Below are 219,010 nucleotides of genomic sequence, written 5' to 3' on the forward strand. Positions count from 1 at the left end.
CGTATGTATTGGCTGTACTCCCGCGGACTGTTGAGCCTATCGCAACAGCGCTCGCCGCACCCGTCGGGACAACGGTCAAGCCCGTCGACGTCGAATTCTACTCCTATCAATGGCCCCACAGCTCGAAACCCCCGTCGAGATCGGCGGGCTCTCCCTCCGCAATCGGCTCTATCGCGCGCCGCTCCTGGAGTGTGCCGGAAACGGCCCTGACGCCGTCGATACCCTGATCGCCGACCTCGAACCCGCCGCCGCATCGGGCGCTGGCCTCGTCTGTCAGGGTGCGACGGTCGTCCGTGGGCCTGGCGGCTGTGCCGCGCCGAACATGACCTACGTCGACGACCCGGCGTTCGTCGAGGAACTCTCGCGGCTCACCGACGCCATCCACGACCATGGCGCGGCGATCGCGATCCAGCTCGAACACGGCGGGCTCCGGAGTCTGGAGACGTGGCACCACGGCTACCGCAGTGAGCATCCCGATCTGCAGCAGCTCGCGGTCTCCCAACCGCCGCGAGCCCTCCGCGTCCTCGACCGATTGGGGCTGCTCTCGTACGACCCACATGTCCTGTCGACTGACGAGGTCTACGAACTCGCAGCGGATTTCGGCCGCTCGGCGAAATGGGCCACCGAGGCGGGCTACGACATCATCCACATCGCGGGCGCAAACATGGGGATCGTCCACCAGTTCTGCTCGCCGTTTTATAATCGGCGGGACGACGAGTTCGCCGACGGGGTGCGGTTCCTGGAACTCGTTGCCAGCGAGATCCGCCAGCGGTGCGGTGACGTACCGCTGATGACCAAGGTTCCGGCTGAATCGGCCACCCCGCCCGGAGTCGGTCCACACCTCTCGGAGGCCGACGCGATGAAGATCTGCGAGCGACTCGAAAAGGCCGGATTCGACGCCCTCGTCCCGGTCACCGGCTCGGTCATCTGGGATATGAGCATTATCAAAGGCGAGTTTCCCGGCCGCGCATGGAGCGACGAGGGATTTTCTGCGGGGTACAGCGAGGCCTTCGGCGGGCCGCTCCGGCGGCGGCTCGCCGCGGCGGCGACGTGGCTCGACTCGCGGCTTTATAACTACGAGCCCGCGTGGAACAGCGGGCTGTGTCGGCGCGTCCGGGAGCGTGTTGACGTGCCGGTGCTCGCGGAGGGTGGGATTCGAACCCGCGGCGAAATCGACGCCCTGCTTGGGACCGACTGTGATCTCGTCGGGTTGGGTCGACCCTTCTATGCGGAGCCGCGGCTTCCGGCGCGGCTCCTGGAGGCTCCCCCTGAGACGGCGGTCGTCTGCGAGAACTGTAACAACTGTACCGTCCCGCAAGCGGCGGGCGAGCCGGGCGTCTGCCGGACGCCAGCGGTGTTGGCCGAGGCGGGACGGCTCCGCAAAGCCGGAGCCTACGACCGCCTGCAGTCGGGCGAATCGGCCACGCAGGTCGACGATTCCTAACTCGCGTCTGACGCGGCGAGCGTATTTTATACCCCGACCCGATGCAGTTGGTATGAACCGGGCAACAACGTTCGTCACCGGAGCCCTCAGTGGGCTGGCTGCGGTGGCTGGCTGGCGCTACTACCGCTCACGGGCGACCGAGTCGGTCGACTACGAGACGCGTCGCACCGACGACGGCATCGAAATCAGGGAGTACCCGACGGTCGTGGTCGCCGAAACTGTCGCCGCAAACAGGGGCTCAGCCCGGCGTCGGCTCCAACACTATCTCGACGGGGCCAACAGCGTCGAGGCGAGAATTCCAGCGACGACGCCGCTCCGAACGCAAGTCGAATCGGTCGAAGTGCCGACCACCGACGGCAGCGAGTCCTCGACCCACCCGGTCCGGGTCGGCACCTATCTGCCGCCGGGCTACAGCCCCCAGACCGCTCCCGAGCCGACCGACCGCTCGGTGCTCCTTACTGTTGAAACACCCCGGACCATCGCTGTTCGGTCGGTCCCGATCTATTCGTCTGGCGATCGCGTCGACCGGGCCAAAACGCGGCTCCTGGAGGCGATCGAGAGCACCGATCTGGTTGCGGTTGGCTCGCCGTTCGTGTTCAACTACGACAACTCCCTGCTGGGATCGCTGACCGGCCGGGCCGAAGTCGGGATCGAGATCGCCTGACGACGCAGTGCCTGTTTTATAACCCGACCGACGCTGCCGCGGCACGAGACAGAAGATATACACGTCTCATCGCCGGAGTAGTAGCTATTCATGAGCAATCGACGGCCAAGCCGACGACGGTGGCTGCAACTCGGCGGGACTGCGATCGCGGCGAGCCTCTCGGGCTGTCTCTCCCAGCTTTCCGGAGACGACTCCGGAGACGACCCCGGAAACGAGACCGACCCCGAGTCGGATGCTGACGGCGAATCAGCCGCTGACGATCCGGAAACACGGGTGTATCGGGAGGCCATCGACTCGGTCGTGCTCGTCCGGAACGATGAGGGCAGCGGCACGGGGTTCATGATCGACGAGGGACACGTCGTCACGAACGCTCACGTCGTCGGTGAGGCCTCCGAAGCCGAGATCCGCTTTTCGGAGGGCCAGTGGACGACCGGCGAGGTCGTCGGCACCGACCCCCACAGCGATCTCGCGGCCATCGCCGTCGAGACCGTCCCGGAGTCGGCGACCCCGCTGTCGTTTATCGACGGCGAAACCGCGGTCGGCACGGACGTGGTCGCTATCGGCAACCCCTTCAATTTCGACGGCAGCGTCACCGCAGGCATCGTCAGCGGCGTCGACCGGTCGATCCCCTCGCCGACCGGGTTTACGATCCCGGATGCGATCCAGACCGACGCCGCGGTCAACCCCGGCAACAGTGGCGGCCCGCTGATGTCTCTAGAGGGCCGGGTGGTCGCGGTCATCAACTCCGGCGGCGGCGACAACCTCGGGTTCGGCGTCTCGGCCCCGCTGGCCCGGCGCGTGATTCCGGAACTCATCGAGACCGGGAGCTACGAACACAGCTATATGGGCGTCTCCTTCGCCGACGTGACCCCCGACATCGCCGAAGCAAACGGGTTGGACGAGCCGCGCGGCCTGCTCGTCGATTCGGTCGTCGAGGACGGCCCCGCCGAGGGCGTCCTCCAACCCAGCGAGGAAACACAGGTCGTCGACGACACGGAGGTGCCGGTCGGCGGGGACGTCATGCTCTCGCTCGGTGGCGACGAACTGCTGACCACTGAGGATCTGGGGAACTACCTCGCCCTCCAGACGCGCCCCGGTGACACCATCTCGGTGGCGGTCCTGCGCGATGGGAGCGAACAGACAGTCGAGATAACCCTCGGCACCCGACCTGACGAACTCGAATAGCTGACAGCGACGCTATTTAAATAATCGGCCGCTACCGGAAAAACCACCCACTGCCGCCCACGGTCTGTTTATACCTAGTCTGTGGATTCCGTTGGGACTGCGACCGTTACAGGTAATCGTGTTCGACCAGCCGGTCGACTGCCTCACGGAGCCGTTCCTCGCTCGCTGCATAGGAGATGCGGGCGTAGCCGGGCGCGCCGAAGGCACTGCCCGGAACCGTCGCCACGTGGGCCTCTTCGATCGCGCCCTCACACCAGGCTTGATCGTCGTCGTCCACGGGGATCATCATATAAAAGGCTCCGTCGCCGATCGGTACGTCGACGTCGTGTTCGGCGAAGAGATCCGCCAGCATATCCCGGCGCTCGCGGAAGGCCTCGCGCATCTCTTCGACGGAGTCGTCGGTGCGCTCCGAGAGGGCTTCGAGTCCGGCGCGCTGGACGAAGTTCACGGCGCAAGAAACCGAATGCGAGTGGAGTTTGCTCGCCTCGTCGATCAGATCCTGTGGGGCGTGGATGTAGCCGAGCCGCCAGCCGGTCATCGAAAACGCCTTCGAGAAGCCGTTCAGGGTGATCGTTCGGTCTTCCATCCCCTCCAGGGAGCCCAGCGAGGTGGGCTCGACGCCGTAGGTGATCCGCTCGTAGATCTCGTCGGAGATGACCGCGAAGTCGTGTTCGACCGCGAGGTCCCGAACGCCTTCGAGGGCTTCATCGGAGTAGACGGCTCCAGTGGGGTTCGACGGCGAGTTGACAACCAGCAGTTCGGTCTCGTCCGACACAGCGTCGGCCAGATCGTCGAGGCCCGGCTCCAGCTGGAAGCCGTACGGTGAGAGATCAACGCGATTGAGCGAGCCGCCCGAGAGTTTGACCATCGCCTCATAGGAGACCCACGCGGGGTCCAGGAGCACGACCTCGTCGCCGTCGTCGATCAGCGTGTTGATCGCCTCGTACAGACCCTGTTTGCCGCCCGGCGTGACGATGATCTCGTCGGCTGAGGCGTCGACGCCCTGGTCGGTGAGCTTGTCAGCGAGAGCCTCTCGAAGCTCCAGGATCCCGTTCGAGGAGGTGTAGCCGGTGTGTCCGGCGTCCATCGCGTCCTTTCCGGCCTCGATGATGTTGTCGGGCGTCGGGAAGTCGGGCTCGCCGACCGAGAGGTCGACAACGTCGATCCCTTCGGCCTCCAGCTCACTCGATAGGTTGCTGATCGCCAGCGTCGCGCTCGGTTCGACCCGGCCGACCCGGTCCGCAAACTCCATGTTCATTGTCCTACCCCTACCATATCCACCGCGGCGTTTACCGCTTCCGCTCCTTTGTCGACCCGCTCGCGGGCCTCCGCGCCGCTCATCCCCGGCCCGCTGACGCCGAAGGTGACTGGCGTATCTCGGTCGAGGCTCACGTCTGTCAGGGCCTGGGCGGCGGCGTCGGCGATCACCCGGTCGTGGTCAGTGTCGCCGCTGACGATCGCGCCGATGACGGCGACAGCGTCGACGTCCTCGCGGCGAGCCAACCGGTCGGCCGCCAGCGGCGAGTCGTATGCGCCCGGTACTTCGAGTGTTTCGGCGATCTCTATGCCTCGATCGGCGGCGGCCTCCTCGGCGGCGGCCTGCATCTCGGCGGTAACTGAACTATTGAATTGGGCCACTACCAGTCCAACTGCGGTCATAGCCGGACGTTGGCGGGTTCGGCAAAAGAACTACCGTTCGCGGGCTGTCGACCCCTGAGCACAAACACAACTATATGTCTCTTCCACCCAGTAGGCAACTATCCTAGGACCCTCTCAATGACCGCCGTCTTCTGGATTCTCGTCATGTTTGCGACCGTCAGCTCGCTGTTTATGGCGTGGTCGCTGGGGGCCAACAGCAACTCGCCGCCGTTCGCTCCTGCGATCGGCGCGAACGCGGTGTCGACGATGCGGGCGGCGTTCCTGATCGGGATTCTCGCCGCCGCTGGCGCGCTGACACAGGGGGGTGCCATCTCCGAGACGATCGGCGCCAATCTGATCGGTGGGGTCACGATCACACCGCTGGCGGCAGCCTCGGGGCTGTTGGTGGCGGCGGGGTTCATGTCGTTCGGCGTCTACAGCGGCTACCCCGTCCCCGCAGCCTTCGCAACGACGGGGGCGATCGTCGGCGTCGGTCTCTCGCTCGGCGGTGATCCGGCGTTCGACACCTACCGGAGGATCGTGACGTTCTGGCTGCTGGTCCCACCGACCTCCGGCGGCCTCGCCTACGTCACCGCGAAACTGCTCCGCCGCGAGGACGTCCCCGAAACGGTCTCCATCCCGTTTCTCGCGGCTGTGGTCGCTGGCATCCTCGCTAACGTTCGGCTCGGCATCATCCCGCACCCCGACCGGGCCCAGGGATCGGTCGCCGAAGCCCTCGCGCGGCTTGTCGGCGACCCCTCGATCCTCGGCGTCGACGTTGCCGTCGTCGGCGTCACGCTCGTGTTTGCAGCCCTCGGATTCCGGGCCATCCGCCGCCGGACGCAACGATCGGTCGAAGCGGGGGTCCGGACCCTGCTTGTCGCCCTCGGCAGTGTCGTCGCCTTCTCCAGCGGCGGCAGCCAGGTCGGCCTCGCTACCGGCCCGCTCGAAAACCTCTATGGAGCCGAACTCGGCCTCCCGAGTATCGTCCTGCTCGCTATCGGTGCGACCGGTATCCTCGCGGGGGCGTGGATGGGTGCGCCGCGACTCTTGCAGGCGACCTCCCGGGAGTACGCCCAACTCGGCCTCCGGCGGTCGATCGCGGCGCTCGTGCCGGGGTTTATTATCGCCCAGTTGGCAATCACTCTCGGCATTCCGATCTCGTTCAATAATATCATCATATCAGGGGTAATTGGCGGTGGGCTCGCGGCCGGGTCGGCTGGCGTTTCGCGCCGAAAGATCGGTGTCACACTCGCCTTCTGGCTGATCACACTGGTCGGCTCGATTGGACTCGGCTATGGCCTCTACTGGGCGCTGTCGACGTTGCTCGGCGTTCAGTAGTCGGCATCTACTTTTATGAGTCGGTATGACTGGCGCTCTTACCGGACGAGAGTGACCGTGACCGGGGCCTCTCCAAGGACGGCCGTGGCGACCGTGCCGAGCAGGCGTCTGGTGAGTTCGCCACGGTCGCTGCCGTGGCCGCCCATGACGATGTGATCGACGTCGTGGGCCTCGGCGTACTCGACGATCGCCGCGGCGGGATCACCGGTTTCGACAGCAGTGTCGACCGAGCGATCGGCGACCGAAGCCTCGGTTTTCGCCCGCTCGATCAGTCGCTCGGCGCGCTCGTGGGCTGCGGCCGTTCGGGACTCGTCGGGCTCCAAAACCCCACCTTCGCTCATCCCGGCATCAATCGGTGTAACGATATTTAAGACCGTTATCCGACAGTCGAACACGGCAAGTGCGTGTGCCAACGCCTCGTCGGCCAGTGGCGAGCCATCCAACGGGACGAGGACGTGTTCGGGGTGCATACGGGTCCTTACGGGGCGACGTACAAATACTCCGCTCCGTCGTCGGAACGTGAACGTTTTCCCCGACAGACTGCCCACGTTCACCTGTGACAACCGGACCGACAGCCGACAGTCGATACAGCTGGTTCGTGGCGTTCGTCGGGGCGATTGCGATGATCTTCACGTTCGGTACGCCACTCTCCTACGGGATTTTTCGCACCCCGTTCAGCGAGACCTTCGGCGTCTCGCCGGTCGCACTGTCGACTGTCTTTTCGGTACTGTTGTTTATGTTCTACATCGGCTCCGGGTTGGTCGGCGTCTTTGCGGTCAGGCTTCCCGCTCGGGGTGTCCTGATTGCTGCCGCGGCCGCGACCGGGCTCACCGTGCCCGCATTGTACGTCGTCGACTCCTACTTCGGTCTGCTGGTCGTCTTTGCAGTCGTCGGTCTCGCCCTCGGCACGGCGTTCGTCCTGACCGCATCGATCGTCCCGCGGTGGTTTGACGTCCACCGTGGTGCCGCGACGGGGTTGATTTTCGTCGGCAACGGTCTCGGCCTGTTCGTCCTGCCGCCGCTGTGGCAGCAAGCCTTCGCAGTCTTCGGGGTCCGGCAGGGGTTTTTGGCGATCATGTCGGTGTCGGCGGTCGCCTTTCTGCTGGCGGGGCTCGTCTGTCGGCGGCCACCGTGGGTCGAGGAGTCGGTGACCTCGGCCCGCGAGATCATCCGTTGGGTCGGCAAGCTGGCTCGGACCCGAACGTTTCAGTTGTTGTTCGTCGGCATCGGACTGGCTTTCGCGTGGTACCAACTGCTGGCTGCGTATGCGGTCGGCCTGTTTTCGGCCCGTGGGCTGACGCAGGCTGCGGCATCGACGGCCTTCGGCTTCATCGGCGGCGTCAGTATTCTCTCCAGGATCACCAGCGGCTATCTCGGCGATCGGTTCGGCCCCCGCCGGGCGTTTCTCGGCTCGCTCGGCTGTGCGGCGGCGGGGATCGCTCTGCTCGTGCTCCCACAGATTCCGGTGCTGGCCGTCGGCGTCGCTCTGATCGGCCTCGGGTTGGGCGGCTCGGCGACGCTGTATATTCCGGTCCTCATGGGTGTGTATCCGCCCGAAAAGGATTCGGCCGTGATCGGCGTGTTTAACGTGGCTGTCGGGATCGGCGCAATGCTCATGCCACCGCTCGGGACAGCGAGTATTGCCTACACTGACGGCTACACGGTCGCAATCCTGTTGTCTCTCGGTCTCACACTGGCCGCGTTCTGGTTGGTGGTCGCCGGGACGGCCGACTCGACGGCCTAACCGTGGCTCGGCCGAGGTGGGAATCCTTATACCCCGTCGACGGAATCCCTCGGGTATGTCAGTCACACTTCCCGGTCCGACGCTTGGCGTCGTCGGCGGGGGCCAACTCGGGCGGATGCTCGGGGAGGCTGCCGCCCCGCTCGGCGTCGATCTCGTCGTCCTCGATCCGACCCCCGAGTGCCCCGCCTCGCCGGTCGCCCGCGAGCAGATCGTTGGCAATTTTGACGACCCCGACGCCATCAGAGAGCTCGCCGACGTCTCCGACGCGCTCACCTACGAGATCGAACTCGCCGACCCCGATGTGCTCGCCGAGGTGGCCGACGAGTACGACGTTCCGGTCAATCCCGACCCCGGCACGCTCCGGACGATCCAGGACAAACTCGTCCAGAAGGAGGCCCTGGCCGACGCTGGCATCCCGGTCCCTGATTTCATCGGGATCGGCGGCGAAAAGGACCTCAAACTGGTCGTCGAGGAACTCGACGGCGTGATGCTCAAAGCCCGCGAGGGCGGCTACGATGGTCGGGGCAACACGCCCGTCCAGGACCCCGAAGACGCAGCCGATGCACTCGACGAGTTGGGCGTCGACACGATGGCCGAATCCTTCGTTCCCTTCGAACGCGAACTCTCGGTCATTGGCGTCAAGGGAGCCGACGAGGTGGCGACCTACCCCGTCACCGAGACGATCCACGAGGAGGAGATCCTCCGCGCCAGCGTCTCACCGGCTCGGACCGACGACGAAACGTTGGACCGTGCCCACAGGGTCGCCACCGACGTCCTGGAGTTCCTGGATGGATGGGGTGTCTACGGGATCGAACTGTTCGAGACCGAGGCCGGGGAGATTCTGGTCAACGAGATCGCCCCGCGGCCCCACAACTCCGGCCACTGGACCATCGAGGGCGCGCGTACCTCACAGTTCGAGAATCACATCCGGGCCGTGCTGGGCTGGCCACTCGGACCGACCGAGCTACGGGAGCCGACCGTCTCGGTCAATATTCTGGGCGATGTTGACGAGCCGGAGGAAGCGACCCTTTATAATGTCGACTCGATCCTGGAGGAACCGAACGCCCACCTCCACTGGTACGGCAAGAAGCAGGCCCGGCCGCTCCGCAAGATGGGCCACGTGACTGCGACCGACCCGGATGAGGACGCCGACCGCGACGTGCTGCTCGACCACACCGAATCGCTCCGCGACGGGCTCACGTTCGTCGACAGCGAAACGTAGTAAAAACTGCCTCCCAACACATCTTATAAACAATGACTACCGCACCCGAAGTCCAGGACCTCATCGACCGACTCGAAGCCGAAGCCGACCAAGAACGCGACCCAGCCACCACGCCCGACGTGGGGATCATCATGGGATCGGACTCCGACCTCGACGTGATGGCCGGGGCCTACGAGGCCCTCGAAACACTCGGCTTCGCCGAACAGACCGATTTCGAGAGCCCACCCGAGAGCCGCTTTACCTTCGAGAGCTACGTCGTCTCGGCCCACCGAACGCCCGAACTGATGTACGTCTACGGCGAGACCGCCGCCGACCGTGGGATCGACGTGATCATCGCGGGCGCGGGCGGCAAATCCGCCGACCTGCCGAACATGACCGCCTCGATCGCCTACCCGATTCCCGTCATCGGGGTGCCGGTCCAGGAGAAGTCCGTCGACTCGGTGATCGGCATGCCGACCGGCGCACCGATTACAGCGGTCGACGCTGGCAAGTCGTTCAACGCGGGGCTGTCGGCGGCCCAAATCATCTCGCGTGAACACGCCACGATCGAAGAGGCACTCGTCGAGTTCCATGATTCCCAACTGAGTGAGGTCGGCGAGGTCTCGCAAGCACTCCACGATCTGGGAATCGACGGGTTCCGAGAGCGCGAGTCGTAGACAACGTCGCTTCTGAGGTTAGAAACCCGTATCGTCGACCAGTAGTTCGCTTTCGATGTATGATTCGAGTTCCTCCCGGAGCAGCGCCCCCGGCGCGTCGGTTCGGGTGGTCTCCTGGAGGTTGATGCCTTCGAGGGTGGCGCTGAGGAACTCCGCCGTCCGGTGAGGATCGACCGGTTCGAACACGCCCGCATCGATCCCCTCCTGGATGATGTCGGCGAGATAGTCGACCAGATCGGCGGACATCTCGGTGAACTCCTCGCGGAACGCCGGGTTCTGGATCGCCTGCGACCGCAGTTCGAGGTAGGTGCCGATCCGCTCGTTGGCGTCCGGTCTCCCCTCCGGAGCGGGATATTCGCCGAGCGAGATGGTAATATAGGCTTTCAGATCGCCGACCGGATCACCGGCCGACTCGATCCGGTAGCCCCGCTCGAAGTAGTCCCGCATGTACTGGACGAACGACAGCAGAATGTCGTCCTTGCCGTCGAAATGGTGGTAGAACGTCGACTTGGTGAGCGCCGACTCATCGGCGATCCGCTGGATCGAGATGCCGGGGTAGCCGTGTTTCTGCAGGGCCGCGAACGTCGCCATCATGATCGCCTCGTGGGTGTCGGCTGGCTCGCCGTCGAGCGGTGCCTCCTCGCTCATGGGCCGGGGTTGTCGACCGGCGGAAATATAGCTTGTTACTGGGCGACACAAGGAGTGTGGTGGCAGCCGCCCGGTGGCGGCTCCAAGCCGGAGTCGTTTTATCGGCGATGGCTGGCTGCGATCAGACCGTCCCGGGAATCCAGACGCCGGTGGGGATGAGGCCAGCGACGTACAGCAGGCCGATCCCGAACGACCAGACGACGATCGCCATCGCTGGCGGGTCGATGTGGGTCCGGCCGTGAGCGTAGAAGATCCGCTGGGTTACTTCGCCGAGGAGCGCGGCGATGAGACCCAGTCCACCGGCGATGAGAAGGCCTGCGGTCACCGAGAGTCCGGCGAGGGCTGCATCACCGGAGGCGGTCACCGCGAGGAAGACCGTCGACCCCGCCAGCGTGATGTGGTGGGTCACCGGGAAGTTCTCGACGCCGAGATTCAAAAACAGCAGTGAGGCGGCGCTGAGCCCGAAGCCGAGGAACGGGCTGCCGGTTCGGAACGCGAGGTAGCCCGAGGCCAGCCCCGCGATAACGCCGATGGCGCTGACTTCGGCCCACTTGTACTGCTGGGGGAGCCACGGCTCGGTCGCGAGCCACTCGGCCTCCGGCTCGCCGCCGTTTTCGACGCTGCCTGCGCTGCCCGCAGCATTGCCGACCGTCTCACCGCGCTCGAACGGTCCCATGTCCAGGAGGCCGCTGCCCTGCGGCTTGCCGACCAGCGCGTAGCCGAAGACCGCCCGGTGGACGAACGCGCTGATCACGATGCTCACCGGGATCGGGTCGACCGTGATAAGCAGGTTCCGCGAGAGCTGTTCGATGGCGATACCGAGCAGGCCGAAGAGGCCACCGACCGCCAGCACGTCGGGTTTGTTGCCGAGTGCGAAGCCGATGTCCTTGGCGTTGTGGTAGTCGAAGCCCGACTCCATATACCCTTTTTTGGCCGCGTAGGCGGCCGCCGCGGCCCCGCCAGCGAAGGAGATGTGCGGGCCGAAGACGTGGCCGAAGCCGATCCCCACGAGGTCGACCGACCCCTCGGGGGCGACGCCGACGATGTTCGCCGCCGCACCGGCGACCACGAGCAGGCCGGTAAGCACGAACGCCGGGAGCGCGCCGATAGCCGCGCCGAAGGCACCGCCCGCGAACGCGCCGATCCAGATCGAGGGCTCGCCGAGGACGCTCGCCACGTCGCCGAACGAGCCACCGAACGCTTGGAAGACGAGTTCGGGTGCGATCTCAGCGGGCATCGATGGTCACCATCGTTGTTCGGTTGGTCGACTGGTTGCTGTCTGTCGGTGCTGTCCTGGATTCGCTGCGACCGTCGTGGACCACACCACACTGCGAGTTCCCCCCCGCCAATGTAGTGGCTCCGTTGCTGTGATTCCGTGTCATGTATTCACCAGCTGCGTCTCGAACGAACGTTCGTTTTATTATTAATGTGTTGGTTTTTCCTGAATGAAGGTCGGTTCGGAGCGGCAGCGTCGAAACTGGCGTGTCGACGACGGGATGGGCTCGGCAGGCCGTGAAAAATTAGCGTCGTAGTTGCGTTCGTGTGTGCGGCGTGCAGCTGTTAGTTATATTGCTGGATCGGGGTCGGAGCTCTCGGCCAACCAGTAGCCAGTCGACACCCCGAACAGAGCGAGACCCAAACCGAGCATCCCGGCCCCGAACTGGATCTCTGGACCGTACCCTTGAGAGAGCATCAGTGCGCCGAGCGTCGCTCCGCCACCGAACACACCCGATGGGAGGCCCCGCGTCTTCCGGCTCGACACCACTTCGGGATACCGGATCACGATTTCGGTGGTGACCGCATAGAGTCCGAAGATGCCGGTCAGAATTTCCGTTGACGGATCGGTGAGGCTCGTGATCCCGGTCACGACTCCGGCCACGAGGAGGGCGGTCCCATACCGTGCTGCGCGGTTCATGTTTATATTTCTGAACGACGCACAACCATTAATATATACTGACACACCCCGGTGCGGTGGGTGATTGCTACGGTATCTGGATCGATTCGGTGCTGTTCGTCCGCGTGCCGTCGACCTCCGTTCCGGTTATCGTCGGCCGAGACTGTCGGATCGCCGCCCAGTCTGTGACATCGATCACCGTGCCGTTGGCCACGTCGACCGTGACCGAGTACTTCAGCCTCGTCTCCCGGTTGTCGGTCGGATCACTGATCCCGACATCGGCTCGATCCTCGACGTAGGAGGGCTCACGGTCGACGACGACCGACCCTTCCCGGCTGTTCGATTCATTGGTTTCGAATCGGTACACAGAGACGTTGCCGGATGTGTTTACTGACGTGATGTTGTCGCTACGGTAGACTTCCGTCGTCTCGAGTTTGTAGATCGGGTCGACCGAGAACTCGACACGGTCCATCTCGTCGATCCGCTCGCTGACTGTCCGATTGTTGCGGGCGACCTCGATGGCGTGCTCGCGGTCGGCGTCGGTCAACGGCTGGCGTCGTTCGGCATTGACACGGTATCGACCGGATTCGGTCTCCTCGACCTCGACGGTGGTAACGTTCGACAGGTCATCCGTCACCGTCACCGTCCGGTTGCGGTCGGAGAACGTGACGTTCTGCTCGGAAACGACGAATTCTGCGGCATCGTCGCCGGTTGCATCGGGCGTCGGAATCCCGTAGCTGATACCGATTCCGGCCGCTGTCAGGCCAACAATAGTAAGCACAACCAGCATGCCGAGCCGGGACCGGAGCTCTCCCCGCATCGTGGTCCGATAATTGATTGAAAGAGCTAATGAACGCTGTGGTGAAACGCGTTCCAAACTGGTTGAGAACGCGTTTCACGACTGTTTCACGCGAAAAAAACGGTAACTGTTAAGCCGTGGTGTTAGATATCCGGCCGTATGGATCGCCGCGGGTTTCGTGGTCGACAGCTCCTCCCAGCAGTTGGATTCGTGGGTGCGGTTGTCGTCCTCGCCGTCCAGTTGATTACCCCTTCGCCCGTGATGGTTTCGCTCGGCGAGAACGGTGCGGAAGCGACGCAGGTCGGACAGTATTTCACCTACTCGGACGTCTCGGTGATCGTCGTCAGTGCCATCCTCTGTGGGGCGAGCGGCGCGTGGTTACTCGTCGGCGGATCAGCGCCGACCACGGCTACCGCACACCACAATTCCACCGGTGACCACGACGCGACCGACACCACGCCGACGGGCGGGACGACCGCCGACTCCGAGGCAGCCTCACAGGAACGCTGGGAGCAGGTGATCGACCGGCTCCGTAACAACGAGAAGACGATCTACTCGCTGCTTGTCGACGCCGACGGCGAACTCCCACAGCGGGAACTCGTCGAAGCAACCGACCTCTCGAAGGCGACGGTCAGTCGCACGCTTGATACACTCGAACAAAAGGAGTTGGTCGAGCGCAAACGCCGCGGCATGGGAAACGTCGTTCACCTTCAATAACCCTGCTCAGCCGGTTTCGAACCGGTTTCTAACACGTTCCGAACAGTTACCAATAAACACACTTCTGGGCTTTCACGCAAGTCACAAGCGGGCAGCACAGTCCGTCGATGGCCCTCCCACGTCCGGTAAGAGGGTTGTCGACGGCCACGGCTGCCTCCGAGAGACAGTATGCGATACACAACAGCAACACTCGCGGTACTGCTGCTGCTGGCCGTCGTGGCCGGTGGTGTCAGTGCGGCACCGATGACGAATCCGTCGACCGTAGCGTCGGCGGACACAGCACAGCCAGCAGAGTACACCATCGAGACGGTCGACCCCGACGACGAGCTGACCGACCGGGACGTCGAGACGGCCCGCGAACTCGCGTGGGCCAACGACTCCGTGCGAGCGGCCGTCGACGCCGACACACCCGTCAACTTCGAGGTCTGGGCACCGAACGGCGATGACGACCACGTCTCGGTCTGGGTCGACCAGAACGGGACGACAGTTGCGATCGCTGACATCGATCTCGACGCCGAATCCGTCCTCGCGGTCGACGAGCCGGAGGTTCTGTCGGTCAGTGAGACGGAGAGCTTCGAAGTCGAAACCACGCTCGATTCGTCGGCTGGGGACTCGACGACGGTCTTCGGAGTGGAAATTGAAGGCGAGACGACAGCCGACGGAAGCGTCGACAACCGAACCGTCGATGACGACTACTCGACGATCGAGCTCGATGCGGACGACTACGACGTGGTCGACGGTGAGGGCGACGAGTAACTGATCGACCCGCTCCGACGCGCATTCCCCTTTTTATCGTTTGTTGTCGTCGGTGTATCCCGCAATCTGGTGGCGTCCGATACCAGCGGTGGAACGGACGACACCCGATTCCGAATAGTTCCTACTCGTCCGGGGGAGCCCTCACACAATCAGTTCCAGGTGACGATCAGCAGGCCCAGCGCGATGACGACCGCAACGCCGGTGCCGACACCGCCGCCGATGCCTCCTATGAGTGCTAGCTGTCTATCGGCCTCAGTCATTGTTTATTGATTTTTGCGAGGGTGTTTAAAATGGAAATCGACGTTCATATAGGGGGTTTATCAGGATATGGTGACAAATTTTCTGTATGAACCGTCGTACCCTCCTTGCCGGAGGTGGCTGCATCGGCCTAGCCTCGCTGTCGGGCTGTCTCGGAACCGTCGACTCCCTGTTGGAGGGCAACCCCGATGTCGACCGCCGCGATCCGAGTTCAGCTCCCCGTCCCCCGAGTTGGATGCAGTCCGACGGATTAGACCGGAACGCGACAGCCGAAACGGCTGTGCAGTTCGGCAGTACCGCAAACACTCATTGGGTGTACCTCACTGCGGCGTCGACTCGCTCGCTTGAAACCCACGTGACGGTGCGACGAAAGGGAGCCGATCGCTTTTATACGGAAACAGTGTCGCTTTCGCATGCGAGTTACGTTGTTCTTGGATTCGGACAGCCGAGTACGTACGTCGTCGACCTTTCGGTGGCGGGCGAAACAGCAACCGTCGAGGTGCCGGAGGATTTCGTCGACTGTAACGACTCCTCGCAGCTGGTCGTCGTCCGGTCGGATGGAACGGTCGAAAAGTCATCTCAGACGACACAAGTGGAATGTGGACCATTGTAGCCGAACATCCCTGTATGACTGAGTCTACTGCGTAGGACTGCCGGTCAAAAATCAACGCTTATGAGGGGCGGGTTCAAACCTCCGCACGTTACGGAGAACCCGGAATGTCATGGATAGCAATCGGGGCATTGGCGCTCGTCGGCATCGCCATCCCACTCGCGATGATGGCGGTATCGGCGCTCCTGCGTCCAAGTGTCCCCGAACAAGGCAAGAAGACAACCTACGAGAGCGGTGAGATCCCGACGGGCTCGGGGCGCGTCCAGCTCAACATCCAGTACTACATGGTCGCGCTGCTGTTCGTCGTCTTCGATATCGAGACGGTGATGATCTTCCCGTGGGCGGTCATGTACCGCAGCGCGCTCGAAGCGGGCATCCCGCTATCGCAGGCGCTGCTCCCAATGTTGCTGTTCGTTGGGATCCTCGTCATCGGTCTCGTATGGGCGTGGCGCATTGGGGCCGTCGAGTGGACAACGAGTCTGCGGGCTTCGGCGCAAAAGACAGAGAGACAGAACACATGAGCAGCGACAACCAACAACCATTCGTCACCGACAGCTCGAACGTTGCGACAGATACCCGCGAGGCACGGCTCGCGGGCCAGGACGACCGATTCAACTCCCGACTCCGGGAGGCGTTCGGCTCCTCGCCGTTCATCCTCACCAAGTTCGATAAGTTCATGAACTGGGTGCGCGGGTCGTCGATGTTCATGCTCCAGTTCGGGATCGCCTGCTGCAGCATCGAAATGATGCACACCTACGCGGTCAAACACGACCTGGACCGCTTCGGTGCTGGCGTCCCACGAGCATCGCCGCGACAGGCCGACGTGATCATCATCCCCGGGACGATCGTCTCGAAGTTCGCCCCGCGGATGAAACGCGTCTACGACCAGATGCCCGAACCCAAGTTCGTCATCGGGATGGGGTCGTGTACCATCTCTGGTGGGCCGTTCCAGGAGGGCTACAACGTCGTCAAGGGCGCCGAGGAGGTCATCCCGGTTGACATCCACGTGCCGGGCTGTCCGCCACGCCCCGAGGCGCTGATCTACGGCGTCGCCAAGCTCCAGGAGCGGATCTCCAACGGCGAGTCCGCGCCGGTCGTCGTCAAACCCTACGAGCTCGAACAGTTCGGCGACCTCGAACGCGACGAGATCGTCGATCAGCTCTCCAAGGAGATCGACACCGAGGACCTCGTCATGCGGTACAACTGGGCTGATTCACCATGAGCGTCGAACTCCCCGACACCACTGGCGTCGCCGAACAATCCCCCGAAGAGATCGCCGACCTGCTCGGCGACCTCGTGATCGGCCGCGAGGAACACCTCAACGCTCCCGGCTTCGTTATCAAACCCGACACGGTCGTCGAGACGCTCAAACGGCTCCGCGATGATGCGGGCTTCGACCACCTCTCGTGTGTCACGGCCCAGGAGTACGAAGATCGCTTCGAGTCGATCTACCACCTCACGAAGTTCGACGACCGGACCCAGGAGGTCTCGATCGTCGTGCCCGCGGACAAGGAAAACCCCGTGAGCCAGTCGGCAAACGAGGTCTTCCGGACCGCCGATTGGCACGAGCGTGAGGCCTACGATCTGGTCGGTATCAACTACGACGAGCATCCCGACCACCGCCGGATTCTCCTGCCGGAGACCTGGCAGGGCCATCCGCTCGGCAAGGACTACGATCAGGACCAGCCACAGGTCGTTCCGTTGCGGGAACACCAGAACCCACTGCTCGAAGACCAGCAGGCCGACAACCAAAGCGAGACGATGTACCTCAACATCGGCCCGCACCACCCAGCGACCCACGGCGTGCTCCACATCAAGGCCGTCCTCGACGGCGAACAGGTGGTCGATCTCGAACCCGACATCGGCTACCTCCATCGCTGTGAGGAGCAGATGTGTCAGTCGAGTACCTACCGCTACCAGATCATGCCGTATCCGGACCGCTGGGACTACATTTCGGCGGGACTGCTCAACGAGTGGGCCTACGCGCGTGTGGCCGAGGATATGGCCGACATCGAGGTCCCGGAGTACGCCCAGATCATCCGGACGATGGGCGCTGAACTCTGCCGGATGGCGGCGCACTTCCTCGCACTGGGGACGTTCGCCCTGGACATCTACGGCGACTTCACCGCGCTGTTCATGTACTCGATCCGCGACCGCGAAAAGGTCCAGAACATCTTAGAGGACCTGACCGGCCAGCGGCTCATGTTCAACTACTTCCGGCTCGGCGGGGTCGTCTGGGACCTGCCGGAACCCCGGGAGGACTTCTTCGAGAACGTTCGGGACTTCCTGGACGAACTCCCGACCGCCCTCGAAGAGTACCACGACATGATGACCTCCAACGAGATCCTCCAGATGCGGACGGTCGGTACTGGGGTCCTGCCGCCGGAGGTCGCCAAGAGCTACGGCGCGACCGGACCCGTCGCCCGCGGTTCGGGCGTCGACTACGACTTGCGGCGCGACGACCCATACGGCTACTACGAGAACCTCGATTGGGACGTCGTCACCGAAGACGGCTGCGACAACTACAGCCGACTGCTCGTGCGCATGCGCGAGGTCGAACAATCGGCCAAGATCGTCGAGCAGTGTATCGACCTCCTCGAAGATTGGCCCGAAGACGAGCGCAACATCCAGGCCAACGTCCCGCGGACGATCAAACCCGACGACGACACCGAGATCTACCGCGCGGTCGAAGGCGCGAAGGGCGAACTCGGGATCTACATGCGTGCGGACGGCACCGAAAAGCCAGCCCGCTTCAAGATCCGGAGTCCGTGTTTCTCGAACCTCCAGACGCTGCCCGAGATGTCCAACGGCGAGTACGTCCCTGACGCGATCGCCTCGCTGGGCAGCCTCGATATCGTCCTCGGCGAGGTGGATCGCTGATGGTGGGGCCACTCCAGAGCGAAGTGGTGCTGTTCCCCGAACGGATCGCCAACCTGCTCGGACTGAGCGGCACGCTTGGCGAGATCGTCGGCGCGCTGATCGGCGCGTTCATCGTCGGCAACATCATGCTGGCGATGACCGGCGTCGCCGGACCGTGGGCCAAACGGAAGATCACGGCGGCGTTCACTGACCGAATCGCCGTCGACCGGATCGGCCCGTTCGGCCTGTTGACGATCGTGACCGACTCGGTGCGACTACTCTCGAAGGAGTTGATCATCCCCGAGGGTGCGGACCGCCCGTCCTACGATATCGCGCCACTCATTCTCCCGGCCTCCGCACTGCTCGGCTTTTCGGTGATTCCGATGGGCAGCGGCATCCAGCTCGCTGACCCCGAGGCCGGGCTCGCGTTGGTGTTCGCCTTCGCCTCCATCGCCTCGATCTCGCTGGTGATGGGCGGCTACGCCTCGAACAACAAGTACTCGCTGATGGGCGGGCTCCGTGCGGTCGCCCAGAACATCGCCTACGAGATCCCGCTGATCGTCACCGCGATGTCGGTGGTCGTCTTCGCGGGCTCGCTGCAGATGAGTACGATCGTTGCCGAACAGACGTCGACGCTCGTCTCGCTCGGCGGCATCTCGATTCCGGCGTGGTACGCGTTCGTCAACCCCTTCGCGTTCGTGCTGTTCCTCGTGGCGAACATGGCCGAGATCGGTCGGAACCCCTTCGACATTCCGGAAGCCCCGACCGAGATCGTTGCTGGCTACCAGACGGAGTACTCCTCGGTGTACTTCGTGCTGTTCTACCTCGGGGAGTTCCTCCACGTCTTCCTCGGCGGCGCGATCATGGCGACGATCTTCCTTGGCGGACCGGCGGGGCCGATCCTCCCTGGCTTCGTCTGGTTCGTCATCAAGATCTGGGCGTTCTTCCTGTTCACCCAGTGGTGCCGCTCGGCGCTGCCCCGCGTTCGCATCGACCAGTTGATCGAAATCGGTTGGAAAGGAATGTTGGTGCTCTCGTTCGCTAACTTGGTGCTCACGGCCATCATCGTGGGAGTGATAGCATGATCGGACTACTCAAAGGCATGGCAACGACGATGAAACACGCACTCGACGGCAAGACGTTCACCGTCAAGTACCCGGAAACAGCCCCCGAAGTGAGCCCGCGGTTCCGCGGCGTCCACAAGTTCAGCCAGGAGCGCTGTATCTGGTGTCGACAGTGCGAAAACGTCTGTCCGAACGACACGATTCAGATCGTGATGGACGACCAGCGCAACGGCGAGCAGTACAACTTGCATATCGGCCAGTGTATCTACTGCCGACTCTGCGAGGAGGTCTGCCCGGTCGACGCCATCCTGCTGACCCAGAACTTCGAGTTCACCGCGGACACCAAAGACGAGTTCGTCTACAACAAAGAACAGCTCAAGAACGTTCCGTGGTACAAGGGGATCGACCCCCTCAACTCGCGGAACCCCGATCGCGGTGCATGGATCGGCGAGGGCGATGGCGAAGTCGATTATCAGTAACTGGGCGGATCGTTCTCGAAATCTTCAAAGGGATACCTTAAGGATACACACACAATGGTTTATGAGACCATCGCGTTCGCGCTGTTCGCCCTGATCACGTTGGGCTTCAGCATGGGTGTCGTCCTCGTCGACGACGTGTTTCACGCGTCGTTGCTGTTGGGCGGGGCCCTTCTGAGCGTCGCGGTGCACTACGTAATGCTGCAAGCCGAATTCATTGCAGCGATGCAGATCCTCGTCTACGTGGGCGGGGTTCTCATCCTGATTACGTTCGCCGTGATGCTGACGCGACGAGAGACGGAGACGGAGGTGAGTAGCGTATGACTGACGATGGACCGGACAGTTCATCGCGCAAACCCGGGCTTGCGGCCATCGCACTGTTTGGCGTGTTAGCCGCAGTCGTGCTCGGTTCGGCCAGTGGCTTTAGCGACCCCGCCACGGGCTTCCCCGCGGGCGAATCGATTATCCACAACATCGGCTACGCGCTGTTCGATATCGACCTCGGCGAGATCCCATCGGAGGGCTTTCTCGCCGCCTTTTTGATTATCGCGATCGCGCTGGATGTCGCACTCGATAGTGCGGTCTACCTCGCCAAGCAGGAAGACGAGGGGACGATCGTCTCGGCGCTGACCGATGGCGGCCAGGATATCGTCGACGGCGATGTCGCAGCCACCGACGAGACCGACGAAACCAACCGCGGAGGTGACCGCTGATGGTGCCACCGGAGTACTATCTACTGTTGTCGTCGGGGCTGTTCTGTATCGGTCTCTTCGGCATCCTGACGCGGCGCAATGCGCTGTACTTCCTGATGTCGGTCGAGTTGATGCTGAACGCCGCGAACATCAATCTGGTCGCTTTCTCCTTCTACTGGGGCAACCTGACCGGCCAGACGTTCGCGCTGTTCGCCATCGCCTTAGCGGCCGCCGAGGTCGCGGTCGGTATCGGCATCATCCTCGCGCTGTACCGCAACTTCGGAGATGTCGATGTCATGCAGGCAGCAACAATGAGGTGGTAAAGATATGGTAACCGCATTCGACTACGTTCCGGCAATCGTCCTGTTGCCGTTCGTCTCGTTCGTCGTCGCACTGTTCCTCGGGAAGTACCTCCCGAAGAAGGGTGCCTACGGTGGCATCGCCGCCACCGCAGGCTCGTTGCTGCTGTCGATCTGGGTGCTGTTGGCCGTCCGCAGCGGCAGTGCCCACCAGGAGACCTACTGGACGTGGGCCGAGGGCGTCGGTGCCCAACCCTTTACCTTGGAGTTCGGCGCACTGATCGACCCGTTGTCGGCGCTCATGCTCGTCATCGTGACGCTGATCGCCACCCTCGTCCACGTCTTCAGTCTCGGCTATATGAACGACGAGGGCGAACGCGACCTGCCGCGCTACTACGCTGGCCTCGGGCTGTTTACGGCCAGTATGCTCGGCTTCGTCATCGCAGACAACCTGCTGATGGCGTTCATGTTCTTCGAGCTGGTGGGACTCTGTTCGTTCCTGCTGATCGGCTTCCACTTCCGCCAGGAAGGGCCGCCGTCGGCAGCCAAGAAGGCGTTCCTGGTCACCCGGTTCGGTGACTACTTCTTCCTCGTCGGCGTCGTCGCCGTCTTCGCCACCTTCGGCACAGCCGCCTTCTCCGGCGCGGAGTCGTTCCCGGCGCTCGCCGAGAGTGCGATCAACGGAACCACCGAAGGGATCAACACCTTCGGCTTCGAGCCGACGACGTGGTTCACCATCGTCGGTCTGCTCGTTTTGGGCGGCGTGATCGGCAAATCCGCTCAGTTCCCGCTCCACACATGGCTACCTGACGCGATGGAAGGTCCGACCCCCGTTTCGGCGCTGATCCACGCAGCGACGATGGTTGCAGCCGGTGTCTACCTCGTCGCCCGGATGTACGGCTTCTACGTGCTGACGCCGACGACGATGGGGATCATCGCGCTAGTCGGTGGCTTTACGGCACTATTCGCGGCGACGATGGGGATCGTCAAAGAGGAGCTCAAACAGGTGCTCGCCTACTCGACGATCTCACAATACGGCTACATGATGCTCGCCCTCGGTTCGGGCGGCTACGTGGCCGCCGTCTTCCACCTGACCACCCACGCCTTCTTCAAGGCGCTACTCTTCCTCGGTGCTGGCTCGGTCATCATCGCCATGCACCACAACGAGAATATGTGGGATATGGGTGGCCTGAAAAACAAGATGCCCGTGACCTACTGGACGTTCCTCGCGGGGTCGCTCGCGCTGGCGGGGATCTTCCCGTTCGCCGGGTTCTGGTCGAAAGACGAGATCCTGTATGAGGCACTGATTCACGCTGGCAGCGAACCGCTGCTGTTCGCTGGCTACGCGATGGGGCTGCTCGCAGTCCCTGTCACTGCGTTCTACACCTTCCGGATGGTATTCCTCACCTTCCACGGCAATGCCCGCTCTGAGATCGCGCGCAACCCCGAACCCGTTCGCTGGAACGTCAAAGGGCCGCTGTCGGTCCTCGGCGTGCTCGCGGCGGTCACCGGCGTCATCAACATGGTGCCGGTCCAGAAGGTCCTCGGCCTGGAGGGAATCGACTACCTCCATCGCTGGCTCGACAACGAGTGGGGTGGCATCGAGGGGCTATCGTCACACCACTACGCCGAAATCGGTCCCTACAGTTCGACCTACCCCTTCGGTACTGAGGTTGCAACCGTCCTCGCGGGCGCAGCCATCTCGCTGGCGCTTGCACTCGTTGGCCTCGGCCTCGCGTGGAAACTCTACAACGTCGCCGAGCCGGTCGAACACACCGCCAAACTCGGTGGTGCCAAGGAGCTGCTGTACAACAACTACTACCAAGACGAGTTTCAGGTCTGGCTCGCCAACCGCACCCGAGGCGTCTCGGGGAACGCCGACACCTTCGATCAGGGCGTCGTCGACGGCGTCGTCAACGGCGTCTCCTCGGTCAGCCTCGTCAGCGGTGACCGGATCAAACGCATCCAGACCGGGGTCGTCGGCAACTACGCGCTGTTGCTCACGCTGAGCCTAACGGCGCTGCTTGTTGCCTTCGCGATCTTAGGAGGGTGGTTCTGATGATTATCGAAGCACTACTTGCATTCACGTTCGCCGCCGCACTGCTCGTCTTTGCCGTCCCGAACAAGTACGCACACAAACTCGCCTTCGGGCTGAGTCTGGTTCCCATCGCCGGGAGCCTTTATATGTGGTCGGCCTTCGAGACCGGCGGCAACGCGCTGACTGGCGGCCAGATCGCCTTTGAGACGGTCGCCCCGTGGCTCGAAATCGCTGGCTACCAACTGCAGTGGTACGTCGGCGTCGACGGAATCAGCCTGCCGCTGGTCGTCCTAACGACGTTCCTCACTGCGCTTGCGATCATGAGCGCGTGGACTCCTATCCAGGATCGCCAGAGCCAGTTCTACGGCCTGATGCTCCTGATGGAGGCCAACCTGATCGGCGTCTTCACCGCACTGGACTTCTTCGTCTGGTTCATCTTCTGGGAGGCCGTCCTGGTGCCGATGTACTTCCTCATCGGCGTCTGGGGTGGCCCGCGCCGGAAGTACGCCGCGATCAAGTTCTTCGTCTACACCAATATCGCCTCGCTGGTGATGTTCATCGCCTTCATGGCGCTGGTGTTCTCGCTGCCGGTCGAGACGTTCGGTCTGCCCGAGATCACCCAGTCGCTCGCGGCGGGTGAGCTCACTTCGTTCTACGGCCTGCCAGCCGACACGCTCGCGCTGGTCGTCTTCGCGGCGATGTTCGTCGGCTTTGCGGTCAAGGTGCCGGTCGTCCCGGTCCACACGTGGCTGCCGGACGCCCACGTTGAGGCCCCCACGCCCGCCTCGGTCATGCTGGCTGGCGTACTCCTGAAGATGGGGACCTACGCCCTGCTCCGATTCAACTTCACGATGTTGCCCGAACAGGCCAGTGTGTTCGCGATCCCGATCGGGATCATCGCGGTCGTCTCGGTGATCTACGGCGCGATGCTCGCACTCGCCCAGACGGACCTCAAGCGGATCGTCGCCTACTCCTCGGTCTCGTCGATGGGCTACGTCATCCTCGGACTGATCGCCTTTACCGAGTTCGGAATGGGTGGGGCGACGTTCCAGATGGTCGCCCACGGCCTCATTTCGGGGCTGATGTTCATGGCGGTCGGCGTTATTTACAACGCGACCCACACCCGGATCGTCGACGATATGTCCGGACTCGCAGATCGGATGCCGGTCGCCGTCTGGATTCTCGTCGCCGGAGCCTTCGCCTACATGGGGCTGCCCCTGATGGCTGGCTTCGCCGGTGAGTTCTTCATCTTCGTCGGCTCCTTCGGCTCGACGGCGCTGCCGTATGCGCCGGTGTTCACCGCATTGGCGATGTTCGGTATCGTCATCGTCGCGGGCTACCTGCTGCTGGCGATGCAGAAGACGCTGTTCGGTCCGTTCCGGCTGGAGACCGACTACGAACTCACGCGTGCACCGCTCCACGACATCGCGCCGCTGGTAGCGCTGCTCGGAGCGATCATCCTGCTTGGGGTCGCCCCATCGCTGTTCTTCGACATGATACTCGATGCAACCGTTCCGATCCTTGAACTGGGAGGTGGGCTCTGATGAGCCTCCTTCAGATCGAACCGACGAACTGGATCTACGCCATGTGGTCGCTCCAGCCGGTCGTCATCCTGGCTGTGACCGCCCTGCTGGTGTTGGGGATCGACAGTCTCTCGCCGGATTCCCGCTCCAACCGGCTGCTGGCCGGGACGGCGACCGCTGGCACGCTCGTCGCACTCGGTGTGACGGTGTGGTATCTCGCGGCCGGAACCGGTGCTGCGGGCTCTGGCGGCCCGATCAGCCTCTTCAGCGACGCAATCGTCGTCGACGGGATGGGGCTGTTCTTCATCGCCATCTTCACCAGCGTCGCCGCTCTGGTCGTCGTCGCCAGCGTCGACTACCTCGAAGACGACGACAACCCGGCAGCGTTCTACTCGCTGCTGTTGTTCGCGACGACTGCGATGTCGCTGATGGCCGTCTCGAACTCCCTGGCAACGGTCTTCATCAGTCTGGAGATGGCCTCGCTGCCTTCGTACGCGTTGGTCGCCTACCTCAAGACCAACCGCGGCAGCGTCGAAGCCGGTCTCAAGTACTTCCTGATCGGGGCAGTGTCGGCGGCGGTCTTCGCCTTCGGTATCAGCCTCGTCTACGCCGCAACCGGCTCGCTGCTGCTGCCGGAGGTCGCCGCCGCGATCGGTGATGTAACCGATCTCGCAGGCATCCTCGGCGTGGGGATCCTGATGGTCGCCGGTGGGTTCCTGTTCAAGACGGCCTCGGTGCCGTTCCACTTCTGGGCACCCGAGGCCTACGAGGGCGCACCCGCTCCCGTGAGCGCGTTCCTCTCGTCGGCCTCGAAGGCCGCCGGGTTCGCCGTCGCCTTCCGCGTGTTCGCGGTCGCGTTCACGCCCGCCCTCGACGTGGCGATCAACTGGGGACTGCTGTTCGGTATTCTCGCGGTGGTCACGATGATCCTCGGCAACTTCGCCGCCGCGACCCAGACCAACGTCAAACGGATGTTGGCCTACTCCTCGATCGGTCACGCGGGCTACGCGCTGATCGGCCTCGCAGCGATTACCGCCGGTGCGAGCGCGGCCAACGCGACGGTGATGGGTGCGGCGATGGCCCACCTGTTCGTCTACGGCTTCATGAACACGGGCGCGTTCCTGTTCATCGCGATGGTCGAGTACTGGGGCGTCGGCCGGACCTTCGAGGATTATGCCGGACTCGGCCGGAAGGCTCCGATGGCCTCGATCGCGATGGCCGTCTTCATGTTCAGCCTCGCCGGACTGCCGGTGTTCGGCGGCTTCTTCTCGAAGTACTTCCTGTTCCTTGGGGCGATCAACGCCGGCTTCTGGTGGCTCGCAGCGGTCGGTGCGGTCACCAGCGCACTGTCGCTGTACTACTACAGCCGCGTCGTCAAGGCGCTGTGGTTCGAGGAGCCCAACGGGAATCTCGATGCCCTCGACAGCAAGCCAACCGGCCTCTACGCCGCGGTCATCGCCGCTGGCGTGATCACGATCCTGCTGCTGCCCGGCTTCGGTCCGGTCATCGAGACCGCGGAGGCCGCCGCCGCTGCCATCTTCGCCTAAGCGGTAAGCGACACTGGCAGCTATTTTTAAGTAGTCGTCCGCTATCGAGCCGGTAGGGACCTCTTATTTGTGACATGACCCACGGTTCACGGGGCGACGACGGCACCGTTTTCCCGGTCGACCACCTCACGTAGGCTATGATACGTCGGCTCGTTCTCGGGGACGGTGCGCTGGGACGCACCGTCACGGATCGCACGACCGACCAGCCCGGCGAGCTGTACGTCGTCACCGGTGACAGCGGTTGGGTGACGACGCTCCGCGAGAAGAAGATCGCGGCGATCGAAGGCGATCCAGCCGATCCCACTCACTACCCCTCGGCGGTCGATGTCGTCGTGGTTGCGGCCGACGACTCGATGCAGACCGAGCGAATCGCGGCTGTCGCCCGCGAGGAGTTCCCCGAAGCGACGATTATTGCAGCAGTCGGACTGGACGCCTCGACGCCGACGCGTGACCGACTCGCCGCGTTGGCCGACGAGCTCGTCGACCCTCGCGAGGAGATCACCGACAGGGTACTCGATGCGACCGCGAGCGGTCACGGCGGCCGGATGGGTCGGTTGCTGTCGGCCATCCGATCGCTTTCGAAACCGCTGGCGGTGGTCGCCCACGACAACCCCGATCCGGACGCGATCGCCAGCGCGGTCGGGCTCGTCGCGATCGCCGAGTCGGTCGGCGTTCCAGCCGATGCCTACTACTTCGGTGAGATCTCCCACCAGGAGAACAGAGCCCTCGTCAATCTGCTCGACCTCTCGCTGTACCCTGCCGACCCCGACAGTTTCGAGCCGTCGAACTACGGAACGGTCGCCTTGGTCGACCACTCCCAACCCGGCGTCAACGACAGTCTCCTGCCCGAGACGCCGGTCGGGATCGTCGTCGACCACCACCCGCCCCGAATGCCGATCGACGAAACCAACAGATACGTCGATATCCGCCCGGATGTCGGCTCAACGAGCACGATCATCACCGAATACTTCCGGCGGCTCGGACTCGTCCCCGAGCAGGCGCTGTCGACGGCACTGCTGTACGGTATCCAGACCGATACCAAACGGTTCACAAGAGAGGTCTCGGAGGCCGACTTCGAGGCCGCCGCCGTGCTCTCGGCGACGGCCAACGAGGACGATCTCGACCGGATCGAATCGCCGAGCGTAACCGCGTCGGTCGTCGAAACGCTGGCCACGGCGATCCAGCGACGTGACGTCCGTGACTCCTCGCTGGCGACTTGCGTTGGACAGATCTCCGACCGGGACGCGCTCGCACAGGCGGCCGACGATCTGTTGAATATGGAGGGTGTTACGACCGTCCTCGTCTACGGCTACACCGACGACATGATCTACGTCTCGGGGCGAACCCGTGGGGCGTCGATCGATCTCGGCGAGATCCTCCGTGAAGCGCTCGACCGGATCGGCAGTGCGGGTGGTCACGCGAACATGGCGGGCGCACAGCTCCCGCTCGGCATCATCAGTGAGGTCGACGAAGACGAGTCACTCATTGATGTCGTCCACGAGCTGGTCGCCGGGCGGTTTTTTGCTGCCCTGGATGTCGCAAGCGAGCCCGCGGCCTATATGATCAACCCACCCCTTGGTGGACGCGAAGAGTAGTCGGCGAGCACGTACTCAATCGGTCACTGGCACTAGGTTTTTCCACGCGTTCGGCTTACCTCGCGGTATGGATAGCAAGCCACGGGTCGAGGAGTATATGACCCACGAGGTCTCGACCGTCTCGCCGGACGATACGGTCGCGGAAGTGACTCGCCGGATCGTCGAAAGCGACGGCCACAACGGGTTTCCGGTCTGCCGGGAGCTGACTGTCGAGGGGTTCGTCACCGCGCGTGATCTGCTTGCTGCCGACGGCCAAACACCCATCTCGGCGGTGATGACGCCGGATATCCTGGTTGCCGACCCCGAGATGTCAGTCACCGACGCCGCCCGCGTCATTCTCCGGTCGGGCATTCAAAAACTCCCGGTCGTCGACGACGAGGGGCGACTGATCGGCATTCTCTCGAACACGGATGTCGTCCGGAGCCAGATCGAGCGCGTCACACCTGAAAAAGTCGGCAAACTCCGGCGAAGCCTCGAACAGATCCACGAGGGGGTTGAGCTGAGCGAGGAGCGCCGACAGGTATCGCTGTCCGATCTCACACCGACCCAAGAGCGCGTGTATGCCGACGAGCTCGCGGGGCGACGCTACGAACTCGAACGCGGCCTCGCCGAGCCGCTGGTGGTCATCGACAACACCGGCTCGGCCGATGACGCCGATCTGTATCTAGCCGACGGCCACCACCGCGTGCTGGCCGCCGATAGCCTAGATATCCCTGAGATGGACGCCTACGTCATCGTTCTCAGCGAGTCGGTCGAGCTCGGAATCGCCGAGACGGCCGCCAAACACGACTTGACGAGAATCGAGGATATCGAGATCGTCGACTACGCCCGCCACCCGCTGGTCGAGACGACCGAGCGACTCCAGTGACCGAATCACTAAGTCGGTGGCAGACTCCCTGCGAGTATGTACACGACTCTCATCCGTTCTTGGGGTGACACGCAGTGAGTGGGGACACCGACGAGCGCCAGCCGGTGATCGGCGTCGATGTCGGCGGTACCTTTACCGATGTTGTCCTCCTTGCCGATGGCGAGCTGACGACGACCAAGGTTCCGACGACAACGGACCAAAGCAGGGGCGTTATCCAGGGCCTCACGCGGGCCTGTTCGGTCGCCGATATCGACCCACGCGAGATCGAGGGGTTCAGCCACGCGATGACCGTCTCGGTCAACGCTCTCCTGGAGGAAACCGGAGCGACGACCGCGCTCGTCACGACCGAGGGGTTTCGGGACGTCCTCGAAATCGGCCGCCAGGACCGCCCCGCGCTCTACGATCTGGACGCCGAGAAACCGACTCCGCTGGTTCCCAGACGGCGACGGTTCGAACTCGACGAGCGGGCGACGACCGAGGGGATCGAACGACCGGTCGAAGAAAGCGAGGTCGACGCACTCGCCGCCGAGCTCGCAGAGGGCGAGATCGAAAGCGTGGCAGTCTGTCTGCTTCATGCCTATGGGCATCCGGAAAACGAGAAACGGGTCGCCGATCGGCTCCGCGACCGCCTCGACCTACCGGTCTCTGCCTCCCACGAAGTGCTCGCGGAGTTCCGGGAGTACGAACGCACGTCGACGACAGTCGTCGACGCCTACGTCCGACCGCCTATCCAGCGGTATCTCGCTCGGCTCGACGAGCGGGTCGCCGATATCGGCGTGCCGACCCCGCGTATCATGCAGTCCAACGGCGGAATCGCCGACTCGGCGGCTGTCCGCGAGCGCGCGGTCACGACGGTACTATCGGGACCGGCGGCAGGTGTCATTAGCGCGAACGCGGTCGAGACCGCCCGCGAGGGGCTGATCACCTTCGATATGGGCGGGACATCGAGCGACGTGAGCCTGGTCAGAGAGGGCGGCGCGGAGATCACGACCGACGCCGAAATCGGCGGCCGACCGATCGGAACCCCAATGGTCGACGTCCACACGGTCGGGGCGGGCGGCGGCTCGATCGGCTGGGTCGACGCCGGTGGCGCGCTCCGGGTCGGTCCCGAATCAGCGGGAGCTACGCCCGGCCCGGCAGCCTACGGGCGTGGCGGCACCGAGCCGACAGTCACCGATGCGGATCTCGTGTTGGGATACATCGGCGACGACGCCGAACTCGGGGGCGATCTCTCGCTCGATGTCGACGCCGCCCGGCGGGCGCTCGAATCGCTGGCCGAGGAGGCCGGGGTAGACGACGCACTGGCGGCCGCCCGCGGCGTCTATCGCGTTGCCAACGCGAACATGACGCGTGCGATACGCGCGGTCACGGTCGAACAGGGACACGATCCCCGACGATTCGGCCTCTGTGCCTTCGGTGGCGCTGGCCCGATGCACGCCGCGGCGATCGCCGAGACGCTCGGCGTCGAGTCGGTCGTCGTTCCCTACGCAAGCGGCGTCCGGTCGGCGTTCGGGCTCCTGTCGGCCGACGAGAAACACGACGCCGCCCGGACGGTTCGAACACCGCTATCGGCACTCGGAGCTGAGGCCATCGACGAGACGCTCTCGACGCTTCGGAGCGAGGTGCTGTCACGGATCGCCACCACGGAGACGGAACCAACCGTCGAGTATGCCGCGGATCTCCGCTACAGCGGGCAGAGTTTCGAACTCACGGTGCCGGTTTCACGGCCGGTCGACACCGAGACCGTTCGTGTCGCGTTCCACGATGTCCACGAGTCGATCTCGGGCTACCGGATGGACGAGCCGGTCGAATGCGTGACGCTGCGGGCGACTGCGGTAGCCGAACGCGAGCCGCCTACCGTCGACTACGAGCCCGAGGGCCCAGCACGGACCGGCAGCCGGGAGGCGTTTTTCGACGGCGAGTTCGTCGCAACACCGATTTACAACCGCGATGGGCTGGGCGTCGATCAACCGATCGACGGTCCGGCGGTCCTGGAGGCCGACGAGTCGACGACAGTCGTTCCACCGGACTGGACGGCGACCGTCAGCGCCGACGGAACGCTCAGACTCACACGGGAGGACACACGATGACCGACGCCACCGACACCGCCAGTTCCGAGCCGGAGATCGACCCAGTCTCCCTGGAGATCATGCGCAATCAGCTGGAGGGAGTCGCCGAGGAGATGGGCCAGGTGCTAGTAGCCGGTGCCTACTCCCCCAATATCAAGGAGCGGCGCGACTGCTCGACGGCGCTGTTCGACACCGCAGGGCGGCTCGTTGCCCAAGCCGAACACATCCCCGTTCATTTGGGAGCAATGCCCGAGGCCGTCGACGCCGTCCGCAAACAGGACCCACAGCCGGGTGATGTCTGGCTCCTCAACGATCCCTTCGCTGGCGGTACTCACCTTCCGGATCTCACGATGGTGTCGCCGATCGTCGCCAACGGCGAAGGGATAGGGTATGCCGTCTCGCGGGCCCATCACGCCGATGTCGGTGGGATGGTACCCGGAAGTATGCCCGCCGGAGCCAGAGAGATCTTCCAGGAGGGCCTCCGAATCCCGCCGGTTCGGATCGTCGCCGACGGCGAGCGCAACGAGGAGCTACTCTCGCTGCTGTTGGCGAACGTCCGCAACCCCGACGAGCGGCGGGCGGATCTCCGCGCCCAGATCGCCGCCAACGAACGAGCCGAAACACGACTCGCGGAGCTCCAGGCCGACCACGGCCGCGACCGGCTCCGGGCTGCCTTCGATGCCGTCATCGACTACTCCAGCGAGCGGATGGCAGCAGCGATCGCGGAACTCCCGAATGGCACGTTCGCCGCCGAGGATTTCCTCGAAGGCGACGGGATCACCGACGACGATATCCCGATTAGGGTGCGACTAACGATATCTGAGGGGTCGATTACGGTCGATTTTACCGACAGTGCCCCGCAGGTCCTGGGTAATGTCAACGCCCCGCGGGCAGTGACGAAGAGCGCGGTCTACTTCGTCGTCCGCGCGGTGACCGATCCGGATATTCCGCCGAACCACGGCTGTTACCAGCCCGTCTCAGTCGAGATACCGCCCGGAAGCCTGCTCGATCCGGAGCCGCCCGCGGCCGTGGTCGGCGGCAACGTCGAGACCAGCCAGCGGGTGACCGACACGGTGCTGTCGGCGTTTGCGTCGGCAATCCCCGACGAACTCCCGGCACAGGGACAGGGGACGATGAACAACCTCACGATCGGGAGCCGCAACGGCGAGGGCTTTAGCTACTACGAGACGATCGGCGGCGGCTTCGGCGGGCGTCCGACCAAAGACGGGATGGACGCCGTTCAGGTCGGGATGACGAACACGCTGAACACGCCGATCGAGGCCCTCGAAGCCGAGTATCCGCTTCGGGTCACTCGGTACGCGCTCCGCCCGGACAGCGGCGGCTGCGGCCGGTATCGCGGCGGCCACGGGATCGAACGCCAACTGGAGACCGAGGTACCAGCGACCGTCTCACTCCTGACCGAGCGCCGACGCCATCCCCCACGTGGCGTTGCTGGCGGCGAGCATGGAGCCACCGGGGAGAACCTCGTCGACGGCGAGCCGGTCGGGGCGAAAACGACGATCGAGGTCGAGGCTGGCACGACAGTGACGGTTCGGACGCCCGGCGGCGGGGGCCACGGGCCGCCGGAATCCCGGGAGGCAACGGCTGCCGGTACGGACGAGGAACGTGAGGACGATCCATCACACGACGAGTAGCTGGCGGCTACTCGGCTGTCTCGTCGGCGGTTGCCTCACGCTGCCAGTCGTCGACCAACGCCTCGGCGGCCTCGCGGGTCTCGACGACCTCGTAGGCGTAGCCGCGGTCTTCGTCGGCCTGATACAACCGGTCGAGCCGGACCGCAAACCGGCCGTCGGTGCGTCGGCGAAGCCGGATCGTGGCGTTCCCGTCGGCTCGGCTCCACTCTTCGATCCCGTCTTCGACTGTCGTCTGGTCCCATTCCATACTGTCACAACAGCCAGCGGCTACACGTAGGTTGCGGAATCAGAACCGGCGTTAGTCCGAGTGGGCGGCGGCGATCTGCTCGTCACCACCTTCCGACCGGATGATCGTCCCGCAGGACGGACAGACCGGATAGCCGAAGTCGTCGTAGTCGGCCGCACTTGGAATGACGGTACAGGAGGGACAGGCGTTCGCGGAGAGCCAATTGAAGCCCATACCCGGTGTTGTTCGATCATCCTACGTAAGTAATCGTCTCCTACTCACCCTCTCGGCAGGTCTAGGGACTGTTTACTGGTCGACAGCTATACCAATACAGCCGCCCACCTCCCGCTTATGTCACCATCTGCGGATCGACTGGCCGCCTGCCGACGCCGACTGGCAGAGCATCCCGCCGACGGGATCGTGCTTTGTCCGAGCCGGAACCTCGAATACCTCACCGGATTCGCCGACGAACCCAGCGAGCGGGCCCTGTTCCTGTTTCTCACGGTCGACCACGACCCCGTGTTTTTTGTGCCCGAACTGGCTGCCGAGCAGATCGCCGACCGAACGCCGGTCGACGACGTTCGAACATGGAGCGACGCCGAAGGACCGGCCGACCGGCTGGCTGAACTGTGTTCGGAGCTTGAACTCGACGGCGACCGGCTGCTTGTCGACGAGACGATGTGGGCACGCTTCACACAGCTGTTGGAGTCAACGCTCCCGAAGACGACATTCGGGCTTGCCGACGAGCTGCTGGCCGACCTGAGGATGCGGAAGGACGACGCCGAACTCGCTGCACTCCGAGCGGCGGCCGATGCTGCCGATACCGCGATGACAGCGGTTCGGGATCTCGGCTCGGAGGCGGTCGGGATGACCGAGGCCGAACTCGCCGCGCGAATCGACGCCGAACTCACCACGGCTGGCGGCGCGGAGCCCTCCTTCGAGCCGATCGCCGGCTCCGGACCCAACGGAGCGATGCCCCACCACACCCACAGTAACCGTGTCATTGAGGCGGGTGAGCCGGTCGTCCTCGATTTCGGCACCCGCGTCGACGGATACCCCTCCGATCAGACCCGAACGGTCGTCTTCGACGGCGAGCCGGACGATGAGTTTCGGACCGTCCACGAACTGGTCCGCCGGGCCCAGACCGCGGCCATCGAGACGATCGAACCGGGTGTGACCGCGGGCGAGGTCGATGCGGCGGCCCGTGACGTGATCGAGACGGCAGGCTACGGCGAGCAGTTCATCCACCGAACGGGCCACGGCGTCGGCCTCGATATCCACGAGGAGCCGACGATCGTCGACGGTAGTGAGCGGCTCCTGGAGCCCGACATGGTGTTTTCAGTCGAGCCCGGCATCTACATTCAAGGGGCTTTCGGCGTCCGAATCGAGGACCTGGTCGCGGTCACCACTGACGGTTGTGAACGACTGAATACGACTCCGCGTGAGTGGCGGGTTTAAAAGTAGTAGCTGACTACTCGTCGCCTTCGGCGTCCTCGTCGGCCAGCAGGTCGTGTTCGTCGAGGACGGCCTCGACCTCGTCGACCGAGTACTGGTGGTAGGTCTCGTCGTCGACGGTCACCGTCGCCAGTCCGAGACCATCAGGTTCGAGCAGCTCGTCGGTGGCATCCGACAGCGCGCTCAATGCGAGTTCGAGCCCCTCGTCGAGGCTGAGCTCTTCGTCGTATCGCTCTTCGAGGTACTCCCGGATGTCGGCGCGGTTCTCGCCGATAGCCAGCGCCTTCCACTCGTAGGGCGTCCCCGAGGGGTCGGTCTCGAACAGTCGTGGCTCACCGTTCTCGATGCCGCCGACCATGAGGGCGACGCCGAACGGTCGGGCCCCGCCGATCTGGGTGTACTGCTGGATGTAGTCGGTGACCGTCTTGGTGAGCGTTTCGACGCCCATTGGCTCGCCGTAGCGGAGGCGTTCGACCTGGGCCTGGCGGCGCGAGAAGTCGATCAGCTGGCGGGCGTCGGCGACGTGGCCCGCCGAAGCGATGCCGACGTGGTCGTCGGCCTTGTGGAGCTTCTCGACGCTCTCGGGCTCCATGAGCGGCGAGTGGCTGCGTTTGTCTGCGAGCAGTACTACTCCCTCGGCGGTCCGAACACCAATCGACGCCGAGCCGCGTTTGACTGCTTCGCGGGCGTATTCGACCTGATACAGTCGACCGTCCGGCGAGAAGATGGTGGTGCCGCGGTCATACGCCTGCTGTTGGGCTTGTCCCTGCATATATGTGTCACTCGAAATCGAGTTCCGTCGCACTCACGAACCCCGTCGGCATCGAAACCTCGACTGCGTCATCACGCGAAAACGCAGGCCGATCGGCGTCCGCGAACGCCACGTGTCTCTGGTCGAATCCTCCGGTCCGGCGTCCTAAATACCTTTCCTCACAGGCACGTACCGTCCCCGAAATCCCCAGTACGCTGAGGCCGACCGGCTCGCCGTCGACCGCGTCGACACAGGCCACTGCCGCCCGTGCGGGATCGGTTTCGCCCCGGCGTACCCGGATGATCGTCTCGCCGGTGCCGTCCTCGAAGGCGAAGCTGTAGACGGTCAGATCGGCGTCGGCGCTCCCCGGATCGCCCAGCAGGTTCCCCGCGGCGTACCACAGCTCCCGCTGGAACGCCCCGCGGTCGATCTCGGCGTCGGGCGTCGACTCGATCTCGACCGCGAGATACCGCCACCGCGGCCGGATGTGTTTTGGTAGGTGCTTCATAACGAGGTGTTTTCGGATTGATCACGGTCGACGAGCCAACGGTCATAATACTCGGGCTGCCTGTCGTCGTAGCTCGCCGCCGTCGCGGTGAACCGGGCGGCGTGTGCCTCACCCGTCTTCTTCATGTTTCCCCCGTTTGACCCCCGGCGCAATGAACGATTCGTCGGTTCGCTCGCGGTTTCGTGCGGCGAGCCGTCCCCACTCGGCGAGGCCGGTTTCGACCTGTTCCGCGGAAAACCCGATCTGCTCGCCGAGGGCGATCAGTTCCCGCGGCGCGCGAAGGCCGAAGTGACTGGTCGCGTTCGCGCTGACGACGTAGGGGGTGTCGTACTGCTCGACCAGCTCGCGGAGTTTGCGGAGTCCCCGCAGTGCTTGGACGCGCTGGCCGCCGCTGGATCGGAGCACCGGGCCGAAATCGAACTCTACCCGGACGCCATGGGTTTCGGCTGCCCGCGCGAGCACGTGATTGAAATCACCGTTTCCGGCCATCGGGCCCGTGAGAACGTCGATTCGGTCCTGCTCGACTGCATACCGGTTGACGGCGTTGGTCCCACCGCGGACCGAAAGCAGGGTACACTCCCCGCGGAAGTTGCCGATCGAGCCGGAAACACTGTCGGGGCTCTCGGCGTCGACCTCGATCCCGGCGACGATGTCGACGTCGTAGCGGTCGCCGATGGCCGCAGCGTCGTACTCGGCACCCCGCGTTCGGACGACGAGCCCGTCGTAGCCCTGGCTCGCAGCGGTTTTGGCGTAGCGGCTGACGGTGCTCGTCCCCTCGGGGTAGGCGGTGACTGCTTCGTAGTGTCCTGCCATCGGTCACTCGCTCCGTGGGTCGTCGGTGGCCTCCTGGACACCGACCGCCGTCCGGTTCTCGGCGACATCGTGAACCCGGACGATATCGGCCCCCCGACCGGCCGCCAGCGCGGTCGCGGCGACGGTGGCCTCCAGTCTGTCGTCGGTTGGGTCGACGTGGTCGAACATCGATTTGTGGGAGTGGCCGATCAGGATCGGACAGCCAAGTGCCCGGAACTCATCGAGGCGGCCGAGGAGTTCGAAGCTCTCGGCGGCGGTTTTGCCGAAGCCGAGGCCGGGGTCGACGATGATGCGCTCGCGGGGAATCCCGGCCTTTTCGGCCAACAGCACCCGCTCGTTGAGCGATCGAATCACGTCTTCGACCACGTCCTCGTAGTCCACATCCCGGTCGGGAACGACGGGGGTGTCGATCGAGTGCATGACGATCACCGGCACCTCGCGGTCGGCGGCCAAGAATCGCATCGCGGGGTCTTCGAGACCAGCCACGTCGTTGAGAATGTCCGCCCCGGCGTCGAGAGCGGCTTCAGCGACCGCCGCCTTTCGGGTGTCGACCGAAATCTGTACATCGAGGTCGGAGACGGCCTCGATCACCGGCACCACGCGGTCGATCTCCTCGTCGACGCCGACCGGATCGGCCCCCGGCCGGGTGCTTTCGCCGCCGATATCGATGATATCCGCCCCCTCCTCGACCAACGCTTTCGCGCCGTCGATGGCGGCCTCGCGGTCGAAGAAGTCCCCGCCGTCGTGGAAACTGTCGGGAGTGACATTGAGAATCCCCATGACGGCAGTTCTCTCGTCCCATGGATACTGGTGGGAGTCGGCTCCCCCGCCAGTATCGTTTATAAGCCCAACCTGCCTGCGGATCTCGTCGGCGATCCCCGAAAGGCCGAACGGCTGGCTGTCGAGGGTGGCGGTCAGTTGGCGGAACTGGGCGAGCGTTCCCATGAGGACGACATCGTGGAGTTCGCCCGCCGCGGTGACGCCGGAAGTGCCACAGCTCCCGCCGAGGGATCGGAGTTCCCGGTCGAGGATCGTCGCCTGTCGGCCTTCGACCTGCATCGAGACGACTCGGTGGACCGCCCGCTCGGACTCGGTGTCGGTCTCACAGTCGGTGACGTGAGCGTTCGACAGCACGTCGCGGGCCGTTTCGGTGTCGTCGACCTGCTTGGGAACGGCCCGCCGGGTCAGCGTTGTCCGAGCCTCGCCGACCGCGAACAGCGAGCCACAGACGAGCAGACAGTCCTCGGGGTCGGTGCGCTCGCGGGCTGTGTCGAAGGCCTCGTCGACCGACGAGCCCGCGGTCACGTCGTCCGCACCTGTCTTTTCGAACACGCGAGCCAACACGTCGGGGTCCTCGGCGCGGTGGTGGTCGGGCCGACAGGTGACCACGGAGTCGGGGACCGGCAGCGTCTCGGCCATCTCGACATAGCTCTTGTCGCCCATTGCGCCGAAGACGAGATGGAGGTCGTCGTACTCGAACGTCGAGAGCGTCTCGGCCAGCGTCGCGGTCGCCTCGGGATTGTGCGCACCGTCCAGGACGACAAGCGGCTCCTCGCCCATGACCTCGAAGCGCCCCGGCCAGTGGGCGTTGCGGAGCCCGCGGCCGATGGTCTCGGCATCGAAGTCGACTGCGTCGGTGTCGTCGAACGAGCCGACGACCTGTCCGGCCAGCGTCGTGGCGATCCCCGCGTTGAGCGCCTGGTGTTCGCCGAGTAGGGGGAGCCTCACATCGAGTGTGTCCGCGTCGAGCGGAGCCCACGGGCCACGGTCGACCGCGGGGAGATCGATCCGGGCGCTGGCTTCGGTGTGGTTGACCCGCCCCTCGTAGCTCACTGTGCAGTCGGCGGCCTCACCGTCTCCCGTCCCGACTGTCAGGAGGTCGCCTGCCTCGGCCCGGATGGCCTCGCGGGCCTCGCCGGTCGCGCCGGTGACCAGTGGCGTCTCACCCTCGGGGGTGACCTTGGCTTTCGTCGTGGCGATCTCCTGGATCGTGTCGCCGAGGACGTCGGTGTGTTCGAGGGTGACCGTCGTCACGCAGCTCGCCACTGGGTCGACCACACTCGTCGCGTCGTACTCGCCACCGAGGCCGACCTCCAGAACCGCAACGTCGACGTCCTCGCGGTCGAAATACCAGACCCCCATCATCGTCACCACCTCGAAGAACGTCAGCGGCTCGCCGTTGGCCGCGCGGTCGACCAGCCACGGTTTCGTGCGCTCGATGAACTCGGTGATCGCACTGGCGGTGATCGGCCGCCCGTCGACCTGGATACGTTCGTCCAGCGAGGAGAGATGCGGCGACGTGTAGAGGCCGACCGACAGACCGCTTTCTCTGAGGATCGATTCGACCATTTTTGCCGTACTGCCCTTGCCGTTCGAGCCAGCGATCTGGACGAACGGGAGGTCATCGCCGGGATCGCCGAGTGCCGCCCGGAGGGCCGCGGTCGACTCGGTGCCGGGGCGAACCGCAAAACGGCGGAGATCGAAGAGAAAGTCTGCCGCCTCGTGGTAGTCCATACACCGGTTTCCGACTGCCGCAGGTTATCTGCTTCGGTGCAGGGTGGCCGCCGGGGAGCCTGTGGCTCCGGTCTAGCCGAGAAACTAAGACCGGGCGACGAGAGGCACGTATATGCGGGCTCCAACGCGTCGCACCGGCTTTTATTTCCTCCTGGTGATCGTGACGACGCTGCTGTTCACGGTCGTTTATAATACCGGGATGGCCGTCTGGGAGGGTCGTCCACAGCCGCTGTATCGGTCGCTCGAAGTCGTGGTCCAGAGCTTTACGACGACGGGATACGGCGAGGACGCGGGGTGGTCGAGTCCCCAGATGAATTTCCTCGTGATTTTGATGCAGTTCGCCGGGATCGGGCTCATCCTGACCGCGGTCGACATCTTCGCCGTCCCGTGGCTCCGGGATACGCTCTCGCCGACGGTCCCCGAGGTCGCTCCCGAGATCACCGGCCACGTCGTCGTCTGTGCCCACACCTCGCGGACGGAGACTTTTATAAGTGAGCTCGACGCCCGCGATCAGCCCTACGTGCTCGTCGAACCCGACATCGAGACCGCCACCGAACTCCACGAGAGCGGCTACCGGGTTATCCACGGCGACCCGGAGTCGACAGACGTCCTGACTAACGCACAGATTGGCGAGGCGGTCGCGGTCGTCGCCGATGGGGGTGACGATACCAACGCGAGCATCGCGCTGTCGGCCCATGATGTCGCTCCCGAGGTTCGGGTCATTACGCTTGTTTCGGATGCGTCACTCCGCCGCTACCATCTGGCGGCTGGCGTCGACGCGGTGTTGTCGCCCCGCCAGCTGCTCGGCGAGAGCCTCGCCGCACAGATCCCCACGACGGTCACCACCGAGATCGAGTCCGGTATCCCCATCGGCGACGATCTCGAACTGATCGAGCTCACGATCGACGACGAAAGCGAGTTCGACAGCCAGCGGTTCGAGGAGGCGCGGCTCCGCGAGCGGTTCGGCATCACCGTGATCGGGGCGTGGTTCGGCGGCGAGTTCGTGACGCCGGTCGGTCGGGACGACACACTCGTCCCCGGAACCCGGCTGTTGGTCACCGGCGAGCCGACACAGGTCGAGGAGCTTCAGGCGGCGACTGCTGCCACGGTCCGTGAGTTCACCACGCCGCGAGTAGTGTTAGCTGGCTATGGCGACTCGGGGGCGGCCGCGGCAGCTCCCTTGCGAGAGGCGGGCACCGAGGTGACCGTCCTGGATATCGAACCGAGCGGAGCGGTCGACACTGTCGGCGACGCCCGGGAGCCCGAGGTGCTGGCGGCTGCGGGGATCGAGACCGCCGACGCGCTGGTGTTGACCGTTAGCGACGATACGACGGCGATCCTTGCGACGCTGATCGCCCGCGAGTTACACCCCGAACTCAAAATCCTCGTCCGGGCCAACGAGCGGGCCAGCGTCGACAAACTCTACCGGGCGGGCGCGGACTACGTCCAGTCGCTGGCGGCTATCAGCGGCCGAATGCTGGCCGACACCGTCTTCGAGGACGAGGAGGTGTTGGCCTACAGCAAACAGGTCAGTGTCGTTCGACTCCCCGCTGGCGGGTTGGCTGGCACCACGCTCGCGGCCGAACGGCTCCGCACCGAGACCGGGAGCACAGTGATCGCGATCGAGCGTGACGGCGAGACGATCACCGACTTCGACCCCCAGCGGTTCACGTTCACCGACGACGACGAGGTCATCATCGCCGGAACTGACGACGCTATCAGACGGTTCGAGGATCGGTACAGTCGGTAGCCGACCGAGAGCACTGAACGCTTTTGTAGCCGGACGGAGTCGTTCTCTGTATGGACCTGCCAGCAGGTGAGACATCGTCGACGCCGGTCGAATACGAACCAGTGAGCGTCAAAGACCTGCTCGTCGAGATGAAAGACACCGCCGAGCTGTTGATCGATCTCGCCTACTCGGCAGTCCTCCACCGCAACGAGGAGCTCGCCGCCGAAGTGCTCCGGCTCGAACACACGATGGACGTCCTGGAGATCCGGGCCCAGATGAGCCTGCTGATGGCCGCCCGGAGCCCCTCGGACGCCGAGGCACTGGCTCCCGTGTTGAGCATCGTCACCGCGACCGATCAGATCAGCGACGCGGCGGGCGATATCGCCAAGATCGTCCTCGAAGACATCGGCCTCCCCGAGGCGATGCGGGCGGCCCTTCCCGATGCCGTCGAGACGCTCGTCCGGGGGGTAATCGACGACCGGTCGGCGTACGCCGACCGGACGCTCGGCGAGATCGATCTCGAATCCGAAACCGGCGTGCGCGTGATCGCCCTCCGGCGGGGCGACGACTGGCTGCTCAACCCCGGCCCCACCACCGAGATTCACGGCGAAGACATCGCGTTTCTCCGCGGGCCCGAATCCGAGATAGGTGACGTCTACGAGACGCTCTCCGGGAGACCCTACGACCCACAGCTCCCGGATGCCGCCAGGATCGAGGATCTCGAACGCGCGGTCGATACCATCCTCCACATGAAGAACCTCTCGGAGCTCGCAGTCGATCTCGCCTACAGCAGCGTGCTGTTCGATGACGCCGAACTCGCCGAAGAGGTCAGCAACCTCGAAGTCGAAGTCGACGCGCTGGAATCCAGATTCGAGGCGTGGGTGCTGCAGGCCGCCGCCGACGCTGCCGACCCCGTGACGCTCCGCGGCCTCATCCATCTCGGCACCAGCACCGAAGTGATCAGCGACGCCGCCGTCGACATCAGCGAGGGCGTCCTCCGGGAGATCGAGGTCCACCCCGTGGTTCAGTTGGCCGTCCAGGAGAGCGACGAGATCATCACCCGACTCGCGGTCGCCGCCGGGAGCGATCTCGACGGCACCGCAGTCAGCGAGGGCGTGCCGGACGCCGACGTGACCATGTCGGTCATTGCGATCCGTCGACCCGGCGACGGCTGGATTCTGGTCGCCGATGCGGATGCCGAACTCCGGGGTGGTGACATCGTGATCGCCAAAGGCACCCGGACGGCCGCCGAGCAGTTCGACGGGTTAGCCGACGCCTAACGAACCATTTATTGGAAGAGCGGTCCCGTTGTAACTATGAACTACGAGCAGGTGCGGTCGGTCGACCCGGCGGTCGCAGACGCCCTCGAAGGCGAGGATTCCCGGCAGGAAGGGACGCTGGCGATGATCGCCAGCGAGAACCACGTCAGCAAAGCCGTGCTTGAGGCACAGGGAAGCGCGCTCACCAACAAGTATGCCGAGGGTTACCCCGGCAAGCGCTATTATGCGGGGTGTGAGTACGCCGACGACATCGAACAGCTCGCCATCGACCGCGCCAAGGAACTCTGGGGTGCCGAACACGTCAACGTCCAGCCCCACTCCGGCACCCAGGCCAACCAGTCGGTCTACTTTGCGACCCTCGAACCGGGCGACAAGATCCTCTCGCTGGACTTGACCCATGGCGGCCACCTGAGCCACGGCCACCCCGCCAACTTCGTCGGCCAGTTCTACGAGGTCGAACAGTACGAGGTCGATCCCGAGACGGGCTACATCGACTACGAGGGCCTCGCCGAGATGGCCGACGAGTTCGAGCCCGACATGATCGTCTCGGGCTACTCCGCCTACCCGCGTGAGGTCGAGTGGGAGACGATCCAGGACGTCGCCGACGACGTCGGAGCCTACCACCTCGCCGACATCGCCCACATCACCGGCCTCGTCGCCGCGGGTGCCCACCGCTCGCCGGTCGGCGTCGCCGACTTCGTCACTGGCTCGACCCACAAAACGATCCGTGCGGGTCGTGGTGGGATCGTGATGACGAGCGAGGAACACGCCGACGACATCGACAACGCCGTCTTCCCCGGTGGCCAGGGCGGCCCGCTCATGCACAACATCGCAGGCAAAGCCGTCGGCTTCGGCGAGGCCTTAGAGCCAGAGTTCGAGGAGTACGCCCAGCAGGTCGTCGACAACGCCGAGGTGCTTTCCGACACCTTCGCCGACCACGGCTTCGAGGTCGTCTCCGGCGGCACCGACACGCACCTCGTCCTCGTGGACCTCCGCGAATCGCACCCGGATCTGCCGGGCGGCGACGCCGAGGACGCGCTGGCCGAGGCTGGCATCGTGCTGAACGCGAACACGGTGCCGGGCGAGACGCGCTCGCCGTTCAACCCTAGTGGCATCCGCGCCGGAACCCCCGCGCTCACCACGCGCGGCTTCGACGAGGAGGCCATCGCCGAGGTCGGCGATCTGATCTACAAGGTCGTCGACAACCACGACGACGAGGCGGTCATTGCCGAGGTCAGCGAGCGCGTCGACGAACTCTGCGACGAGCATCCGCTGTACGAATAGCTCATAGAGCCCCAACCGTAGTTGTCGCTGTTTCGATTGTTTCCACCGGTCGTCCGTTTTCGATCCGATGAGAGTCCAGCGTCGGTCCGACTCAGACACCTTCGGCAGATACATAATCGCTGTGGCTCTCATGTCGAGACAACGAACTGATGGAACACAGGAACTTCCACATCGTTGGCTACGGACTGGCACTGTGTGGGTGTCTCACAATCGGTATCAGTGTTGTCCTCTCTGAGAGTCCTGTGGGCTCCGAGGTAGCCCCCTTCGGTGTCATCATTCTTGGAGGGGCACTGGCCCTCGTCCTCGGGCTCAGGAACGTCCTCGCAAAGACGAGGGCAGAATACGATCTGGAGCACTCGGTTGCCTACCGAGTCGCCAACTGGGGCGCTGCGATCATCGTCGTCAGTTCCGGGCTGCTGCTGTTTGCAGTCGGCACCGCCTCTCTCGTATTCGGGTGAGTCCTCACCCCGATTTGCGACCAGTCGGGGCCCGCTGATTCCTCACGGACTCAGCCACCCCCAGGTCCAATTGGCTTCCGAATCCTTTTGCCGATTGCCCGCCGTCTATCGCCTAATGACCGAGATTATCGACGGCAAGGCCGTCGCCAGCGACATCCGCGAGGAGATCACCGGCTGTGTCGAGAGCCTCGAAGCCGAGGGCGTGACTCCTGGACTCGCCACCGTCCTGATGAGCGACGACGCCGCCAGCGAGACCTACGTCTCGATGAAACAACGCGACTGCGAGGAGGTCGGAATTAATGGCATCCACGTCGAGATCGACCCAGAGGCCCCTGCCGAGGAACTGTTCGAGACGATCGACGATCTCAACAACGACCCCGAGGTCCACGGTATTCTCGTCCAGTTGCCGGTCCCCGATCACGTCGACAAACGCGAGGTCATCCGTGCGATCGACCCCGCCAAGGACGTCGACGGCTTCCATCCCGAGAACGTCGGCCGCCTCGTCGCTGGCGACGCCCGATTCAAACCCTGTACCCCCCACGGCGTCCAGAAGCTCCTGGAGTACTACGAGATCGAAACCGAGGGCGCGGACGCGGTGGTCGTCGGCCGGTCGGATATCGTCGGCAAACCGCTGGCGAACCTCCTCATTCAGAAGGCCCCGCAGGGCAACGCCACGACGACGGTCTGTCACTCCCGCACGGACGATCTCGCTGCGAAGACAGGCGACGCCGATATCGTCGTTGCCGCCGCGGGCGTCCCGGAGTTTATCGATGGGTCGATGCTCCAGGAGGGAGCGACGGTCATCGACGTGGGTGTCAACCGCGTGGATGCGGACACCGACAAAGGCTACGCGCTCGTGGGCGATGTCGACTACGAGAGTGCCGAGGAGGTCGCGGGTGCGATCACGCCGGTCCCCGGCGGTGTCGGTCCGATGACCCGTGCAATGCTCCTGTACAATACCGTCAAAGCCGCAGGCGAACAGGCTGGCGTCGACATCGAACTCCCCTAAGAACAGTCGGCCTCAGTGCCGAAACAGATAGAGTGCGTCCTCTTGGTTCAACAGACAGAAACGCGCGCCGTCGTTTTCGGGGAACGTCGTTCCGCGTTTTTTCGTGAGGAACAGCCGGTCGAATACGTCGCTACAGACCGGACACGGGACGTCCTTCCGGTTGTCGTAGAGCCCCGTTTTGCCCGTGTCTTTCAGCTGTTTCATCTCGTGTCTGTGGTCGTGAACGTCGAACGGCTCGGGCATACCGCACCGAACACAGCCGACCGATTTGGTGTTTTCGACGCCGGGGGTCGTCGCTGTCGGCTCAGCCCAGTCGCTTCAGTCGGTCACGGGCCGACGGCAGCGCGTCGTCGTCGCCGCGGAGGTGGTCGCCGATTTCGCGGGTCGCCGCGACCAGTTGATCGGCGGTGTCGGCCGGGATCTCCCCCTGGAGGGCCTCAGCACGTTTGAGTTGGTCTCGGAGTGTGCCGAGGGTTTTGGCGGCTTCGGGGTCGGGATGGTCTTCAAGCCACGTCCGCAGATCCCGGCGGTAGGCCGCGACCGCGTCGGCGACTGCCAACCCTCTGGCGGCCGAAAGCGAGTCGGGGAGGTCGGTCTCCGGCGGCCACTCGCCGGATTCCGCCCCGCCCAGCAGTTCGAGGACGTACAGCTCCTCGGCCTCGCTCGGTCCGTGGCTTCGGGCGGCGAGATCCGCGGCGTGGAGCAGCTCTCTGGCGGCGAGATACCGGTTGTCGAGCGGCTGCAGCTCGCCGCCGTTTATAAATCCGCGCTTGCGGGTGTAGGTTCGGAGTCGCTCTTTGAGGTCGTCGACGACGTGGTCGAGCGGCTCGGTCGCCAGCGTTCGCCGTACCGGCTCCAGATCGAGTTCGGCTGGCGAATCCGTGTGAGTTCGTCGGGCCTCGTCGACGCCGACGCTTCGCATCGCCCCGCAGTTCGGGCAGGTGATGCTCCCAGTCTCGTAGTAGGACCACTGTGTCTCACAGGACTGACACTCCCGTGTTCCCCGTATTTTCATAGGCTGGGTTGAGCCGGTAGCCCGAAAAACCGTTCGTCGTCAGCGGGTCAACACGACAGCCGATGTGACAATCTGGTATCAACTGTGATATCTTCATGAACATATTTATAAGCATGTGGCAACGAATACAGGATGACGCTTCGCTTTGGAGGGCCGAAGCGTCAGCGGGGACCACAACGGAACGGATGCGCACAATTTGTGTCGCTTACGTTCCCCTTTTCAAACGACGCCAAACAAAGAGCGACGGCGCTGTGATCGGTCGGCTACTCGATACTGAGCGACCCGCTTTTGCCTGCTGACGAGCCGTTTTCGTCCCACTCGATTTCGAGTTCGAGCGATTTCTCGGGGTTTCGACCACCCTTGTCCGTTTCGCGTTCGGCCTTGACCTCGAAGGTCGGTCGGTCCGGTACCTCGAGGGTCACGTTCTCGCTGCCAGCCGACAGCGTCACCGCCTCGCCAGCCGAGAGCTTGTCGGCGACCGCTCGCAGGTAGTCGGCGATCTCTTGGCGGGACTGTGTCGACTCCGATTTGAATAGTACTTCTTCGGGCATATCTTCCTAAAGGGTCGGCTAGATTATAAATGATTGTCACGGGACCAATCCCATCGATGGTTGCTGTGACAATGGTCTGTTGTCCGGATACACCCGCAGTCGACCGCAAATCCTGCCGGAAAACGTCCCGAGTGGCAACTACGTTCGGTGTCAGGTCGGTAAATTTATTTATTTTAGAGAATAACCTGAAATCGGATATTACCGATGTACGACTTAACCGGATTCCAACGTGATCTGCTCTACGTCATCGCGGGGCTGGAGGAGCCACACGGGCTGGCGATCAAAGAGGAGCTCGAAGACTACTACGAAAAGGAGATCCACCACGGGCGGCTGTATCCGAACCTCGACACGCTCGTCGACAAGGGGCTCGTCGAGAAGGGCCAACAGGACCGCCGCACCAACTTCTATACGATGACCCGACGCGGCCGCCGGGAGATCGACGCCCGCTCGGACTGGGAAGAACAGTACCTTCCGGCCTGACGGCCGAGGGAGACGGGGTTATTCTGCCGACTCGGCTGGCCCGGCCGGTGGCTGGTCGTCGGTCGTCTCGACTGCATCTGGCACACGAAGCGGCGTTCCGACTAGTGGTATCGTTGGGGGCTCGTCGGCCGCGAGGAGGTCCGGCAGGACGATTCTGGCGAACTGAAGCACCAACACCAACAGGACGGGCATGAGGAACAGCCCGTACCAGCCGAACAGCAGTGGCCCCAGCGTGTAGGCAAGCATTAGCGCGCCGACGTGGACGTTCTGCCCCGAGACGTAGGGCCGCAAGACGAGATCCGGAATCGAGTCGACGATCACCAGCGACACGACAAAAAAGACGGCGACGAACCAGAGGCTCTCGGTTGCAGCCGTCGTGAGACTCTGGACTGCCATGTAGATGCCGACCGGAATATACACCAGTTTCATGCCGACGACCGGAATGAGGCTCGCGACGCCTGCCAGCAGGCCGACCAGCGCCGCCGCCGGGATCGCCACGTCGCTTGGGGCGACAATATTTAACAGCGAGTAGGTGATCACCCCGATCGTACCGGTGAACACCGCGTTGAGGATGTTCCCGAAGAAAATATCCTTGAGGTCTCGATCGACGGCGACGAGATACCGCCGGAACAGCGTGCCTTTCTCGCCGAAGGCATCCAGGAGCCACGCGGCGATCCGGTGGTCGTCCCGCAGCAGGTAGAACGCGAGTGCGACCATCACGAACAGGTTGATGAGCGCGATCGCCAGCACGGTCAGCGTCTCGACCGCGGAGGTCAGCGAGTCGAGCACCGATCCCACCAGTTCGGTGCTCATGAACTGGGTGAGATCGGTCGACAGGAGCGTTGCCGGATCGGCGAGCCGGTCGAAGGTCGTCGGATCGAGGCCGAAATCCTCGGGGTCGAGCGCCGTCGACTGGGTGAGGTCGTTGAGCTGTCGGAAGACGATCAACAGTGCGTAGCCCACCAGCGCGAGGGCAGGGAGTGCGAGGGCGAAAATCGAGATGCCCGCGGCGACACTCGGCTCGCCGATCCGGCCCTCGATCCGGTTGTACACCGGCCGGGTCGCATAGTAGAGGAACAGCCCGAAGACGAGCGTCCCGATAAACGCCTGGACGACGTAGGCGACCGCACCGAGGAGGGCGATCCCGACGAGCACCCAGACGGGATGCTGGCGGAGCGTCGATTGAATCGACATAACTAGCGTCCAACGGGATAGGTGAAAAAGGATACTGACTCGATGTCGGCGCAGTGACCAGAGATGTTGACTCGCTGTCGGCGTAGTGGCCAACCGCTGTCGGCGGTGTGTTCAAACCGCTGGCGGTCCAACGGTCGAGAATGGTTGGGGTACTCCTCCAGACGGGGACGTTTTTCGGAGTCTCCTTCGACGAGCCGGTGGTCCAGCTGGCGATGGCCGCAGCCCTCGGGCTCTTTCTCGGCCTCGAACGCGAATGGTCCGACAAACCCGCCGGAATCCGCACCTTCTCGTTGACCAGCCTGCTCGGTGCGGTGTTCACAATTGTCGCCACCGAAACGCCGTACGGATCGCTCCTGCTTGCTGTCGGGGGGCTGTTCGTCATCTCACAGACGCTGTTGATCGGGGCACTTGGGCTCCTCCCGGATCGCTCGCCCGCCTCGCTGTCGCTGACGACTGCCGTCTCGCTTTTCGTCAGCTACGGCGTCGGCGTGTTGGTCGCCTCGGGGTTCGTCCTGGAAGGCGTCACAGTCGCCATCCTCTCGTCGACGCTGCTGGTGCTCAAACGCGAACTCCACGGGATCGCGGGCGGGCTCTCACGCGAAGAGCTCCAGTCGGCCATCGAGTTCGCCATCCTCGCGTTCGTCGTCTATCCGCTGCTTCCGGTGGGTGTCCTGGAGGTCGGACCAGTCCCCTTCGAGCCGCGGATCGCGTGGCTGATGGTCGTCACGGTCGCAGGGATCGGGATCGTCAACTACGCGCTGGTCCGGACCTACGGCGGACGAGGTATCGCAGTGACCGGCTTCTTCGGCGGGTTGGCCTCCTCGGCGGCGGTCGTCGGCGCGATGCTCGACCACGTCCAACAGGAGGCCGAAGCCGTTCAGTACGGCGTCGCAGCAGTGCTGTTGGCCAACGCCGCGATGGCCCTCCGGAACCTCGGTATCGCGGTCGCCTTCACCGTCTCGGCGGGCTCCGTCCTTTACGATGTGGTCGCCCCGCTCGGCGTCCTCGTGGTCGGGAGTTTCCTCGTCGCATGGCTGATCGCCGACTGGGACCAACAGGTCGACATGGAGTTCGCCAGCCCGTTTTCGCTCCGTAATGCGCTGGCCTTTGGCTCGGTGTTCCTCTTCATCCTCGCCGGGAGCACGGTCGCACAGGCGACGTTCGGCACCGCCGGGCTCTACGTCAGCGCGCTCGTCTCGGGGTTGGTTTCCTCTGCGGGCGTGACGACCTCGGCAGTGTTGCTGTTTCGGTCCGGAACGATCGATTCGCCCGAGACCGTGGTGGCGATCCTGCTTGCGACCGGCGCAAGCGTCCTCGTGAAGGTCGGCCTGTCGACGGCTGGCCCCAGACGGTTCGCCCGCGATGTCACGCTCTGGAGTAGCGTCCTCTTGGGACTGTCGGGGCTCGTCGCAGTCGCCGTGGTCGTCTGGCCGTAGCGGCCGTTCCGGTTGGGTGACTATCAGATCGAAAGGTACGTTTATCCCTCCGAGGCGGCTACTGTTGGTGTTGGGTTACTAAGCGAAGTTATAATACTATGATTGATATGTTGTCGCTCGGTCAGGGGACTCTGGTTACCCACTCCTACCTGTTCGAGATCTATCTGTTCGTCTTCGGAGCCGCCGCGGTCGCCTGTTTCGGAAGCATCGGTCGGGCTATGGAGATATCGAACGACGACACGCGCAGAGGAATCGTCGCGCTGCTCGTGACAAGCGGGCTGTGGGCGGCCTTTCACGTCGGCTATCTGGCCGCGCCGACCCCGAGTCTCCAGTACGGCTTTTATATTGCAGGGCTCGTCGTCGGGCTGAGTACCGTCGGGCCATGGCTGTATTTCTGTTCGGCCTACACCGGTAGAACGCTCCATCGGAACCCGACCTACCAGCGGGCCGCCGTCGGCACCTATCTCTCGATCGTCGCGGTGAAACTCACTAACCCGCTCCACGGGCTGTACTTCTCTGTGCGGTCCGTCGAGACACCGTTTCCCCACCTGCTGATCGAGCACGGGGCGCTCCACTGGGCGGTGATGGGGCTGGCCTATGCGCTCGCGGTCGTGGGGATCTTCATGCTGTTCGAACTGTTCGTCCAGGTCGACTACGATACCCGGCCGTTTGCGGTACTGGTCGGGCTGACTGCGTTACCGGTCGTCCTGGATATCGTTGGCTTCGTCAGTTCGACGTTTCTCGACGTGTCCTACTCGTCGATCGGGGTGGCGATCTTCGCCGTCGGCGTCCTGTTCATCTATATCGAACAGTTCGAGACGATCCAACTGGCTGGCCAGTACGACGATCCGGTGATCGTCGTCGATGACGAAGGCGAGATTCGGGACTACAACCAGGCCGCTTTGGCGCTGTTTCCCGAACTCGGTGACGCCATCGACGAGGAGCTTTCGAGTGTCGCCCCGAAGGTCGCAGTCGGCCTCACGACCGACGAGCCCCTGGAGTGTACACTGAGCGGCGAGACCCACTACTACAGCGTCTCGGCGAACCAGTTTTCGACCGGCAAGGCCAAACTCGGCCAGCTCATCCTGTTGAAGGACGTCACCGAACAGGAACGCTACCGCCTAGAGCTCGAAGACCAAAACGCTCGCCTCGAACAGTTCACCGGGATGGTCTCCCACGACCTGCGGAACCCGCTCAACATCGCTCAGGGAAACATCGACCTCGCCCGCGAGACCGGCGAGGACGAACCGCTCGACACCGTGAAAACCGCTCTCGACCGGATGGAAGAGCTCATCGAAGACCTGCTCTCGCTGGCCCGACAGGGAAAACCGATCGACGAAACTGACCGTGTCTCGCTGGCCGACGTCGTCCGCTCCTGCTGGGAGATGGTCGACGTTGCCGACGCCGAACTCGTCGTCGACGGCGACAGTGAACTCGATGCCGACCGCGACCGGCTCCAACAACTGTTCGAGAACCTCTTTCGCAATGCGGTCGAACACGGCGGCGAGGACGTCACCATCTCGGTGGGGCCGCTCGATGCGGGTGGCTTCTACGTCGAAGACAACGGCCCCGGGATTCCCGACGACAAACACCACGAAATCTTCGAGTCGGGCTATACGACCTCACGGCAGGGCACCGGTTTCGGCCTGAGTATCGTCTCCGAGATCGTCGACGCCCACGGCTGGTCGATCACTGTGACGAACGGCGAGACCGGCGGCGCGCGCTTCGAGATCGACACCCGCGATGGATCTCCGGATGTGGCTGGGAGTGAAAACGAACCGGACGAGGGGACGGAAGCGAGTGCGGACGTAGACCGGATCTAAACGAGCATCTCTTCTTCGGCTTCGAGCAGCTCGTGGTACCGGTTGCGGATCGTGACTTCGGAGATGTCGGCGACCTCCGAGACTGCGGCTTGGGTGGTCTTCTCGTTGGTCAGCAGCGCGGCGGCGTAGACGGCGGCGGCCGCGAGGCCGACCGGCGATTTGCCGCTGTGGACGCCCTGTTCTTTGGCATTCTTCAGCAGCTGTTTGGCACGCATCTCCGATTCCTCCGAGAGTTCCAGGGAGGAGGCGAACCGGGGAACGTACTGCTCTGGGTCGGCCGGGCGGACCTCAAGGGAGAGCTCGCGGACGACGTAGCGGTAGGTCCGGGCGATCTCGCTTTTTTCGACCCGCGAGACGTCGGCGATCTCGTCGAGGCTGCGGGGGACGCCAGCCATTCGCGCGGCGGCGTAGACACACGACGTCGAGACGCCCTCGATGGAGCGGCCCGGCAGCAGATCCTCGTTGAGTGCCCGGCGGTAGATGACCGAGGCGGTCTCCCGGACGTTGTCCGGCAGCCCAAGGGCACTGGCCATCCGGTCGATTTCGCCGAGGGCCTGCTTGAGGTTGCGCTCCTTGCTGTCGCGGGTACGGAACCGCTCGTTCCATTTGCGGAGTCGCTGCATCTTCTGGCGCTGGCGTGCGCCCAGCGAGCGACCGTAGGCGTCCTTGTTCCGCCAGTCGATGTTGGTCGACAGCCCCTTGTCGTGCATCGTGTTGGTGGTCGGCGCACCGACACGGGATTTCTGGTCTTTTTCGGCGCTGTCGAAGGCGCGCCACTCGGGACCACGGTCGACTGAGTCCTCGGTGATTACGAGGCCACAGTCGTCACAGACGGTTTCGCCGTGTTCGTCGTCGGTGATGACGTTGCCGCTGCATTCGGGACACTGGAGCGTGTCGCTTTCGTTTTCGGTCTCGGATTCGGTTTCGGAGGCAGTTCCTTGCCGCTCTCGGGACCGTGAGCGGCTGGTCGAGGTAAACGTTCGTTCACTCATTGTGTGCTAATCGCTCCCGTCATACTGGATAAAAACACGGGAACGGTCGTTGCCAATAGGAAGACAGAATATTACTTAAGCAGTTTGGTATTGAACGGAGAGCCGCGCGAACGCCGCCGACTGCAGGGAACGACCCTGATAGTTTGTGGTCATAACTGTGATAACTCCTGGCTTGTCATGGACACTGTCACGGTGTCGACCGCGTTGTTTTCAACCATGTAGCATCGAGTCGACCTATGTCCAGTTCCCGTATCGTCTCACTGGCACCGAGTGCGACCGCCACACTGGCGGCTCTCGGCGTCGAAGACCAAGTCGTCGGTGTCACGGCCCATTGCGAACTCGACCGCCCCACTGTCGGCGGCTGGCTGAACCCCGACTACGAGACGCTCGCCGACCTCTCGCCGGATCTCGTCTGCACCAGCGACGGGCTCCAGGAGGAGATCCGCGACGAACTCCGCGACCGAGGATACAGCCTCCACCACCACGAACCCGGCCGACTCGATGACGTACTCGCGGGCTTCGAGTCGCTGGCCGACGCTGTCGGCTGTCCCGAGGCAGGGGCCGACCTCCGGGCCGACGCCGAGCGCCGACTGGCGGCGGTCGACGAGCGCGTCGAGCGAGCCCTCGCCGACTCCGACCACGACCAAGCGCGGCCGGTCGTCTACTGCGAGGAGTGGTCCGACCCACCGATGGCCGCCGGCAACTGGGTGCCCGACGCGGTCGAGGCAGCCGGGGGTCGCTATCCCTTCGTCGATCCCGGCGATCGTTCACAGGAAGTCGACCGCGAAACCGTCGCGGCGGCCGACCCCGACCACGCCGTCCTCCACATCTGCGGCACCGGAGATCAGGTCTCGCCAGACCGCCTCGCCGACCGAGGGTGGGAACTCGATGCCACGGTCCACGTCGTCGACGACTCGCTTTTGAATCAGCCGAGCCCGCGGCTGCTCGACGGGATCGAACTGCTCGCCGAGCGGCTGTTTTCTCGCTAACTGATTGCCCTCCCTCTCGAACAGTCTGCTCGTCGAATTCAGCAGGCATGAACGGTCGGCGTAGAGAAAAACGATTAGCGATGGTTAGAAACGTTTTCGAGCGGTCTCATGGATGGATTCACACCCACGGAGATAACCCCTACACCCCCATAGGACGACATGAGGCCAAGGACAATGACCAACAGAACCCTCGGATGGTGGCTGCTCGTGGCGTTTGCGATCGTCGGACTCGCGGTTACAGCCCCGGTGGTCAGCGCACACGGTGGCGACCCAACCCACGGGACGACAGCAGACGGGATAGTAACCGAAGGTGACACGACGGGCTGGGCGGGCTGGATGAACGACCACATGACCGATCAGATGGGTCTGGATGCTATCGATGAGATGGAATCGCACATGGGCGTGACCGTCGATGAACTGCCCCACGATCCGCCGGAGGACAATCACACACCGACCGGACTGAACGGGCAAGGATACGGTTGCTAAGCTCACGATTCGGTTCGCACCGTTGGACCGGCTTCAAAACATGACCCACGAACACACGATCACAATGACACACGACACCGACATCATCGGGCGAACGGCTCGTCGAACCGCGATGGTTGCGATTCCGCTCCTGGTCGCAGTACCAAGCACGGCAGCCGCTCAGGCTGGCGGCTATGGCGGCGGTATGATGGGCGGGGGGTGGGGTCTCTTCGGCGTCGGGATGGGCCTCTGGGGCCTTCTCTGGATGGGGCTCCTGGTCGCCATCCCGGTTTATATCGTCTACGCGCTCCTGGATCGATCTGCTACCGAGACCGAAACACGACCGCTCTCGGTGCTGCGGGAGCGCTACGCCCGCGGTGAACTCACCGACGAGGAGTTCGAACAGCGACGGAAACAACTCGAAGAGTCGAGATGAACGATCCCAGCGTACCGCAATCACACACATCATGACGAACCTCTCTGACCGGCTCACCCGGCGTCGCGTACTCAAAACTGGCGCTCTCACGAGTGGCGCGCTCCTGGCGGGCTGCATAGGGACCGATCTCGGCGGCAGTCTACAGTCGAGCGACGGCTTTCCGGAGCCGGAGTATGGTGATCCGGACCGGACCTATCGCCTGACTGCAACCGAGAGCACTATCGCGGTATCCGAGACCGAAACCCACGACGGGTGGACCTACAACGGCCAGTATCCGGGTCCCGAACTCCGTGCAACCGAGGGTGAACGCGTACGCGTTGTCGTCGAGAACGACCTCCCTGCGGAGACGACTGTTCACTGGCACGGCATGGCAGTCGACGGCGACAATGCGATGGATGGGGTTCCAGGACTCACGCAGCCACCGATCGAACCGGGTGAGGAGTTCGTCTACGAGTTCGATGCGGAACCGGCTGGCACACACTGGTATCACAGCCACGTGGGGCTCCAGTTGGACCGGGAACTGCTCGGCCCGCTGATTGTCGAAGAACGAGAACCCCATGTCGAGTACGATACTGAGGCAACACTCGTCCTCGATGATTACCGGTCGGCGGAGCCCCGAGTCGAATACGCAAACAGTCGAAGGGGTGGCATGGGTGGAATGGGCGGGATGGGCGGTGGCGGATTCCCGGAAGCGCCACCCGCAGACGGCACACTGGTAAATGGACAGCCCCCGACAGAACCGACACACGTCGACGTCGCCGAGGGCGACCGAATCCGACTTCGGCTTATCAATGCGGCTGCAGCAACCACCTACGAAGTCGGGATCGATGACCACGAACTCGTTGTCACTCACTCCGATGGCCCAGCCGTCGACCCCGTGGCCGTCGACACGCTGGAACTCGGGATGGGAGAACGGTACGATGTCGTCGTCGAGGCCACCTCGCCGGGTCGGTGGCCGATTCGGGTCAGCCCTGTCGGTTCGACAACTCCGGCTGGGTTGGCAGTGCTCGATTACGACGCCTCCGGTGGAGAGCTTTCGACGGGGTCGATCGGGCCCCGACAGCTCCGCCTCTCGGATCTCGATTCGGTCGCGTCGTTAGACCCATACCAAGGGCGACCGGATCGAACGATCGACCTCACGCTCTCAGGCGGGCCAATGGGGGGCGACGAGTGGACGATCAACGGTCAGGCGTATCCGGATGCCGATTCGATCCGGATCGAATCCGGCGAGCACGTCCGGTTCCGCATGCGTAATCAGAGCCCGATGCGCCATCCGATGCATCTCCACGGCCATCATTTCAGGGTCGGCAACGCACTGAAAGATACGGTTACGGTCCCCGGCCATATGGGCTCGGTGACGGTTGACTTCATTGCAGAGAATCCTGGACAGTGGTTGTTCCACTGTCACCACCTCTATCATATGGACACTGGCATGGCACGGTCGGTGCGGTATCCCGAGTGAGATCCCGATGCGGTCTCGAATACGTCACAGCACTCGGGCCAACCCCTCGGGATCAGTCTCGAAATGGCAGATAACAGTCGGCTCCGACAACTGGGACCCAAACCCGAGCTTCATCAGTGCTCACCCCTCCGGACTGGCTGCCAGACGCCGTCGGTGAGATCAAGCCACGTTACGACGACGACGTGCGGCGCGGTCACCACGGCAATGCCGACCAAATACACCGCGAAGAGATCCGGCCCGGAGCCTGGGTCGACGGGCACCGCCAGTGCCAGCCCGCCGAAGACGAGGAGTGCACCGACGGTCAGCGGCGTGGCCAGTCGACCGAACCGAGCGAGTGCGCTCCAGAGCTCACCCTCGTCGAGGCGGGCAGCCGCGGCATCATCGAGCAACAGCAGCCGCGTGATGTGGCGCACCGAGTGCCAACACGGGAAGAACATCCCGATGGCGAGGATCGGCGGCACGACGAGGAAGTACGCGCTTAAAAAGACGAGCTCCCCGGAGTCGACCAGCCACGACTCGCGGCCCTCGCCGCTCCGATAGCCGACGGCGAGCGAGGCGACGAGCAGCGTGGCGACGACCGCGGCAGCGGCCCCGCGACCCACCGGCGAAAAAACGGGATCGAGGGCGGCGAGATCGACCGTCCCGAACAGCCCGACGAGCCGGGCGGCGACCCAGCGATACTCCTCGGGAAACGCCACGAGCGGAACCACCATCGGCAGCGCGCCGCGGGCGGCGACCGTCAGTGCCCGCGCCGTCCGCGTCCGGAGGTGGGTCGGATCGACCAGTTCGACGAGCGGATGGAGCTCACCTTGGCCCCAGTGGAACCATGTGATGAGGATGAACAGGGCGAAGGCGGCGATGGGTGCAACAAACCAGATCATCGCGTACGCGAGGCCGACGAGGAGGTAGAGCCCCCCGACGATCGCCAGCCACCGCCGGGTCGGCGGCTCGTCGTAGGCCCACGGCAGCGTGAGGTGGTCGACCGCACCGTGCGGCAGGCCGAAGAGGACGATGCTCACGGCGAACGGCAGCAGTTGGACCTCTCGTGAGGGGGCTCCGAAGACGAGTACGGCAGCCGCGGTCGACGCGAGAGCGATCCACGGCCCGAGAAACGCGAGCCGGAAGACGGTTCGCTCCCGCGTCGACTCGTGGCTCCCCACTCGGCTGTTCATCCCGACCACTCTCTCCATCTATCGAGCAACCACCAGTAGAGCACCAACCCCTGGACGACGAAGAGGTTCGTCACGAGGAAGAAGACCGCCTCCTCGATCGGTAGACCGACGGGGGCGATACCGATGGTCGTCTCGGGGGCAATCGTCCACAGCCCCAGCGAGATGGCCGTCCGATCGACGATCCACAGATAGACCGTCGGCAGTCCGACCGCCAGTGCAACCGCTCTGCGGGCTCCCCAGAGCTGTGTCCAGCCGAACCCCCACTGGAGGGCGAGGATCGGCGCGGCCCACGCCAAAATTGCCCCGAGGTAGAACGTCGATTCACTGGGTAGCAACAGACCTCCCACGACACCGAGCCCGAGACCCGTGCCGACGCCCATCGCGCGCTGGCGGGCCGACAGTGCGAGCGGTTGATCGGTCGGGATCGACAGTCGGCTGAGCCACAGTGCAGTCAGGATCGGTTGGAGGCCGAAAAATAGCACCTCACCGATCGGCACGTGCCAGAGTCGCCCGGCGACGACGCCCTCGCCGTAGCTCCAGACGCCGCGTTTGATGAGGTAGCTGTCCCACGGCAGCGTGTACACCACTGCCAGTGCCGTGATGATGGCAAGACCGCTGACGACGCCGCTTCGCCCGTGGTCGGTGGGGCGGAGCCACGCCAGCAGGGCCAGCCCCGCAATCGGTGGCAGCATGGCGACGGTATGGAACTGGAGGTAGGTTTCCGGTGGAATCATGCGAACCACGCTGCAAGGGCCCCGCTGGCACTTCCAGTCGATGTCGACCGTAGATGGTGAACGAATATACCGGTTCGGTCTCCTGGTGGTAACGATCGCTCAGCAGTACTTCCAGTTTATAATCGTATCGACGAAGGGAAAACGGTCCCTGGAGAGATGAGAACGAAGTCGGCGATCTACCGCGACAGCGTGACAATCAGATCGGTCGCAATCCAGCCGTCACAGTTGCCCTCTTCGGTGAATACGGTTCGATCCGGGGTGGATTTGAGCGCGGAGATACAGGGCCCGCTCTCGGTCTCCTCGTCCCCCCGACGCGGCTCGCGTGTGTCCGTTACTTCCATGTCACGAGTTAGGCGGGCCTAAACTCATATAGGTTTTGGTTGGCCTAAGACGGATCGGGCTTGTGGGTCGACTGCTGGGCTGGGTGCTCGGTCGCGATAGCGTCGAACGTTACCACACCCTTATTCTCCCCGCGGTCCAACAGGCGGCTATGAGCCCTTCTCGTGATCGGCCGCGGGACCGCGACGAGCTGGAGGAGCGTCTCGACGAGTTGGAGTCGACACTCACTGAGCTCCGTCAGGAACTCCGGTCGGAGCGCCGCCGTGGCCCACCCAAACCACCGAGTCTCGGCGAGCTGCTCCGGTTTACCGAGCAGTATACGATTCCGACCGTGATTGCCCTGTTGGAGGCGACCGTCCAGTCGCTCGAACTGCTCCGCCGGACCCTCCGGCTGGCCGACCCCGAACGGGCCGTCCGCGAGGAAAGCGAGGCCGCCCGCAGCCGACTCGATCGGGTCGGTGCCGAAGCCGGAACCCAGCTGGCGGGAGCCCTCTCGGAGCTTCGGACCGCGCTCTCTGAGGCCGACCTCCCCGAGAATCCCGAATCGCGTCGACTGATCGAAGACGCCCGTAATCTGACCGGCGAGATCGAAACTCGGCTCCAGGATGCCGAAGGAACGGTCCGCGAGCAGCGCGACCGGGAGCGCCGAACCGAGACCGGTCGGCAGGACGACGACTCGACCTCTCGGGACCGTGGCGTGATGATCGACGTGACAGATGCGGCCGCCGACGGGCAGGACGAGCAGTCGGCTGACGATGCTGCGGCTGATGACGAGCCACCAGAGGTCGACGTCGAATCCGAACTCGAATCGATCAAAGACGAACTCGACCGCTCACAGCAGGCCCTCGACGAGGCCGACAAGCCTGATGCTGACACGTCGCCGGACTCACAACAATCGGACGAGGACACGGACGAACCCGAAAACGAGTAATTATATTTAATTTTCCCTTAATTATATATAATTAAAACACGTCAGAGAGATATTCTACCGTGTGCAATCGGCCCGAACCACGACCGGAGAGTGGCTACTCGACGGGCTGGAACCGGTAGCCGTCCCATGCTTGACTCTCGGGTTCGCGGATTCCGGCCCCCGGTTCACGGAGTTCTTCGGCGTAGATCGCCTCGACCGTCTCGCCGATTTCAACCTCGTCGGTTGTCAGCTGGCCAATCGCTCGGACCGGCTCGCCCTCGACATCGAACTCGACGATGCCGAGATGGTTGGGCTGACGAACCCCTGGCGGGGTCGCCGTCGAGGAGGTCCACGTAATCAGCGTCGCCGTGTACTCGCTGAGGTCGACCGTCCCGACCGGCTCGTTGCCGTCCGGTCCGACCGGATGGGCCGGGTAGAGAATGCTGCCATCGGGATATCGCGCTGCTTCCATTGCTGGTTGGTTTTCGTCGCTCATTGGCTTGCCTCCAGGATCGTCGTAATCACACAGTTGCCGAAGCCACCCACGTTACAGGCCAGTCCGGTGTCGGCCTCGACCTGTCGCGGCCCGGCGGTGCCCATGAGCTGCTGATACACCTCGTAGATCTGGGCGACGCCGCTCGCGCCGAGCGGGTGGCCCTTCGATTTCAGGCCGCCCGAGGTGTTGATCGGCAGCTCGCCGTCCCGATCCGTAACTCCCTCCTCGACGGCCTTCCAGCCCTCTCCCTGCTCGAAGAAGCCCAGCCCCTCCGACTGGAGAAACTCCAGGATCGTGAACATATCGTGAAGCTCCGCCATATCGATATCGTCGGGCCCGAGTCCGGCCATCTCGTAGGCGTCCTCGCCGGAGTCAACCACGCCGCCCATCACGGTCGGATCGGCCCGCTCGTGAACGACGTGGGTGTCGGTCGCCCCGCCGATACCGGCGATGGTGACGTAGTCGTCGGTGTACTCTTTGGCAACTGATTCGGGGCATAGCATGAGCGCCGCCGAACCATCCGTAATGGGACAGAAGTCGTACAGTCGCAGTGGGTCGGCGATGATCGGCGACTCCATGACGGTTTCGAGGTCGACTTCCTTCTGGAACTGGGCGTGAGGGTTGTCGACGCCGTTTTTGTGGTTTTTCACGGCGACCTTGGCGAGACTCTCCCGCGGAGCGTCGTGGACGTGGAGATACCGCCGGGCAGTGAGTCCGGCGAACGACGGGAGCGTGACGCCGTGTTTGTACTCCGCGGGATGCGTGAGGGAAGCGATCACGTCGGTCGCCTCCGCCGTGGTTCGGTGGGTCATCTTCTCGCCGCCGACCAACATTGTGAGGTCGCTGGCTCCGGAAGCGACCGACTGCCAGGCGCTGTAGACGCCCGCGCCGCCCGAGGAGCTGGTCTGGTCGATCCGGGCGGTGTAGGCCGGGATCGCGTTCAGATCGTGGGCGACCGCGTTGGCGATCCCCGTCTGGCCTTCGAACTCGCCGCTCGCCATGTTCGACACGTAGAGATGATCGACCTCGGAGCCCTCGACACCAGCGTCGTCCAGACAGGCTTGCCCGGCCTCCGCGAGCAGTTCGCGGATCCAGGAGTCCCGCTGGCCGAACTGGGTCATCGATGCCCCGATGATCGCTACACGTTCCATATGCCCCCTGCCTACGGCCAGCCGCTTACCGATTTCCCTTTGTCGAGCACCCCGCGATCGGTCTCGGGTGATTTAATGTTCCGTCGACCGAACGGGCCGATATGGAACGCGAACGGATCGCCCCCTATATCGGGGCTGTCGGCTGTCTCGTCCTCGCAGTCGTGTTGTCGGCTCCCTACTTCGCGATTACCACACAAACACAGCTCTTGGGCGACTACTACAGTGCCGGTCCCCTCGGGGTCATCGGCGCGATCTTTCTCGCCACGCTCGGCGTCGTGATCTTCCTCTCCAGTGTCCGTGGCCGGGCCGACCCCGAACTCGTTGCCGGGATCATGCTTGTCGTCGGCGTGGCGATCTTCGGGATCACGGCGCTCTGGGCGGTTTCGATCGACTCGGTCGTACTGTTCAGTTTCCCCTCGAACGCCTCCTGGATCGAGTACCATCGCTGGGTGAGTCTCGCGGTTAGCGGCGTCGTCGCTGCTGCGGCCGGGATCTATGCGGCTGCCGTCTACTGATTTTTCGCCCCCGTTTGCTCGACCGCTTCGACTGAGACGAAAGGCCCTTAAGGTCGACTGGTCTACCTATGGATGGACTAGGTCGGGCAGTTAGGCCCTGCCCCTCGCCCGTGAGACAGTCTTCAGCGGGGACCGAACGCCGAGTGCGTCGGGTCGAACCGACGCAGGCCTCGGACGCCAACGTCGAAACCTCGTCCACCGGGGACAGTGGTCCGGTGTCGACACCCGCAGGGGTGTTGGACGCCGGTTTACCGGCGGTAGTGGGTCAGGCGCGGAAGCGAGCAGCCCACCGCTGGACACCCGTCGCTCGTTGGATCGCGGGGTGGAGGAGGCACCCGAGATTCCCTGTGTCCGGAACGCCCGGCAACCTCGGTCTCGTCCGCCATTCATACCTGTTTTATAAACGGAAAGCGACCGCTCTCGAGCGGGCGACTCGGCGGAGAAACGCGACGTTATTGCTCGTTTTCGTACAGGTGGCCGCCAGCGGGCATCTCTACTCGAACATAGGGTTTCTCGTCGATCGGGTTGAGCAGCGCCGTCGAGCCGACGTTGCCGGTCGGCGACTTCCGGAGCGTCAGATACCGCATCCCCTCGCTTTGTTGGGTGGTTTCGATGATCTGCTCGGCTGAATCCCGGTAGAACGCGGCGATCGAATCGTCGACGACCTCCGGGTTCAACAGGTGGACGAGCAGTTCTGAATCCTCCAGGAAGCGCAACTCCTCGTCGTACCGCAACGTTCGGGCGGTCTCGGCCCCCAGCGTGTGGGCCATCACCGTCGCGCCCTCGATCGTGATCCAGTCGTCGCACTGTCGGTCGATCGCCTCGAAGTGCCCTCTGGCCTCGGCGACCGTCGTCGCCTGTGGGAAGACGTTGGAGCGAGTGGTGTCCCAGCTGCCGATCTGGTCGATCACGAACAGCGCGTCGTTGTCGAACAGTGCCGACAGCGAGAGTCCAAAGCGGTCGAGCAGCGCTTCGAGGCGGTGTTCCCGGAGTTCGAGCGTGGGGACCAGTGCGACTGCCTTCCCCTCGTCGGTGACCCGGTCGACGAGCCCGCCGACAAGTTCGGTGAGGTTCGTCCGGCTGTCGTGGGTCAGAAGCGTCCCCGCACCACGAACCAGCCCGCCGCCGGTCAGCGCGTCGAGGCCGTCGATCCCCGTCGGGGCCAGTCGCTCTTCGGGCAGCGTCGTCAGGTGGTTCCGCTGCCGGGGCGCGGTCCCGAGCCTGTCGTCGCGGATCGTGAGTTCGACCCGCCTGCGGTCGTGGTCGACGCCGCGCATCTTCGGCACCGAGAGGAACCGCCGGGGGTTGTTCTCGACGGTGTCGGTTTCGAGCTGGATCACGCCGTGGGCGGTGAACTGCAGCACGTCGCCCCGTTTGTGGCCGGGGTAATCCTCTGCCGTGAAGACGGTCGTCGCCTCGATCTCATCGGTGAAAAACCGGATCAGATCGAAGACGAGCCGCCGGTAGCGCTCGATGTCTTCGGTGATGACCGCCAGCCCGGAGGTGCTGTCGAAGACGACTCGATCACACGGCGCGTACTTGTGGAGATGGTCCTCGATGTATGACCCCGTGAAGGGGGCATCGAACCCCCGGTCAAGCCGCTCGTTGTCCTCCTGTGTCTGGAGCGTGTAGGTGTCGTTGTCCTCGATCGTCTCCCCGCGACGGGCGTGGATCGTCGCGTAGCCGAGGTTCTCGTGATCGAGATCGAAATTGAACCCCGAAAACGCATCCTGGAGCTCCTCGACAGTCTGTTCGGTGCTGACGTAGAGACACCGCTCCCCCTCGGCGAGCCCCGCCTGCAGGAACTGCATACCCAGCGTCGATTTCCCGGTTCCTGGACCGCCCGTAATGAGTGTCGCCCTGTTTCGCGGGAGGCCACCGCCCAACATCCCGTCGAGTACGTCGACGCCCGTCGATGCGGGCTCCGTGGGAGTACGTGTCATCAAGTTAGTGACCGACTAACACGACAACTGTATAAATACTTTCTATCTATCAAACAGGTAGTGATGACCGATCGACCGACAACTTCGATTATCCGGGGTCCGTAGCACGAATATGACCGACGACGCGACTCACTCGGCCCACGAGATCGATGCGACCTACACCGAGACCGACGGCGAGCGCCAACTCAGGTTCGACCGCGATGGGCGGACTGCCGTCGTTGCCCAGAACATCGATGGCTACGCGATGGTGGCCGTTCGGCCTGCCGTCGGAGGGACCGAACTCGAACGCTACTACGGGTTCGATATGGCGCTGGATCACGCCGCCGAGTTGCTGAACGTCGACCCTGCTGCTCTCCCGATTCCCGACGAGGCAACTGACATGGGGATGTGAGTGCGGTAGTGGCTACGCGCCGCGAAACAGGTATCTGAGTCGATCGCTGTCTAGCCCGTCCTGCCAGTAGAACCGCGGGGCGAGCGTGAGATAGCCGAGTGCCAAAAACAGCAACGCAAAGGCGAACACGCGGCCGGATCTCCCCGCCAAGAGCACCGTCAGCCCCTGGACGATCCCCATTACGGCAGCGTCCTGGGCGTGGAGATCCGGATAGGTGATCGTCGAGACCATCAACACGGCGAGCACGCCGACCAACGGGACGAGGACTTCGGGGGCCGTGTACCCTGCGAGGACCGCCGACGAGAGGATCGTCGCCGCCAGCGTCGTCTGGACGCCCTCGGTTTCGTCGATTTCGGTGTCGTAGGCCGTATACAGCCCGAGCCGAGTGACCGCCATCGCCACGAACAGCGCCGGAACGAGAAACCCCGCACAGAAGACTACGGGATCGTCAAGCAGCATCGCGGGGTCGGCGGCTGGCATCCACTGCTCGATGACAACGGCGACCACCAACACGGCGGGGGCGACGCCGAAGGAAGCCACGTCGGCCAGCGAGTCGAGATACGGCCCGACCGGCGTCCCGCCGCGGTAGCGGGCGACCACCCCGTCGAGTGCGTCGGCCATCGCACCCAGCAGGATGAGACGGGCGGCGAGGCCGATGTCGACCAGCGCGACGGCCGCGGCTAGAAAGCCGAGGGCGGCGTTGGCGATCGTGACCGTATCGGCCAGTCCCAGTCGGCCGACGAACCGCGGTTGCATAGTTCTCGGTCGGAGGGGGGCGGTTTACGCTTTTATGTTCTCCGACTCGCTGCCGCGGTCGGCGGTCCGGCTGGCAGCTATCGGCGAAACCGCAGGCCTATATGCCGCAGTTGCCTACTGAAACGTATGCAGGGGCCACGTTCTCGCCGGGAGTTTCTCGCCGTCGCAGGGACGACAGCAACCGCCGGACTGGCTGGCTGTCTCGGCCTTTTCGAACCCAACGACTACGACATCGGGATGACCGCCGTCGCATTCACCCCGGAGACGATCACGGTCTCGGCGGGGACGACGGTCGTCTGGAGAAACACCAGCAGCCGCGGCCATACCGTCACCGCCTACGAGGGAACGCTGCCCGAGAATGCGGCGTTCTTCGCTACCGGTGGCTACGAAACGGAAGCCGATGCTCGGGAGGCCTGGGAGTCCGAGGGCGCGGGGATTATTGGAACCAGCGAGACGTTCGAACACACCTTTGAAATTCCTGGCGAGTATGGCTACGTCTGTCTCCCTCACGAGACTGGCGGCATGGTTGGGACGATCGAAGTCACGGAATAGCTGTCACTGGTTAGCAGTGCGTGAAAGAAAATCGGACTGTGAGTGCCGTTAGTCGTCGGCGACGTCGTCGGCAACGTCTTCTTCGTCGACATCGACGGCCGTGGCTTCCTCTTCGGCCAGCTCTTCGGGACGGGCTTCGAGTTCGTACTTCTGGATCTCGACGCGTCGCAGCGGGTAGATCGTTTTGGCCTCGCCGTAGATCGCCGAGGAGAGTCGCCCCTCGATGACGCTGTCGGCCAGCTCCTCGAAGGTGCGCTCTTCGGCGGCCTCTTTGACGAGGTCGATCATCACGCGACGGATGGCGTGTTCCTGGCTATTGTCGGCCTTCTTCGTGGTGAAGGCGACGGGCTGGAGTTTCACGCGGTAGTCGTCGGTCGTGACGACCGTGATCGTCGCGGCGGCCTTCGAGGCCCCGCGGCGGACGAGACTCCGCAGGTAGTCCCGCGTGAGTTCGTGTTTGATGAACTCCGTGTAGGCGGAGTCCGAGCCCACGTCCGTGATCTTGAACGTGAGTTTGGTGTTGTTCGCCCCGGCGTCGTTGTTGATGTCGCCGAGGGTGGTCTCGATCGTGCGACCGATGACCTGGTCCGGTTCTTCGGCAATGGTCGAGCCGATTTCCGCCCGGTCGAACTGCTCGGGGGCGAAGACGGTGTACCATCGCTTGCCACTCTTCTGCTTGGTTACTGATCGTTCACTCATGATGTAGTGTGTCGTCTGCTTGTTGGTTGGCTGCTGTACTGCTGTCGGCCTCGCCGGGCGATCGGTCATCGACCGCTTCGATGACCGCCTGTGCGACGCCGAGGTTCACGACGTAGTCGTCGACTGTCGTCTGGAGTCCACCAGTGGTCTCCCGTGTGATCTCGGTTCGAACCGCTGTTCCCTCGACCGTCGTCGCCATCGAATCGGTGTTGTCCGGTGTGACCGCCGCGGCGACCCACTCGGCGCGGGTCGGCGTGCCGTGGTCGGTCCGGAGCGTCGCCGTTCGTGGCTCGTCGGTCATTCGAGGGCCTCCCTGACTGCGGCGATGAGGTCGCCGTCCGAGACATCGCCACCGACCGAGCAGGTCGCCTGCGTCGGCGTCCCGCCAGCGGTACCACCGAACTCGGTGGCCACCGACGCCACCGACTCGGCGAGTCCCTGTGGGTCGTCGGCTGCGGCCGCCGCGGCCGCGTGTCGCTGGCCGTCGACCGGATCGGCGGTCACGACGAGCGCGACCGGTTCCGGCGAGCGGAACTGCTGGGCGAGTCGGGCGACTGTCGGCAGCGCAGCCGGGCGGTCGGTCTCGACTCGCAGGACGAACACGCCCTCGTAGCGGCCGGTAATCGGCTCCTGGAGGGCGCGGTGGGCGGCATTCGCGTGGTCGCGCCACGTGTCGAGTGCCTCGTCCGTTACGTTGGCCGCTCCAAGCGCGAGACTGATCGCCAGCCCCGGCGTCTCGGCGGCGAGTGCCGACAGTACGTCGGCGTAGCCGCCCAGCGTTGCGAACGGGCCGTTGGGTGTGGCGTACGGTCGCAGCACGGTCTCGACTGCATCGGCGGCTTTCGGCGTCGACGTCTCGGCGGTCGACGTTTCGAGTGCGACGACAGAGGCCACTCGCGTGTGGTCCTCGTCATCGAACTCGGCTGGCTCCGCTGGCAGATCAAGTTCCGCCAGCAGTGCCTCACCCGCGTCGGTGTCGCCCGAAAACGGCCCAGAGAGCAGCGTCGAGTGGGCCACCCCGTCGGCGAGGTCCGCGGTTGGGACCGCAACGCCGGGGCGGCGCTCGACGAGGCCGGACTGTTCGGCCTGCTCTAAGAGGCTCCCGCTGCCATCCGTCCCGGGCAGTGACCCCGCCGCGATCGTGCCCGCGAGTGCGAGCAGTGGGTCAGGATCGACGCCGAGTTCGCGGCTGACTGCGGCGGCGACCACGCTGGCCGGGCGGCTGTCGTCAGCCGGTGGCATGGCGTGGTCGGCGACATCTCGCCGACCCGATGTGACGAGCACCGTTTGACTGTCATCGTCGACGGGCTCGGTGTCTGGGTCGGTGAGGTCGCCAGCCGGGTCGTCGGAGACGTGGATCTGGAACGGGACGCTCCGCGAGCGGAGCGCGACCGCCAGCAACCCGGCCGCGGCGAGGCTGTCGCCGTCGGCATGGCCGTAGACCCGGACGAACGGCGCGGTCGCTAGCTCGGTGGCCAGCGTGGCCGCGGCGTCCGGATCGACGGTCTGGGTGTGTGTCTCCGACATTAGTGGGTCCGGTGGGTCAGGGTTTGGTGGGAGTCAGTCGATTACTCCAGGAATTCGACGGCGTTGTCGTAGGTGTAGGTGAACTCCTCGTCGAGCTCGTCGCCGCGGTAGTAGTTGACGAGGCGTCGGATCTTCGACTCCGTGTTCTGGAGTGCGCGTTTGTTCGAATGGTCTTGGCCATTCTCGTCGACGTGCTCGCGGAGCCCGACGGCGCGCTCCATGAGGTTCCGGAGGTCTTCCGGGATCTCGGGGCTGGCATCGTGGTCTTCGAGGATCTCGGTGACCTTCTTGCCAGTCGCGAGTTTGACGTTCGGGATCGGCGTACCCTTCACGCCTTCGTCGCGCAGTTTCAGGCCGATGACGCTGGGGTCGTGGCCCTGCTCTGCGAGTTCGACGACGCGGGCTTCGATGTCGTCGCTGTCTACGTCACTCCACTCCGGGGGTTCGTCTGCCGCCGGGCGGTCCGATCCGGACGAGCCACGGCGACGGGTATGCATTCGTGCCATTATTGAATTGGAACGGCACAGGCCGCAAAACGACGTGTCTGTCAGTCCCGCGATGGGGCGATTGAGTCGATATCGACTCGCGTGTCGACCGCCACCGGGGGCTGGCAGCGCACTGTCGCAATCCCAAGCCCCGAGGGGCGAGTCAGAGTTACGACTGTGCTGTTCCCATCGGTGTCTGGTCGACGCGGGCGTTAAGGGTTTTCTATTCTCTCGTGTGGGTGGTCGACCGTCCAACACCGGCTCAAGCAAGGTCCAACCTCCGGATTATACCGGGTGCCAGCATTCTCATACTGCTGGCGAGCCACACAGAAGTGTGTCACAGCCCTCCGAAATTACAGTCGTCGACGGCGATGCACTCTCACCCATCGACACCCCCGTTGCGGGACTGACCGCCCACTGTGCGCTGTCGACCGGACAGGCCACCGTCGGCCGGTGCTCGGTCGACGCCGCCTCCTCGGCCGACTGGTATCGGCATCCCGACCGCGAGGCCTACGGGTTCGTCCATGATGGGCCACTCGAACTGCGATACCGGTCGACCGATGGATCAACCGAGAGCATCGAGGCCGGTGAGACGGATTGCGTTCGCGTGCCCGCGGGCGTCGACCACCAGTTGGCCGCTCTCGACGGGGGGCCTGCGGTCGTTTTGATCGCGCTGGTCGGCTCTGGCCCGCTGTTCGAGGCGGTCGACGAACCGGAGTCTACCACGACCGCCCCGCAGATCGCCAGCCGGGACGCGTTCGTTGAAACCGCCCAGTTGGCGAACCTGACGCGGTTGACGCCGTTTCCCGATGCGCCAGTCCAGCAGGTGGTTGGCCACGCCGACGGCGAGATGGCCTCGGAGTGGCACCATCACGGCGACAACGACGTGTTCGGCCATCTGATCGCGGGGGAGGGGTATGTCGACGATGGCTCCGCGGAGCCGCCGGTGGCGACCGCCGGCTCGTGGTTCCACATCCCGGCGGGGGTCGTCCACCGCGATGTGAACCCCCAAGACGCCCCGCAGGAGTACGTGCTCTGGCTGACGGGGTCGGAGCCGCGACTCGTCTCCGTCGAGGGGCCATCGTGAGTTGGGCTGGTGTGTCGTCGACTGACTCGGAGCTATCGAGTCGAAGGCCTTAATAACAGAACCGGGAAAGGGTCTGATGCGAACGAGGGCTCGTAGATCAGTGGTAGATCACCCCCCTGGCACGGGGGAGGCCGCGGGTTCAAATCCCGCCGAGTCCACTTGTAATTAAACGCCATAGAGAGGGTTCCTTACCTCTCGTATTTGGCGTTCTCAGTGGTTCTTTCGACTCTTTAGGGTTTGAGATACTTCCCTTGCTGATAGCAGTAGCACTCGGTAACAGTGCCGAGTCTACGCTGTCGGCTGATTACATAGAGGGAATCGGGGGTGTTGCCTCATGCCGATGAGGCTGCCGGAAACCGACGAATCCCGGTGTGCCAACTGTGACGCACACGTTACGCGGGGGTTCCGCCGGGTCTACGGTGACGAGGACAACCGCGCCCATCGGTGTCACGAGTGCGATACGCTGGTTCGGTTGCGTGCGGGGAGTGCAGCCGGACTTGAGGTGCCGATTCCGGAACCCGGTGAGGGATCGGGTCGACACGGCAACACGACAGCCAAGGAGTGGTCGCTGTGAGTACCGCATCCTCGAAGCGTGCCGGGGAGAACGCCGAGAGCGCGGTCATTCAGCGACATCCAGAACTCGAATACGTCGGTGACTCCGAGGCTCAGCACTACGACGCGCGGGTGTCGGAACTGCTCAGCCCATCGCCCATGCTGCCGTTCGTCGGGCTGTGCCTGCTCGAAGTCGGCACCGCTGTCGAAATCAAGTCGACCATGGCGGTCTACGGCGAAGCGCAGGCACGCGGGCGGTTCTACCTTCGCCGGAAGCAACACCAGCGACTCGTTGATGAGGCTGGTGTCTACCTGTTCGCAGTCTGTGAACCGCGACCGACACGCCCGGTGATCGCGGCGAAGATCGTCCCGGCGACCACGGTCGGCGGGCTGGTGTCGTCGTGGATTGACGGCGGCGACCGGGCGGACTACGCACAACTGACGTGGGGGCGGATTTTCGACGAAAGCGAACTCCGGGGGCCGTCGCCATGACGGTTCGAACAACGTACTTCTGGGCGTTGTCGAACCAGCAGGTCGAACCCGCTGCCGACGACGTGGTGTATTCGGTCGTTCGGTACACGCAGGACTGGATAGACGACCTCGTAGAGCGAAATATCGACGCCCTCGCGCCACCATCTGACCTGCTCGATGCCTACAAGACGGTTGAGGATGCTGCCGAGGAAGACGGCCACTCGAATCCCTCACAGATTGCGTGGGAGTCGGTGAGCTTCGAGGAACGATACCGGCAGTACCTCAACACCGTCGACAACGTGGTCGAAGCGGTGGCCGAGCAAGCCGCCGAAACGACGGTGTGGCTGGTGTGTTGGGAGAAAGACGACCGCTACTGCCACCGTCGACTACTGGCCGACGAACTCCTCGACCGACTCGGCGAGAGCAGCCTGCGACTCACGTCGACAGGGATCGGTCGAACCTGTCCGGAGTGCGGCGTCGACGCGATCTGTTCGACCAGAGAGTTCGAACGGACGTTCCGGTTGGCCGCCCGTGAACCCGACGCCCGGCGGGTGCTCGACAGCGATGCTGAGCATATCTGTTCGAACTGCTTCACCGGGTTCGGGGGTTCGGAATGACCGTCGACACGTTCGTGCAGTGTGCTCCTCACGAGGGAGATCTTCACCTCATCTTCGACGAGTATGGGCTTGGGCCGTACTATGCGATGGACCGGATTCGGAAGGACCACGACAGCTGGCAGACCGAGGGGAAACCGACGCGGGGCATCGAATTCGACGGTGACCGATGGGCACTGTGTTACGACTACGACACGGACAATCCGCTCGACCCGTGGAACCACGAGGAGTACCGACTACAGACGGTCCCCGAGTTCCGGTTCTATTTCGTAGCGAAGGACGACCTGTATAGCGGGAATCAGGCCGACCAGAGTCGCCGAGTTCGGGGTGGAACGATCACGGTCCGCCCACGGTGGCCGGGGATGACCGCCAACGGTGAGCCGGTTCGGGGTGTACCGAATCTCGGCGGGCCGTATATCGATGTGCAGATTCAGGCAAGCAACATCCGCCACGACCTGTACAACCAGCTTGCCCTGGAAGTCATCACGGCTTTCGACGTGAACCCGAAGTATCTCCGGAATCCCCACGAGGTGAGCAACTGGAACGACGCGGCAGTATACGTCCGAATTCGACGGTCGGAAAGCGGGCCGGTGTACGCGGCGGACGGACCGATAGCACGGACTCATCAGTTGCTCGAAGGTGACCGCGAAGGCTACCGTGAGCACAAGGAAGATCACCGGAAACTGCCGGGCTACTATGTGTCGACGCAAATCAGCGACCAGCGTTCACACGACCTCATCAAAGGCCACATATTCGGGAAAGAGATCAAGCACTACTACCCGCAGTATCCGGAGAATCGGGAGCCGGACGACCCGCTGTACCATCCGAAAGTCGAAGTCTCGTACCAGACCAAGATCACCGAGGAAACGATCTACTGGGACGACACCGACGACATGGTTCGGGAGTTGGAGGAAACCCTACTGAATACGCTCGACTGGGCGGAACTACCGATTCGTGGCGGTGAACCGTTCTATCCGGACCCCTACTTCACAGCCGAGGATGGTCGACGACGATCTCGGAAGTTGGTCGACTGTCCGCTGCCGGAGATCGCGGATGCTCAGGAAGCGGCGGTGATGTCGCTGTGGGGGTCGTCAACCCAGAGTGACAAGGACGTAGTTGAGTACCTGTTGACTGACGGCGGCAAGGTATCACCCTCGAAGGCTGCCGAGGAAACCGGCTACTCGTACCGAACCATCCGCGAAGTGGTGAATCGGTGCGAGTCGGTGCTCCGGCACACCTACGGGAAGATCGAGATAGCGAGCAAGCACCAGCGAGAGATGTTGCTCAGTCGAGTTCGCGCTGCCGAGGAAGGCTTTCGAGAGGCTGTTGAGGATGCTGTTCTGACGGCAGCAGAGGCCGCCAGAGGACGCTCACGGTCGAAGTGGTCGGAAGCCCGCCGAAAGTACAACATCACGGTCAACAGCGACCCAGACGACTGCCGGAAGCTGTTGACGGTCGCCTACCAGCCCGAAGACACCTACGAAGCCAGAGAGGTAATCAGGGAGATCAAGACTGCGTATCTGGCGACCCACGACGACCGCGGTGGTGCCCATGGTGTACACGCCGTACTCGAGCTCGAAGATGGAACGAAGAAGCGATACAAGAGCCTCGAAGCGAAGACGGTTGCTCCAAAGAAGGGTTCGAGTGCTGCCCGACAGTTCCGAGACGCCATTGAGTCGGTGACACAGGACGAATGGGAGGCGTGGAAAAACGGGAGTTCGACGACCTGAGCAGCCGACTGAATAGATACTTCTCTTTCGTTTTACTTTATTTCTGAAACTGTGGTTGTTCTGTTTTCCTGGTAGTGAAATGCTAGTTTATTCGTGAATGGGTGAGAGTCACGATCTTCGCTATGGGCATGGGCCGGGTCGAGATCGAACCGGAACCGCCGGTTCCGATTATTGCTTAGCAGGTGTGGCTAAGGCCACATCAACAAAATACCACAGCCCCCTTCGACGGGCTCCGGTCGACGCGTACGGAAGACTGGTTGATGAGCTACTCACTGTCAAGTCGATGGCTTAGCCCTCCACCTCCGGTGCATTAATTTATGTATTTGATTTACTTGCTGTATAGTATGTCAGTACAAAATGCGGACAAATCTATATTCGAATCCTTTCGAGAGTCAGGATGGTATGCAGCAATTACAGCTTGGGTCTTCGGAGTAATTGTTGTCGTATTTCTATCTCTACTTGGTGGTGCCATCAGTTCCTCAACCGATTTAATCAACATTTCAGGTGAACAGATTACGGTAGTCAGAATGGCTTCTGTCGGTTTGGGTACTGGCTACTATATTGGTTTGTCCTTGAAAAATAGAGAGGCAGGTAAGAGTTGGTTTATGTTCGGGATTTTTTCGGCATTATCTGTAATTTCTTATTTCACTGTCGACACAGTAGTATTTGAGCAGATTCCAGCATATGCGATCCTGATTGTAGGATCTGTACTTACTATGTTTGCACATGGTACCCCAGTAGTGACGAACAATGAGCAATATCTCAAGCTTCTTAAATACATATCCGGCTATACATCTACAGTAGTCGTTGTTATTCTGGCTACCTCGAAATACATTCTATCATTAATTAGATTTGGGATAAACTGGTATGATAGCTTACCATTCCCTCAACAATTACTTCTCATTGTACTTGTGTTGGTAATCTCGTATTTTCTGAAGATTTTTTCTGAAGATATAGATGAAAGAGAGGTCAATCGATTGGCTCATAAAAAAGCAGCTAAGTCCTTGTCAAGCCTTATCAATTCAGATGATGCAGAATGGGACGATTTGGATATGCAAGAGAAGAACGAAATAATAGGAAATCTAATTGACCAGATGGAATTTCAGAAGGAAGAAAGAGATAATAACTAAATTGAGAATTGGCTGATTCACGCGCGCAATTATATATAGAACTGCGGCCCGCAGCCCATGGAATCAGACGCGCAGCGTCGCCATGGGCTACGGGTGGGGGTGTCTGGACACGGACAGTCGACGAGGTCGACGCGGGCTTGCAGAATGTTATGTTAGAGTGTCCGCGATATTGGCCGGAGTTGACTGGTGATGTAGTGATCTTGTCCTATATTTCATCGAATTTTAGAGTCATCCGGAAGAATAGATTCAGCCTTTTCTAAAAATATTAAGCTTCTATTATCATCTATCTTCCTCTGGAATTCTTCCACGAACGCAATGGCAGAGGACATAGACCATTCGCAACAGCTGTAACTTGAAGCCATGCGTGGTAGGTATGTTTCATTTCCATTTTCATACAGTGGATTTGGTTCTACTCGATCTCGTAATGCACCTTCTAGATTGCTCTCTTTTTCTTCTGGTGCGCTATCATCAGTAATTACGTCTGGTTCAAAATGCACCCAGTAATTTCGCAATTTCCGAAGCCAATTGAGATCTTGATAAGGCTGTCTACCTTTTTCGAATGGATCATGACCCATTGCAATTAGTAATGCTTGATATTTTCTCAGCGTGCTAAAACGAGTGAAATTTGATCCAGTGAGTTCTTCGTTTACCGCAAAAACCCGCTCAACATCCTCGATGCGATTTATCATATCATATGTCTCGTTTACAAATGCTTCTACAAACGCGAATGAACTAATCACACATGAACTCACCATTGCAGTATGCTCTACATTGGGTGGAATCTCTGGATATGCGCCCGGATCATCTGATCCATTCTTATACTTTTTTTCAATCTGTGCCACATGCTCTGCAGCCAGAACTGCAGATATCATATGATTGTCTGAATGGTGGACTTTTATTTCCATGAATTAATGATATTTCGCATTGGCATATGCATTAATATTATTTTCCAGCGGATAGCTGACTTGCTCAATGATCCGAACGCTTCGAGAACACGACGGCACGCCACTGGTGGCATTGGACAGAGACGAGCTGGTGATGGACGGGATTCTTCCTGAGGATGAAGATGAGTCGGTCGACCAGTTGATGCACATTAAGCGAATGAGCGAAGGTGCGTGGTTGATCCGTCCAGTTGTCGACGGTGGGCCGCCGGATCTCGGTCCAATACGAGATCTCTACGAGTCGTAGATCCGTGCAAGGGGGTTCCTGGGACCGACGCCACGGGGTAACACTCAGATGTTCTCAGAATCTTTATCTCCGTTTCGCCGAGTTGGTAAGGTCTAATTGAAATACAGGATTGAATGTGATTAGGTCCATAGATTGAATATTTAGCGGATGACCTGCCGGGATATGGAACGGGAAATCAGGAAGCTGCGCGACCTCGGCAACGGCTCCGGCGGGATTACGCTGCCCAAGGAGTTCTTGCGAGATCTCGAACTGATGGACGACAACGACGAACTGGCCGATGCTCACATCATCATCGAGAAGGACGAAGACGACGACGGACTATCTCTACTGCCGTTTCACTGACGACCGACGGATACGGACACCTCACACCGAACCGGAAGTTCGTCAGTGTCCAGTATCTCGGCGATCTCTTCCGGTGTGAGTGATCCGCGATTTTGTGCGGCGGTCATCAACTCGGCGAGCTGGCCCTTCGGGACGGCCGTGGTGTCGCCCCGCATTCAAAGGTAGTAGTCCGCTGCACAGTCGAGGGCCTTCGAAGTAGCGTCTTCGCCGGTCGCCTCTTTCAGATACTCCCACTTCTGTGCCCTCGCATCAGTCTTTTCGATCCGCATAGTTGCACAACCCCCCGCGATTCCTAGGATTTTGCGGTGACTGAATCGGATTCAGTATATAAAGAGCGACTGAATCGCCCCCGGTGTCGACGAGATCGGCATGGGCATGGACCGATCTAAGGAGAGAATTGCACAACCCCACCACCGAGTAGTTGTGCAAAAACGGGGAAGCCGATCTTTCGACGTGCAACCGCTGGATTACAAATTATTATCTGGTTTGATGAGAGCACATTGGTTATGTCTCAACGTCCTCTTTCTAGCAGACAACTGGATTTCGTAATTAAGTTCACCGTTGTTGTGTCGCTTGGGTCTGCTCTTTCGATGGGACTCGTAGCAATTTATGGATCATACACTAGTGTTAGAATTCCAACATTCTCTGAGGCGGTTGGTTTTGTATTTATATACATTCTCTGGACCGGTGTTGCGTTTGTATTTGCTCTTGTTACACAGTCGGATATAGATGATATTGGCGTTTATGACAAACTATCAGACATTCCGTCAACACTATTGTATGTTAGTGTGATAATGGTGCTACTAATCATTGACTATGCATTATTTTTGTCAAAAGTCTTCACAACTGTTACTTCAGTTGCAAGTGCAAATCAGGCATTAATCTCGCTCATATTTTCCGGTCTGCTTGTGCTTCTGTACTACGATCAGCACCGGACTCAACGGCAACAGGCCGAATTGATGAATCAACAAATTGCGATTGAAGAGCGACGGGTTGCTTGGCGTGAAACTCAGGAACGACCGCGGCTAACGATCAGCAATTGGGCGTTTTTCGAAGATGAAAAAGCGCTTCCTAATGACTCTGATAATGAGGACTCTAACACTCCACTTGCAGCATTCTTGACTGGCGACCTTGTTGATACTCAAACCGGAGTCTTCACTGCACAGTTGTCTAATCGTGGAGAGGGTGTAGCGCGATCACTCCATCTGCAAATTGAGGTACTCGTTCAAAATGAAGAATTCTCAAATAAATATTACCACCTGAATGGATCCTTTTTATTTGTTGTAACTGATGTTTTTGGTTTAGATTCAGATGTAATAGATCAATATCTGAATAATAAGGACCTTCTTATACGACCAGACGATCTAACGAATGTTTTCGGTGCCATGTCGATTCGGATGATGATTCAAACAGACTCTTCAATAAATTCTCTTAGAGAATATCTTGATCACCTTCCTTTTGGAGTTCAGAACGTAGTACTCCGTGCTTCTCTCAAATATGAGGGCCCGGCTGAATCAGAGTATACTGAACCGATAGCTGCTGTTCGTCTTCCCATAGCTGAGGTAGATTCTCTCGCCACCGCATTTACTGATGGGCGGTTAGTAGGATTTGAGGGTGTACCAACGGTCGGTGCAGAAGCGAGCAGGAAGTTCTTTGAAGACAATTTTGCCGATGTAACGTGGCAAAATCGAGACGTAGCTAAAATCACATATAACAAATCAAGTGAGTAGTTGTAACCGTAATTTCGACAGATGAGTGTTGATTTTGGAGAGTTCTAACTATGGGGGATTAAGCCGGTGATCCTGTCCAGCGGTTGGCATAGGATCTAATTATTCGATCCAAAGAAACGGAGTGCAGGTATTCACCGCGAGATCAGTCTTCGAGATCGGGAGGCGTGTGTTCACCCTCAAGATACGCGGAACCATCCTCGGAGATGAGATACCATTTGTCGTATTCTTCGAGCTGGTCAATCAGCCCTGCCTCAACAAGTTTCGGGACTCTCCTCTGTATCGTAGGGTACGGAATCGTGTTACCAAGAACGTAGGAATTCACTTCGATCCCTTTCATACTCAGAGCGGAATCCGACTCTTCGAGGACCTCAAGGATAGAATCATCACTGCCTGTCATCCATTGGGTCCCTTTTCGCATCTTGTCCAAACGCTAATTCCATACTGCATAGAATCATCGGATGCGTTCAAGTGTGATTTTAATCCACATCGTATTGATGTGAATTCACATCAAAATTTATCATCATGTACTCCAACAGGTCTGGCAGCGGAAGATAATCGCGGACCCGTCGCTCGTCGATGGGTCCACTGGAAAACGAAGCGGACCCCGCTGTTAGGGCAGCGGGTCCGCGTGGACTTCCGTGAGATAGGCACGAAAGCCATGATAGCGAACCATCTCGGGAGTAATCAAACTCCCGCACGTCGACTGACAGCACCGCATTCAAGTACCCAAGAGTTTCACTTTCGCCGATACCTTCACTTTCACTCTGCGCACGTGGATTCGATCTTTTATCAACCATTCCGTCAACGAGACTTGATGTCGACGCAGGCTACACCGTTCCTCGATCTGCGTGATCGGGGGATAGACGACTCAGTACGAACCCGTCGACCGGAACCGACCGGAACACCTTCCGGAACAACTCAAATTGGCTCCCGTCCGTGGGTTTGCCACCGACCGGAACCGACCGGAACACCCTGCGGGAAATTAAACAACCGGTACTGTGCAGCGGGCGGTATGGGCACCAACCGACGACCTACCCGACGTATCGCACAGGCAGCCCGCCGAGGGAGGGCCGACCGATGAGCGGGTTAGATCCGATTACCCCACCGGAAGCGATTGACCTGTATCTCGAACACCGTCGACCGGAAGTCGCCGAGAAGACGCTGCAGAATCAGCAGTACCGCTTGGCTCGGTTTCGAGAATGGACCGAGGAGTACGATCTCGAAAACATGAACGACCTCACGGGTCGGAAACTCCACCAGTATCGAACGTGGCGGTCGGACAAGATCAAGCGGATTACGCTGGTCAACGAGCTGCGGACGCTGCAGAAGTTCTTGGAGTTCTGTGCCTCAATCGATGCGGTCGAACGTGGGCTTAGAGAGCAGGTACTGATTCCAACGCTTGAGCCGGGAGACGAAGCCAGTGACGTTGAACTGCACACCGACCGCGCCGAGGAGATCCTGAAGTACCTGAAACGATTCCACTACGCGAGCCGTCAGCACGTCATTTTTGCGCTGCTGTGGCACACCGGAATTCGACTCGGTACGCTGCAGTCGATGGACGTGGAGGACTTCGACCCCGATAACCGGTGTATCGATGTGAAACACCGGCCAGACGGGGATACGCCACTCAAGAACAAGGACGCTGCCGAGCGGTCGATCAGCGTTTCCAAGCAGTACTGCGAGATTATTCAGGACTACATCGAGCACCACCGTCACCCGGTGACCGACGATCACGGGCGGGAGCCACTGATTACCAGCGAACAGGGTCGACTGACGGCCACACCGATCCGCCGGATCGTCAACCGACTCACCCAGCCGTGTCACGTCGGTGAGTGTCCGCACGACAAGGACCCCGACACCTGCGAGTATCGCCATTACGAGAACCTCGCAAACTGCCCATCGTCACGGAGTCCGCACACGATTCGACGCGGTTCGATCACTCACCACCTTCGAAAAGGTGCACCGCAAGTCGTCGTCGAAGGCCGCTGTAACGTATCCTCTGACGTGCTCGAAAAGCACTACGACGAGCGAACTGACCGCGAAAAGATGGAGGCCCGCCGGGAATGGCTCGACGATGCCCTCCACGAGGAATACTAATGAACTGGAATCAGGGAGTTACGTCGATCAGCAGTGTAGCACAGTCGCGTCTCTCGCAGACGCGTCACGACCCGCCGAGTCCACTTCTCTATATTATGCCTCGTTAGATTCATATGTGACCTGCTATTCGAGCCAAAGACGTACGTTTAGTAAATAATTTTAATACGAATATGTGTGATCCAGATATAATGACTAAAGACGAGTATTCGTATTCTGCGAAATTCATTGGAAGCCTCTTTGATACACCTGCGCTACATCGTTTTCGGGAGGATTTTAGGCTTATAATTGAGAAAACTGACCGTTTTCAGAACTGGGATGATGACAAAGCTACTTTGAGAAGGCAAATAATTGATGGGAGAGATGCTGCAAGAAATTCTCGTATTCACTTATATTCAGATTTTATTGGTATTGTAGGAGCAGTGCTTAGTCTGATTCCTAGTTCACCATTTTCTGTATTAACGGCTATTGCTGGTCTTTTATTCATACTCTTGGGACGTATTCAGCAGGGAATGGTAGAGATACTAGTCTATGACGACCCATACGATGAGCGACAAATTAACCGATTAAAATTCATGAGTGCTTGGAATCGTGGTGCTATGGGTACTTGGAAGTCCTATCTGATTTTGATTATTGGCCCACTGATTCGGTTCGAGTTTGCAGGGTACTTAGTAGCACTTCTGATCATCGATGCGGAAGTCAACGAATGAAAATAAAAGGTTCTATCCGAACAATTGACGCGCATAGCGATTGATCGGAGCCCCAATCCAGTCGCGCTGTTCGTCAATCGCGTCGACCACCCCTATCGCCTCCTCCGTAGTAACCACACCCCACTTCACTGACGCCCGGAGCACAATCACCGAGAGCGCAACTTCGGTCGACACCAGCACCTGCAACTCCGGCAGGGCCCGGTAATCGTCCGTAATAAGAAACGCCGCCTCGGTCTCGTCGACCGCCGTCACACAACTCGCCTCGCCGTCGTCCACCCGAAATCAAAAGCGTGTTGATTGTGTGAATAGCCCCTGCATCTCGGCTACACCCTCGGTCGATCAGTCGACGTCTTCGACCACACTCGCCCCGGATGCATTTCGCATCACGCTCTCCAATCCCTTGCGCGCGGTTGCCTTCCGGCTGTACCCCTCGCCGCTGTCGGCGATGATGTTGCCGTTGTTGTGGACGAGCCGCCAGCGCCACTCGCTGGCGCGGTCCTGATACAGTTCGAACTGTGCCTTGCTCGCTGGAGCCGCGATGCCGACTACCCCTTCAACATCCAATGCCTCCGCGTCGACCGCCTCGGTATCTGCCGCCGCGTCATCTGCAGTATCTGCCGCCGCTTCATCCTCAGCGTCCGCCCCATCGCTAGCATCGACCACCTCAGGCTCACCGTCGACGAGTGGCCACTCCAACTCGACCTCCAGTTCGGCCTCGTCGTCGCTCTCCTCGTACTCGACTTCCAGCTCGAACTGGCTCGGCACGGCTACCGTCATCGCGTCGTCGCCGGTAAACCCAACCTCGCCGGTTGCGATCCCGTCGGCCAGTCGACGTAGCGTCGCCGCCCCAACCTCGCGGCTCACGACGCGGTCGACTTCGTACTCCTCGTCGTCGTCATCGTCGAAATCATCGCTATCTGGTCGGTCGTGATCTGTCACAGCCATTAGTATGAGCCGTGCTGGCATAACTCTATAGTGCTGAGTCAAGCCCGGACTGCGCCCCGGAGCCAGCGTCGACCGATGGTCACCAATCATGGCTAGCTGGCTGAAATGCGGTGTACAAACTGGATCGATCGATAGCTACCGATTGCCAACACACATCTATTTGTTGTCATGACTTAAGTCGTAGCTTTCGAAGACAGTAGCTGATGACTGACCGATTCACACGACGGACTGTCATGCTCGGGTTAGCAAGCGCAGCCGCGTCGACCTCCCTCCCGGCGGTCGCCGCCGAACCCCCGGAAGGCCACGGGATCGAACGCGAGGGCGCGACGCTCACCCGGTTTGCGACGGGCCTCCCCGGGGCCGAGATGACGGGGCTGTTCATCACCGCCGACGGGCAGTTCTTTTTCAATATTCAGCATCCCGACGTCGACGCTGACGACGAATACGAGCCGGGCATCGTCGGCGCGGTGACGGGCGTCGACATGACCCAACTCCCCGCGGACTTCCCGAGCGTCCAGGTTCCCGATGACGACGGCGAAGCGGGAGTCCGAACAGCAGTCGGCGACTACCAACGGCTCGCCCGCGGCGGCGACGAGACGAGCGACGGTGAGGAACTCGGGTCGATCTACACGCCCGACGGCGAGTATCTGGTCGGCCAAACCCATCCCGATTTCAACGGCTTCGTCCCGTCGAGCACAGCCGACGACGAGGGGTATCTGTTCACCAACTGGGAGCACTGGCCGGGAACTGTCTCGCGGCTCCACCTCAAACAGCGTGGTCGAAACGGTCGCTGGGAGGTCCTGGACAGCGAGAACCTCGACTTCTCCGACGTCGAGGGCACCTGGCAGAACTGTTTCGGCACCGTCTCGCCGTGGGGGACGCCCCTCACCTCGGAGGAGAACTACCTCATCACCGACACGGCCGACTGGAACAACCCCGACTGGGCCGACGACGAGGAGCGCGACAACGTCGACCGGTTGGCCCGCCATCTCGGCTACGAGGACGAGGACGGCGTCTTCGAGGATGGGTTCCCGAACCCCTACCGTTACGGCTACATCGTCGAGATCCAGGACCCCGAAGGCGAACCCCGACCAGTCAAACGGTTCGGCCTCGGGCGGTCGACCCACGAAAACGCCGTCGTGATGCCCGATCGGCGGACCGCCTACACGACCTCCGACGGCTCGGCCCGCGGTTTTTATAAGTTCGTCGCCGACGAGCCGGGCGATCTCTCGGCGGGGACGCTGTATGCGGCCAGGGCCAGTCAAAACGGTCCCGAGGGTGGCGACACCGCGCGGGTCAGTTTCGGCATCGAGTGGATCGAACTCGCCCACGGCAGCGACGAGGAAATCGAATCCTGGATCACCGACTACGACGAGATCACCCAGGCCGACTACGAGGAGGGTGAGACGTCCTATATCACCGACGAGGAGATCGAGGCGTGGGCCGACGGCGAGGCTGACGACGACCGCGTGGCGTTCCTCGAAACCCGCGCCGCAGCCGAAGCCAAGGGCGCGACCGTCGAGTTCCGGAAGATGGAGGGGGTCAACGCCCGCCGGAATGCCGAGGCTGGCGACTACCTCTATGTCGCCATGTCGAACACCAACGAGACGATGAGCGACGACGAGGGCGACATCCGGATCAGCGACGAGGGCGGCGAATGGGGTGCGGTCTACCGCCTGCCCCTGCAGGTCGACTACGACGTCAGCGAGATGGAGCCGATCATCACCGGCGGCCCCGAGGCGAACATCTGCGGCGGCTGTCCCTACGACGCGAATCCGAACTCGAACGACAGGGCTTGCCGGTCGTGTGCGTTTAATCCGACCGTCAACGATGACGAAGCCACGGGCCGTTTAAAAGGGACGATGAATCTCGCCACATCGATGGCCCTCAGCGGCCAGACCTCACTCGACCCCGAAAACACGATCGCCGAACCCGACAACATCGTCGTCATGGACGACGGCCGCGTGGTCATCGGCGAGGACACGGGCAACGAGGGCCACGAGCGCAACATGATCTGGGTGTTCGATCCCGGCGACGCCTGAGACAGCCCTTGGCCGATAACTAACCGGTCGACACGTCGCCACGAGGCTTTCCCAACTGGGCGGTGAGGTGCCGATATGACCGAGATAGAGTCAGTCGACACCGAAGACGACTACATTCACGTCAGATTCAACGACCCCGACCGCTACGAGACGATTCGGACGCCCGACTGGGCCGAAAACGCTGCCCAGTCCGTCTCTGAGAACGCCGAGGTCAGGACGGGCAAGCAGAAAGGGGGCGACGAGTGGGAGGTCCAGAGCGTCCTGATCGAGAAGAGTGTCGGCGAAGAGAAGGCCACAGCGCAGGCCCACCGGATCGTCGACAAGATCGAATCGTAGTCGTCCCCCGTCGGACGGTAGTCGACAGGCTCGGTAGGCGAGCCACAGATCGGATGGGACTGTCACCATGGTTCTACACACCTACTGGCGACGCGCTGTGAAGTGGTTCCTGCTCAGCGGGGATCGGATTCGTATCGCCGTCGGACTCGTGGTGTTGTTCGGCATGGCCTTCGGCGCAGTCATCGCCGTCGGAATCAGCCCACTGTTCTCGATGCAAGCGTTGTTTTATGCCTACGGTGGTCTGATCTCCGGCAATCTCACGCTGATTACGGTCGTCGTCTCGATCAACCAACTGCTGTTGTCACGCGAGCTGAACACCCCCGGTGAACTCGAAACCCAGATCGAACACGTCATCGAGTACCGGACGGCTATCGAGGACGCAACCGATCAGATCGCCCCAGTGACGCCCCTGGAGTTCCTCCAGTTGCTCGTCGAGGCCACTCGTGAAGAGGCCCAACGGCTGGGTGGCTTCGGTCGGGACGGTGTGGTCGGTGCTGGCGGCGATGACGTTCGGCAGGTCGCTACGACGCTCACCGACCAGATGGATCAGATCGACCACCTTCTGCGGCAGTCGGATTCGGGAACGTTTAGCGTGCTCTCGGTGATGTTCGAGACCAACTACGCCCAACAGATCAACCGCCTCCGGCGACTCCGAGCACGACACGACACGGATTTCCCCGCGGTCGTCGACGAGTCGATCCAGACACTGATCGACCGGTTGCAGGAGATCGATATCGCACGCCAGTACTTCAAGACGATCTACTTCCAGCAGGAGTTGTCGACGCTCACCCGTTGGCTCCTGTATACTGGGGTTCCCGCGGAGGCCGTGTTGATCGCAACGCTGTTGGTGCTGACGGTGCCTGCAGACCGGCCTGCGGATATCCCGGTCCCGCCGGAGACTCTCGTGCCGCTGACGATCACGATTGGGCTCGTGCCGCTGGCGGTTCTCGGGTCGTTCTTCTGGCGGACTGCCACCGTAACGAGTCTCACCGCGGCCACGCTGCCGTTTACGACACCGGAACAGGAACGCTGAGACCACGTCGCCGACTCACCGACCGAGGCTGTAACGATCCCGTCTGTCGTCGCAAGACCGGCATCAATACGCTGTCATTTAAATACCCATCAGTATGCCGGGCGTCGACTCCCGGTCGTGTCGGCCACACGACTCACCGGCACGTCGATCTCCGGCTGTCGACCGCTGCTGGCAGCCGTTCGCCACGCGCCGTCGACGAAGTACTTGATCGCCCGATCATCGTGGTCGTCGTGGTCGAGGAACCACTCGCCGACGCGGAGGTGGAGCAACACCTCACAGTCCGTACAGTACCGATAGCCACTCGACCCGTTGCCGCCGTGGGCGGCCTGCCGGACGCTCTTGCAGAGGCGGTGTTTGCCCCACCAACTGCCGCAGTCGGGACACTCATAGACGTAGGCGAAATCCGACCGACGGCGCTCGTAGTAGCTCGACGTCCGCCCCGGCAGTTCGAGGGGTTCGACCCACGCCAGAAAGGAGTCACCATGGCCCGTCTCGATGGTGAATCCGGCCTCGACCGCTGTACTCGCGCCGGTGGTCGAGGGCTCCGTGTCGGCGTGATCGCTGTGGTCCTGGGCGGCAGTCGGAGCCGGGCCGTCGGCCCGGAGTTCGATCCCCGTCTCGCCGACGACAGCCCGCTGGCCCTGGTGTTGGTACTGCCAGGCGTGGACGAGTTCGTGGCGGACGGTTTTCTTGCAGGCGTCGAACCCGGCCCGCTCGTAGGTGTGTTCGGTCAGCGTGATCGTTACCTGCCCGCCGCCGTCGTAGGAACACCGGCCGTGGCGACGCTTTGCCCGCGTTGAGGTCGCCCACGTGATCGCCGCGAGGTCGACGCCGTCGATGGGCCATTCGTCGCCGCGAACCACGCTCTCCCCGTAGCTTCGTGCCCGCTCGGTGAGTTCGTGGCCGTCCGCAACCGATCCGACCGGCTGGATCGCCTGACTGTCAAGGGGACTCACTGGTGTGGCGGTTGGAGACCACCAATATATACTTGTTGTAGTGATAGTCCACACTGCCGGGCGGATCACGGACTGTTACTCAGTTAATGAAAAATCAGCACGGCATAAAATTCGCCCTGCTTCATATGGTTCGCACCTGTTGGGTGTGATGGGTAGGACGTAGAGCAGACTGCCCCCGCAACGCTGCGCTGTCCTCCCTGTCCCCCACTTTTTCGGCCCTCCCCCGTTCGATTTTTTGGACGTCTCTCGACTCACTGGCTCGGATCGTCTGCTGTGGACGGCCCCGTCGAAACCGTCTCGTTTCAGTTGCTGGCGGTGAACTGGCCCTGTGACATCAGCCGCCGGGCGATCACGACCAGCCCGTTGCCGAACCCCTCGCCGAAAATCGCGTGTTCCTCGCCCGTCGAGGGGACGATCGAACTCACCAGAATCGTCGACCGGTCGACCAACACCAGCCGCCCGATTGCCGTCTCGCCGGTGTCGTCGGGCTCCTCTCGCAGCCACTCCAGCCCGGAGACGAACGTCGTCGCCCCCGGCACTGCATCCTCGATCTGGGCTCTGATCGATTCGGTCAGCGCGCCGATCAGGAGGTCGACCTCGCCATCGATTCCAGTGAGCTGGTCGACCAACGTCTCGGTGAGCACCGACTCGTCGCCGACGACGAACACGATCTCGCTGTCGGTCTCGCCGAGCAGCCGCTTGGTCCGATTTTCGATCCCCGTCGATCCGGTCATCGACCACACCTCCTGGATCGACGAGTCGTCGTCGGCGGTGTGGAGCTCGATGTCGTCGAGGGCATCGTGGAGCCGATCGACGCGCGTTTCGTACTGATCGCGGAGCGTCTCGGTCGCCTCCGACAGCGACACCGCTCGGAACTTCCGGGGACTCGAATGCTGGATCTCGACCAACCCTTGGGCCTCCAACACCCTGACGGCATCGTACACTCGTGTTCGGGGGACCTCGGTGATCTCGCTCAACTGCTTTGCTGTGCCCGTCGACTGCTGTGAGAGGCCGACGAAACAGCGCGCTTCGTACTCCTTGAGCCCGAGCTGCTGGAGCACGTCGACTGCCTCTTGTATGTTTTCCGATGGTGCCATGTGGGGGATCCGGCAGAGCCGGTACTAGCTAAACGGACTGTGCCCACACGGATAGCTATTGTCACTCCATTTGTGAATGCTGTCGGTAGCAGAACCAACCGGTCGGCTGTTACCGTACCTTCTGTCGACACGAATACAGCCCACACGCTCTCATAAAAAAGTATTTTAAGGATTCAAGTAACAACGAACAGGATACGGCATACCGCTCTATTTTATCCTATTTGGGGTGCTTATTGAATTTCACCCAAATAATCACAAAAAGATTATACGGTCTGGGAGGGGATGTGAGAGCACCCACGCACCACCACCGATTCGCTGTCGCGTGTCCCCTCGTCGTGCTCGGGTTCCGCCCGACACTGTCACCTCTCGCATGACTCATGACCCACGTTCACAGCCGCACGCTGCGGCCATCGCACAGCTCGAATGGTTCAACCTGAGCACGTATGCGGCCCGGACGCTCGTCGCCCTCTCGGGGTTGGGCACCGGGACGGCCAAGGATGTCAGTGAGGTCTCGGACGTGCCGCGGACCCGGGTGTACGACGCCGTCGACGAACTCCACACACGGGGGCTGGTCGACGTCCAGCAGTCGAATCCACAGCAGTTCATGGCGGTTTCCTCGGAGACCCTCCGCCGGAAGTTCGACGGCGAGACGAAGCGCCGGCTGTCGGTTCTGACGACGGCACTGAACAATCTCGACCCCGCCGACCGGCGGGTCGAACAGCGCGGGATCTGGACGGTCGGCGAGGAGGGCGCGATCGTCGACCGCCTCCTGGAGTTCTTCGCCGAGGCCGACGACGAGATCATCTATCTGGCTGAAGACGAGTATTTTACGCCGGATCTCATCGACGGCCTTGCGGCGGCCGACGACCGCGGTGTGTCGATCACCCTTGGCGGGCTCTCGGCGGACCTCCTCGAAGAGATCACCGCCGAGCTCTCGACCGTTAGTCGGATCGACGCCGCGCGGCCACCGGCAGTCAACCGGCTGCTGCTGGTCGACGGCAGTCGCACGCTCGCCAGCGTCCGGATCGAAGAGCCGGGCCCCGACATCGAGACGGCGATCTGGGGGGCTGGCGACACCAACAGTCTCGTCGTGATCCTCAAATCGATGTTCGGACTCAACGGGGAGTCGATCACCGACGAATGACTCTTCCTCCGTGCTACTCGCTCAGTTCGTAGCCGCTGTCTTCGATGGCCTCGCGGAGCGCCGCCTCGTCGACCTCGCCGTCGACGGTAACGGTACCCGCCTCGTGGTCGGCCTCGACGCCCGTACAACCCGGCAGCTCCGAGACCGCGGACTCGACGTTTGATTCGCAGCCGGTACAGCTCATCCCGCTTACTGCGAGCGTCTGGCTCATATATAAACCGAGACGCCGATGAACTATTGATCTAACGGTCGAAACGGGAGCCGTCTCCCGTACCCATCTCAGTCGACGCGCTCGGCGAAGGCGAACTGCGGTTTGACGTCGGTGATCCGAACGCTGACCGTTTCGCCGGTCTCCGCGCCGGAGACGAAGACGGTGAAGTCCTCGACTTTGGCGATGCCGTCGCCCTCGTCGCCGACGTCGACGATCTCGACATCGAGTTCGTCGTCGACGCGAACAGGTGCGGTCAGGCGGTGTTTTCCGATGAGATAGATCTCCGAGGAGCTGTCCCGTGAGGCGTCGGGGCTCGACCGCCGGACGTACTGGAACTCCTCGGCGATCTCGTCGGCGAGATCGTCGAGATCCTGGCCCTGGAACACCTTGACGACGAAATCGCCGCCGGTGCCGAGGTGTTCGCAGGCGACCTCGAATGCCTGCCGGGAGAGGTGGACCGACCGGGCGTGGTCCAGTTCGTACTCGCCGGTCATGTTCGGGGCCATATCCGAGATGATGACATCCGCACCGTCGTCGCCGACCTGTTTGCGGAGCCGATCTTTGGTCCGGTCGTCGGTCATATCACCCTTGATCGTCTCGATGTTGTCGTGGTCGTCGAACTCGCGAATGCGCTGGAAGTCGACGCCGATCACCTTTCCGTGTTCGCCGACCTCCTCGGCGGCGACCTGGAGCCAACCGCCGGGGGCCGCCCCGAGATCGACCACCGTGTTGCCCGGGCCGAACAGCCCGGTCTGCTGGTCGAGCTGTTTGAGCTTGAAGGCCGCCCGCGAGCGGTAGCCCTGCTGTTTGGCTCTGTTGTAGTATTTGTCTTTGCCGCGTCCCATATATGCCCCTTTCAGTGATCCGCCCGCTTACCCTTGCCGATTTAGTCGACGCCGTCGCTGGGCCGCCGACCCCACAGCCGACCTCGGTGCTCCTGGATCTCGAACCCACACGCAGTATAAAAGGATCGCACGCGCTCGTCGAACGTCGCCGACAGCGGCCGCGGGGCGGCCCGGTCGGCGGCGGCCGCGATCAGCGACCGCCCGAGGCCCTGCCCGCGTCGTTCTTTTCGAACGGCAATCGCGGATATATACCCAGTCTCGGGCCACGGCAGGTCGGCCTCGATCTCACGTCCATCTATCAGGCCGACTGCCCCGACCGGTCGCTCCTCGCCAGCGATCAGTAGACAGCCACGACGGCCGGTTAGTTGGTCGCTCACTCTGTCCGAGTCGGTCTCCAGGAGCGCGCCATCGAACAGCCGCATCACCCCGACTAGATCGTCGGGGTCGGCCTGTCGGATCGAGGGCGTCACTCGCTGGCGTTGCGCTTGTGGTCGAGTTCGAGCAGCAGTCCCTCGATGGTTGGCCGGTCGGAGGGCGCGTTGCCGACGTAGGAGTAGACGAGCCGGGGTTCGGCCCCCCGGAGGTCGATCATGACCGCCAGCGGCATCCGGCCCAGCAGATCGTGGAGCTCGCCCAGAAAGCCGAACCGGACGGGCTGGCCGAACCGGTCGGCGGTCGTGCTCTCGGGGTCGGCGACGACCGGAAACGGCAGGTCGTAGCTGGCGGCCCACTCGGCGGCCCGCTCTTTGGATTCGGGCAGCACCGAGACGACCACGGCGTTTCGCTCGCGGAACTCCTCGTAGCGGGCAGCGATCTCCTGGACCTGATTCCGGCAGTTCCCACAGAGGTGATCCCGCTGGAACAGCAGGACGACGAAATTCGCCTCCAGCGCGTCGAGCCGCAGGGGGTCGGGCCCGACCCCGCCGTTGGCCAACTCGAACGAGAGATCGGTCGGCTTCGAGTACATACCCGGAGTCTGTCGCCGACTGACAAAAATACTCAGTTTGCCCCGTCTCCCCCGTCGCTACCCGCCTTTTATAAGGCGCAACACCTGCACGTGGTCGACTCCGACGGGCTGGTCCTCCGGAACGGGCGAGCCATCGACGAGCACAGAGACCTCCTGAGGGCTGCGGTCGACCGCCTCGACGAGATCGGCGTAGGTGGCCGACTCGTCGACGGTCACCTTACGGGACCCCTCGCCGACGACATCGACGGTGACGTTCATACCAGGTGTAGAACGGCCGACCGATAAAAGGAATCGGGTAAGTGGCACGAGGATGGATACATTCCCAAAGAACCTAATAAAGACAATCAACGAACAAATACTCGATCCCGGAAATGAATAGAAGACGTTTCGTTATTTCATCTGGAATCCTCACCTCTATGGCCGGTTGTTTGTCAGAGAGCGGTGACAACTCCGGAAGATCAGTCGATGTACAGGTTGAAAACAGATCGGGAGATGCGTCACGAACTATTCATTTTGAGGTGTATTCCGGTGATGAATCAGTTTATTCCGAAGAACTGAGTCTGTCTACCGGCGAATCTGATACAATTGAACTGACTGGTGTATCTGGCAGAAAAACGTATCTCTTCGACGTCTCTTCCGACAACGGGCTCAATGTCGAAGAAGAACACTCCGGAAGCGGATTGTATGAGGTCGAAATAACCATCTTACCAGACGAGATCGATATTTCCGCACTTGTTATTTAAAAACTCATTCAAGAATTTTTCAAGACGTATCTACCACTGATATCCCTTCTATACCACCACTCACGCGAATCCATCATCACGGATAGCCTTCGCCACTCTCCCTTTGATACTCCTGCAAGATGGTCTCGGGGTGTTTATCATCCCACCGGCCGCTTGTGGGAGTATGAGCGAGGTCGACGCCGAGACCGACACGGAGGCCGCCCCGGGCCGCGAGATCTGGATCGAGAAGTACCGTCCCCAGACGCTCGACGAGATCAAGGGACAGGACGACATCGTCGAGCGGCTCCAGAGCTACATCGAACAGCGGGATCTTCCCCATCTGCTGTTTTCGGGGCGCGCCGGAATCGGTAAGACGACCGCCGCCACCGCCATTGCTCGGGAGGTCTACGGAGACGACTGGCGGGGGAACTTCCTCGAACTCAACGCCTCCGACCAACGTGGGATCGACGTGGTCCGAGATCGCATCAAGAACTTCGCCCGCTCGTCGTTCGGCGGCCACGACTACCGCATTATCTTCCTGGATGAGGCCGACTCCCTCACGTCGGACGCCCAATCTGCGCTCCGCCGGACGATGGAGCAGTTCTCCGACAACACCCGGTTTATCCTCTCCTGCAACTACTCCTCGAAGATCATCGACCCGATTCAGTCGCGGTGTGCCGTCTTCCGCTTTTCACCCTTGTCGGACGAGGCCGTGGCCGCCCAGATCGACGAGATCGCCAAAGCCGAGAACATCGAGGTGACCGACGCGGGCCGAGAGGCACTCGTCTACGCCGCGGGGAGCGATATGCGCCGGGCGATCAACTCCCTGCAGGCTGCGGCGACCACTGGCGAGGTCGTAGACGAGGAGGCGGTCTACCTGATCACCTCCACCGCCCGGCCCGAGGAGATCGAGTCGATGGTGACTGACGCAATAAATGGTGATTTCTCGAAATCCCGTGCGACGCTCGATACCCTCCTTACTGACACGGGGATGGCTGGCGGCGACATCATCGACCAACTGCACCGCTCAGTCTGGGACTTCGATCTCTCCGAGCGGGATGCGGTCCGGCTGATGGAGCGCATCGGCGAAACGGATTACCGGATCACCGAGGGTGCGAACGAACAGGTCCAGCTCGAAGCCTTGTTGGCCTCGCTGGCGATGAACAACTGATCAGGCCTCGGGTTCGAGATAGATGATTTTTACGCGGTCGTCGGCTTCCCTGAGCTTCGTTTCGATCTGCCCGATATCCTCGTCGAGGCCGTCGGTGACGAGTGCGGGATCGAAGCTCACGTCGGCGGTCACCAACGCCTCCGCGGGGCCGATGAACATCGTTCGGAACCCGTCGACGTGCGTCACGCCCTCGTGAGCCACGATAATATCCCGCAGTTCCTGTTCCACATCGCTGTTGAGACTCTCACCCAGGAGGAGCCGCTTGTTCTCCCAGGCCAGCGCGACGGCGAAGCCCATCAGCATCAGCCCGATGAGTAGGGCGGTCACCGCGTCGTAGATCGGGTTCCCGGTCAGCTGGGTGAGGACGATGCCGACGAGCGCGAGCCCAGCACCCAGCAGCGCGATCGTATCCTCGGTGTAGGCGGTGAGCGTCGTCACGTCGCTGGTCTTTTTAAATGCCTCCGGGATGCCCGACCAGCCGTATTCAGTGATCTGCCGCTGGAGTTCGGCGTTGGCCTTGATGAACGCCCACGTCTCGAAGGCGATCGCCCCCAGCAGGACGACGACGCTGATGTACCACGCCGGAAACGGGCCGACGCCGAGCAGCGTTATCCCCTCGACACTCACTGCGTGGGGATGCAGAATGGCCTCGTAGCCGTGTTTGACCGACTCCCAGCCCGCGATCCCGAAGAGGAGCACCGAAACGAGAAAGCTGTAGAAGAACTGTGCCTTGCCGTAGCCGAAGGGGTGGCCCTGATCGGCCGCGCGGTCGCTGTACCGGATACCGAACAGGAGAAAGACCTGGTTGCCGGTATCCGAGATCGAGTGGTAGACCTCCGAGAGCATCGACGGACTGCCAGTGAGGAGGTACGCCCCGAACTTGAGGATCGCAATCGCGCCGTTGGCGACCAGCGCGGCGAGGACGACTGATTTGCTGCCTGCCATGTCTGTTGGCTCACGCGTCCCTCGGTTAACCGTTCCGGGACTCGCCGCCGAGCCGCCGGAAGCAATACTTTTCAATAGCTAGATGGTTAACGGTGGTAATGCTCACAATCGTCTCCGATACCCACAGCAGCAACGGCCACCGGCTCGACGGCCGGACACTGGAGGCTGTCAGGGACGCCGAACTGGTCGTCCATGCGGGGGATTTCATGATCGAACCCGTCCTGGATGCCTTCGAGAACGAATCCGCGACGTTCCGGGGCGTCTACGGCAACAACGACGACGCCGAAATCCGATCACGGCTGCCGAAGGCTCGGACCGTCGAATACGAGGGCGTCCGCTTTGCGGTTACGCATACGGTTCGCGGCGGTAACACGGCGCTGACGCTGTTCGGCAAGGAACGGGAGGCCGACGCCGTGATCTTCGGCCACAGCCACCGGCCGACGGCCGACCTCTCGGGCGAGCTTCCCCTTATCAATCCGGGGAGCCACGCCCAGCCGCGGGGGAACCGTCCGGCCCACGCCGAGTTGGAGCCGGTCGCCGGTGGGCTTCGGGGTCGGCTCGTCACGCCCGACGGAGAGGTCTTCGAGACGTTCGATCTCCACGGCGACTGAGTACGCATCACCGACACGTCGAAACGCCTTTGAGGAGGCCGATAATACCCTGCCCATGGTCGTTTCGCTCTTCGATGATCCCGTGGTCCTCGGTCTCATTGTCGTCTTGGTGGCGTTCGTCTTCTTCGGCTACCTCCTGATGCGTCGTACCGTGATGGGACTCCGCGAGGGGTACGAAGACGGTCAACGGCGGGACTAATCGTGGGGTCGCCACGATGGTAGCCACTGGGACGCTGGTGACGTTCGTGATCGCCGCGGCCGCCAGCCTGTTTATGGCGTGGGCTATCGGCGCTGGCTCCTCGGGGTCGACGCCGTTTGCCCCCGCAGTGGGAGCCAACGCGATTTCCGTGATGCGGGCGGGGCTGATCGTCGGCGTGCTAGGTTTTCTCGGTGCTGTACTACAAGGCGCGAACGTCACCGAAGCCGTCGGTACCGAACTCGTTATCGGCGAGCCGCTGACCGCGACCGCCGCCATCGTCGGTCTCATCACCGCCGCCGTGTTGGTCGCCATCGGCGTCTTCGCCGGCTACCCGATCGCGACCGCCTTCACCGTCACCGGCGCGGTCGTCGGCGTCGGGCTGGCGATGGGCGGCGCGCCCGCGTGGGCGAAGTACGGCGAGATCATGACGCTGTGGGTGCTCACTCCGTTCGTCGGCGGCGGCATCGCCTACGGGATCGCCCGACTCCTCCGCGGCGATCGCTTCCACGAGGACTACCTGATCTCCGTTCTGGGTGGCGTCATCGGTTTTATTATCGCCAACATCGGCTTCGCCTTTCTCGGCCCGCCAGACGGTGCGGGATCGATCGCCGGGACGCTCGGGGATGGACTGCCGCTCCCCGGCGTCGGCGGGTTCGGCGGCGGTCGGATCGCCGCGTCGGTCGCTATCGCACTGCTCTCGGGTGCCGTTCTCTGGTTCGCCCTCCGGCGGGACCGGACCGCCGGACAGCGCCGGTTCCTACTCGTCCTCGGTGGGCTGGTCGCCTTCTCGGCGGGCGGGAGTCAGGTCGGTCTTGCTATCGGGCCACTCGTCCCGCTGCTCGGCGAGATCGCCATCCCGCTGTGGGCGATCCTCACCGGCGGCGGCTTCGGTCTCTTGCTGGGCTCCTGGACCGGTGCGCCGCGGATGATCAAAGCGATCGCTCAGGACTACTCCGCGCTCGGCCCGCGGCGCTCGATCGCCGCCCTGATTCCCTCGTTTGCGATCGCTCAGACCGCGGTGGCGTTCGGCATTCCGGTCTCGTTCAACGAGATCATCGTCAGCGCTATCGTCGGCAGCGGTTACGCCGCCGGAAACGCAGGCGTGAGTCGGAAGAAAATGGGGTACACCGTCCTCGCATGGATCGGCTCGCTCGTGTTGTCGTTCGTGCTGGGCTACGGGATCTTCTACGTGATTACGCTACTTCGCTGAGCGTTTAGGTCAGCTCGGGCTCCTCGTCGACCTCGGTTTTCGGATACTCGTCGGTGACTGTGATCTGCGCCTTGAGAATCCGGGTGTTGTCGACCTCCTCGATCTCGATCTCGACGCCGTCGTACTCGAAGCTCTCGCCCTCCTCGACCAGCCGACCCGCGCGGTTGAACACGAACCCCGCGAGCGTCTCGAACTCCTCGCCCTCCGGGAGGTCGATATCCAGGACGTCGTTGACCTCGTGGATGTTGACCTCGCCGCGGACGACCGTGGTGTGATCGTCGACCCGGTCGAAGGGTTCGGCCTCGTCGCCCTCCAGGATGTCGCCGACGATCTCCTCGACCATGTCTTCGAGCGTGATGATGCCTTCGGTCGTCCCGAACTCGTCGAGGACGATCACCATCTGGAGGCGGTTTTCCTGCATCTCCGCCAGCAGGTCGTCGACGTTCTTCGATTCGGGAACGTGGAGCGTCGGCTGAACGACGTCGTCGAGGTTGCTGCCGCCCTCGCTGTACTGGTGTTCCCGGACCAGATCCCGGACGTTGACGATACCGATGATGTTGTCGAGGTTCCCCTCGTAGACCGGCACGCGAACGTGGTCGTTGCTGATACAGGCCTGGATCGCCTCCTCGACGGTGGCATCCCGCGAGACCGCCGTCACGTCGAGCCGTGGGGTCATCACCTCCTTGGCGATGGTGGAGTTGAACGTGAAGATCCGTTCGAGCATCTCTCGTTCCTCCTCCTCGATGACGCCCTCGCGCTCGCCGGTTTCGATGATGTCCTGAATCTCATCGCGGGTGACATAGGGCGATTCGATCGTCGACGAACTCCCCGTAATGCTGTTGATAATTCGGGTGAGCCGGTCGAAAATGTAGATGAGCGGGAACAGCAGATACTCCGAGACCTTCAGCGGGCGGGCGATTTTCAGCGCCCACGATTCGGTGTTCTCGACCGCGTAGGATTTCGGCGCGCTCTCGCCGAACAGCAGCACGATCGCGGTGATCCCGAAGGTGGCCGCAAAGACGGCCTGGCCCTGGGTGAGGTACAGCCCGAAGAGGGCAGTCGCGATCGAGGACATCGCGATGTTAGCGATGTTGTTGCCGACTAGAATCGTCACCAGCAGACGGTGTGGGTTGGATTTGAGCCCCTCGACGATGGTCGCGTGTTTGATTCCCTCGTCGACCATCGAGTCGATCCGGTGTTGCGGGAGCGAAAAGAATGCGATCTCGGACGACGAGAAAAAGGCCGACAGGCCGATGAGAACGATGATTCCCAGCACGCCCAAGACGGTAATCGTACCCGTATCGAGGGGCGGCGTCTGCAAGGTCAGGTCGATAAAGGAACCGGCTGCAAGCGATAAACCCATGTGTCGACTGGTTGCTCGTCGCTGAAATTAAGCGTTGTCCTCTGAGAGCCGGTCGCACAGTCCGTTGGCTTCCTGGAGCCATCCAAACGGTGGGCTCAAGACGCGCCGCTCCGTAGCCTCGCCAATGGCAACACGCCGGTGTGATGGCTGTGGGACCAAGGTGAAGATCGCTGGCGGGATCGGCGACTTCTGGAGTTTCGACTTCACGCCGACCGGCGGGATGATCCTGGAGCTCGCCGACGGCAGCGAGCATTTCCTCTGTCTGGACTGCGTCGACGCGTTGCCTGACGACCGCGATCCTGGAGCCGACGACGTGGCCGCGCTGCCGACCGAGACTGAGGAGTGACCACACGTATCACACAGCCATCCGTACGTTTTTGGCCGAGGCCGCCCGACCGACTGGCGTGAAGCCCTCGCGTATTCTGGAGGAGTTCCCCGCCCCGAGCTTCCGCGCCACCCAGAAGCAGGCGCTTGCGGACATCCGCGAGGCGTTCGAATCCGACAACGACGTGGTGCTCGTCCGCGCGCCGACCGGCAGCGGCAAATCCTTGCTTGCCCGCTCGATCATGGGCTGTGCCCGCGATCTGCAGACGGCCGAGCCCGCCGAAGTAACGGGGGCCTACTACACGACCCCACAGGTCTCCCAGCTCGACGACGTGGATGCCGACGACCTCCTGGATGACCTCGAAATCATCCGCGGCAAGAGCAACTACAACTGTATCCTGCCGGGCGAACACGACACGCCCGTCAATCAGGCCCCCTGTGCCCGCGAGAAGGGGTTCGATTGCAGCGTCAAACACAGATGCCCCTACTATTCGGACCGTGCCATCGCCTCGGGCCAGCCGATGGCCGCGATGACGCTGGCGTACTTCATGCAGACCGCTGGCTCGGACGTGTTCGGAATGCGCGATGTGGTCGTTATCGACGAGGCCCACGGACTCGCCGAGTGGGCCGAAATGTATGCGACCATCGAGCTCTCGCCCCACCGGGTGCCGGTCTGGGACGACGTCGACGTCCCCGATATCAACGCGGCCCACAACCCCGTCGAACGCGCCTCGGCGTTCGCCGAACGACTCTCGAAGGCCTGTGCGGCCGCAAAGGACGACCTGACGACCAAACCCGAACTCACCCCCGACGAGGTCGCCCGCCGGGACCGCCTGAACGAGCTCGTCTCCGAACTCGACTGGTTCGTCGAGGACTACCGGAGCCCCGACAGCCCAACGACGTGGGTAGTCGACCAACCCGCTGGCGAGGGCACCGCGATCACGATCAAACCGCTTGACCCCGCCCGCTATCTCCACCACACGGTCTGGGACCGCGGCGAGAAGTTCGCCCTCCTGTCGGCGACCATCCTCAACAAAGAGGCCTTCTGTCGGCAGGTCGGCCTCGACCCCGACCGGGTCGAACTGGTAGATGTCGACCACACCTTCCCGGTCGAAAACCGCCCACTGTACGACGTGACACAGGGGAAGATGACCTACGAACACCGCGACGAGACGATCCCGAAAATCGCCCGACTGATCGTCCGGCTGATGGCCCATCATCCCGAGGAAAAGGGACTGGTTCACGCCCACTCGTATGCGATCGCCGACCAACTGGCCGAGACGCTCACCGAGTTCGGTGTCGGCCAGCGGGTTCGGGTCCACGACACCGACAATCGGGACGCCGAACTCGACGCCTGGAAGGCCAGCAGCGATCCCGAGCTCTTTATTTCGGTCAAAATGGAGGAGGCGCTCGATTTAAAAGGAGATCTGGCCCGCTGGCAGGTTCTCTGCAAGGCTCCGTATTTGAATACGAACGACTCACGGGTGGCCCGGCGGCTCGAAGACGGTCAGTGGGCGTGGTACCACCGGACCGCCCTCCGGACGGTGATCCAGGCCTGCGGGCGGGTCGTGCGTGCGCCCGACGATTACGGAGCGACCTACCTCGCGGATTCGAGCCTCCTGGATCTCTTCGAGCGCGCCGAAGCCGACACGCCGCCGTGGTTTCGACAGCAGGTCGATCGACTATCGAAACCCAACCTTCCCGAATTCGATCCGCAAGCGGCGCTCGCTGGTATCAACGCTACAGCAACGCCCAGCCGTTCGGGGAGCGGGACTACTGCCCAAACGCGAACCGAATCCGACGCCGATCGTCGACAAAACCACCCGCTGTCGGATGTCTGGGGCGACGGCTGATCGTCGGTCCCACTAAATGAACGATGCTGCCCCGTAGGCGACCATCGAGCCGACCATCAGGACTGTAAAGAAGATCGCCATGATCTGCTGTCGATCCATACCAACGGGTCAGCCCTCGACTATCTTAGACCTGTTGGCTTTTGGTTCTCTCAGGGAACGTGTACTGACGGCTGCTTCAAAGTTTGACAAACGTAAACCAGAATTGGAAATATCCTTGTGATTTTAGCTATATAGGAGGATTTCTACGAATAGTATGGCAGCTATTCTCACAGAAGGTTTAGATACTTGGTGTCTCTATACTGTGTATGGCAACGAACGGCTTGCTGACCGCACTGACACTGTACCGCTGTGGAACCCTGACCCTCGGACAGGCCGCAACCCGCGCTGGCCAGAGCGATGACACCTTCGCACGGACGCTCGCCCAGTACGGAATCCCCTCCCACGAGTAAGACGGATCGCTTCGGCCCTCCAATTATCAGCCTATGATACTGTCGAGGAAACTATTAGTATCGAGGAGTGTCTCCGTTCAGTTGGAGGGGTGACCAATGCCAACACACACCAAACAGCTCTGTGACAGCCTGGACCTCCCACGTGCGGATGCGTGGGCGGCCCACGCGACTGTCGAAGGCTGGCTTCGCGCCGAATCCGAGCCCGATTCCGACACCAGCATCGACCGGTTGACTGTCGGGTCACGGCTGCTCGACCGGCTCGAAACGGGCGGGCGGCTGACCAGAGACCAGCTCTCGCTGCTCGACGAGCTCTGTAGGGCGCGGCTGGACGACGACAGGGCCCCGGCCCGTGATCGAGAATCGCTGGCTGCCGTGGTCGATCAGGTCGAGTACCGGCTCAAAACCTGCTCGCCCTGAGGGTTGGCTCGGCCACCCCAGTCGTCGACCGCGACGGAGCTGTCCACGTGGTGGGGGACAGCTCCGATCCACACGGTTGAGACTGACGGCGTCGCTGCTAGCAATTATCCGAGGGACGCTGTGGTGTGTGGCTATGTCGTCCGAAGATGGCCTTGGGTCGGCTCGTAGAGTTCACCCTTCCGGCGGAGGTTCTCGATTTCTTTTTCGGCTTTGGTAGCCTCCATCCCGATCTCGCCCGCACGCTCCAGGACTTCGTCGACCGGCGCTCCCTCCTCGAACTCGTCTTCGATCTCGGCAATTAGCTGTTTGATGTTCTTGATTCGGTCGCGCTGTGTTTTCGAGGTCCCCGTTTCGACCACGTCGGCGTCGAACTGCCCGGTTTCGGGGTCGACGCCGATATCTTTGAGACAGGACCGCACAATATCGACCGACCGAGTTGCGTCTTCCTCGTCGACGGTATCCGAGAGGCGGACCCGCGCGCTCGCCTCTGCGAGTCGGACGAGCGCCTCCAGCTTTCGGGCGGTGACCGGGATCGGTGCGTCCTCGTCGGCCCCCTTCGAGCGGAGGTCGACGTAGAACTCCCGGATCGCCGCCTTCGCCTCGTCGGTCATCGTCGGGAAGCAGGACCGTTTGGCGTGAGCGATGTACTTCCGAAGGAGTTCGGCATCGATCTCGGGGGCGACCTGTTCGGTGACCGAATCGACCTGCTCCTGGGTGAACTCCGAGGTCGGCACGTTGGCGCGCTGGGTGTTCAACTCGCCCGCGTAGTTCGTTTTGAGGATGTGGTCGGCCAACATCCCGTCGTGCTCGGGATCGGGCTGGTCAGTGACCGTGAAGATTAGATCGAACCGTGAGACGAGTGCGGGTTCGAGATCGATCTGCTCGCCGATGGGTTCGTACTGGTCGAATCGGCCGTATTTGGGGTTCGCCGCGCCGAGCAGCGAACAGCGGGATTTGAGCGTCGCGTTGATCCCGGCTTTCGAGATGCTGATCTTCTGTTGTTCGAGGGCCTCGTGCATCGCCGAGCGGTCCTCCGGTCGCATCTTGTCGAGTTCGTCGACTGCCGCGATCCCCTGATCGGCCAACACGAGCGCACCGGCTTCGAGGGTCCATTGCTGGCCGTCGCCGAAGTCATCGCGTACCGCAGCGGCCGTAAGCCCGGCCGAACTCGACCCCTTACCGGATGTATAGACGGATCGTGGGGCGATATTCTCGATATATGATAACATCTGACTCTTTCCGGTACCGGGGTCACCTATCAACAACATATGAAGATCGCCGCGAATCCTGGAGCCGTCAGGGAGCTCTTTGGTTACGCCCGAAAACAGCTGCAGGATCATCGCTAGCTTCTCCTCGTCGTAGCCGTAGATCGAGGGTGCGACCGAGGCGACCATCTTCTCGTAGATGCCCGGCTCGTTGGAGAGTTCGATGATCTCGGTTTTGTCCTCCTGAGTGATGTCCATGTCCTCGAAGACCTCGTCTTCGATGGTGACCGAGACGCCGTCCATGTAGAGATCGAACAGCGAGGATTTGCCGTCGTTGCCGTCCATCTGCTCGATGTGGAGGACGCCGACGACGGTGACGTGGTCGCCCGCCGTGACTTTCCCGGTCACGTCGTCTTCGATGTTGATGTCGATGCTCTGTGGGGTTTCGCCGCCACGGAGTCCCTCGGGGCTCTCCTGGACACGGAGCTTCTGGGCATCGACGAACTCCGACTGGTCGAAGTTGATCTTGAAGGGGCCTTCGCGCTCACAGCCCTGGCAGTCGTGGGGTTCCTGGAAGTCGCCGTCCTCCTGTGGGATGTAGTTCATCGTCCCACAGCGCTGGCATTCGAATGCGGAGTCGGTGATCTTCGGCCGCACGTCGGTCGCCTTGCGGATGATCCCCTGGACCGAAACGAGTTTGCCGATGTGGTTGTCGTGGACGCGGATGCCGCGGATGTCCACGGAGTCCGGGAGGTTCCGCATTCGGACGTGGGCGTTGCCGAGTTTGACGTCGGCGGGCAGATCGTAGAGCCGCAAGGCCTCCTCGGCGTACTCCTGGATCTGGTCGGGTTGGGAAAGGTAGTCGTCGGCGAGATCGCGGTCGAACTGGTAGAGGTCGTCGTAGTCGATATACAGCGAGCGCTGTTCGTTGGGGTAGTTCTGGGCGAGCGTCCCGATGTCGTCGCGGTAGTAGTTCCGATAGAACTGAATAAACCGATCCGTGAGTTCCTGATTCCCTGCCTGAGCCATTGAGAGTGTCGTAGGTCGCCATCACGTATGAAGGTCAGGATCAGCGAACCGCGACAACCAAGCCGACGGCGAACCGAACTCGCCCATGAGCGAATCAGCGACGGGAGACGACGACAGCTACGAACTACTGATCATCGGTGGCGGGGTCGCCGGACTCACCGCGGCGACGTTCACCGCACGGGCCGGGCTCACGACGCTCGTCGTCGACCACGGCGAGTCGATCCTGCGGCGCAACGCCCACCTGGAGAACTTCCCCGGCTTCCCGGCGGGTGTCAACCCCCGACTGTTTGCCGATATGCTCCAGGCCCAGGCGACGCGCAACGGCGCGGGCTACCAGCAGGGATTGGTCGAGGAGCTCTCGGGGAGCCTCGACGAGGGATTCGTCGCTACCGTCGGCGCGGTCGGCAACGCCGACGACCGCCGCGAAATCAGTGCCGACCGGGTGCTGGTCGCCTCCTGGAGCGACGTGTCGTATCTCGACGGCGTGGGTGTCGACATCCGCGACGCCGGGAGCAAACAGTACGTCGAGGACGACGGCCTCGGTCGGACCAATATAAAAGGGATCTACGCCGCCGGGCGGATCGCCGAACGCTACCATCAGGCGGTCATCGCGGCGGGCGACGGCGCGGCAGCCGCCATCACGCTGATCCACGACAGCGAAACGCCCTTTTATAACGACTGGGTCGTCCCCGAGGGCTACTTCACCGATCGCGGCCGGGAGGTGCCGCCGGGCTGCGAGGAGATCGACGCCGCCGAACAGCAGGCCAGACAGGCCGCCTCGCGTGCGGCCATGCAGGAGTACTTCAGCGAAGCTCACGAGGAGCGCCAGCGCACGCATCCGAGTTTGGTGGACGACGAAAAGGGGCGGGTCGACTGGGACAAAGAGGCCGCTCAGTAGTCGGTCTGCAAGACTGCGAACGGTTTCCGTCGGGGTTCGGCAAGGCGAACCGCCCTCACTTCGTTCGCACGGATGCCGGTCTTGAACGCTGCTATTCACTCTCGCATGATTGTATTTATTAGTGATACTCCCGAAGTGAAACTGCATGGCTGACGATATTCCGAATCCAGACGAGTACGAGTGGGAGTTCGAGGTTCAGGGCGGCGTTGGAATCTGGTATATGAAGGGTTGGCAGGGGTTCGCCGACGAGGACCTCGAAGCCGCAAGCGATCACTACCGAGAGCGGGGCACACAGAGCGACATCACGGCGACGCTGGCCGTCTTCGGCGACGAAACGAACCTGCCGAGAGAGACCCAGGAGTATATGGGCAAAGAGTGGTCGGCCAACGGCGAGTACACGGGCGTCGACAAGATCGGCTTCGTCTCCGAGGGGATCACCGCGATGGCAGTGAAATCACAGGTCGAGGTGCCAGGGGCCGAAGTCGAGAACTTCAAAGACCTCGACGCGGCCATCGAGTGGGCCCGGAGTTAAAGCCCGAACGACTATTTATACGCCGCCCCTCAAGCGAGACGAATGCTTGCGGGGGTCAACATCGTACTCGGCGTCACGGGAAGCATCGCCGCGGTGAAAACGGTCGAACTCGCCCACGAACTCCGCCGACAGGGCGCGAGCGTCCGCGCGGTGATGAGCCCCAGCGCCACCGGCATCATCCACCCGTGGGCCGTCGAGTTCGCTACTGAGAACGACGTGATCACCGAAATCACCGGCCGCGTCGAACACGTCGACCTCTGCGGGCGCGACGGCTGGGCCGACGTGTTCCTCATTGCCCCGGCGACCGCCAACACGGTCGGCAAGATCGCCGGAGCCATCGACGATACTCCCGTCACCACTACCGCGACGACTGCCCTCGGCGCGGGGTTGCCGGTCGTCATCGCGCCCGCGATGCACGAGCCGATGTACGACCATCCTGGCGTCCTGGAGGCCATCGAGCGCGTCGAGTCCTGGGGCGTCGACTTCGTCGACCCCAGAATCGAGGAGGGTAAGGCCAAGATCGCCAGTGAGGCGGCCATCATCACCGGGGTCGCCCGTGCGACGACACCGCAGGACCTCGCTGGCAAGGAGATCATCGTCACCAGCGGCGCAACCAGCGAGTCGATCGACCCGATCCGGGTGCTGACGAACCGTGCCTCGGGGACGACCGGCCGCGCCGTCGCCCGCTCGTGCCACATCCGCGGTGCGGATGTCACCCTGGTCCACGACGGCCCGGAGGTCCATTATGCCGACACGGTCTCGGTCGAGAGTGCTGCCGAGATGCTGGCGGCCGTCGAGGGGAGGGTTCCGGAGGCCGACGCCCTGATCTCGGCGGCGGCGATCTCGGATTACACCGTCGAGGCCGCCGACACCAAACTCCGCTCGGGCGAGCCCCGAACGCTTGAACTGGAGCCGACGCCGAAGCTCCTGGATTCCGTCCGTCAGTCCCACCCCGAGCTCACGATGGTCGGATTCAAGGCCGAAACCGCCGGTGACGACGACGCGATGGTCCAGCAGGCCGCTGCACTCCGTGATCGCGTCGACCTCGCTTTTGTCGTCGCCAACGACGCCAGCGTGATGGGAACCGACGAAACACGGGCCCTGTTCGTCGACGCGGCGACCGACACGCCAGCCGACTGTGAGACGGTCGCGGGCTCGAAAGAGGTGTTAGGCGATTGCGTTGCCCAGCGACTCGCCGAGCAGCTCTCGGGGCCGACCACCTCGTGATCGGCGCGTTGTTTGGAATATGTCGGATTATTAGCTATATAAATCCGCGAAGAGATGGTAATCGAGTGTGTTTTTGAAAGTCATCGAACCCGAAGGGAGGGTCAAGATAAGAATAGTTTTGAGGCGTCCCTGATTTGCTAGTCATAGACCCGAGTATGACGTTCGGACACTCTTCCAACGGCCGAACGGGGTGGGCCACCGATGGCGGCTAGCGAGGCCCCACGGCTGCTCGTCCCGGTACAGCGCTCGGTAACGCTTCGACAGACCGTCGACTACGCGATCCGGGAGGTCCTCGAATCCGACGCCGACGAGCCGACGGTCCACTTCGTCAGTATGGCGACCTGGCGCGCCGGCGATCCGGGCACGAACACCGACCGAAACCGTGCCGAAGATCTGCTCGAAGACATCGAGATCTGGGCGCGCTACGAGTGCGAAGAGGCGGGGGTCGACCCCGAGACAGTCGACGTCGAGACCGCCCTCATCGGCCTCGACGAATACCTCTTTAGTCCCTCCGACTACGCCGAACTGCTGACGAGCTACGCCGCCGACCACGACCTCGACCGGGTGATCGTCGACCCCGAATATTCGCTTGTCGGCCACACGACCCTCATTCAGCCGTTGGAGTTCGAACTCCAGCAGACTGACCTCGCAGTCGAAGAGGCCCCCGTCGACCGACCAACGAGCCGCGGGCGGCTGGTGAGTCGACCGAACCCCGCGCGATTTTTGGCCGTCTTTGGCACCTCGTTTCTCTTCTACCAGATTCTCGGCGGGTTCAGCGGCCTGTTCGATCTGGTCACCGGCCTTGCAACCGCCGCCGTCGTGGCGATCACGCTGTCGAGTGTGAGTTTCTACAGTGATCCGTCGCTGACGGAGTCGCCCAAGCGCATTCTCCGTGGTGTGGTTTATATCCCGTATCTGCTGTATGAGATCATCGTCTCGAACCTACTCGTCGCCCGTGTAATCTTGGACCCCCGACTCCCGATCGACCCCCGACTAACCAAGGTCAAAGTCTTCGTCGGCTCGGGCTTTCCGCTGACGACCCTCGCAAACAGCATCACGCTGACGCCGGGGACGCTGACGGTGACCGCCGAAAACCAGGAGCTGTACGTCCACTCGCTGCTGCCGTTCGCTCGTGAGGGACTGTTCGACGGCTCCCTGGAGCGCTGGGTCCGGTTCGTTTTTTACGGGCGGGAGGCCGCTCGGTTCCCCTCGCCACGCGAACGTGGCGATACCGAGGTGCTCCAGGAGCCAACCGCCTCGACAACAGCCGTTACCGATGGCGGATCGATCGACGATACACCTGAATGCGGCTCCGAACCCGACGACGACTCCGAGCCACAGGGAGGTGTCGACCGATGACGTTCGTCGAGACCACCATTTTCGGTGGTATCACGGTCGGTGCGTTCCTGCTGATCGTCGCCGCGCTGTTCGTCACCCTCGCGGTGATGATGCTCTACCGGGCGATCCTCGGCCCGACAAACCAGGACCGCGTGCTCGCGGTCAACGTCCTGGGGACAAACACGGTCGTCATTCTCGCCTTACTCGGAGCGGCGCTCGGTGAGCCGTGGTTCCTGGATATCGCGCTGGTCTATGCCCTCCTGAACTTCCTGATGTCGATCGCCATCTCGAAGTTCACTGTCGAGCGAGGGGGTGTCATATGATCGAAACCGCCCGGATCAGCCTCGTCGTGATCTTCGCCGTCGTCGGGCTGTTCTTCACGTTCGTCTCCGCGACGGGCGTGATCCGACTCCCCGATGTCTTTGCGCGAGCGCACACGGCCTCCCAAGCCGATACGCTTGGGGCCGGATTCGGCTTGGCAGCGGTCGCACTCACGCTCGGCTGGGAGCCAGCGACCGTCAAAACCGTGTTGTTGCTCCTGTTTATTTTCGTCACGAACCCGACGGCGGCCCACGCCATCGCGCGGGCGGCCTACGAAGAGGGCATCGAGCCGTGGACCACGGGGGATGAGCGCCGATGACGTCGATTATTGCACCCACAGTGATCCAGAGCGTCGGGATCACACCGTTAGAGGTCGCGCTGTTCGTCTTCATCCTCATCACCGCGGTGCTGACCGCGCTGTTCCGGGACGTGCTGGCCGCGATCGTCATCTTCGCGGCCTACAGCCTCGGGCTGGCGGTCGTCTACACCTTCTACCGCGCCCCCGACGTGGGACTCACCGAGGCCGCAATCGGGGCCGGTGTGACCACGGTGTTCTTACTGTTGACAATTGCCAAAACCACACGTCCACCGACCGACGAGCTGTTCGAACCGATCAACTGGCCCGCAGTGGCCGTCTGTGGCCTCTTCGCGCTCGTCGTCGGCTCGACGCTGACCGCCTTCCCCGCAGTGGGCGATCCGAACTCGCCAATCTTGACGAACCCGGAAGTCACCGGCTACTACCTCGAAAACGCCTACGACGAGACCGGCGCGAAAAATGCCGTTACCTCCGTCCTTGCGGCGTACCGTGGGTTCGATACCTTCGGCGAGGCGGTCGTCGTCTTCGCCGCTGGGATCGCGAGCCTGCTCGTGCTCGGCCGAGAGGTGTTCACCGCATGAGCGACGAACCGACCAGCCAGCCCGACGAACGCATGGATGGTCGCGTCGACACCGACGGTGTCGCCCGCCAGCGACCGGTGTACACCGAGAGCCAGGTCATCATGACGACGGTGAAAGCCGTGATTCCGTTCGTGATGACCTACGGCCTCTTCATCACGTTCCACGGTGCCGACACCCCCGGCGGTGGCTTCCAGGGCGGGGCGATCATCGCCTCAGTGGTCCTGATGATCGCTTTCGCCTTCGGCATCGAGTCGACGCGTGCGTGGCTCGCCAACAGCACGGTCGTCGGCCTCGGCACCGCCGGGGTGTTCCTCTTCGGCGCGATCGGCTTCGGGCCAATATTGCTCGGCGAGAACTTCCTGGAATACACCGCCTACTACCCCGTGTTCGGCGACCTGCTCGGGCTCAAAGAGTACGAGTTCGTCAAATACGGGATGGAGGCCGTCGAGATCGTCGGCATCGCCTTCATCGTCTCGGGGATTTTGATGGGGCTGTTTTTCGCCCTCGCGGCGGGCGACAGCCACTCGGAACCCAACGAGGCCGACCTCCGTGAGGGTGAGCTGCGCGACGGCGTAGACTCCGCCACCTTCGGAGGTGAGTCCGATGATTGATCCTGGATCGGTGCTGACGACCGATCTCGTCGGGCTCGCGACGACCCGCCACGCCTACGTGCTGTTCGTCTTGCTGTCGACGATCGGACTCTACATGCTCATCGCAAACGAAAACCTCGTGAAGAAAGTCATCGGCGTGAATATGTTCCAAACCGGCATCTTCCTTTTCTTTATTACGTCGGCCTACCGGGTCGGCGGGAGCGCGCCGATTATCGAGGGGGCTGGCCCCTACGTCAGCCCGCTGCCACAGGTGATCGTCCTGACGGCGATCGTCGTCGGCATCAGCCTGACCGCCGTGGGGCTCGCGTTGTCGATCCGGCTCTACAACGAGTACGGTACGCTGCGTGCCGACGCGCTTCGGGAGGTGATCGGCGATGAGTGACGTACTGCTCGCCCTGCTGGTGACGGTCCCGCTCGTCGCGGCGATCTTCCCGCTGCTGTTCGGACTCCGCTACGAGAACGCTGGCTGGCCCATCGCACTGGCTGGCTCGCTGGTAGTCACCGGACTGGCAGGCACGCTCGCGTGGGAGATTTTCACCGCCTCAACCGAGACCGGCCAGCGGCTCGTCCACGAAATGGCGGGCTACCCCGCACCGTACGGGATCGAACTCGTCGGCGACGGGCTGTCGGCACTGATCGCACTGCTCATCAGTGTCGTCTCGGTTGCCGTCCTGATCTACAGTCGATCGACCGGACCGGGGAGTAACGCCTTTTATAGTGGCTTCCTGCTGCTCATGGGCGGGCTGCTCGGGATGACGCTCACCGGCGACCTGTTCAACCTCTTCGTCTTCCTCGAAATCGTCGGGCTGATCACCTACGCGCTGGTCGCCAGCGACGACAGCGGGATGGCCGCCTACGGCGCACTTAAATACCTCTTCCTCGGGACGGTCGGCGCTTCGCTCTACCTGATCGGGGTTGGCTACCTCTTGGTGCGCACTGGCTCGCTGAACATGCTGGACCTTCAGGCCCGGCTGGCCGACATCGGCTATACCGAGCCGCTCGTCCAGGCCGCCTTCGGCTTCATCCTGATCGGGCTCATGCTGAAGATCGCAGTCTTCCCGCTGCATACGTGGCAGCCGGATGCCTACACCTACGCGCCCGATACGGTGAGCGCCTACATCTCGGCGCTCGTCTCGACGACCGCCGCCTACGCGCTGATCCGGATCTCGTTCGACGTGTTCACGGTCGACTTCTTCGCCGCGAATCAGCTGATCACCGACGCGGTCGTCCTGGTCGCCTCGATCAGCATCGTCGTCGGCAGTCTGCTGGCGGCGATGCAGACCGAGATCAAGCGCGTCTTCGCCTACTCCTCGGTCGCCCAGTTCGGGATGATCGTCGTCGCCATCGGCCTCAACAGCCGAACAGCCCTTTTGGGTGCGGTGATCCACCTCGTCGGCCACGGCCTGATGAAGGCGACCCTGTTCATGGGCGCGGGAATCCTCTCGTCGGCCTACGGGGCCACGACGATCTCCGACTACGCCGGACTGGCGAAACGCTCGCCGATTACGAGCGGGGGGATTGCCGTGACCGGCCTCGCGCTGGTCGGCATCCCCCCGTCGATCGGCATCCTCGGCAAGTGGTATATCGCTCTCGGGGCAGTCGAATCAGGCTCCTGGAGCGTCGCCATCATCATCTTCATCAGTACGCTGCTGACGCTGACCTACGTGGCTCGGATCATCGAGACGCTCTACTTCAACCCGCCGGAGGCCACCCACGAGGAGACTGCCGCCAGCGAGTCGGTCGAGCATGTCGCCGTGGGTGACGAGGCGGTCGCCGACGGCGGCCTCGAAACCCGGGTCGCCACAGAGCGGATCGTCGTCGTCGCCGTGCTGGCGGTCTCGACGGTCGCGTTGTTCGCTTCGGTCGACCTATTCACGGAGCTGCTTGACCCCGTCTTCGGGAGGTTCTTCCAATGATTGAGCCAACGATTCGCCCACTGGCCGCCGTCGCCGTATCGTTCGTCGCCGCCGCGTTCATCCTCGCGTCGGGCCGCAGACCGAACCTCCGGGAGGCCTGGACCGTCCTCGCCTCCGTCTCGATGTTCGGCATCGTCGCCAGCATGGTGCCGGGCGTGCTCGCCGGTGAGGTGTATGTCACCAATCTGGGAACGGTGCTGCCGGGCGTCGACTTCGTCTTGCGGGCCGATCCCCTCGGTGTGCTGTTTGCCTCGCTGGCAAGCCTGCTGTGGATCGTCACTAGTTTTTATAGTATCGGCTATATGCGCGGGCTGGACGAACACAACCAGACGCGGTATTTCGCCTCCTTCGCCGTCTCGGTCGCCTCGGCGGTCGGGATCGCCTTCGCCGGGAACCTGCTGACGATCTTCGTCTTTTACGAAGTCCTCTCGGTGGCGACCTACCCGCTTGTCGCCCACGACGAGACGCCCGAGGCACGCGCTGCCGGACGCAAGTACCTCGCCTACACCTTCTTCGGTGGCGGCGTGTTGGTGCTGGCGGGCACCGTGCTGGTCTACTGGCTCACGAGTCTGGCACCCGGAGCCGAGAGTGCGACCGTCGACTTCACACCCGGCGGTATTTCGGCGCTCGCCAACGCCGATCCGACCGCCGCCTCGGTGGCGTTCATCGTCTTGGCACTCGGCTTCGGCGTGAAGGCTGGACTGATGCCGTTCCACCAGTGGCTGCCGAGCGCGATGGTCGCACCGACGCCCGTTTCCGGGCTGCTTCACGCGGTCGCGGTCGTCAAAAGCGGCGTCTTCGGCATTGCGCGGGTGGTCCTGGACGTGTTCGGTCCCGAGACGCTGGCCGATCTCGGCCCGGCATCGTTCGGCGACCTCGGCATCGCGCTCCCGGTTGCGATCATCGCCTCGATCACCCTGACGGTCGCGAGCATTATCGCGCTTCGAAAGGATCACCTCAAACGCAGGTTGGCCTACTCGACGATCAGCCAGCTGTCGTATATCGTCCTCGGACTCGCACTCCTGGAGGGCGATGCGCTGATCGGCGGGCTGCTCCACATCCCCGCTCACGCCTTTATGAAACTCACCCTGTTCCTCTGTGCGGGGATCATCCACGTCGAGACCCACACCGATAACATCAGCGAGATGGCAGGCATTGGGAGACGGATGCCGCTGACGATGACCGCCTTTGGGATCGCTGCCGCCGGGATGGCTGGCATCCCGCTGGTCGCAGGCTTCGTCAGCAAGTGGTACATCGTCATCGGCGCGCTCGATGGGGGCAATGCCGTCTTCGCCGGCGTGTTGTTGGTCTCCGGCGTGCTCAACATCGCCTACTTCTGGCCCATCGTCTACCAGGCCTTTTTCGAGACGCCCGACGACCACGACACGAAACCGCTCCTCGAAGGCCCATTCGGCGGCCGGGATGCGATTCGAGCCGACGGCAGCGGTCGTACTGACGATCACGGGACTGTCGACATCGACGCGAGCGTCGACCCGGATGCCAACCACGAAGGGGGCGTCCACCACGCTCACGACGACACCGATGAGCACCACGACGACCATCACGGCCACCATGGCGGGCCGCCAGCGGGCGGCTGGCCCAAGCGTAACTGGCGCGGCGGCGAAAGCACGTGGTTCATGCTCGGGCCGATCCTGACGGCCGCGGCGCTGTCGCTGCTGTTGGGAATCATCCCGCATACGATCGTCTTTATGCGGATCGTCGAGACGATCGTCGGTAATCTGCCGGGGGTGGTCGTCTGATGACGACCGCGCCAGCGGGCGCACTCACGATGGTGCCGCCGGGGGTCGTCCTCCTGGCGGTCGCCATCCTTGTCGCGCTCTTACCGCGGCGGGCGGGTCACGCCCTCGGTGTCGGCGCGTCGTCGGTGACACTCGCGTGGATGTGGGTGGTTCCGTCGGGAGCCCATCTGGGGACGGAGTTCCTCGGGTTCGGGGCCGTGCTGTTCAACGTCGACGAGTTCTCCCGACTCATGGGGATCATCTTCGCGATCACCGGCGTAGTCGCGGTCCTCTACTCGTATGCGAGCGAGGCCGAAAGCGTCCAGACCGGCTTCGCGCTCTCGTATGTCGCCACGAGCTTCGGGGCCGTCTTCGCTGGCGACTGGCTGACGCTGCTGTTTTTCTGGGAGCTGATGGCGGTCACCAGCACGCTGTTAGTCTGGCACTACCGCGGGAAGGCAGTCCGGGCGGGCTACCGCTATGCGATCTTCCACGGGATCGGCGGCACGCTGCTGATGGCTGCGATCCTCCAGACCTACGTTGTCAAGGGGACGTTCCTGTTTGCCTCGGTGCCCGGCGGCCCGGAGCTGGCCGGGATCGCACCGGGGCTTCCCGCCGCGCTTGCGGCGGTCGGGATCGGCGTTAATGTCGGCTTTATTGGCCTGCACACGTGGTTACCGGATACCTACCCACGGCCGCATATCGCCGCCAGCGTCTTCCTCTGTGTGTTCACGACGAAGACCGGCGTCTACGGGATGTATCGGGCGTTCCCGGATGGCCACATCGCACTCGCCTACATGGGCGGCGGGATGGCCGTCTTCGGCGCGACCTACGCACTGTTCCAGAACGATATGCGCCGCCTCCTGTCGTACCACATCCAGTCGCAGGTCGGCTACATGATCGCCGGCGTCGGCATCGGGTCGGCGCTCTCGCAGGCTGGGGCCTTCGCCCACGTCTTCAACCACATCCTCTACAAGGGGCTGCTGTTCATGACTGCGGGCGTCGTGATCTACCGCACCGGCGAGGAGAGTCTGAAAAAGCTCGGCGGGTTGGCCCGCAAGATGCCGATTACAGCAGGGGCGTTCACGATCGCCGCGCTGTCGATCGCTGGCTTCCCCGGCTTCAACGGCTTCGTCAGTAAGGGGATCATCATCTCCGGGAGTCACTACACGTTCGGGGCGGGACCGCTGCCCATCGGCGAGTTCCACACGCTCGAATGGTTGCTGCTGCTCGGTGGAATCGGGACGTTCATGTCCTTCATCAAGTTCGGCTACTACGCCTTCTTCCACGGCGCGTACGATGGCGACGTCCAGGACGCCAACCGCGGCCAGAGCGTCGCCATGATCGCGGTCGCAGCGCTCTGTGTCTTCTACGGTGTTGTCGTACCGACGTCGCCACTCGCGTCGGTGGTCCCCAGTGATCTCGGACTGTTCAGCATTCTCCCGTTCGATGTAACCAGCGACACGGTCGTCTCCCACGTCTACGAAACCTACACCGTCGACCACCTCGTTGAGGGTGTCGTCCTCGGCGTCCTCGGGCTGATCGGCTTCGCGCTCACGAAAAAGCCGCTATCGAAACTGGGCCGCGTCCCGGATGTCGATGCGATCTACAACCGCGCCATGTTCTACGGTGGCCGCGGGCTCGTCGTCGGTGTCACCGAACTCTGGGCGGGCGTCGACCGCGCGGTCATGCGAACCGTTGGGACGGCCAAACAGGTCGGCACCGATCCACAGTCGGCCGTCCAGCGGCTCGGCTTCGGGAGTGCCGACCAGCCCGTCCAGCTCCGGTCGGGAATCGGGCGGAGCGCCTTCGTGCTGGTCGCGCTCGTGAGTCTCGCGCTGGTCGTGCTGCTGGTGGCCTGATTCGGCTCCGTTTTTTGATTTATAATTGACTGCCGGAGGGGTCGGGAACGTCCTCCGAGAGGAACGTCCGGTGTCCGGCGAGACGGTCGTAGACGGTCCCGAGAACCGAGCCGTAGACTAGATAGGCACCGAGCGTGAGCAGAACGATCGGCACTGTTCCTGCGAACGTTTCGCGTCCGAGCCCGATCTCCAGGAAGACCGTCAGCGCGTACCCCGCCCACAGAACCAGTCCGAACACCACACCGTGAGTGAGTCCCGACTCGCCGGGGAGCCCCCAGGTGAAGCCGCCGAACAGCAACGGCCAGGCGAAGACGAACAGGAGACTGAACCAGAAGTAGGTCAACGCGGCGGCCGCAGGACTGCCGACCGTACAGTAGGGCTCCCCACCGACCGCACAGAGACTGGTAAACGTCGCAAACACGAACAGGGAGGTTTCGCTGAGCACGATATCCGCGACCAATAAAAACACGGTTAGTACGGCAGTCGCGACAACGCCACCACCGATGCTGCTTTTGACGGGGTCCATGCGTTCGTCCAACGCCCCGAGCGATCTTAAATCGAATTTCGCAACGAAATCCGGTTTTAGTTGCCTATTCGTACTCCGAACAGGTGGACGGACAACTCGATAGCGAGCCGTGACCGATTCGATGGGCGCTATCGGTCCTGCCGTAACCGTTCCAACCGCGTCTCGAACTCCTCCTCGGAGAGGTCGCCACGAGCGTAGGCCGCCCGCAGTTCCTCGATGGCCGGGTCCGAAGGGTCGCTTTCGGAGCCACCCAGCACGCGGTACAGTAGATAGCCCAGCCCGCCGAAAACGGCCAGCATGACGAGCCACGGCAGCAGCCACATCCAGGCCGACCCGGTGCCGCCGACCATCCCGCCGTTCCACATCGGGCTCCCACCCCACATTCCCATCGTCGGTGCCATCACCAGCATCATGACCAGCGGCAGGAGAACCACCGCAATGATGGCGATCAACACGGTTTTGAGGAGGGTATCAGTTGTAGCCATAGCCACGCTGTTCGACTGGAAGCGGCATAGTTCTACTCACTGGTCGACCGACTCTAACGGTCGCTCTCGCGTGTACTCCGCGGACGACTATTTAAAAGAGGAATGTGGCTTGCGTGGCGGCTTAGACGAGCAGCTGGATGTCGGCTTCGACCATCTCCTGGAACGCCGAGGCCGCGCCGACGCCGGTGGTGACGCCGTCGTAGAAATCGTCCTCGTCGTAACCCAGCAGATCGATCGTCATCTGGCAGGCCTGGAGGTCGACGCCGCTTTCGAGCGAGACGTCGATCAGCTCCTCGATCGAGGCGACCTCGTTGTCGGCGATCTTGTTGCGCATCATCCGCGTGGTCACGCGGTCCATTCCCGGCAGGGCGGCGATGGCGTTCGGCACCGGCATGTTCGGGTTGCCAACCGAGCTGAGCTGGAGGTTCTTCGAGTTGTCTTCGTGGAGGATTTCGAGTCCCCAGAACGTGTGGAACACCGTCACGTCGTAGCCGAAGGCGGCGGCCGTCGACGCGAGGATCAGCGGCGGGTAGGCCATATCCAGCGTGCCCTTGGTGGCGATGATCACCATCTTCTTGGGGCCGTTTTCGACATCGCTGCGCAGGTCGGCGAGCTCGGTTTCGAGCGCCTCGACCTGGGCCTGTAGTTCGGCCAGCTCCTCGGGCGAGCGGTCGGCGTCCGATCCGGCGGTGGCGTCCGTGCTCATTTCATTCGACCTTTTTGATGTAGTGTTTGTAGACCGCCTCGCCGCCCTCCTCCGTTTCCTGCTGATCGAGGAGCTCGGCGTCGGCTGTCGATTCGGCCCACCCCTTGATGTCGCTGAGGCTGCCGGAATCGGTGGCGACGACTTCGAGCGTCTCGCCTGCAGGCACGTCGTCGAAGGCACCTTTGGTTTTGATGACCGGCATCGGGCAGTTCTGTCCTTTCACGTCGACCGTCTTGGCTGCTGTTTCGGTACTCATTGGTGGATGTCCCTGTATTGGGGCTGGTATACAATATTGGCTCGACTAATATAAGTGTGTTCATTATTGTGCAATAGGCACATGACCAGATCGAGATTCTATCGCGCAATTACGCGATACTACATTTGTTGATCTCTGTGTGGCGTTTTCCCGCACCACTGTATTGTGCATTTTTAGAATTACTATGCAAACTCTTAAGTCGAGCAAGCCGGTATGTGAGAGTGAACATGGACGCAGATGCAATGGATTTCCCGACGCCGGAGTCGGACGTCGACTCGATCGCTCCCGAATCGCTCAAAGCCCAAATCGACAACGGCGAGTCGGTGACGATCCTGGACGCCCGGATGGCCAGCGACTACGAGGCATGGCGCGTCGACGGCGAGACCGTCGAGAGCATCAACATCCCGTATTTCGAGTTCCTCGACGAGGAGATCGACGACGATGTCCTCGCCCAAATCCCCGACAACGAACACGTCACCGTCCTCTGTGCGAAAGGCGGCGCAAGCGAGTACGTCGCGGGCGCACTCGCCGACCGTGGCTACAGTGTCGACCACCTCGAAGCGGGAATGAACGGCTGGGCCTCCATTTACGAAGCCCACGAGGTCACAGAGTACGACGGAGCAGGCACGCTCATCCAGTATCAGCGGCCCTCCTCGGGCTGTCTCGGCTACATGGTCTATGACGAGGACGAAGCGGCAATCATCGACCCACTCCGCGCGTTCACGGATCGCTATCTCGACGACGCCGACGAGCTGGGCGTCGATCTCAAATATGCCTTCGACACCCACATCCACGCCGATCACATCAGCGGCCTCCGCGAGCTGGCCGCCGAGGGAGTCGAGGGCTTGATTCCCGAGGCTGCGGTCGACCGCGGGGTCACCTACGCCGACGAGATGACGCTGACCAACGATGGCGATACCTTCGCCGTCGGCGAGGCCACCGTCGAGACAGTCTTCACCCCGGGCCACACCACGGGCATGACTTCCTACCTCGTGGGCGACTCGCTACTCGCGACGGGCGACGGCCTCTTCATCGAGAGCGTCGCCCGCCCCGATCTCGAAGAAGGCGACGAGGGCGCGCCCGAGGCCGCCCGCCTGCTGTACGACTCGCTGCAGTATCGCGTCCTCGAACACGACGACGAGACGCTGATTGGCGGCGCACACTTCAGCGATGCCGCCGAGCCAGCCGCCGACGGCACCTACACCGCGCCGCTGGGCGATCTCATAGAGCGGATGGACGCGCTGACGATGGACGAGGCCGAGTTCGTCGAGACCGTGCTGGCGGATATGCCGCCGCGTCCGGCCAACTACGTCGACATCATCGAGACGAATTTGGGTCTCCAGGACCCCGACGACGAGGAGGCCTTTACCCTCGAACTTGGGCCGAACAACTGCGCGGCCAGCCAAAACGCACTCACGAGTGACGACTAACGACGCTGACTACACTGACAGGATTCACAACCAATGATAACTGATTTCCTCGGTTCCGGGGCCATCGAGACGCTGTTCCCCAACGGGATCTCCCGGTATGCTATCGGCGGGCTCCTTGTTGGCTTGGGAACGGCGGTCATCTACCTCGGCACAGCGATTACAGCGGGTGCGAGCACGTTCTTAGAGTCGACGCTGTCGTACGTCTCGGATCGCTCGCGGTTCCAGCAGTACCGCGCCTCACGGGACTGGCGTGTCGTCTTTACGGTCAGCATCATCGCTGGCGCAGGCGTCTATGCACTCATCTATCAGGGCGAGCCGTGGGCACTCGCGGGCAGCGCATGGATCACCGAGGTCGCGCCGTGGCGGCTATTCGTCGGCGGGATCTTCGTCGGAATCGGCACCCGGATCGGGAAGGGCTGTACCTCCGGGCACGGAATCTGTGGGGTCGGCTCCGTCTCGCGGACCTCGCTGGTGGGCGTGGCGACGTTCCTCGTCGTCGCGATCATCACCGCCAACATCGTCGCCGCCGTCGGGGTGACGCCATGAGCCGCCACCCGCTGTTCATGCCCTTGATCGTTGTCGGGGGGCTGATCTTCGGCTTCGGGCTCGGCTTCAGCCACATGGCCCGCCCGGAGGTCGTCATCGATTTTCTCACTTTTGAGGACTTCGGGCTGCTGTTCGTCATGTTCGGCGGCTCGATCGTCGCCGGGCTGGCCTTCTGGAGCCTGTCGTCGACCGGCGGATCGGCTCCCCTGACGGGTCGTCCCTACGGTCGACGGCTCAAATCCTTCGACCGAAACGTCCTGCTCGGCGGCTCGGTCTTCGGTGTCGGCTGGGGTCTGTCGGGCATCTGTCCGGGCGCAGCCTACGCCAGCCTCGGCGTCGGCAACTGGCCGATCCTGTATGCGCTGGCGGGGATGTTCGTCGGCGCGTATCTCCAGGGAGTCTGGCGAAGCGAGTCGTCGACCACGGGGTCGGCGGTCCCGAGCGACGACTAACACGGGCACCTGAGGCACCTCAATCTATGACTTATTGGGCGGCAACCGTATTCTGGCAGACAATAATGTATAATTGTAGAAATATTACACAATGATAGAGTTTTGGCTACCGTTCGGAGCCGCGTTGTTGGCCAGTGCGTTCATGGCGTGGGCGATCGGCGCGGGATCGAGCGGTGCGACACCCTTCGCCCCCGCGGTCGGCGCGAATGCCATCTCGGTGATGCGGGCGGCGTTCATCGTCGGAATTCTCGGGTTTTTGGGAGCCGCCCTCCAGGGCGCGAGCGTCTCGGAGGCCGTCGGCAGCGATCTCGTCGTCGGACTTACGCTTCCGACCGTCGCGGTGATCGTGGTCCTGGTGACTGCCGCCGGGCTGATGGCGATCGGTATCGTCACCGGCTATCCGATTGCGACTGCCTTCACCGTCACCGGAACGGTCATCGGCGCAGGCCTCGCACTCGGCGGCTCGCCTGCGTGGGCGAAGTATACCGAAATCGGCACGATGTGGCTCCTCACACCGTTTGTCGGGGGTGGCGTCGCCTACGGGATCGCCAGGGTTCTGCCGCGGCAGTCGGTCGACGAACGCGACAGCGTCCCGATCCTCGCGGCCGCCGTCGGCGCGATCGTCGTCAACATCGAGTTCACACTACTGGCGTCGGGCGACCGGCTGGCCTCGCTGTCGACGGTCATCGCCGAGCGATTCGCTCCCGGTCTCGCTGGCGAACTCGGCGTTTCGCTTGTCGCCGCCATTGCCGTCGGACTGGGGGTCCGAGTCGACATCTCACGCAACGGGTTGGGCGGCCTCCGGCGCTTTCTGCTCGTCCTCGGCGGGCTGGTCGCCTTTTCAGCAGGGGCGAGTCAGGTCGGGCTGGCGGTCGGCCCGCTGGTGCCGCTGGTCGAGGAGACGATGATCACCGTCTCGGCGCTGGCGGCGGGGGGTGGCGTGGGACTACTGATCGGCTCCTGGACCGGGGCCTCCCAGATGATCAAAGCAGTCTCCCAGGATTACGCCTCGCTGGGCCCACGGCGATCAATCGCCGCACTGTTCCCCTCGTTCGTGCTGGCGCAGATCGCCGTCCTCTACGGGATTCCGGTCTCGTTCAATCAGATAATGGTCAGCGCGATTGTCGGCGCGGGCGCGGCCGTCGGGGGGAGCGACGCGATCAGTCGACGGAAAATAGTCCTGACTTTCGGCGCGTGGATCGGCTCGTTCGCCCTCGCGTTCGCCTTGGGTTACGGCGTGATGAGCTTCGTTCCATAGGCCGAATTCTATGCCGACGTCGGTCCACAACCCTTCTGTGTTAAAAAGCCGATAGTGGGGGTTCAGCTACGTCCGGTTGCAGGTGTCGACACCGAACAGCCGGTAGGCCAGACACTGCCGGGTGAGACCGGTTCCGAACACAATGGCACCGACAACGGTGAGTCCAGCGCCAGCTGCCGACCCCAGCGGGAGCAGGCCAGCCACCGAGGCGATCCCAACGAGCGCCACGAGTAGTCCGCCGACGAGGCGTGCAATCCGGTCGAGACCACCGACATTCGGTTCCATACCGGATTATCACTGGCTGAAGACAAAAAAGTTTGTATAAAAAAGTATTTTAAATACATTACTATTACACAGGTCAGACCGGGGTTGGTCTCCAAAATCGTATACAATTCGCAGATGTGTATTCTCATAACCCAAAACTTGGCGTTATCGTTCTCAGAATATTGGAAATAGCATACAATATTAAACCGCTGGGGGACGAATCTCTCACTGTACCCATGACACAGCTAGATATCGAGCCAGCGAAGACGGTGGATGCACGCGGGGCAGCCTGTCCAGGACCGCTGATGGATCTCATCGGCGCGATTCGGGACGTTGATCCCGGCGACGTGGTCGTGCTGTTGAGCGACAGCGACCGCTCGCTGACTGACGTACCTGAATGGGTCGAAGAGGCAGGCAACGAGCTGCGGGCGGTCGAAGAGGGCGACGACCACCACGAGATCTACGTGGAGAAAGTATGACTGAAGAGATCGTTATCATCGGCGGCGGCACCGGCGGCTCGGTACTGGCAAACGACCTCGCCGAACGGCTTGAGGCGGAGATCGACGCCGGAGACGTCTCGGTGACGCTGATCAACGACGGGCCGGACCACGTCTACAAGCCGGTGTGGCTCTACATCCCCTTCGGCCTGCGGGAGCCCGAAGACGGCCGCCGACCGCTGCGGGAGCTGGTCGACAACCGGATCGAGATCCGCCAGGGTCGGGTCACCGAGATCGACACCGAGGCCAAACAGCTCACCACCAGCGAGCGCGTCTCGCCGACCCACTACGACCATCTCGTGGTGGCGACTGGCTCGACGCTCGCCCCCGAGGAGGTTCCGGGCCTCGCCGAGGGCGGCCACGACTACTACAGCGAAGCGGGCGCGCTGGCACTCCGCGATGAGCTCCTGGAGTTCACCGAGGGCCACCTCGTCCTCAGCGTGATCGGGAGTCCGCATATGTGTCCGGCCGCACCCCTCGAATTCGTCTTCATGACCGACGACTGGTTCCGCAAGCGCGGTCTCCGGGAGGACATCGAGATCACCTACACCTACCCGATCAACCGCGTCCACGGCAATCCACATATCGCCGAGTGGGCCCAGCCGCTGATGGACGAACGCGACATCAACACGGAGACGTTCTTCAACGGCGAGGAGGTCGACCCCGAGTCACAAACCCTCACGGCGATGGAGGGCTCGGAGATCGACTACGACCTGCTGGTTTCGATTCCGCCTCACCGCGGGGTCGAGATGATCGCCGAAGCAGGCCTCGGCGACCGCGGCTGGGTCGAGGTCGACAAACATACCCTCGAAGCCGAACACGCCGACGATGTCTATGCACTGGGTGACGCCGCAGCCACCGGCGTCCCGAAGGCTGGCAGTGTCGCCCACTACCAGGCCGCAACCGTCGGCCAGCGGCTCGCCAGCGAGGTCCGCGGCCAGGTAGCCACGGCGGCCTACGACGGCAAGACCATCTGCTTCATCGAGACGGGGATGGATGCGGCGTCGTTCGTCGAGTTCGACTACCAGAATCCACCGTCGCCGGTCTCTCCCTCGGAGAAGATCCACTGGTCGAAACTGGCCTACAACGAGTCCTACTGGCTCACCGCGCGGGGGTTGATCTGAGATGGCCGAACAAGAACAGCGGGACGACGCCGACCTCGAAGCCGCCATCGCCGAGAACCCCGAGGCCGTCGCCGAGTTCGTCAAGCGACTCGATGCGGTCAACGAACTGCTCGACGTGGTCGATCTCGGTACGTCGGCGATGACCGACGAGATGGTCGTCGAACTCTCCGGAACCGCCGAGACGCTGGCGGCCTCCGCCGACGGCATCGCCACCGACGAGACGGTCGGACTGGCCGAATCGGTCGGGGAGAACGGTGGGGAGCTCCAGGAGGCCCTCGACACGCTGGTCGAACTCCAGCGGAGCGGAACGCTCGACGAGCTCGCCGAGTTGGGCGACGTGGTCTCGCTGGGCACCGCAGCAATGACCGACGACATGGTCCGGTCGCTCGCGGCCACCAGCTCCTCGCTCGGCGAGGTGGCCGATACGGCGGCCCAAGACGAGACCCGAGACGGGCTGACGGCCATGCTCAACAGTGTCTCTGCGGCCGAACAGGCCGAGACGGTTGCAGTCGGGCCGGTCGGCCTGATGAAAGCGATTCGGGACCCCGAGATTCAACACGGACTCGGCTACCTGCTTGCGATCGCCAAGGCACTTGGCCAACAGCAGTCGACCGACGACTGATTCTTTTTTTTAAAGTAGCCGCTGCCTACTCGGGACTGACTGCTACACTGGCTGAGAATATTTAAAAAGAAAGCTAACTACTCGCTCCGAACCGCGACGATGAGGAACGTTTCGACTCTCGACTGTTCGGTTTCGATCTCGAAGCCAGCTTTCTCAAGCGCTGCGACCGCCTCGCTCGCACTGTAGCGTTCGTCGACCGGTGGCCCGCTTTCGCCCTCACCCTCGGCCGACCAGTCGGCGACGACGAGTCGGCCACCCGGCCGGAGCACGCGAGCGAGTTCCGTCAAGGAGTCCTCGCTGGCGAACTCGTGGTAGGTCATCGTGGAGACGGCTCCGTCGAGTTCGTCGTCGTCGAACGGTAGCTCCTCGATGCTGCTCGTGACGAGTTCGACGCTCTCGGGGATGCCCTTCTCGCGATAGAACTCGTGCATTTCGGGTTGGATGTCGACCGCGTACACCCGCTCGGCGTAGGGGGCGACATCATCGGTATAAAAGCCCGTCCCGCTGCCGAGATCCGCGACCGTCTCACTGCCGGTGGGTTCGAGCGCGCCGAGCAGCTCCTCCCGTGAGACCGACCGGTAGCGTTTGGCTGCGTCTTCGAGTCGACCTGCCTTGTCTGCGTCAAACGTGTGAAATCCCATTTATAAGCTGTATCGTACTGTATCGGTTAGTCGGTGGTTTATAAGGTGTCGTCAGGGTCGTGTTCGTCGGCCATCGCCGTTGCTTCGCGGGCGTACTGTTCGCGGATCTCGGGGTCCTCGACAGCGCCGAGGTTGTCGGGATCGGCAGCGAGGCTGACCTGCGTTTCGCGGTGGTCGCCGAAGCTCGTCAGCGCCCGCTCCTTGCGGAGGTCCCGCTTGCCGTCGGGCGTGGCGTAGGTCAGGATGATCAGGTTCTGTTCGTCGTCGGAGTAGGTGCGTTCGACGAGCCAGACGCGGACTGGATCAGCCATTATGTACTTCCTCTGTGTTCGATCACCGAATCGATTTCGGCTCTAGTCGACATATCGGCTTACGCAGTGTAGCCCGCGATCGCCTGCGACAGCGTGTCGCCGGTCTGTGCGCCGACCATCCGCTCGGCGAGCTCGCCGTCGGCGAAGACCAGCAGCGTCGGAATCCCCTGGACCTCGTACTGGCCCGCAAGCGCCTGGAACTGATCGACGTCGACTTTCAGCACTGCAGCGTCAGTATCCGCGGCCAGCGCCTCGATCGTCGGTTCCATCATCTGACACGGCCCACACCAGTCGGCATAGAAGTCGACGAGCACGACGTCGTAGTTGTCGACGACGGTATCGAACTCGTCGGGGTTTCCGAGCTGGATCGGGTCGGCCGGGGCTGCGTTCGTGTTTGAACTCATCACCATCAGCTACGGTCCACACCGGGATAACAGTTATGGGTGGTATATACAATACTACACAAAAGAGCAGCCGCCCTGGGAGAGCTATCGCTGTCGGGCGGGCGGCACCAGGAGGACGTTCCCGGCGGCTTCGGCGACGATCCGCTCGGAGACGCTGCCCAGCAGGAGGCGACGGAGGCGGCTCTGCCCGCGAGAGCCGAGGAGGATCGTCGTCGGCTCGTGTTCGGCCTCGGCCTCCAGGATCTGCGTCGCTGGATCGCCGTTCCGGACGTCGATCGCCGTCTCGATCCCCCAGTCTTCGAGGGTGCCAGCCAGCTCGTCGAGCGTCGATTGGATCTCGGGCGACGGCTCGTCAAGTTCTTGGCCCTTGGGTTTTCTGACGTGAACCAGCGTCGCCTCCTGGGTCGCATGCCGGAGGTGTGAGAACTCTTCGAAGGCGCGCTCGGCGTTCTCCGAGAAGTCCGTGGCGTACAACATTCGCTGGAAGAGATGGCTCCGGAGCGGGTCGGGGTCGTCGGTTGCCCGCTCGATCCGGTTGACCAACAGCGGGACGCTCGCGGTTCGGGCGAGGTTCCGCACCGTCGAGCCGATCAGTCGGTTCTCCAGGGGGCTCTTCCCGCGGGAGCCGACCAGAATCATGTCGGCGTGAATCGTCTCGGCGACTCCGGTAATCCGTCGGTGTGGGGTGCCGCGAACCACGTGGGACTCCACGTCGAACCCGGCCTCCACCAGAACGTCTTCGTACTTCGAGAGCGCCTCACGGCGACGCTTTTCGAAGTCGACGCCGGGCATCCCCGCGTGGACGTTCGACGGGACGACCGTCAGGAGATGCATCTCATCGACGCCGATCCGGCCCAGACACTCCAGACAGGTCTGGTCTTTGATCGCGGCCTCGCTGGCTGCCGAGAGGTCTGTGGCAAATAACACTCGCATAGATAATATTGTGTGGTTGTGGATATATTACTTGCGCTCAAATCGGCCGACGAACCGGCGACCCAGCCGACCCGTTTCGGCTCGCGCCGCTACCGACTACAGTCGGTCGACACGCGAAAACTGTCGTGTGCCGCAACTTCGCTGACCGACCGCAACCGGGCAGCCGACCGCAAAACCTACTCATAACGTATCGGTGGTTGGTGAGGGGTTACGCGAATATAGTATTGTACAGTATTTCCACAACCGTTATACCGTCAGCACTGGTAGGGGTTAGTGAGCAGAAATGTATAATCGACGAAATACTGTTGCGGATGAACGGAGCATCGAACGATGGCTGGATTAGCGGTGCCAACGTGGGACCCACAGACGGCGCTGCTGATCGGCGCGATCCTCTTCGAGGCGATCGTGCTCTATGTGGGCTATGGAGGGCTCGAACGGTTGGTCGGACCGCGGCTGATGGAGCTCTTGGTCGGAGGTGACTCCGGTGTTGGTCAGTAGTCTCAACGTCTTCGGTAGCTCCCCGGAGATGATGGCGCTGTTCGTCGGCTTCGGGCTGGTCGTCGGCATCCTCTTCGGCTTCTTCGGGATGGGTGGCTCGTTCCTCGTCACGCCCGCACTGTTGATGTTAGGGTACGACGCCTCGGTCGCGGTTGGCTCCGGGATGGCGTTCGTCTTCGGGACCGCCGTGATCGCGACGCTGAAACACCACGATCTCGGCCAGGTCGACTACAAACTCGGCGCGATCATGATCGCGGGGACCACGATCGGTATCGAGGTCGGCCGGGCCAGCGTCTACTACCTCGAAGCGCTGGGCCTCGCTGGCGGCGTCATCAGCGTTGCCTACGTCGTCCTGCTGGGCGGGATCGGGGCCATGGTGACCCGTGAGGCAATGAAGGGCGATGGCGGCGGCGGTGTCGACCATGAGGCCGCCGACACGGACCTCAGCGAGTACGAGATCCCCGAGATCGCCAAAACGATCCAGGAGACCGTCCGTATTCCACCGATGGTCACCCTCCGTGGCGACGTCCGGGTCTCGGCGTGGGTGATCACGGCGGTCGCCTTCTCGACCGGGCTGCTGTCGGGCTTCCTCGGCGTCGGCGGCGGCTTCATTCGGATGCCCGCGATGATCTACGCCATCGGCGTCCCGGTGCCGGTCGCGGTCGGCACCGACCTCTTCGAGATCGTCTTCTCCGGCGGGATCGGCAGCTACCTCTACGGCCAGGGCGGCGGCGTCGACCTCGCGATCGTCGCTCCCCTGCTGTTCGGCAGCGCACTCGGTGCGCGGATCGGCTCGGCGGCCACGGCGGTCGTCGACAGCGACGGGATCAAGATCTACTTCGGCGGGATGTTGCTGGCGGGCGCAGTCGCGGTCGGTATTGGCGAGGTCGGCTCCTACCTCGGCAATGGACTCCTGGAGACCGTCGGGCTCGTCCTCGTGATCGGCGCGGCGGTCGTCGTCGCCGGGGCGATCGTCTACACCACGGTCGCCTCCCTCCGGGCCACCCGGCGTCGCCGGACGCCTGCCGCCGACTGACCGGCGTATTCGACCGATCTCCTCGTTCGAGCCTCGATTCGGTTACGACAGTATTGTACACATCATACAAACGTTTTTACCGTGCGCTATCGTAACTGAAGCTACGATGGCAGACTCGATGAGCCAGTATCTCAAACAGGACATGGAGTGTGAGGGGCTATTGGAGTGTATCCACGGGCTGAAGAACCTCGACAAGGAGATCTTTGCGGTCCTCACCGAACAGACCGAGCCGCTGACCGTAGACGAGATCGCCGAGGAGGTAGACCGCGAGCGGTCGACGGCCTACCGGTCGGTCCAGCGGCTGATCAACAGCGGCTTCGTTCAAAAAGAGCAAGTGAACTACGATCAGGGCGGCTACTACCACGTCTTCCGGCCGACCGACCCCGACGAGATCGCCGACGATATGCAGCGGATGCTCAACGACTGGTACGCCAAAATGGGCCAGCTCATCGGCGAGTTCCGCACCAAGTACGACGAGCCACAGGATCGGACGGTTACCGCCGAGAACTAACCCGGCCGCTCCGCCCCTGCTCCGATTTCTCTCGCGTCCTTTCAGATCCCGGTAGTCGACTGTCGTGAACGGTCGATACCAGAGCCGACCGCAGTATTTACCACATCCACACAACTATCCCCATCAAATAATAATCGAGATGAACTATATACGGACGGATACTGTAGAAACTAGATGAGGACAGCAGAACATGATACCAGCGCCCGACCCCGTTTTCAGTAGTGTGGTTCAGTTCGCACAAACTAGTATGCTGTTGTCGCCCGAACTGGCCAGCAGGGCGCAGTTCGGCTGGACGATCTCGGTTCACATCCTGTTTGCGTCGCTCTCGATCGGGCTCGCGCCGTTTATCGTCTACTTCACCTGGAAAGACGTCACGAGCGACGAGGAGTCCTACACCCGGCTCCGGGAGTTCTGGATCAAGGTGTTCGCCGTCGGCTTCGTGATGGGGACGGTGACCGGTATTCCGATGAGTTTCCAGTTTGGGACGAACTTCCCGCAGTTCGCCGAGGCCGCAGGCGAGATGATCGGCGGGCCGCTAGCGTTCGAAGCCAAGATGGCCTTCTTCCTGGAGGCGGTCTTCCTCGGCGTGTTGCTGTTCGGCCGGGAGCGCGTCTCCGATCGGACCTACATCCTCTCGTCGGTGTTGACCGGCGCGGGCGCGTGGCTTTCGGGCTTCTGGATTCTGGTCGTCAACGCCTGGATGCAGACGCCCCGTGGCTTCGAGTTGGTCCAGCGCAACGGGATGGAGATCGCCCGGCTCACCGATCCCATCGCCGCCTTCTTCACCCCCCGAATGCCGTGGATGTACGTCCACATGATGAACGCCTCGGTGATCGCGGTGACGCTGGCGGTCGCCGGAATCGCCGCCTACATGATCTGGCGGAACCGCGAGTCGAAGGCCTGGAACACCGCCCTCCGGATGGCGGTGGTCTTGCTGTTGATCTCCGCGCCGCTGCAGGCGATCCATGGCGACGCCTACGGTCGACACGTCGCCGAGACCCAAGAACAGAAGTTCGCCGCGATGGAGGCCCACTACGATACCGGCCAGGCCGATCTCCATCTGATCGCCATCCCGAAGAGTTTCGATGCGCTGACCGATCCGCGGACCGATAACCTGTTTACGATCAGCCTCCCCGCCGTCGGCTCGTTCCTCGCCAGCGGGGGTGATTTCCAAGCCGAAGTCACGGGCTTACACGAGTACGACGACAACCCGCCGGTCGCGCTGGTCTTCTGGTCGTTCCGCGCAATGGTCGGCCTCGGCTTCCTGTTTATCGGGCTCGCCCTCTGGGGCGGGAACCTCCTGCGACAGGGGAAACTCCGCGAGAGCACACGCTACCTGCAGACGATGATGCTGGCGAGTCCGCTGGGGTTCGTTGCGCTGCTCACTGGCTGGTACGTCACCGAGATCGGCCGCCAACCGTGGGTGATCCAGGACGTGCTCAAAACGAACGACGCGGTGTCGACGACTCTGACCGGGGCCGAAGCCACCGGCACGCTCGTGGCGTTTGTCGTCCTCTACATCGCCCTGCTGACCGCTTTCGGGTTCGTCCTGAAATGGATGATCGAAGGTGAACTCGAACGGATGGGGGTCCGCAAGCGCGAGGAGTCCGGTCGACCGCGGATGCCGTGGGTGAAAGGCGATGACTAGCCTCCTGATCCCGGTCGACGCCTACCTCGTCGAGTCGCTGCCGACCGTCTGGTTCGGCGTCGTCATGTTCTCGCTGGCGATGTACGTCGCCCTCGACGGGATGGATTTCGGGATCGGCATGCTGTATGCCACCCGCGACGACCACGACCGGGAGACGCTCCTTTCTGCTTTCGGCCCGATCTGGGACGCCAACGAGGTCTGGATCGTCGCCTTCGGCACCACGCTGCTGGCGGCGTTTCCCGCGGTCTACTCGCGGCTGTTGAGTGAACACTACCTGCTGGCGATCGCCATCGTGATGGCGCTGCTCATGCGGGGTGTCGCCCCCGAACTCCGCGAACAGCGCGACGAGCCCGAGTGGCACCGACGCTGTGACCAGCTGTTCGTCTTCGGCAGTACGGTGACGCCGCTGCTGTTAGGAACCCTCGTCGGGAGCTGGATCTTCGGCACGGCCGTCTTCAGCCTCCCGAGCCTGCTGACCGGCGTCGGGCTGGTCGCGCTCTGTCTCACCAGCGGTGCGGCGTTCCTCGCGGCCAAGACCAGCGGCCCGCTGGCCGACGATATGGTTCGGTTCGGGACGCTCTCGACGGCGGCCTACCTCGGCGGCGTGGTCGTCCTCTTGGCCGTGGTCTACTGGCTCAATCCCGCGAACGTGCGGGCGCTCCTGGTGACCCTCCCCGCGGCCGCGGTCGTCCTCGCCAGCGTCGGCTTCGGCCTCGGCGGGATTGCCGCCGCCCGACAGGGTCGACACAAACTCTGGTTCGGTACCACGTTTGGGCTCTCGTTTCTGCTCGTCGGCCTCGTCGCCACGCTGCTGTACCCGACGATCTACCCCGCCAGCGGCCTGACGATCGACGCGGTCGTCGTCTCGCCGCTCGCGTTGAACCTCACGACGATCCTCGGGCTCCCGGTGTTGCTGCTCGTGTTGTGGTACTTCAAGTTCCTCTACGGCACCTTCGCGGGCCCGGTCGACGGAGAGGGATACAGCACCTAATCCGACTGCTCGGATGGAAACGGTTTTTCAGCAGCCATCCGAAGCCGACGTATGGACTACCGAGTTATTGCGGATCTCTCGCCGGACGAGCGCGTGGCATTCTTCGAGCGCGACGCCGGGATCGATGCCGCACGAGGCGACGCCGCGGATATCATCTCCCGCGTCCGTGAGGAGGGCGACGTGGCCCTCCGTCAGTTGGCCGCCGAGTTCGACGATGTCGAAGTCGGCAATCTCGACGTGACCGATCTCGCCGAGCGCGCCCACGAGGAGGTCGACGACGAGATCCTGGAGGCGATCTCGACGGCCGCCGACAACATTCGCGAGTTTCACGAACAGCAAGTCCCCGACGACTGGCGGCAGTCGTTCGACGGCCGGGAGTTGGGCCGACGCTACCGTCCCATCGAGCAGGTCGGCGTCTACGCCCCCGGCGGCACCGCCGCCTACCCCTCCAGTGTGTTGATGGGGGTCATCCCCGCCAAGATCGCGGGCGTCGACCACGTCGCGGTCGCCACCCCGCCGGGCGATCCGATGAATCCGATCACCCTCGCAGCAGCCCACGAAGCGGGCGCGGACGCTATCTACGCCGTCGGCGGTGCGCAGGCTGTCGGTGCGCTGGCCTACGGGACAGAGACAGTTACCGCGGTCGACAAGATCGTCGGCCCCGGCAACAAGTGGGTCACGGCGGCCAAAGCCGAAGTCCGCGGTCACGTCGAGATCGACTTCCTCGCAGGGCCGAGCGAGGTGCTCGTCGTCTGTGACGAGACCGCAGACCCCGCGCTCGTCGCCAGCGATTTGATCGCACAGGCCGAACACGACCCCAACTCCTCGGTCGTCGCAGTCACCGACGACGAAGCCACTGCCGCGGCGATCGGCGAAGCGGTCGACGCCCAGATCGAGGGCCGCGAGCGGAGCGATATCATCGAACAGGCGCTGGCGACCGACGCGAGTGGCGTCCTCCTGGCCCGGTCGATGTCCGAGGCCGTCCTCTTCGCCGAGGAGTACGCCGCTGAACACCTCTCGATTCAGGCCGACGACGACGAGGCGCTCCTGGACCGGATCGATTCTGCGGGGAGCGTCTTTTTGGGCCCCTACACGCCGGTCGCAGCGGGCGACTATGCCTCCGGAACGAACCACGTGTTGCCGACCAACGGCGGGGCCAAACGGTTCGGCGGGCTGTCGGTCGACGCCTTCCTCCGGTCGACGACCGTCCAGCGACTCGACGAGGAGAGCCTCGATGGGCTTGCGGAGACGATTACGACGCTCGCCGAAGCCGAAGGCCTCGAGGGCCACGCCGAGAGCGTCCGGCGGCGATTTAAATAATCGCCAGCTACTCCGCACGATTTCCGTAGACTGGAACCAGTTTTGATTGCATCCCGTCGTCACAGTTAACAGGCTTGGACAACGAGAGGTAGCTATGAGCACTGGAACCGTCGACGGCAGTTCGGAGTCAGCGGTGGAGGTCTCCGAGCTGGCCGCCGAGAAGGCACTCGCGTTGATGGACAGCGAGGGAATGGATCAGGACGTCGGCGGGCTCCGACTGTTCGTCCAGCAGGGCGGCTGTGCGGGCCTGTCCTACGGAATGCGGTTCGATAACGAGCCGGAAGCTGACGACACGGTCACGGTCCACCACGGGCTCCGGGTGTTCGTCGACCCCGCGAGCCTCGACTACATCGGCGGCAGCCGACTCGAATACGAGGACGGCCTGCAGGCTGCGGGCTTCCACGTCGAAAACCCTAACGTCGTCTCCGAATGCGGCTGCGGCGAGAGCTTCCGGACGTAGTTTATAAACCGAGCGCCGTTCTTGCTGTCCGTATGGATCTCGAAGCGATGACTGTCGACGCCGAGGGGACGCTCTACGTCGACCGCGACGACGCCGAACGCGGATCGGAAGGCCCCTTTTATACCGTGTACGCGACCGACGACGCCAGCGAGCGCTGGGGCTATCTCTGTAGCGCCTGTGAGACCGTCGACAACGCGATGGATACGATGGGCCGGATCGTCTGCAACCAGTGTCCGAACGTCAGAAAACCCGACGAGTGGGACGCCGCCCACGAGTAACTATTCCGGATCGATGTGGTCGGCCAGCGAGTCCCGGATGATCGTACTGCAGTAGGTACACCGAACGTCGTCGTCGACCACGGTGAAGTTGGTTTCGACCGGCTCGTTTTCGTTGGTGATGCAGTTGCGGTTGGGACACGACAGCAGCCCGACGACGGTCTCGGGGCGGTCGACGCGGTTCTTCTGGACGACCTCGAACTCCCGGATGATGTTGATCGTCGCCTCGGGAGCGATAAGGGAGATGACGTCGACCTCCGACTGGCTGAGTTCGCGGTCTTCGACCTTGACCACGTCCTTGCGACCGAGCCGGTCGCTGGGGACGTTCATGACGACCGAGACGCCCAGCCCCTCGGAGCCGTCGATGCCGAGGATCGACAGCACGTTCAGCGCGTGGCCGCCCGAAACGTGGTCGATAACGGTACCGTTGCGGATCTTCGAGACGCGGAGTTCGTGGTCGCTCATTGGTCGCCCTCCTCGGAGAGCAGGTAATCCAACAGTGCCATTCTGACCGGCACCCCGTTGTGGGCCTGTTCGAAGTAGGTCGCGTGGTCGGTCGTATCGACTCCTGGATCGATCTCATCGACGCGGGGCAGCGGGTGCATCACCGCGAGGTCGTCCTTGGCCGCCTCCAAGGTCCCGGTGTCGATCTGGTACTCCCCGGCGACCTTCTCGTATTCGGTCTCGTCGGGGAACCGCTCGCGCTGGATGCGGGTGACGTACAGCACGTCGAGGTCAGGCAGGACCCCGTCGAGTTCAGTGTGTTCCCGAACCTGCGCACCGGACTGATGGAGGTCGAACCGGACGCCGCGTGGCAGCCGGAGGCTCTCGGGGCTGATGAAGTGCTGGCGCACGTCGAAGTTCGTCAGCGCCTCGGCCAGCGAGTGGACCGTCCGGCCGTACTTGAGATCGCCCATGATCCCGATCGAGAGGTCGTCGAGACCAACGTTCTCGCGGATCGTATAAAGGTCCAGGAGCGTCTGGCTCGGGTGTTGGCCTGCGCCGTCGCCCGCGTTGATGACGGGGACGTCGACGAACTCCGCGGCCATCTTGGCCGCTCCCTCGCTGGGGTGTCTGAGGACGAGGGCGTCGGCGTAGCCTTCGACGACGCGGACGGTGTCGGCGAGGCTCTCGCCCTTCTTTACGGAGGAGGAGTCGACCGATCCCATGTCGGTGGTGGTGCCGCCGAGTCGCTTGATGGCGGTGTCGAAACTCATTTTCGTGCGTGTGCTCGGTTCGAAAAAACAGAGGCCGAGAACGGCCCGGTCGTGGGCGTCGCCCCACGCCGCCGGGTCGCCGTCGATCTCGGCGGCCCGGTCGAGCACCGCCTCGATGTCTGCCCGCGAGAGCTGGGTCGCGGAGATGAGGTGGTCCTGACGCATTGCATAAGGGGGGTCGCCCAACGCTCTTGAATCCCGCGGGTCGACCTCACCATACCCGGCCTTTTTGTCAGTTGCCCGCAACAATTGCGCATGGGAACTGTTGACGCTTCGACGCTGTTACCGAACGACCACGTCAAAAAAGCGGTTTTGGCGGGGAAAATGACCCAGATCAGCCGCGGGCAGGCCTACGCCGCGGAGGGCGACACCTTCGAAATCGACGATCAGGAGTTCGTCGTCGTGGGTGTCGACGAGCTCACGCTGGGCGAGCTGACGGATGCGGACGCCCAGCGGGAGGGGTCGGCGGACCTGGAGGCCTACAGGGAGCGACTGGTGGCCGCCCATGGCGGGAACTTCGAGTGGGACGACGACGTGGAGATCGTCCGTCACCGATTCGAGGCGAAATGAGTCAGTCGTCGGCCGCGGCGGTGTCGCTGGCGGCGGTCGGTACGTCGTCCTCGATGCTCGGCGGGTAGACGCCACGTTCGAGTTTGAGATCCGACTGGGCCCGCGCCATGCAGGTCAGCGCGTAGTTTTCTCGCTCTTCCTCGGTGAAGCCGCGGGCGGCGGGCTGGGCGACCTCGCCCTCGATGATTTCGGCCGAACAGGCCAGACACATGCCGACGCGACAGGAGTACTCCTGTGCGATCCCCGCTTCGAGACAGGCTTTCAGGATGGTCTGCTTGTCGGAGACCGTGATCGTCTCTCCGGTTCCGACGAACTCGACGGTGTACTCGGTCATACCGCAGGTGTTCGATGAGGCGACCCTAAACTCTTGTTATAGGTTCTGTCGGCCGCGTTTGGACGAATTCGGTTGGCAGGAACGACCGCCACAAAATCCGGAACGACTAACCCCCGACCGGTCCCCATACCGACAATGAGCATGAAAGCGACCGCGCGGGCCCACCCGATCCAGGGGCTCGTCAAATACCACGGGATGCGCGATCCCGAACTCCGACTGCCGTACCACGACTCGATCAGCGTCTGTACCGCTCCGACCAACACCACCACGACCGTCGAGTGGCTCCCCGAGAGCGGACCAGCCGACGACGTCTATCTGATCGATGGCGAGGAAGTCGACGGTCGGGCGGCCGAACGGATCGCAATGGTCGTCGATCACGTCCGCGAACTCGCGGAGTTCGACCACGCCGTCCGCTTCGAGAGTGAGAACTCCTTCCCCTCGAACATCGGGTTCGGTTCCTCCTCGTCGGGTTTCGCCGCCGCCGCCCTCGCGCTCGTCGAGGCCGCGGGGCTAAATATGAGCCTGCCGGAGGTCTCAACTGTCGCCCGCCGCGGGTCGTCGTCGGCCGCCCGCGCGGTGACCGGAGCGTTCTCGCATCTCTACGCCGGACTCAACGACGAGGACTGTCGGTCCTACCGACTCGACTCCGAGCTCGAAGACGACCTCAAAATCGTTGCTGCCCACGTTCCCTCGTATAAAGAGACCGAGGCGGCCCACAAGGAGGCCGCCGAGAGCCACATGTTCCAGTCGCGCGTGGCCCACATCCCCGACCAGATCGTCGAGATGCGGGACGCGCTACGGGAGGCTTCCTTCGAACGCGTCTTCGAACTGGCTGAACACGACTCGCTGTCGCTGACCGCCGCCACGATGACCGGCCCCTCGGGGTGGGTCTATTGGCAGCCCGAGACGATCGCCGTCTTCAACGCGGTCCGTGAGCTTCGTGAGGAGGGCGTCGACGTCTACTTCTCGACCGACACGGGTGCGAGCGTCTACGTCAACACCCGCGAGGAGTACGTCGACGAAGTCGAGAGTCGAATCGCAGAGATCGGCATCGAGACCGACGTGTGGGAAGTCGGCGGTCCGGCCCACGTCCTCGACGAGAGCGAGGCACTCTTTTAAAATCGTCCGCTCGTCAGCCGCCGAACTCCTCTTCGGCGACTCGGACGACGACGGTGTCGTCGACCTCACGGAGGTCGTAGCTCGGCACCGAGTCGGTGACGCGGGTGACGTACATCGGTTCGACTAGTCGGTTCTCCTCGACACCGAATATCTGCAGGAGGCTGTCGGTTTCTTCCGGCGGCAGTTCGCGGTCCCGGACTTCCGTGGCGAGTTCGCGGGAGAGCCATTCCGTTTCGCTGATCGAGGGCTCCTGGACCAGCGCGTAGTCGGCGAACCGCACCAGATACCAGTTGAGGTCATTTAGGAGGGCGACGGCCGCGCCGAGGCTCACCGTGTCGAGTCCGATGGCGTTGTCGAACGGTTGGTCCAGATCGTAGGTCGCCAGCGCGTTGCGGGCGGTCTCACGGGACAGCAGTTCGTACTGGAGGTCGACGTCGTCGGCCCCGATGAGACAGACTCGTGTCACACCGGATCGAAGCCAGTCGCCGAGTAAATCCGTTTGGGTTCAGGTCCGGAACTCGAAGCGCGCGCCGCCAGCCTCTGACTCGGTGAGTTCGACCGTCCAGCCGTGGGCCTGTGCGATCCGGCGGACGATCGCCAGGCCGAGACCGCTGCCCGACCCCCCGTTGGTTTCGCCCGCCTCGAAGATCGACTCGCGGTCCTCGGCGGGGATGCCGACGCCGTCGTCGGCGACATAAAAGCCGCTCTTGCCGGGCAACTGTCCGACCGTGATCGTGAGCTCCGGCTCCTCGGCAGCCGACTCGCCGTCGGTGTCGTGATCCGTCGACAGCCCGTGTTCCACGCTATTCCGAAACAGGTTCTCCAGGAGCCGCGTGACCCGGTCTTCGTCGGCCTCGACGGTTCCCTCGTCGACAACCAGCCTCGCCGAGTCGGAGCCCGCGGTTTGCCACGCTGTCTCGGCAGCCGACTCAAGGTCGACCGCCTCGGGATCGGTGACCTCGTGGCCGCCGCGCGCAAGGGCGAGTGAGTCCTCGATGATCTCGGTCATCCGCTCGTGGGCGAACTCGATCTGGTCGACGTGTTCGGCATCGAGGTCGTGGGTCGCCTCCAGGAGCTCCATCCGACCGCGGGCGACCGTCAGTGGGCTCCGGAGGTCGTGAGAGACGATGGAAGCGAACTCTTCGAGCCGCTCGACCTGCCGTTCGAGCTGCCGTTCGCGGCGTCGGGTTCGCTGTCGCTCGACATCGTAAAATCCGAACGCGAGACCGATCACTGACCCGCGGGCGACCCCCGCGTTCAGCGTCTGGAGCTCCTTCTGGATGAGGACACCACCCTCGAACTGCGAGTAGAGGGTCAGAAACTCGAAGCCGCCCACGATGGCCCCGCCCGCCAGACACCACAGCGTGAGCCGAACCATCGCCGTATCGGCCGACCGGTCGGCCCACGCCCAGTAGCTCGCACCGACCAGCAGCGCCGAAAACAACAGCGGCACGATGGCGTCGGTCACGAACACCACCCCGCTCGTCGGCTCGCTGTTGATAATAAACAGGAGTGTCAACGAGGCGGTCGCGATACCCACTCCGGCTATCGTGCCCGCACTGAGTCGGCGGCGCATCTACCTACAAAGACGAACCGGCGAATAAAAGAATACTGTTTCCAGCGACTGGTTAGAACGTCGAAATGTCGCCCTCGATCACTTTCCGCGTGATCTCGGTCACGTCGGCCAACTCGCGGTCGACGATTGCGCGGATCTCACCGTCCACGTCGGCGACGTCGACGCCGTCTTCGGTGACGACCTGGGCGTCGGCGACGTGGGGCTGGTCGATCGGTTTGCCGATCTGGCTGAGGAGTCGGACCTGCAGATCTCGGATGCCGTCGACCTCCGCTACCACTGATTCGGCGATCTCCGTCGAGAGGAGGTTGTAGATCTTCCCGATGTGGTTGACTGGGTTTTTGCCGGAGGTGGCTTCCATACTCATCGGTCGGTTCGGCGTGATGAGGCCATTGGCGCGGTTGCCCCGCCCCACGGAGCCGTCGTCGCCCTGTTCGGCGGACGTCCCCGTTACTGTGAGATAGATCGAGCCCTCGTCGAGATCGTCGGCCGTGTTGACGTCGACGCTGACCTCGCGGTCGGTGATCTCCTCGGCGAGCTCGGTGACGTAGGCCTCGACGTCCTCGACGGCGGCGGCGTAGGCCTCGATGTCCTCGATGTAGGCGTCGATCATGGCGGCGGCGACGGTGATGTTGATGTGGTCGCCCTCGCGTTTGCCCATGATCTTGACGTCGGGGCCGAGTTCGGGATGCTCGTCGGCGTAGGTGGTGTTCAGTTCCCCTTCGGCAGTGGCGACGATCTCCTCGGTTTCGGTCAGCGGGGCATGGCCGACGCCGAAGGAGGTGTCGTTGGCCATCGGCACGGTCGCGCCCTCTTCGCCGAAGACCTCCTGGAGGTCCCCCGATCCCTCGCCGAGTTTGACGTCGACGATGACATCGGTGCCGTATTCGAGCTCGGGGACCGTCTCGGCGAGGTACTCCCGGGCCGCCGCGAGGGCGGTCGCGTTGACCGGCAGCTGCTCGCCGTCGTACTCCTTCGTCGCCCGGCCGACGATCAGGATGTACATCGGCTCGATGACCTCGCCGCCGCCGAAAGCGGGGGCTGCCCGGCCCGCTACGAGCTGGGTCTCGTCGGTGTTGTAGTGGAGGACCTTGCCGACGCGGTCCAGATAGAGCTGCGAGAGGGCCCGCGAGACGCTTTCGGCGATTCCATCACTGATCGAATCCGGATGCCCGACGCCCTTCCGCTCGACGATCTCGACGCCCTGGTCCTCGACCGCCGACCGGTCGAGTTCGCTGACCTGAATGTTCCGACTCATTACCCGACCCTTCGAAGGCCGCCATTCTATAACTTGCGGAAACCTCTGCCCATTGTAAAATAACTACTGCGCATTTTACGTCCCTTGGAGCAACAGCCCGAGATACGAGGTTCGGATCTGCTCGTCGGGATCGAGTCCGAGTTGCGACAGCAGGTCGACCGCGCCCTCCCGGACATGCTCGACCTCGTCTTCGGTCGTCGCCCGTTCGATCTCGACGAACTCCCCGAGGTCGGCCACGGTATCGAGGCTGATCGTATATCCATCAAGCGCGTAGAACTCGCGGTTCTTTTCGACTCGCGCCGCGGGCTCGAAGCCGAGCCCCGAGAGAATCCCCGTCAGGGCCTGCTCGTTGTCGACGGCCGTCTCGTGTTCCTCCCGTGTTTTCGATTCGGCCTCGACCAGCGGCCCTTTATATGTGAGTTTGGTGGTGGATTCGCCGTCTGCGGGCTGTTCGTACCGGATGCGGAGTGCTTCGTCGGTCTCGGCGAACTCGCGGTGGGGTGCGTTGTAGTAGGTATCCGTTTGTGTGCGGCTGTCGACGTGATCGGCGCCGTGGTCAGCCAACACCTCACGGAGTTCGTCGTGGTCAGCTCTGAGTTTGAGTTCGACCTCGTACATAGCTGACCGTCCCACCGCGTCCCAAAAGCTTCTGTGGGTTGGCCGCCGCGAACCGTGCTTCTTAAGGGTGCATCGACAGTTGTTCGGAGTATGAGTGACGAACAGGCCGAGGCAGAAGCTGCCGAGGCTGATGAGTCTGCAGACGCCGAATCGGAGACCGAACAGACCGGATTCGGGCGCGGCGATTTCGTCGAGCTCGACTACACCCTCCGGACCACCGAGGACGACGACGTGGTCGACACGACGATCCTGGAGGTCGCCGAAGAGGCCGGGATCGATACCGACGAACACGAGTTCTCCCCGCGGACGATCATCATCGGCGAGGGCCACGTCTTCGAGTCGGTCGACGACGCGCTCGTCGGCAGCGAGGTCGGCGACGAGGGTGCGGTCGTCATCTCGGCCGAGGAGGCCTTCGGCGAGTACGACCCCGATCAGGTCCGGACGATCAGCGCCGACAAGATCCCCGAGGACGACCGCTACCCCGGCGCGAACGTCCAGATAGACAACGAACAGGGCCACATCGAGACGATCATCGGCGGCCGCGCACGCGTCAACTTCAACCACCCGCTGGCCGGTGAGGAGCTCGAATACGAGTACGAGGTCCTCGACGAGGTCGAAGACGACGAGGGCAAAGCCGAGGGGATGCTCGGGATGTACCTCCAGCACGCTCCTCCCCTCTGGATCGAGACCGACGAGGTCGAAGAGGAAGTTCCCGTCGAGCCTGACGAAGACGACGAGGATGCCGAGCCGGAGTTCGAAACCCAGACCGTAGAGAAAGAAACGCTCTACATCGAGTCGACCCCGCAGCTGACGATGAACCAGCAGTGGATGATGTCGAAGGGCCAGATCGCCCAGGATGTCATCTCGAAGACCGGCATCGACCGCATCGTCGTCCAGGAGATCCTCGACGGCAGCGGCGGCGGGATGTTCGGCGGCATGGGCGGGATGGGCGGCCTCGGCGGTGCTGGCGGCGAAGAAGTCGAAGAGGCCCTCGAAGACGTCGATCTCGACGATGTCGACCTCGATGCCGACGAGCTCGCCGAAGAGATCGAAGACGAAGCCTAACTCGTTCGTTCTTCCCCTTTTATACGCTGCTCGCTGCTGAGTGTCTACGTCGGCTCTCAATTCGCCGACCGGCAACTCCCGACGGCCTCGACACGCCGCGCAACTGGATCGGACTGGCGTCGACCGTCGGGGTCGCTGTGCTCGCCGTCGCCTTCCGGATCGGTTGAGACCGACCGGTCGGCTGGCCTACCGTTTTAAGCGTCGACGGCGAACAGATCGACTATGCGACTGGTTCGACGGCTTACAACCGGGTTCGACCTCACCCGTGATAGCCTGACTGTCCTCCGCAACTATCCCACGCTCGCGGCGTTTCCGCTGCTCGGCGGGATTGGGACGCTGGCGTTCGGCGCGGTGCTGTATCTCACAGTGTTCGTCGTCGACCTCGTCGGCGGCTGGCTGACGCTGGGGGCGCTGTTCGGATTCTACGTTGTGACGACGTTCGTGGCCTCGTTTTTCACCGCCGCGTTGGTGGCGTCGGTCGACGACGTCTTCCACGGGCGGGAGCCGACGGTGCGGGCCGGGGTGGCCGCCGCGTGGGCGATCAAGCGCGAACTCGCCGTCTGGGCGGCGATCTCGGCGGTCGTCGGGGTGATCCTCCGCTCGCTGGAACGCTCCGAGTCGCTGCTCTCGCGGTATGCCGCGGGACTGTTCGCGGTCGGCTGGACGATCACGACGCTGTTCGTCGTTCCGGTGTTGGTCTTCGAAGACGTCTCTGTCAGGGGGATGTTCTCGAACAGCGCCTCCACATTTAAACGAACGTGGGGAGAGACGCTGAATGCGAACTTCGGCATCGGGCTGCTCCAGGGCGTCGTCTGGCTCGGCGGCGTCGCTGTCATCGTCGCGGTCGGGGCGGGGCTGTTCAGCCTCGTTCCGTGGCTCGGGACGAGTACCGTGATCCTCGGTGTGATCGGCCTCAGCGTCGCCGTTTATCTCGTTGGCCGAACGGTAACGGATATCGTCAAAACCGTCCTCTACGTCTATGCGACCGAGGGAACGGTCCCGCCAGCGTTCGCCGACTTTGACTTCGAGACGTTGGAGGGGAGAGTCGAGGCGTCGACCGCAAGCGACGACGCCGACTCCCCGACTACTTAATGGGTCTTACTCCCACTGCGGGTCGGGTTCAGTGACGATGCCGGGTTCGTTGCTCGCGATGACGATCACTTGGTCGGTAACGTCCTCCATCGTGTTGGCGAGTTTGTCCAGGAGGATGGCGAACTCCCGGTAGAGCAGTGGGTCGTCGACATCCCCGTCGAAGGCGGTGGTGATGATCTCGTTTCTGAGTTCGTCACACTCGCTTTCCATTCGCCGGACGGCGTTGATCTCGTCGGTGAGGGTGTCGGACTCGTCGGTCGTGCTGAGACTGTGGATAAAGCGAACGACCACGTCGACCAGCGGTGCCATCCCGGCGGCGGCGCTGTCGGCCATCTCGGTCATCCGCTGGAAGCAGGCGTTGTCGTGGGCGGGCTCGATCATCAACAGCTCCTGGGCGATGCGCTCGGTGAGGTTGGCGATCACGTCGAGCTGGCCGTAGAAACTGATCAGCGCGGAGGTGTTGAAATGGACCCGCGAGTTGAGCAGGCCGATGTCCTCGGCTCCGGCGTTGGTGATCGTGCCGTTGATGTTCCGATTGAGCCGGTCGCACTCGCTTTCGATCTCCTGGATCTCCTCGAAGGTCTCTCGGTAATCCCCCTCGGTCCGGTACTGGTCGAGCAGTTCGGGGAGCAGACTGGTACAGTCGGCGAGTCGATCGAGATACGTTTCGGTTTGGGATTCTAACTCCTCGCCGAAGGTCGGTCCTGTGGACATTCTCGTCTATCGCCATGCGTGACCGAACTTAATATGTGTCGTTGCAGGCCGCGAGACGGTGTCGCCCTCCCGTCGAAGCCGGACTACGTCTCCGACTCGTAGTCGTACTCCGTCCGGACGTTCTCGACGCCCTCAGTTCGGGAGCCGACCCACGCACCGAGGGCGATGCCGTAGACGAGATGCCCCGCGTGAAACAGCGTGAGCTCGTCGGCCTCCAGCTGGGTATCCAATACCCCATTGAGGACGACCTGTGTCCCGAAGACCGACAGCAGCAGTCCGAACACCGATCCCCAGACGATTCCCCGCTGCTCGGGCTCGATCGCGCGTTCGGCCGACAGCAGCCCGAACAGACTTCCGAAGAGAGCCCCGCCGGTGGTCCCATACAGCAGATGCAACAGGAGGCCGATGCCGGGATAGTCGTCAGTATCGCCCGTGCCAATATACAGTGCCCAGAAGTTGGCCGACGGCGGCAGCGACCGCATGATCGGGAGTCGAAACGCGGTCATGATCAGCGTCGCCACGAACCCCGCCTGGAGGCCGCGAACCGCCGCGACCGCTGCGTGAATCCCACGCGAACTGTCCGGAAGCCGGTTGTCGTCCCGTGCGGTCCTGTGAAGTCTTCGTTCGAGAGCGTCTTCGAGGGTCATTGCAGAAAACTACCACGATCCGCCACCTAAGCCTTCTCGCCGATTCGGTCGACCGGGGAGCAAGGCACAACAATCTAGCCACAACAAACGCCACCGAGGTCCCCGAAAAGCTAGTGGCAATCCCTCCGAGAGCCCATGAACCCAGTGTCGAGTGAGCAGCAGCCAACCGATTTCGAGCCGCTGGAGGCCTACGGGGTCGTCGGCAATCTCGAAACGGTCGCGCTGATCGGCCGCAACGGCGGTATCGACTGGTGTTGCTTTCCACGGGTCGACTCGCCGAGCGTGTTCGCCCGTCTGCTCGACAGCGAGCGGGGTGGCCATCTGACTATCGCGCCCACCGGTTCGTTCGAAGCCGCTCAGGCGTACGTCGACCGAACCAACGTCCTCCAGACACGGTTTTCGACTGCGGGCGGCGAGGCAACGGTGACCGATTTCATGCCCGTTCCGCAGCGAACAGCCGCCGATGATCACCGAGCGATCTACCGACGAGTCACCGGCGAGGCAGGCAGCGTCGACCTCTCCGTCGGCTTCGAGCCCCGGTTCGACTACGCCCGAACGGTGCCGACTATCGAACACACCGATTACGGCGTCACTGCTGGCAGCGATGGTGAGCGGCTGGGTCTCTCGGGACGGTGTTCTTTCGACGTCAGCCGCGGCGCAGCCACCGCCAACCTGCGGCTGGACGCGGGCGAGACGAGATGGATCGTCCTCGGCTACGACCGGCCCGTTCGGATCGAGCCCGAGGCTCACGGAGAACTGCTCGATGCGGTCGTCGACTACTGGCGGGAGTGGACCCACTCCTGTACCGGATCGGCCTGTCCCCTGGAGGGGCCGTGGCACGAGTTGGCCGTCCGGTCGGAACTCGTGTTGAAGCTGCTGATCCAGCGGGGGGTCGGAACGATCGCGGCCGCACCGACCACCTCGCTGCCCGAGGCGGTCGACGGCAGCCGGAACTGGGACTACCGCTACAACTGGATTCGTGACGCCGCCTTCACTGTCCAAGCCCTCGCGGAGTTGGGCCATCTCGACGAGATCGAGGCCTACTTCGAGATGTGTCTCACCCACTGCGGCCAGGGGACACCCGCGGAGATGCAGCCGGTCTACGGGCTCTACGGTGCGACCGACCTCACCGAACACACCCTCGACCACCTCGCGGGCTACCGTGGTTCGACACCGGTTCGCGTCGGCAACCGGGCGGCCACCCAGCGACAGCTCGACGTCTACGGCGAACTCGTCGTCGGGGTTTCCGAGGCGGTTGAGTACGGCGTCGACCTGCTGTCGGACCACTGGCCGTTGATCGAAGGGATCGCCGACCACGTCTGTACGGTCTGGGACGAACCCGATGTCGGTATCTGGGAGATCCGCGGCGATCCCGAGCAGTTCGTCTATTCGAAGGTGATGTGTTGGGCGGCTCTCGACCGCGCCATCGCGTTCGTCGAGGACGGCGACATCGAGAGCGGCGGTGATCTCGTGGCGTCGGTCGACCAGTGGCGAGAGACACGCGAAACGATCCGCGAGACCGTCTTCCGACGGGGATACAACGAGGAGTTAGGGAGCTTCGTGCGCTCGTTCGAGGCCGACGACCGGCTCGATGCGGCGGTGCTTCGACTCCCCGAGGTCGGCTTTCTCCCGGCCGACGACCCACGGATGGAAGGAACGATCGACGCGATCCAGCGTCGCCTCACGACTGACGAGGGGTTGGTTCACCGACTCGACGGCGACGACGGGCTGCCGGGGAGCGAGGCGCGGTTCGTCGTCTGTACGTGTTGGCTGGTCACCGCGCTGGTTGATGCCGGGCGGATCGAAGAGGCAAGGCGGATCTTCGAGCGGCTCGGTGCGGTCGCCAGCCCGTTGGGACTCCTCACCGAGGAGGTCGACCCCGAGACGGGACGCCTGTTGGGAAACTTTCCGCAGGCGTTCAGCCACATCGGCGTCCTCACGAGCGCATTGGCACTGACGGCCCACGGCGGGCCAGCCAACGCGCGTTCGCAGTCGTATCCGCCCTTCGGCCTCGACGACCAGCCGTCGACGACCTATCCAAGAGGAACGGACAGCGAGAACACGAACCACTGACTGCCACCCATGAGTCACTCACAGGATCACGACGACGGCGACGGGATGCAAGAGCCCGGAGAGATGATGCGCGACCATCCGCTCAAAGAGACGTGGATCCAGTACGGCGTCATCTCGCTGGGGATCTGGCTCGTCTTCTCGCCGATGTCGTTCGGTTACGAGAGCGTCTGGCTGACGTGGAGCGACGTGGTTTCGGGGCTCGTGCTCATCGCACTCAGTACGCTGACGATCTGGAAGGACAGGCCACTGGCGTCGTACGCCAACGGCTTCGTCGGTTTCTGGTTGCTGATGGCTCCGCTCGTCTTCAGCGCGCCGACGGCAGCCGCCTACGTCAACGACACGCTCGTCGGGGTCCTCGTCATCACGTTTTCGGTCATCATCATGATGCGGATGGAGATGTCCGGGGGAGCCGTTCCGCCGGGCTGGAGCTACAACCCCTCGACGGCGGCCCAGCGGTTCCCACTCGTCGTGCTGGGTTTCTTCGGCTTCCTCGCCTCGAGATACATGGCGGCCTACCAGCTGGGCTACATCGATTTCGTCTGGGACCCCGTCTTCGGTGATGGTACGGTACAGATTCTCGATTCGTGGGTTTCGGAGGCGTTCCCGGTCTCGGATGCCGGGTTGGGAGCAGTGGCTTATGCCATCGAGGGGCTGATGGCGTTTATGGGCGACAAGACGCGCTGGCGGACGATGCCGTGGATGGTGACCTTTTTCGGCATCGTCGTCATCCCGCTGGGCTTCGTCCAGGTCCTACTCGTCATCTTTCAGCCGCTGTTGGTCGGGACGTGGTGTACCCTCTGTTTGCTGTCGGCGTTCGGGATGCTCTGGATGATCTCGCTGACCGTCGACGAGGTCGTCGCCATGCTCCAGCTGCTCAGACGGCGCGTCGGCGAGGGGGTCTCAGTTTGGCACGCCTTCTGGATGGGCGGAACGCTCTCCGAGGAAGACGAGGGGCTGCCCGAGGGCACGCGCTCCGAACGGGATCGCCCGGCGGGGATGTTCTGGGGTGTCTCGCTGCCGTGGTATCTCATCGGCGCGATGGTCCTTGGCTTCTGGCTGATGCTGTCGCCGACCGTCTTCGGGTCGACGGGGTTGCTCGCCGACAGCAGCCACCTTGTCGGCGCGCTGGTCGTCTCGGTGTCGGTGATCGCGACTGGCGAACCCGCCCGCGCGGTCCGCTTCCTCAACGTCCCGCTCGGCGGGTGGGTCATCCTCGCGCCGTGGATCTTCGGCGCGCCGCTGCTTACGGCTCTCAACGGTGCCTTCGTGGGCGCGGTATTGATATTCGTCAGCATTCCACGCGGACGGATTCGGGACCAGTACGGCCCGTGGTGGCCGCGGTATATCAAATGAGTGTACTATGATAGATATGGATTCGACGGTCGTCATTACAGGTGCATCGGCAGGAGTCGGACGAGCGACAGCGCTGGCCTTTGCCGAGCAGGGTGCCAAGGTCGGCTTGCTGGCCCGCGGCGAGGCGGGGCTCGACGCCGCCAAGCAGGAGGTCGTCGACGCCGGTGGCGAAGCGGTCGCCGTCCAGACTGACGTAGCAGCCGCCGAGGAAGTCGACGCGGCTGCCGAGGCCGTCGAGGAGGCCTTCGGCCCGATCGACGTCTGGGTGAACAACGCGATGACGTCGGTGTTTTCGCCCGCGAGCGAGATGGAACCCGCCGAGTACGCCCGCGTCACCGAGGTCACCTATCTCGGCTGCGTCTACGGCACACAGGTCGCCCTCGATCGAATGGTCCCGCGAGACGAGGGGACGATCATTCAGGTCGGCTCGGCGCTGGCCTATCGGGGAATCCCGCTTCAGTCGGCCTACTGTGGGTCGAAACACGCCATTCAGGGGTTTACCGAGTCGGTTCGAACTGAACTCATTCACGACGAAAGCAACATCCAACTGTCGATGGTCCAGCTGCCAGCGCTCAACACCCCCCAGTTCGACTGGGTTCGGAGTCGACTGCCGAAGCAGCCGCAGCCGGTGCCGCCGATCTATCAGCCCGAGGTCGCCGCCGAGGCCATCGTCTGGGCCGCCGACCACGGCCGCGACGAGCTCTGGGTCGGCCGGTCGACGGTGAAAGCCATCCTCGGTAACCGTCTCGTCCCGCGGCGGCTCGACAACCTCCTGGCGCACAACGGCTGGGATGCTCAGCTGACCGCTGAGCCGTCCGAGCCTGACCGCCCCGACAACCTCTGGGACCCGGTCGACGACGACGTCGACTACGGAGCCCACGGCGCGTTCGACGACCGGGCACGGGAGCGGAGCTACCAGCTCTGGGGAGTCACCCATCCGATGGGAGTGGTCGCCCTCGTGAGCGGACTGCTCTTACTTATCAAAACGCTCCTCTCTCGCTGGCGAGGATCCAACGACTCCGCAGCCGACACCGGGTCGTTGTGACGATGGAACTGCTGTGTGTGTCGTACAAACGTCTGACATATCTTTACATGCGATCTTCTCGTAATGAGGGTATGCCCTCCGAAACACCACTCAGTGTGCGACTTCCACAGGAACTCGCCACCCACCAAGGCGTCGACCCGACGGAGCTCACCCCACCGGTCGGCGACGTGATCGACATCGAGGCGCTCGAACGCACGGTGTCGGCGGCCGCCGGTGATCACGGGACACCACCCACGACGGTCACCTTCGAGTACGACACGCTGACGGTCACGGTCGAAGGCTCCGAACAGATCGATATTGCCGTCGAGCCGACAGCCACACACCGTCCCCGGCCGCAGAACCTGCGTGTCGCCGATTGATCGGTCGGCGGCTGTTCGATCGGTTGGCCGACAGTTCAGATGACGTCCATCGCGTCGAGCCGTTCCGGCAGGTAGGTTTCGGTGACGAAATCGAGGCCACGAGCCGCCAGCGCCTGCTGTTCGGCCTTTTTGCCGATGTCGAGCTGGAGTTCGATCTGTTCTTCCCAGTAGTCGGTCTGGTAGCGCGGATCGGTCAACTCCGATTCGAGGGCGTTGATATCCGAATCCGCCAGCGGATCGGTCGGCAGATCGTAGTCGACGATATCCTGGGGCTGAATGCCGATATACTCAGCCTCCGGCGTCGCCAGATACTCCGAGAGGTGGGCGGATTTGATCGAGCCGTAGGCAACCGATCCATAAATGCGGTAGGACCACGGGTCACCGTCACAGAACACAGTGACAGGAAGCTCCAGTTCGTCGTGGAGTCGTTTGATGATCCGCCGGGTTGCGCGGGCTGGCTGGCCCTTGAGATGGACCACGAGGCAGTTGTACTCCTCGTCGAACCCGTTTTCGATGAGTCGGTCGCGCATCCCGCCGGTCTCCACACAGAGGACGAAATCGATGTCGTTGTCCAGAAATTCGATGGTATCGGGGTTGTTCGGGATCTGGTAGCCACCCTCGCCGACGTCTTCCTGGCAGTGGATCTCGCGTTCTCCTCTGCGCGTTTGCTCGCGGATCTCCAGCGGCCCCATCAGCGTCGCCCCCGATTCCTCGGGCCGCATATGGAAGTCCTCCCGGGTGACATCCGAGACGATTTCGAGGTCCTCGATCATCTGATTTGATTCATCCTGGTCCGAGAAATGGGCCTCGGTGTTGTCCCAGGATTCGGAGAGATAGTAGAGCTCTCGCAGCGTCGAGGAGCGGTCCTCTGCCAACTGCTGGTCGAGGAACTCGATGGTGTACACCGCTTTTAAGAGCTTCCGCGCACCGCGGACCGAGTTCGCCGAGCGCGTCGACGTTCGGTCTCCATAAACCCAGACCCCCGAGTCCTTGTCGTACTCGATGTTGCTTTTCGTTCGCGTTGGCAGCGTCATCTCTGGGATCTGGCCGCCGGCGAACTGGTCGTAGAACTCCTCGGCGAGGTCGATAAGCTGTTCTCGGGCTCGGGCTTCTTCGGTTCGTTTGCTCATTGTGTTAGGCGTTCAGGGTCAGTTTCTCGGCTTCGATCCCCTCGACGGTGATATCGAAGTCGGCGTCGTCGCCGACGGTATAGGTCAGTTCGGCCTCCTCACCGGCCGACACCGACGGGGACCACTGGACGTACCACTCGCCGTCGAGGTCGACGACGCTCCCCGCGCCGTTGAGGTCCTGTGGCTCGACGCTCACGATCTCGGTGATCTCGGGGCTCTCGCTTCTGTCGGAATAGTTTTCGACTGTCAGGGTTACCGTTCCGTTCTTGATCTCGCGGTCAATACAGAGGTTGTTCATAATCTTGCCCATCGCGCCCTCGATGTTGGGCCGCGAGCGGCCCGTCACCTCGGCGACTTTGTCGGCCATCTCCGGCAGAATCCGGCTGAGAACGTCCTGTTTCTCCTGGCGCTTCTGGAGTGACCGCTGTTTGTTGAGATAGGACTTGAGTTCGCGGGCGGCCTCCCGGATCGCCAGCTCGATCTCGTCTTCGATGGCCGGGATGTTCGCCAGGGCGTCCTTCGATTCGCTGGTGAAGGGGACGTTCGTGGAGGCGACGTGGATCATGATGACCGCCGGGCCGTTCGGAATCCCGCTGCCGCCGGGCTGGTCGAGCCGGTAGTTCCGCCAGCCGATCCCCTTGACCACATCCGTAATGGCACACGCCCCCTGCTGGTAGACCAGCGGGACGCGGTTGGCGAAGCGCAGGAGGTCGACTTTCCCCTCCGATTGGAGTTCGCCGCCGTAGGCGATCCCCGCCTCGACGATGAAGGGGTCGCCGCCGTGGACGTCCGCGTCGCGCGTCGCCGCGGCGTAGAAGTCGGCGTCGTACTCCTTCCGGAGCCCGGCTTCGACGAGTTCCGAGGTGATCGGCGAGAGGCAGTCCGTGGGTGGTGCGAGGATATTGGTCTCCCGCATCGCCTCCAGGAGTTCGCTGGCCGTATCGCGGCTGTCGGCGATCGCCCGCACCTTCGGGGCGTCGTCGGGGACCGTCCGCGAGATGTCCCACAGCGCCTCGATGATGTTTTCGCGGGCGGTCTCGCCGACGGTCACGTCGTCGTACTCGACGGTCGCGTCGGCGGCCTCCGCGACGAGCCTCGAAAGCTCGTCGTGGGTCAGTCGGAACTGGGTGCCGTCGCTGTTGGCGAGCCGCCGGGCGATGCGTTCGGCGAGCGCCTGAATCGTCGCATCGTCCTTCCGGGTGCTCGTGGCATCGTCGACCAGCGTGTAGATCGCCGGTGTAAGGTGGTCTCGACCGTCCTCGGCGTCCGGTTCGAAGGCGGTGAGTTCGGCCCAGACCGCCGCAACGGCGTTTTCTCTGACTGTCGATCCGAAGGTGCGGCCGAACTCCTCGGCGACGCTCTCGGCGACGTTGTCGACGATTTCGCGGAGTTCGAAGTGGGCCGTTCGCTCGCGGCTCGTCAGTACCGATTCGATCTCGCCCGCGAACGACTCGGTAGCCTCGGCACCCTTGTTCGAGACGGCCTCGGTGATCGCGGCGTCGATGTCGACGTTGAGACTAGGCGTCGGCCACGAGAGCTCCCGGCCGTAGTGGCGGTCGCGGAACGCATCCAGGACCTTCGTGGCGGTCTTTTTGCCGACGCGGGTGAACTCCTCCTGGAGGAACCCCGAGATAGAATACGATTCGGTCGCCGCCAGCATCTTGAGCAAGGTCCCCAGTTCGACCCCGTGGGGGTGGGGGCGAATCTCGCTGGTTTCGGCGGGCAGTTGGTCGGTCCCCCGCTCGAATTTGAGCGGCTCGTCGAGACCGGGCTCCCGGAGTTCGATCCGGGCGTGGGGGTTGACGACCGCGGTGTGTTTGATGTAGTCGTGGAGCTGCTGGCGGGCCCGCATGTTGGCCTCCATCTCCAGTTCGATCCGCGTGCCGTGGGTCCGGTCCCAGGTGGTGGTTTCGGACTTCCGGATCTCCGGCTCGTTGGTGTCGGTGTCGATGATCAGCTCGAAGTACTCGGCCCGATCGGCCTCCTGGGTTCGGCTCGTGATCTTGGCGGGCTTGCCGCTTGTGAGCTGCGAGTAGAGGACAGCTGCCGAGATTCCGATCCCCTGCTGGCCGCGACTCTGCTCGCGGGCGTGGAATCGTGACCCGTACAGCAGTTTCCCGAAGACCTTGGGGAGCTGTTCTTTCGTGATGCCCGGCCCGTTGTCCTCGATAACCAGTTTGTAGTAGTCACCGGCCTCGGCGATCTCGACGTAGATGTCGGGTCGGAACCCGGCCTCCTCGGTGGCGTCGAGGGCGTTGTCGACGGCCTCTTTGACCGCGGTGACCAGCCCGCGGGCTCCCGAGTCGAAGCCGAGCATATGCTTGTTCTTCTCGAAGAACTCGGCGATGGAGATCTCTCGCTGGCCTTTTGCCAGCTCTTCGGCGATCCCCTCGTCGGCACCGAGTTCCGCCTGGAATGACGTCATTCTATACCTCATCGTTTCCGCGGAGCTATTAAAACCTGTTCGGCATGGCAACACGAAACCGGCCGACACCGAAGCGACATCCCGGTCTCGCAGATCGCGAGACGGACTGTGACTGTTTCACACATCATACAAACCGATTCACAGTTGTTACGCCCGCGCGTGCGAGGGCTTTATGCCATGGGAACGACTAGACGAAATCAGTTCTATGTCAGGCGAAAACGAATACGGGGCCGGACAGATTCAGGTTCTCGAAGGCCTCCAGGCCGTCCGGAAGCGTCCGGCGATGTATATCGGCTCGACGGACGGTCGCGGACTCCACCATCTCGTCTACGAGGTCGTCGACAACTCCATCGACGAGGCGCTGGCGGGCTACTGTGACCACATCGAGGTGACGATCCACGACGATGGCTCGGTTTCGGTCTCCGATGATGGCCGGGGAATCCCGGTCGATACCCACGAACAGTACGACCGCCCGGCGGTCGAAGTCATCATGACTGTCCTCCATGCAGGCGGCAAGTTCGACAACAAATCCTACCAAGTCTCCGGCGGGCTCCACGGTGTCGGTGTCTCGGTAGTGAACGCGCTCTCACAATGGCTGGAAGTCGAGGTCAAACGTGACGGCTACGTCTGGACCCACCGCTTCGACCACGGCGAGCCCGACGAGGACGCCTTCGAGAGGGTTCGACCGATGGACGAGGGAGAAGAAACCGGCACCACGATCCGGTTTTGGCCTGACGGCGATATCTTCGAGACGACCGACTTTACCTACTCGACGCTGGCCAACCGACTCCGGGAGCTCGCGTTCCTCAACTCCGGGGTCGCCATCGAACTCGAAGACGAACGCTCCGGCGAGCGCGAGCAGTTCCTGTATGAGGGCGGCATCCGGGAGTTCGTCGGCTATCTCAACGAAACCCGGACCCCGCTCCACGAGGACGTCATCTACTTCGACGACGAGGAAGACAGTATTCAGGTCGAGATCGCCATTCAGGCGACCGACGAGCTTCAGGGCTCGATCCACGCCTTCGCCAACAACATCAACACCCGCGAGGGCGGCACCCACCTCACCGGATTCAAGACAGCCCTCACACGCGTGGTCAACGACTACGCCAACGACCACGGGCTGACCGACGATCTCGACGAGAACCTCAAAGGCGAGGACGTTCGGGAGGGCCTCACGGCAGTCATCTCGGTCAAACACCCCGATCCACAGTTCGAGGGACAGACCAAGACCAAACTCGGCAACAGCGAGGTCCGGGGGATCGTCGAAAGCGCGACCCACCAACACCTCCGCACGTATCTCGAAGAGCACCCGGATACCGGCCAGGCCGTGGTCCGCAAGGCCGCCGAGGCCGCCCGGGCCCGAAAGGCCGCCAAGAAGGCCGAAGAGCTGACCCGTCGGAAGAGCGCCCTGGAGTCGACCGCGCTCCCCGGCAAGCTCGCCGACTGTCAGACACGCGATCCCACTGAAAGCGAACTGTTCGTCGTCGAGGGCGACTCCGCAGGCGGCTCGGCCAAACAGGGTCGGGACCGACACAACCAGGCAATTCTGCCCCTCAAAGGGAAGATTCTCAACGTCGAAAAACACCGCCTGGATCGGATCCTCGAAAACGACGAGATCCGTGCGCTGATCACCGCTATCGGTGCTGGTGTCGGCGAGGAGTTCGATATCGACGAGGCCCGCTATCACAAGATCATCCTGATGACCGATGCCGACGTCGACGGGGCCCACATTCGCACGCTCCTGTTGACACTGCTGTACCGGCACATGAAACCCCTCATCGAATCGGGCTACGTGTATGCGGCCCAACCGCCACTGTATCGGGTCCGATATCGTGGGAACACCTACGACGCGATGACCGAGGCGGATCGAGACCGAATCGTCGAGGAGAAATGCAACGGCAACCCCACCCAAGTACAGCGATTTAAGGGCCTCGGCGAAATGAATCCTGATCAGCTGTGGGAGACGACGATGGACCCCGAAAACCGGATTCTCAAGCGGATCACTATCGAGGATGCGGCAGCTGCCGACCGGATGTTTTCGGTGCTGATGGGCGATGCCGTCGAACCGCGGAAACAGTTTATCAAAGAGCACGCGACCGAAGCCGAATGGGTCGACATCTAGATCTATGAGCGCAGATTTACCAGAAGAGCCGGATATTGACGCCGCACGCATCGAAACCGCCCGGATCGAAGACGAGATGGAGCAGTCGTATATCGACTACGCCATGTCGGTCATCGCCGGCCGTGCACTGCCTGACGTCCGTGACGGACTCAAACCGGTCCACCGCCGCATCCTGTATGCCATGCACGAGGCGGGCGTCTCCTCGGGGTCGGCCCACCGGAAGAGCTCCTCGATCGTCGGCGAGACGATGGGTGACTACCACCCTCACGGCGACAGCGCGATCTACGACACGCTGGCCCGGATGGCCCAGGACTTCTCGATGCGCTATCCGCTCGTGGATGGCCAGGGGAACTTCGGTTCGGTCGACGGCGATCCACCGGCGGCCATGCGGTACACGGAGGCCCGGATGGCCCCGATGGCCGAGGAGTTGCTCGACGATCTCGACAAGGATACCGTCGACTTCGTGCCGAACTACGACGACCGCCTCGAAGAGCCCGATGTCCTCCCGTCGGCATTTCCCAACCTCTTGGTCAACGGATCGTCAGGTATCGCCGTCGGGATGTCGACCAACATCCCACCCCATAATCTCGGCGAGGTAATCGACGCCACCGTTCACCTGATCAACAACCCTGAGGCCACCGTCGAGGACTTGATGGATCACGTCAAGGGCCCCGACTTCCCGACCGGCGCGAACATCGTCGGCCGGGCCGGGATTCACAGCGCCTACAAGACGGGCCGCGGTCGCGTCCGAATCCGCGCCGAGTTTGAGACCTTCGAGGAGGAGGGGCGGATCGTCATCAACGAACTCCCGTTCCAGGAGAACAAATCCAGACTCGTCGAACGCATCGCCGACGATGTCAACGAGGGGAAACTGGAGGGCATCCGCGACCTCCGCGACGAGTCCGACCGCGACGGGATGCGTATCGTCATCGAACTCAAGCGGGATGCGATGGTCGATGTGGTCAAAAACCAGTTGTTGGAGAGCCATCTCGAACGCACCTTCGGCGTTATCAACCTCGCGTTAGTTGACGGCTCGCCGCAGGTCCTGACGCTCAGAGAGACCATCCAGCACTACCTCGATCACCGCCGCGATGTCGTCCGGCGGCGCTCGGAGTTCGAACTCGACGAGGCCGAGGATCGCGCCCACATCCTGAAGGGCCGACTCACCGCGCTCAACAACGTCGACGCGGTCGTCGAGACGATCCAGGATGCCGAGGACCGCGACGAAGCGAAAGACGCCCTCCGCGAACAGTTCGACTTTTCGGAGCCGCAGGTCGAGCACATCGTCGCCATGCAGCTGGGCTCGCTGACCTCGATGGAGGCCCAGGAGATCGAAGACGAGTACGAAGAGGTCCAAGCCAGAATCGAGCGCCTGACCGAAATCCTCGAAAACGAATCCGAACTGTTGGGCGTCATCGAGGACGAACTCCTCGCAATCAAAGCCGAGTACGACGACGACCGCCGGACCTCGATCATCGAGGATACCGGCACCGTCGCCCACGAGGACCTGATCCCCGAAGAGGACAGCGTGGTCGTCATGTCCGAGGACGACTACATCAAGCGGATGCCGCTGTCGACCTTCAGTGCCCAAAACCGCGGCGGCAAGGGGATCATCGGCACCGATCTCAAGGAAGGCGACGGGGTCTCCTCGGTGTTCGTCGCCAACACCCACGACTATCTGCTCTGCTTTACGAATCAGGGCCAGATCTACACTTTGCGTGGGTTCCAGATCCCCGAGATGTCCCGGACCGCTCGCGGCAAGTCAGCGGTCAATCTGTTGGATCTGGACAGCGGCGAGGAGTTAACCGCGGTCGTCAACATGGACGACATCGAAACCGAGGAGATCGACGGCGACCGGTATCTGACGATGGTGACACGGGACGGCTACATCAAGCGCACCTCGGTCGACGAGTTCCAAAACATCATGTCGACCGGGATTCGCGCCGTTCGACTCGAAGACGGCGACAAACTGGTTGATGTCGAGGTCACCGATGGCGATCGAACGCTGGTCGTCGCCACCGCAGGCGGCATGACGATCCGGTTCGACGAAGCCGACGTCCGACCGATGGGCCGGAGCGCCCGTGGGGTTCGCGGCGTCGACCTCCAGGACAACGATACGGTCGCTGGCGTCGCGGGCGTCGACACCGACCGCCACAGTTGGGTACTGACCGTCACCGAGAACGGCTACGGCAAGCGCTCGGATATCGACGAGTACCGCATCCAATCGCGCAACGGCAAAGGGCTGATCGATATCAAGACGAACGACCGCAACGGCGAGGTCTGTGCGATGGAGACCGTCGGACCGGGCGATCACCTGATCGTGATGAGCAAATCCGGCCAGATCATGCGCACCCCCGTCGAGGGGATCTCGATCGTCGGCCGCAACACGATGGGCGTGATCGTGATGGAGCTCGAAAGCGGCGACCGGGTCGCCTGTCTCGATGTCATCCCACGAGAGAAAGTCACCGACGCCTCCGAGGAGGGTGTCGATCTCTCGGCGTCGCCCGAAGACGAGTAGTTACGAACGGTCGACCCGGATGAGTTCGTCGGCTCCAGCGGCGAAGTCGACCGCATCCGGGCCGAAGGAATCGGCGTACCGAACGAGGAGTGTCAGCACGGTTTCGGGCTGTTCGACGACGTAGTTTTCGGAGCGGTCCAGGAGACCAACGTCTTCCAACTCACCGGCGTAGTTGCTCACCGTTGCCCGCGAGACCGACAGCCGGTCGGCGAGGGCGCTCCCGGTTTCGGCGGGCGATTCGAGCAATTCGATCACCATCCGCCGGGGCGTTTCGCGTCGGAGATAGCCGAGGGCGGTCCGTTCGAACGCCGAAAACTGCCCGGCCGGGAAGAAGCGTCGATACTCGCCGTCACGGCGGGACTCGACGGCCCCCGCATCGGTGAGCGATCGGAGGTGGTGTTGGGTCTCACCCGTTCCGAGTTTGAGGTCGTCCCGGAGCTTCGAGAAGTGTGCGCCGGGCGTGGTCGACAGATAGCCCCGAATCGCATCCGGGACGTCACTCCGGGAATCGGATGTCTCGCCCTCGGCACCGCTGGCGATCCCGACGAACGATGTCGACGCGCCGAGGGCGGCGAACCGTCGAAGCGTCGTCCGTTTCCGTTCGTCGACTGGCTCTCCCATCTACGACTCCGTAGGGGAGATATCGGTTAAAAGTACTTCGACCCTAATTCGTCGTATCGCGGAGTTAGGGACTGTTTACTGGCCGTATTTGTCCGGATTGGGGTCGGCTGTATGTCGACTGTAGCCGGATACAGATGCGTACGTACCAGCTACCGTTCGGTCTCGGTCTCGCGTTCGAGGCCGCCGTCGGGCGAGGTCTCGGATTCGGTGAGTGCCTCCTCGTCGATCTCTTCGTCGGCCTCGTCGATCACTTCGTCGGGGCTTTTGATCCCCGACTCGCCGGTTTTGACCTGTTCGGCCTCCTGTTCGAGCTGCTCGATGTCCATCTCGGCGGCCTGGTCGATCTCGCCGAGGATCTCGTCGATATCGTCGAGCCCGAGCATCTTTCGGGTGTCGTCGTCGAACTCCTTGCCTTCGAGGCCCTCGGACTCCTGGATGTCGCTGCCGGTGAGCTGTTTGCCGTACCGACCCACAAGCGAGGTGAGCTCCTGGGGCAGGATGAACGTCGAGGACTCGCCCTGGCCGATGCGTTCGAGGCTCTCCATCCCGCGTTCGATGATCGCGCGCTCGCCCATCGCCTCGGCGGATTTCGCCCGGAGGACCGTCGAGATCGCATCACCCTGTGCTTCGAGGATCTGGCTCTGTTTTTCACCCTGTGCGCGGATGATGTCGCTCTGTTTGTCACCCTCGGCGGTCTCGACCGCAGAGCGGCGTTCACCCTGTGCTTCGAGGATCATCGCCCGGCGGCGGCGCTCGGCGGAGGTCTGCTGCTCCATGGCCTGCTGGACCTCCTTCGAAGGGTTGACCTCGCGGACCTCGACGCTCTCGACGCGAATACCCCACTCGTCGGTGGGCTCGTCGAGTTCGGTCCGGATCTTCGCGTTGATCTCCTGGCGCTTGTTGAGCGTGTCGTCGAGCTCCATATCACCGAGGACCGCACGCAAGGTGGTCTGGGCGAGGTTCGAGACGGCCTTCTTGTAGTCGTCGACCTCCAGGAAGGCTTTCTTGGCGTCCATCACCTTGATGTAGACGACGGCATCGGCCGTGACGGGGGAGTTGTCGCGGGTGATCGCCTCCTGGCGCGGCACGTCAAGGGTCTGGGTCCGCATATCGAACGGGTAGGTCCGGGAGACAAAGGGCGGGATAATGTTGAACCCCGGCTCCAGGAGCTTCCGGTACTCGCCGAAGACGGTCAGCGCCTCCTTCTCGTAGGCGTCGACGATCTCGACGGTCTGCCAGATGACGACGACGGCGACGAACAGAAACAGGAGGCCGACTGCGGTGAACGTCAGCGCCCCCTGCAGTACGAGTGATTCCATACCGGTTTTTGGGCTGACAGGCTCATAAGGGTTGTCTTCATTAATATATTCACACAGATTTGAAGCAGTAGAAACGCGGTTGGGACGGCCAGCTATCGCTCGAACTCGGGGTCTTTCTCGGGGTTTTCGGTGCGCTTCTCGATGAACTCGGAGGCTGCTGTCTCGTCCTGTTCGGGCGGGTCGGACGGCGCGTTGTCATCGGTCCGCCCGGCGGCCAGCTGGCGGTCGATGTCGTCTTCGATGATCGACAGTGCCTCGACGGTGACGACGTTGCCGCCGCCGGGGTCGACGACCATCACGTCGGTTCCTTCAGGAATCTCGTTGTCCATCGATCGGGCCGAGTAGTAAGGGTTGAAGCCGCCACCCTGAAGCTTGACCTCGCCGCCGGAGGGGGTGACACGCTCGGTGACGCGGCCGGTTTTCCCCTGGAGGGCGTCGGAATCACTGGTCTGTTGTTGGCCCTTTCCGCCGTAGAAGTCGAACTCGTGGTAGAGGTAGAACGCGATCGAGCCGAACAGTAAGACCAGAAACCCGAGGATAAAGGGGTTGAGCGCGATGATCGGGCTGAAAAGCAGACCGACGAGCCCGGCCCCGAGCAGTCCGATACCGACGACGATGAAGTTCGCGCCGGGCGCGAGAGCCTCGACCAGCGAGATGAGGAGCCCGGCGGTCACGAGCACCAGCGGCAACGTCTCCGGGCTCACGAGATCGACCTGCAACAGGAGCATACACCCCCTACGTGTTCGATCTGTTTAACGCTTGCATCGCTGGCGGCGGCGACCGTCACAACAGGCCGGTGAGGATGATCCCGACGGTCAACGCGACTCCGAGACCGACGAAGACGGCGTGTTCAAACGTGATCGACTCGGGTTCGATCGGGTCGGGCTCCGGCGGGTCGGGTTCGGCCTCCGGGCCGACCTCGTCGACGCTGAAGCGCCACTGGCTTTCTTCGGGGTCGGATTCGGCTGGACCCTGAGTCATACAGAAGGGAGGGTCGCCGAACACATAGGCCTACCGTCTGGGGGTTCGGAGAACGTTGCCATCGAAGACGACGCCGCGTTCGGCGTCGATGCTGAGCGTCGCCCCGTCGTCGATCTCTTCAGGAATTACCGCGCCGCTGAGCATCGGAAACCCGAGTTCGCGGGCGATGACCGCGGGATAGCCGGTCATTCCCTCACGGGCATCAACGATGCCACCGATTTTCTCCATGTCGCCAGTGAACTCGCCGTCGAAGTCGGGCGACAGCGCGAGGATCGCTCCCTCGGGAACCTCGGAGAGATCGCCGTCATCGAGCCGAACGAGCGGTCCGGCGACACGGCCGCCGACGATCTGTTTTCCGCTGGCGATCTGTTCGGCGGCGACGTGGACCTTCAGCATATTCGTCGTCTGTGTCTGTTCGAGACTCGATACCATCCCGGAGAGTGCGACCACGGTATCGCCGCTTTCGGCGACGTTGGTGTCGAGTGCCGACTGGACGCTGCCTTCGAGAACCGTCTCGACGTTGTCCTGGTACTCGAAGTAGCGCGGGATCACACCCCAGACGACAGCGAGCTGTCGGCGAACCCGGTCGTTGGGCGTCGTGGCGACGATCGGCACCTGTGGGCGGAACTTTGCTGTTTTTCGGGCGGTGTAGCCGGACTCGCTGGCGGCGACCACCGCGGAGGCACCGATATCGCGGGCGAGATAGCGCGCCGACCGCGCCAGCGCCTCGGTTCTCGACTGGTCTTTAGCCGCCGGAACGCGCTGTTCGATGCTCTCGGCGTACTCGTCGGTTTCTTCGACCCCTTCGACGATGTTGGCCATCGTCTCGACGACTCGGACCGGGTGGTCGCCGATGGCGGTCTCGCCCGACAGCATTACCGCGTCGGTGCCGTCCAGGACGGCGTTGGCCACGTCGGAGGCTTCCGCGCGCGTCGGTCGGCGGGTGTGGATCATCGAGTCGAGCATCTCGGTCGCCGTAATCACGGGCACCCCGGCGTCGACACACTTCTTGATGATCCGTTTCTGGACGATCGGCACGTCTTCGAGCGGACACTCGACGCCGAGATCGCCGCGGGCGACCATGACGCCGTCGGCGGCGCTGATGATCTCGTCGAGGTTCTCGACCGCGCCAGCGCGCTCGATCTTCGCAATGACGGGGATGTCCGGGTCGCCGAACTCCTCGAGTTTGTCGATGATCTTGTAGACGTCCTCGCCGTCGCGGACGAAGGAAGCCGCGACGAAGTCCGCCCGCTTGTCGGCCGCAAGCTGGAGTTCCTTCTCGTCGCCCTCGGTAATGAGTTCGATATCGAGGTCGACGCCGGGGATGTTGACGCCCTTGCGGCTCTGGAGCTTGCCGCCGGAGATGATCTCGGCGACGACCTCCTCGCCGTCGACGCCGACGACGCGGGCCTCGATTCGGCCGTCGTCCAGGAGGATCGTGTCGCCGGGTTCGCACTCGGTGATCGAGACGGTGAGGCCGACGAACTCCGGCGTCGAGGTGTCGCCTTCGGCGAAGACGACTTCCGAGCCGGTTTCGAGCATCACCGGCGAGTCGATTTCGGCGGTTCGGACCTCGGGCCCTTTGAGGTCGACCATGACCGCCAGCGGCTCGGTCAGTTCCTCGTCGATATCACGGATACGGTCGATCACGGTGCGGCGATGGTCGGTCGAGCCGTGGCTCGCGTTGAGACGAGCCACAGACATCCCGGCGTCGGCGAGCGACCGAATTGTCTCCCGGTCGCTCGATGCGGGACCAAGCGTACAGACGATCTTCGCGTTTCTCATGTCCGGAGATTCGCCAGACGAGTTAAAAAAGCCCCACGATACGGCTCATTCCTAACCAGATTTTGTATGTATTTATAATTAAGAGTCGGGGCGGCTGTCGCACCGGGCTCCGTCGCTGGATCGCGGTGTCGGCTCGACCAGCGAGACCGACGCCGAACAGACCAGATTTTTCACCGGCTCGCGGGTAGGTAGGCCATGCGAACACTCGCGTTTGACGGTCGGCTGGGTGCCAGCGGCGATATGATCCTGGGTGCGCTGTTGGCGGTCGGTGCCGACCGCTCGGTTCTCGACCCGGTCGAATCCGCACTTCCGGTTCGGTATGCGGTCGACTCGACGATGAAAAACGGGATCGACGCGACGACAGTCGACGTACTGTTGACCGACGAGTCCGACGAACCCGACGAATCCGACCACGACAGCCACGCCCACAGCCAGCCGGATAGTCATGAACACACCCATGACCATGATGGCGATCACACACACGACCACGATCATACGCACGATCACGAACATACCCACGACCACGATCACACCCACGCCGAAGGTCATGGTGCCCACCGGAGTTATACCGACGTCCTGGAGATCGTCGACGCGATGGCACTCCCGGAGTCGGTCGCCGCCGACGCCCGCGGGGCGTTTCGGCTGCTCGGCGAGGCCGAAGCCGCAGTCCACGGCGAGTCCCTCGAAGCGATTCAGTTCCACGAGGTCGGCGCGGACGACGCCATCGCCGACATCGTCGGGGCAATGCTGCTGGTCGACGACCTCGGCGTCGACCGGATCGTTACCACGCCGCTGTCAGTCGGCGGCGGCCACCGCGAGATGAGCCACGGCACCTACCCCATTCCCGGTCCTGCCGTCCTGGAGATCGCCGAGCGTGCCGACTGGTCGATCGACGGCGGGCCGATCGACGTCGAACTCCTGACGCCGACCGGCGCGGCGATCCTCGCCCAGTTGGCCGACGGTGTCGAGACGCTTCCCGCCCTCTCGGTCGAGCAGTCGGGGTACGGAGCCGGTGATTTCGACTTCGAGTCCCATCCGAACGTCCTTCGGGCGACCCTCGGCGATGGCGGGAGTCGGCTCGATCGGGATTCGATCACGGTCCTGGAGACGAATCTCGACGACGCCTCGCCGGAGCTGTTGGGCGGGCTCCACGAAACCCTCACCGCGGCCGGTGCGCGCGACGTCTCTATCCTCCCGGTGACGATGAAGAAATCCCGCCCGGGCCACCTCTTGAAGGTGATCTGCAAGCCGGAGGACGCCGAGCGCGTTGCCCACCGCCTGGCGCTCGAAACCGGGACGCTCGGGGTCCGCGAACACGGTGCCGGTCACCGCTGGACCGCCCACCGGGAGATCGAGACGGTCGACCTCACCATCGGTGGTGAGACCTACAGGGTCGACGTGAAAATCGCCAGCACGACCGACGGCGAGGTCTACGACATCAGCACTGAGTACGACGATGCGGCCGCCGTCGCGGCTGAGACGGGGCGACCGATCGGCGAGATCATGCGGCGAGCAGAAACGGCGCTCGAAGACGGATACTAACGCCGAAGTAGGGGCTCCCTACCGATCCTCGTCGGTGTCCGTATCGGTGTCGGCGTGTCGACTCCCTTCGTCGTCTTCGGCGGCGTCGACCTCGCTTCGTCCTTCGGGTGGGTTCGGTTGCTCCATCTCGGCGTCGCTGCCGGCCTCGCCTTCATTGCTGTGAGCCTCGGCCTCATCGCTGGCCGCTGGCTCCTGACCACCTTCGGCTTCCTCGACCGACTCCTCGATCGTCTCCTGTTGACCCTCGGTGTCGCTCCCGATTTCCAGGATCGCCTCCTCGGCTGCTTCCTCCTCGTCTGTCGACCACTCGACTTCGAACTCGACCTCGTATTCTTCGTCGCCCTCGCCTTCCTCTTCGGTTTCGCGTTCGATTTCGAGCTCGAACTCCGCCGTCTCGGGGACGGTCACGCTCACCTCGTCTTCGTCGGTCCGGAACGTGACCGAACCGTCCGCTTCGAGCCCATCGGCGAACTGTCGGAAGTAGGACGCGATCGTCGCTCTGTCGTGGGAGCCTTCGACTTCGATCAGTGTTTTGTCGGCCATATCCACCGGTTCGTCGGCGAGCCGTATCAGTTCTGCTGGCCGCTACCCAACCAATCAGGAGAGCGACGTTCACGGGAGACCGAGGGGCTTTTGCGCCGACCGGCCGACCTCCGACTGTGAGCGAGCCAGTTTCGACCGGTTGCGGGGCACTCGACGAGCTGCTGGGCGGCGGCTTCGAACGGGGGACGGTCACCCAGCTCTACGGGCCGCCAGCGGCGGGCAAGACCAACGTCGCGCTCTCGGCGGCGGTCGGTGTCGCCACCGACGGCGGCCAGGCCCTCTATATCGACACCGAGGGGCTGTCGGTCGACCGATTTCAGCAGTTGATCGAGGCCAACTCGGACGAACCGGTCGAGGCGGTCGCCTCGCGGCTCATCATTACCGACGCGGTGGATTTCGACGAACAGCAGGAGGCCGTCCGGGACGCCGCGGAGTTCGCCGAGCAGGTCGACCTCATGGTCCTCGATAGCGCCACGGGCTTCTATCGGCTCCAGCGCGGCGAGGACGAAAACGGCGGCGACTCGCTGCGGGCGGTCGCTCGGCAGGTCACCCAACTGCTGTCGCTGGCCCGGAAACACGACATTGCGGTTGTGATCACCAATCAGGTGTTTACGGACCCAGACACCGACCGAACGCGGGCGTTGGGCGGCCATACGCTGGAACACTGGACCGGCGTCGTCCTCCGGCTCGACCGGTTCCGCGGCGGCAACCGCCGGGCGACGCTCGAAAAACACCGGGCCAAAGCCGCAGGCGAGAAGGCGACGTTCAAGATTACTGATTCGGGGATCACCGACGGCGAACTGCCATAGCACCGCATATTTCACCAGCGAGTCGGTGATGCGGTTCGGTATACGGCGTCTATTTAAATACCGTCGTATCGATCAGTTGCAGCATCGGTAGCCAGTCGACCACGAAGTCTTTATTAACGACGGTCACAGAATCCGGGTGAGGACCGTACAGGTCGATTGGCACTGCGTGCGAGGGTAGCCAAGCCCGGAAACGGCGGCGGATTCAAGCTCCGCTCCTGTAGAGGTCCGTGGGTTCAAATCCCTCCCCTCGCACTGGCAACAGTGCGGAAGACCGCTCTTGGAGCGTTCTTCCCTCGCAAACATTCTCGTGTGAACCAATCGCTTGCGCAGCGATGCTGTTCAGCGGCGGACTGCCGAACTATCGCGTTGATTCCGGCCCGAGGTATCCCCACTGCAGAACGGCGTCCTGGATGCCACGAGACAGCCGACCCGATTCGAACAGGGAATAACCAAAAATAATATTGATCCTTTTATATTAGTAATTCACGTACAATATATGGACCGTCGGACGTACCTCGTGGTGGGTGGTACTGTAGCTGTTTCCGGGTGTTTAGGGGTGCTTGAGGACGAGGAGTCCCAACCCGACCAAGACGCAGAAACGACCGCCGAGCCCGACCCCGAACAGGAGGCCCCAGCGCCGGACTCCGAAGGGGCCGACTCACAGACCGAGACGTCGGAGCCCGAACAGGAACCCGAGCCCGAGCCGGAGCCCGAAGGCGACGACAGACAGCAAACCGACGACGAGATCGAACTAGAGCGGTCGATCAGCCGGGCCGAAGACCAGTTTCGACGCGCACTGAGTGAGTACGGGCGCTCGGCCGAGTTCGAAGAGCCGACACTTCTGCACGTGCTCCCAAGTACGGAGATCGAGACGAACAATGCCCGAGAACACCTGAATAGAGCCTCGGATATTCTCTGGACGGAGTCACGGGATCTTGCAACCACCGAAGACCAGAGACAACAGGTACGAGAGTACAGAACGTATGACGATCTCATCACGGATCTCGCTACTATTCAGCGATACATTCACGGAGCGTACTCCCGAATCGGCTCGACCGACGACGAGGAGATCTACTCCAGTGGGCCATCCGAACTCGCCAGCGCGAAACGCGATCACGAAGCCCTCGGTAAGGAGATCGCCGACAAGGAAATGTATATGACGGAGCTACAGACGAAGTTCGAACAGCAGCGCTGGCAGATCAAACTGGTCGAACGGATGTTTGCTGGACTGGTGACAGTAAAAGGGACCGCCTATATCGACGACCAGTCGGCGACACAGCTAGACCTCGCACGGAGCGCGTTCGAAACCGTCAGGAACGAACTTCGAGACACGACTTCGGCCCCACCGGATGATGTCACCGACGAGGCGTTCCTGGAACTCGTCGAAGCCTGGTACGAGCTAACGGATCAGACCTTTCGAGACGTCTCGACAGACGCTTCCTAACCCGCTGCCGACGACGACTGCTTACTCGATAGCGAAAACACCCACAACAGTCGAGTCTCGACTATGCCTGCCCGGCACCGACGTAGAGGACGACGACGAGGAAGACCCAGACGACGTCGACGAAGTGCCAGTACATCGAGGCCGTACTCACCGAGAGGTGGCGCTCGGCGGAGTACTGGCCGTAGAGGCCACGGATGAAGACGATGCTGAGGAAGACGACTCCGAGCATGACGTGAAGGCCGTGGAGGCCGGTCAGCCCGTAGAAGGCCGAACCGTAGATCCCCTCGCCGAGGGTAAAGCCCTCGTGGGCGATGAACTCGAAGTACTCTAGGGCCTGGCCGCCGAGGAACACAATCCCCAGCAGGACTGTCAGCCCCATGCCACGAAGGAAGTTCGTGCGGTCGCCGCTTCGGATGGCGACGTGGGCCCAGTGGAGCGTGAACGAGGAGGCGATCAGGATCGCCGTGTTTGCGAGGATGAGCGAACTAACCAGATCCGGGGTGGTCGCCGGGAGCGTCCACTCGGCGCCCGCACGGAAGTAGAAGTAGTAGCTGAAGATTGCTCCGAAGGTCGCCAGCTCCGATCCTAAAAAGGCGATCATCCCCCAGCGGAGCGACGCACTTCCGTGTTCGGTGACATCCCGTGACCAGAACTTCGTAATGAAGGCGTGGTAGAGCCAGCCGTAGATCCCCGTCAAGAAGAAGCCGACGCTGCCAGCGACGACCGCCGGGCCAGCCAGCGGATGGACGAGGTCGCCGAGAATCCACAATGCGACACCGATATAAATGCCTGCGCCACCGAGCGCGGTCACGAACGGCCACCAACTCGCCTCGCCGAAGCCGCGCGGCCAGTCTTCGACCGCCGGGAGATGGTGGTGGTGATCGTCGTGTCCGTCCTCCGTTTCGGTACTCATACCAGCCAGTTGCAAGTCTGTGACTAAAAATCCTCCCAACCGTCGCCGGGCTGATCCGAACCCACGCCGAGTCGCAAGCTACTCCTATCGGCTGGCCCTACCGCAGGCAAATGGACCGTCGACGGCTCGGCCTGCAGGCTGGGGTCGGACTCGCAGGGGCACTGGCTGCGATCACGCTACTCAGCGAGGATGTACTCGCCCACGCGGCCGGACTCAGAGACGCCGGAGCCACGACGGTCGACGTCCCGACGTGGCTGTTTTTGGCGACCGGCGGCGGCGCTGTCGGGGCCTCGTTTCTGCTGGCATCGTTCGTCACCGACCGTGTCTTCATCCGCTCGTTTCACCAGTGGGGTGGGACGCTCCCGTCGCCAGGGAGAATTGTCTCGTTTATAACTCGACTAACGGGTATTAGCCTCCTCCTACTGACCGTGTATGTCGGCTACGCCGGGCCCCCGACCGGGTTCCGCAACTTCGCGGTCGTCTTTGTCTGGGTCGTCTGGTGGGGTGGCTACGTCGCCTCGACCTACCTCGTTGGCAACACGTGGCCGACGCTCAACCCGTTTCGAACGATCGCTGACCTGTTGCCGACGATCGACCGAGTGTATCCTGATCGATTAGGCGCGTGGCCGAGCGTGGCCGGGCTCCTCGCGTTGATCTGGATCGAGGTCGTCACTCCGTTGGCCGACGATCCGCGGCTGTTGGCGTCGATGATTCTCGGCTACGGCGCGGTCACCGTGGCCGGGGCGGTCGTCTTCGGCTCCGAGGCGTGGTTCGGCAACGTCGACCCGATCTCACATGCTTTCTCGTTTTTCGGTCGGTTCGCACCCTTCGAGCGAACTGCCGAGGGGATCTCGTTCCGCCTGCCGGGGATGGCACTCACCGACCCCGATCTCGTTTCGGGCCGCGATGAGGTCGCATTCATCGTTTGTCTGCTGTATGTCACCACGTTCGACGGCTTCGTTGCGACGTGGCTCTGGGAGACGTTCGTCGTCAGTGTTGTCGGGTTCGGGCTCCCACCGTTGTTGGTCTACTTTGTTGCCTACATCGCCGGGTTCGGGCTCTTTCTGGGGGCCTTCTGGTGGTCGTTGGGGCTGGCTCGCCGCTACGGTGAGACCTACATCTCCCAGGAGGAGCTGGGTCGACGGTTCGCCCCCTCACTGCTCGCGATCGCGGTCGGCTACCATCTCGCCCACAACCTCGCGTTCGTCCTCGGACTGCTGCCCGCAGTAGCCGTTGTCAGTGCCGCCCCGCTGTCGCCACCGCAACAGCCGCCCGTGTTGGCGGGACTCCCCGGCTGGGTTTCGGGGCTCGAGATGGCGCTCGTCTTGGGCGGCCACGTCGTCGCCGTCTGGGTGGCCCACGCAGCCGCCTACGAGCTGCTGCCCGGTCGGCTCGAAGCGATCAAAAGCCAGTATGGGATCACGCTCGTGATGGTCGGCTACACGATGATCAGCCTCTGGATCGTCACCACGCCGATCGTCGAGCCGCCGTTCATTTCGGGAGGTGGCCCATGAGCGACCGGCCACAGCCTGAAACCACAGTCCCGGCCGACGAAACTCCAGTAGTCTGTCCCTACTGCGGGTTCGAACTCACTGACGACAAACAACGGCGGCTTCATTTAGGGCTCGAACATTATGCGGAGCTTACCGACGAGGAACGCGAGGCGTTCAAGGAGACGTATACCCAAGAAGAAACCGAGCTCAACCGGTTTCGGATCGTTGCCCTCGGCGGGTTGGTCGCGCTCTATTTCGGTTTCCTTGTCGTTTATGCCGTCTTGGCAGTCTGACCGCAAACCGCGGATATCGCGGTAGCCCACGTTTAATTCATTTTTAAATATATGAATAAAATGTGCGACGCTCCGGAAAGTATTTCAGTCGTCTCTAGCGACGTTATACCAAATGGATAGCGAGATAGTCGACGCCGTGACCGAGTGGGAGTCGGCCCCGTTCAGCGGCGGGTACGAGGGTCTTCACGGGCTCGCTGACCGGGAGTTTTCGGGCGCGGTCACACAGGGCACGGTGTGGGCCTTCATGCTCAACGGACGACTCATCGGAGTCGAAGACGGATCGGTATCGTCGTTCGACGAGGCCGACGGAACCGTATACGAGGCTCCCGCCGACGCCTTGCCGTTGCTGTATGCGATGCAGGGCCACGGCGAAAAACAGGCACAGTACTACACGAACGAAAAGCCGATCTCGGAGGCGGATGCCACGCTTTCGTCGGGCAGTTTCACGGGCTATATCGAACTCTCCGAGAACGTGCTTTCGGGGGATTACTACACGGTCTACTACGGTGGCAAGTCGATGAGCGTCGCCTTCGTCGGCAACAGCCGACAGCTTCTCACCGACGAGGAGGCCTTCGAACGGGCCGACGACGAGGTCGGTATCTACACGGTCTACGCTGCGGATCTGGAGGTTATCGATATTCCGGAGCCAGCCGGAGCAGCCGACGAGGAGTCTCCTGGATCGGCGGCTCGCTCGACCGACCAACCCGATTCCGAGACCGACGCCGACACCGCCGACACTACTGAGACGGCCGATTCAGTGACGCCGACGCCGTCTCCCAGCGAGACGTCGTCTGCGCCACCGAACTCGGCGACATCGAGTTCCGAGACGGCGAGCACCGAGACCACAGATACAGAGGGCAAGAGACCCACGGCCACGAAGACGGCCGCAGCAGCCGAGACGAACGGGGGGCCGAGTGTCGCACAGTCTACATCGGCGGCGAGTGCTTCAGCTGCGAGTACTGCTGAAGCCGACGGGGAGCAGAACGACGACGCGTTCAGCGCCGAGGCCGAGTGGCGCAACGCAAAAACGATCCCGTCGCTCGATCCGAGCAGTGATCCCGACGAGAAGACGGCCTCACGGTCGGCGGCCCAACGATCGGCATCGAAATCGCCGCAGGGGCAGTCGACCGCTGGAAAGAAGCTCTCCCGAAAACAGCTCCGCCAACGGCTCAAACGGGCCGAGAAAGTCATGGAGAAGGCCGAAGCACAGCATGAACAGTTGGTCAAAGAGCGGGATAGCGCGGTCGCCGAGCGGGATGCGGCCCGCGAAGAGCTCGAATCCGTCCGTGAACAGCTCTCGGAGGCCGAAGCCGAGGTCGACCGGCTCGAAGCGCAGCTCGAATCGGGACCGACTGCCGACGTGAGTGGGATGTCGGGCGGCCGGTCGATGAGTACGACCGAGGCTTTAGAGGGAACCAACCTGCTGGTCCGGTACGCCTCGAAAGGCGACGCCACCCTGGAGGACGCGCTCTCCGGGGCGGCGACACAGGAGGAGGTCCGGGGTAACCTCCGGATCGACTCACACACCACCTTCGACAGCAATGGAGTGAGCGTCGACGGAACGCCGTTCGAGACGTTCCTCGACGACCGGATCGAACTCGCCTTTACCCGGTGGCTCGTCGAGGAGTTCCTCTTCGATATCCAACAGACCGGCAACCAGACCGATCTCAAGGGGATCTACGAGGCGATTCCGGCGATCAACCGGGCCGAAATACGTGGCAGCGTCTCGCTCGATACCGACGACGAGGAGTCGATCGACGCGGAGTTCGACCTTGTCGTTCGTGACAAGCGGGACCAGCCGCTTTTCGTCGCGGATTTCAACGAGTCGAACCAGCCGGTCGGCGGCGCGGTAGTCAACTCCCTGGTCCGGGACGGCAGCGAGATCATCCAACACGAAGAGAGCTTCGCTGGCGCGTTCGCCGTGACCACGAGCTACTACAAGGGCGAAGCCCTCGATGCGGCTGCCGATGCGACCGGTGGCGGGCTGTTGAGTGCGAGCCGCGGCAAGAGCTTCGTCTACATCTCCCGCAAACAGGGGTTCCACCTCTGTCTGATCGAACGGCTCGGCGATACCTTCGATCTCCACGTTCCGGAACTGTAGTCGGTGCCGAGGGTGTTCAGACGAGAAACGGCTCGTGGGGCTTCGGAAAACAGTGCGCAGTCGGTGACAACAACAAACTCTAGCCTTCGATCTCGGCGGCGTCGTCGATGCGCATCGTCCGGAGCTTCTCGACGATGGAGTCGATCTTGTTGTCGAGGTCGTCGACGAACTCCTCGGTGTGGTCGGTCTGGATCGCGCCCTGACTCGACGGCTCGATGAGGTTCTCCTCTTCGAGCACGCGAAGCGAGTAGCGGACCTTGTGGTGTGGGTAACCAGTCTCGTTCGACATCTTCACGATGCCGATCGGTTCGTTCTCGATCACCATTCGGAGGACCTGTAGGTGCCGTTCGAGCATGTCGACTTCTTTCTCAAGTCTGTCTATCATGACACATGCTAACTTGTCTTGGTCCCTTTTAAAGATTGCTGTCGGCACGGGTGAAAAGGTCAGTACTGTGAATGGTTGGAGTGAGAGTAGTTAACAGTTCGGGTTCTGTGGCGTGTTGTCACGCCAGCCGACGGGCCGAGAGAGGGGTCGGAGTGGTGGACCGTAATCGGTTTACCCCCTGCTTGTGAAGCGACGGCTGTTATGACCGTAACTATCGTCGGCTCCCAGTTGGGCGACGAGGGCAAGGGCGCACTCGTCGACATCTGGGGCGGCGACGCCGATGTCGTCGTCCGGTATCAGGGCGGCGACAACGCAGGCCACACCGTCGTTCGCGACGGCAACGAGTACAAACTTTCGTTGGTCCCCAGCGGGGCCGTCCGCGGCAAAGTCGGAATCCTCGGCAACGGCTGTGTTGTCAACCCCGAAACCCTCTTTGACGAACTCGATACGCTCCGCGAGAAGGGACTGGACCCCGACGTGCGGATCGCCCGCCGGGCCCACGCGATTCTCCCCTACCACCGCGTGCTCGACGGGATCGAAGAGGAAGTCAAAAGCGACTCGGATCTCGCCGCCGGAACGACCAAACGCGGCATCGGCCCGACCTACGAAGACAAAGCGGGCCGACGCGGCATTCGGATCGGCGACATGCTCGACCCCGAGGTGCTTCGGGACCGACTCGAATACGTCGTCCCCCAGAAGCGGGACCTCGCCGAAGAGATCTACGGCCTCGATATCGCAAACTCCGAACACGCCGATGCGTTCGACGTCGATGCGCTGTTCGAGACCTACAACGAGTACGGCCGTCGGTTCCGAGAGGAGTCGATGACCGTCAACTGTGGGGACTTCCTCGGCAACCGACTCGACGACGGCGACGAACTGCTGTTCGAGGGCGCACAGGGAACCTCTATCGACATCGACCATGGCATCTACCCCTACGTCACCTCCTCGAACCCGACCGCTGGCGGCGCAGCCGTCGGCACCGGTGTCGGCCCGACCGTCATCGGCCAGGGCGAGGTCGTCGGCATCGTCAAGGCCTACCTCTCGCGAGTCGGTACTGGACCACTACCAACAGAGCTCGATGGCAACGAGACCGAGGAGGAACTCGCCGACTTCATCCGCGAAAAGGGCGGCGAGTTCGGCACCGTGACGGGTCGACCCCGACGCATCGGCTGGCTCGATATCCCCATGTTGCGGCACGCCGCCCGCGCCAACGGCTTTACCGGAATCGCGGTCAACCACATCGACGTGCTGGCGGGCCTCGACGAGGTCAAAGTCGGCCACGCCTACGAACTCGACGGCGAAGAGATCGAGACGATGCCCGCGACCACAGAGCGGTGGGGCGACTGTGAGCCGGTCCTCAAATCCTTCGAACCGTGGCCGGAAGTCGACTGGGCCGCCGTCGCCGAAGAAGGCTACGAGGCGATTCCGGCCAACGCCCGCGAGTACCTCGAATACGTAAGCCGGGAGGTCGGCGCGCCGATCTACGCGATCGGTGTCGGCCCCGGTCGGGAAGAAACGGTCGTCCGCGCGAATCCGTTCGACTCGCAGTAGCTCCCAAAAGTAACACTTACGGCCGTTTGTCGACCTTTCTCCGGTATGAGCGAAACCGTACTGTTAGTCGGTGGTGGCGGCCGCGAACACGCCATTGCCCGCGCGTTGGCCCCTGATTGTGCGCTGTACGCCGCTGCGAGCAACCGCAACCCCGGGATCATTCGACTCGCCGACGGGTTCGAAACGATCAGCGAGACCGACGCCGAAGCGCTGGTCGACTACGCCGAAGAGGTCGGCGCTACTCTCGCCATCGTCGGCCCCGAATCCGGCCTGCAGGCCGGTGTCGCCGACGCCCTCGACGAGGCGGGGATCTACACCTTCGGTCCGCAGTCCGAGGAGGCGAGAATTGAAACGGACAAAGCCTTCCAGCGGCGCTTCATGCAGGACAACGACATTCCGGGCTGCCCGGTCTTCGAGACGTTCGAAGACATGGAGGCGGCCTGCGACTACATCGACGACAGCGAGATCGATCTCGCGGTCAAACCCGCCGGGTTGACTGGCGGCAAGGGCGTGAAGGTCATCGGCGATCAGGTCGACAAAGAGGGTGCAAAGGAGTACATCCGGAGCGAGAACTACGACCGGGTCGTGCTCGAAGAGCGGTTCGTCGGCGAGGAGTTCACCCTCCAGGCCTTTGTCGCCGATGGCGACCTGCGGACGACGCCAGCGGTCCAGGACCACAAGCGCGCCTACGAGGGCGACGAGGGACCAAATACGGGTGGAATGGGCAGCTACAGCGACACCGGCTTCGAGCTGCCGTTTATGGGTGAGGGCGACTACGAGGACGCCGTCGAGATCCTGGAGGCCACCGTCGAAGCGATGCCCGATTATAAGGGAATTCTCTACGGCCAGTTCATGCTCACCAGCCAGGGACCGAAAGTCATCGAGTACAACGCCCGCTTCGGCGACCCGGAGGCGATGAACACCCTCCCGGTACTCAATACGCCGTTCATCGACGTGCTCACGGCGGCCCGCGACGGCGAGGAGTTGCCCGAACTGGAGTTCTCCGGTGAGGCGACCGTCTGCAAGTACGCGGTTCCGGCGGGCTATCCGACCGATCCGGATTCGGGCGCGAAGATCGCGGTCGACGAGGAGACCGTCGGGGAGGGGCTGCTGTTCTACGCCAGCGTCGACGAGCGCGACGACGGCCTGTATACGACGACCTCCCGATCCTTCGCCGTGGTCGGCCTCGCTGACAGCATCGCCGCAGCCGAGGAGATCGCCGAAGAGGCCCTCGCCGCGGCTGGGGATGGCCTCCGTATCCGACACGACATCGGGAAGGCTGATCTCGTCCAACAGCGCGTCGACCACATGGCCGAACTGCGCGGCGACGACTGACTACCTGCCGAATTGTAACTCATCCGGCTAGGTGTGTGCACTAGCTGAAACAGTATTGTTGCCGGTTCGGAGATCTCTTGTTTCGACCATGTCGTTATACCACAAAACGCATCCATAGTGCCATGTAATATCTTGTTGGAAATCTATACGATGAACGAACCCGATTCAACTGAAGATGAGCCCACCCTCCATCGGAGTGGCTCCGCGGGAACAGGACGTTCTCGCCGGTTCGAAAATCCCGATACTCGCTTGCTCTTAGTGGGCACACTCGCCGTGGGAGTCGCTATCGGTGCACTCCTCGTTGGTGGACTCCCGATCTCAGAGGAGTCACCACCCGACCCAGAGATCGAATCAGTTGAAATTCTCGACGCAGGGTGTCACAACGAGGTCCGTTCCTGGGCAATGTCGAGCTCTGATGGGGTCTGGGTCAGTACGATCAATAACACCGCAAAGCAGACAGCGGTATCTGCACAGATCCGTCGAACGTCTCTGCCGGATGCGACGGTCGCCACATATCGGCTGTCTCTGGAAACGCACAATACGACAGTCGAGTCCGATGAGTGTCCTGGCCGGATCGTCTATCGTGTCGAGTACGATGCTCCATACCCCGATGCTGCGGACGCTATGCGGACGGAACGATACGTTGATGGCGAGTTCCACGCCTGTGGCAGTTCGACCAGCGGTCCGGAGCCGGGCTGTGCCGCGCTGTATGAAGATCGGCCGACACAGTACTCGAACGGCACCGTCACATACGAGTCGGCTTGAGTCGGTACGGATAGTCAACTGTCGTCTTCACCCTCTACGTCTCGAACGCTGTTATTGTCCGCCTCCGGTTCTATCTGTCACGAGCATACTGGGGCAGTCACAAATCCAGGATGAAGAGAGTCACACAGCCAGTAGCGACTTATAAGTAATCGGCGTTTACTGCGGATGCTCTTTTAGGGATTCCCGACATACAGCAGGTCGTGAGTTCCCCACCGGCCGACAGCGAGCGCCGACACGATCGACTCGAACGCCATCCGACCAGCGGTCGACACAACTCGCTGTGGTCGTGGCCCGAGGCCAAGTCGCCGCTGCGAATCGTCCTCAACTATATCGTCGTCTGGCTGGTCCGACTCTCGCCGAGCCTCCGGCTGAAAAACTGGCTCGTCCGGCAGTTGGGCGCGACGGTCGGTGAGGGAGTTTCGTGGGGCCTCGAATCGACGCCCGACGTGTTCTGGCCCGAGCGGATCACCGTCGAGGATCACGCTATCATCGGCTACGACGCGACGATCCTCTGCCACGAATTTTTACAGGACGAGTACCGCGTGGGCGACGTTGTCATCGGCGAGCGGGCGATGATCGGCGCTGGGGCGGTGATCCTGCCGGGCGTCGAAATCGGTGCGGGCGCACAGGTCGCCGCGAACTCGCTCGTTGCTCGGGACGTGCCAGCCGATGCGACGGTCGCCGGAATTCCCGCCGAACCGGTCGACCACGATGACTGAGAATTGTTTGCTGTTCCCGCAAATATTGGCTGTATATTCCTAAGGGAGCCGGTGAAAGTTTGTTATATAGGTTCTTATTTATGCTCTCAGTATGTGTTTGTAAACATGAATTCAGTCTCACAGATCACGCGACAGCCAACAGGGATTCGGGGCCGCTTTCGACGAATCGCCGCCACGTACATCGACCGTCGCTCACAGGAGTCGCGCTGAGCGATGCAGTCGGAGCAACACCACTCGGAGGGCTGTTTCAGACATCTCTTCGAGGAGCTCGAAGACGCCGTCGTCAAGTTCGAGCTGGTGGACAGAGAGGAACGTAGTTCCTCAAGCAGCCGGGCAGAGCCCGGCGAGAGCGAACCCGTCATTATCGACGCCAACGACGCCTTTACCGATGTCTTCGGCTACGATGGTGAGACGGTGATCGGCGAACCCCTCAACGAGCTGATCGTCCCGGCGGCCAAACGCGCGGAGGCCGCACAGTTCGACCAGCGAACACAGGACGGAGAGTCGAATGCAGCTATCGTCGAACGAATGACCGACGAGGGCGAGCGGAAGTTCGTCTATCGGGGCGTTCCCTACGAGGAGGATTACGGCTTTGCGATCTACTCGGATATCACCGACGAACTCCAGCGGGAGCGCCATCTCGATGTGCTCCACCGCGTGCTCCGGCACAACCTGCGAAACGATCTCACCGTCGTCTTAGGGATGGCCTCCAGGATCATCGAAACCACCGCCGAAGACGAGACACGAGCGGCCGCAACAAAGATCAAACAGACCGCAAGCGAGCTCTCACAGCTCAGCGACGAGGCCAACACCATCGCGAAAGTCCTCGGCGAGCAGGCGACCGTCCGACCGGTCGAACTCGATCCGCTTGTCAGTGACGTGGTCGCGGATATCGAATCCCGGTTCGAGGCGGCCGCGATCAGCGCCGACATCCCGACCGATACTGCCGTCAGCGCAAACGACAAACTCCAGATCGTCCTGCGGAGTCTCCTGGATAACGCAATTCGGCACAACGACTCGCCGGAGCCACGGGCGACCGTCACGGCCGAACGCCCCGACCCCTCGACCGTCGAACTCGAAGTGATCGACAACGGACCGGGCATCCCGGCGGCCGAACAGCGAATTATCACCGATGACGACGAGATCACCCCGCTCAACCACGGCAGCGGGCTCGGTCTGTGGCTCGTCAAATGGATCGTCGACACCTACGGCGGCAGTCTCGACATCGAGACGCCACAGAGCGGTGGGACTGTCGTCCGGCTCCGGCTGAATCACCCCAACGGCAACTGAGCCCGGTCGACTTCCCAGCAGATCCAGTCACGGACGACGTTCGATTCGTTCGTATATACCCGTACGGCCGAACATATTCGCGGCGTCTCCGACGCCGCGGGAATCGCATTCTGGAACTATGTACGGTCTGTGCCAACTGTCGGGTGTACACCAATGAGTAATCATATCGGCGCACCCGGACGGGGTATCTCACGGCGTGAGTTTCTGGCAGCGACCGGTGGGGCCGGTGTCCTTTCGCTTGCGGGCTGTTCGGCACCGACCAACAACGCCCTCGGCGGGGTTCGACCGCAGGTCGAGTCGGGCGACCTCCCGACGACGAGCCCGCCGGAGGTCGTCAACGTCGACGAGCAGGGCGGCTCGGTGACGATGTCGACGGTCACCTCGCGGCATCAGGTCCATCCACTCGATTCGATGGGTGGGCCGATCGAACTCCCACGAGTCTGGGCGTTCCAGGCCGACGACGGCGAGCCGAGCGTCCCCGGGCCGATCCTCCGGACGACCGAGGGCAACGATATGGAGGTCACCCTCGACAATACCGACGCGAGCCATCCCCACACGCTCCACTTCCACGGGGTTCGAAAGACCTGGGAAAACGACGGCGTGCCGACGACGACCGGAATTCAGGTCGATCCCGGCGAGCAACACACCTACACGATTCCGGCAAACGTCCCGGGGACGCATCTCTACCACTGTCACTACCAGACCCAGCGGCACATCGATATGGGGATGTACGGCATCCTCCGGGTCGACCCCAAGGGGTACGAGCCCGCCGACAAGGAGTACTTCCTCACCCTGAAAGACTGGGACTCGCGGCTCTCGAAGATGATGGACGGGCAAAGCGTCGACTACAGCCCACGGGACCGGACCCCCGATGTGTTCACGATGAACGGCAAGAGCCTCCCGCGGACGATCCATCCCGAGGAGGGGTCGCCGATCATCGTCGACTCGGGGGATACGGTTCGGCTCCACCTCGCGAACTCGGGCTACATGGCCCACCCGATGCATCTCCACAACCACCGCTACCGACTCATCGCCAAAGACGGCGGGCAGATCCCCGAGGCGGCCCAGTTCGAACAGGACATCACCAACGTCCCGCCCGCCGGTCGACACACCATCGAGTTCGAGGCCGACGCCGACCCCGGCATCTACCTCATGCACTGCCACAAGGTCAACCACGCCATGAACGGGACCTTCTATCCCGGCGGGATGGTCAACGCGATCGTCTACCGGGATGCGATGGACACCGACGTCTTCGCCCAACTCATGGAGTACGCGGGCTACGAGGGCTGACCATGACCGGAGACCACGCGCAGCCACCGATCTCACGGCGTACCGTGCTCCGTACCGGCGCAGCGATCGGCACGGCGAGTCTCGGACTGACGACTGCCGGAGTCACAGCAGCCCAAAACGAGGTCCAGGAGCCCGATTACGGCGACTGGTTCGGCAACGTCGGCAACTACGACAGCACGGTCGACGAGCGGGGCAGCGACGAAGTGACGATTACGGTCGGCTCGTCGGCCAACGGCGGGGCCTACGGCTTCGATCCGGCAGCGATCCACGTCGACCCCGGGACGACGATCGTCTGGGAGTGGTCCGGCGACGGCGGGAGTCACAACGTCGTCGCCGAGGACGGCTCATTCGAGAGCGAGCTGACCGAGGAGGCGGGCCACACCTTCGAGTACACCGTCGAAGCCGAGGGGATCATCACCTACGCCTGTTCGCCCCACAAGTCGCTGGGGATGAAAGGCACGATCGCGGTCGGCGACGTCGAGACGGTCACAGTCGAGACCGCCAGCGAGGGCGAGAGCGAAGCCGACGACAGCGAGGACGGTATCGACTACGATGGCTGGTTCGAGAACGTCGACAACTTCGAAGAAACCGTAGACGAACGGGGCAGCGACGAGGTGACGATTACGGTCGGGGCCGACGGCAACAAGGGTCACTACGCGTTCGATCCGCCCGCGGTCCGGGTCGACCCCGGGACGACGATCGTCTGGGAGTGGGCCAGCGACGGGCCGAGTTACAACGTCGTCGAAAACGAGGGCCGCTTTGCAAGCGATCTCACAGGTGAGGGCGGCCATACCTTCGAGCAAACGGTCGAGGACCGTGGGATCGTCAAATACGTCTGTTCGCTCTACGAGCGGATGGGGATGCGCGGTGCCGTCGTCGTCGGTTCGCCTGACGCCGATGGGGGGTACAGTCGGAGCGATCTCCTGACGCTGGGCGGCGGGCTCGGTCTCGTCGGCGCCTTGGTTTCGGTGTTCGCCGCTGGAACCACCAGCAAATCCGGACAGTCGGCAGAATCCGGCCGCTAGCGCCCCTGTATCCTGACGATCCCGTCTCTGAGGACGGTCCGGTTCGGAATGATGTGTTCTTCGCCGTCAGTCTCGATGCGGGTCACGAAGAGATCGACCTCCTGGACGATCCCGCGTTGGCCGCCGACTTTCACCTCGTCGCCGATGCTGTAGGGCTGATTGAGCAGCAGATAGACGCCCGCGGTCGCGGAGGCCAGCAGGTCGTGGGTAGCGAGTGCGGTGAAGACGATCAGCGCGAGCGCGTAGGCGGCCAGCAGGACGATCAACGCGAGAACGGCAACGCCGATCTGACTGAGCGCGATCAGGATCGCCACGAACAGTACGCTGTATTTGGCGAGCAGCGGAATCAGTCCGATTTCGGGGAGTTTGATCCCGCGGAGCCGTTCGGAGACCAGCAGCTCGACCTTGTCGGCGATGACGACACCGGCGACCAGAATGACGATCGCGATGAACAACTGCGGGAGGAACACCGCGATGCCGCCCCAAAACAGGTCCGCAAACCGGAGGTCAGCGATCGTGATCGCCGTAAAGACGGCCACCAGAAAGGTAAACGCCCCGCTGAGCTGTGTGATGATCCGTGCAGTGGAGGTCCCGAACTCGTTTGTGGTTCGCTCGAAGCTCGTCCCCTCGATCGTCTCGACGACCCCCATCCTGTCGAGCAGCCGACTCGTGACGCCCATCACGCCGTAGGCGACGAGTACGCCGACGGCGAGGATGACAAGCGCCAGCCAGAGCCGGACCGGAACGCCGCGGATGATCCCGTCGACGGCGATCTGGATCGGCCCGAACATGGGTTAGTACTCCTCCGGGTCGAGTTCGAGAATCAGTTGGCCACCCTTGAACGCACGGACTAGCCCATCGGACTCCGAGAGCACGATCGACGTCGCGTTGGTGTCGCGGGTGATCGCGCCGCCAGCCATGTGGCGTGCCCCCAGCCCCTTGGGGATGTCGACGCCCTCGGCGGAGGGTTCGAGGTAGCGGTAGGCCGAGACGATCTTGCCCGAATCCGAGATGACAAAGGCCCCATCGAGCCGCGAGAACTCCTTGAGCATCACGTTGACAATGGGGTCGCCGACGTGGACGTGGGACTTCTCGAAAGGGTTGTAGGACAGCGGCCGGGACTTGTTCATCACCTTGCCCGCATCGCCGACGACGAACAGCGCACCGACGGGTTTGCCCTTCTGGCCCTTTCGGCCCAGTTCGAGGGCGACCTCGAAGACGTCGCTGATGACGGCGGGATCGGCCCTGGAGTTGGTAAACAGATCGTAGATCCCCGAGCGCATCGTCTCGTCGACCCGGACCCGGCTGGCGAAGTCGGCGTCGTCGCTGAACAGCGAGCCGATACAGGCGACGACATCGCCGTCGCCGACGAGGTCGTCGTCCATCGCTCCCTCGATGCCGAACTTGATTCGATCCTGGATATCCGCAAACGGAATCGGGAGTTCGACGAACGTGTCGGCATCGACCGTGTTCTCGGCCCCGATCACCACCACGTCCTGGATGTCCTCGAACCGCTCGTAAAACGAGCCGTTCGGACTGAAGAGGAACACGGCGTCGACATCCGACACGAGGTCGGCGAGAATATCGCTGAGGGAGGTCATTGCCGTATTTATATTCCCGCTGTTAATAAAGTTTTAATGCGGCGTCCGACGGACGGCAGACGGATCAGCGGTCGCCAGGCCACGGAATCCGCTCGGAGTGGACCACGACCCACGCGAGTCCGGCGCTTATGAGGAGGATGCCAAGTTGGAGGATCTGGCTGATACGGTTGTCAGAAACACTGTCAGGGTCGATCAGGAGCACAACGAGAAACCCAAACAGGAGCGTACTAACGTACCATCGGAACAGGTCGTCCCACCGGAGGGTAGGGAGGTCGACGGTCGATTTATAAACGAGCCAGTAGGAACCGACGAATCCAGCTCCGGTCAGCATACCCACGATGCGGAACTGACTGCTCGGATCCGGCGGGGTAAGAATACCATCAACCCCGAGCGCCACAACCACAGCCAGCACCGCGAGTTTCACAAACTGACTTCGAGACTCGGTCATCGTTTTGTAATCGATTCCATACTTATAAGTGGTGTTTGAATACTCAAAATAGGTCGACCGTTAGTTAGTATCGACGTATCGTAAATCAAAACGCGTCTACTGTCGACTTCGTTCCGGACAGAAATGCGTGGGAAGAGATTTGAACTCTCGGACCCCTACGGGACAGCGTCCTAAGCGCTGCGCCTTTTCCTGGCTTGGCTACCCACGCGCATTCGAATATACAGCCCAACCCGGCTAAGAAACTGTCGTTCTGGTCGAGCCCAGTCCCCGATCCAACGGCGGCCCGAGACGTTAATTAGTCCCGCCGGGAAGACCGATGTATGTACCGCGCACGGGACCGGCTCGAACACAGCGACTGGCTCGATCGGCTCGACGAGGCGGGGGCCGAACTCGATCTGAGCGAGTCGACCCGATCGACGGCCGGAGAACTGTTTCTCACCCACGTGCCCGACGCGGATCGATCGAAGCCAGCGGTCGCCGCCGCAAGCCTCTATGCAGCCGCGCTGATCACCGGCGAGGAGCGCTCACAGCCCACCGTCGCCGAGGCGCTAGATGTCTCCCGACTCAGCATCCAGTCGCGGTGGAAAGAAATCATGGCCGATGCCGGGTTTCAGCCGCCGAGCTGGTGAGTTAGCGCGTCGCCTCGCGGCCGGTCCGATCGGGCGTCAGGTTTCCGTGGCGGTCGATCTCGCCAGTGACGATCCGTGTCGACGAGATGCGCTTGCCGTCGTCGGCCGGGACGTGGTCGACGACCTCGATTGTGAGCGGTTCGAGACCCTTCTCCTCGCGGAGGTCGTTGATCCGCTCGGCCCCCTCAACCGTTTCGGGCGAGACGACCAAGGCGTCGAACCGCGGCTCGACGGCGATGCCGGTCGGCTCGGAGAGCGGTCGGATCTCGAAGCGTCGGTCGTGTTCTTCGGCCAGGGGTTCGAGCTCCGCCCGGAGGTCGGCTTTTCGTTCGTCGAAGGGACGGACGTACCGCTCGACGTGTCTGGTCTCGGCTGCAAGGTCGTCGTCAGTCAGGCCGACGGTCACATCACCCAGCGAGAACGCCCGCTCGAACAGCGCACGGTGACCGTCGTGGACGGGATCGAACGTCCCGCCCAACGCGACATTCATACAGCCGGGTAGCGGGCCGCGAACTTAAATAACCACATTCTACTCCTGCTTGTCGCCCGACTTGTCGACATCGTCGTCTTCGGAATCAGCCGACGCGTCTTCGACCTCGATGTCGACCGCTTCGCTGGCCTCCGTCTCCGCCTCGTCTTCGTCGTCGCCGTCGACGCTGATCGTCACGGGGCCGCCCTCCTCGTCGTCGGTCTCACCAAGGCGGCGGTCGAGATTGAAGACGGTGTTGAGCTCGCGCTGGACTTCGCCGACGACGCCCCGAACAAGCTCGCTCGGCGCGATCGCCTCGTACTCGTAGGGGTTGTTGCCCGCGCCGCTGGACTCGCGTTTCTCCCGGTGGACGGTGTCTTCCTCGTGGAGTTCGGCCAGCGCCTCCCGGACGGTGCTCGGATAGAGCCCCGTCCCGTCGGCGACCTCGTCGCTCGTGCTGTGGGGGTGTTGGCGGAGATAGACGAAGATCCGCGCTCGGGTCTCGGTGTCGAGAATCCACGCCAGCAGGTCGACGATCCCCTGGTCGAACTCCGAGACGGCTCGGTCGGCCTCCTCTTCGAGCCGGGCTTTGGTCTTCTGGAGTTCCGCACGCGGACCATCGCTCTCGTCGTCGAACTCCTCGTCGACATCCGTCTCGTCGAACTCGTCGTCGTCAGCATCTGCTGGATCGGAGGTCATGATACCATATGTCGGCTCTCCGGTGGCAAAAGAGTTTCTGTCGGACTGTAGGCAACGAATGGCCTACAGCACGAGCGAGTCACACAGCCCATCGAGCCCCAGCTCGGCCATCAGTTCGCGTTGTCGCTGGCTTCCGCTCGGTCCGTCGAGGACCTCCCGAATCCCCGAAACGCCGAGCCGGTCGGCCTCCCGGTCGACGACAGTTTCCAGATCGACGACGTCCTCGCCGTCCCGACTGATGAACGCGGCCTCGTGGCCGTGACGGATCGCCCGCCACTTGTTCTCGTCGAGCAGCTCCCGCCGGATCTCGGTTGCTGGCTCCTCGCCGTCCTCGTACCGGGCGGCCAGATCCTCGACGAGCGCGTGGATGTACTCGACGAACGCGAGGACGACCTCGGGGTCCGACTGGCCATCGGGGGTCCGGACTTCGACGGTGCCGAGGCCGGTGTGTGGTCGGACGTCGTACCAAAGTTCGCCGCGGTCGTTGATCGAGCCGGTCTCGACCATCCGCTGCTCGAAGGCATCGTAAGCCGCGAAATCCTCGAATGCGGTCGGCACGCCGGTGTTTGGGAGGTTCTCGAAGACCTTCGCGCGGGCCGAGGCGAGCCCGGTATCGAACCCGTTCCAGAACGGCGAGTTGGCCGACAGCGCGAGGACGGGTGAGAGATACCACCGGAGTTCGTTGGCGATCCAGACGGCCTTGTCGGGATCGTCGACGCCGACGTGGACGTGGAGCCCCGCGGTCGTGTTCCGGTGTTGTGGGTACTGAATCCGCTCCAACTGTGCCTCGTACCGCGGTTTCGTCGCGTGATCGAGCTCCCGCCATTTCGCCGCGGGGTGGAGGCCAGCCGCCGCGATGTGGAAGCCGTGGGCCTCGGCGTGGTCGACCAGCGCCGCACGGACTTCCCGGAGCGTTGCTCCTGCCTCTTCCGGTGATTCGATGATCGGCGTCTGGGTCTCGATCGTACACTGGAACAGTTCGTGGTCCAGGCGATCCTGGAGGATCTCGGGCGGCTCCGAGTTGTACACCAGTTCGTCGATCCCCGAGACCGGCCGCCCGTCGTCGTTGACAATATAAAACTCCTCCTCGATACCGAGTGTGCCCATCCGCGTGAACGGCTCCGACGCGCCAGTCTCCATTACCCCGCCGTATGGAACGGACTCATAAATACCTCCTGAAGGCGGCGACTGTCAGCGCGGCAGTAGGCAATGCCTACTCGGAGACGGCGGCGGTGCCGCCGCTCAGTCGCGTCCGGAGATGCGAGCCGATGAGGACGACGGTTGCGACCCCCAACACGAGCGCGAAGACCAGCACGCCTCCCGATAGGAGCGTCAGTCCACCCCCGAGCTGGCCGGAGACGAACGAACCGGCGAGCACGCTGGCGACCGCGAAGACGGCGATGCCACCGATATTGAGCAGCGGTCCCGGCGCGTCGGCGACGGTTTCGGTATCGTTCAACAGAACGAGCACGACCGCGAGCACGAACGGCGTGCCGACGGTGCCGACCGCCAGCACCAACACGAGCTGCTGGAGGAACGAGCCGCCGATGAACGCGCCGCCAGCGCTCAGGAGGGCAGTGGTAGCCAGCAGCCAGCGGTAGCGGCTGTCGCTCACGTCGGTCTTCCAGCCGAGTTTGTCGGCGACCACGTAGGGTGGAACAAGCGTGTTACCGCCGAGCGTCGACACCGCCGCCCCAAGCAGGCCAGCGAGGAACAGCCGCTGGGCGAACTCTCCGGCGATCGGTTCGAGCGCCTGCCCCGCCGCGACCGCGGTGAGTCCCTGCGCGTCGACGTTTCCGAATAGCGCGCCCGCCGCGACGAGGAACGTCGCGATGCTGAAGATCCCGAAGGCCGCGAGCATCGAGACGCCGATATCGAACCGGGCGAGACCGGCGTCTTCGGTCGTCCAGCCGCGGGCCTGGACGGTGTAGGTCTGCATCGTGATGATCGTGATGTGGACCGCGCCGCCGAGGATCCCCGCCGCGACGAGCGCGCCCTCGACACCCGCAGGGATCGTCGGCACGAGCCCACCCGAGGCGGCGACGAGGTCGGTCGGCACGACGAACAGCGAGGCGACGAAGGCGACGACGACTGCCGAGACGATCAGTTTCGCGCCGAGTTCAGCGATCCGGTAGCCGCCGCCCGCGAGCCCGGCCGCGAGGACGACTGCCCAGCCGACGCCCCAGAGACGGGCGTCGACGCCGGTCAGCAGCCCCGAAACGTCGGCAAGCGTCTTCATGATGATCAGCTGGGCGAACCCGGCGGCCAACACCACATCCGCCACGAGCAGCCACGCCCACGCGGAGCCGAGACGGCGTTCGACGGTCGCCACCAGCCCCTCTTCGGTTGCCAACGCGAGTTTCGCCGAGAGATACTGTGCCAGCGCGCCGAACAGCGCCGAAACGATCACGACCCACAGCAGGGCGTAGCCGAAGCTCGCGCCCGCAACGACCAAACTCGCCATCGTCGCTGGCCCGGCGGCGATCGCGCCAGCCAACCACGTGGGTCCCAGTGCCGAGGCCTTCTCGGCGACCGATCGACTGCCCGTTGCGTCATGACTCATACCGGAGGCTCTGCCCCCCGACTGGTAAAACGTTATTACTCGGTGCTACCACCAGCGACAGTCAGCGTTTCCGCGCGACGATACCGAGGTGGTCGTCGTGGAACGGTTCGAGACGACGGCTGTCGACGATCTCGTAGGCGGCGGCTACCTCCTCACGTACCTCCTCGAAGACCGTCTCCGGGTCGGCGGTCACGTCCTCGCTGCGGGCTTTGACTGCCAGACAGAGCTGCCCCTCGTCGGCGAGGAACTGCGCGTTGTTGACGGCGACTGCCGCCTGTCCACGAGTCGCCACGTCCTGGACGAGCAGATCGAGATCAGCCTCGACGATGTGGGCATACGTCTCGGGTTTCCGTGCGTCTTTTAAAAGCGGGAAGAGGTTCGAGCGGTCCTCGGCGACACCGATGAGATCACGGACCGGCCGCGGGGCGAACTCGATGGCATACGTTGGCCCGGCGAAGTCCGCGACGTGGCTCACGGTCGTCCCGCTTGCGGCACCCAGGTAGAGCACCGACTCGCCGCCCGAGAGGTCGACGTCCATCCCGGTTTCGAGCATTGCGCCGAGCTTCGAGCGCCCGGCGTCCCAACAGCGCCATTCGCCGTCGGTCGGCTCGCCATAGACGGGCTCGCCGCGGGTCGACAGCCGCTCGTGGCCGTCGAACTCCCGGCGTTCGATCCCATCGGGGAGACCGCTCATTGGTCGCCCTCCGCAGACGCATCGTCATCTTTGGCGCGAGCGCGAATGGTCGACATCCGGTCGTCGAGCTCGGCGTGGATTTCGGGTCGACGCTTGCCACTGTAGTGGTCGATACGGGCCGCAATCGAGAGCTTGCCCGCCAACGCACGGGATGCCGACCCTCGGTCCTCTGGACGCGTCCCGCTGACGTATTCGTGGGTGTAGATGATCCCGTGTTTTGGGGAGCTGCCACGGCCTGCAAGGTGGGCGAACAGCGCGTCTTCGGCTCCCAGCACCTGCACCGTGCCGCTGGGTTTCTTTGCTAACCCTTCGAGCCCGCCAGCCAGTGCGATCAGCCGCGCGGCGAGGACGGCCCCGGCCATCTCACAGAGGTTCGGGGCGACCTCGGGGGCCTGTCGCTCGATGAACGTCCGGAGCTCGTCGGCCTCGGTTGCGAGGTCATCGACCCGTCCGGCCAGCGAGATCACACGCGCCTCCAGTGGGCTCGCGGGCTCCCGCTCGGCGAGTTGGCGGGCGGCATCAACGCCGGTACCCACGTCGTCGAACAGCGTTCCGGCCCACTCGGCGAGCCGTTCGGCGAGTTCGTTGGCCGTCCGGTCGGCGTCGTCCATCGCTCGAACCGCGTGGAGCAGTTGTTTGTCATCGGCCTGCTCGCGGTCAACGACGGTCGCCCGCGTCGCGGCGACGGTCGCCTCCTGGAGCAACTCGTAGTAGTCGGCCTCGCTGTCGGCGAACCCCGATTCGATGGCCCGTTGCGGCCAGTCGGCGGGCTCGGCGGCCGATCCGTCGTCGATGGCCGCCCGGGCACCGTCGACCGAGCCGGGATCGAGATCGGCGAACCAGCCCCGTTCGGTGGCGTGTTCTGTCATAGCCTCCCCTTTTGGCCGGGGCTGTATATCGCTCACCCTTTCGAGCCGTCTTGACCCCGGTCGACTGTCCCTGTCGGTTCCCACTCGGCGGCCCGATGGACAACCACTTTGCCCGCGGCACGCAACGGCAGGTATGCTCACCACAGGCGATCGGGCACCCGATTTCGAGCTACAGAACCAGGACGACGAGCCGGTCTCGCTGTCGGCTGCCGACGGCGAGTATGCGGTAGTGTACTTTTATCCTCGGGCCGACACGCCGGGCTGTACGACCGAAGCAAAGAGTTTCCGCGACCAGTTCCAGGAATTCGAGGAGCGCGGCATTACCGTGTTCGGAATCAGCGACGACCCCGTCGAGGATCTCGCCGCCTTCGCCGAAAAGCACGACCTCCCCTTCCAGCTGCTGTCTGACCCCCACGGCGAGGTCGGTCGCGCCTACGACTCCTACGGCGAGAAGAACATGTTCGGCCGGACGTTCGACGGGATGTTCAGAAACACCTACATCGTCGCCCCCGACGGTAGTATCGCACGCGCTTTCGAGGGCGTCTCTCCGGCCGACCACGCCGAAGAGGTACTCGACGCGCTGAGCGATCTGCGAGAATAGACTCGTACCGCGGTCGGGGCGACCGGGAGTCAGTAGCCGCGGGAGATCAGGTAGTCGGCCAGATCGGCCAGCAGGTCGCTGGCCTCGTTGTCGGGCAGGACGTCTAGTCGATCCTTGCTCTGGGCGGTGAGTTCTTCGGCCATCTCGCGGGCGTAGTCGATGCTGCCGACCGCCTCCAGTTTCGACACCGCTGCGTCGATCTCGGCTTCGGTGACCGTCTCGACGGTCGACTCATCGAGCAGCCCATCGACGTCGACGCCCTGCTGGCGGGCGTGGAGCGTAATGAGGGTCTCCTTGTTCTCGACGAGATCCGAGCCGCGCTGTTTGCCGAGGTCTTCGCTCGGAACCGTTAGGTCCAGGACGTCGTCCTGAATCTGGAAGGCCTTGCCCGACTCGACGCCGTAGCTGTACATCGCGTCGACGACCTCGTCGTCGGCGTCCAACAGGACTGCCGGAATCGCCGCGGCCGCACCGTAGAGGACGGCTGTCTTCCGTTCGACCATATCCAGATACTCCTCGGGCGTCAGGTCGTCCCGGGACTCGAAGGCGACATCCAGCGACTGGCCCTCGCAGATCTTCGTACAGGTCGAGGAGAGCAGCCGCATCGCCTCCAAGGTGTTTTCGGGGTTGCCGCCGACATCGGCCATGATCTCGAAGGCCTTCGAGTAGAGCGTATCGCCCGCCAGAATCGCGGTCGAGGTGTCGTACTCGTTGTGGACCGACTGGACGCCGCGGCGGAGGTCGTCGTCGTCCATGATGTCGTCGTGGATCAGCGTGAACGACTGGATGACCTCGATCGAGACCGCCGCGGCCATCAGGTCGACCTCACCGCCGGTGACGGTGGGGAACGCCCGGTAGTCGGCCCCGCTGGCCTCGACATCCGCCAGCGCCTCGCCGACCAGCAGCGCGGCGGTGGGTCGGAGCCGCTTGCCACCGGCCTCCAGGATGTACCGGGAGGCCTCGTACAGTCGTTCGGGCTCGGCGAGCGGCAGATCGATATCGATCGCGTCGTTGACCAGCTCGCGGCGCTGGCCGATCGCGGCGAGCACTCGCTTTTCGGTCGCGTTTTGGGTCATTACTCTACCAACTGGATGAGATTGCCGTTGCGTGTGACGTGCAGGTCACGACCCAGTTCGTAGCCCTGGCTCTCACAGAGATCGACGTACGGCGAGAACCCCTTGAGATCCTGGTGGGCCGGGATGACATGTTCGGGCTGGAGCGCTTGGAGCATCTCGAAATGGCCCTCTTCGCGGAGGTGACCCGAGACGTGGATCTCGTCGTAGATGCGTGCGCCCTGCATCCGCAGGAGTCGTTCGGACTGGTAGCGCTGGCCCTCGTTGGTCGGCTCGGGGATCACCCGCGCCGAGAAGATCACCTTGTCGCCCTCGTCGAGTTCGTAGGGGGTCTCGCCGCGACCCATCCGGGTGAGCATCGCCCGTGGCTCGCCCTGGTGGCCGGTGACGATCGGCAGGAAGTTCTCTTTGCCCTCCTTCATGATCCGTTTAAACGTGCGGTCGACCGATTTCCGGTGGCCATACATCCCGAGGTCGTCGGGGAACTCAACGAAGTTGAGGCGTTCGGCCGTCCCGGAGTATTTCTCCATCGACCGACCCAAGAGGACTGGCTGTCGGCCGATGTCCTTGGCGAACTCGACGAGGGACTTCACGCGGGCGATGTGGCTCGAAAAGGTGGTCGCCACGATCCCGCCGTCGTAGTCCTCGATCGACTGCATTACGTCCTTGAGGTGCTCGCGGGCGACCGACTCGGAGGGCGTCCGACCCTTCTTTCCAGCGTTGGTACAGTCCTCGATGTAGGCCAACACACCATTGCCTTCGCGGCCGATCTCGCGGAACCGCTCCATGTCGATGGGGTCGCCGATAACCGGGGTATGGTCCATCCGCTTGTCGAGCCCGTAGACGACTGCGCCTTCTGGGGTGTGGAGGACCGGATTGATCGCGTCGATCACCGAGTGGGTGACGTTGACGAATTCGAGTTCGACCTGGCCGCTGGAGCCGATCGACATCGTTTCCCCGGCCTCCATCTCGACGAGGTCGTTGTCAACGGTGAACTTCGACTCGTCGTCGACCTCCTGTTCGACCAGCGCGAGGGTGAACGGGGTGGCGACGATCGGGGCGTTGTAGCGGTGGGCGAGCTTCGAGATTGCCCCGATGTGGTCGAGGTGACCGTGGGTCGGGACGATCGCTTTGACGTCGCCTTCGAGCTCGCTCATCACCCGATCGTCGGGGATCGCACCCATATCGATCAGGTCGAGACTGTGCATCTGTTCGGTGCGGACGTCGTCGTGGATCAACACCTGCGAGAGGTTGAGACCCATATCGAAGACGACGACGTCGTCGCCCGCACGGACGGCCGTCATCTGGCGACCGACCTCCTCATATCCGCCGACTGTTGCGATTTCGATTTCCATAGTTTCAAATCCTGCACAGCTCGCCCACACCGTTCGGTGTAGCCTGCTGTGCATCGAGCCGCGTGTAGGGGCCAAGCCCCCGGCGTACTGCGCGTCGGTGTGGCCCCGCTGTGTCGGACGGCCGCGACCGGCCATCGCCGACAGTTACCCGCGGGTTCGTTGGTGGATGGGCGTTGGACGTGCGGTGTTAAAAACTACGTGGGTTCTCACAGTTCCGTCGACGGTGTTTGTGTCGTCTCAGGCCGCCGTATTCATCAGTCAGCGTGGGTGTGTCGCACTGTTCCGGTACGTTTATTACCGAAACAGGTGGCTGTGACCGTATGAGTGGACGACCCCTCGATGTTCTTGAGGCGTCTCTGAACGAGACGGTAACCGTCGAACTGAAGGATGGCACGGCCGCTGTCGGCATCCTCTCGGGCTACGACCAGCACATGAACGTCGTACTCGACGCTCCGGGCGAGGTCGAGGAAAGCGAAGCCCTCGGCGATCTCACGGTCGACTCGGTCGAAGACACAACCATTATACGCGGCGATAACGTCGTCTCGATAACTGTATGACCGGATCAGGAACTCCCTCTCAGGGCAAGAAGAACAAAACGACACACGTCAAATGTCGGCGCTGTGGCGAGAAATCTTACCACTCCCGAAAGAAAGTCTGCTCGTCGTGCGGCTTCGGCAAATCGGCGAAACGACGCGACTACGAGTGGCAGTCGAAAAACGGCGAGTAGCTCCGTTTCTTCTCGCTTTTATTGCATTTCCGCGATAGGTCAACGACCGGCGAGCCATAACGCCGTCTGTGAGTCGAGTCTCGACGACCGTCTGCAACGTATCACTATGATGGTTCGAAACCCGTGCTGTCACCACCTAAATATGCACAAATATGTATATTATTGTCCACTGGAATCCAGCGGGACAGCACAAACACGGGGTTTTTAGCTATCGACTCTCCTACGGGTGTGTATGGAATACGGCCGGGATTCACGCCAGCAGTCCGTCGACGGGCCGACGGAGAAATGCGGTGTCGTCGGAATCGCTACGGCTGATCGCCCTGTCGCACGACCCTTGTACTACTCGCTGTACGCCCTCCAACATCGGGGCCAGGAGTCCGCGGGGATCGTCACCCACGACGGCTTCCAACAGCACAGCCACGTCGAGATGGGACTCGTCGGCGACGTCTTCGACGAGAACGACCTCAACAACCTCAACGGGTCGACGGGCATCGGCCACGTCCGGTACCCGACCGAGGGAAGCATCAACTCCTGTTGTGCCCAGCCGTTCTCGGTATCGTTTAAATCGGGCTCGTTGGGCCTCTCGCACAACGGCAACCTCGTCAACGCCGACGAGATCCGCGAGGAACTCGCCGGGCTGGGCCATGCTTTCACTTCCGACGGCGACACCGAGGTCATCGCCCACGACATCGCCCGGAACCTCCTGGAGGAAGACCTCATCCGGGCGGTCAAGCGAACGATGGAGCGGATTCACGGGTCGTACTCGCTGACGATCATGCACGACGACGCCGTCATCGGCGTCCGCGACCCCGAAGGGAACCGCCCGCTCTGTATCGGCAAACTCGACGACGGCTATATGCTGGCCTCCGAATCGGCGGCCATCGACACCCTCGACGGCGAGCTGGTTCGGGATGTCAAACCCGGCGAACTCATCGTCCTGGATGACGATGGCTCCGGCTACGATTCCTATCAACTCGTCACCAAGGACAACACGGCCCACTGCTTTTTCGAACACGTCTACTTCGCCCGGCCCGACTCGATCATCGACGAGAGCCTCGTCTACGACGTTCGGCGAACGCTCGGCGAAAAGCTCTGGGAGGAAAGCGGCATCGAGACCGACGTCGTCCTCCCCGTCCCCGACTCGGGGCGGGCGTTCGCCTCCGGCTACGCCGACGCCGCCGACGAGACCACTGCCGACGGCGAGCCCCGTCCCGAGGACGACGAGGGCGTCGAGTTCGCCGAGGGGCTGATGAAAAACCGGTACGTCGGCCGGACGTTCATCATGCCGACCCAAGACGAGCGCGAACGCGCCGTCCGGCTCAAGCTCAACCCGATCAAGAGTACGATCGAGGGGAAAACGGTCACCATCATCGACGACTCGATCGTCCGCGGGACGACCTCGACCCAGCTGATCGAGTTGCTGCATGACGCCGGAGCCGAGGAGGTCCATATGCGCGTCGGCTCGCCACAGATCCTCGCGCCGTGTTATATGGGTATTAACATGGCGACCCGTGAGGAACTCATCGCCGCCGACAAATCCGTCGAGGAGATCCGCGAGGAGATCGGTGCCGACAGTCTCGCCTACCTCTCGATCGACGCCATCGCCGAAAGCCTTGACAACGACCGACAGAACCTCTGTCTGGGCTGTGTGACCGGCGAGTACCCCTACGAGATCGACGGCGAAACGACCGACCGCGACGTGAGTAGACCGGTCATCGACGAGCCCGAACCGTTCGCGGCCGACGACTGAGCACCGATTCATCCCGGCTCGTTTCAGTGGCACTTATTTCCCGTGACTCATAGCAACCCGTATGAGTGATTCATCACGGACGCTCGGCCGCCGCGACGCACTGCGTGGCTGTGCCGGACTCGCCGCGACCGCAGCCGTCGCTGCACAGCCGACAGTCGCACAGGACGGAAACGAGACTGAAACCCCGGCCAACGAAACGACCGGAAACGAAACTACAACACCTGGCAACGAGACGGCCGAAAATGAAACCGCAGCGCCGAACAATGAGACGGCTGGAAACGAAACCACACCGCCGGACAACGAAACGGCCGACAACGAGACCGCTGGACCGACCGACTCGGAGGAGATGGATACTGCCAACGAGACCGCCGAGTCAGAGGGATCAGATGACGGGGGTTCCGGTGCTGCCGGTCCCCTGTCGACCGAGGGTGTCGTGGCCGTCTTCCTCGGTATCCTCGCGGCGGCCCTGTTTTCGCCGGTGTTGTTCGCACTCATCATGAAGGCCGTCTACGACGACGAGACGCCGGACGAATCTGCCCACGAGTATCGCCCGGAGTAGTCCGCGCGACTAGTACACCACGTACAGCATTCCGTAGACAACGATCCCGAGACTAAAGGAGATCAGCCACAGCACCGCCGCAACCTGGCCGACGCTCCGGTGTCGGCTCCGGTAGATCTCCTCGATCGGTCGGCTCACTGCCAGCAGGATGACATAAAACAACAGCGGCACACAGACGATCGCCAGCAGGATGTGGATCGCCAACATGGGGAGATAGAAGAACTGGTAGACAGCATTGGGGCCGCCGAAATCGGTGGGGCCTTCGAGACTGACACGGTAGAGGTAGAGGATCAGAAACGCCCCGAAGAGGACGAACGCGGCCAGCATTCGCCGCCGATGGACTTCAACATCGCCACGTCGGATCGCCCGCCAGCCGCCGACGATCACGCCAATGGCCACGAAACTAATGACGGCATTGAGGTGTGGAATGAGATCGATCAGAGTCTGGCTCCGGGGGAGCAGCCACGCCGGGACGACACCGCCGACCGCGCTGAACACCAAGCCGAGCGAGACGATACTCAAGGCCGCAGTCAGCAGCGGGACCCGCTTTTTGGACACCAGTTGCATACAGTGACTTTGGAGATGGCCGGGCAAAATCGTTTGTTTGTTCGATGGGATCGGGGCGGTGTTCGCTCGACGGGATGTCGCTGGGCCGGGATATGAGTCCCCTCCACATTGGGGCAGAAAATCGACAGCCCTTTTAGTAACCCTCGGATACCATTGAGTGCGGAAACACAGAAACCACACGACGAGCGTGGGTAGCCAAGCCAGGCCAACGGCGCAGCGTTGAGGGCGCTGTCCTGTAGAGGTCCGCCGGTTCAAATCCGGTCCCACGCATCGTATGGGTGGATTCAACCACCAAATCGATGCTCGGTGTTGTCTCTACGACAGCACCCACGCACAATTCTACCGAAGCTACACCAACGAGCGACAGCACTGTCTAGTCGCGACTTATCGCGAAAGACGAACCTCATAGTGTCGACTACGGGAAATCAACCGGAAGCAATTCCGAACCGAGAGATGTCTCTCGAACGTGTAGAAATGAAGCGCGGGCGTGTCGGTATCCTACGTCGACTCGCCGTTGCTTCACCTATATTGCGGCGATAGCCACGGATAGCCCTGTTGGTCGGCAACGCCCGTGCGAGGCGGTAGCAGGCAAGCGGTAGGCTTTTAGGGAGTCCTAAAGAATAGTAGAGCCAACGAATGGTCGGAGACAGCGTGCGTCCGTGTTGGTCGGGGTACCTGGACTGGGCTGTCACGACCGGCGAACCGAACGGTTCTGAGGCGATCCATGTCGAACACTAACACACTCATCGAGACAGCCGAACAGCAGCCGACACAGCCAGCCGTCGATCGGTCGGCCGACACCGAGACGGCCGTCGACGACCCGATCCTGCGGCTCGACGGCGTCACCAAAGCCTTCGGCAGCGAGACGGCCGTTCGGGAGATCTCGCTGGCCGTTGAGCGCGGCGAGCTGTTGACACTGCTCGGCCCCTCGGGCTGCGGGAAGACGACGACCCTCCGGATGATCGCCGGGCTCGAAACGCCCACCGACGGTGAGATCGAACTCGACGACGAGCTGGTGGCGACCGACGGCAGCGTCACCGCCCCCGAGGCCCGCGATGTGGGGATCGTCTTCCAGGACTTCGCGCTGTTCCCGCATCTTTCCGTCCGCGAAAACATCGCCTTCGGCCTCACCGAGATGGACGACGCCGCCACAGAGGCGCGCGTCGACGAACTCCTGGAGCTGGTCGATATGCCCTCTCATGGCGAAAAATCCCCGGCCCAACTGTCGGGCGGCCAGAAACAGCGGGTTGCGCTGGCCCGCTCGCTGGCCCCCGAACCCGACGTGCTCCTCCTTGATGAGCCGTTTTCCAACCTCGACGTGCGGCTCCGCGTCGAGATGCGCGAGGAGGTGCGGTCGATTCTCAAGGAGGCGGGGGTCACCGCCATCTCCGTCACCCACGACCAGGAGGAGGCGCTCTCTATTTCCGACCGCGTCGCCGTCATGAACGACGGCGAGATCGAACAGCTCGATCGGCCCGAACGCATCTTCGAGCAGCCCAAATCCCGGTTTGTCGCCTCCTTCCTCGGGCGGGCAAGCTTCCTTACGTCCTACGTCCACGACGGTACCTTAAAAACTGGGCTGGGAACGTTCGACGCGGCGACCCTCGACGGCTACACCGAGGAGTACGAGGGGATCGCCGTCGACGTGCTCGTCCGGCCGGACGATCTGCGGGCGGCCCGCGCTCATCCCGACCAGACCGACGGCGAAGTGACCTCCCGGCAGTATGTCGGCCCCTCCTTTATTTATCGGGTCGACCTCGACAGCGGCGATACGGTCCACTGCCTCCACAACCACGTCGAGGATTTCGAACTCGGCGAGCGCGTGACGGTCGACCTCGTCGCGGATCACCCACTGGCGTGGTACCCCCGCGAGGGAGCCGACGCCGAGGGCTGTTCGGTCGACGGCGAGGGCGACTTCTGTTCGTTTACCGACTCGTTATAAAAGCGGCTTCGGCGGTTCGGTATCCGGCTAGTTCAGAGCAGCAGCGGAAGCCCGAAGGCGACGAGCAACCCGACGACGAGCACTACGCCGCCTTTCATCGCCTGTTCGGTCGTGAACGCCTGCATCGGCGAGGTGACTCGTCCATCGGGGTCGTCGTGTGCGTGATCTGCCATAGTGGGTTGTTAGGCGTCGACTACTAAAACGCACCTATCGAGGACATCGGCGTCTCCAGGACCAAGCCAGTCGTATTAAGCATCTCCCCGAAAAGGAACTGGTATGACAGACACGCAGGCTGACGACCAGTTCATCCGCCGGGAGTGGTGGAAGGAATCAGTTATCTACCAGATCTACCCGCGGAGTTTCAACGACACTAACGGCGACGGCATCGGCGACATTCCGGGCATCATCGAGAAACTCGATTACCTCGACGACCTCGGGGTCGACATCATCTGGCTCAACCCCGTCTACGAGTCGCCCAACGCCGACAACGGCTACGATATCGCCGACTACCAGTCGATCATGGACGAGTTCGGCACGATGGACGACTGGGAGACGCTCTTAGAGGGGCTCCACGACCGCGATATCAAACTCATCATGGACCTCGTGGTCAACCACACCTCCGACGAACACGAGTGGTTCGTCAACTCCCGCGATCCGGACAGCGAGTACCACGACTACTACATCTGGAAACACGGCCGGACCGACATCGAGGGGTTCACGGGCCACGCAGGCCCGGAGGGCGAAGCGCCGCCGAACGAGTGGGAATCGTTCTTCGGCGGCCCGGCGTGGGCCTACGACGAGGCGGTCGGCAAATGGTATCTCCACCTCTTCGACGAGAAACAGCCGGATCTCAACTGGGAGAATCCGGACGTTCGGGACGAGATCTTCGAGATGATGGAGTGGTGGCTCGACAAGGGGATCGACGGCTTCCGGATGGACGTCATCAATCTGCTGTCGAAGCCGGATTCGGTCACCAAACACGATCCGCCGCTGAACACGACGAATATGTGGGAGACCTTCGATGGGCCCCGGATGCAGGAGTTCCTCGAAGAGATGTCCGACCGGGTCCTGGAGGGCCGGGACGTCTTCGCCCTCGGCGAGATGATGGGTCGGATGGATATGGATACGGCCCAGGACTACGTCGAGGCCGAGGGGCCCCTCTCGACGCTGTTCCACTTCGATCACGTCCTGTTGGATCACGGCGGGGAGATCTGGGAGCGGGACGACTGGACGCTCAACGAACTCCGGGACGTGCTCAATCGGTGGCAGTACGGGCTTGCCGAGAAGGGCTGGAACTCGATCTACCTCAGCAACCACGACCAACCGCGGCTCGTCTCGCGGTTCGGCAACGACGGCGAATATCGGAAAGAATCGGCCAAACTGCTGGCGACCCTGATCTTCACGCTCCGCGGGACGCCCTACATCTTCCAGGGCGCGGAAATCGGGATGACCAACTACCCCTTCGATTCGCTCGATGAGTTCCGAGATGTCGAGACCATCAATCCGGTCCAGAACGCCCTCGATAGCGGCGAGATCCAGGAATTTGATCACGTCAAACACGCCCTGCGGCAGAACAGCCGGGACAACGCCCGGACGCCGATGCAGTGGTCGGCCGACGAAAACGCCGGGTTCACTGATGGAGAGCCCTGGATCGGCGTCAACCCCAACTACACCGAGATCAACGTCGAGGCCGCCCGCGACGACCCCGATTCGATCTGGAACTACTACCGCGAGCTGATCGACCTCCGCAAGAACAGCGACGTCAGCGACGCGATGGTGTATGGCCACTACGACGTGCTGATCAACGACCACGAGGAGGTCTGGTCTTACATCCGGACGCTCGGCGACGAGCGGCTGCTTGTGACGCTCAACTTCGCCGACTGGGAGGGCCACACCTGGATTCCAGAGGCGGACGTCGACTTCGACCCCCACGAGATGGAGGCCGAACTCCTCCTGTCGAACTACGGGGCCGACGAGCGGGCGACCGACGTCGACGCGTGGGCCTTCGATCTCCGACCATGGGAAGCCCGTATCTACCGGCTGAAATAGCGAGCCGTCGCTGCTTTGCTTCGGGTCCGTGACTCGTGTCGTGGAATCGAGGTTTGAAGAACTGATACGGGGTTTTAGTAGAGTCTTCCGTGGATATACTGAACAGCTATATATCGGTTGGCTTCCACTGTCACACAGAACGTGACTACGGAGCCACACGGGTCGGAGAAGGATGCGGTACGACAGCAGCTCTACGAACTCCTCGATGACACGGAACGGTCGCTCGTAACGAAGCAACGACGCGGGCTCGAACTCGGCTGTGAGTATTTGGGTGTCGCCAATGGACACATCCAGCGCCGGAACGACGACGGAACCGACGATGTGATCGCCAGCGTCGGTTCGAACCCGAAGCTGTTCCCCGAAGGGATGGTCCTCGACCGCGCGCGGACCTACTGCCGTCGGACGGTCGAGAGCCACTCGCCGCTGGCGCTGTCGAATGCCAGCGAGCAGGGGTGGGACACCGACCCGGCCTACGAGAAACACGGCCTCGACTGTTATCTCGGGACCACGATCTTCGTCGACGGAGCGATCTATGGGACGGTCTGTTTCACTGCCGAAGCCCCTCGGCAATCCGATTTTACCGCCGATGAGAAGGCGTTCGTCGAACTGATCGCTCGGCTGCTCGGTCGGACGATCGAGGCCGAGGCAAACGAACGGCGCGTCGAGCGGCTCGACCGATCCCGCCGCCGCTCGGAGGCGAAATACGAAGCGCTGCTCCGGTTGGCTCCCGATGCCATCGTCGTCGTCGATACCGACACCGGGACCATCGAGACGGCCAACGAGCGTGCGGCCAGCCTGACCGGCTACAGCGAAGCCGAACTCCGCGGGCTGTCGATCCTGGAGCTCCATCCTGAAGCCGACCGCCAGCGGTACGCCCGCCTGTTCGACGAGGGGTTCGACGACCGGATCCAAGAGCGGTTCGACGACGGCACGCCACTGGTGATCGAGCGGGCCGATGGCACGACGGTCCCGATCGAACTCGGCGTCGGTCGGGTCGAACTCGATGATCACTCGGTCATTCTGGGCATCGTGCGGGACGTCTCGGAGCGAAAGGAACGCGAGCGGGAACTCCGACTCAAAGAACGGGCCATCGAGGAGTCGTCGATCGGTATTACGATCGGCGACGCGACGCAGCCGGATACGCCAATCGTCTACGCCAACGCTGGCTTCGAGGCGTTGACCGGCTACTCGATGGGAGAACTGAACGGAGAGAACTGTCGGTTCCTGCAGGGCGACGAGACCGACGCAGAGACCGTCGCCGAGATTCGACGGGCCATCGACGCCGAAGAGTCGATCCGGACGGAAATCCTGAACTACCGCGCCAACGGGCGGCCCTTCTGGAACGAGTTGACAGTCGCGCCGGTCATGGACCCCGAAAGCCGGGCGGTGACACACTTCGTCGGGATTCAAAACGACGTGACCGCTCGGAAACGTCGCAATCGGCTGATCGAAGTGCTCGATCGCGTCCTCCGGCACAACCTCCGGAACGATATGAACGTCGTCATCGGCTTTTCGGAGACGATCGCCGCCCGCACCGATGGAGAGCTCACCGAGATGGCGAGCCGGGTGACGGAGACCGCACAGGATCTGATCTCGCTGAGCAACACGGTTCGTGGCTTCGAAAGCGGCGTTGTCGACGCCACACAGCCCGAACTACGCGACATTCGGACGGTTATTGACGCTGCCGTCGAGGACCTCCGGAGTGACTACCCCGACACCGAGTTCACCGTCTTGGCTGCCGAGTCGATGACGGTGCTTGCGACCAGCAAACTCACCTTGGCGCTTGCTGAACTCGGGGACAATGCCGCCAAATACGGCGAGTCATCGGTCCGCTACGAACTGACAACCACCGATGACGGCCGGATCGCAGTCCACGTCCACGATGACGGACCGGGGCTCCCTGCTATCGAACGGAACGTCCTCGAAGCGGGACGGGAGACGCCGCTGGAACACGGTTCCGGGCTCGGGCTGTGGATGGTCAACTGGATCGTCACCAACCTTGGCGGCAGCGTAACAGCCAGTGTCGACGATGGCACGACGGTATCGATCTACCTCCCGACACCGGCGGCGACGGAGATGGACGATGTGCAAAGCCAATCGGTCAGCGATCGACAGAGCGGCGGGCCACTCTGAGAACAGTCCAGGACATGCTCTACAGCATCGGTCGGTGCTTCGAGTCACCAGCCGTGGGGAGATCGGGCCCGTCTACAGCCGACTACCGAGCGGACGATCTCTTCCCGATCCGGCACCCCAACTATTCGCTCGGCTGTTCGCGTCGTTCGAGTCCCCGAACCGTCTCGGGGTCGAGTCGCCATCCCTGGATCGACTCCAGGGAGTTGGCCCGCTCGAAGCCGCGTATGAACCACGCGTTGTCGTCCAGCGTTGCGATGAACTGCTCGAAGGCCTCGCTGTCGGGGGCGACCGCATGGACAGGGCCGGTGACCGCGACGCTCTGCCAGTCGAACCGTCCCCGAATGTCGGTCACGAGCAGGCGGGCGGTCGCCCCCTCGGAGATGGCGTCTGCCTTCCTCGACTGTGGGCCCTCACTGAGAAACAGCAGGGCCACCGACTCGCCGTCATAGCCGAACGACAGCGGCACGCTGTAGGGAGTGCCGTCGCCACACAACGAGAGGATGCCGTATCCCTGGTCTTCCAGGAGCCGATCGATGTCGTCGCGGCTCATCGGGGTGCCGCTGAACTGGGCATAGAGGTTCTGCGACATGATAGTGTACTGTCGACCACCGAACCCATAGGCTATGTTGGCCGACACCACTACTGTACGGATCGTATGGTGGTTCGGTTAGTCGGCGACTCAGGAGGCGATGTCGACAGCCAGCAGTGTGACCCCGGCGGCGAGACAGACGAGACCGACGAGTGTAGTCGCAGGCTCCGGGAAGACGACGAGAGCTGCTCCGACGAGCAGCAGCGGCGCGTAGAACAGGGGGTCGACGAACGAGAACTCGCCCTCTGTCGACTGCTCGTCGGCTGCGATCCAGTCGGCCTCCCCGCTCGTCGTCGCGGCTGCTGGCTCAGTCTCGGGTTCGGCCGTGGGGGTCGACGGCGAGGTAGGATTGCGACTCATAGCGGAACTGAGGGTCCGATGTTTCGTTAACGCTGTGGCCGTGTTCGGCTTCGATCACCCGAATCGGATTCCGTATCGCATCTCCCGTTCGTTCGGAACAGACCCCGCAATCATCTGATTGTAGAATAGTAAGATGCCGTGAGAAATCAGCGTTCTTTTAATGACGAACCGTAACGGCAGATATATTTTCACCTATTATGGCCACTATATTTATTGAAATGTGGGGGTGAGGTTCATCTGTCGATCATGAGTGAAACAGCCACAAATACAGACACCCGATCAGCCATCGATACCCAGACGATGAAGTGGGTCTGTGGGATTATCTCGCTCGTTGGGTTGTGGATCGCCGTCTCGCCGTTCGTCTTCGAAGCCACCGCCGCCGCGCTGTGGAACAACGTCATCGTTGGGGTGGCGATCTTCCTGCTTGCCGGCTTCAACTACTACCGCATGACAAACGGGCTGTTGGCGAGCGTCGGCGTCGGCTCGCTGGTCGTGTTGCTCGGCCTGTGGTCGATTATCGCCCCGTTCCTCTTCGCGATGGGGAGTGACGAGCTGGCGTGGAGCACCCTCATCGCGGGGATCGGCGTGGCAGCCCTCTCGGGCTACAACACCTACGCCAACCGGAAAGCCGACACCCCGGCGACCGGGACGCGAGCCTGAGACGAACAGGACCTCCAAACTGTCGACCGACCTTTTTGCCTCCCTTCTCACCGCGCTCACTCAGCGGTCGGACACTGAAGCGTGCGCTCGACCTGTTGTCGACGGAACCGTGCGAACTGGTGCTGGGTGAGCACCACAGCGAACAGCACCATCACGAGCGCGAACGGAACCGAGACGAACAGCGAGACGTCGTTGATGTAGCTGTTTGCCAACTGAACAGCCGCAAGCACTGCTGGAACCAGTGTCAGTAGCAGACAGTGGATCGGAACTGAGCGAATCATCGCAGCCAGCGTCACATCGTCTTGAGTAGTCATCGAGATATGTTTGCTATCGAGAGCCTCTTCAATAGGGTTTCGACTGTGTCGACCGACCGGACCAACTGGTAACTGTCAGAGGGGCCGTGCATGGTACAGAACAGAAACAACCGACCCTATGTCAGGATGGCGACAACAGGTCGAGGGCTCCAAGAAAGATGCCGATCTTGCTGTCGGCGCGGACCGTCGGCCTTTTGCTCACCCGACGACAAACACGGATAGCTGAATGGCCACGTATCATATCGAGACCTACGGCTGTACGTCGAATCAGGGTGAAAGCCGCCAGATCGAGCAGGCGCTCCGTGAGGGCGGCCACTACCCCGCCGACAGTCTCGACGACGCCGACGTCGCCATTCTCAACAGCTGTACGGTCGTCGAAAAGACCGAACGCAACATGATCCGCCGGGCCGAGGAGTTGCAGGAAGAAACCGCGGATCTGATCGTCACCGGCTGTATGGCCCTCGCCCAGGGCGAAGAGTTCGACGAGGCCGGGATCGACGCCCAAATTCTGCACTGGGACGAGGTCCCCGACGCCGTGCTCAACGGCGAGTGTCCGACCGTCACCCCCGACACCGAGCCGGTCCTCGACGGCAAGATCGGCATCCTGCCCATTGCCCGCGGCTGTATGAGCAACTGCTCCTATTGTATCACCAAGTTCGCCACCGGCCGGGTCGACTCCCCCTCGGTCCAGGAGAACGTCGAGAAAGCCCGCGCGCTGGTCCACGCCGGAGCCACAGAGATCCGGATTACGGGCCAAGATACGGGTGTCTACGGCTGGGACACGGGAGACAGAAAGCTACCGGAACTCCTAGACCGAATCTGCTCGGAGATCGACGGCGAGTTCAGAGTCAGAGTAGGGATGGCCAACCCCGGCGGCATCCACGGGATTCACGACGAACTCGCGGACGTGTTCGCACGCCACGACAAACTCTACAACTTCATCCACGCCCCCGTCCAGTCCGGCAGCGACGAGGTCCTGGAATCGATGCGCCGCCAGCATCGTGTCGACAAGTTCCGCGAAGTCGTCGACGCCTTCGACGACCGACTCGACTACTGGACGCTCTCGACGGATTTCATCGTCGGCTTCCCCACCGAAACCGACGCCGACCACCAGCAGTCGATGGAGTTGCTGCGGGAGGTCCGCCCCGAGAAGATCAACGTCACCCGGTTCTCGAAGCGGCCCGGCACCGATGCGGCCGATATGAAGGGCCTCGGCGGGACGCTGAAAAAGGAACGCTCGAAGGAGATGTCGGCGGCCAAAATGGAGATCGTCGCCGAGGCCTACGAGGCGATGGTCGGCACGACCCAAGAGGTGCTCGTGGTCCAGGAGGGCACGGGCGACTCCGTCAAATGTCGCGACGGGGCCTACCGGCAGATCATCGTCCAAAATGCGGGCGACCACGGGCTGGAACCCGGCGACTTCTGTGAGGTCGAGGTGACGAGCCACCAGACGGTGTATGCCTTCGGGACGCCGGTCTAACTGTCTTGGTCGTCTTCCAGCGTGATGCTCTCAGTGGCGGCGTTGCGGAGCGCATCCGATCGGCCGTGTGTGCCGGGTGAGATCGCCAACGTTCGGAGCCCACTGTTGTTTGCGACCTCCAGGACCGGTTTGAAATCGGTGTCCCGCGAGGCGATCGCGATCGTATCGCCACGGCCCTCGACCGCAAAGCGGGCGGCGTCGACCGCGAGTTTCACGTCCACGTCCCCGCTGGTGACGATCACCTCGAAGCCGCGGGCTTCGGCGGCCTGGATCAGCCCCGGCGTCGCGTGTTCGTCGACGTAGAGCCGGGTCGTCGCCAACCGGCCGGTCTCGGCGGCGGCCTCCCGGATATCGTCGAGATCGACGTCGAACTCGTCTCTGAGTACGTTCGGTCCGTCGACGAACAGCCCGACCCCATCGAACCCCTCCTCGTGTGCAGACGGCATTATCCCGCAGTCGACGACGGGCTGATAAAGACGTGCCGTTTGCTCGGTCAGTCAACGACAGAACAGCTACATACAACAGAATTCTCGGAAATATTTTCTCACATCCCAATGTATCTTGTCCACAGACTTATTACCCAGTATTAATTATGATAGATATATGGTGTCAAGTACCACACCACACACCCCGTGCGCCATCGATCGGCCGATGAACGATCACGGTGCGCTCATGCTCTCCGAGATCACGGGTAGCCGGACCTTCCAGGTCGTCGAGTACGCCACGCGGGAGGTGCGAGAGACCCTGGAGCTGGCTGCCGACGGCGCGGTCGTTCGGGTCTGGCTCGAACCGATCAGCTCCCGGGGCGACGCCTGGCGGGCGATCGACATCGAGGGCGGTGTCGAGACGACACCCGGTGGCTCCAAGCTGTTGCAACAGCCTGTCACGCTCTGAAGCGTCTATCATCGATAATAACACATATACAGGATATCACGAGCTTTATTTGGGTATTGGGCGGTATACTACGTATGGAGCAGACCCCTCCGAACGACGACGGTCGATCGTATACTATTGTTGATGACATGAACGAACATGGCGGGATGACGGTCGTCGATGGTTCGACGAACAGCACCTACCAGCTCGTCGAGTACGACAACGAGAGCCTCCGCCGGGAGCTGTCGTCCCGCGAGATCGGCGACTCGGTAACGCTGCAGCTCGACCGGGCGGGCGTCCGCGCCAACGTCTGGCGGGCGAGCCGGGCCGAGCCGGTCGTCCTCGCGGCCTGATCGCATCGATATCTCACCTCGACGGCGGTTGGTCCCCGCCCGATCTTTTGCTGTGGTACATGTACTCACTCCTCAGTGGTCGGCTCAGAACACCCTGCAACCGCTGTCTACCGTTCGTTGTGACCTGTCCTGGAGCCGATAACAACACCTTACTTTCGGCGGGCAGAGCTATCCGTATGGCCTACCGACACCCGCCGCTTGCCGACGTGCATGCGGCCGCCGGGGCGTCAGTCACCGCGTTCGGTGGCTGGGAGATGCCAGTCGAGTTCGACTCGATCCGAATCGAACACGCCGCGGTCCGCGAGTCGGTCGGCATTTTCGATGTCTCACACATGAGCGAGATCGAAGTCGCTGGCCCCGACGCCACCGAACTGATGGGTCGGCTCACGACCAACGACGTGGCGGAGCTCGCGCCGGGTGAGGCCCAATACGCCTGTATCACCCGCGCCGACGGCATCATCCTCGACGATACCATCGTCTACCGACTGGGCGATCGCGACGGCAAGGCCGCCTATCTGTTCATCCCGAATGCGGGCCACGACAGCCAGTTCACCGAGTGGTGGACCGACCACCGCGAGAAGTGGGGCCTCGATGCGACCGTCGACAACGTCACCGACCAGTGGGCGATGTTCGCCCTCCAGGGGCCCGATTCGCCCGACCACATCGCGGCAGTCGCCGAGGAGCCAGTTACCGATCTCGCGCGGTTCGAACACACCACGAGCGAGATTGCGGGCGTCGACTGCATTGTCGCTCGCACCGGCTACACCGGCGAGGACGGCTTCGAAATCCTCTGTCCGACCGCCGACGCCGAGACTGTCTGGACCGCATTCGACTGCCACCCCTGCGGACTCGGCGCGCGTGACACCCTCCGCATCGAGATGGGGTTTCTGCTGTCGGGCCAGGACTTCGACCCCGTCGAGGAGCCACGGACCCCCTACGAGGCTGACGTGGGATTTACGGTCGATCTCGATACCGAGTTCGTCGGCCGCGAGGCGCTTGCCGACCAGCACGCCGCAGGCGTCGACCGGACGTTCGTCGGCGTCACGATGCTCGACCGCGGAGTGCCACGCGAGGGGTACGAGTTGGTCGACGAGGCGGGCGAGCCGATCGGCCACCTCACCTCTGGCACGATGAGCCCGACGTTCAACGAGGGGATCGGCCTCGGCTACGTCGATGTCGATCACGCAACGGCCGGTGAATCGGTCAGGATCGTCGTCCGTGGCACCGAAAAACGGGCCGAAATCACCGACGTACCGTTCGTTTCGAAGTAGTGATACCCTCAACCACCGAACACGACACAACACCCACAGATGAGTTTCGACGTACCCGACGACCTGACCTATCTCGAATCGCACGAGTGGACGACCACCGACGACCCAACGGTTCGTATCGGTATCACCGATTTCGCCCAGGACGAACTCGGCGACGTCGTCTTCGTCGAACTCCCCGCGGTCGGCGACGAGATTGAGGCCGGATCGGCCTTCGGCGTCGTCGAATCCATCAAGGCCGTCTCGGATCTCTATGCCCCGATTTCGGGCGAGGTGACGGCGGTCAACGAGGAGCTGTTCGACCAGCCCGAACTCGTTAACGACGACCCCTTCGGCGACGGCTGGATGCTCGAAGTAGCGCCGAGCGACGAGGCGGCGTTCGACGGACTCCTCTCGCCCGACGAGTATCGTGACCAGATCGCATAACCGGACCACACACCAATGACACAGCCAGACGGCAGTCCGTTCGCACCACACGCAGCCGCCGAAACCGCCGCGATGCTTGAGGCAGTCGGCGTCGAAAGCGAGGCCGACCTCTTCGATATTCCAGACGACGTGGCCTTCGACGGCGAGTTCGGGATCGAACCACGAAGCGAGCAGGAAATCCGGGGCGAACTGCGACGACTCTTTGCCCGTAACAACGACCTCACCGAGTTCATGGGACGGGGCCACTACAGCCACTACGTTCCCTCGATCGTCGATCACCTCTCGGACCGTGCGGAGTTTTTGACCAGCTACACCCAGTACCAACCCGAGATCACACAGGGGTTCCTGCAGGCACTGTTCGAGTACCAGTCGATGCTGGTCGAACTCACCGGCCTGCCGATCGCCAACTGCTCGATGTACGACGGCGCGACCGCGCTGGCCGAGGCCGCCCTGCTAGCCGACCGCGTCCGCCAAACGAGCGGGCACCGGATCCTCGTCCCCGAATATCTCCGCGACGGCAAGCGATCGGTTCTGGAAAACTACGTCGACGGCGCGGGACTGGTCGTCGAATCCTATCCGATGGACGACGGCAACGTCGACCGCGAGGCGCTCGCGGAGCTCACAGACGAGGAAACAGCCATGATCTACGCCGAGAACCCGACCGTTCGCGGCACCATCGAGGAAGGGTTGAGCGAAGTCGGCGAGATCGCCGCCGACACCGAGGCGCTGTTCTGTCTCGGTTCCGATCTCGTCGCCCTCTCGCTGCTCGAAGCACCCGCAAGCGTCGGTGCGGACGTGGTCGTCGGTGAGGCCGACGTGCTCGGGTTGCCCACGAGCTACGGGATGGGACTGGGGATCTTTGCGACCCGCGAGTCGTTCCTCCGGCAGGTGCCTGGCCGCCTGGTCGGCGTCAGCGAGGATTCTGACGACCGGCGGGCCTACACGCTCACGCTTCAGACCCGCGAACAGCACATCCGCAAGGAGCGGGCGACCTCCAACATCTGTACGAACCAAGCGTGGGTCGCCCTCCGCGCGGCCATGCACATCGCGTCGCTCGGCCCCGACGGACTGGTCGACCTCGCAGAGGACTGCGTTCGGGACGCCGCGGCGTTGGCAGATCGCGTCGACGATCTCGCGGGCTATCAGGCCCCGGTTCACGACCGCCACCACTTCCGGGAGTTCGTCGTTCGGTCGGACCAGCCAGCCGAAGGAATCGCCACCGCGCTCGAAGCCGAGGGGTTCGCGGTCCACGCCGTCGACGACCACTTGCTCCAAGTCTGTCTCACCGAGACCAACGCTCACGCGACCGATGGGTTAGTCGCCGCCTTACAGGAGGCCGCCTGATGATCTACGATCAAGCCCGCTATACCGAGGGCAACAAACACGAACCGCTGTTGTCCGAGAAAGACGACACGACCGTCGCGGTCGACGAGACCGACTCGCCGTTGCCCGACGAACTGACCCGCGACGAGTTGACCCTGCCGGGGCTCTCCGAGCCGGAGATCGCCCGCCACTACACCCGCCTTTCGCAGATGAACTGGAGCATCGACAGCGGCCCCTACCCGCTGGGGTCGTGTACGATGAAGTACAACCCCAAGTTCACCGAGGACGTGGCGGCCGACCCGAACGCGGCGATCCACCCCGACCGCTCGGCCAGCAGTGCGCAAGGGAATCTCGGGGTGCTCTATGGGCTCCAGGAGTACCTCGCGACTATCGGCGGGATGGATGCGGTCACGCTCCAGCCGCCCGCAGGCGCGGCTGGCGAGTTCACCGGCATCCTCGTGGCCAAGGCCTACCACGATCATCACGGCAACGACCGCAGCGAGGTGATCATCCCGGCGTCGGCCCACGGCACCAATTTTGCTACTGCTGCGATGGCTGGCTACGACGTAGTCGAACTCCCCTCCGACGAGGGCGGACGTGTCGACCTCGAAGCCTTGAAAGCTGCCGTCTCCGAGGAAACCGCGGCGCTGATGCTCACAAACCCCAACACGGTCGGCCTCTTCGAGCGGGATATCGTCGAAATCGCCGAGACGGTCCACGAAGCCGGTGGCCTGCTCTACTACGACGGCGCGAACCTGAATGCCCTGCTCGGCCGGGGGCGACCGGGCGACATGGGCTTCGACATCATGCACTACAACGTCCACAAGACGTTTGCGACACCGCACGGCGGCGGGGGTCCTGGAGCCGGTCCGGTCGGCGTGGTCGACGAACTTTCCGAGTTCCTCCCCAGTCCCCGAGTTCGGGAAACCGACGATGGCGACTACGAACGGTTCGACCCCGACCACTCGATTGGCAAGGTCCACGGCTTTGCCGGCAACTGGCTGGTGTTAATCAAAGCCTACGCCTACATCGCCCGACTGGGAGACGAGGGCCTGGCGGATGCCAGTGCGAAGGCGGTGTTAAACGCCAACTACCTCGCCGAACAGTTGGAGATGGATGTCCCCTACGGACCGTTCCACCACGAGTTCGCGGCGACCGCGGGCGACCGCGATGCTGCGGATGTCGCCAAACGAATGCTTGATTTCGGGGTCCATCCGCCGACGACAAAGTGGCCCGAGATGGTGCCCGAAGCAATGTTGACCGAGCCGACCGAGATCGAAAACTGCCGAACACTCGATCAGTTAGCCGAGGCGTTCAACAACGCCTACAGCGATACCGATGAGGCGATCGAGACCGCCCCCTCGCGGACCACTGCCAGCCGAATCGATCAGGTGAGTGCCGCACGGAACCCGCGGCTCTCGTGGCAGGCTCTCGACGAGTAGGCGCTTTCTACTGGTTTGTCGACTCATTGACGACCAACTGTTATCCCGTTTCTCTCGAATAGCCCAGTATGGAGCTCGAACTCACAGGCAACGCTGCACTCGTTACCGCCTCCAGCCGTGGACTCGGCAAGGCTGCCGCGACCGCCCTCGTTCGGGAGGGCGTCGACGTTGCCATCAACGGCCGGGACGAAGCAACCCTCGAAACGACCGCAACCGAACTCCGCGACGAAGCGGCCGCCGACGCTCGCGTCGTCCCGATCAGCGGTGATCTGACCGACCCCAACGACATCACACGGCTCGTCGAAACGACGGTCGAGGAGTTCGGCCGACTCGACCACCTCGTCACCTCCGCCGGTGGACCACCGAGCGGCTCGTTTTTGGAGACGACCGACGACGACTGGTATCAGGCCTTTGACCTCCTGGTGATGAGTGTCGTCCGACTCGTGCGGGAGAGCGCCGACTATCTCCAGGAGGACGGCGGCGGCACCATCGTCACGATCACCTCCAGGAGCGTCAAGGAGGCACTCGATGGGTTGGTGTTGTCGAATTCGGTTCGGATGGGCGTCATTGGACTCGAAAAGACGCTCTCGCGCGAGTTGGCTCCCGAGGTTCGGGCGAATGCCGTCCTGCCAGGGGCCCACGAGACGAGCCGGATCGAAGAGTTGATCGAGCAGGGCGTCGAGCGTGGCGAGTTCGACGACTACGACGAGGGACGGGCCGACTTCGGTACCGAGACGGCGCTGGGGCGAATCGGTGAACCGATCGAACTCGGCGAGACGGTCGCGTTCCTCTGTTCGTCGGCAAGTAGCTACATCACGGGTCAGTCGATCGTCGTCGACGGTGGCAGCGGTCGTGCAACGCTCTGAACCGTGTGCTGGTAGTAGCCAGCTACCGATGGGTAGCTGCCGAATTCTTATATAGGCCACCAGAGGCTTGAGACGGTGTCCCGAATCCTCGTCGTGGTCGCACGTAGCCGATGACTACCCGGTCGTGTTCCGATGGAGGCCTACAGCTATGGATATTGCAGACATCGTTTCCGACGACTACGAGGAGTTCACCCCAGAGACACCCGTCTCGAAGCTCGTCGGCGTCTTCGCCGACCCATCGGTCAAAGGGGTCGTCGTACACGGCGACGCCTTCGAGGGGATCGTCACCAGACGACAGCTGGTAACCTCACACCACCAGCCGAATCAGAAACTCCGGTCGCTGCTGTGGCACGTGCCGCGAGTGGCACCCGACGAGGATATCCGCGAGACTGCACAGCTCATGCTCGACAGCGACTCCCGGCTGCTCCCCGTCTTCGAGGGACGGGAACTCATCGGCGTCGTCACCGATGATGCGATCCTCGGAAAAGTCGAGGCGTTCCTGGATGCCGCCACGGTCCGGGAAGCCTACACGGCCGACCTCGTCACGCTCGACCCGGACTCGACGTTCGGGCATGCGATCAACAGCTTCCGAGAGAACCATCTCACACATCTTCCGGTTGTCGAGGACGATACCGCAGTCGGCATCGTGAGCCTTTACGACGTCACCGACATCACGATCAGACCCGAAACAAAGAGTCAGGGCGGCGACGTAGGAGCGGTCGACTCCTACGGCGGCGACGTGGCCGACCGGGCCGCCCGCACCCGAGGCGGCGGCTACGGGGCGCGGGAAGGCGAACTGACACGGATGCTCGAACTCCCGGTTCGGGACCTCATGGCCTCGCCCGTGCGGACGATTCGCCCCGAGTCGACCCTCGAAACCGCCGCCGAGGAGATGTTCGACGTCGGCGGCTCGGCGCTCGTGGTGACCGACAACGGCGGGCCGTTCGGGATTCTCACGAAAACGGACCTCCTGGAAGCGCTCACGTGGGAGGCCGGTGGCAACCGGGCGGTACAGGTCTCCGGCAGCGAGTATCTCGACGATGTCCAGTACGAGGATCTCGTCGAACTGGTCGAGAAGTTCGACGCAAAAGACCGCGAGATGTCGATCCTGGATGCGAAAGTCCACCTCCACACCCACAAGGAGAAACTCCGCGGCACCCCACTCCTGCTCGCTCGGATCCGGCTCCACACCGACCGCGGGCTCTACATCGCCTCCGGCGAAGGGTATGGCGCGAGCCACGCGCTCAACGAGGCCCGAGACGTGATCGAACGGCAGATCCGAGACAAAAAGACCCACGGCCGGACCAAGAAGCCGCCGGACGAGGCGTTCTGGGAGAAACGGTTCGGCTGGCTGTTGGAGGAATAGGCGGCGTATTCTGTTATCTGTCGAATCGTCCTTTTTAAGCAGCCGTGACCGTTCGGTCGGTTCACCGACTTTTAAAAGTCGCCAATCGGGGAGCGTGTCGAGCTACGCCAGCCACTCGTCGGGTTTGGTGTCGTAGTCGACTTCGCTGGCCTCGATCGCGGTTTTCAGTTCGGGTTCGAGATCGAACTCCTCGTGGCCCTCGCCGTCGTAGCGGATACGAACGCCGACCTCGGTGCCCTCCGGCTCGCGGCCCCGCCTGCGGGCGACTTCGAGTTCGTGGTCGTCGTACTCCGTCCGGATCGTCATTAGATTCACCGGACGGCCCCAGAGATCGAACACGCGCTCCAGGACGTCTTTAGCCTCCCCGATATCGAGGGCGACCCCGTTGTAGCGGTGGCCCAGCAGCAGCTCGCCGCGGTTGGCGAAGTTGCCGTCGTAGACCGCGATCGAGGGCTTGCCGAAGTTGGTGAACTGCAACAGGAGCTTCCGTTTGACGTCCTCGGCGGCCGTACTCGCCACGCGGTACTCGCTGCCAGCGTGGGAGTACTCGTAGGTGAAGTAGTTGTTGTGCAGCACGAACTCGCCGGTGAGGAACTCGTCGATGAACGTCACGTCATTGTGGCTTTCGCGCACTTCGCGCATCCGATCCCAGCCCGCCGTGTAGTCGACGTCCGCGATCGCCGCTTCCACACTGGCGTACTTCTCGTCGTCGAACATATACCGAGCCAACTGTTCGAGCTCCGAGCGGTCGATCCCCTTGAGGAAGCCGCGGTTCTGTCGCTTTGCCAGCGAGAAGTGACGTTCGGCCAGCCCTTCATACGTGAGGAGTTTCCACGGATAGCGGTCGGCGTCGATCGCCCGCTCTTCGTCGGGATCGAACTCGCCGTCCCGCGTCGCGATCGCCCGCTCGACCGCGTCGGCGTCGACTCGTGGGTCGCCTTCGTCGGCCAATGTGGCCAGTTCGTCGAGCCGATCCGTGCCGACGCCACCGATCGCCGGATCAGGTGCGAGCAGCGAGGCGACCGCCTCGAAGTCGACCGCGTCGCCGAAGTTCCGCCACGTGACGCCCTCGACGCGGAGCAGTTTGTCGGCGACCTCCTTGCGGTTGGTCGTGTTTTCGAGATGGTCCCACAGCTCCTTGCCGAGTTTGTAGGGGTTGAGCCCCGGCGAGCCGAGTACACGGGCCTGGTGATCGGCGTAGGTGATGAACTCGTCAGTCCCCGCGAAGCGTTCGTCGCCCATCATCAGCGACTCCCAGTAGGCTGCCCACCCCTCGTTCATCACCTTGGTCATCTTCTGGGCGGCGAAGTAGTAGGACTCCTCGCGGAGCCGCTCGATCACGTCCGTCTCCCATTCTTCGCGGTCGACGGCTTTGCCAGCCTCGGGATCGAAGCGTTTGCCGTGGTCCCTGAGGAACGCGATCACGTCGAGCCGGGGGTCGTCGATCCCGGCGGCCTCGTCGGCCTCGGCTCGATCTTCGAGCCACTCCTCGTCGAAGACCTGCTGGCGGACGTCCTCGGAGAGGCCGAGCTGATCGAGCTTGTCGGTGATGTCGTCGATATCGTGGGCGTCGTCGTCGGTGTCGGCGGCGGCCAGCGGGCGATGTTGATCGATGGTATCCTCGATGCAGAGCACCGCATCGATCAGCCGCTCGACCTCGGTGCGGTCGATCTCGGGGTCCTCCATATACCGCTCGATCGCCTCGCCGTGGCGTTCTAACATCGCCGCCGCGTCGGGATCTGTGCCCGTACCCCCGCGGTCGCTGTAGAGGCCGAACCAGCTGTTGTTGGCGAAGAAGTCGGCGTGGGCCTCGACGTGGGTGATGACCGCCTTCTGGTCGGCCATCGTGTTGGACTCCTGGAGAAAGGCGTGGCTCGGATTGTCGTTGTTGACGATCTCGAAGGCCTTCCCCATGCCGAACTGATCTTTCTTCTGCTGGCGGTCGTAGGCCATCCCCCAGCGCCAGTGGGGGTAGCGGTCCTGAAAGCCGCTGTAGGCGATGAGTTCGTTCATCTCGTCGTGGTCGACGATCCAGTAGTTCACCGGGTAGGGGTCTAATCCGAGTTTGCGCGCCAGCGCCGCCGCCTCCCGCACTGGCTCGTCGAGCCCGGCGGCGATCCGTCTGGCGTCCAAGCGTTCGTCTTTCATTATGAATCACTCTCCGCGTCTTCCGTACTCAGTATCTCGTAGATGGCGTCGACCACGTCATCGGGTTTGGTCACTCGTGTCACCGCGACGTTGCCCGTCGTCCCGAGGGCGCGTTCGACCTCCTCGGCGTGGGTCGCGTTGATCGCGGTCCCGCCGGGCTGGGTTTCGACGTAGGCATGGAGGTTCGCCGGGATCTCCTGGATCAGCGGCACCACGCGGTCCTTCGTGTCGTTCGAGGAGTTCTCCGAGTCGCCCGCGGCGAACACGTAGCGGTTCCACTCGCTGAAGGGGTACTCCTCCAGAATCTCGGCGGCCAGTTCGTAGGCCGAGGAGATCCGAGTCCCACCACCGGACCGGATGCCGAAGAAGTCGCTCCGGTCGACCTCCCAGGCGTCGGCGTCGTGGGCGATGTAATGGAACTCGGCGTTGTCGTACTTGCCCGTCAAATACCAGTCGAGCGGGGTCAGCGTCCGCTCGACGAGTTCGCGCTTCTGCTCGCGCATCGACCCCGAGACGTCCCGGATGTTGATGACGACCACGTTGCGCTCTTTCTTCTCGATGATCTCGGGGTGGCGATAGCGCTCGTCCTCCCGGCGGAACGGGACCTCCTTGAGCCCATCGCGGCGGATTCGGTCGCCGACGTGGGTTTGCTCGACGTTCGCCTCGAACTCCTCGAAGCTCGCCCACTTCGTGCGCTCGTCGGCGGGGATCTCGTCGTAGGCGTCTTCGATCCACGCGAAGGAGACGGGGATGCGCTCGCCGCGAGCCCACTCGAAGACCGCCCGTGGCCCCTTGCCGTCGATCTTGAGGGCCTCGCGGATGTACTCCTCGTCGAAGTCCATCGCCAGCTTCCGCTTGAGCCCTCTTTTAAATAGCTCCTCGAAGTCGAGGGTGCCTTTCGGGCCGACCTTGGTGACGTCGGTGAAATCGCCCTCGACTTCCTCGACGACGCGTTTGCCCTTCGGTTCGAGATCCAGCCCCAGTTCCTCGTCGAGTTCTTCGGCGAACTCCTCGGGGTCCATCTCGTAGTACTCGTGGTCTGCGCCCTCCTCACCGGGATCGCCGTCCTCGTCGCCCTCGCCCGGTTGGGGTGGGCCGACGGGCTGGCCAGGTTGGGGCGTACCGCCCTGTCCCTGGCCGACGCCGCCCATCGACCGTTTGTCGTAGGTGAACTCCGGTAAGTCGACGATCTTGACGGGGATCTTCACCTGATCCGGCCGCGAGCCGCCGAGGTCGCCGTAGCTGATGAACGCTTCGAGGTCCTGTCTGCGCTGGTCGCCGACCTCACGGAATCGATCTAAGTCGTCTCTCAGTCCCATTTGTGTTGCACCTCTCGCATGACTGCCCGCGTCGTCAGTTCGGCCGATGCTGGCGAGTAGTCGCCCTCACACAGCGTGGCGATCGTGTCGTCTTTGAGCTGTTCGGTGACCGTCCCCGTCGGTGGCTCCTCCCACTGCCTGGGGTCGAACTCCGGATAGATCCGCTTGACATCCGCCCAGTCGTATGACTCCAAGACTGCGCGAATCACCGGAATCGAAGTCAGGTCGACGTTGTCGATCGAAAAGCCCTCGTCGCGGTGTTCCCACGCGTACCGATTCAGCGCGGTGATCACCTTCTCCCGACGGAACTCCTCGACCGCGGCCGAGGGCGCGTTGCCTCTGTAGTCGCCCGAATCGAACCGGCCCAAATGCTCGGTTTCGAATACCTTCATCAACAGCGGATCGGGGTCGACGCGGCCGCGTTCGGTCTCGATTTGGCTGTCGGCCTCCCACGCGTAGACGTGTTCGACGTACTCGGCGACCGTCTCTTTCGAGACGCTCTTGCCCGACAGCAGCGCCTGCAGGACGGCGTCTTCCTGCTGGTCGAGCACGAAATCCTTCACCGCGGGGAGTCGGTTCTCGTACTCGGCGGCTTCCGCGCGCGAGAATACCGGTGTAGTCGAGAGCTCCTCGGCCATCGCGTTCAGCACGTCCTCGGGCATCACCACGTTCTCGACGGGGTGATCGGGGTGGCCGCGGCCGGTCTCCTCGTGGAGCAGATCCGCGATGATATCGCGGGTGTAGGTGACGGGAATCCCGTGGGTACCGTCGGAGGTGGCAGTGATCTCGAAGGCGTCGATCGATCGGCGGTCGTCGCCGTCCTGGAGATATCCCTGCTCGAACAGCCGGGCCTTCTCGATCAACGAGAGTTCCGAGGGTAGCTCCTCGCCGTCGAGCCGACTGACGACGCTGTACATCGCCGCCGCCCCGATCGCAAACGGCGCGAGTTCGCGCTCCCGCGTCTCGCCGCGGCCGTCGCGGATCGCAATCGACAGCGGGGCCCGGACTCGGCGCTCGATCTCCTCGTCGTCGAGATCAGCCCAGACGCTCTTTTCGGCGGTCAGTTCCCGCCGGATGAGCTCGGCCTCCAGCCGCCGGTTGGTCAGATACCGGAACTCATGGCGATCCAGCCGCCGTTTTAAAGCCTTCAGCGGATCGCGGCCGTTGCGGTCGGCGTACTGATCCAATTCGGCGTCCAGATCCGGGTTCGAGATCATCACCAGTTGGGTGTCGATATCCATCCCGATTCCTTTGTCCAGTTTCACGCGTCCCTCATCGGGAACGTTCAGGAGTTTGCGGAGCAGATCGGCGTGCTGGCTGGCGTCCTCGACGACCGTCAGCAGGCTGTTGCCCTGCGAGAGCACGCCGTCATAGCTGAACGCCTGTGGGTTCTTTCGGCCGCGAGAATCGAGCTCCCGCAACATTCCGGGCATCCAGGAGCCGACCAGCCGCTCCTTGGGGCTGCCGTCGTCCTCGGAGTGGAGAATGCCGATTCCCCGGCCCACGTCGACGATGTAGTTGGTCACTCGGAGATGGCTCCGGTCGGTGATCGACGAGAACAGTTTCCGGGTGCCCGCCTGCCGGTAGTTGGATTCGAGGTAGTCGTAGGCCTCCCGGCTGAAGGGATCGAGTTCGCCGTCGATGACGATCGGTGGCCCCTCGGGATCGACCTCGTTGAGCCGGGCCAGCAGGTCCTCACGGACGCTCTTGGGGAAGATTGTCAGCGGGTGGACCTGCACGGGACTTTCGTACCACTGCTCGTCGTCGCTGGCCTCGTCGCCGTAGCTCAGTCCGCGGCTGTTGTCCGCGCCCGTAATGTTCCATTCGAGCGTGTAGCGCCGCCCCTCGGGCGTCTTGGAGTACTCCCGCAGCCCGTTGACCAAACAGCGCTTGAGCTCCGATTTGCCCGTCGCCGTCGGGCCGTCGAACCAGATGATCTTCTCGCCCTTGCCGCGGTTGGCGGCGATCGTCCGCAAGTCGTCGACGAAGGCGTTGAGCACTGCCGTGTTGCCCAACACGGCGTGTTCGCCGTCGTTGTGTGGATCATCGAAAAAGCGGTATCGCTCCCGCTCTTCGCCCTCCTCGATCACCGTGCGGGTCCCCATCGACTCGATGGCCGCCAGTAGGTAGCGGCTGGCGTGGGCCGCGATGGAGGGAGATTCGAAGGCCGCCTCGACGTACTCGTCGAGGCTCATCGGTCCCTCGTAGGCCCGCTGCAGTTGGCGGTCGGCGGCCGTGATGTAGTCTTCAGACATCTTCTTCGAGCTCGCTTTTGGCGACTTCCGCCCCAGCGAACTCCAGGACTTCCCGCGCCCCCTCTTCGGAGTAACCCTGCTCGCGGAGAGCGTCGATCCAGGCGCTGCGCTCGTCGTCGTCGAGCTCGTTGGCCGAGACCAACGCCGAGAAGTTGATGTTGTGTTTCTTGTCCTCCCAGAGCTTGCGCTCCAAGGCGCGGCGGAGCCGGTCGTTGTCCTGTGGGTTGAAGCTAATTCCCTCGCGGGCGCGCCGGGAGACCCAGTTGGAGACCTCCTGGCGGAAGTCGTCCTTGCGGTCGGCCGGAATATCCAGCTTCTCCTCGACCGACCGTAGGAACGTCTCGTCGGGCTCCTGCTCGCGGCCAGTGAGCTCGTCGGCGACGGTGGCGTCGTCGATGTAGGCCATCACGTGGTCCATGTACTTCTCACCCTGGCGCTGGATCTCGTCGAGATCGTAGGCGAGTGCGTGACGGACGTCCTCGATAGCCCGATTTTTGTACTCCTCGCGGACCATCTCGAGGTAGCGCTGGTAGCGCTCGAAGTTTTCCTCCGGAATGGAGCCGTGGTTTTCGAGGTTCTCCTCGAAGTGGCGGAACGTCGTCAGGGGACTCAGATAGCTCCGCCCGCGGTGGGTCGAGTCCATGATCGCCTCTGCGATCTCGTCGCCGATAAACCGCGCCGAGACGCCGTCCATTCCCTCGGCGATGTCGGATTGGGTCTCGCCGTCCTCGCGGAGTTTTTTGACATCGACGTCGTCGTCATCCAACTCGCCGTTGTAGGCTTTGGCCTTCTGGACGAGTGTGACTGATTCGTCGTTCGGTTCGACGATTCGCGTCAGCACGCCGAACAGCCCCGCCATCTGGAGGGTATGGGGCTCGATGTTCATGTTGGGTACGTCGGCGTTCCGGAGCATTTTGCCGTAGATTTCGGCCTCCTGCTCGTACTCCAGGACGTAGGGGTAGTCGATGCGTTTGGTCCGGTCGTTGAACGCCTCCATCTTCTCGTCGCCCTTTTTCTCCCTGTATTCGGGCATATTCGTCCGGCCGACGATCACCTGGTCGATGTCGATACGGGGGTTGTTTTTGGGTTTAATCGTCTGTTCCTGCGAGGCGTGCAGGAAGTCATAGAGGAACTCCCGCTGAAGCTTGAGGAGCTCCTCGCCGGAGAAGATACCGCGGTTGGCGTTACAGAACGCCCCGGCGTAGTCGAAGGCTCGGGGGTCCGATTCGCCGTAAATGGCGAGTTTCGAGTAGTTGACGTCCCCCGTCAGCTCCGTCTCGTCTTGGTTCTTCTTGTCCTTCGGCTCGAAGGTCTCGACGGCCTGGCGTTTGTTCTCGCTGGCGACGAGTCGGATGATCTCGATGTGGTTGTTGAACACCGCCTTGAGGTCGTCGTCGTACTCTGCGAGCAGCCGATCCATGTAGAACTCGCTGGCGGGGTCGAGATGCTGCTCGTTGCGGATGGTGTACGGAGCCTCAAGCTGCTCGTTGAGTCCCTCGATTATCATGTCCCGCTGCTCCTGTGGCAGCAAGACGAGCGGATCCTGGTGCATCGGCGACTCGACAGTGTCGTCGGCGGGGTCCTGATCGCGGATCACGTCACAGAGGTTGACCCACCGGAAGGTGTACATCCGGCCGCCCTCCTGGAGGGTGTAGTTCTCGAAGTACCGTCGGACGAGCCAGTCGAAATGGGACTTGCCCGACCCCACGGGACCGAGGAGGAGTTTGATACGTTTCTCGGGGCCGAGCCCACGGGCACCGGATTTGACCTTGTTGACGAACTCGTGGATCGATTCGTGGACCTCCCGCCCGTAGAACACGTTTTCACCGTCGTGTAAGGGGTCTTCGGAGGCCATCGTATACTCGACGACCCCGGCGTCCTCGTCGTAGGTGGTGCCGTAGTGGTCGAACATATCGGCAACGCGTTGGTGGGCGTTGCGGGCGATCCGCGGATCGTCGGTCACCTCGTCGAGATACCAATCGAAGGTCTTGGCTTCGCGGAGGTCTTCGGGAACCGATGCTTGGTAGTGCTGACTGAGGCGTTCGAGGGTTTGTCTGTCGTTGCTCATTGTATCACTGGCCACATGGTCGACGTCGGGCGTGTCGACCGACTGCGGCCGGAGGTAGCACGAAACCACGGCTGGTGGCGACCAGACGGACGCCGCAACCAAGTCTCGTTCGTGGCATGGGTACGCATACCACTCCACTGGACCGAACACCCGGTCGGCGACGAACAACGAACGACATCGAGAACCAACGAACGGCGCGCGTGGAGAGGTGTGTTTGCCCGGTCGGGAGACCGAGACTATTTGCATTGTGTTTTTTGAAACGTATAAGGCTTTCTCCGGGATGGGTGGTCCGTGGTCGGTGGAATCGGGACACAGCAGCCGACCGGTTCGCGGTGGCAGTGGCGTGTGATCGATCGCCCGGAGTGTCGCGTCGGCGGGGCGTAACCGTGTCACTACCACGGAAGGTAGTGCTTACGCGACGGCCAGCGGCCCTTCGACACACGTCGACGGCCTGCTGGCGCGGGGTCTTAGTAGGTCGGCGGCTAACGACGGCTATGAGTCTTCCCGAGTTGCCGTCAGGCTGGCGCGTCTGGAACGAAGAACCCGAGGGACGGATCATCCTCGCCTACCGGCCGGACGTCTTCGATTCCGAGGCCTTCCCCGCGGCCTGTCTGCCGACGATCTACGTGACAAACGGCTCGCCCCAGCGTCGCCCAGGTGCCGGCTCGGTCGCCACCGACAACTGGCAGGTGAAACTGTTTCTCGAACCCGAGATCGAGGCGATCGCCACACGGTACGACGACCGCGAGGCGGCGATCGACGGCGCGGTCGAAACCGCCGGACGGTTCGCCGATGGCGAGGTCGACTTCCGAGACTGCTATCAGGTGCCACGGGAGACCTACTTCGCAAAACTCGACGAGCTCGTCGGCACGCCCGAGTAGGGGCGAACGTTAACGGGGTTCGGACCGAAAGAAGATATATGTCTACTGTCACACTCATCGGCGACCGGCTCGCGGAGGTCGGTCGGGAGTTCGTCTACCGCGGCGAGGCCGACGGCTGTGCGGGCTGTCCCTACCGGAGCCAATGTCTCAATCTCGAAGAAGGCAGACGCTACCGCATCACTGATATCCGGGAAAACGCCCAACTGCTCGACTGTGCGCTCCACGACACCGGTGTCCGGGCCGTCGAGGTCGAGCCCACACCGGTCCCGGCCAACATCGCCTCTCGCGGTGCCTACGCCGGGAGCAAAGCCAGCCTCGAAGGCGGCTGTCCCCACACCGAGTGCCCGAGCCACGAGTACTGTGTGCCGGAGGGCGTCGACTTCGAGACCGAGTACCGGATCGTCTCGGTCGAGGGTGAGCCCCCACACGACCACTGTCTGTTGGATCGCGACCTCACACTCGTGAAGTTAGCCAACGACTAACGGCCGTTAGGCGACGTGGCCAACCGGTTCCGAGACGTAGCCGAAGATGTTCTCGTAGCCCTCCGCCGACAGCAAGACCGGATAGAAATCGGCGTCCGCGTGTAGCGGGTCGCCGTCGACCGCGGCGAACGCCGTTCCCTCGGTGACTAACTCGAAGTTGTCGACGAAGACGTCGTAGCTCTCGCCGGTCGGTTTCGGGATCGGCTCCTGGAGCCGGAAGACGTCCACGGCTTCGGGGTCCGGCGTATCGAGCCGGCTCGTGGCGTCGGGAGCCGGCAGGGCCCCTGTCGCCGCCAGAAACGCCCGCACGAGCTCGTAGCCGTTCTCGGCGGCCGCCTCGGTGCCCTGTAGCCCACACTCGACTTCGATCGTGTGGGGGTATTCGACCAGCCGTCCGTCGGTGTGGGAGTCGGTCTCGATCAACACGTCGACCGGGAGCCGGGGGTAGATCGCGCGGGCGACCTCGTCGACCGACCGGATAACGCCCATCGGTTTGGGTGTCGACTGGGTCGAATGCAGCGCGAGGGTGGTACAGCCCTGGATCTCGCGGGCGATGTCGTGGGCGAGGCGGCGCTCGTGGGCCTCGGCATCCGCATCCCCCGGGAAGACCCGGTTGAGATCGGCGTCGAGATAGCGTTCGCCCGCCTCCAGGGCCGCCTCGTTCGCAATAATGAACTTGACCGGCCGCTCGACGGCTGGCTCCTCGGCGAGAAGCCGCTCGATGGCCAGTGGGCCACACGGCTCGTCGCCGTGAATCCCACCGACGACCGCGACCTCCGGCGTTCCATCGCCGAGTTCGTAAATCCTCATTGGAAACAGGCAGGCAGGGGAGACATTTGAGCAGCCCGGTATAGCTCGCTGCCCGTCGGCGGAGTAGTCAGTGGCTACTTATAAGCATGGATCAGCCGTCGAGATACTGTCGATCCGACTCCTGGGCGGTGGGTGTCTCGCCGTCGACCCGTAGCTGCCAGCCCTCGATCACGGTCGGCTCGGTGAGGGCCTCCTGGAGCGTCGACCGGATGTCGGCGACATCGACGCCGTAGAAGTCCTCGGGGACGCCGTGAAGGTACTGCAGGGCGGTCTCGAAGAGGCTCCGCATCCCGTCGTCGTTCTCGAAATCGAAGTGCTTGTAGGCTCCGGCGGCGACCTGCACCATCCCGTGGAGGAACGCGCTTTCGGTGGTGCCGCTGCCGTAGTTGTACCATTCATCCTCGAAACAGTCGTGGGAGGCGTGGTACTCGCCCGCATTATAAAAGCGGACGCCGTAGAGGGTCGCCAGTCGGAGGGTGCCGTGCTCCCAGTGGCCGGTCTGGGGGTTCCAGCCCGTCGGCTCGCCGGAGAGTGGTGGCGCGACCGTCGGATCATGGGTGTGGTCGTCCATCCCGCTGTCACCTCTCTGCGCGTCGACGCGCCTAACTCCATCGGTCGGCCGCCTGTTTTTATTCCCATCGAGCGGTACCATCGACCAATGAAGCGTCGACGGTACGTTTCAGTCGTTGGTGCAGCGGCGTTCGGGGGCACTGCTGGCTGTCTGGGCTCCGGTTCCGACACGGCGCTCCCCGCCGGTGTCGTCGCCGAAACAGTCACCGAGGAGCTCAGCAACCCCTGGGGGTTGGCGTTTCTCCCCGGCGACTCCCGGCTGGTCGTCACCGAGCGCGATACGGGACGGCTCGTCCTCGTCGACCGTGAGGACGGTACCCAAACGGCAATCGACGGCGTTCCGTCGGTGGATTCGGCCGGACAGGGTGGCCTGCTCGATGCGGCGATCCATCCCGATTTCCCCGCCGAGCCGTGGCTGTATCTGACCTACTCGGCGGCGACCGGCGACGGCCGGACGACGACTCACCTCGGCCGCGGGAGACTCGATCCCGACGCCGCGACGCTCTCGGCCTTCGATGTGCTCCACGCCGCCGAACCGTTTCTCGATCGCGTCAATCACTACGGCTCGCGGGTCGTCTTCGGGGCCGATCGATTGGTCTATCTGAGCGTCGGTGATCGACAGTTCAAGGACTTCGGGCCGGATCATGTCGCCCAAGACCTCAGCAACGACCTCGGGACGATCCTCCGCTTCGAGCCCGACGGCTCGATTCCCGATGATAATCCCTTTGTCGACACCTCTGAGGCCCGCGATCCGATCTACAGCTACGGCCACCGGAACCCACAGGGGTTGACGGTCCACCCTGAGACGGGCGCACTCTGGGAATCCGAACACGGCGAGCGCGACGGCGACGAGCTCAACGTGATCGAGGCGGGTGGTAACTACGGCTGGCCGGTGGCGACGTATGCCTGCGAGTACGGCACCGACCAACCGATCGGCGACCCGCCCGCCGAGCGAGCGGACCTCATTCCGCCGGTCTACTACTGGGAGTGCGGCTCGGGTGGCTTCCCACCGGCGGGGATGACGTTCTACGACGGGCCGATCAGCGAGTGGCAGGGCGATCTGTTCGTCGGCAATCTCGCTGGGACGTACCTCGGTCGGTTTGTGGTCGACGGCACCGACGTGACCGAACGCGAGCCGCTGCTTGCGGACCGTGATTGGCGGATTCGGGCGGTCGAGACGGCTCCCAAGACGGGCCATCTCTACGTCGCGGTCGATGCTGGATCGGCACCACTCGTTCGGCTGCAGCCGGAGTAGTCGGTCGAAGGGCTGGTGCGTTAGTGCAATCATCAACACTCCTGGAGTCGGCTGTGGTCAGTGGCTGCTCTCGGATTCCGGACGAGAATGGCCGTGGCCGATATAAAAGGCAAGCAGATTCGCCGTGAGGAGCCCGGAGAACACACCCAACTCCGTGATGGTGCCGACGCCGACTACGAGCACCAGGAGCGTCGGCACTGGGAGGACGACCGCTGCCCAGAAGCCGACCGCCTCGACGGACGATCGGCCGATCAGACTGCGTGCTCGAAGCTGTTGGATCGGCGCGGTCGACTCGTCACCGCCTTCGGTGTGGGCACTGCGATCTGTGAGTGTTTGGGGGAGACGCATTACATCAATGTCCTGTGATCATGATAACGTCCCACACGGTTATAATTATTCGGTTACTATCTGGAAATGTCTCTCGTGGCTGTTCGACTATCGGCTCCGTTAGTGGCTGCCTAACCCAGTGGAATCCATGCATCGCTCGCCGTTTTGATTCGTCGTAGAAACCAAGCCGGAGGAGGGATCCGAACCCTCGGCCTAATCCTTACGAAGGATTCGCTCTGCCAGGCTGAGCTACTCCGGCGCGCACTCTATGGTACCGCCATACAGCAAATAAGGGTTGCGAAAGCCGACTCAGAAATCGCCGTCTTCGTCAACGACCACGACCTCGCCGTCGACCACATCGACGTTGATCAACGTCTTGACCTCGTAGTCGGTATCATCGAGTTCGTTCGGGCCGACCTTTTTGATCACCGCAAGCACGTCGGCGACCTCCGCGCCCATTTCGGTCAGCGCATCCAGGATTGCCGTCATCGTCCCGCCGGTCGAGAGCACGTCATCCAGGACGAGTACCCGGTCGCCCGCCTCCACGTCGTTGATGTACATCTCGGATTCCGAGTAGCCGGTGACCTGCGACAGCGAAACCTCGCCGTCGAGGCCATACGAGCGTTTGCGGATGATCGCCACCGGGATGTCGGTCGACAGCGAGACCGCCGTCGAGATGTGGATGCCCATTGCCGCCGGTGTGACGATCTTGTCGACGCCGTCGAGATCGACCTCCTGGATGATTCGAACGGTGATCTCGCGAAGCAGTTCCGGCTCCAGCATCGGGACGCCATCGCTGATGGGATGGACGAAGTACTGGTAGCCGTCCTTTTCGGTTATCGGGGTGTCGAGAAGCGACTGCCGGAGACGATCCATACGGTCACTTCTTCAGCCGAAACCTAAAGATGACGATCAGCCGCTGGCGACGTTACCGCGTCCCAACGACCCTCGGCTCCCCGATCGTGAACTCGCAGTTCCCGCCGAACCGCGCCAGCGGCCGCGACCCGAGGTCCACCGACCGGAGGCTGTCGGCCCACGCGTGCTCGCCGAGCGACCAATCGGCCCGCCGACCCAGCGGCCAGAGGCCCAACTCCCCGGAAAACGTGTTCGGTATCTGTTGGAGCTCGCCATCCCGCACCGTGTAGGACGAAAGCGACAGCTCCCGATCCCGCGTCGGCGGCTGCTCGACTGCCAGCGACAGTACGTGCTGGCCCTCGACAGCCAGCCGGGTCCGTGTCACCCCGTCATCGTTCGCAATATCGATTTCGGCGACGGATTTCGGGTAGCCCCAGATCTCTCGGCCGAGCGCGCAGGCGGGCTCGGTCGTCACCGGCAACTGCCAGACGTAGCCGC

At 62.9% G+C, this 219,010-nt stretch carries 239 protein-coding genes, 5 tRNA genes and 1 other RNA gene (1 of these 245 cut by a window edge); 142 read left to right on the forward strand and 103 right to left on the reverse strand.

Annotation, left to right across the window (positions count from 1 at the left end; translation table 11 throughout):
- Nucleotides 1-109 precede the first annotated feature (109 nt).
- The 3 genes from NO877_RS05665 (at nt 110) to NO877_RS05675 (ending at nt 3,293) form a co-directional block, all read left to right on the forward strand.
- The gene (locus tag NO877_RS05665; RefSeq protein ID WP_256395350.1) at nt 110-1,444 is read left to right on the forward strand and encodes an oxidoreductase; all 1,335 of its coding nucleotides are present in this window, start codon (nt 110-112) and stop codon (nt 1,442-1,444) included.
- 52 nt (nt 1,445-1,496) lie between these two features.
- Nucleotides 1,497-2,108, forward strand: a complete 612-nt coding sequence (locus NO877_RS05670) for an SOUL family heme-binding protein (protein ID WP_256395351.1) — start codon at nt 1,497-1,499, stop codon at nt 2,106-2,108.
- A 90-nt stretch (nt 2,109-2,198) separates the two neighbouring features.
- A complete protein-coding gene (locus NO877_RS05675; RefSeq protein ID WP_256395352.1) occupies nt 2,199-3,293 on the forward strand; it encodes a S1C family serine protease in 1,095 nt (364 codons plus the stop codon).
- Nucleotides 3,294-3,399: 106 nt separating this feature from the next.
- Here the strand turns inward: NO877_RS05675 and NO877_RS05680 are convergent, their stop codons facing one another.
- Complete coding sequence (locus NO877_RS05680; protein WP_256395353.1) at nt 3,400-4,551, reverse strand: pyridoxal phosphate-dependent aminotransferase; 1,152 nt, start codon at nt 4,549-4,551, stop codon at nt 3,400-3,402.
- Nucleotides 4,548-4,952, reverse strand: a complete 405-nt coding sequence (ribH, locus tag NO877_RS05685) for a 6,7-dimethyl-8-ribityllumazine synthase (protein ID WP_256395354.1) — start codon at nt 4,950-4,952, stop codon at nt 4,548-4,550. Before ribH ends, NO877_RS05680 begins: the two co-directional genes overlap by 4 nt.
- A 117-nt stretch (nt 4,953-5,069) precedes the next feature.
- Between ribH and NO877_RS05690 the strand changes: the two genes are divergently transcribed.
- Nucleotides 5,070-6,272 (forward strand): inorganic phosphate transporter, encoded by a 1,203-nt coding sequence (locus tag NO877_RS05690; protein ID WP_256395355.1) that lies wholly within the window; start codon nt 5,070-5,072, stop codon nt 6,270-6,272.
- Between the two features lie 38 nt (nt 6,273-6,310).
- Here NO877_RS05690 and NO877_RS05695 read toward each other — a convergent pair whose 3' ends face one another.
- Nucleotides 6,311-6,742: a universal stress protein gene (locus NO877_RS05695; protein ID WP_256395356.1), complete on the reverse strand. Its 432-nt coding sequence runs from the start codon at nt 6,740-6,742 to the stop codon at nt 6,311-6,313.
- Nucleotides 6,743-6,894: 152 nt separating this feature from the next.
- Between NO877_RS05695 and NO877_RS05700 the strand changes: the two genes are divergently transcribed.
- Genes NO877_RS05700 through purE form a run of 3 tightly spaced genes read left to right on the forward strand, consistent with a single transcriptional unit; the run spans nt 6,895 to nt 9,894 of the window.
- A complete protein-coding gene (locus tag NO877_RS05700) occupies nt 6,895-8,016 on the forward strand; it encodes an MFS transporter (RefSeq protein ID WP_303646915.1) in 1,122 nt (373 codons plus the stop codon).
- A 55-nt stretch (nt 8,017-8,071) separates the two neighbouring features.
- Nucleotides 8,072-9,238, forward strand: a complete 1,167-nt coding sequence (locus NO877_RS05705) for a 5-(carboxyamino)imidazole ribonucleotide synthase (protein WP_256395358.1) — start codon at nt 8,072-8,074, stop codon at nt 9,236-9,238.
- 32 nt (nt 9,239-9,270) lie between these two features.
- Nucleotides 9,271-9,894 (forward strand): 5-(carboxyamino)imidazole ribonucleotide mutase, encoded by a 624-nt coding sequence (gene purE, locus NO877_RS05710; protein ID WP_256395359.1) that lies wholly within the window; start codon nt 9,271-9,273, stop codon nt 9,892-9,894.
- Nucleotides 9,895-9,912: 18 nt separating this feature from the next.
- Here purE and NO877_RS05715 read toward each other — a convergent pair whose 3' ends face one another.
- From NO877_RS05715 to NO877_RS05735, 5 genes are all read right to left on the reverse strand, one after another.
- A complete protein-coding gene (locus NO877_RS05715) occupies nt 9,913-10,542 on the reverse strand; it encodes a TetR/AcrR family transcriptional regulator (RefSeq protein ID WP_256395360.1) in 630 nt (209 codons plus the stop codon).
- 121 nt (nt 10,543-10,663) lie between these two features.
- Complete coding sequence (locus NO877_RS05720) at nt 10,664-11,779, reverse strand: DUF7973 family transport facilitator (RefSeq protein ID WP_256395361.1); 1,116 nt, start codon at nt 11,777-11,779, stop codon at nt 10,664-10,666.
- Nucleotides 11,769-11,924, reverse strand: a complete 156-nt coding sequence (locus tag NO877_RS05725; RefSeq protein WP_256395362.1) for a hypothetical protein — start codon at nt 11,922-11,924, stop codon at nt 11,769-11,771. The genes NO877_RS05720 and NO877_RS05725 overlap by 11 nt, the downstream gene beginning before the upstream one ends.
- A 182-nt stretch (nt 11,925-12,106) precedes the next feature.
- On the reverse strand, nt 12,107-12,457 hold the full coding sequence (locus tag NO877_RS05730) for a hypothetical protein (RefSeq protein ID WP_256395363.1): 351 nt from the start codon (nt 12,455-12,457) through the stop codon (nt 12,107-12,109).
- Nucleotides 12,458-12,524: 67 nt separating this feature from the next.
- Nucleotides 12,525-13,256 carry a hypothetical protein gene (locus NO877_RS05735; RefSeq protein ID WP_256395364.1) on the reverse strand — a complete coding sequence of 244 codons (732 nt, stop codon included), beginning with the start codon at nt 13,254-13,256 and terminating at the stop codon, nt 12,525-12,527.
- 138 nt (nt 13,257-13,394) lie between these two features.
- On the opposite strand from NO877_RS05735, the gene NO877_RS05740 reads away from it, so the two are divergent.
- From NO877_RS05740 to NO877_RS05825, 18 genes are all read left to right on the forward strand, one after another.
- Nucleotides 13,395-13,952 (forward strand): helix-turn-helix transcriptional regulator, encoded by a 558-nt coding sequence (locus NO877_RS05740; RefSeq protein ID WP_256395365.1) that lies wholly within the window; start codon nt 13,395-13,397, stop codon nt 13,950-13,952.
- Nucleotides 13,953-14,120: 168 nt separating this feature from the next.
- The gene (locus NO877_RS05745; RefSeq protein ID WP_256395366.1) at nt 14,121-14,708 is read left to right on the forward strand and encodes a hypothetical protein; all 588 of its coding nucleotides are present in this window, start codon (nt 14,121-14,123) and stop codon (nt 14,706-14,708) included.
- Between the two features lie 346 nt (nt 14,709-15,054).
- Entirely contained in the window at nt 15,055-15,579 is a 525-nt protein-coding gene (locus NO877_RS05750) for a hypothetical protein (RefSeq protein WP_256395367.1), read from the forward strand.
- A 104-nt stretch (nt 15,580-15,683) separates the two neighbouring features.
- The gene (locus NO877_RS05755; RefSeq protein WP_256395368.1) at nt 15,684-16,097 is read left to right on the forward strand and encodes an NADH-quinone oxidoreductase subunit A; all 414 of its coding nucleotides are present in this window, start codon (nt 15,684-15,686) and stop codon (nt 16,095-16,097) included.
- Nucleotides 16,094-16,798 carry an NADH-quinone oxidoreductase subunit B gene (locus tag NO877_RS05760; protein ID WP_256395369.1) on the forward strand — a complete coding sequence of 235 codons (705 nt, stop codon included), beginning with the start codon at nt 16,094-16,096 and terminating at the stop codon, nt 16,796-16,798. Before NO877_RS05755 ends, NO877_RS05760 begins: the two co-directional genes overlap by 4 nt.
- Nucleotides 16,795-18,456 carry an NADH-quinone oxidoreductase subunit D gene (locus NO877_RS05765; protein WP_256395370.1) on the forward strand — a complete coding sequence of 554 codons (1,662 nt, stop codon included), beginning with the start codon at nt 16,795-16,797 and terminating at the stop codon, nt 18,454-18,456. The genes NO877_RS05760 and NO877_RS05765 overlap by 4 nt, the downstream gene beginning before the upstream one ends.
- Nucleotides 18,456-19,520 carry a complex I subunit 1/NuoH family protein gene (locus NO877_RS05770; RefSeq protein ID WP_256395371.1) on the forward strand — a complete coding sequence of 355 codons (1,065 nt, stop codon included), beginning with the start codon at nt 18,456-18,458 and terminating at the stop codon, nt 19,518-19,520. Before NO877_RS05765 ends, NO877_RS05770 begins: the two co-directional genes overlap by 1 nt.
- Nucleotides 19,517-19,978, forward strand: a complete 462-nt coding sequence (locus NO877_RS05775) for a NuoI/complex I 23 kDa subunit family protein (RefSeq protein WP_256395372.1) — start codon at nt 19,517-19,519, stop codon at nt 19,976-19,978. Before NO877_RS05770 ends, NO877_RS05775 begins: the two co-directional genes overlap by 4 nt.
- Nucleotides 19,979-20,032: 54 nt before the next feature.
- Nucleotides 20,033-20,299 carry an NADH-quinone oxidoreductase subunit J gene (locus NO877_RS05780; RefSeq protein ID WP_256395373.1) on the forward strand — a complete coding sequence of 89 codons (267 nt, stop codon included), beginning with the start codon at nt 20,033-20,035 and terminating at the stop codon, nt 20,297-20,299.
- Nucleotides 20,296-20,688, forward strand: coding sequence for a hypothetical protein (locus tag NO877_RS05785; protein WP_256395374.1), 393 nt, complete (start codon nt 20,296-20,298; stop codon nt 20,686-20,688). The genes NO877_RS05780 and NO877_RS05785 overlap by 4 nt, the downstream gene beginning before the upstream one ends.
- Nucleotides 20,688-20,990: an NADH-quinone oxidoreductase subunit NuoK gene (gene nuoK / locus NO877_RS05790; RefSeq protein ID WP_256395375.1), complete on the forward strand. Its 303-nt coding sequence runs from the start codon at nt 20,688-20,690 to the stop codon at nt 20,988-20,990. The genes NO877_RS05785 and nuoK overlap by 1 nt, the downstream gene beginning before the upstream one ends.
- A gap of 4 nt (nt 20,991-20,994) precedes the next feature.
- A complete protein-coding gene (gene nuoL, locus NO877_RS05795; protein ID WP_256395376.1) occupies nt 20,995-23,025 on the forward strand; it encodes an NADH-quinone oxidoreductase subunit L in 2,031 nt (676 codons plus the stop codon).
- Complete coding sequence (locus tag NO877_RS05800) at nt 23,025-24,548, forward strand: complex I subunit 4 family protein (protein WP_256395377.1); 1,524 nt, start codon at nt 23,025-23,027, stop codon at nt 24,546-24,548. Before nuoL ends, NO877_RS05800 begins: the two co-directional genes overlap by 1 nt.
- Nucleotides 24,548-26,074 carry an NADH-quinone oxidoreductase subunit N gene (locus NO877_RS05805; protein ID WP_256395378.1) on the forward strand — a complete coding sequence of 509 codons (1,527 nt, stop codon included), beginning with the start codon at nt 24,548-24,550 and terminating at the stop codon, nt 26,072-26,074. The genes NO877_RS05800 and NO877_RS05805 overlap by 1 nt, the downstream gene beginning before the upstream one ends.
- Before the next feature lie 137 nt (nt 26,075-26,211).
- Nucleotides 26,212-27,669 (forward strand): DHH family phosphoesterase, encoded by a 1,458-nt coding sequence (locus NO877_RS05810; protein WP_256395379.1) that lies wholly within the window; start codon nt 26,212-26,214, stop codon nt 27,667-27,669.
- 67 nt (nt 27,670-27,736) lie between these two features.
- Nucleotides 27,737-28,537 carry a CBS domain-containing protein gene (locus tag NO877_RS05815; protein ID WP_256395380.1) on the forward strand — a complete coding sequence of 267 codons (801 nt, stop codon included), beginning with the start codon at nt 27,737-27,739 and terminating at the stop codon, nt 28,535-28,537.
- Between the two features lie 74 nt (nt 28,538-28,611).
- The gene (locus NO877_RS05820) at nt 28,612-30,627 is read left to right on the forward strand and encodes a hydantoinase/oxoprolinase family protein (RefSeq protein WP_256395381.1); all 2,016 of its coding nucleotides are present in this window, start codon (nt 28,612-28,614) and stop codon (nt 30,625-30,627) included.
- Nucleotides 30,624-32,261 carry a hydantoinase B/oxoprolinase family protein gene (locus NO877_RS05825; protein WP_256395382.1) on the forward strand — a complete coding sequence of 546 codons (1,638 nt, stop codon included), beginning with the start codon at nt 30,624-30,626 and terminating at the stop codon, nt 32,259-32,261. Before NO877_RS05820 ends, NO877_RS05825 begins: the two co-directional genes overlap by 4 nt.
- Before the next feature lie 7 nt (nt 32,262-32,268).
- Here the strand turns inward: NO877_RS05825 and NO877_RS05830 are convergent, their stop codons facing one another.
- Complete coding sequence (locus NO877_RS05830; protein ID WP_256395383.1) at nt 32,269-32,508, reverse strand: DUF7543 family protein; 240 nt, start codon at nt 32,506-32,508, stop codon at nt 32,269-32,271.
- Nucleotides 32,509-32,559: 51 nt separating this feature from the next.
- Entirely contained in the window at nt 32,560-32,721 is a 162-nt protein-coding gene (locus tag NO877_RS05835) for a hypothetical protein (protein WP_256395384.1), read from the reverse strand.
- A 117-nt stretch (nt 32,722-32,838) separates the two neighbouring features.
- Between NO877_RS05835 and NO877_RS05840 the strand changes: the two genes are divergently transcribed.
- Entirely contained in the window at nt 32,839-33,945 is a 1,107-nt protein-coding gene (locus NO877_RS05840; RefSeq protein WP_256395385.1) for a M24 family metallopeptidase, read from the forward strand.
- A gap of 13 nt (nt 33,946-33,958) precedes the next feature.
- On the opposite strand, the gene psmA is transcribed toward NO877_RS05840, so the two are convergent.
- From psmA to folP, 5 genes are read right to left on the reverse strand one after another with little or no spacing between them, the layout of a single operon-like run.
- Entirely contained in the window at nt 33,959-34,714 is a 756-nt protein-coding gene (gene psmA / locus NO877_RS05845) for an archaeal proteasome endopeptidase complex subunit alpha (protein ID WP_256395386.1), read from the reverse strand.
- A gap of 7 nt (nt 34,715-34,721) precedes the next feature.
- Nucleotides 34,722-35,201 carry an Rpp14/Pop5 family protein gene (locus NO877_RS05850; protein ID WP_256395387.1) on the reverse strand — a complete coding sequence of 160 codons (480 nt, stop codon included), beginning with the start codon at nt 35,199-35,201 and terminating at the stop codon, nt 34,722-34,724.
- Entirely contained in the window at nt 35,198-35,326 is a 129-nt protein-coding gene (locus NO877_RS05855) for a hypothetical protein (protein WP_256395388.1), read from the reverse strand. Before NO877_RS05855 ends, NO877_RS05850 begins: the two co-directional genes overlap by 4 nt.
- On the reverse strand, nt 35,310-36,014 hold the full coding sequence (locus NO877_RS05860; RefSeq protein WP_256395389.1) for an RNase P subunit p30 family protein: 705 nt from the start codon (nt 36,012-36,014) through the stop codon (nt 35,310-35,312). The genes NO877_RS05855 and NO877_RS05860 overlap by 17 nt, the downstream gene beginning before the upstream one ends.
- A gap of 3 nt (nt 36,015-36,017) precedes the next feature.
- Entirely contained in the window at nt 36,018-38,528 is a 2,511-nt protein-coding gene (gene folP / locus NO877_RS05865) for a dihydropteroate synthase (protein WP_256395390.1), read from the reverse strand.
- Nucleotides 38,529-38,640: 112 nt separating this feature from the next.
- On the opposite strand from folP, the gene NO877_RS05870 reads away from it, so the two are divergent.
- The 5 genes from NO877_RS05870 (at nt 38,641) to NO877_RS05890 (ending at nt 44,288) form a co-directional block, all read left to right on the forward strand.
- Nucleotides 38,641-40,278, forward strand: a complete 1,638-nt coding sequence (locus NO877_RS05870) for a potassium channel family protein (protein ID WP_256395391.1) — start codon at nt 38,641-38,643, stop codon at nt 40,276-40,278.
- Nucleotides 40,279-40,328: 50 nt separating this feature from the next.
- Nucleotides 40,329-41,537, forward strand: a complete 1,209-nt coding sequence (locus tag NO877_RS05875; protein WP_256395392.1) for a potassium channel family protein — start codon at nt 40,329-40,331, stop codon at nt 41,535-41,537.
- Nucleotides 41,538-41,573: 36 nt separating this feature from the next.
- Nucleotides 41,574-42,821: a serine hydroxymethyltransferase gene (gene glyA / locus NO877_RS05880; protein ID WP_256395393.1), complete on the forward strand. Its 1,248-nt coding sequence runs from the start codon at nt 41,574-41,576 to the stop codon at nt 42,819-42,821.
- Nucleotides 42,822-42,970: 149 nt separating this feature from the next.
- Nucleotides 42,971-43,279, forward strand: coding sequence for a hypothetical protein (locus NO877_RS05885; protein ID WP_256395394.1), 309 nt, complete (start codon nt 42,971-42,973; stop codon nt 43,277-43,279).
- 115 nt (nt 43,280-43,394) lie between these two features.
- The gene (locus tag NO877_RS05890) at nt 43,395-44,288 is read left to right on the forward strand and encodes a bifunctional methylenetetrahydrofolate dehydrogenase/methenyltetrahydrofolate cyclohydrolase (protein ID WP_256395395.1); all 894 of its coding nucleotides are present in this window, start codon (nt 43,395-43,397) and stop codon (nt 44,286-44,288) included.
- Nucleotides 44,289-44,300: 12 nt separating this feature from the next.
- On the opposite strand, the gene NO877_RS05895 is transcribed toward NO877_RS05890, so the two are convergent.
- From NO877_RS05895 to NO877_RS05905, 3 genes are all read right to left on the reverse strand, one after another.
- Nucleotides 44,301-44,531, reverse strand: coding sequence for a DUF7385 family protein (locus tag NO877_RS05895; protein ID WP_256395396.1), 231 nt, complete (start codon nt 44,529-44,531; stop codon nt 44,301-44,303).
- A gap of 61 nt (nt 44,532-44,592) precedes the next feature.
- Entirely contained in the window at nt 44,593-45,303 is a 711-nt protein-coding gene (locus tag NO877_RS05900) for a DUF7117 family protein (protein ID WP_256395397.1), read from the reverse strand.
- Nucleotides 45,304-45,566: 263 nt separating this feature from the next.
- A complete protein-coding gene (locus NO877_RS05905; RefSeq protein ID WP_256395398.1) occupies nt 45,567-45,854 on the reverse strand; it encodes an amphi-Trp domain-containing protein in 288 nt (95 codons plus the stop codon).
- A gap of 204 nt (nt 45,855-46,058) precedes the next feature.
- Between NO877_RS05905 and NO877_RS05910 the strand changes: the two genes are divergently transcribed.
- Nucleotides 46,059-46,334 (forward strand): PadR family transcriptional regulator, encoded by a 276-nt coding sequence (locus tag NO877_RS05910; protein WP_256395399.1) that lies wholly within the window; start codon nt 46,059-46,061, stop codon nt 46,332-46,334.
- Nucleotides 46,335-46,352: 18 nt separating this feature from the next.
- Here the strand turns inward: NO877_RS05910 and NO877_RS05915 are convergent, their stop codons facing one another.
- Entirely contained in the window at nt 46,353-47,528 is a 1,176-nt protein-coding gene (locus tag NO877_RS05915; protein WP_256395400.1) for an AI-2E family transporter, read from the reverse strand.
- A 140-nt stretch (nt 47,529-47,668) separates the two neighbouring features.
- Here NO877_RS05915 and NO877_RS05920 point away from each other — a divergent pair, with 140 nt between their 5' ends.
- Together NO877_RS05920 and NO877_RS05925 are read left to right on the forward strand one after the other, a co-directional pair.
- Nucleotides 47,669-48,964: an MgtC/SapB family protein gene (locus tag NO877_RS05920; protein WP_256395401.1), complete on the forward strand. Its 1,296-nt coding sequence runs from the start codon at nt 47,669-47,671 to the stop codon at nt 48,962-48,964.
- Between the two features lie 107 nt (nt 48,965-49,071).
- Complete coding sequence (locus tag NO877_RS05925; RefSeq protein WP_256395402.1) at nt 49,072-50,787, forward strand: sensor histidine kinase; 1,716 nt, start codon at nt 49,072-49,074, stop codon at nt 50,785-50,787.
- Here NO877_RS05925 and NO877_RS05930 read toward each other — a convergent pair.
- Complete coding sequence (locus tag NO877_RS05930) at nt 50,784-51,779, reverse strand: transcription initiation factor IIB (protein WP_256395403.1); 996 nt, start codon at nt 51,777-51,779, stop codon at nt 50,784-50,786. The genes NO877_RS05925 and NO877_RS05930 overlap by 4 nt on opposite strands.
- 236 nt (nt 51,780-52,015) lie before the next feature.
- Here NO877_RS05930 and NO877_RS05935 point away from each other — a divergent pair, with 236 nt between their 5' ends.
- The 4 genes from NO877_RS05935 (at nt 52,016) to NO877_RS05950 (ending at nt 55,131) form a co-directional block, all read left to right on the forward strand.
- Complete coding sequence (locus NO877_RS05935) at nt 52,016-52,768, forward strand: helical backbone metal receptor (RefSeq protein WP_256395404.1); 753 nt, start codon at nt 52,016-52,018, stop codon at nt 52,766-52,768.
- A gap of 174 nt (nt 52,769-52,942) precedes the next feature.
- Nucleotides 52,943-53,254 (forward strand): hypothetical protein, encoded by a 312-nt coding sequence (locus NO877_RS05940; RefSeq protein WP_256395405.1) that lies wholly within the window; start codon nt 52,943-52,945, stop codon nt 53,252-53,254.
- A 64-nt stretch (nt 53,255-53,318) separates the two neighbouring features.
- On the forward strand, nt 53,319-53,669 hold the full coding sequence (locus NO877_RS05945) for an SHOCT domain-containing protein (RefSeq protein WP_256395406.1): 351 nt from the start codon (nt 53,319-53,321) through the stop codon (nt 53,667-53,669).
- A gap of 31 nt (nt 53,670-53,700) precedes the next feature.
- On the forward strand, nt 53,701-55,131 hold the full coding sequence (locus NO877_RS05950; RefSeq protein WP_256395407.1) for a multicopper oxidase family protein: 1,431 nt from the start codon (nt 53,701-53,703) through the stop codon (nt 55,129-55,131).
- Nucleotides 55,132-55,244: 113 nt separating this feature from the next.
- Here the strand turns inward: NO877_RS05950 and NO877_RS05955 are convergent, their stop codons facing one another.
- The 3 genes from NO877_RS05955 to NO877_RS05965 form a co-directional block, all read right to left on the reverse strand.
- The gene (locus tag NO877_RS05955) at nt 55,245-56,321 is read right to left on the reverse strand and encodes a Brp/Blh family beta-carotene 15,15'-dioxygenase (protein WP_256395408.1); all 1,077 of its coding nucleotides are present in this window, start codon (nt 56,319-56,321) and stop codon (nt 55,245-55,247) included.
- Nucleotides 56,300-57,037, reverse strand: coding sequence for a lycopene cyclase domain-containing protein (locus NO877_RS05960; protein ID WP_256395409.1), 738 nt, complete (start codon nt 57,035-57,037; stop codon nt 56,300-56,302). Before NO877_RS05960 ends, NO877_RS05955 begins: the two co-directional genes overlap by 22 nt.
- Nucleotides 57,038-57,213: 176 nt before the next feature.
- Entirely contained in the window at nt 57,214-57,378 is a 165-nt protein-coding gene (locus tag NO877_RS05965; protein WP_256395410.1) for a hypothetical protein, read from the reverse strand.
- 149 nt (nt 57,379-57,527) lie between these two features.
- On the opposite strand from NO877_RS05965, the gene NO877_RS05970 reads away from it, so the two are divergent.
- Nucleotides 57,528-58,307 carry a DUF7547 family protein gene (locus tag NO877_RS05970; protein WP_256395411.1) on the forward strand — a complete coding sequence of 260 codons (780 nt, stop codon included), beginning with the start codon at nt 57,528-57,530 and terminating at the stop codon, nt 58,305-58,307.
- Nucleotides 58,308-58,401: 94 nt separating this feature from the next.
- Here the strand turns inward: NO877_RS05970 and NO877_RS05975 are convergent, their stop codons facing one another.
- Both NO877_RS05975 and NO877_RS05980 read right to left on the reverse strand, forming a co-directional pair.
- A complete protein-coding gene (locus NO877_RS05975; RefSeq protein WP_256395412.1) occupies nt 58,402-58,782 on the reverse strand; it encodes a nucleic acid-binding protein in 381 nt (126 codons plus the stop codon).
- Nucleotides 58,779-59,933 (reverse strand): thiolase family protein, encoded by a 1,155-nt coding sequence (locus tag NO877_RS05980; RefSeq protein ID WP_256395413.1) that lies wholly within the window; start codon nt 59,931-59,933, stop codon nt 58,779-58,781. The genes NO877_RS05975 and NO877_RS05980 overlap by 4 nt, the downstream gene beginning before the upstream one ends.
- A 101-nt stretch (nt 59,934-60,034) precedes the next feature.
- Here NO877_RS05980 and NO877_RS05985 point away from each other — a divergent pair, with 101 nt between their 5' ends.
- Nucleotides 60,035-60,448 carry a DUF7548 family protein gene (locus NO877_RS05985; protein ID WP_256395414.1) on the forward strand — a complete coding sequence of 138 codons (414 nt, stop codon included), beginning with the start codon at nt 60,035-60,037 and terminating at the stop codon, nt 60,446-60,448.
- Between the two features lie 70 nt (nt 60,449-60,518).
- Nucleotides 60,519-60,833: signal recognition particle sRNA (gene ffs / locus NO877_RS05990), an RNA gene on the forward strand.
- A 67-nt stretch (nt 60,834-60,900) separates the two neighbouring features.
- On the opposite strand, the gene NO877_RS05995 is transcribed toward ffs, so the two are convergent.
- Nucleotides 60,901-62,391 carry a DUF7125 family protein gene (locus NO877_RS05995; RefSeq protein ID WP_256395415.1) on the reverse strand — a complete coding sequence of 497 codons (1,491 nt, stop codon included), beginning with the start codon at nt 62,389-62,391 and terminating at the stop codon, nt 60,901-60,903.
- 112 nt (nt 62,392-62,503) lie between these two features.
- Between NO877_RS05995 and NO877_RS06000 the strand changes: the two genes are divergently transcribed.
- Nucleotides 62,504-62,782, forward strand: a complete 279-nt coding sequence (locus NO877_RS06000; protein WP_256395416.1) for a DUF7111 family protein — start codon at nt 62,504-62,506, stop codon at nt 62,780-62,782.
- Between the two features lie 12 nt (nt 62,783-62,794).
- Here the strand turns inward: NO877_RS06000 and NO877_RS06005 are convergent, their stop codons facing one another.
- Nucleotides 62,795-63,538: a protein sorting system archaetidylserine synthase gene (locus NO877_RS06005; protein ID WP_256395417.1), complete on the reverse strand. Its 744-nt coding sequence runs from the start codon at nt 63,536-63,538 to the stop codon at nt 62,795-62,797.
- 126 nt (nt 63,539-63,664) lie between these two features.
- Between NO877_RS06005 and NO877_RS06010 the strand changes: the two genes are divergently transcribed.
- Nucleotides 63,665-64,090: a cupredoxin domain-containing protein gene (locus NO877_RS06010; protein WP_256395418.1), complete on the forward strand. Its 426-nt coding sequence runs from the start codon at nt 63,665-63,667 to the stop codon at nt 64,088-64,090.
- Between the two features lie 48 nt (nt 64,091-64,138).
- Here the strand turns inward: NO877_RS06010 and NO877_RS06015 are convergent, their stop codons facing one another.
- Genes NO877_RS06015 through NO877_RS06030 form a run of 4 tightly spaced genes read right to left on the reverse strand, consistent with a single transcriptional unit; the run spans nt 64,139 to nt 66,822 of the window.
- Nucleotides 64,139-64,789 (reverse strand): 30S ribosomal protein S3ae, encoded by a 651-nt coding sequence (locus tag NO877_RS06015; protein ID WP_256395419.1) that lies wholly within the window; start codon nt 64,787-64,789, stop codon nt 64,139-64,141.
- On the reverse strand, nt 64,782-65,090 hold the full coding sequence (locus tag NO877_RS06020) for a KEOPS complex subunit Pcc1 (RefSeq protein WP_256395420.1): 309 nt from the start codon (nt 65,088-65,090) through the stop codon (nt 64,782-64,784). The genes NO877_RS06015 and NO877_RS06020 overlap by 8 nt, the downstream gene beginning before the upstream one ends.
- On the reverse strand, nt 65,087-66,316 hold the full coding sequence (locus tag NO877_RS06025; protein WP_256395421.1) for an exonuclease RecJ: 1,230 nt from the start codon (nt 66,314-66,316) through the stop codon (nt 65,087-65,089). The genes NO877_RS06020 and NO877_RS06025 overlap by 4 nt, the downstream gene beginning before the upstream one ends.
- A gap of 41 nt (nt 66,317-66,357) precedes the next feature.
- Nucleotides 66,358-66,822, reverse strand: coding sequence for a 30S ribosomal protein S15 (locus tag NO877_RS06030; RefSeq protein WP_256395422.1), 465 nt, complete (start codon nt 66,820-66,822; stop codon nt 66,358-66,360).
- 313 nt (nt 66,823-67,135) lie between these two features.
- On the opposite strand from NO877_RS06030, the gene NO877_RS19795 reads away from it, so the two are divergent.
- From NO877_RS19795 to NO877_RS06065, 7 genes are all read left to right on the forward strand, one after another.
- The gene (locus tag NO877_RS19795) at nt 67,136-67,888 is read left to right on the forward strand and encodes a cupin domain-containing protein (RefSeq protein ID WP_256395423.1); all 753 of its coding nucleotides are present in this window, start codon (nt 67,136-67,138) and stop codon (nt 67,886-67,888) included.
- Between the two features lie 86 nt (nt 67,889-67,974).
- Nucleotides 67,975-68,046: transfer RNA gene (locus NO877_RS06040), tRNA-Ala, on the forward strand.
- Nucleotides 68,047-68,222: 176 nt separating this feature from the next.
- Nucleotides 68,223-68,462 carry a DUF7563 family protein gene (locus NO877_RS06045; RefSeq protein WP_256395424.1) on the forward strand — a complete coding sequence of 80 codons (240 nt, stop codon included), beginning with the start codon at nt 68,223-68,225 and terminating at the stop codon, nt 68,460-68,462.
- A complete protein-coding gene (locus tag NO877_RS06050; RefSeq protein ID WP_256395425.1) occupies nt 68,459-68,932 on the forward strand; it encodes a PD-(D/E)XK family putative nuclease in 474 nt (157 codons plus the stop codon). The genes NO877_RS06045 and NO877_RS06050 overlap by 4 nt, the downstream gene beginning before the upstream one ends.
- On the forward strand, nt 68,929-69,528 hold the full coding sequence (locus NO877_RS06055) for a DUF488 domain-containing protein (protein ID WP_256395426.1): 600 nt from the start codon (nt 68,929-68,931) through the stop codon (nt 69,526-69,528). Before NO877_RS06050 ends, NO877_RS06055 begins: the two co-directional genes overlap by 4 nt.
- Nucleotides 69,525-71,255, forward strand: coding sequence for a DUF7845 domain-containing protein (locus NO877_RS06060; RefSeq protein ID WP_256395427.1), 1,731 nt, complete (start codon nt 69,525-69,527; stop codon nt 71,253-71,255). Before NO877_RS06055 ends, NO877_RS06060 begins: the two co-directional genes overlap by 4 nt.
- A gap of 344 nt (nt 71,256-71,599) precedes the next feature.
- Nucleotides 71,600-72,385, forward strand: a complete 786-nt coding sequence (locus tag NO877_RS06065) for a hypothetical protein (protein WP_256395428.1) — start codon at nt 71,600-71,602, stop codon at nt 72,383-72,385.
- A gap of 212 nt (nt 72,386-72,597) precedes the next feature.
- On the opposite strand, the gene NO877_RS06070 is transcribed toward NO877_RS06065, so the two are convergent.
- Nucleotides 72,598-73,290, reverse strand: coding sequence for a hypothetical protein (locus NO877_RS06070; RefSeq protein ID WP_256395429.1), 693 nt, complete (start codon nt 73,288-73,290; stop codon nt 72,598-72,600).
- Between the two features lie 67 nt (nt 73,291-73,357).
- Here NO877_RS06070 and NO877_RS06075 point away from each other — a divergent pair, with 67 nt between their 5' ends.
- Together NO877_RS06075 and NO877_RS06080 are read left to right on the forward strand one after the other, a co-directional pair.
- On the forward strand, nt 73,358-73,573 hold the full coding sequence (locus tag NO877_RS06075) for a DUF8053 family protein (protein ID WP_256395430.1): 216 nt from the start codon (nt 73,358-73,360) through the stop codon (nt 73,571-73,573).
- 162 nt (nt 73,574-73,735) lie between these two features.
- Nucleotides 73,736-73,915, forward strand: a complete 180-nt coding sequence (locus NO877_RS06080) for a DUF8053 family protein (protein ID WP_256395431.1) — start codon at nt 73,736-73,738, stop codon at nt 73,913-73,915.
- Here NO877_RS06080 and NO877_RS06085 read toward each other — a convergent pair.
- Complete coding sequence (locus NO877_RS06085; protein ID WP_256395432.1) at nt 73,909-74,070, reverse strand: hypothetical protein; 162 nt, start codon at nt 74,068-74,070, stop codon at nt 73,909-73,911. The genes NO877_RS06080 and NO877_RS06085 overlap by 7 nt on opposite strands.
- 351 nt (nt 74,071-74,421) lie before the next feature.
- On the opposite strand from NO877_RS06085, the gene NO877_RS06090 reads away from it, so the two are divergent.
- Nucleotides 74,422-75,645, forward strand: coding sequence for a hypothetical protein (locus tag NO877_RS06090; RefSeq protein ID WP_256395433.1), 1,224 nt, complete (start codon nt 74,422-74,424; stop codon nt 75,643-75,645).
- Nucleotides 75,646-75,787: 142 nt separating this feature from the next.
- Here NO877_RS06090 and NO877_RS06095 read toward each other — a convergent pair whose 3' ends face one another.
- On the reverse strand, nt 75,788-76,042 hold the full coding sequence (locus tag NO877_RS06095) for an ArsR family transcriptional regulator (protein ID WP_256395434.1): 255 nt from the start codon (nt 76,040-76,042) through the stop codon (nt 75,788-75,790).
- A gap of 680 nt (nt 76,043-76,722) precedes the next feature.
- Here NO877_RS06095 and NO877_RS06100 point away from each other — a divergent pair.
- Nucleotides 76,723-77,742 carry a tyrosine-type recombinase/integrase gene (locus tag NO877_RS06100; RefSeq protein WP_256395435.1) on the forward strand — a complete coding sequence of 340 codons (1,020 nt, stop codon included), beginning with the start codon at nt 76,723-76,725 and terminating at the stop codon, nt 77,740-77,742.
- 188 nt (nt 77,743-77,930) lie between these two features.
- Entirely contained in the window at nt 77,931-78,449 is a 519-nt protein-coding gene (locus tag NO877_RS06105) for a hypothetical protein (RefSeq protein ID WP_256395436.1), read from the forward strand.
- Nucleotides 78,450-78,461: 12 nt separating this feature from the next.
- Here the strand turns inward: NO877_RS06105 and NO877_RS06110 are convergent, their stop codons facing one another.
- Both NO877_RS06110 and NO877_RS06115 read right to left on the reverse strand, forming a co-directional pair.
- Nucleotides 78,462-78,725, reverse strand: a complete 264-nt coding sequence (locus tag NO877_RS06110; protein WP_256395437.1) for a hypothetical protein — start codon at nt 78,723-78,725, stop codon at nt 78,462-78,464.
- Nucleotides 78,726-78,788: 63 nt separating this feature from the next.
- Nucleotides 78,789-79,388, reverse strand: a complete 600-nt coding sequence (locus NO877_RS06115) for an HVO_2922 family protein (protein WP_256395438.1) — start codon at nt 79,386-79,388, stop codon at nt 78,789-78,791.
- Nucleotides 79,389-79,597: 209 nt separating this feature from the next.
- Here NO877_RS06115 and NO877_RS06120 point away from each other — a divergent pair, with 209 nt between their 5' ends.
- The 3 genes from NO877_RS06120 (at nt 79,598) to NO877_RS06130 (ending at nt 82,805) form a co-directional block, all read left to right on the forward strand.
- A complete protein-coding gene (locus NO877_RS06120) occupies nt 79,598-81,436 on the forward strand; it encodes an alkaline phosphatase PhoX (protein WP_256395439.1) in 1,839 nt (612 codons plus the stop codon).
- A 75-nt stretch (nt 81,437-81,511) separates the two neighbouring features.
- A complete protein-coding gene (locus tag NO877_RS06125) occupies nt 81,512-81,772 on the forward strand; it encodes a hypothetical protein (protein WP_256395440.1) in 261 nt (86 codons plus the stop codon).
- Between the two features lie 67 nt (nt 81,773-81,839).
- The gene (locus NO877_RS06130; RefSeq protein WP_256395441.1) at nt 81,840-82,805 is read left to right on the forward strand and encodes a DUF7972 family membrane protein; all 966 of its coding nucleotides are present in this window, start codon (nt 81,840-81,842) and stop codon (nt 82,803-82,805) included.
- A gap of 89 nt (nt 82,806-82,894) precedes the next feature.
- Here the strand turns inward: NO877_RS06130 and NO877_RS06135 are convergent, their stop codons facing one another.
- Both NO877_RS06135 and NO877_RS06140 read right to left on the reverse strand, forming a co-directional pair.
- Nucleotides 82,895-83,761 carry a SprT-like domain-containing protein gene (locus NO877_RS06135; protein WP_256395442.1) on the reverse strand — a complete coding sequence of 289 codons (867 nt, stop codon included), beginning with the start codon at nt 83,759-83,761 and terminating at the stop codon, nt 82,895-82,897.
- Between the two features lie 302 nt (nt 83,762-84,063).
- Nucleotides 84,064-84,858 carry a TrmB family transcriptional regulator gene (locus tag NO877_RS06140; protein ID WP_256395443.1) on the reverse strand — a complete coding sequence of 265 codons (795 nt, stop codon included), beginning with the start codon at nt 84,856-84,858 and terminating at the stop codon, nt 84,064-84,066.
- A gap of 370 nt (nt 84,859-85,228) precedes the next feature.
- On the opposite strand from NO877_RS06140, the gene NO877_RS06145 reads away from it, so the two are divergent.
- Nucleotides 85,229-86,002, forward strand: a complete 774-nt coding sequence (locus NO877_RS06145; protein ID WP_256395444.1) for a TrmB family transcriptional regulator — start codon at nt 85,229-85,231, stop codon at nt 86,000-86,002.
- Nucleotides 86,003-86,015: 13 nt separating this feature from the next.
- On the opposite strand, the gene NO877_RS06150 is transcribed toward NO877_RS06145, so the two are convergent.
- The 5 genes from NO877_RS06150 to samp2 all read right to left on the reverse strand — a co-directional run bounded on the left by NO877_RS06150 (nt 86,016) and on the right by samp2 (nt 88,283).
- The gene (locus NO877_RS06150; RefSeq protein ID WP_256395445.1) at nt 86,016-86,213 is read right to left on the reverse strand and encodes a heavy-metal-associated domain-containing protein; all 198 of its coding nucleotides are present in this window, start codon (nt 86,211-86,213) and stop codon (nt 86,016-86,018) included.
- 68 nt (nt 86,214-86,281) lie between these two features.
- Nucleotides 86,282-87,058 (reverse strand): 23S rRNA (uridine(2552)-2'-O)-methyltransferase, encoded by a 777-nt coding sequence (locus NO877_RS06155; RefSeq protein ID WP_256395446.1) that lies wholly within the window; start codon nt 87,056-87,058, stop codon nt 86,282-86,284.
- 41 nt (nt 87,059-87,099) lie between these two features.
- Nucleotides 87,100-87,528, reverse strand: coding sequence for a GNAT family N-acetyltransferase (locus NO877_RS06160; RefSeq protein ID WP_256395447.1), 429 nt, complete (start codon nt 87,526-87,528; stop codon nt 87,100-87,102).
- Nucleotides 87,525-88,025 carry a peroxiredoxin family protein gene (locus NO877_RS06165; protein ID WP_256395448.1) on the reverse strand — a complete coding sequence of 167 codons (501 nt, stop codon included), beginning with the start codon at nt 88,023-88,025 and terminating at the stop codon, nt 87,525-87,527. Before NO877_RS06165 ends, NO877_RS06160 begins: the two co-directional genes overlap by 4 nt.
- 57 nt (nt 88,026-88,082) lie before the next feature.
- Nucleotides 88,083-88,283 carry a ubiquitin-like small modifier protein SAMP2 gene (samp2, locus tag NO877_RS06170; protein ID WP_256395449.1) on the reverse strand — a complete coding sequence of 67 codons (201 nt, stop codon included), beginning with the start codon at nt 88,281-88,283 and terminating at the stop codon, nt 88,083-88,085.
- A gap of 113 nt (nt 88,284-88,396) precedes the next feature.
- Here samp2 and NO877_RS06175 point away from each other — a divergent pair, with 113 nt between their 5' ends.
- Both NO877_RS06175 and NO877_RS06180 read left to right on the forward strand, forming a co-directional pair.
- Nucleotides 88,397-88,768: a hypothetical protein gene (locus NO877_RS06175; protein WP_256395450.1), complete on the forward strand. Its 372-nt coding sequence runs from the start codon at nt 88,397-88,399 to the stop codon at nt 88,766-88,768.
- A 163-nt stretch (nt 88,769-88,931) separates the two neighbouring features.
- Entirely contained in the window at nt 88,932-89,918 is a 987-nt protein-coding gene (locus NO877_RS06180; protein WP_256395451.1) for a replication factor C small subunit, read from the forward strand.
- Here the strand turns inward: NO877_RS06180 and NO877_RS06185 are convergent, their stop codons facing one another.
- On the reverse strand, nt 89,919-90,863 hold the full coding sequence (locus tag NO877_RS06185; protein WP_256395452.1) for a cation diffusion facilitator family transporter: 945 nt from the start codon (nt 90,861-90,863) through the stop codon (nt 89,919-89,921).
- 98 nt (nt 90,864-90,961) lie between these two features.
- On the opposite strand from NO877_RS06185, the gene NO877_RS06190 reads away from it, so the two are divergent.
- The 3 genes from NO877_RS06190 to NO877_RS06200 are packed head-to-tail and all read left to right on the forward strand — an operon-like array spanning nt 90,962 to nt 92,883.
- On the forward strand, nt 90,962-91,474 hold the full coding sequence (locus NO877_RS06190) for a metallophosphoesterase (protein WP_256395453.1): 513 nt from the start codon (nt 90,962-90,964) through the stop codon (nt 91,472-91,474).
- Nucleotides 91,475-91,529: 55 nt separating this feature from the next.
- Entirely contained in the window at nt 91,530-91,673 is a 144-nt protein-coding gene (locus NO877_RS06195) for a DUF7859 family protein (RefSeq protein WP_256395454.1), read from the forward strand.
- A gap of 16 nt (nt 91,674-91,689) precedes the next feature.
- The gene (locus NO877_RS06200; protein ID WP_256395455.1) at nt 91,690-92,883 is read left to right on the forward strand and encodes an inorganic phosphate transporter; all 1,194 of its coding nucleotides are present in this window, start codon (nt 91,690-91,692) and stop codon (nt 92,881-92,883) included.
- A gap of 4 nt (nt 92,884-92,887) precedes the next feature.
- Here NO877_RS06200 and NO877_RS06205 read toward each other — a convergent pair whose 3' ends face one another.
- Nucleotides 92,888-94,246: a hemolysin family protein gene (locus tag NO877_RS06205; protein ID WP_256395456.1), complete on the reverse strand. Its 1,359-nt coding sequence runs from the start codon at nt 94,244-94,246 to the stop codon at nt 92,888-92,890.
- Nucleotides 94,247-94,370: 124 nt separating this feature from the next.
- Between NO877_RS06205 and NO877_RS06210 the strand changes: the two genes are divergently transcribed.
- On the forward strand, nt 94,371-94,592 hold the full coding sequence (locus NO877_RS06210) for a DUF7561 family protein (RefSeq protein WP_256395457.1): 222 nt from the start codon (nt 94,371-94,373) through the stop codon (nt 94,590-94,592).
- Between the two features lie 58 nt (nt 94,593-94,650).
- Nucleotides 94,651-96,423: a helicase C-terminal domain-containing protein gene (locus tag NO877_RS06215; protein ID WP_256395458.1), complete on the forward strand. Its 1,773-nt coding sequence runs from the start codon at nt 94,651-94,653 to the stop codon at nt 96,421-96,423.
- Between the two features lie 12 nt (nt 96,424-96,435).
- On the opposite strand, the gene NO877_RS19900 is transcribed toward NO877_RS06215, so the two are convergent.
- The gene (locus NO877_RS19900; protein WP_425492902.1) at nt 96,436-96,522 is read right to left on the reverse strand and encodes a surface glycoprotein; all 87 of its coding nucleotides are present in this window, start codon (nt 96,520-96,522) and stop codon (nt 96,436-96,438) included.
- Nucleotides 96,523-96,728: 206 nt separating this feature from the next.
- On the opposite strand from NO877_RS19900, the gene NO877_RS06220 reads away from it, so the two are divergent.
- Together NO877_RS06220 and NO877_RS06225 are read left to right on the forward strand one after the other, a co-directional pair.
- Complete coding sequence (locus NO877_RS06220; protein WP_256395459.1) at nt 96,729-96,872, forward strand: DUF7317 family protein; 144 nt, start codon at nt 96,729-96,731, stop codon at nt 96,870-96,872.
- A gap of 96 nt (nt 96,873-96,968) precedes the next feature.
- Nucleotides 96,969-97,289 (forward strand): DUF7853 family protein, encoded by a 321-nt coding sequence (locus NO877_RS06225; RefSeq protein ID WP_256395460.1) that lies wholly within the window; start codon nt 96,969-96,971, stop codon nt 97,287-97,289.
- 131 nt (nt 97,290-97,420) lie between these two features.
- Here NO877_RS06225 and NO877_RS06230 read toward each other — a convergent pair whose 3' ends face one another.
- Nucleotides 97,421-99,523, reverse strand: coding sequence for a minichromosome maintenance protein MCM (locus tag NO877_RS06230; RefSeq protein ID WP_256395461.1), 2,103 nt, complete (start codon nt 99,521-99,523; stop codon nt 97,421-97,423).
- An 85-nt stretch (nt 99,524-99,608) separates the two neighbouring features.
- Between NO877_RS06230 and NO877_RS06235 the strand changes: the two genes are divergently transcribed.
- The 12 genes from NO877_RS06235 to NO877_RS06290 all read left to right on the forward strand — a co-directional run bounded on the left by NO877_RS06235 (nt 99,609) and on the right by NO877_RS06290 (nt 110,864).
- Nucleotides 99,609-100,421: an NAD(P)/FAD-dependent oxidoreductase gene (locus tag NO877_RS06235; protein WP_256395462.1), complete on the forward strand. Its 813-nt coding sequence runs from the start codon at nt 99,609-99,611 to the stop codon at nt 100,419-100,421.
- Nucleotides 100,422-100,566: 145 nt separating this feature from the next.
- The gene (locus NO877_RS06240; protein ID WP_256395463.1) at nt 100,567-100,953 is read left to right on the forward strand and encodes a hypothetical protein; all 387 of its coding nucleotides are present in this window, start codon (nt 100,567-100,569) and stop codon (nt 100,951-100,953) included.
- 42 nt (nt 100,954-100,995) lie between these two features.
- Nucleotides 100,996-102,180, forward strand: coding sequence for a bifunctional phosphopantothenoylcysteine decarboxylase/phosphopantothenate--cysteine ligase CoaBC (gene coaBC, locus NO877_RS06245; RefSeq protein ID WP_256395464.1), 1,185 nt, complete (start codon nt 100,996-100,998; stop codon nt 102,178-102,180).
- A gap of 201 nt (nt 102,181-102,381) precedes the next feature.
- Entirely contained in the window at nt 102,382-103,539 is a 1,158-nt protein-coding gene (locus NO877_RS06250; RefSeq protein WP_256395465.1) for a monovalent cation/H+ antiporter subunit E, read from the forward strand.
- Nucleotides 103,536-103,841, forward strand: a complete 306-nt coding sequence (locus NO877_RS06255; RefSeq protein ID WP_256395466.1) for a cation:proton antiporter — start codon at nt 103,536-103,538, stop codon at nt 103,839-103,841. Before NO877_RS06250 ends, NO877_RS06255 begins: the two co-directional genes overlap by 4 nt.
- A complete protein-coding gene (mnhG, locus tag NO877_RS06260) occupies nt 103,838-104,158 on the forward strand; it encodes a monovalent cation/H(+) antiporter subunit G (RefSeq protein ID WP_256395467.1) in 321 nt (106 codons plus the stop codon). The genes NO877_RS06255 and mnhG overlap by 4 nt, the downstream gene beginning before the upstream one ends.
- Before the next feature lie 38 nt (nt 104,159-104,196).
- A complete protein-coding gene (locus NO877_RS06265; RefSeq protein WP_379827250.1) occupies nt 104,197-104,736 on the forward strand; it encodes a DUF4040 domain-containing protein in 540 nt (179 codons plus the stop codon).
- On the forward strand, nt 104,733-105,347 hold the full coding sequence (locus NO877_RS06270; protein WP_256395469.1) for an MnhB domain-containing protein: 615 nt from the start codon (nt 104,733-104,735) through the stop codon (nt 105,345-105,347). Before NO877_RS06265 ends, NO877_RS06270 begins: the two co-directional genes overlap by 4 nt.
- The gene (locus tag NO877_RS06275; protein WP_256395470.1) at nt 105,340-105,729 is read left to right on the forward strand and encodes a cation:proton antiporter subunit C; all 390 of its coding nucleotides are present in this window, start codon (nt 105,340-105,342) and stop codon (nt 105,727-105,729) included. The genes NO877_RS06270 and NO877_RS06275 overlap by 8 nt, the downstream gene beginning before the upstream one ends.
- The gene (locus NO877_RS06280; protein WP_256395471.1) at nt 105,722-107,263 is read left to right on the forward strand and encodes a monovalent cation/H+ antiporter subunit D family protein; all 1,542 of its coding nucleotides are present in this window, start codon (nt 105,722-105,724) and stop codon (nt 107,261-107,263) included. The genes NO877_RS06275 and NO877_RS06280 overlap by 8 nt, the downstream gene beginning before the upstream one ends.
- Complete coding sequence (locus NO877_RS06285) at nt 107,260-109,023, forward strand: cation:proton antiporter (RefSeq protein WP_256395472.1); 1,764 nt, start codon at nt 107,260-107,262, stop codon at nt 109,021-109,023. Before NO877_RS06280 ends, NO877_RS06285 begins: the two co-directional genes overlap by 4 nt.
- Nucleotides 109,023-110,864 (forward strand): Na(+)/H(+) antiporter subunit D, encoded by a 1,842-nt coding sequence (locus NO877_RS06290; RefSeq protein ID WP_256395473.1) that lies wholly within the window; start codon nt 109,023-109,025, stop codon nt 110,862-110,864. Before NO877_RS06285 ends, NO877_RS06290 begins: the two co-directional genes overlap by 1 nt.
- Nucleotides 110,865-110,883: 19 nt before the next feature.
- Here NO877_RS06290 and NO877_RS06295 read toward each other — a convergent pair whose 3' ends face one another.
- The 4 genes from NO877_RS06295 to NO877_RS06310 form a co-directional block, all read right to left on the reverse strand.
- Nucleotides 110,884-111,390, reverse strand: coding sequence for a DUF6789 family protein (locus NO877_RS06295; RefSeq protein ID WP_256395474.1), 507 nt, complete (start codon nt 111,388-111,390; stop codon nt 110,884-110,886).
- A gap of 128 nt (nt 111,391-111,518) precedes the next feature.
- Complete coding sequence (locus NO877_RS06300) at nt 111,519-111,875, reverse strand: SHOCT domain-containing protein (protein WP_256395475.1); 357 nt, start codon at nt 111,873-111,875, stop codon at nt 111,519-111,521.
- A gap of 121 nt (nt 111,876-111,996) precedes the next feature.
- Nucleotides 111,997-112,581, reverse strand: a complete 585-nt coding sequence (locus tag NO877_RS06305) for a DsrE/DsrF/DrsH-like family protein (RefSeq protein WP_256395476.1) — start codon at nt 112,579-112,581, stop codon at nt 111,997-111,999.
- 1 nt (nt 112,582) lies between these two features.
- Nucleotides 112,583-112,837 carry a sulfurtransferase TusA family protein gene (locus NO877_RS06310; protein WP_256395477.1) on the reverse strand — a complete coding sequence of 85 codons (255 nt, stop codon included), beginning with the start codon at nt 112,835-112,837 and terminating at the stop codon, nt 112,583-112,585.
- Nucleotides 112,838-113,064: 227 nt separating this feature from the next.
- Between NO877_RS06310 and NO877_RS06315 the strand changes: the two genes are divergently transcribed.
- From NO877_RS06315 to NO877_RS06330, 4 genes are all read left to right on the forward strand, one after another.
- A complete protein-coding gene (locus NO877_RS06315; RefSeq protein ID WP_256395478.1) occupies nt 113,065-114,267 on the forward strand; it encodes an MBL fold metallo-hydrolase in 1,203 nt (400 codons plus the stop codon).
- A 33-nt stretch (nt 114,268-114,300) separates the two neighbouring features.
- Complete coding sequence (locus tag NO877_RS06320; RefSeq protein ID WP_256395479.1) at nt 114,301-114,813, forward strand: YeeE/YedE family protein; 513 nt, start codon at nt 114,301-114,303, stop codon at nt 114,811-114,813.
- Nucleotides 114,810-115,265, forward strand: coding sequence for a YeeE/YedE family protein (locus NO877_RS06325; RefSeq protein ID WP_256395480.1), 456 nt, complete (start codon nt 114,810-114,812; stop codon nt 115,263-115,265). Before NO877_RS06320 ends, NO877_RS06325 begins: the two co-directional genes overlap by 4 nt.
- Nucleotides 115,266-115,356: 91 nt before the next feature.
- Nucleotides 115,357-116,523 carry an inorganic phosphate transporter gene (locus NO877_RS06330; RefSeq protein WP_256395481.1) on the forward strand — a complete coding sequence of 389 codons (1,167 nt, stop codon included), beginning with the start codon at nt 115,357-115,359 and terminating at the stop codon, nt 116,521-116,523.
- A gap of 66 nt (nt 116,524-116,589) precedes the next feature.
- On the opposite strand, the gene NO877_RS06335 is transcribed toward NO877_RS06330, so the two are convergent.
- Complete coding sequence (locus NO877_RS06335; protein WP_256395482.1) at nt 116,590-116,808, reverse strand: YgaP family membrane protein; 219 nt, start codon at nt 116,806-116,808, stop codon at nt 116,590-116,592.
- A gap of 215 nt (nt 116,809-117,023) precedes the next feature.
- Between NO877_RS06335 and NO877_RS06340 the strand changes: the two genes are divergently transcribed.
- Genes NO877_RS06340 through NO877_RS06350 form a run of 3 tightly spaced genes read left to right on the forward strand, consistent with a single transcriptional unit; the run spans nt 117,024 to nt 119,030 of the window.
- Complete coding sequence (locus NO877_RS06340; protein WP_256395483.1) at nt 117,024-117,266, forward strand: sulfurtransferase TusA family protein; 243 nt, start codon at nt 117,024-117,026, stop codon at nt 117,264-117,266.
- Nucleotides 117,263-118,408: an NAD(P)/FAD-dependent oxidoreductase gene (locus NO877_RS06345; RefSeq protein WP_256395484.1), complete on the forward strand. Its 1,146-nt coding sequence runs from the start codon at nt 117,263-117,265 to the stop codon at nt 118,406-118,408. Before NO877_RS06340 ends, NO877_RS06345 begins: the two co-directional genes overlap by 4 nt.
- Before the next feature lies 1 nt (nt 118,409).
- On the forward strand, nt 118,410-119,030 hold the full coding sequence (locus tag NO877_RS06350; protein ID WP_256395485.1) for a helical membrane plugin domain-containing protein: 621 nt from the start codon (nt 118,410-118,412) through the stop codon (nt 119,028-119,030).
- Nucleotides 119,031-119,107: 77 nt separating this feature from the next.
- Here the strand turns inward: NO877_RS06350 and NO877_RS06355 are convergent, their stop codons facing one another.
- From NO877_RS06355 to NO877_RS06370, 4 genes are all read right to left on the reverse strand, one after another.
- A complete protein-coding gene (locus NO877_RS06355) occupies nt 119,108-119,671 on the reverse strand; it encodes a class I SAM-dependent methyltransferase (RefSeq protein WP_256395486.1) in 564 nt (187 codons plus the stop codon).
- Between the two features lie 38 nt (nt 119,672-119,709).
- Entirely contained in the window at nt 119,710-119,982 is a 273-nt protein-coding gene (locus NO877_RS06360; protein WP_256395487.1) for a DUF7967 family protein, read from the reverse strand.
- Nucleotides 119,983-120,041: 59 nt separating this feature from the next.
- Nucleotides 120,042-120,386 (reverse strand): thioredoxin, encoded by a 345-nt coding sequence (gene trxA / locus NO877_RS06365; RefSeq protein WP_256395488.1) that lies wholly within the window; start codon nt 120,384-120,386, stop codon nt 120,042-120,044.
- An 84-nt stretch (nt 120,387-120,470) separates the two neighbouring features.
- Nucleotides 120,471-121,319 carry a universal stress protein gene (locus NO877_RS06370; RefSeq protein WP_256395489.1) on the reverse strand — a complete coding sequence of 283 codons (849 nt, stop codon included), beginning with the start codon at nt 121,317-121,319 and terminating at the stop codon, nt 120,471-120,473.
- A 330-nt stretch (nt 121,320-121,649) separates the two neighbouring features.
- On the opposite strand from NO877_RS06370, the gene NO877_RS06375 reads away from it, so the two are divergent.
- The 8 genes from NO877_RS06375 to NO877_RS06410 all read left to right on the forward strand — a co-directional run bounded on the left by NO877_RS06375 (nt 121,650) and on the right by NO877_RS06410 (nt 128,061).
- Nucleotides 121,650-121,817 carry a DUF7512 family protein gene (locus NO877_RS06375; RefSeq protein WP_256395490.1) on the forward strand — a complete coding sequence of 56 codons (168 nt, stop codon included), beginning with the start codon at nt 121,650-121,652 and terminating at the stop codon, nt 121,815-121,817.
- Nucleotides 121,818-121,845: 28 nt separating this feature from the next.
- Entirely contained in the window at nt 121,846-122,853 is a 1,008-nt protein-coding gene (locus NO877_RS06380; RefSeq protein WP_256395852.1) for a sulfite exporter TauE/SafE family protein, read from the forward strand.
- Between the two features lie 106 nt (nt 122,854-122,959).
- Nucleotides 122,960-123,364, forward strand: coding sequence for a helix-turn-helix domain-containing protein (locus NO877_RS06385; RefSeq protein ID WP_256395491.1), 405 nt, complete (start codon nt 122,960-122,962; stop codon nt 123,362-123,364).
- A gap of 247 nt (nt 123,365-123,611) precedes the next feature.
- Nucleotides 123,612-125,012, forward strand: a complete 1,401-nt coding sequence (locus NO877_RS06390) for a cytochrome ubiquinol oxidase subunit I (protein WP_256395492.1) — start codon at nt 123,612-123,614, stop codon at nt 125,010-125,012.
- A complete protein-coding gene (locus NO877_RS06395; protein WP_256395493.1) occupies nt 125,005-126,003 on the forward strand; it encodes a cytochrome d ubiquinol oxidase subunit II in 999 nt (332 codons plus the stop codon). Before NO877_RS06390 ends, NO877_RS06395 begins: the two co-directional genes overlap by 8 nt.
- A gap of 51 nt (nt 126,004-126,054) precedes the next feature.
- Nucleotides 126,055-127,323: a histidinol dehydrogenase gene (hisD, locus tag NO877_RS06400; protein WP_256395494.1), complete on the forward strand. Its 1,269-nt coding sequence runs from the start codon at nt 126,055-126,057 to the stop codon at nt 127,321-127,323.
- A 94-nt stretch (nt 127,324-127,417) separates the two neighbouring features.
- Complete coding sequence (locus NO877_RS06405) at nt 127,418-127,783, forward strand: HesB/IscA family protein (RefSeq protein ID WP_256395495.1); 366 nt, start codon at nt 127,418-127,420, stop codon at nt 127,781-127,783.
- Nucleotides 127,784-127,815: 32 nt separating this feature from the next.
- Nucleotides 127,816-128,061, forward strand: a complete 246-nt coding sequence (locus NO877_RS06410; protein ID WP_256395496.1) for a DUF5816 domain-containing protein — start codon at nt 127,816-127,818, stop codon at nt 128,059-128,061.
- On the opposite strand, the gene pyrI is transcribed toward NO877_RS06410, so the two are convergent.
- Both pyrI and pyrB read right to left on the reverse strand, forming a co-directional pair.
- Nucleotides 128,062-128,523, reverse strand: a complete 462-nt coding sequence (gene pyrI, locus NO877_RS06415; RefSeq protein WP_256395497.1) for an aspartate carbamoyltransferase regulatory subunit — start codon at nt 128,521-128,523, stop codon at nt 128,062-128,064.
- On the reverse strand, nt 128,520-129,440 hold the full coding sequence (gene pyrB / locus NO877_RS06420; RefSeq protein ID WP_256395498.1) for an aspartate carbamoyltransferase: 921 nt from the start codon (nt 129,438-129,440) through the stop codon (nt 128,520-128,522). Before pyrB ends, pyrI begins: the two co-directional genes overlap by 4 nt.
- Before the next feature lie 90 nt (nt 129,441-129,530).
- On the opposite strand from pyrB, the gene NO877_RS06425 reads away from it, so the two are divergent.
- Complete coding sequence (locus tag NO877_RS06425; RefSeq protein ID WP_256395499.1) at nt 129,531-129,845, forward strand: ASCH domain-containing protein; 315 nt, start codon at nt 129,531-129,533, stop codon at nt 129,843-129,845.
- Between the two features lies 1 nt (nt 129,846).
- Here NO877_RS06425 and NO877_RS06430 read toward each other — a convergent pair whose 3' ends face one another.
- The gene (locus NO877_RS06430) at nt 129,847-130,179 is read right to left on the reverse strand and encodes a 2Fe-2S iron-sulfur cluster-binding protein (protein ID WP_256395500.1); all 333 of its coding nucleotides are present in this window, start codon (nt 130,177-130,179) and stop codon (nt 129,847-129,849) included.
- A gap of 141 nt (nt 130,180-130,320) precedes the next feature.
- Here NO877_RS06430 and mvaD point away from each other — a divergent pair, with 141 nt between their 5' ends.
- The gene (mvaD, locus tag NO877_RS06435) at nt 130,321-131,298 is read left to right on the forward strand and encodes a phosphomevalonate decarboxylase MvaD (protein WP_256395853.1); all 978 of its coding nucleotides are present in this window, start codon (nt 130,321-130,323) and stop codon (nt 131,296-131,298) included.
- 13 nt (nt 131,299-131,311) lie between these two features.
- Here mvaD and NO877_RS06440 read toward each other — a convergent pair whose 3' ends face one another.
- The 4 genes from NO877_RS06440 to cyaB all read right to left on the reverse strand — a co-directional run bounded on the left by NO877_RS06440 (nt 131,312) and on the right by cyaB (nt 134,747).
- Nucleotides 131,312-131,764 (reverse strand): DUF5804 family protein, encoded by a 453-nt coding sequence (locus NO877_RS06440; protein WP_256395501.1) that lies wholly within the window; start codon nt 131,762-131,764, stop codon nt 131,312-131,314.
- Nucleotides 131,765-131,803: 39 nt separating this feature from the next.
- Nucleotides 131,804-132,874, reverse strand: coding sequence for a sensor histidine kinase (locus NO877_RS06445; protein WP_256395502.1), 1,071 nt, complete (start codon nt 132,872-132,874; stop codon nt 131,804-131,806).
- Nucleotides 132,875-132,926: 52 nt separating this feature from the next.
- Nucleotides 132,927-134,129, reverse strand: a complete 1,203-nt coding sequence (locus NO877_RS06450; protein ID WP_256395503.1) for a methionine adenosyltransferase — start codon at nt 134,127-134,129, stop codon at nt 132,927-132,929.
- 75 nt (nt 134,130-134,204) lie between these two features.
- Nucleotides 134,205-134,747 carry a class IV adenylate cyclase gene (gene cyaB / locus NO877_RS06455; RefSeq protein WP_256395504.1) on the reverse strand — a complete coding sequence of 181 codons (543 nt, stop codon included), beginning with the start codon at nt 134,745-134,747 and terminating at the stop codon, nt 134,205-134,207.
- 90 nt (nt 134,748-134,837) lie between these two features.
- Here cyaB and NO877_RS06460 point away from each other — a divergent pair, with 90 nt between their 5' ends.
- Both NO877_RS06460 and NO877_RS06465 read left to right on the forward strand, forming a co-directional pair.
- A complete protein-coding gene (locus NO877_RS06460) occupies nt 134,838-135,812 on the forward strand; it encodes an FKBP-type peptidyl-prolyl cis-trans isomerase (protein WP_256395505.1) in 975 nt (324 codons plus the stop codon).
- 222 nt (nt 135,813-136,034) lie between these two features.
- Nucleotides 136,035-136,904 carry a DUF6159 family protein gene (locus NO877_RS06465; RefSeq protein ID WP_256395506.1) on the forward strand — a complete coding sequence of 290 codons (870 nt, stop codon included), beginning with the start codon at nt 136,035-136,037 and terminating at the stop codon, nt 136,902-136,904.
- 6 nt (nt 136,905-136,910) lie between these two features.
- On the opposite strand, the gene NO877_RS06470 is transcribed toward NO877_RS06465, so the two are convergent.
- Nucleotides 136,911-137,618, reverse strand: a complete 708-nt coding sequence (locus tag NO877_RS06470) for a DUF47 domain-containing protein (protein ID WP_256395507.1) — start codon at nt 137,616-137,618, stop codon at nt 136,911-136,913.
- A gap of 83 nt (nt 137,619-137,701) precedes the next feature.
- Complete coding sequence (locus NO877_RS06475; protein ID WP_256395508.1) at nt 137,702-138,265, reverse strand: DUF6789 family protein; 564 nt, start codon at nt 138,263-138,265, stop codon at nt 137,702-137,704.
- Nucleotides 138,266-138,400: 135 nt separating this feature from the next.
- Between NO877_RS06475 and NO877_RS06480 the strand changes: the two genes are divergently transcribed.
- The 4 genes from NO877_RS06480 to NO877_RS06495 all read left to right on the forward strand — a co-directional run bounded on the left by NO877_RS06480 (nt 138,401) and on the right by NO877_RS06495 (nt 143,095).
- Nucleotides 138,401-140,338: a glycoside hydrolase family 15 protein gene (locus tag NO877_RS06480; RefSeq protein ID WP_256395509.1), complete on the forward strand. Its 1,938-nt coding sequence runs from the start codon at nt 138,401-138,403 to the stop codon at nt 140,336-140,338.
- Nucleotides 140,339-140,347: 9 nt separating this feature from the next.
- Nucleotides 140,348-141,691: a vitamin K epoxide reductase family protein gene (locus NO877_RS06485; RefSeq protein WP_256395510.1), complete on the forward strand. Its 1,344-nt coding sequence runs from the start codon at nt 140,348-140,350 to the stop codon at nt 141,689-141,691.
- Nucleotides 141,692-141,707: 16 nt separating this feature from the next.
- A complete protein-coding gene (locus NO877_RS06490; RefSeq protein ID WP_256395511.1) occupies nt 141,708-142,736 on the forward strand; it encodes an SDR family oxidoreductase in 1,029 nt (342 codons plus the stop codon).
- 71 nt (nt 142,737-142,807) lie between these two features.
- A complete protein-coding gene (locus tag NO877_RS06495) occupies nt 142,808-143,095 on the forward strand; it encodes a HalOD1 output domain-containing protein (RefSeq protein WP_256395512.1) in 288 nt (95 codons plus the stop codon).
- A gap of 35 nt (nt 143,096-143,130) precedes the next feature.
- Here NO877_RS06495 and NO877_RS06500 read toward each other — a convergent pair whose 3' ends face one another.
- Both NO877_RS06500 and NO877_RS06505 read right to left on the reverse strand, forming a co-directional pair.
- Nucleotides 143,131-144,225 (reverse strand): DNA topoisomerase IV subunit A, encoded by a 1,095-nt coding sequence (locus NO877_RS06500; protein ID WP_256395513.1) that lies wholly within the window; start codon nt 144,223-144,225, stop codon nt 143,131-143,133.
- A gap of 4 nt (nt 144,226-144,229) precedes the next feature.
- Entirely contained in the window at nt 144,230-146,650 is a 2,421-nt protein-coding gene (locus NO877_RS06505) for a DNA topoisomerase VI subunit B (protein ID WP_256395514.1), read from the reverse strand.
- Nucleotides 146,651-146,855: 205 nt separating this feature from the next.
- On the opposite strand from NO877_RS06505, the gene gyrB reads away from it, so the two are divergent.
- Nucleotides 146,856-148,772: a DNA topoisomerase (ATP-hydrolyzing) subunit B gene (gene gyrB, locus NO877_RS06510; protein WP_256395515.1), complete on the forward strand. Its 1,917-nt coding sequence runs from the start codon at nt 146,856-146,858 to the stop codon at nt 148,770-148,772.
- 4 nt (nt 148,773-148,776) lie between these two features.
- A complete protein-coding gene (gene gyrA, locus NO877_RS06515; RefSeq protein WP_256395516.1) occupies nt 148,777-151,290 on the forward strand; it encodes a DNA gyrase subunit A in 2,514 nt (837 codons plus the stop codon).
- On the opposite strand, the gene NO877_RS06520 is transcribed toward gyrA, so the two are convergent.
- The 5 genes from NO877_RS06520 to pyk form a co-directional block, all read right to left on the reverse strand.
- Nucleotides 151,291-151,911, reverse strand: a complete 621-nt coding sequence (locus NO877_RS06520) for a winged helix-turn-helix transcriptional regulator (protein ID WP_256395517.1) — start codon at nt 151,909-151,911, stop codon at nt 151,291-151,293. It abuts the gene before it with no gap.
- Nucleotides 151,912-152,060: 149 nt separating this feature from the next.
- Nucleotides 152,061-153,230 (reverse strand): SPFH domain-containing protein, encoded by a 1,170-nt coding sequence (locus NO877_RS06525; protein WP_256395518.1) that lies wholly within the window; start codon nt 153,228-153,230, stop codon nt 152,061-152,063.
- Between the two features lie 92 nt (nt 153,231-153,322).
- Nucleotides 153,323-153,958 (reverse strand): NfeD family protein, encoded by a 636-nt coding sequence (locus tag NO877_RS06530; RefSeq protein ID WP_256395519.1) that lies wholly within the window; start codon nt 153,956-153,958, stop codon nt 153,323-153,325.
- Nucleotides 153,959-154,013: 55 nt separating this feature from the next.
- Complete coding sequence (locus NO877_RS06535) at nt 154,014-154,211, reverse strand: DUF7312 domain-containing protein (protein WP_256395520.1); 198 nt, start codon at nt 154,209-154,211, stop codon at nt 154,014-154,016.
- A 30-nt stretch (nt 154,212-154,241) separates the two neighbouring features.
- Nucleotides 154,242-155,996 carry a pyruvate kinase gene (pyk, locus tag NO877_RS06540; RefSeq protein WP_256395521.1) on the reverse strand — a complete coding sequence of 585 codons (1,755 nt, stop codon included), beginning with the start codon at nt 155,994-155,996 and terminating at the stop codon, nt 154,242-154,244.
- 195 nt (nt 155,997-156,191) lie between these two features.
- On the opposite strand from pyk, the gene larC reads away from it, so the two are divergent.
- Nucleotides 156,192-157,538, forward strand: coding sequence for a nickel pincer cofactor biosynthesis protein LarC (gene larC / locus NO877_RS06545; protein WP_256395522.1), 1,347 nt, complete (start codon nt 156,192-156,194; stop codon nt 157,536-157,538).
- Between the two features lie 18 nt (nt 157,539-157,556).
- Here larC and NO877_RS06550 read toward each other — a convergent pair whose 3' ends face one another.
- Nucleotides 157,557-158,081 carry an amphi-Trp domain-containing protein gene (locus tag NO877_RS06550; protein ID WP_256395523.1) on the reverse strand — a complete coding sequence of 175 codons (525 nt, stop codon included), beginning with the start codon at nt 158,079-158,081 and terminating at the stop codon, nt 157,557-157,559.
- A 116-nt stretch (nt 158,082-158,197) separates the two neighbouring features.
- Here NO877_RS06550 and radB point away from each other — a divergent pair, with 116 nt between their 5' ends.
- From radB to NO877_RS06565, 3 genes are all read left to right on the forward strand, one after another.
- Nucleotides 158,198-158,890, forward strand: a complete 693-nt coding sequence (gene radB, locus NO877_RS06555) for a DNA repair and recombination protein RadB (protein ID WP_256395524.1) — start codon at nt 158,198-158,200, stop codon at nt 158,888-158,890.
- Nucleotides 158,891-159,058: 168 nt separating this feature from the next.
- Nucleotides 159,059-159,142: transfer RNA gene (locus NO877_RS06560), tRNA-Leu, on the forward strand.
- Nucleotides 159,143-159,386: 244 nt separating this feature from the next.
- Entirely contained in the window at nt 159,387-160,334 is a 948-nt protein-coding gene (locus tag NO877_RS06565) for a hypothetical protein (protein ID WP_256395525.1), read from the forward strand.
- A 61-nt stretch (nt 160,335-160,395) separates the two neighbouring features.
- Here the strand turns inward: NO877_RS06565 and NO877_RS06570 are convergent, their stop codons facing one another.
- Nucleotides 160,396-161,247, reverse strand: coding sequence for a cytochrome c oxidase subunit 3 (locus NO877_RS06570; RefSeq protein ID WP_256395526.1), 852 nt, complete (start codon nt 161,245-161,247; stop codon nt 160,396-160,398).
- Between the two features lie 110 nt (nt 161,248-161,357).
- On the opposite strand from NO877_RS06570, the gene NO877_RS06575 reads away from it, so the two are divergent.
- The 3 genes from NO877_RS06575 to NO877_RS06585 all read left to right on the forward strand — a co-directional run bounded on the left by NO877_RS06575 (nt 161,358) and on the right by NO877_RS06585 (nt 165,134).
- Complete coding sequence (locus tag NO877_RS06575; protein ID WP_256395527.1) at nt 161,358-162,761, forward strand: hypothetical protein; 1,404 nt, start codon at nt 161,358-161,360, stop codon at nt 162,759-162,761.
- On the forward strand, nt 162,758-163,033 hold the full coding sequence (locus tag NO877_RS06580; RefSeq protein WP_256395528.1) for a DUF3106 domain-containing protein: 276 nt from the start codon (nt 162,758-162,760) through the stop codon (nt 163,031-163,033). Before NO877_RS06575 ends, NO877_RS06580 begins: the two co-directional genes overlap by 4 nt.
- A 112-nt stretch (nt 163,034-163,145) precedes the next feature.
- Nucleotides 163,146-165,134 carry a DUF7527 domain-containing protein gene (locus NO877_RS06585; RefSeq protein ID WP_256395529.1) on the forward strand — a complete coding sequence of 663 codons (1,989 nt, stop codon included), beginning with the start codon at nt 163,146-163,148 and terminating at the stop codon, nt 165,132-165,134.
- 79 nt (nt 165,135-165,213) lie between these two features.
- Here the strand turns inward: NO877_RS06585 and NO877_RS06590 are convergent, their stop codons facing one another.
- Entirely contained in the window at nt 165,214-165,519 is a 306-nt protein-coding gene (locus NO877_RS06590) for a hypothetical protein (RefSeq protein WP_089670888.1), read from the reverse strand.
- A 201-nt stretch (nt 165,520-165,720) separates the two neighbouring features.
- Between NO877_RS06590 and NO877_RS06595 the strand changes: the two genes are divergently transcribed.
- The 7 genes from NO877_RS06595 (at nt 165,721) to NO877_RS06625 (ending at nt 173,494) form a co-directional block, all read left to right on the forward strand.
- Nucleotides 165,721-167,070, forward strand: coding sequence for an adenylosuccinate synthase (locus NO877_RS06595; protein ID WP_256395530.1), 1,350 nt, complete (start codon nt 165,721-165,723; stop codon nt 167,068-167,070).
- 45 nt (nt 167,071-167,115) lie between these two features.
- Complete coding sequence (gene purD / locus NO877_RS06600; protein WP_256395531.1) at nt 167,116-168,405, forward strand: phosphoribosylamine--glycine ligase; 1,290 nt, start codon at nt 167,116-167,118, stop codon at nt 168,403-168,405.
- 150 nt (nt 168,406-168,555) lie between these two features.
- Entirely contained in the window at nt 168,556-169,170 is a 615-nt protein-coding gene (locus tag NO877_RS06605) for a hypothetical protein (protein WP_379827130.1), read from the forward strand.
- 200 nt (nt 169,171-169,370) lie between these two features.
- Nucleotides 169,371-169,889, forward strand: a complete 519-nt coding sequence (locus NO877_RS06610; protein ID WP_256395533.1) for an acyltransferase — start codon at nt 169,371-169,373, stop codon at nt 169,887-169,889.
- 213 nt (nt 169,890-170,102) lie between these two features.
- Entirely contained in the window at nt 170,103-171,179 is a 1,077-nt protein-coding gene (locus NO877_RS06615; protein WP_256395534.1) for a PAS domain-containing sensor histidine kinase, read from the forward strand.
- A 153-nt stretch (nt 171,180-171,332) separates the two neighbouring features.
- A complete protein-coding gene (locus tag NO877_RS06620; RefSeq protein WP_256395535.1) occupies nt 171,333-172,469 on the forward strand; it encodes a multicopper oxidase domain-containing protein in 1,137 nt (378 codons plus the stop codon).
- Between the two features lie 2 nt (nt 172,470-172,471).
- Nucleotides 172,472-173,494, forward strand: a complete 1,023-nt coding sequence (locus NO877_RS06625; protein WP_256395536.1) for a halocyanin domain-containing protein — start codon at nt 172,472-172,474, stop codon at nt 173,492-173,494.
- On the opposite strand, the gene NO877_RS06630 is transcribed toward NO877_RS06625, so the two are convergent.
- The 4 genes from NO877_RS06630 to NO877_RS06645 all read right to left on the reverse strand — a co-directional run bounded on the left by NO877_RS06630 (nt 173,491) and on the right by NO877_RS06645 (nt 175,751).
- Nucleotides 173,491-174,285, reverse strand: a complete 795-nt coding sequence (locus NO877_RS06630; protein ID WP_256395537.1) for a mechanosensitive ion channel domain-containing protein — start codon at nt 174,283-174,285, stop codon at nt 173,491-173,493. The two genes, NO877_RS06625 and NO877_RS06630, sit on opposite strands and share 4 nt — an antisense overlap.
- A 3-nt stretch (nt 174,286-174,288) precedes the next feature.
- The gene (gene dacZ, locus NO877_RS06635; RefSeq protein WP_256395538.1) at nt 174,289-175,095 is read right to left on the reverse strand and encodes a diadenylate cyclase DacZ; all 807 of its coding nucleotides are present in this window, start codon (nt 175,093-175,095) and stop codon (nt 174,289-174,291) included.
- 64 nt (nt 175,096-175,159) lie between these two features.
- Nucleotides 175,160-175,543, reverse strand: a complete 384-nt coding sequence (locus NO877_RS06640; protein ID WP_256395539.1) for a hypothetical protein — start codon at nt 175,541-175,543, stop codon at nt 175,160-175,162.
- A 124-nt stretch (nt 175,544-175,667) separates the two neighbouring features.
- Nucleotides 175,668-175,751 (reverse strand) — tRNA-Leu (locus tag NO877_RS06645).
- Nucleotides 175,752-175,863: 112 nt separating this feature from the next.
- On the opposite strand from NO877_RS06645, the gene NO877_RS06650 reads away from it, so the two are divergent.
- Entirely contained in the window at nt 175,864-176,172 is a 309-nt protein-coding gene (locus NO877_RS06650; protein WP_256395540.1) for a transcription initiation factor IIB family protein, read from the forward strand.
- A gap of 1 nt (nt 176,173) precedes the next feature.
- On the opposite strand, the gene NO877_RS06655 is transcribed toward NO877_RS06650, so the two are convergent.
- The 6 genes from NO877_RS06655 to NO877_RS06680 all read right to left on the reverse strand — a co-directional run bounded on the left by NO877_RS06655 (nt 176,174) and on the right by NO877_RS06680 (nt 181,466).
- On the reverse strand, nt 176,174-176,662 hold the full coding sequence (locus tag NO877_RS06655) for a phosphopantetheine adenylyltransferase (RefSeq protein WP_256395541.1): 489 nt from the start codon (nt 176,660-176,662) through the stop codon (nt 176,174-176,176).
- A 39-nt stretch (nt 176,663-176,701) separates the two neighbouring features.
- Nucleotides 176,702-177,340, reverse strand: coding sequence for a winged helix-turn-helix domain-containing protein (locus NO877_RS06660; RefSeq protein ID WP_256395542.1), 639 nt, complete (start codon nt 177,338-177,340; stop codon nt 176,702-176,704).
- Nucleotides 177,341-177,403: 63 nt separating this feature from the next.
- Nucleotides 177,404-178,480, reverse strand: coding sequence for a glutamate--cysteine ligase (locus NO877_RS06665; RefSeq protein WP_256395543.1), 1,077 nt, complete (start codon nt 178,478-178,480; stop codon nt 177,404-177,406).
- A gap of 73 nt (nt 178,481-178,553) precedes the next feature.
- Nucleotides 178,554-179,903, reverse strand: a complete 1,350-nt coding sequence (locus tag NO877_RS06670; RefSeq protein WP_256395544.1) for an NRAMP family divalent metal transporter — start codon at nt 179,901-179,903, stop codon at nt 178,554-178,556.
- A 61-nt stretch (nt 179,904-179,964) separates the two neighbouring features.
- The gene (locus NO877_RS06675) at nt 179,965-180,597 is read right to left on the reverse strand and encodes a fibrillarin-like rRNA/tRNA 2'-O-methyltransferase (protein WP_256395545.1); all 633 of its coding nucleotides are present in this window, start codon (nt 180,595-180,597) and stop codon (nt 179,965-179,967) included.
- On the reverse strand, nt 180,594-181,466 hold the full coding sequence (locus NO877_RS06680; RefSeq protein WP_256395546.1) for an NOP5/NOP56 family protein: 873 nt from the start codon (nt 181,464-181,466) through the stop codon (nt 180,594-180,596). Before NO877_RS06680 ends, NO877_RS06675 begins: the two co-directional genes overlap by 4 nt.
- Before the next feature lie 133 nt (nt 181,467-181,599).
- On the opposite strand from NO877_RS06680, the gene bcp reads away from it, so the two are divergent.
- Nucleotides 181,600-182,067: a thioredoxin-dependent thiol peroxidase gene (gene bcp / locus NO877_RS06685; RefSeq protein ID WP_256395547.1), complete on the forward strand. Its 468-nt coding sequence runs from the start codon at nt 181,600-181,602 to the stop codon at nt 182,065-182,067.
- 29 nt (nt 182,068-182,096) lie between these two features.
- On the opposite strand, the gene idsA3 is transcribed toward bcp, so the two are convergent.
- Together idsA3 and NO877_RS06695 are read right to left on the reverse strand one after the other, a co-directional pair.
- A complete protein-coding gene (gene idsA3, locus NO877_RS06690) occupies nt 182,097-183,143 on the reverse strand; it encodes a geranylfarnesyl diphosphate synthase (RefSeq protein ID WP_256395548.1) in 1,047 nt (348 codons plus the stop codon).
- A complete protein-coding gene (locus NO877_RS06695; protein ID WP_256395549.1) occupies nt 183,143-184,495 on the reverse strand; it encodes a ribonuclease J in 1,353 nt (450 codons plus the stop codon). Before NO877_RS06695 ends, idsA3 begins: the two co-directional genes overlap by 1 nt.
- Nucleotides 184,496-184,815: 320 nt before the next feature.
- Between NO877_RS06695 and NO877_RS06700 the strand changes: the two genes are divergently transcribed.
- From NO877_RS06700 to NO877_RS06715, 4 genes are all read left to right on the forward strand, one after another.
- Complete coding sequence (locus NO877_RS06700; protein WP_256395550.1) at nt 184,816-185,052, forward strand: LSM domain-containing protein; 237 nt, start codon at nt 184,816-184,818, stop codon at nt 185,050-185,052.
- A complete protein-coding gene (locus NO877_RS06705; protein WP_256395551.1) occupies nt 185,049-185,222 on the forward strand; it encodes a 50S ribosomal protein L37e in 174 nt (57 codons plus the stop codon). Before NO877_RS06700 ends, NO877_RS06705 begins: the two co-directional genes overlap by 4 nt.
- A 232-nt stretch (nt 185,223-185,454) precedes the next feature.
- Nucleotides 185,455-186,972 carry an amidophosphoribosyltransferase gene (gene purF / locus NO877_RS06710; RefSeq protein WP_256395552.1) on the forward strand — a complete coding sequence of 506 codons (1,518 nt, stop codon included), beginning with the start codon at nt 185,455-185,457 and terminating at the stop codon, nt 186,970-186,972.
- Between the two features lie 61 nt (nt 186,973-187,033).
- Nucleotides 187,034-187,531, forward strand: a complete 498-nt coding sequence (locus NO877_RS06715) for a hypothetical protein (protein ID WP_256395553.1) — start codon at nt 187,034-187,036, stop codon at nt 187,529-187,531.
- Nucleotides 187,532-187,540: 9 nt separating this feature from the next.
- Here the strand turns inward: NO877_RS06715 and NO877_RS06720 are convergent, their stop codons facing one another.
- The gene (locus NO877_RS06720) at nt 187,541-188,098 is read right to left on the reverse strand and encodes a DUF420 domain-containing protein (protein ID WP_256395554.1); all 558 of its coding nucleotides are present in this window, start codon (nt 188,096-188,098) and stop codon (nt 187,541-187,543) included.
- A gap of 185 nt (nt 188,099-188,283) precedes the next feature.
- Between NO877_RS06720 and NO877_RS06725 the strand changes: the two genes are divergently transcribed.
- Nucleotides 188,284-188,368 (forward strand) — tRNA-Leu (locus tag NO877_RS06725).
- Nucleotides 188,369-188,822: 454 nt separating this feature from the next.
- The gene (locus NO877_RS06730; RefSeq protein WP_256395555.1) at nt 188,823-190,040 is read left to right on the forward strand and encodes an ABC transporter ATP-binding protein; all 1,218 of its coding nucleotides are present in this window, start codon (nt 188,823-188,825) and stop codon (nt 190,038-190,040) included.
- 32 nt (nt 190,041-190,072) lie between these two features.
- On the opposite strand, the gene NO877_RS06735 is transcribed toward NO877_RS06730, so the two are convergent.
- Nucleotides 190,073-190,213 carry a DUF7550 family protein gene (locus NO877_RS06735; RefSeq protein WP_256395556.1) on the reverse strand — a complete coding sequence of 47 codons (141 nt, stop codon included), beginning with the start codon at nt 190,211-190,213 and terminating at the stop codon, nt 190,073-190,075.
- A 103-nt stretch (nt 190,214-190,316) separates the two neighbouring features.
- Here NO877_RS06735 and NO877_RS06740 point away from each other — a divergent pair, with 103 nt between their 5' ends.
- On the forward strand, nt 190,317-192,089 hold the full coding sequence (locus tag NO877_RS06740) for a glycoside hydrolase family 13 protein (RefSeq protein ID WP_256395557.1): 1,773 nt from the start codon (nt 190,317-190,319) through the stop codon (nt 192,087-192,089).
- A 141-nt stretch (nt 192,090-192,230) separates the two neighbouring features.
- Nucleotides 192,231-194,222 (forward strand): PAS domain S-box protein, encoded by a 1,992-nt coding sequence (locus NO877_RS06745; RefSeq protein WP_256395558.1) that lies wholly within the window; start codon nt 192,231-192,233, stop codon nt 194,220-194,222.
- 121 nt (nt 194,223-194,343) lie between these two features.
- Here NO877_RS06745 and NO877_RS06750 read toward each other — a convergent pair whose 3' ends face one another.
- Nucleotides 194,344-194,811, reverse strand: coding sequence for a pyridoxamine 5'-phosphate oxidase family protein (locus NO877_RS06750; protein ID WP_256395559.1), 468 nt, complete (start codon nt 194,809-194,811; stop codon nt 194,344-194,346).
- Nucleotides 194,812-194,901: 90 nt separating this feature from the next.
- Nucleotides 194,902-195,171, reverse strand: a complete 270-nt coding sequence (locus tag NO877_RS06755; RefSeq protein WP_256395560.1) for a hypothetical protein — start codon at nt 195,169-195,171, stop codon at nt 194,902-194,904.
- Nucleotides 195,172-195,417: 246 nt separating this feature from the next.
- On the opposite strand from NO877_RS06755, the gene NO877_RS06760 reads away from it, so the two are divergent.
- Nucleotides 195,418-195,831: an SPW repeat protein gene (locus NO877_RS06760; RefSeq protein WP_256395561.1), complete on the forward strand. Its 414-nt coding sequence runs from the start codon at nt 195,418-195,420 to the stop codon at nt 195,829-195,831.
- 56 nt (nt 195,832-195,887) lie between these two features.
- Here the strand turns inward: NO877_RS06760 and NO877_RS06765 are convergent, their stop codons facing one another.
- Nucleotides 195,888-196,145, reverse strand: coding sequence for a hypothetical protein (locus NO877_RS06765; protein ID WP_256395562.1), 258 nt, complete (start codon nt 196,143-196,145; stop codon nt 195,888-195,890).
- 226 nt (nt 196,146-196,371) lie between these two features.
- Between NO877_RS06765 and NO877_RS06770 the strand changes: the two genes are divergently transcribed.
- Nucleotides 196,372-197,625, forward strand: a complete 1,254-nt coding sequence (locus NO877_RS06770) for a tRNA (N(6)-L-threonylcarbamoyladenosine(37)-C(2))-methylthiotransferase (RefSeq protein ID WP_256395563.1) — start codon at nt 196,372-196,374, stop codon at nt 197,623-197,625.
- On the opposite strand, the gene NO877_RS06775 is transcribed toward NO877_RS06770, so the two are convergent.
- Complete coding sequence (locus tag NO877_RS06775) at nt 197,622-198,071, reverse strand: NYN domain-containing protein (protein WP_256395564.1); 450 nt, start codon at nt 198,069-198,071, stop codon at nt 197,622-197,624. The two genes, NO877_RS06770 and NO877_RS06775, sit on opposite strands and share 4 nt — an antisense overlap.
- Nucleotides 198,072-198,228: 157 nt before the next feature.
- Here NO877_RS06775 and NO877_RS06780 point away from each other — a divergent pair, with 157 nt between their 5' ends.
- From NO877_RS06780 to NO877_RS06815, 8 genes are all read left to right on the forward strand, one after another.
- Nucleotides 198,229-198,519 carry a DUF7999 family protein gene (locus NO877_RS06780; RefSeq protein WP_256395565.1) on the forward strand — a complete coding sequence of 97 codons (291 nt, stop codon included), beginning with the start codon at nt 198,229-198,231 and terminating at the stop codon, nt 198,517-198,519.
- Nucleotides 198,520-198,593: 74 nt separating this feature from the next.
- Nucleotides 198,594-198,851, forward strand: a complete 258-nt coding sequence (locus tag NO877_RS06785) for a DUF7999 family protein (RefSeq protein ID WP_256395566.1) — start codon at nt 198,594-198,596, stop codon at nt 198,849-198,851.
- 176 nt (nt 198,852-199,027) lie between these two features.
- On the forward strand, nt 199,028-200,122 hold the full coding sequence (gcvT, locus tag NO877_RS06790) for a glycine cleavage system aminomethyltransferase GcvT (RefSeq protein ID WP_256395567.1): 1,095 nt from the start codon (nt 199,028-199,030) through the stop codon (nt 200,120-200,122).
- A 39-nt stretch (nt 200,123-200,161) separates the two neighbouring features.
- The gene (gcvH, locus tag NO877_RS06795) at nt 200,162-200,545 is read left to right on the forward strand and encodes a glycine cleavage system protein GcvH (protein ID WP_256395568.1); all 384 of its coding nucleotides are present in this window, start codon (nt 200,162-200,164) and stop codon (nt 200,543-200,545) included.
- A 15-nt stretch (nt 200,546-200,560) separates the two neighbouring features.
- Complete coding sequence (gene gcvPA / locus NO877_RS06800; RefSeq protein ID WP_256395569.1) at nt 200,561-201,889, forward strand: aminomethyl-transferring glycine dehydrogenase subunit GcvPA; 1,329 nt, start codon at nt 200,561-200,563, stop codon at nt 201,887-201,889.
- On the forward strand, nt 201,889-203,310 hold the full coding sequence (gene gcvPB / locus NO877_RS06805; RefSeq protein WP_256395570.1) for an aminomethyl-transferring glycine dehydrogenase subunit GcvPB: 1,422 nt from the start codon (nt 201,889-201,891) through the stop codon (nt 203,308-203,310). Before gcvPA ends, gcvPB begins: the two co-directional genes overlap by 1 nt.
- 68 nt (nt 203,311-203,378) lie before the next feature.
- Complete coding sequence (locus tag NO877_RS06810) at nt 203,379-204,176, forward strand: SDR family oxidoreductase (protein ID WP_256395571.1); 798 nt, start codon at nt 203,379-203,381, stop codon at nt 204,174-204,176.
- A gap of 148 nt (nt 204,177-204,324) precedes the next feature.
- Complete coding sequence (locus NO877_RS06815; protein WP_256395572.1) at nt 204,325-205,542, forward strand: CBS domain-containing protein; 1,218 nt, start codon at nt 204,325-204,327, stop codon at nt 205,540-205,542.
- A gap of 102 nt (nt 205,543-205,644) precedes the next feature.
- On the opposite strand, the gene NO877_RS06820 is transcribed toward NO877_RS06815, so the two are convergent.
- Genes NO877_RS06820 through NO877_RS06835 form a run of 4 tightly spaced genes read right to left on the reverse strand, consistent with a single transcriptional unit; the run spans nt 205,645 to nt 213,332 of the window.
- Nucleotides 205,645-207,690: a SpoVR family protein gene (locus NO877_RS06820; RefSeq protein WP_256395573.1), complete on the reverse strand. Its 2,046-nt coding sequence runs from the start codon at nt 207,688-207,690 to the stop codon at nt 205,645-205,647.
- Nucleotides 207,690-209,009, reverse strand: a complete 1,320-nt coding sequence (locus NO877_RS06825; RefSeq protein ID WP_256395574.1) for a DUF444 family protein — start codon at nt 209,007-209,009, stop codon at nt 207,690-207,692. The genes NO877_RS06820 and NO877_RS06825 overlap by 1 nt, the downstream gene beginning before the upstream one ends.
- Nucleotides 209,000-211,264 carry a PrkA family serine protein kinase gene (locus NO877_RS06830; protein WP_256395575.1) on the reverse strand — a complete coding sequence of 755 codons (2,265 nt, stop codon included), beginning with the start codon at nt 211,262-211,264 and terminating at the stop codon, nt 209,000-209,002. The genes NO877_RS06825 and NO877_RS06830 overlap by 10 nt, the downstream gene beginning before the upstream one ends.
- Nucleotides 211,257-213,332 (reverse strand): PrkA family serine protein kinase, encoded by a 2,076-nt coding sequence (locus NO877_RS06835; RefSeq protein WP_256395576.1) that lies wholly within the window; start codon nt 213,330-213,332, stop codon nt 211,257-211,259. The genes NO877_RS06830 and NO877_RS06835 overlap by 8 nt, the downstream gene beginning before the upstream one ends.
- Nucleotides 213,333-213,826: 494 nt before the next feature.
- Between NO877_RS06835 and NO877_RS06840 the strand changes: the two genes are divergently transcribed.
- Complete coding sequence (locus NO877_RS06840; protein ID WP_256395577.1) at nt 213,827-214,213, forward strand: DUF5820 family protein; 387 nt, start codon at nt 213,827-213,829, stop codon at nt 214,211-214,213.
- A gap of 38 nt (nt 214,214-214,251) precedes the next feature.
- The gene (locus NO877_RS06845; protein ID WP_256395578.1) at nt 214,252-214,695 is read left to right on the forward strand and encodes a UPF0179 family protein; all 444 of its coding nucleotides are present in this window, start codon (nt 214,252-214,254) and stop codon (nt 214,693-214,695) included.
- Nucleotides 214,696-214,701: 6 nt separating this feature from the next.
- On the opposite strand, the gene NO877_RS06850 is transcribed toward NO877_RS06845, so the two are convergent.
- Entirely contained in the window at nt 214,702-215,505 is an 804-nt protein-coding gene (locus NO877_RS06850; protein WP_256395579.1) for a M14 family metallopeptidase, read from the reverse strand.
- A gap of 91 nt (nt 215,506-215,596) precedes the next feature.
- Nucleotides 215,597-216,076, reverse strand: coding sequence for a DUF309 domain-containing protein (locus NO877_RS06855; RefSeq protein ID WP_256395580.1), 480 nt, complete (start codon nt 216,074-216,076; stop codon nt 215,597-215,599).
- Nucleotides 216,077-216,163: 87 nt separating this feature from the next.
- Here NO877_RS06855 and NO877_RS06860 point away from each other — a divergent pair, with 87 nt between their 5' ends.
- The gene (locus tag NO877_RS06860) at nt 216,164-217,330 is read left to right on the forward strand and encodes a PQQ-dependent sugar dehydrogenase (RefSeq protein WP_256395581.1); all 1,167 of its coding nucleotides are present in this window, start codon (nt 216,164-216,166) and stop codon (nt 217,328-217,330) included.
- A gap of 57 nt (nt 217,331-217,387) precedes the next feature.
- Here the strand turns inward: NO877_RS06860 and NO877_RS06865 are convergent, their stop codons facing one another.
- The 4 genes from NO877_RS06865 to NO877_RS06880 form a co-directional block, all read right to left on the reverse strand.
- On the reverse strand, nt 217,388-217,678 hold the full coding sequence (locus NO877_RS06865; RefSeq protein ID WP_256395582.1) for a DUF8028 family protein: 291 nt from the start codon (nt 217,676-217,678) through the stop codon (nt 217,388-217,390).
- A gap of 164 nt (nt 217,679-217,842) precedes the next feature.
- Nucleotides 217,843-217,916: transfer RNA gene (locus NO877_RS06870), tRNA-Thr, on the reverse strand.
- 50 nt (nt 217,917-217,966) lie between these two features.
- Nucleotides 217,967-218,533, reverse strand: a complete 567-nt coding sequence (gene hpt / locus NO877_RS06875; protein ID WP_256395583.1) for a hypoxanthine/guanine phosphoribosyltransferase — start codon at nt 218,531-218,533, stop codon at nt 217,967-217,969.
- Between the two features lie 52 nt (nt 218,534-218,585).
- Nucleotides 218,586-219,010, reverse strand: partial view of an SDR family NAD(P)-dependent oxidoreductase gene (locus NO877_RS06880; RefSeq protein WP_256395584.1) — the 3' portion only. The gene runs 1,171 nt beyond the window's last position; only the last 425 of its 1,596 coding nucleotides appear in the window; the start codon falls outside the window, past its right edge; the stop codon is at nt 218,586-218,588.

This window comes from Halohasta litorea, assembly GCF_024494645.1.
GTDB lineage: Archaea > Halobacteriota > Halobacteria > Halobacteriales > Haloferacaceae > Halohasta > Halohasta litorea.

Excerpts from the sequence above, each read along its gene's own strand:
- NO877_RS06100 (WP_256395435.1), top strand. The coding sequence starts at position 76,723 with ATGAGCGGGTTAGATCCGATTACCCCACCGGAAGCGATTGACCTGTAT.
- NO877_RS06065 (WP_256395428.1), top strand. The coding sequence starts at position 71,600 with ATGTCAGTACAAAATGCGGACAAATCTATATTCGAATCCTTTCGAGAG.
- hpt (WP_256395583.1), bottom strand. The coding sequence starts at position 218,533 with ATGGATCGTCTCCGGCAGTCGCTTCTCGACACCCCGATAACCGAAAAG.
- NO877_RS05680 (WP_256395353.1), bottom strand. The coding sequence starts at position 4,551 with ATGAACATGGAGTTTGCGGACCGGGTCGGCCGGGTCGAACCGAGCGCG.
- NO877_RS05695 (WP_256395356.1), bottom strand. The coding sequence starts at position 6,742 with ATGCACCCCGAACACGTCCTCGTCCCGTTGGATGGCTCGCCACTGGCC.
- NO877_RS06625 (WP_256395536.1), top strand. The coding sequence starts at position 172,472 with ATGACCGGAGACCACGCGCAGCCACCGATCTCACGGCGTACCGTGCTC.
- NO877_RS06780 (WP_256395565.1), top strand. The coding sequence starts at position 198,229 with ATGGTGTCAAGTACCACACCACACACCCCGTGCGCCATCGATCGGCCG.
- NO877_RS06530 (WP_256395519.1), bottom strand. The coding sequence starts at position 153,958 with ATGCTCCTGTTGCAGGTCGATCTCGTGAGCCCGGAGACGTTGCCGCTG.
- NO877_RS06020 (WP_256395420.1), bottom strand. The coding sequence starts at position 65,090 with ATGACCGACGAGCCACGAACGGCGACGCTCCGGACCGACCACGGCACG.
- NO877_RS06395 (WP_256395493.1), top strand. The coding sequence starts at position 125,005 with ATGACTAGCCTCCTGATCCCGGTCGACGCCTACCTCGTCGAGTCGCTG.
- folP (WP_256395390.1), bottom strand. The coding sequence starts at position 38,528 with ATGGACTACCACGAGGCGGCAGACTTTCTCTTCGATCTCCGCCGTTTT.
- NO877_RS05860 (WP_256395389.1), bottom strand. The coding sequence starts at position 36,014 with ATGGCAGGACACTACGAAGCAGTCACCGCCTACCCCGAGGGGACGAGC.
- NO877_RS05850 (WP_256395387.1), bottom strand. The coding sequence starts at position 35,201 with ATGAAGCACCTACCAAAACACATCCGGCCGCGGTGGCGGTATCTCGCG.
- NO877_RS06360 (WP_256395487.1), bottom strand. The coding sequence starts at position 119,982 with ATGGCTGATCCAGTCCGCGTCTGGCTCGTCGAACGCACCTACTCCGAC.
- NO877_RS06240 (WP_256395463.1), top strand. The coding sequence starts at position 100,567 with ATGGCTGACGATATTCCGAATCCAGACGAGTACGAGTGGGAGTTCGAG.
- NO877_RS06575 (WP_256395527.1), top strand. The coding sequence starts at position 161,358 with ATGGACCGTCGACGGCTCGGCCTGCAGGCTGGGGTCGGACTCGCAGGG.
- pyk (WP_256395521.1), bottom strand. The coding sequence starts at position 155,996 with ATGAGAAACGCGAAGATCGTCTGTACGCTTGGTCCCGCATCGAGCGAC.
- NO877_RS06225 (WP_256395460.1), top strand. The coding sequence starts at position 96,969 with ATGCCAACACACACCAAACAGCTCTGTGACAGCCTGGACCTCCCACGT.
- NO877_RS06340 (WP_256395483.1), top strand. The coding sequence starts at position 117,024 with ATGACACAGCTAGATATCGAGCCAGCGAAGACGGTGGATGCACGCGGG.
- glyA (WP_256395393.1), top strand. The coding sequence starts at position 41,574 with ATGAACTACGAGCAGGTGCGGTCGGTCGACCCGGCGGTCGCAGACGCC.
- NO877_RS19900 (WP_425492902.1), bottom strand. The coding sequence starts at position 96,522 with ATGGATCGACAGCAGATCATGGCGATCTTCTTTACAGTCCTGATGGTC.
- NO877_RS06090 (WP_256395433.1), top strand. The coding sequence starts at position 74,422 with ATGTCTCAACGTCCTCTTTCTAGCAGACAACTGGATTTCGTAATTAAG.
- trxA (WP_256395488.1), bottom strand. The coding sequence starts at position 120,386 with ATGAGTTCAAACACGAACGCAGCCCCGGCCGACCCGATCCAGCTCGGA.
- NO877_RS06565 (WP_256395525.1), top strand. The coding sequence starts at position 159,387 with ATGGACCGTCGGACGTACCTCGTGGTGGGTGGTACTGTAGCTGTTTCC.
- NO877_RS06405 (WP_256395495.1), top strand. The coding sequence starts at position 127,418 with ATGAGCACTGGAACCGTCGACGGCAGTTCGGAGTCAGCGGTGGAGGTC.
- NO877_RS06865 (WP_256395582.1), bottom strand. The coding sequence starts at position 217,678 with ATGCGTCTCCCCCAAACACTCACAGATCGCAGTGCCCACACCGAAGGC.
- gyrB (WP_256395515.1), top strand. The coding sequence starts at position 146,856 with ATGTCAGGCGAAAACGAATACGGGGCCGGACAGATTCAGGTTCTCGAA.
- NO877_RS06345 (WP_256395484.1), top strand. The coding sequence starts at position 117,263 with ATGACTGAAGAGATCGTTATCATCGGCGGCGGCACCGGCGGCTCGGTA.
- NO877_RS06075 (WP_256395430.1), top strand. The coding sequence starts at position 73,358 with ATGATCCGAACGCTTCGAGAACACGACGGCACGCCACTGGTGGCATTG.
- NO877_RS06410 (WP_256395496.1), top strand. The coding sequence starts at position 127,816 with ATGGATCTCGAAGCGATGACTGTCGACGCCGAGGGGACGCTCTACGTC.
- NO877_RS05810 (WP_256395379.1), top strand. The coding sequence starts at position 26,212 with ATGATACGTCGGCTCGTTCTCGGGGACGGTGCGCTGGGACGCACCGTC.
- NO877_RS06830 (WP_256395575.1), bottom strand. The coding sequence starts at position 211,264 with ATGTCTGAAGACTACATCACGGCCGCCGACCGCCAACTGCAGCGGGCC.
- NO877_RS05925 (WP_256395402.1), top strand. The coding sequence starts at position 49,072 with ATGTTGTCGCTCGGTCAGGGGACTCTGGTTACCCACTCCTACCTGTTC.
- NO877_RS06845 (WP_256395578.1), top strand. The coding sequence starts at position 214,252 with ATGTCTACTGTCACACTCATCGGCGACCGGCTCGCGGAGGTCGGTCGG.
- gcvT (WP_256395567.1), top strand. The coding sequence starts at position 199,028 with ATGGCCTACCGACACCCGCCGCTTGCCGACGTGCATGCGGCCGCCGGG.
- purD (WP_256395531.1), top strand. The coding sequence starts at position 167,116 with ATGAGCGAAACCGTACTGTTAGTCGGTGGTGGCGGCCGCGAACACGCC.
- NO877_RS06195 (WP_256395454.1), top strand. The coding sequence starts at position 91,530 with ATGGTCGTTTCGCTCTTCGATGATCCCGTGGTCCTCGGTCTCATTGTC.
- NO877_RS06390 (WP_256395492.1), top strand. The coding sequence starts at position 123,612 with ATGCTGTTGTCGCCCGAACTGGCCAGCAGGGCGCAGTTCGGCTGGACG.
- NO877_RS06485 (WP_256395510.1), top strand. The coding sequence starts at position 140,348 with ATGAGTCACTCACAGGATCACGACGACGGCGACGGGATGCAAGAGCCC.
- NO877_RS06500 (WP_256395513.1), bottom strand. The coding sequence starts at position 144,225 with ATGAGCAAACGAACCGAAGAAGCCCGAGCCCGAGAACAGCTTATCGAC.
- NO877_RS06080 (WP_256395431.1), top strand. The coding sequence starts at position 73,736 with ATGGAACGGGAAATCAGGAAGCTGCGCGACCTCGGCAACGGCTCCGGC.
- NO877_RS05715 (WP_256395360.1), bottom strand. The coding sequence starts at position 10,542 with ATGAGCGAGGAGGCACCGCTCGACGGCGAGCCAGCCGACACCCACGAG.
- gcvPA (WP_256395569.1), top strand. The coding sequence starts at position 200,561 with ATGACACAGCCAGACGGCAGTCCGTTCGCACCACACGCAGCCGCCGAA.
- NO877_RS05935 (WP_256395404.1), top strand. The coding sequence starts at position 52,016 with ATGTCCAGTTCCCGTATCGTCTCACTGGCACCGAGTGCGACCGCCACA.
- NO877_RS06630 (WP_256395537.1), bottom strand. The coding sequence starts at position 174,285 with ATGTTCGGGCCGATCCAGATCGCCGTCGACGGGATCATCCGCGGCGTT.
- NO877_RS06310 (WP_256395477.1), bottom strand. The coding sequence starts at position 112,837 with ATGAGTACCGAAACAGCAGCCAAGACGGTCGACGTGAAAGGACAGAAC.
- NO877_RS06505 (WP_256395514.1), bottom strand. The coding sequence starts at position 146,650 with ATGACGTCATTCCAGGCGGAACTCGGTGCCGACGAGGGGATCGCCGAA.
- purE (WP_256395359.1), top strand. The coding sequence starts at position 9,271 with ATGACTACCGCACCCGAAGTCCAGGACCTCATCGACCGACTCGAAGCC.
- NO877_RS06590 (WP_089670888.1), bottom strand. The coding sequence starts at position 165,519 with ATGATAGACAGACTTGAGAAAGAAGTCGACATGCTCGAACGGCACCTA.
- NO877_RS05835 (WP_256395384.1), bottom strand. The coding sequence starts at position 32,721 with ATGGGCTTCAATTGGCTCTCCGCGAACGCCTGTCCCTCCTGTACCGTC.
- NO877_RS06650 (WP_256395540.1), top strand. The coding sequence starts at position 175,864 with ATGTACCGCGCACGGGACCGGCTCGAACACAGCGACTGGCTCGATCGG.
- NO877_RS06015 (WP_256395419.1), bottom strand. The coding sequence starts at position 64,789 with ATGAGTGAACGATCAGTAACCAAGCAGAAGAGTGGCAAGCGATGGTAC.
- NO877_RS06150 (WP_256395445.1), bottom strand. The coding sequence starts at position 86,213 with ATGAGCCAGACGCTCGCAGTAAGCGGGATGAGCTGTACCGGCTGCGAA.
- nuoK (WP_256395375.1), top strand. The coding sequence starts at position 20,688 with ATGGTGCCACCGGAGTACTATCTACTGTTGTCGTCGGGGCTGTTCTGT.
- NO877_RS06330 (WP_256395481.1), top strand. The coding sequence starts at position 115,357 with ATGATAGAGTTTTGGCTACCGTTCGGAGCCGCGTTGTTGGCCAGTGCG.
- NO877_RS06145 (WP_256395444.1), top strand. The coding sequence starts at position 85,229 with ATGACTCATGACCCACGTTCACAGCCGCACGCTGCGGCCATCGCACAG.
- NO877_RS05870 (WP_256395391.1), top strand. The coding sequence starts at position 38,641 with ATGCGGGCTCCAACGCGTCGCACCGGCTTTTATTTCCTCCTGGTGATC.
- NO877_RS06520 (WP_256395517.1), bottom strand. The coding sequence starts at position 151,911 with ATGGGAGAGCCAGTCGACGAACGGAAACGGACGACGCTTCGACGGTTC.
- NO877_RS05730 (WP_256395363.1), bottom strand. The coding sequence starts at position 12,457 with ATGAACCGCGCAGCACGGTATGGGACCGCCCTCCTCGTGGCCGGAGTC.
- NO877_RS06860 (WP_256395581.1), top strand. The coding sequence starts at position 216,164 with ATGAAGCGTCGACGGTACGTTTCAGTCGTTGGTGCAGCGGCGTTCGGG.
- NO877_RS06475 (WP_256395508.1), bottom strand. The coding sequence starts at position 138,265 with ATGACCCTCGAAGACGCTCTCGAACGAAGACTTCACAGGACCGCACGG.
- NO877_RS06370 (WP_256395489.1), bottom strand. The coding sequence starts at position 121,319 with ATGCGAGTGTTATTTGCCACAGACCTCTCGGCAGCCAGCGAGGCCGCG.
- NO877_RS06815 (WP_256395572.1), top strand. The coding sequence starts at position 204,325 with ATGGATATTGCAGACATCGTTTCCGACGACTACGAGGAGTTCACCCCA.
- NO877_RS05675 (WP_256395352.1), top strand. The coding sequence starts at position 2,199 with ATGAGCAATCGACGGCCAAGCCGACGACGGTGGCTGCAACTCGGCGGG.
- NO877_RS05890 (WP_256395395.1), top strand. The coding sequence starts at position 43,395 with ATGACCGAGATTATCGACGGCAAGGCCGTCGCCAGCGACATCCGCGAG.
- NO877_RS06850 (WP_256395579.1), bottom strand. The coding sequence starts at position 215,505 with ATGAGGATTTACGAACTCGGCGATGGAACGCCGGAGGTCGCGGTCGTC.
- NO877_RS06140 (WP_256395443.1), bottom strand. The coding sequence starts at position 84,858 with ATGGCACCATCGGAAAACATACAAGAGGCAGTCGACGTGCTCCAGCAG.
- NO877_RS06385 (WP_256395491.1), top strand. The coding sequence starts at position 122,960 with ATGGCAGACTCGATGAGCCAGTATCTCAAACAGGACATGGAGTGTGAG.
- NO877_RS06175 (WP_256395450.1), top strand. The coding sequence starts at position 88,397 with ATGAATAGAAGACGTTTCGTTATTTCATCTGGAATCCTCACCTCTATG.
- NO877_RS06290 (WP_256395473.1), top strand. The coding sequence starts at position 109,023 with ATGACGACCGCGCCAGCGGGCGCACTCACGATGGTGCCGCCGGGGGTC.
- NO877_RS06095 (WP_256395434.1), bottom strand. The coding sequence starts at position 76,042 with ATGACAGGCAGTGATGATTCTATCCTTGAGGTCCTCGAAGAGTCGGAT.
- NO877_RS06010 (WP_256395418.1), top strand. The coding sequence starts at position 63,665 with ATGCAGGGGCCACGTTCTCGCCGGGAGTTTCTCGCCGTCGCAGGGACG.
- NO877_RS06775 (WP_256395564.1), bottom strand. The coding sequence starts at position 198,071 with ATGCCGTCTGCACACGAGGAGGGGTTCGATGGGGTCGGGCTGTTCGTC.
- NO877_RS05670 (WP_256395351.1), top strand. The coding sequence starts at position 1,497 with ATGAACCGGGCAACAACGTTCGTCACCGGAGCCCTCAGTGGGCTGGCT.
- NO877_RS06445 (WP_256395502.1), bottom strand. The coding sequence starts at position 132,874 with ATGCGCCGCCGACTCAGTGCGGGCACGATAGCCGGAGTGGGTATCGCG.
- NO877_RS06355 (WP_256395486.1), bottom strand. The coding sequence starts at position 119,671 with ATGGGATTTCACACGTTTGACGCAGACAAGGCAGGTCGACTCGAAGAC.
- NO877_RS06700 (WP_256395550.1), top strand. The coding sequence starts at position 184,816 with ATGAGTGGACGACCCCTCGATGTTCTTGAGGCGTCTCTGAACGAGACG.
- NO877_RS05995 (WP_256395415.1), bottom strand. The coding sequence starts at position 62,391 with ATGACACGTACTCCCACGGAGCCCGCATCGACGGGCGTCGACGTACTC.
- cyaB (WP_256395504.1), bottom strand. The coding sequence starts at position 134,747 with ATGTACGAGGTCGAACTCAAACTCAGAGCTGACCACGACGAACTCCGT.
- NO877_RS06495 (WP_256395512.1), top strand. The coding sequence starts at position 142,808 with ATGCCCTCCGAAACACCACTCAGTGTGCGACTTCCACAGGAACTCGCC.
- NO877_RS05700 (WP_303646915.1), top strand. The coding sequence starts at position 6,895 with ATGATCTTCACGTTCGGTACGCCACTCTCCTACGGGATTTTTCGCACC.
- NO877_RS05985 (WP_256395414.1), top strand. The coding sequence starts at position 60,035 with ATGGAACGCGAACGGATCGCCCCCTATATCGGGGCTGTCGGCTGTCTC.
- NO877_RS06620 (WP_256395535.1), top strand. The coding sequence starts at position 171,333 with ATGAGTAATCATATCGGCGCACCCGGACGGGGTATCTCACGGCGTGAG.
- NO877_RS06380 (WP_256395852.1), top strand. The coding sequence starts at position 121,846 with ATGATGGCGCTGTTCGTCGGCTTCGGGCTGGTCGTCGGCATCCTCTTC.
- gcvPB (WP_256395570.1), top strand. The coding sequence starts at position 201,889 with ATGATCTACGATCAAGCCCGCTATACCGAGGGCAACAAACACGAACCG.
- NO877_RS06770 (WP_256395563.1), top strand. The coding sequence starts at position 196,372 with ATGGCCACGTATCATATCGAGACCTACGGCTGTACGTCGAATCAGGGT.
- NO877_RS06640 (WP_256395539.1), bottom strand. The coding sequence starts at position 175,543 with ATGACCGAGTCTCGAAGTCAGTTTGTGAAACTCGCGGTGCTGGCTGTG.
- NO877_RS05980 (WP_256395413.1), bottom strand. The coding sequence starts at position 59,933 with ATGGAACGTGTAGCGATCATCGGGGCATCGATGACCCAGTTCGGCCAG.
- NO877_RS06190 (WP_256395453.1), top strand. The coding sequence starts at position 90,962 with ATGCTCACAATCGTCTCCGATACCCACAGCAGCAACGGCCACCGGCTC.
- NO877_RS05720 (WP_256395361.1), bottom strand. The coding sequence starts at position 11,779 with ATGCCCGCTGAGATCGCACCCGAACTCGTCTTCCAAGCGTTCGGTGGC.
- NO877_RS05830 (WP_256395383.1), bottom strand. The coding sequence starts at position 32,508 with ATGGAATGGGACCAGACGACAGTCGAAGACGGGATCGAAGAGTGGAGC.
- NO877_RS06315 (WP_256395478.1), top strand. The coding sequence starts at position 113,065 with ATGGACGCAGATGCAATGGATTTCCCGACGCCGGAGTCGGACGTCGAC.
- NO877_RS06105 (WP_256395436.1), top strand. The coding sequence starts at position 77,931 with ATGACTAAAGACGAGTATTCGTATTCTGCGAAATTCATTGGAAGCCTC.
- NO877_RS06615 (WP_256395534.1), top strand. The coding sequence starts at position 170,103 with ATGCAGTCGGAGCAACACCACTCGGAGGGCTGTTTCAGACATCTCTTC.
- NO877_RS05905 (WP_256395398.1), bottom strand. The coding sequence starts at position 45,854 with ATGCCCGAAGAAGTACTATTCAAATCGGAGTCGACACAGTCCCGCCAA.
- NO877_RS06550 (WP_256395523.1), bottom strand. The coding sequence starts at position 158,081 with ATGGCCGACAAAACACTGATCGAAGTCGAAGGCTCCCACGACAGAGCG.
- gyrA (WP_256395516.1), top strand. The coding sequence starts at position 148,777 with ATGAGCGCAGATTTACCAGAAGAGCCGGATATTGACGCCGCACGCATC.
- NO877_RS06220 (WP_256395459.1), top strand. The coding sequence starts at position 96,729 with ATGGCAACGAACGGCTTGCTGACCGCACTGACACTGTACCGCTGTGGA.
- NO877_RS06660 (WP_256395542.1), bottom strand. The coding sequence starts at position 177,340 with ATGACCTCCGATCCAGCAGATGCTGACGACGACGAGTTCGACGAGACG.
- NO877_RS06005 (WP_256395417.1), bottom strand. The coding sequence starts at position 63,538 with ATGCAACCGCGGTTCGTCGGCCGACTGGGACTGGCCGATACGGTCACG.
- NO877_RS05910 (WP_256395399.1), top strand. The coding sequence starts at position 46,059 with ATGTACGACTTAACCGGATTCCAACGTGATCTGCTCTACGTCATCGCG.
- NO877_RS06165 (WP_256395448.1), bottom strand. The coding sequence starts at position 88,025 with ATGTACTCGAAGCCGACCGATCTCTCGTTCGAGTTGGCCAACGGCGGG.
- NO877_RS05805 (WP_256395378.1), top strand. The coding sequence starts at position 24,548 with ATGAGCCTCCTTCAGATCGAACCGACGAACTGGATCTACGCCATGTGG.
- NO877_RS05950 (WP_256395407.1), top strand. The coding sequence starts at position 53,701 with ATGACGAACCTCTCTGACCGGCTCACCCGGCGTCGCGTACTCAAAACT.
- NO877_RS05775 (WP_256395372.1), top strand. The coding sequence starts at position 19,517 with ATGATCGGACTACTCAAAGGCATGGCAACGACGATGAAACACGCACTC.
- NO877_RS06120 (WP_256395439.1), top strand. The coding sequence starts at position 79,598 with ATGACTGACCGATTCACACGACGGACTGTCATGCTCGGGTTAGCAAGC.
- NO877_RS06755 (WP_256395560.1), bottom strand. The coding sequence starts at position 195,171 with ATGAGTCGCAATCCTACCTCGCCGTCGACCCCCACGGCCGAACCCGAG.
- NO877_RS05875 (WP_256395392.1), top strand. The coding sequence starts at position 40,329 with ATGGACCTGCCAGCAGGTGAGACATCGTCGACGCCGGTCGAATACGAA.
- NO877_RS05855 (WP_256395388.1), bottom strand. The coding sequence starts at position 35,326 with ATGAAGAAGACGGGTGAGGCACACGCCGCCCGGTTCACCGCGACGGCG.
- nuoL (WP_256395376.1), top strand. The coding sequence starts at position 20,995 with ATGGTAACCGCATTCGACTACGTTCCGGCAATCGTCCTGTTGCCGTTC.
- NO877_RS05740 (WP_256395365.1), top strand. The coding sequence starts at position 13,395 with ATGGATCGCCGCGGGTTTCGTGGTCGACAGCTCCTCCCAGCAGTTGGA.
- NO877_RS05915 (WP_256395400.1), bottom strand. The coding sequence starts at position 47,528 with ATGTCGATTCAATCGACGCTCCGCCAGCATCCCGTCTGGGTGCTCGTC.
- NO877_RS06185 (WP_256395452.1), bottom strand. The coding sequence starts at position 90,863 with ATGGCAGGCAGCAAATCAGTCGTCCTCGCCGCGCTGGTCGCCAACGGC.
- NO877_RS06535 (WP_256395520.1), bottom strand. The coding sequence starts at position 154,211 with ATGACTCAGGGTCCAGCCGAATCCGACCCCGAAGAAAGCCAGTGGCGC.
- NO877_RS06480 (WP_256395509.1), top strand. The coding sequence starts at position 138,401 with ATGAACCCAGTGTCGAGTGAGCAGCAGCCAACCGATTTCGAGCCGCTG.
- NO877_RS06375 (WP_256395490.1), top strand. The coding sequence starts at position 121,650 with ATGGCTGGATTAGCGGTGCCAACGTGGGACCCACAGACGGCGCTGCTG.
- NO877_RS05780 (WP_256395373.1), top strand. The coding sequence starts at position 20,033 with ATGGTTTATGAGACCATCGCGTTCGCGCTGTTCGCCCTGATCACGTTG.
- NO877_RS06675 (WP_256395545.1), bottom strand. The coding sequence starts at position 180,597 with ATGAGCGGTCTCCCCGATGGGATCGAACGCCGGGAGTTCGACGGCCAC.
- mvaD (WP_256395853.1), top strand. The coding sequence starts at position 130,321 with ATGAAAGCGACCGCGCGGGCCCACCCGATCCAGGGGCTCGTCAAATAC.
- NO877_RS06470 (WP_256395507.1), bottom strand. The coding sequence starts at position 137,618 with ATGTCCACAGGACCGACCTTCGGCGAGGAGTTAGAATCCCAAACCGAA.
- NO877_RS06740 (WP_256395557.1), top strand. The coding sequence starts at position 190,317 with ATGACAGACACGCAGGCTGACGACCAGTTCATCCGCCGGGAGTGGTGG.
- NO877_RS06045 (WP_256395424.1), top strand. The coding sequence starts at position 68,223 with ATGCCGATGAGGCTGCCGGAAACCGACGAATCCCGGTGTGCCAACTGT.
- mnhG (WP_256395467.1), top strand. The coding sequence starts at position 103,838 with ATGATCGAAACCGCCCGGATCAGCCTCGTCGTGATCTTCGCCGTCGTC.
- NO877_RS05930 (WP_256395403.1), bottom strand. The coding sequence starts at position 51,779 with ATGAGTGAACGAACGTTTACCTCGACCAGCCGCTCACGGTCCCGAGAG.
- NO877_RS06305 (WP_256395476.1), bottom strand. The coding sequence starts at position 112,581 with ATGAGCACGGACGCCACCGCCGGATCGGACGCCGACCGCTCGCCCGAG.
- NO877_RS06085 (WP_256395432.1), bottom strand. The coding sequence starts at position 74,070 with ATGCGGGGCGACACCACGGCCGTCCCGAAGGGCCAGCTCGCCGAGTTG.
- NO877_RS05900 (WP_256395397.1), bottom strand. The coding sequence starts at position 45,303 with ATGAAAATACGGGGAACACGGGAGTGTCAGTCCTGTGAGACACAGTGG.
- ribH (WP_256395354.1), bottom strand. The coding sequence starts at position 4,952 with ATGACCGCAGTTGGACTGGTAGTGGCCCAATTCAATAGTTCAGTTACC.
- NO877_RS06350 (WP_256395485.1), top strand. The coding sequence starts at position 118,410 with ATGGCCGAACAAGAACAGCGGGACGACGCCGACCTCGAAGCCGCCATC.
- NO877_RS06060 (WP_256395427.1), top strand. The coding sequence starts at position 69,525 with ATGACCGTCGACACGTTCGTGCAGTGTGCTCCTCACGAGGGAGATCTT.
- NO877_RS06180 (WP_256395451.1), top strand. The coding sequence starts at position 88,932 with ATGAGCGAGGTCGACGCCGAGACCGACACGGAGGCCGCCCCGGGCCGC.
- pyrI (WP_256395497.1), bottom strand. The coding sequence starts at position 128,523 with ATGAGCGACCACGAACTCCGCGTCTCGAAGATCCGCAACGGTACCGTT.
- NO877_RS05975 (WP_256395412.1), bottom strand. The coding sequence starts at position 58,782 with ATGAGCGACGAAAACCAACCAGCAATGGAAGCAGCGCGATATCCCGAT.
- NO877_RS05725 (WP_256395362.1), bottom strand. The coding sequence starts at position 11,924 with ATGACACGGAATCACAGCAACGGAGCCACTACATTGGCGGGGGGGAAC.
- NO877_RS05745 (WP_256395366.1), top strand. The coding sequence starts at position 14,121 with ATGCGATACACAACAGCAACACTCGCGGTACTGCTGCTGCTGGCCGTC.
- NO877_RS06200 (WP_256395455.1), top strand. The coding sequence starts at position 91,690 with ATGGTAGCCACTGGGACGCTGGTGACGTTCGTGATCGCCGCGGCCGCC.
- NO877_RS06270 (WP_256395469.1), top strand. The coding sequence starts at position 104,733 with ATGAGCGACGAACCGACCAGCCAGCCCGACGAACGCATGGATGGTCGC.
- NO877_RS06285 (WP_256395472.1), top strand. The coding sequence starts at position 107,260 with ATGATTGAGCCAACGATTCGCCCACTGGCCGCCGTCGCCGTATCGTTC.
- NO877_RS06525 (WP_256395518.1), bottom strand. The coding sequence starts at position 153,230 with ATGGAATCACTCGTACTGCAGGGGGCGCTGACGTTCACCGCAGTCGGC.
- NO877_RS06720 (WP_256395554.1), bottom strand. The coding sequence starts at position 188,098 with ATGCAACTGGTGTCCAAAAAGCGGGTCCCGCTGCTGACTGCGGCCTTG.
- NO877_RS06580 (WP_256395528.1), top strand. The coding sequence starts at position 162,758 with ATGAGCGACCGGCCACAGCCTGAAACCACAGTCCCGGCCGACGAAACT.
- NO877_RS06695 (WP_256395549.1), bottom strand. The coding sequence starts at position 184,495 with ATGGAAATCGAAATCGCAACAGTCGGCGGATATGAGGAGGTCGGTCGC.
- NO877_RS05735 (WP_256395364.1), bottom strand. The coding sequence starts at position 13,256 with ATGCGGGGAGAGCTCCGGTCCCGGCTCGGCATGCTGGTTGTGCTTACT.
- NO877_RS05770 (WP_256395371.1), top strand. The coding sequence starts at position 18,456 with ATGGTGGGGCCACTCCAGAGCGAAGTGGTGCTGTTCCCCGAACGGATC.
- hisD (WP_256395494.1), top strand. The coding sequence starts at position 126,055 with ATGGACTACCGAGTTATTGCGGATCTCTCGCCGGACGAGCGCGTGGCA.
- NO877_RS06450 (WP_256395503.1), bottom strand. The coding sequence starts at position 134,129 with ATGAGTCGGAACATTCAGGTCAGCGAACTCGACCGGTCGGCGGTCGAG.
- NO877_RS05885 (WP_256395394.1), top strand. The coding sequence starts at position 42,971 with ATGGAACACAGGAACTTCCACATCGTTGGCTACGGACTGGCACTGTGT.
- NO877_RS05785 (WP_256395374.1), top strand. The coding sequence starts at position 20,296 with ATGACTGACGATGGACCGGACAGTTCATCGCGCAAACCCGGGCTTGCG.
- NO877_RS05765 (WP_256395370.1), top strand. The coding sequence starts at position 16,795 with ATGAGCGTCGAACTCCCCGACACCACTGGCGTCGCCGAACAATCCCCC.
- NO877_RS06325 (WP_256395480.1), top strand. The coding sequence starts at position 114,810 with ATGAGCCGCCACCCGCTGTTCATGCCCTTGATCGTTGTCGGGGGGCTG.
- NO877_RS06840 (WP_256395577.1), top strand. The coding sequence starts at position 213,827 with ATGAGTCTTCCCGAGTTGCCGTCAGGCTGGCGCGTCTGGAACGAAGAA.
- NO877_RS06835 (WP_256395576.1), bottom strand. The coding sequence starts at position 213,332 with ATGAGCAACGACAGACAAACCCTCGAACGCCTCAGTCAGCACTACCAA.
- NO877_RS06155 (WP_256395446.1), bottom strand. The coding sequence starts at position 87,058 with ATGGGACGCGGCAAAGACAAATACTACAACAGAGCCAAACAGCAGGGC.
- NO877_RS05825 (WP_256395382.1), top strand. The coding sequence starts at position 30,624 with ATGACCGACGCCACCGACACCGCCAGTTCCGAGCCGGAGATCGACCCA.
- NO877_RS06595 (WP_256395530.1), top strand. The coding sequence starts at position 165,721 with ATGACCGTAACTATCGTCGGCTCCCAGTTGGGCGACGAGGGCAAGGGC.
- NO877_RS06250 (WP_256395465.1), top strand. The coding sequence starts at position 102,382 with ATGGCGGCTAGCGAGGCCCCACGGCTGCTCGTCCCGGTACAGCGCTCG.
- NO877_RS06460 (WP_256395505.1), top strand. The coding sequence starts at position 134,838 with ATGAGTGACGAACAGGCCGAGGCAGAAGCTGCCGAGGCTGATGAGTCT.
- NO877_RS06670 (WP_256395544.1), bottom strand. The coding sequence starts at position 179,903 with ATGAGTCATGACGCAACGGGCAGTCGATCGGTCGCCGAGAAGGCCTCG.
- samp2 (WP_256395449.1), bottom strand. The coding sequence starts at position 88,283 with ATGAACGTCACCGTCGATGTCGTCGGCGAGGGGTCCCGTAAGGTGACC.
- NO877_RS06715 (WP_256395553.1), top strand. The coding sequence starts at position 187,034 with ATGAGTGATTCATCACGGACGCTCGGCCGCCGCGACGCACTGCGTGGC.
- NO877_RS05840 (WP_256395385.1), top strand. The coding sequence starts at position 32,839 with ATGTCACCATCTGCGGATCGACTGGCCGCCTGCCGACGCCGACTGGCA.
- NO877_RS06070 (WP_256395429.1), bottom strand. The coding sequence starts at position 73,290 with ATGGAAATAAAAGTCCACCATTCAGACAATCATATGATATCTGCAGTT.
- NO877_RS06430 (WP_256395500.1), bottom strand. The coding sequence starts at position 130,179 with ATGACCGAGTACACCGTCGAGTTCGTCGGAACCGGAGAGACGATCACG.
- NO877_RS06785 (WP_256395566.1), top strand. The coding sequence starts at position 198,594 with ATGGAGCAGACCCCTCCGAACGACGACGGTCGATCGTATACTATTGTT.
- NO877_RS06605 (WP_379827130.1), top strand. The coding sequence starts at position 168,556 with ATGAACGAACCCGATTCAACTGAAGATGAGCCCACCCTCCATCGGAGT.
- NO877_RS06280 (WP_256395471.1), top strand. The coding sequence starts at position 105,722 with ATGAGTGACGTACTGCTCGCCCTGCTGGTGACGGTCCCGCTCGTCGCG.
- NO877_RS05970 (WP_256395411.1), top strand. The coding sequence starts at position 57,528 with ATGAGCCCTTCTCGTGATCGGCCGCGGGACCGCGACGAGCTGGAGGAG.
- NO877_RS06130 (WP_256395441.1), top strand. The coding sequence starts at position 81,840 with ATGGTTCTACACACCTACTGGCGACGCGCTGTGAAGTGGTTCCTGCTC.
- NO877_RS06300 (WP_256395475.1), bottom strand. The coding sequence starts at position 111,875 with ATGGCTACAACTGATACCCTCCTCAAAACCGTGTTGATCGCCATCATT.
- NO877_RS06465 (WP_256395506.1), top strand. The coding sequence starts at position 136,035 with ATGCGACTGGTTCGACGGCTTACAACCGGGTTCGACCTCACCCGTGAT.
- NO877_RS05705 (WP_256395358.1), top strand. The coding sequence starts at position 8,072 with ATGTCAGTCACACTTCCCGGTCCGACGCTTGGCGTCGTCGGCGGGGGC.
- purF (WP_256395552.1), top strand. The coding sequence starts at position 185,455 with ATGGAATACGGCCGGGATTCACGCCAGCAGTCCGTCGACGGGCCGACG.
- NO877_RS06760 (WP_256395561.1), top strand. The coding sequence starts at position 195,418 with ATGAGTGAAACAGCCACAAATACAGACACCCGATCAGCCATCGATACC.
- NO877_RS06735 (WP_256395556.1), bottom strand. The coding sequence starts at position 190,213 with ATGGCAGATCACGCACACGACGACCCCGATGGACGAGTCACCTCGCCG.
- NO877_RS06210 (WP_256395457.1), top strand. The coding sequence starts at position 94,371 with ATGGCAACACGCCGGTGTGATGGCTGTGGGACCAAGGTGAAGATCGCT.
- NO877_RS05815 (WP_256395380.1), top strand. The coding sequence starts at position 27,737 with ATGGATAGCAAGCCACGGGTCGAGGAGTATATGACCCACGAGGTCTCG.
- NO877_RS06255 (WP_256395466.1), top strand. The coding sequence starts at position 103,536 with ATGACGTTCGTCGAGACCACCATTTTCGGTGGTATCACGGTCGGTGCG.
- NO877_RS05755 (WP_256395368.1), top strand. The coding sequence starts at position 15,684 with ATGTCATGGATAGCAATCGGGGCATTGGCGCTCGTCGGCATCGCCATC.
- NO877_RS06750 (WP_256395559.1), bottom strand. The coding sequence starts at position 194,811 with ATGTCGCAGAACCTCTATGCCCAGTTCAGCGGCACCCCGATGAGCCGC.
- NO877_RS06490 (WP_256395511.1), top strand. The coding sequence starts at position 141,708 with ATGGATTCGACGGTCGTCATTACAGGTGCATCGGCAGGAGTCGGACGA.
- NO877_RS05760 (WP_256395369.1), top strand. The coding sequence starts at position 16,094 with ATGAGCAGCGACAACCAACAACCATTCGTCACCGACAGCTCGAACGTT.
- psmA (WP_256395386.1), bottom strand. The coding sequence starts at position 34,714 with ATGCAGGGACAAGCCCAACAGCAGGCGTATGACCGCGGCACCACCATC.
- NO877_RS05965 (WP_256395410.1), bottom strand. The coding sequence starts at position 57,378 with ATGGAAGTAACGGACACACGCGAGCCGCGTCGGGGGGACGAGGAGACC.
- NO877_RS05665 (WP_256395350.1), top strand. The coding sequence starts at position 110 with ATGGCCCCACAGCTCGAAACCCCCGTCGAGATCGGCGGGCTCTCCCTC.
- NO877_RS06320 (WP_256395479.1), top strand. The coding sequence starts at position 114,301 with ATGATAACTGATTTCCTCGGTTCCGGGGCCATCGAGACGCTGTTCCCC.
- larC (WP_256395522.1), top strand. The coding sequence starts at position 156,192 with ATGCGAACACTCGCGTTTGACGGTCGGCTGGGTGCCAGCGGCGATATG.
- NO877_RS06205 (WP_256395456.1), bottom strand. The coding sequence starts at position 94,246 with ATGGGTTTATCGCTTGCAGCCGGTTCCTTTATCGACCTGACCTTGCAG.
- NO877_RS06425 (WP_256395499.1), top strand. The coding sequence starts at position 129,531 with ATGGGAACTGTTGACGCTTCGACGCTGTTACCGAACGACCACGTCAAA.
- NO877_RS05895 (WP_256395396.1), bottom strand. The coding sequence starts at position 44,531 with ATGCCCGAGCCGTTCGACGTTCACGACCACAGACACGAGATGAAACAG.
- NO877_RS06030 (WP_256395422.1), bottom strand. The coding sequence starts at position 66,822 with ATGGCACGAATGCATACCCGTCGCCGTGGCTCGTCCGGATCGGACCGC.
- NO877_RS05960 (WP_256395409.1), bottom strand. The coding sequence starts at position 57,037 with ATGATTCCACCGGAAACCTACCTCCAGTTCCATACCGTCGCCATGCTG.
- NO877_RS05940 (WP_256395405.1), top strand. The coding sequence starts at position 52,943 with ATGACCAACAGAACCCTCGGATGGTGGCTGCTCGTGGCGTTTGCGATC.
- NO877_RS06730 (WP_256395555.1), top strand. The coding sequence starts at position 188,823 with ATGTCGAACACTAACACACTCATCGAGACAGCCGAACAGCAGCCGACA.
- NO877_RS06335 (WP_256395482.1), bottom strand. The coding sequence starts at position 116,808 with ATGGAACCGAATGTCGGTGGTCTCGACCGGATTGCACGCCTCGTCGGC.
- dacZ (WP_256395538.1), bottom strand. The coding sequence starts at position 175,095 with ATGACCTCCCTCAGCGATATTCTCGCCGACCTCGTGTCGGATGTCGAC.
- NO877_RS06055 (WP_256395426.1), top strand. The coding sequence starts at position 68,929 with ATGACGGTTCGAACAACGTACTTCTGGGCGTTGTCGAACCAGCAGGTC.
- NO877_RS05955 (WP_256395408.1), bottom strand. The coding sequence starts at position 56,321 with ATGGAGAGAGTGGTCGGGATGAACAGCCGAGTGGGGAGCCACGAGTCG.
- NO877_RS06765 (WP_256395562.1), bottom strand. The coding sequence starts at position 196,145 with ATGACTACTCAAGACGATGTGACGCTGGCTGCGATGATTCGCTCAGTT.
- NO877_RS06855 (WP_256395580.1), bottom strand. The coding sequence starts at position 216,076 with ATGGACGACCACACCCATGATCCGACGGTCGCGCCACCACTCTCCGGC.
- NO877_RS06810 (WP_256395571.1), top strand. The coding sequence starts at position 203,379 with ATGGAGCTCGAACTCACAGGCAACGCTGCACTCGTTACCGCCTCCAGC.
- coaBC (WP_256395464.1), top strand. The coding sequence starts at position 100,996 with ATGCTTGCGGGGGTCAACATCGTACTCGGCGTCACGGGAAGCATCGCC.
- NO877_RS05690 (WP_256395355.1), top strand. The coding sequence starts at position 5,070 with ATGACCGCCGTCTTCTGGATTCTCGTCATGTTTGCGACCGTCAGCTCG.
- NO877_RS06025 (WP_256395421.1), bottom strand. The coding sequence starts at position 66,316 with ATGTCGGAGACACACACCCAGACCGTCGATCCGGACGCCGCGGCCACG.
- NO877_RS06585 (WP_256395529.1), top strand. The coding sequence starts at position 163,146 with ATGGATAGCGAGATAGTCGACGCCGTGACCGAGTGGGAGTCGGCCCCG.
- NO877_RS05750 (WP_256395367.1), top strand. The coding sequence starts at position 15,055 with ATGAACCGTCGTACCCTCCTTGCCGGAGGTGGCTGCATCGGCCTAGCC.
- gcvH (WP_256395568.1), top strand. The coding sequence starts at position 200,162 with ATGAGTTTCGACGTACCCGACGACCTGACCTATCTCGAATCGCACGAG.
- NO877_RS06295 (WP_256395474.1), bottom strand. The coding sequence starts at position 111,390 with ATGGACCCCGTCAAAAGCAGCATCGGTGGTGGCGTTGTCGCGACTGCC.
- NO877_RS06235 (WP_256395462.1), top strand. The coding sequence starts at position 99,609 with ATGAGCGAATCAGCGACGGGAGACGACGACAGCTACGAACTACTGATC.
- NO877_RS06705 (WP_256395551.1), top strand. The coding sequence starts at position 185,049 with ATGACCGGATCAGGAACTCCCTCTCAGGGCAAGAAGAACAAAACGACA.
- NO877_RS06570 (WP_256395526.1), bottom strand. The coding sequence starts at position 161,247 with ATGAGTACCGAAACGGAGGACGGACACGACGATCACCACCACCATCTC.
- NO877_RS06665 (WP_256395543.1), bottom strand. The coding sequence starts at position 178,480 with ATGGAGACTGGCGCGTCGGAGCCGTTCACGCGGATGGGCACACTCGGT.
- NO877_RS06825 (WP_256395574.1), bottom strand. The coding sequence starts at position 209,009 with ATGGGACTGAGAGACGACTTAGATCGATTCCGTGAGGTCGGCGACCAG.
- NO877_RS06680 (WP_256395546.1), bottom strand. The coding sequence starts at position 181,466 with ATGACAGAACACGCCACCGAACGGGGCTGGTTCGCCGATCTCGATCCC.
- idsA3 (WP_256395548.1), bottom strand. The coding sequence starts at position 183,143 with ATGACCCAAAACGCGACCGAAAAGCGAGTGCTCGCCGCGATCGGCCAG.
- NO877_RS05800 (WP_256395377.1), top strand. The coding sequence starts at position 23,025 with ATGATTATCGAAGCACTACTTGCATTCACGTTCGCCGCCGCACTGCTC.
- NO877_RS06230 (WP_256395461.1), bottom strand. The coding sequence starts at position 99,523 with ATGGCTCAGGCAGGGAATCAGGAACTCACGGATCGGTTTATTCAGTTC.
- NO877_RS06125 (WP_256395440.1), top strand. The coding sequence starts at position 81,512 with ATGACCGAGATAGAGTCAGTCGACACCGAAGACGACTACATTCACGTC.
- NO877_RS06655 (WP_256395541.1), bottom strand. The coding sequence starts at position 176,662 with ATGAATGTCGCGTTGGGCGGGACGTTCGATCCCGTCCACGACGGTCAC.
- pyrB (WP_256395498.1), bottom strand. The coding sequence starts at position 129,440 with ATGCGTCAGGACCACCTCATCTCCGCGACCCAGCTCTCGCGGGCAGAC.
- NO877_RS06275 (WP_256395470.1), top strand. The coding sequence starts at position 105,340 with ATGATTGATCCTGGATCGGTGCTGACGACCGATCTCGTCGGGCTCGCG.
- NO877_RS05920 (WP_256395401.1), top strand. The coding sequence starts at position 47,669 with ATGGTTGGGGTACTCCTCCAGACGGGGACGTTTTTCGGAGTCTCCTTC.
- NO877_RS06820 (WP_256395573.1), bottom strand. The coding sequence starts at position 207,690 with ATGAAAGACGAACGCTTGGACGCCAGACGGATCGCCGCCGGGCTCGAC.
- NO877_RS05945 (WP_256395406.1), top strand. The coding sequence starts at position 53,319 with ATGACACACGACACCGACATCATCGGGCGAACGGCTCGTCGAACCGCG.
- NO877_RS06000 (WP_256395416.1), top strand. The coding sequence starts at position 62,504 with ATGACCGACGACGCGACTCACTCGGCCCACGAGATCGATGCGACCTAC.
- bcp (WP_256395547.1), top strand. The coding sequence starts at position 181,600 with ATGCTCACCACAGGCGATCGGGCACCCGATTTCGAGCTACAGAACCAG.